The sequence below is a fragment of the Microbacterium sp. Leaf320 genome, assembly GCF_001423485.1.
GTDB lineage: Bacteria > Actinomycetota > Actinomycetes > Actinomycetales > Microbacteriaceae > Microbacterium.
Genome location: NZ_LMOD01000002.1, coordinates 503,343 through 727,931, shown reverse-complemented (window position 1 = coordinate 727,931; position 224,589 = coordinate 503,343). Strand labels below are relative to the sequence as shown.

The 224,589-nt window shown below is 67.9% G+C and carries 223 protein-coding genes, 3 tRNA genes and 1 pseudogene (1 of these 227 cut by a window edge); 107 read left to right on the top strand and 120 right to left on the bottom strand.

What is annotated here, in order from left to right; all coding sequences use genetic code 11:
* Window positions 1-11 precede the first annotated feature (11 nt).
* A complete protein-coding gene (locus ASF63_RS08345) occupies window positions 12-1,022 on the top strand; it encodes a LacI family DNA-binding transcriptional regulator (protein WP_056511935.1) in 1,011 nt (336 codons plus the stop codon).
* A gap of 7 nt (window positions 1,023-1,029) precedes the next feature.
* Here the strand turns inward: ASF63_RS08345 and ASF63_RS08340 are convergent, their stop codons facing one another.
* The 12 genes from ASF63_RS08340 to ASF63_RS08285 all read right to left on the bottom strand — a co-directional run bounded on the left by ASF63_RS08340 (window position 1,030) and on the right by ASF63_RS08285 (window position 13,810).
* Entirely contained in the window at window positions 1,030-1,725 is a 696-nt protein-coding gene (locus ASF63_RS08340) for a DNA-3-methyladenine glycosylase (protein ID WP_056511932.1), read from the bottom strand.
* A 5-nt stretch (window positions 1,726-1,730) separates the two neighbouring features.
* On the bottom strand, window positions 1,731-3,590 hold the full coding sequence (locus ASF63_RS08335; protein WP_235560746.1) for a hypothetical protein: 1,860 nt from the start codon (window positions 3,588-3,590) through the stop codon (window positions 1,731-1,733).
* The gene (locus ASF63_RS08330) at window positions 3,580-4,389 is read right to left on the bottom strand and encodes a TIGR03943 family putative permease subunit (RefSeq protein ID WP_082477957.1); all 810 of its coding nucleotides are present in this window, start codon (window positions 4,387-4,389) and stop codon (window positions 3,580-3,582) included. The genes ASF63_RS08335 and ASF63_RS08330 overlap by 11 nt, the downstream gene beginning before the upstream one ends.
* Window positions 4,382-5,389: a permease gene (locus ASF63_RS08325; RefSeq protein ID WP_056512908.1), complete on the bottom strand. Its 1,008-nt coding sequence runs from the start codon at window positions 5,387-5,389 to the stop codon at window positions 4,382-4,384. Before ASF63_RS08325 ends, ASF63_RS08330 begins: the two co-directional genes overlap by 8 nt.
* A 23-nt stretch (window positions 5,390-5,412) precedes the next feature.
* Window positions 5,413-5,829 carry a Fur family transcriptional regulator gene (locus ASF63_RS08320; protein WP_042540517.1) on the bottom strand — a complete coding sequence of 139 codons (417 nt, stop codon included), beginning with the start codon at window positions 5,827-5,829 and terminating at the stop codon, window positions 5,413-5,415.
* Window positions 5,830-5,873: 44 nt separating this feature from the next.
* Window positions 5,874-6,743, bottom strand: a complete 870-nt coding sequence (locus tag ASF63_RS08315) for a metal ABC transporter permease (protein ID WP_056512904.1) — start codon at window positions 6,741-6,743, stop codon at window positions 5,874-5,876.
* A 5-nt stretch (window positions 6,744-6,748) separates the two neighbouring features.
* Window positions 6,749-7,603, bottom strand: a complete 855-nt coding sequence (locus tag ASF63_RS08310; RefSeq protein WP_056511929.1) for a metal ABC transporter ATP-binding protein — start codon at window positions 7,601-7,603, stop codon at window positions 6,749-6,751.
* Window positions 7,600-8,589, bottom strand: coding sequence for a metal ABC transporter solute-binding protein, Zn/Mn family (locus ASF63_RS08305; RefSeq protein WP_056511926.1), 990 nt, complete (start codon window positions 8,587-8,589; stop codon window positions 7,600-7,602). Before ASF63_RS08305 ends, ASF63_RS08310 begins: the two co-directional genes overlap by 4 nt.
* 190 nt (window positions 8,590-8,779) lie before the next feature.
* Window positions 8,780-10,459 (bottom strand): glycoside hydrolase family 13 protein, encoded by a 1,680-nt coding sequence (locus ASF63_RS08300; protein ID WP_056511923.1) that lies wholly within the window; start codon window positions 10,457-10,459, stop codon window positions 8,780-8,782.
* 149 nt (window positions 10,460-10,608) lie between these two features.
* Entirely contained in the window at window positions 10,609-11,487 is an 879-nt protein-coding gene (locus tag ASF63_RS08295; RefSeq protein WP_056511920.1) for a carbohydrate ABC transporter permease, read from the bottom strand.
* Window positions 11,487-12,470: a carbohydrate ABC transporter permease gene (locus tag ASF63_RS08290; protein WP_235560745.1), complete on the bottom strand. Its 984-nt coding sequence runs from the start codon at window positions 12,468-12,470 to the stop codon at window positions 11,487-11,489. The genes ASF63_RS08295 and ASF63_RS08290 overlap by 1 nt, the downstream gene beginning before the upstream one ends.
* Complete coding sequence (locus tag ASF63_RS08285; RefSeq protein WP_056511918.1) at window positions 12,467-13,810, bottom strand: ABC transporter substrate-binding protein; 1,344 nt, start codon at window positions 13,808-13,810, stop codon at window positions 12,467-12,469. The genes ASF63_RS08290 and ASF63_RS08285 overlap by 4 nt, the downstream gene beginning before the upstream one ends.
* Before the next feature lie 101 nt (window positions 13,811-13,911).
* Here ASF63_RS08285 and ASF63_RS08280 point away from each other — a divergent pair, with 101 nt between their 5' ends.
* On the top strand, window positions 13,912-15,132 hold the full coding sequence (locus ASF63_RS08280; RefSeq protein WP_056511913.1) for an ROK family protein: 1,221 nt from the start codon (window positions 13,912-13,914) through the stop codon (window positions 15,130-15,132).
* Between the two features lie 173 nt (window positions 15,133-15,305).
* A complete protein-coding gene (locus ASF63_RS08275; protein ID WP_056511910.1) occupies window positions 15,306-15,845 on the top strand; it encodes a 2'-5' RNA ligase family protein in 540 nt (179 codons plus the stop codon).
* A gap of 35 nt (window positions 15,846-15,880) precedes the next feature.
* Here ASF63_RS08275 and ASF63_RS08270 read toward each other — a convergent pair whose 3' ends face one another.
* Window positions 15,881-16,801: a LysR family transcriptional regulator gene (locus tag ASF63_RS08270; RefSeq protein WP_056511907.1), complete on the bottom strand. Its 921-nt coding sequence runs from the start codon at window positions 16,799-16,801 to the stop codon at window positions 15,881-15,883.
* Between the two features lie 71 nt (window positions 16,802-16,872).
* On the opposite strand from ASF63_RS08270, the gene ASF63_RS08265 reads away from it, so the two are divergent.
* The gene (locus ASF63_RS08265; RefSeq protein WP_082477953.1) at window positions 16,873-17,850 is read left to right on the top strand and encodes a DMT family transporter; all 978 of its coding nucleotides are present in this window, start codon (window positions 16,873-16,875) and stop codon (window positions 17,848-17,850) included.
* Window positions 17,851-17,865: 15 nt separating this feature from the next.
* Here the strand turns inward: ASF63_RS08265 and ASF63_RS08260 are convergent, their stop codons facing one another.
* From ASF63_RS08260 to ASF63_RS08245, 4 genes are all read right to left on the bottom strand, one after another.
* Window positions 17,866-19,221 (bottom strand): dihydrolipoamide acetyltransferase family protein, encoded by a 1,356-nt coding sequence (locus ASF63_RS08260; RefSeq protein WP_056511904.1) that lies wholly within the window; start codon window positions 19,219-19,221, stop codon window positions 17,866-17,868.
* A gap of 54 nt (window positions 19,222-19,275) precedes the next feature.
* Window positions 19,276-20,241, bottom strand: coding sequence for an alpha-ketoacid dehydrogenase subunit beta (locus tag ASF63_RS08255; protein ID WP_056512898.1), 966 nt, complete (start codon window positions 20,239-20,241; stop codon window positions 19,276-19,278).
* A gap of 11 nt (window positions 20,242-20,252) precedes the next feature.
* On the bottom strand, window positions 20,253-21,380 hold the full coding sequence (pdhA, locus tag ASF63_RS08250; protein ID WP_056511901.1) for a pyruvate dehydrogenase (acetyl-transferring) E1 component subunit alpha: 1,128 nt from the start codon (window positions 21,378-21,380) through the stop codon (window positions 20,253-20,255).
* 95 nt (window positions 21,381-21,475) lie between these two features.
* The gene (locus tag ASF63_RS08245; RefSeq protein ID WP_056511898.1) at window positions 21,476-22,543 is read right to left on the bottom strand and encodes a histidinol-phosphate transaminase; all 1,068 of its coding nucleotides are present in this window, start codon (window positions 22,541-22,543) and stop codon (window positions 21,476-21,478) included.
* Window positions 22,544-22,607: 64 nt separating this feature from the next.
* On the opposite strand from ASF63_RS08245, the gene ASF63_RS08240 reads away from it, so the two are divergent.
* Genes ASF63_RS08240 through ASF63_RS08230 form a run of 3 tightly spaced genes read left to right on the top strand, consistent with a single transcriptional unit; the run spans window position 22,608 to window position 23,641 of the window.
* Window positions 22,608-22,814, top strand: coding sequence for a ribbon-helix-helix protein, CopG family (locus ASF63_RS08240; RefSeq protein ID WP_056511895.1), 207 nt, complete (start codon window positions 22,608-22,610; stop codon window positions 22,812-22,814).
* 3 nt (window positions 22,815-22,817) lie between these two features.
* On the top strand, window positions 22,818-23,180 hold the full coding sequence (locus ASF63_RS08235; protein ID WP_056511892.1) for a type II toxin-antitoxin system death-on-curing family toxin: 363 nt from the start codon (window positions 22,818-22,820) through the stop codon (window positions 23,178-23,180).
* Window positions 23,181-23,236: 56 nt separating this feature from the next.
* Entirely contained in the window at window positions 23,237-23,641 is a 405-nt protein-coding gene (locus ASF63_RS08230) for a phage holin family protein (protein WP_056311187.1), read from the top strand.
* A gap of 39 nt (window positions 23,642-23,680) precedes the next feature.
* Here ASF63_RS08230 and ASF63_RS08225 read toward each other — a convergent pair whose 3' ends face one another.
* Window positions 23,681-24,958 (bottom strand): hypothetical protein, encoded by a 1,278-nt coding sequence (locus ASF63_RS08225; RefSeq protein ID WP_056511890.1) that lies wholly within the window; start codon window positions 24,956-24,958, stop codon window positions 23,681-23,683.
* Window positions 24,955-25,218 (bottom strand): hypothetical protein, encoded by a 264-nt coding sequence (locus tag ASF63_RS08220; RefSeq protein ID WP_157534280.1) that lies wholly within the window; start codon window positions 25,216-25,218, stop codon window positions 24,955-24,957. The genes ASF63_RS08225 and ASF63_RS08220 overlap by 4 nt, the downstream gene beginning before the upstream one ends.
* Before the next feature lie 168 nt (window positions 25,219-25,386).
* Here ASF63_RS08220 and ASF63_RS08210 point away from each other — a divergent pair, with 168 nt between their 5' ends.
* On the top strand, window positions 25,387-25,926 hold the full coding sequence (locus tag ASF63_RS08210; RefSeq protein ID WP_200933986.1) for a low molecular weight protein-tyrosine-phosphatase: 540 nt from the start codon (window positions 25,387-25,389) through the stop codon (window positions 25,924-25,926).
* Window positions 25,923-27,305, top strand: a complete 1,383-nt coding sequence (gene purB, locus ASF63_RS08205) for an adenylosuccinate lyase (RefSeq protein ID WP_056511877.1) — start codon at window positions 25,923-25,925, stop codon at window positions 27,303-27,305. Before ASF63_RS08210 ends, purB begins: the two co-directional genes overlap by 4 nt.
* Window positions 27,306-27,311: 6 nt before the next feature.
* Here the strand turns inward: purB and ASF63_RS08200 are convergent, their stop codons facing one another.
* From ASF63_RS08200 to ASF63_RS08190, 3 genes are all read right to left on the bottom strand, one after another.
* Complete coding sequence (locus ASF63_RS08200; RefSeq protein ID WP_056511875.1) at window positions 27,312-28,745, bottom strand: MFS transporter; 1,434 nt, start codon at window positions 28,743-28,745, stop codon at window positions 27,312-27,314.
* Window positions 28,746-28,852: 107 nt separating this feature from the next.
* Entirely contained in the window at window positions 28,853-29,206 is a 354-nt protein-coding gene (locus ASF63_RS08195) for a hypothetical protein (RefSeq protein ID WP_056511871.1), read from the bottom strand.
* Window positions 29,203-29,853: a hypothetical protein gene (locus tag ASF63_RS08190; RefSeq protein ID WP_056511868.1), complete on the bottom strand. Its 651-nt coding sequence runs from the start codon at window positions 29,851-29,853 to the stop codon at window positions 29,203-29,205. The genes ASF63_RS08195 and ASF63_RS08190 overlap by 4 nt, the downstream gene beginning before the upstream one ends.
* A 393-nt stretch (window positions 29,854-30,246) precedes the next feature.
* Between ASF63_RS08190 and ASF63_RS08185 the strand changes: the two genes are divergently transcribed.
* On the top strand, window positions 30,247-31,071 hold the full coding sequence (locus tag ASF63_RS08185; protein ID WP_235560744.1) for a hypothetical protein: 825 nt from the start codon (window positions 30,247-30,249) through the stop codon (window positions 31,069-31,071).
* 64 nt (window positions 31,072-31,135) lie between these two features.
* On the opposite strand, the gene ASF63_RS08180 is transcribed toward ASF63_RS08185, so the two are convergent.
* A complete protein-coding gene (locus ASF63_RS08180) occupies window positions 31,136-31,972 on the bottom strand; it encodes a sulfurtransferase (protein WP_056511863.1) in 837 nt (278 codons plus the stop codon).
* A gap of 113 nt (window positions 31,973-32,085) precedes the next feature.
* Here ASF63_RS08180 and ASF63_RS08175 point away from each other — a divergent pair, with 113 nt between their 5' ends.
* Complete coding sequence (locus tag ASF63_RS08175) at window positions 32,086-33,009, top strand: DMT family transporter (protein WP_056511860.1); 924 nt, start codon at window positions 32,086-32,088, stop codon at window positions 33,007-33,009.
* Window positions 33,010-33,013: 4 nt separating this feature from the next.
* Here the strand turns inward: ASF63_RS08175 and ASF63_RS08170 are convergent, their stop codons facing one another.
* Window positions 33,014-34,033: a zinc-dependent alcohol dehydrogenase family protein gene (locus ASF63_RS08170; protein ID WP_056511856.1), complete on the bottom strand. Its 1,020-nt coding sequence runs from the start codon at window positions 34,031-34,033 to the stop codon at window positions 33,014-33,016.
* Window positions 34,034-34,149: 116 nt separating this feature from the next.
* On the opposite strand from ASF63_RS08170, the gene ASF63_RS08165 reads away from it, so the two are divergent.
* The 4 genes from ASF63_RS08165 to ASF63_RS08150 all read left to right on the top strand — a co-directional run bounded on the left by ASF63_RS08165 (window position 34,150) and on the right by ASF63_RS08150 (window position 36,694).
* Complete coding sequence (locus ASF63_RS08165) at window positions 34,150-34,809, top strand: GTP cyclohydrolase II (protein ID WP_056511853.1); 660 nt, start codon at window positions 34,150-34,152, stop codon at window positions 34,807-34,809.
* A gap of 11 nt (window positions 34,810-34,820) precedes the next feature.
* Complete coding sequence (locus tag ASF63_RS08160) at window positions 34,821-35,297, top strand: MarR family winged helix-turn-helix transcriptional regulator (protein WP_235560743.1); 477 nt, start codon at window positions 34,821-34,823, stop codon at window positions 35,295-35,297.
* 74 nt (window positions 35,298-35,371) lie between these two features.
* A complete protein-coding gene (locus ASF63_RS08155) occupies window positions 35,372-36,262 on the top strand; it encodes a helix-turn-helix transcriptional regulator (RefSeq protein WP_056511847.1) in 891 nt (296 codons plus the stop codon).
* 66 nt (window positions 36,263-36,328) lie between these two features.
* Window positions 36,329-36,694 carry a helix-turn-helix domain-containing protein gene (locus ASF63_RS08150; RefSeq protein WP_056511844.1) on the top strand — a complete coding sequence of 122 codons (366 nt, stop codon included), beginning with the start codon at window positions 36,329-36,331 and terminating at the stop codon, window positions 36,692-36,694.
* Between the two features lie 352 nt (window positions 36,695-37,046).
* Here the strand turns inward: ASF63_RS08150 and ASF63_RS08145 are convergent, their stop codons facing one another.
* Both ASF63_RS08145 and ASF63_RS08140 read right to left on the bottom strand, forming a co-directional pair.
* Window positions 37,047-37,640 (bottom strand): ClpP family protease, encoded by a 594-nt coding sequence (locus tag ASF63_RS08145; RefSeq protein WP_056511840.1) that lies wholly within the window; start codon window positions 37,638-37,640, stop codon window positions 37,047-37,049.
* Window positions 37,637-38,251, bottom strand: coding sequence for a ClpP family protease (locus tag ASF63_RS08140; protein WP_056511836.1), 615 nt, complete (start codon window positions 38,249-38,251; stop codon window positions 37,637-37,639). The genes ASF63_RS08145 and ASF63_RS08140 overlap by 4 nt, the downstream gene beginning before the upstream one ends.
* A gap of 126 nt (window positions 38,252-38,377) precedes the next feature.
* Between ASF63_RS08140 and ASF63_RS08135 the strand changes: the two genes are divergently transcribed.
* Window positions 38,378-38,845 carry an acyl-CoA thioesterase gene (locus ASF63_RS08135; protein ID WP_082477949.1) on the top strand — a complete coding sequence of 156 codons (468 nt, stop codon included), beginning with the start codon at window positions 38,378-38,380 and terminating at the stop codon, window positions 38,843-38,845.
* A gap of 140 nt (window positions 38,846-38,985) precedes the next feature.
* On the opposite strand, the gene ASF63_RS08130 is transcribed toward ASF63_RS08135, so the two are convergent.
* Window positions 38,986-40,785 (bottom strand): hypothetical protein, encoded by a 1,800-nt coding sequence (locus tag ASF63_RS08130; protein ID WP_157534279.1) that lies wholly within the window; start codon window positions 40,783-40,785, stop codon window positions 38,986-38,988.
* 146 nt (window positions 40,786-40,931) lie between these two features.
* Window positions 40,932-42,146 carry a trans-sulfuration enzyme family protein gene (locus ASF63_RS08125; RefSeq protein WP_056512892.1) on the bottom strand — a complete coding sequence of 405 codons (1,215 nt, stop codon included), beginning with the start codon at window positions 42,144-42,146 and terminating at the stop codon, window positions 40,932-40,934.
* A 114-nt stretch (window positions 42,147-42,260) separates the two neighbouring features.
* Here ASF63_RS08125 and ASF63_RS08120 point away from each other — a divergent pair, with 114 nt between their 5' ends.
* Both ASF63_RS08120 and ASF63_RS08115 read left to right on the top strand, forming a co-directional pair.
* Window positions 42,261-42,728, top strand: coding sequence for an Lrp/AsnC family transcriptional regulator (locus ASF63_RS08120; RefSeq protein WP_056511830.1), 468 nt, complete (start codon window positions 42,261-42,263; stop codon window positions 42,726-42,728).
* A gap of 50 nt (window positions 42,729-42,778) precedes the next feature.
* Window positions 42,779-44,488, top strand: a complete 1,710-nt coding sequence (locus ASF63_RS08115) for an AMP-binding protein (protein ID WP_056511827.1) — start codon at window positions 42,779-42,781, stop codon at window positions 44,486-44,488.
* Window positions 44,489-44,504: 16 nt separating this feature from the next.
* On the opposite strand, the gene ASF63_RS08110 is transcribed toward ASF63_RS08115, so the two are convergent.
* Both ASF63_RS08110 and ASF63_RS08105 read right to left on the bottom strand, forming a co-directional pair.
* A complete protein-coding gene (locus tag ASF63_RS08110; RefSeq protein ID WP_157534278.1) occupies window positions 44,505-44,897 on the bottom strand; it encodes a hypothetical protein in 393 nt (130 codons plus the stop codon).
* Window positions 44,898-45,017: 120 nt separating this feature from the next.
* Window positions 45,018-46,490: an MATE family efflux transporter gene (locus tag ASF63_RS08105; protein WP_056511822.1), complete on the bottom strand. Its 1,473-nt coding sequence runs from the start codon at window positions 46,488-46,490 to the stop codon at window positions 45,018-45,020.
* A 145-nt stretch (window positions 46,491-46,635) separates the two neighbouring features.
* On the opposite strand from ASF63_RS08105, the gene cycA reads away from it, so the two are divergent.
* The 8 genes from cycA (at window position 46,636) to ASF63_RS08065 (ending at window position 54,717) form a co-directional block, all read left to right on the top strand.
* Window positions 46,636-48,096 carry a D-serine/D-alanine/glycine transporter gene (gene cycA / locus ASF63_RS08100; protein ID WP_056511820.1) on the top strand — a complete coding sequence of 487 codons (1,461 nt, stop codon included), beginning with the start codon at window positions 46,636-46,638 and terminating at the stop codon, window positions 48,094-48,096.
* Between the two features lie 185 nt (window positions 48,097-48,281).
* Complete coding sequence (locus ASF63_RS08095; protein WP_056511818.1) at window positions 48,282-49,268, top strand: aldo/keto reductase; 987 nt, start codon at window positions 48,282-48,284, stop codon at window positions 49,266-49,268.
* A gap of 31 nt (window positions 49,269-49,299) precedes the next feature.
* Window positions 49,300-49,953, top strand: coding sequence for an IMPACT family protein (locus ASF63_RS08090; RefSeq protein WP_056511815.1), 654 nt, complete (start codon window positions 49,300-49,302; stop codon window positions 49,951-49,953).
* A gap of 70 nt (window positions 49,954-50,023) precedes the next feature.
* Window positions 50,024-50,953, top strand: coding sequence for a DnaJ domain-containing protein (locus ASF63_RS08085; protein WP_056511812.1), 930 nt, complete (start codon window positions 50,024-50,026; stop codon window positions 50,951-50,953).
* Between the two features lie 95 nt (window positions 50,954-51,048).
* On the top strand, window positions 51,049-51,714 hold the full coding sequence (locus ASF63_RS08080) for a histidine phosphatase family protein (protein ID WP_321163153.1): 666 nt from the start codon (window positions 51,049-51,051) through the stop codon (window positions 51,712-51,714).
* Window positions 51,715-51,875: 161 nt separating this feature from the next.
* Window positions 51,876-52,298 (top strand): Fur family transcriptional regulator, encoded by a 423-nt coding sequence (locus tag ASF63_RS08075; protein WP_056511807.1) that lies wholly within the window; start codon window positions 51,876-51,878, stop codon window positions 52,296-52,298.
* Between the two features lie 63 nt (window positions 52,299-52,361).
* Window positions 52,362-53,825 (top strand): catalase, encoded by a 1,464-nt coding sequence (locus ASF63_RS08070; protein WP_056511805.1) that lies wholly within the window; start codon window positions 52,362-52,364, stop codon window positions 53,823-53,825.
* 82 nt (window positions 53,826-53,907) lie between these two features.
* Window positions 53,908-54,717 (top strand): alpha/beta fold hydrolase, encoded by an 810-nt coding sequence (locus tag ASF63_RS08065; RefSeq protein WP_056511801.1) that lies wholly within the window; start codon window positions 53,908-53,910, stop codon window positions 54,715-54,717.
* Between the two features lie 58 nt (window positions 54,718-54,775).
* Here the strand turns inward: ASF63_RS08065 and msrA are convergent, their stop codons facing one another.
* Both msrA and msrB read right to left on the bottom strand, forming a co-directional pair.
* Window positions 54,776-55,321, bottom strand: a complete 546-nt coding sequence (gene msrA / locus ASF63_RS08060) for a peptide-methionine (S)-S-oxide reductase MsrA (protein ID WP_056511798.1) — start codon at window positions 55,319-55,321, stop codon at window positions 54,776-54,778.
* Complete coding sequence (gene msrB, locus ASF63_RS08055; RefSeq protein WP_056511795.1) at window positions 55,318-55,788, bottom strand: peptide-methionine (R)-S-oxide reductase MsrB; 471 nt, start codon at window positions 55,786-55,788, stop codon at window positions 55,318-55,320. Before msrB ends, msrA begins: the two co-directional genes overlap by 4 nt.
* A gap of 151 nt (window positions 55,789-55,939) precedes the next feature.
* Between msrB and ASF63_RS08050 the strand changes: the two genes are divergently transcribed.
* Entirely contained in the window at window positions 55,940-56,857 is a 918-nt protein-coding gene (locus ASF63_RS08050; protein ID WP_056511791.1) for a DUF808 domain-containing protein, read from the top strand.
* 22 nt (window positions 56,858-56,879) lie between these two features.
* Here ASF63_RS08050 and ASF63_RS08045 read toward each other — a convergent pair whose 3' ends face one another.
* The 3 genes from ASF63_RS08045 to ASF63_RS08035 form a co-directional block, all read right to left on the bottom strand.
* On the bottom strand, window positions 56,880-58,229 hold the full coding sequence (locus ASF63_RS08045; RefSeq protein WP_056511788.1) for an HNH endonuclease: 1,350 nt from the start codon (window positions 58,227-58,229) through the stop codon (window positions 56,880-56,882).
* 65 nt (window positions 58,230-58,294) lie between these two features.
* Window positions 58,295-59,050, bottom strand: a complete 756-nt coding sequence (locus ASF63_RS08040; protein WP_056511783.1) for an SDR family oxidoreductase — start codon at window positions 59,048-59,050, stop codon at window positions 58,295-58,297.
* Window positions 59,047-60,060, bottom strand: coding sequence for a serine hydrolase domain-containing protein (locus ASF63_RS08035; RefSeq protein ID WP_082477947.1), 1,014 nt, complete (start codon window positions 60,058-60,060; stop codon window positions 59,047-59,049). Before ASF63_RS08035 ends, ASF63_RS08040 begins: the two co-directional genes overlap by 4 nt.
* An 82-nt stretch (window positions 60,061-60,142) precedes the next feature.
* Here ASF63_RS08035 and ASF63_RS08030 point away from each other — a divergent pair, with 82 nt between their 5' ends.
* The 4 genes from ASF63_RS08030 (at window position 60,143) to ASF63_RS08015 (ending at window position 64,383) form a co-directional block, all read left to right on the top strand.
* Window positions 60,143-60,670, top strand: coding sequence for a GNAT family N-acetyltransferase (locus ASF63_RS08030; RefSeq protein WP_056511780.1), 528 nt, complete (start codon window positions 60,143-60,145; stop codon window positions 60,668-60,670).
* Window positions 60,667-61,398: a nicotinamide riboside transporter PnuC gene (pnuC, locus tag ASF63_RS08025; RefSeq protein WP_056511778.1), complete on the top strand. Its 732-nt coding sequence runs from the start codon at window positions 60,667-60,669 to the stop codon at window positions 61,396-61,398. The genes ASF63_RS08030 and pnuC overlap by 4 nt, the downstream gene beginning before the upstream one ends.
* Window positions 61,399-61,454: 56 nt before the next feature.
* Window positions 61,455-62,906 (top strand): ArnT family glycosyltransferase, encoded by a 1,452-nt coding sequence (locus ASF63_RS08020; RefSeq protein WP_056511774.1) that lies wholly within the window; start codon window positions 61,455-61,457, stop codon window positions 62,904-62,906.
* Between the two features lie 91 nt (window positions 62,907-62,997).
* A complete protein-coding gene (locus tag ASF63_RS08015) occupies window positions 62,998-64,383 on the top strand; it encodes an LLM class flavin-dependent oxidoreductase (protein ID WP_056511772.1) in 1,386 nt (461 codons plus the stop codon).
* Between the two features lie 16 nt (window positions 64,384-64,399).
* On the opposite strand, the gene ASF63_RS08010 is transcribed toward ASF63_RS08015, so the two are convergent.
* The gene (locus ASF63_RS08010) at window positions 64,400-64,579 is read right to left on the bottom strand and encodes a hypothetical protein (protein WP_056511768.1); all 180 of its coding nucleotides are present in this window, start codon (window positions 64,577-64,579) and stop codon (window positions 64,400-64,402) included.
* 111 nt (window positions 64,580-64,690) lie between these two features.
* On the opposite strand from ASF63_RS08010, the gene ASF63_RS08005 reads away from it, so the two are divergent.
* The gene (locus ASF63_RS08005) at window positions 64,691-65,731 is read left to right on the top strand and encodes an iron-containing redox enzyme family protein (protein ID WP_056511765.1); all 1,041 of its coding nucleotides are present in this window, start codon (window positions 64,691-64,693) and stop codon (window positions 65,729-65,731) included.
* Window positions 65,728-65,934: a CDGSH iron-sulfur domain-containing protein gene (locus ASF63_RS08000; RefSeq protein ID WP_053098184.1), complete on the top strand. Its 207-nt coding sequence runs from the start codon at window positions 65,728-65,730 to the stop codon at window positions 65,932-65,934. The genes ASF63_RS08005 and ASF63_RS08000 overlap by 4 nt, the downstream gene beginning before the upstream one ends.
* Window positions 65,935-65,995: 61 nt before the next feature.
* Here ASF63_RS08000 and ASF63_RS07995 read toward each other — a convergent pair whose 3' ends face one another.
* The gene (locus ASF63_RS07995; protein ID WP_157534277.1) at window positions 65,996-66,532 is read right to left on the bottom strand and encodes a hypothetical protein; all 537 of its coding nucleotides are present in this window, start codon (window positions 66,530-66,532) and stop codon (window positions 65,996-65,998) included.
* Between the two features lie 148 nt (window positions 66,533-66,680).
* Here ASF63_RS07995 and ASF63_RS07990 point away from each other — a divergent pair, with 148 nt between their 5' ends.
* The 5 genes from ASF63_RS07990 to ASF63_RS07970 all read left to right on the top strand — a co-directional run bounded on the left by ASF63_RS07990 (window position 66,681) and on the right by ASF63_RS07970 (window position 70,650).
* The gene (locus ASF63_RS07990; RefSeq protein WP_056511757.1) at window positions 66,681-67,358 is read left to right on the top strand and encodes a response regulator transcription factor; all 678 of its coding nucleotides are present in this window, start codon (window positions 66,681-66,683) and stop codon (window positions 67,356-67,358) included.
* A gap of 52 nt (window positions 67,359-67,410) precedes the next feature.
* Window positions 67,411-68,682, top strand: coding sequence for a sensor histidine kinase (locus ASF63_RS07985; protein WP_235560741.1), 1,272 nt, complete (start codon window positions 67,411-67,413; stop codon window positions 68,680-68,682).
* 373 nt (window positions 68,683-69,055) lie between these two features.
* Window positions 69,056-69,892, top strand: coding sequence for a hypothetical protein (locus tag ASF63_RS07980; protein ID WP_235560740.1), 837 nt, complete (start codon window positions 69,056-69,058; stop codon window positions 69,890-69,892).
* A gap of 162 nt (window positions 69,893-70,054) precedes the next feature.
* Window positions 70,055-70,357, top strand: a complete 303-nt coding sequence (locus ASF63_RS07975) for a hypothetical protein (protein WP_056511753.1) — start codon at window positions 70,055-70,057, stop codon at window positions 70,355-70,357.
* Between the two features lie 65 nt (window positions 70,358-70,422).
* Window positions 70,423-70,650: an RNA-binding S4 domain-containing protein gene (locus ASF63_RS07970; RefSeq protein WP_056311088.1), complete on the top strand. Its 228-nt coding sequence runs from the start codon at window positions 70,423-70,425 to the stop codon at window positions 70,648-70,650.
* Window positions 70,651-70,662: 12 nt separating this feature from the next.
* On the opposite strand, the gene ASF63_RS07965 is transcribed toward ASF63_RS07970, so the two are convergent.
* A complete protein-coding gene (locus tag ASF63_RS07965; protein WP_056511750.1) occupies window positions 70,663-71,223 on the bottom strand; it encodes a dihydrofolate reductase family protein in 561 nt (186 codons plus the stop codon).
* Window positions 71,224-71,372: 149 nt separating this feature from the next.
* Here ASF63_RS07965 and ASF63_RS07960 point away from each other — a divergent pair, with 149 nt between their 5' ends.
* On the top strand, window positions 71,373-72,269 hold the full coding sequence (locus tag ASF63_RS07960; protein WP_056511746.1) for an SDR family oxidoreductase: 897 nt from the start codon (window positions 71,373-71,375) through the stop codon (window positions 72,267-72,269).
* A gap of 99 nt (window positions 72,270-72,368) precedes the next feature.
* Window positions 72,369-73,154: a DNA/RNA non-specific endonuclease gene (locus tag ASF63_RS07955; RefSeq protein ID WP_056511743.1), complete on the top strand. Its 786-nt coding sequence runs from the start codon at window positions 72,369-72,371 to the stop codon at window positions 73,152-73,154.
* Window positions 73,155-73,214: 60 nt separating this feature from the next.
* On the opposite strand, the gene ASF63_RS07950 is transcribed toward ASF63_RS07955, so the two are convergent.
* From ASF63_RS07950 to ASF63_RS07925, 6 genes are all read right to left on the bottom strand, one after another.
* Window positions 73,215-74,198, bottom strand: coding sequence for a hypothetical protein (locus tag ASF63_RS07950; RefSeq protein WP_056511740.1), 984 nt, complete (start codon window positions 74,196-74,198; stop codon window positions 73,215-73,217).
* The gene (locus ASF63_RS07945; protein ID WP_056511737.1) at window positions 74,198-75,001 is read right to left on the bottom strand and encodes a signal peptidase I; all 804 of its coding nucleotides are present in this window, start codon (window positions 74,999-75,001) and stop codon (window positions 74,198-74,200) included. The genes ASF63_RS07950 and ASF63_RS07945 overlap by 1 nt, the downstream gene beginning before the upstream one ends.
* Before the next feature lie 40 nt (window positions 75,002-75,041).
* Window positions 75,042-75,776 carry a SipW-dependent-type signal peptide-containing protein gene (locus ASF63_RS07940; protein ID WP_056511733.1) on the bottom strand — a complete coding sequence of 245 codons (735 nt, stop codon included), beginning with the start codon at window positions 75,774-75,776 and terminating at the stop codon, window positions 75,042-75,044.
* Window positions 75,777-75,856: 80 nt separating this feature from the next.
* The gene (locus ASF63_RS07935) at window positions 75,857-76,771 is read right to left on the bottom strand and encodes a hypothetical protein (protein ID WP_056511730.1); all 915 of its coding nucleotides are present in this window, start codon (window positions 76,769-76,771) and stop codon (window positions 75,857-75,859) included.
* Window positions 76,768-77,418, bottom strand: a complete 651-nt coding sequence (locus ASF63_RS07930) for a SipW-dependent-type signal peptide-containing protein (RefSeq protein ID WP_157534276.1) — start codon at window positions 77,416-77,418, stop codon at window positions 76,768-76,770. Before ASF63_RS07930 ends, ASF63_RS07935 begins: the two co-directional genes overlap by 4 nt.
* Window positions 77,415-80,249, bottom strand: a complete 2,835-nt coding sequence (locus ASF63_RS07925) for a hypothetical protein (RefSeq protein WP_157534275.1) — start codon at window positions 80,247-80,249, stop codon at window positions 77,415-77,417. Before ASF63_RS07925 ends, ASF63_RS07930 begins: the two co-directional genes overlap by 4 nt.
* A gap of 474 nt (window positions 80,250-80,723) precedes the next feature.
* Between ASF63_RS07925 and ASF63_RS07920 the strand changes: the two genes are divergently transcribed.
* Complete coding sequence (locus ASF63_RS07920; protein ID WP_056511722.1) at window positions 80,724-83,297, top strand: helix-turn-helix transcriptional regulator; 2,574 nt, start codon at window positions 80,724-80,726, stop codon at window positions 83,295-83,297.
* A gap of 296 nt (window positions 83,298-83,593) precedes the next feature.
* Window positions 83,594-84,103 (top strand): hypothetical protein, encoded by a 510-nt coding sequence (locus tag ASF63_RS07915; protein WP_056511719.1) that lies wholly within the window; start codon window positions 83,594-83,596, stop codon window positions 84,101-84,103.
* Between the two features lie 509 nt (window positions 84,104-84,612).
* Here the strand turns inward: ASF63_RS07915 and ASF63_RS07910 are convergent.
* Entirely contained in the window at window positions 84,613-85,035 is a 423-nt protein-coding gene (locus ASF63_RS07910) for a nuclear transport factor 2 family protein (protein ID WP_056511716.1), read from the bottom strand.
* On the bottom strand, window positions 85,026-85,838 hold the full coding sequence (locus ASF63_RS07905) for an MBL fold metallo-hydrolase (protein WP_082477942.1): 813 nt from the start codon (window positions 85,836-85,838) through the stop codon (window positions 85,026-85,028). Before ASF63_RS07905 ends, ASF63_RS07910 begins: the two co-directional genes overlap by 10 nt.
* Window positions 85,839-85,989: 151 nt before the next feature.
* On the opposite strand from ASF63_RS07905, the gene ASF63_RS07900 reads away from it, so the two are divergent.
* Window positions 85,990-86,484, top strand: coding sequence for a MarR family winged helix-turn-helix transcriptional regulator (locus ASF63_RS07900; protein ID WP_056511713.1), 495 nt, complete (start codon window positions 85,990-85,992; stop codon window positions 86,482-86,484).
* Window positions 86,485-86,499: 15 nt separating this feature from the next.
* On the opposite strand, the gene ASF63_RS07895 is transcribed toward ASF63_RS07900, so the two are convergent.
* A complete protein-coding gene (locus ASF63_RS07895; protein ID WP_235560739.1) occupies window positions 86,500-86,808 on the bottom strand; it encodes a winged helix-turn-helix transcriptional regulator in 309 nt (102 codons plus the stop codon).
* Window positions 86,809-87,034: 226 nt separating this feature from the next.
* Between ASF63_RS07895 and ASF63_RS07890 the strand changes: the two genes are divergently transcribed.
* Together ASF63_RS07890 and ASF63_RS07885 are read left to right on the top strand one after the other, a co-directional pair.
* Entirely contained in the window at window positions 87,035-87,370 is a 336-nt protein-coding gene (locus ASF63_RS07890) for a nuclear transport factor 2 family protein (RefSeq protein WP_235560738.1), read from the top strand.
* Between the two features lie 146 nt (window positions 87,371-87,516).
* On the top strand, window positions 87,517-88,512 hold the full coding sequence (locus tag ASF63_RS07885; RefSeq protein ID WP_162238874.1) for a hypothetical protein: 996 nt from the start codon (window positions 87,517-87,519) through the stop codon (window positions 88,510-88,512).
* Window positions 88,513-89,433: 921 nt separating this feature from the next.
* Here the strand turns inward: ASF63_RS07885 and dnaB are convergent.
* Window positions 89,434-90,807: a replicative DNA helicase gene (gene dnaB / locus ASF63_RS07880; protein WP_056311057.1), complete on the bottom strand. Its 1,374-nt coding sequence runs from the start codon at window positions 90,805-90,807 to the stop codon at window positions 89,434-89,436.
* Window positions 90,808-91,359: 552 nt separating this feature from the next.
* Here dnaB and ASF63_RS07875 point away from each other — a divergent pair.
* From ASF63_RS07875 to ASF63_RS07865, 3 genes are all read left to right on the top strand, one after another.
* Window positions 91,360-92,382, top strand: a complete 1,023-nt coding sequence (locus ASF63_RS07875; protein WP_056511708.1) for a hypothetical protein — start codon at window positions 91,360-91,362, stop codon at window positions 92,380-92,382.
* Between the two features lie 109 nt (window positions 92,383-92,491).
* Window positions 92,492-94,321, top strand: a complete 1,830-nt coding sequence (locus tag ASF63_RS07870; RefSeq protein WP_082477938.1) for a chaplin family protein — start codon at window positions 92,492-92,494, stop codon at window positions 94,319-94,321.
* A gap of 387 nt (window positions 94,322-94,708) precedes the next feature.
* Window positions 94,709-95,134: a hypothetical protein gene (locus ASF63_RS07865; protein ID WP_056511705.1), complete on the top strand. Its 426-nt coding sequence runs from the start codon at window positions 94,709-94,711 to the stop codon at window positions 95,132-95,134.
* Between the two features lie 60 nt (window positions 95,135-95,194).
* Here the strand turns inward: ASF63_RS07865 and rplI are convergent, their stop codons facing one another.
* From rplI to rpsF, 4 genes are read right to left on the bottom strand one after another with little or no spacing between them, the layout of a single operon-like run.
* A complete protein-coding gene (rplI, locus tag ASF63_RS07860) occupies window positions 95,195-95,647 on the bottom strand; it encodes a 50S ribosomal protein L9 (protein ID WP_056511701.1) in 453 nt (150 codons plus the stop codon).
* A gap of 11 nt (window positions 95,648-95,658) precedes the next feature.
* Window positions 95,659-95,913 carry a 30S ribosomal protein S18 gene (gene rpsR / locus ASF63_RS07855; protein ID WP_042541518.1) on the bottom strand — a complete coding sequence of 85 codons (255 nt, stop codon included), beginning with the start codon at window positions 95,911-95,913 and terminating at the stop codon, window positions 95,659-95,661.
* Window positions 95,914-95,963: 50 nt separating this feature from the next.
* Window positions 95,964-96,476, bottom strand: coding sequence for a single-stranded DNA-binding protein (locus ASF63_RS07850; RefSeq protein WP_056311050.1), 513 nt, complete (start codon window positions 96,474-96,476; stop codon window positions 95,964-95,966).
* A gap of 5 nt (window positions 96,477-96,481) precedes the next feature.
* On the bottom strand, window positions 96,482-96,850 hold the full coding sequence (gene rpsF, locus ASF63_RS07845) for a 30S ribosomal protein S6 (protein WP_029264265.1): 369 nt from the start codon (window positions 96,848-96,850) through the stop codon (window positions 96,482-96,484).
* 229 nt (window positions 96,851-97,079) lie between these two features.
* On the opposite strand from rpsF, the gene ASF63_RS07840 reads away from it, so the two are divergent.
* On the top strand, window positions 97,080-97,778 hold the full coding sequence (locus ASF63_RS07840) for a hypothetical protein (RefSeq protein ID WP_235560737.1): 699 nt from the start codon (window positions 97,080-97,082) through the stop codon (window positions 97,776-97,778).
* 309 nt (window positions 97,779-98,087) lie between these two features.
* On the opposite strand, the gene ASF63_RS07835 is transcribed toward ASF63_RS07840, so the two are convergent.
* From ASF63_RS07835 to ASF63_RS07815, 5 genes are read right to left on the bottom strand one after another with little or no spacing between them, the layout of a single operon-like run.
* Window positions 98,088-98,927 (bottom strand): ABC transporter ATP-binding protein, encoded by an 840-nt coding sequence (locus ASF63_RS07835; RefSeq protein WP_056511695.1) that lies wholly within the window; start codon window positions 98,925-98,927, stop codon window positions 98,088-98,090.
* Window positions 98,920-99,795 carry an ABC transporter ATP-binding protein gene (locus ASF63_RS07830; RefSeq protein ID WP_082477936.1) on the bottom strand — a complete coding sequence of 292 codons (876 nt, stop codon included), beginning with the start codon at window positions 99,793-99,795 and terminating at the stop codon, window positions 98,920-98,922. The genes ASF63_RS07835 and ASF63_RS07830 overlap by 8 nt, the downstream gene beginning before the upstream one ends.
* The gene (locus ASF63_RS07825; protein WP_056511692.1) at window positions 99,792-100,703 is read right to left on the bottom strand and encodes an ABC transporter permease; all 912 of its coding nucleotides are present in this window, start codon (window positions 100,701-100,703) and stop codon (window positions 99,792-99,794) included. Before ASF63_RS07825 ends, ASF63_RS07830 begins: the two co-directional genes overlap by 4 nt.
* Window positions 100,700-101,761: an ABC transporter permease gene (locus tag ASF63_RS07820; protein WP_053098208.1), complete on the bottom strand. Its 1,062-nt coding sequence runs from the start codon at window positions 101,759-101,761 to the stop codon at window positions 100,700-100,702. Before ASF63_RS07820 ends, ASF63_RS07825 begins: the two co-directional genes overlap by 4 nt.
* A 14-nt stretch (window positions 101,762-101,775) precedes the next feature.
* A complete protein-coding gene (locus ASF63_RS07815) occupies window positions 101,776-103,362 on the bottom strand; it encodes an ABC transporter substrate-binding protein (RefSeq protein WP_056511688.1) in 1,587 nt (528 codons plus the stop codon).
* Between the two features lie 149 nt (window positions 103,363-103,511).
* Here ASF63_RS07815 and ASF63_RS07810 point away from each other — a divergent pair, with 149 nt between their 5' ends.
* A complete protein-coding gene (locus tag ASF63_RS07810) occupies window positions 103,512-104,099 on the top strand; it encodes an Lrp/AsnC family transcriptional regulator (protein WP_235560736.1) in 588 nt (195 codons plus the stop codon).
* An 86-nt stretch (window positions 104,100-104,185) separates the two neighbouring features.
* On the opposite strand, the gene ASF63_RS07805 is transcribed toward ASF63_RS07810, so the two are convergent.
* On the bottom strand, window positions 104,186-104,545 hold the full coding sequence (locus ASF63_RS07805; protein ID WP_235560735.1) for a hypothetical protein: 360 nt from the start codon (window positions 104,543-104,545) through the stop codon (window positions 104,186-104,188).
* Window positions 104,546-104,678: 133 nt separating this feature from the next.
* A complete protein-coding gene (locus tag ASF63_RS07800; protein WP_157534272.1) occupies window positions 104,679-105,674 on the bottom strand; it encodes a hypothetical protein in 996 nt (331 codons plus the stop codon).
* Window positions 105,675-105,826: 152 nt separating this feature from the next.
* Between ASF63_RS07800 and ASF63_RS07795 the strand changes: the two genes are divergently transcribed.
* The 8 genes from ASF63_RS07795 to ASF63_RS07760 all read left to right on the top strand — a co-directional run bounded on the left by ASF63_RS07795 (window position 105,827) and on the right by ASF63_RS07760 (window position 113,921).
* A complete protein-coding gene (locus tag ASF63_RS07795; RefSeq protein WP_235560734.1) occupies window positions 105,827-106,789 on the top strand; it encodes a hypothetical protein in 963 nt (320 codons plus the stop codon).
* Window positions 106,786-107,910: a hypothetical protein gene (locus ASF63_RS07790; RefSeq protein ID WP_056511680.1), complete on the top strand. Its 1,125-nt coding sequence runs from the start codon at window positions 106,786-106,788 to the stop codon at window positions 107,908-107,910. The genes ASF63_RS07795 and ASF63_RS07790 overlap by 4 nt, the downstream gene beginning before the upstream one ends.
* Before the next feature lie 374 nt (window positions 107,911-108,284).
* A complete protein-coding gene (locus tag ASF63_RS07785; protein WP_056511677.1) occupies window positions 108,285-108,980 on the top strand; it encodes a DUF1684 domain-containing protein in 696 nt (231 codons plus the stop codon).
* A gap of 28 nt (window positions 108,981-109,008) precedes the next feature.
* Entirely contained in the window at window positions 109,009-110,502 is a 1,494-nt protein-coding gene (locus tag ASF63_RS07780; protein WP_056511674.1) for an ABC transporter substrate-binding protein, read from the top strand.
* 53 nt (window positions 110,503-110,555) lie between these two features.
* Complete coding sequence (locus ASF63_RS07775; RefSeq protein WP_056511671.1) at window positions 110,556-111,518, top strand: ABC transporter permease; 963 nt, start codon at window positions 110,556-110,558, stop codon at window positions 111,516-111,518.
* Complete coding sequence (locus ASF63_RS07770) at window positions 111,515-112,375, top strand: ABC transporter permease (protein ID WP_235560733.1); 861 nt, start codon at window positions 111,515-111,517, stop codon at window positions 112,373-112,375. Before ASF63_RS07775 ends, ASF63_RS07770 begins: the two co-directional genes overlap by 4 nt.
* Window positions 112,372-113,169: an ABC transporter ATP-binding protein gene (locus ASF63_RS07765; protein ID WP_056511668.1), complete on the top strand. Its 798-nt coding sequence runs from the start codon at window positions 112,372-112,374 to the stop codon at window positions 113,167-113,169. Before ASF63_RS07770 ends, ASF63_RS07765 begins: the two co-directional genes overlap by 4 nt.
* Complete coding sequence (locus tag ASF63_RS07760; RefSeq protein ID WP_056511666.1) at window positions 113,166-113,921, top strand: ABC transporter ATP-binding protein; 756 nt, start codon at window positions 113,166-113,168, stop codon at window positions 113,919-113,921. The genes ASF63_RS07765 and ASF63_RS07760 overlap by 4 nt, the downstream gene beginning before the upstream one ends.
* Window positions 113,922-114,086: 165 nt before the next feature.
* Here ASF63_RS07760 and ASF63_RS07755 read toward each other — a convergent pair whose 3' ends face one another.
* A complete protein-coding gene (locus tag ASF63_RS07755; RefSeq protein WP_056511663.1) occupies window positions 114,087-114,551 on the bottom strand; it encodes an HIT family protein in 465 nt (154 codons plus the stop codon).
* A 198-nt stretch (window positions 114,552-114,749) separates the two neighbouring features.
* Between ASF63_RS07755 and trpS the strand changes: the two genes are divergently transcribed.
* On the top strand, window positions 114,750-115,784 hold the full coding sequence (trpS, locus tag ASF63_RS07750) for a tryptophan--tRNA ligase (protein WP_082478013.1): 1,035 nt from the start codon (window positions 114,750-114,752) through the stop codon (window positions 115,782-115,784).
* Window positions 115,785-115,909: 125 nt separating this feature from the next.
* Here the strand turns inward: trpS and ASF63_RS07745 are convergent, their stop codons facing one another.
* The 3 genes from ASF63_RS07745 to ASF63_RS07735 form a co-directional block, all read right to left on the bottom strand.
* Window positions 115,910-116,326 (bottom strand): DUF779 domain-containing protein, encoded by a 417-nt coding sequence (locus ASF63_RS07745; protein WP_056511657.1) that lies wholly within the window; start codon window positions 116,324-116,326, stop codon window positions 115,910-115,912.
* Between the two features lie 200 nt (window positions 116,327-116,526).
* On the bottom strand, window positions 116,527-118,092 hold the full coding sequence (locus ASF63_RS07740) for an aldehyde dehydrogenase family protein (RefSeq protein ID WP_056511652.1): 1,566 nt from the start codon (window positions 118,090-118,092) through the stop codon (window positions 116,527-116,529).
* 110 nt (window positions 118,093-118,202) lie between these two features.
* Window positions 118,203-119,528 (bottom strand): GAF domain-containing protein, encoded by a 1,326-nt coding sequence (locus tag ASF63_RS07735; RefSeq protein ID WP_056511650.1) that lies wholly within the window; start codon window positions 119,526-119,528, stop codon window positions 118,203-118,205.
* A 160-nt stretch (window positions 119,529-119,688) separates the two neighbouring features.
* Between ASF63_RS07735 and ASF63_RS07730 the strand changes: the two genes are divergently transcribed.
* On the top strand, window positions 119,689-120,042 hold the full coding sequence (locus tag ASF63_RS07730; RefSeq protein ID WP_056511646.1) for a PadR family transcriptional regulator: 354 nt from the start codon (window positions 119,689-119,691) through the stop codon (window positions 120,040-120,042).
* On the top strand, window positions 120,039-121,118 hold the full coding sequence (locus ASF63_RS07725; protein WP_056511643.1) for a hypothetical protein: 1,080 nt from the start codon (window positions 120,039-120,041) through the stop codon (window positions 121,116-121,118). The genes ASF63_RS07730 and ASF63_RS07725 overlap by 4 nt, the downstream gene beginning before the upstream one ends.
* A gap of 105 nt (window positions 121,119-121,223) precedes the next feature.
* Here ASF63_RS07725 and ASF63_RS07720 read toward each other — a convergent pair whose 3' ends face one another.
* Window positions 121,224-122,651, bottom strand: a complete 1,428-nt coding sequence (locus tag ASF63_RS07720; RefSeq protein ID WP_056511638.1) for a CCA tRNA nucleotidyltransferase — start codon at window positions 122,649-122,651, stop codon at window positions 121,224-121,226.
* A gap of 20 nt (window positions 122,652-122,671) precedes the next feature.
* Window positions 122,672-122,965 carry a hypothetical protein gene (locus ASF63_RS07715; protein ID WP_056511636.1) on the bottom strand — a complete coding sequence of 98 codons (294 nt, stop codon included), beginning with the start codon at window positions 122,963-122,965 and terminating at the stop codon, window positions 122,672-122,674.
* A 125-nt stretch (window positions 122,966-123,090) separates the two neighbouring features.
* On the opposite strand from ASF63_RS07715, the gene ASF63_RS07710 reads away from it, so the two are divergent.
* The gene (locus ASF63_RS07710; RefSeq protein ID WP_056511633.1) at window positions 123,091-125,631 is read left to right on the top strand and encodes a fibronectin type III domain-containing protein; all 2,541 of its coding nucleotides are present in this window, start codon (window positions 123,091-123,093) and stop codon (window positions 125,629-125,631) included.
* A 113-nt stretch (window positions 125,632-125,744) separates the two neighbouring features.
* Entirely contained in the window at window positions 125,745-127,508 is a 1,764-nt protein-coding gene (locus ASF63_RS07705; RefSeq protein WP_056511630.1) for an alkaline phosphatase family protein, read from the top strand.
* 66 nt (window positions 127,509-127,574) lie between these two features.
* On the opposite strand, the gene ASF63_RS07700 is transcribed toward ASF63_RS07705, so the two are convergent.
* From ASF63_RS07700 to ASF63_RS07690, 3 genes are all read right to left on the bottom strand, one after another.
* A complete protein-coding gene (locus tag ASF63_RS07700; protein WP_056511625.1) occupies window positions 127,575-129,527 on the bottom strand; it encodes a collagen binding domain-containing protein in 1,953 nt (650 codons plus the stop codon).
* Window positions 129,528-129,648: 121 nt separating this feature from the next.
* The gene (locus tag ASF63_RS07695; RefSeq protein WP_056511621.1) at window positions 129,649-130,704 is read right to left on the bottom strand and encodes an LLM class flavin-dependent oxidoreductase; all 1,056 of its coding nucleotides are present in this window, start codon (window positions 130,702-130,704) and stop codon (window positions 129,649-129,651) included.
* Between the two features lie 40 nt (window positions 130,705-130,744).
* A complete protein-coding gene (locus ASF63_RS07690) occupies window positions 130,745-132,307 on the bottom strand; it encodes a methyltransferase (RefSeq protein WP_082477934.1) in 1,563 nt (520 codons plus the stop codon).
* A 75-nt stretch (window positions 132,308-132,382) separates the two neighbouring features.
* Here ASF63_RS07690 and ASF63_RS07685 point away from each other — a divergent pair, with 75 nt between their 5' ends.
* From ASF63_RS07685 to trxA, 4 genes are all read left to right on the top strand, one after another.
* Window positions 132,383-134,491 (top strand): DUF6049 family protein, encoded by a 2,109-nt coding sequence (locus tag ASF63_RS07685; protein WP_056511619.1) that lies wholly within the window; start codon window positions 132,383-132,385, stop codon window positions 134,489-134,491.
* Window positions 134,484-136,103: a murein biosynthesis integral membrane protein MurJ gene (gene murJ, locus ASF63_RS07680; RefSeq protein ID WP_056511616.1), complete on the top strand. Its 1,620-nt coding sequence runs from the start codon at window positions 134,484-134,486 to the stop codon at window positions 136,101-136,103. The genes ASF63_RS07685 and murJ overlap by 8 nt, the downstream gene beginning before the upstream one ends.
* An 89-nt stretch (window positions 136,104-136,192) precedes the next feature.
* Complete coding sequence (trxB, locus tag ASF63_RS07675) at window positions 136,193-137,167, top strand: thioredoxin-disulfide reductase (protein ID WP_056512862.1); 975 nt, start codon at window positions 136,193-136,195, stop codon at window positions 137,165-137,167.
* A gap of 67 nt (window positions 137,168-137,234) precedes the next feature.
* Window positions 137,235-137,558 carry a thioredoxin gene (gene trxA / locus ASF63_RS07670; protein ID WP_042541543.1) on the top strand — a complete coding sequence of 108 codons (324 nt, stop codon included), beginning with the start codon at window positions 137,235-137,237 and terminating at the stop codon, window positions 137,556-137,558.
* 73 nt (window positions 137,559-137,631) lie between these two features.
* Here trxA and ASF63_RS07665 read toward each other — a convergent pair whose 3' ends face one another.
* The 12 genes from ASF63_RS07665 to rpmH all read right to left on the bottom strand — a co-directional run bounded on the left by ASF63_RS07665 (window position 137,632) and on the right by rpmH (window position 147,977).
* Complete coding sequence (locus ASF63_RS07665) at window positions 137,632-138,159, bottom strand: GrpB family protein (RefSeq protein WP_056511614.1); 528 nt, start codon at window positions 138,157-138,159, stop codon at window positions 137,632-137,634.
* Window positions 138,160-138,172: 13 nt separating this feature from the next.
* On the bottom strand, window positions 138,173-138,508 hold the full coding sequence (locus ASF63_RS07660) for a hypothetical protein (protein WP_056511612.1): 336 nt from the start codon (window positions 138,506-138,508) through the stop codon (window positions 138,173-138,175).
* Between the two features lie 9 nt (window positions 138,509-138,517).
* Window positions 138,518-139,966, bottom strand: coding sequence for a sugar porter family MFS transporter (locus ASF63_RS07655; RefSeq protein WP_056511609.1), 1,449 nt, complete (start codon window positions 139,964-139,966; stop codon window positions 138,518-138,520).
* Window positions 139,967-140,028: 62 nt separating this feature from the next.
* Window positions 140,029-140,994: a ParB/RepB/Spo0J family partition protein gene (locus ASF63_RS07650; RefSeq protein ID WP_082477932.1), complete on the bottom strand. Its 966-nt coding sequence runs from the start codon at window positions 140,992-140,994 to the stop codon at window positions 140,029-140,031.
* Entirely contained in the window at window positions 140,994-141,920 is a 927-nt protein-coding gene (locus ASF63_RS07645) for a ParA family protein (RefSeq protein WP_056511597.1), read from the bottom strand. The genes ASF63_RS07650 and ASF63_RS07645 overlap by 1 nt, the downstream gene beginning before the upstream one ends.
* Before the next feature lie 134 nt (window positions 141,921-142,054).
* Window positions 142,055-142,498 carry an AAA family ATPase gene (locus ASF63_RS07640; RefSeq protein ID WP_056511594.1) on the bottom strand — a complete coding sequence of 148 codons (444 nt, stop codon included), beginning with the start codon at window positions 142,496-142,498 and terminating at the stop codon, window positions 142,055-142,057.
* Window positions 142,499-144,923: 2,425 nt separating this feature from the next.
* Window positions 144,924-145,547 carry a 16S rRNA (guanine(527)-N(7))-methyltransferase RsmG gene (gene rsmG / locus ASF63_RS07635; RefSeq protein WP_056511591.1) on the bottom strand — a complete coding sequence of 208 codons (624 nt, stop codon included), beginning with the start codon at window positions 145,545-145,547 and terminating at the stop codon, window positions 144,924-144,926.
* 32 nt (window positions 145,548-145,579) lie between these two features.
* Entirely contained in the window at window positions 145,580-146,071 is a 492-nt protein-coding gene (locus ASF63_RS07630) for a protein jag (RefSeq protein ID WP_056310976.1), read from the bottom strand.
* Complete coding sequence (gene yidC / locus ASF63_RS07625; RefSeq protein ID WP_056511588.1) at window positions 146,068-147,138, bottom strand: membrane protein insertase YidC; 1,071 nt, start codon at window positions 147,136-147,138, stop codon at window positions 146,068-146,070. Before yidC ends, ASF63_RS07630 begins: the two co-directional genes overlap by 4 nt.
* Window positions 147,139-147,141: 3 nt before the next feature.
* The gene (yidD, locus tag ASF63_RS18800) at window positions 147,142-147,492 is read right to left on the bottom strand and encodes a membrane protein insertion efficiency factor YidD (protein ID WP_082477930.1); all 351 of its coding nucleotides are present in this window, start codon (window positions 147,490-147,492) and stop codon (window positions 147,142-147,144) included.
* Complete coding sequence (gene rnpA, locus ASF63_RS07620) at window positions 147,489-147,833, bottom strand: ribonuclease P protein component (RefSeq protein WP_082477928.1); 345 nt, start codon at window positions 147,831-147,833, stop codon at window positions 147,489-147,491. The genes yidD and rnpA overlap by 4 nt, the downstream gene beginning before the upstream one ends.
* Window positions 147,834-147,839: 6 nt before the next feature.
* On the bottom strand, window positions 147,840-147,977 hold the full coding sequence (gene rpmH / locus ASF63_RS07615) for a 50S ribosomal protein L34 (RefSeq protein WP_056310970.1): 138 nt from the start codon (window positions 147,975-147,977) through the stop codon (window positions 147,840-147,842).
* Between the two features lie 433 nt (window positions 147,978-148,410).
* On the opposite strand from rpmH, the pseudogene dnaA reads away from it, so the two are divergent.
* The 9 genes and pseudogenes from dnaA to ASF63_RS07570 all read left to right on the top strand — a co-directional run.
* Window positions 148,411-149,685, top strand: a pseudogene (gene dnaA, locus ASF63_RS07610) (chromosomal replication initiator protein DnaA); the annotation flags it as partial.
* Between the two features lie 494 nt (window positions 149,686-150,179).
* A complete protein-coding gene (gene dnaN / locus ASF63_RS07605) occupies window positions 150,180-151,322 on the top strand; it encodes a DNA polymerase III subunit beta (protein ID WP_056511585.1) in 1,143 nt (380 codons plus the stop codon).
* A gap of 147 nt (window positions 151,323-151,469) precedes the next feature.
* Entirely contained in the window at window positions 151,470-152,210 is a 741-nt protein-coding gene (locus ASF63_RS07600) for a cohesin domain-containing protein (protein WP_082477926.1), read from the top strand.
* Window positions 152,207-154,075, top strand: a complete 1,869-nt coding sequence (locus ASF63_RS07595) for an amidase family protein (RefSeq protein ID WP_082477925.1) — start codon at window positions 152,207-152,209, stop codon at window positions 154,073-154,075. Before ASF63_RS07600 ends, ASF63_RS07595 begins: the two co-directional genes overlap by 4 nt.
* Before the next feature lie 94 nt (window positions 154,076-154,169).
* A complete protein-coding gene (recF, locus tag ASF63_RS07590) occupies window positions 154,170-155,330 on the top strand; it encodes a DNA replication/repair protein RecF (protein WP_056511578.1) in 1,161 nt (386 codons plus the stop codon).
* On the top strand, window positions 155,323-155,826 hold the full coding sequence (locus tag ASF63_RS07585) for a DUF721 domain-containing protein (protein WP_056511574.1): 504 nt from the start codon (window positions 155,323-155,325) through the stop codon (window positions 155,824-155,826). The genes recF and ASF63_RS07585 overlap by 8 nt, the downstream gene beginning before the upstream one ends.
* 118 nt (window positions 155,827-155,944) lie before the next feature.
* Entirely contained in the window at window positions 155,945-158,014 is a 2,070-nt protein-coding gene (gene gyrB, locus ASF63_RS07580) for a DNA topoisomerase (ATP-hydrolyzing) subunit B (RefSeq protein WP_157534271.1), read from the top strand.
* Between the two features lie 52 nt (window positions 158,015-158,066).
* Window positions 158,067-160,628: a DNA gyrase subunit A gene (gyrA, locus tag ASF63_RS07575; RefSeq protein ID WP_056511570.1), complete on the top strand. Its 2,562-nt coding sequence runs from the start codon at window positions 158,067-158,069 to the stop codon at window positions 160,626-160,628.
* Window positions 160,625-161,029, top strand: a complete 405-nt coding sequence (locus tag ASF63_RS07570) for a DUF3566 domain-containing protein (RefSeq protein ID WP_056310959.1) — start codon at window positions 160,625-160,627, stop codon at window positions 161,027-161,029. Before gyrA ends, ASF63_RS07570 begins: the two co-directional genes overlap by 4 nt.
* Window positions 161,030-161,081: 52 nt before the next feature.
* Here the strand turns inward: ASF63_RS07570 and ASF63_RS07565 are convergent, their stop codons facing one another.
* Window positions 161,082-161,792, bottom strand: a complete 711-nt coding sequence (locus ASF63_RS07565; RefSeq protein WP_056511568.1) for a VIT family protein — start codon at window positions 161,790-161,792, stop codon at window positions 161,082-161,084.
* A gap of 136 nt (window positions 161,793-161,928) precedes the next feature.
* On the opposite strand from ASF63_RS07565, the gene ASF63_RS07560 reads away from it, so the two are divergent.
* The 8 genes from ASF63_RS07560 to ASF63_RS07525 all read left to right on the top strand — a co-directional run bounded on the left by ASF63_RS07560 (window position 161,929) and on the right by ASF63_RS07525 (window position 166,695).
* Window positions 161,929-163,197 (top strand): sensor histidine kinase, encoded by a 1,269-nt coding sequence (locus ASF63_RS07560; RefSeq protein WP_056511566.1) that lies wholly within the window; start codon window positions 161,929-161,931, stop codon window positions 163,195-163,197.
* Window positions 163,185-163,871 carry a LuxR C-terminal-related transcriptional regulator gene (locus tag ASF63_RS07555; RefSeq protein WP_056511563.1) on the top strand — a complete coding sequence of 229 codons (687 nt, stop codon included), beginning with the start codon at window positions 163,185-163,187 and terminating at the stop codon, window positions 163,869-163,871. The genes ASF63_RS07560 and ASF63_RS07555 overlap by 13 nt, the downstream gene beginning before the upstream one ends.
* Window positions 163,868-164,803, top strand: a complete 936-nt coding sequence (locus ASF63_RS07550) for a DUF4097 family beta strand repeat-containing protein (protein WP_082477923.1) — start codon at window positions 163,868-163,870, stop codon at window positions 164,801-164,803. The genes ASF63_RS07555 and ASF63_RS07550 overlap by 4 nt, the downstream gene beginning before the upstream one ends.
* Before the next feature lie 85 nt (window positions 164,804-164,888).
* Window positions 164,889-164,962 (top strand) — tRNA-Ile (locus ASF63_RS07545).
* Window positions 164,963-164,987: 25 nt separating this feature from the next.
* Window positions 164,988-165,060: transfer RNA gene (locus ASF63_RS07540), tRNA-Ala, on the top strand.
* A gap of 133 nt (window positions 165,061-165,193) precedes the next feature.
* Entirely contained in the window at window positions 165,194-165,712 is a 519-nt protein-coding gene (locus ASF63_RS07535; RefSeq protein ID WP_157534270.1) for a hypothetical protein, read from the top strand.
* A gap of 156 nt (window positions 165,713-165,868) precedes the next feature.
* Window positions 165,869-166,249, top strand: a complete 381-nt coding sequence (locus ASF63_RS07530) for a hypothetical protein (protein WP_056511558.1) — start codon at window positions 165,869-165,871, stop codon at window positions 166,247-166,249.
* Between the two features lie 164 nt (window positions 166,250-166,413).
* Window positions 166,414-166,695, top strand: coding sequence for a hypothetical protein (locus ASF63_RS07525; RefSeq protein WP_056511555.1), 282 nt, complete (start codon window positions 166,414-166,416; stop codon window positions 166,693-166,695).
* A gap of 10 nt (window positions 166,696-166,705) precedes the next feature.
* Here ASF63_RS07525 and ASF63_RS07520 read toward each other — a convergent pair whose 3' ends face one another.
* Window positions 166,706-167,626, bottom strand: coding sequence for a LysR family transcriptional regulator (locus ASF63_RS07520; RefSeq protein ID WP_056511553.1), 921 nt, complete (start codon window positions 167,624-167,626; stop codon window positions 166,706-166,708).
* 169 nt (window positions 167,627-167,795) lie between these two features.
* Between ASF63_RS07520 and ASF63_RS07515 the strand changes: the two genes are divergently transcribed.
* A complete protein-coding gene (locus tag ASF63_RS07515; RefSeq protein WP_056511550.1) occupies window positions 167,796-168,587 on the top strand; it encodes a gamma-glutamyl-gamma-aminobutyrate hydrolase family protein in 792 nt (263 codons plus the stop codon).
* Window positions 168,588-168,634: 47 nt separating this feature from the next.
* Here ASF63_RS07515 and ASF63_RS07510 read toward each other — a convergent pair whose 3' ends face one another.
* Window positions 168,635-169,150 carry a DUF3253 domain-containing protein gene (locus ASF63_RS07510; RefSeq protein WP_056511548.1) on the bottom strand — a complete coding sequence of 172 codons (516 nt, stop codon included), beginning with the start codon at window positions 169,148-169,150 and terminating at the stop codon, window positions 168,635-168,637.
* A 66-nt stretch (window positions 169,151-169,216) separates the two neighbouring features.
* Window positions 169,217-170,260, bottom strand: a complete 1,044-nt coding sequence (locus tag ASF63_RS07505) for a LacI family DNA-binding transcriptional regulator (protein ID WP_056511545.1) — start codon at window positions 170,258-170,260, stop codon at window positions 169,217-169,219.
* A 194-nt stretch (window positions 170,261-170,454) separates the two neighbouring features.
* On the opposite strand from ASF63_RS07505, the gene ASF63_RS07500 reads away from it, so the two are divergent.
* Entirely contained in the window at window positions 170,455-176,478 is a 6,024-nt protein-coding gene (locus ASF63_RS07500) for a GH92 family glycosyl hydrolase (RefSeq protein WP_082477919.1), read from the top strand.
* A gap of 86 nt (window positions 176,479-176,564) precedes the next feature.
* Here ASF63_RS07500 and ASF63_RS07495 read toward each other — a convergent pair whose 3' ends face one another.
* Window positions 176,565-177,680 carry a M24 family metallopeptidase gene (locus tag ASF63_RS07495; RefSeq protein ID WP_056511541.1) on the bottom strand — a complete coding sequence of 372 codons (1,116 nt, stop codon included), beginning with the start codon at window positions 177,678-177,680 and terminating at the stop codon, window positions 176,565-176,567.
* Between the two features lie 43 nt (window positions 177,681-177,723).
* A complete protein-coding gene (locus tag ASF63_RS07490) occupies window positions 177,724-178,173 on the bottom strand; it encodes a DUF1801 domain-containing protein (protein WP_056511536.1) in 450 nt (149 codons plus the stop codon).
* 145 nt (window positions 178,174-178,318) lie between these two features.
* Here ASF63_RS07490 and ASF63_RS07485 point away from each other — a divergent pair, with 145 nt between their 5' ends.
* Window positions 178,319-178,741, top strand: coding sequence for an NUDIX hydrolase (locus tag ASF63_RS07485; RefSeq protein WP_056511532.1), 423 nt, complete (start codon window positions 178,319-178,321; stop codon window positions 178,739-178,741).
* A gap of 19 nt (window positions 178,742-178,760) precedes the next feature.
* Here ASF63_RS07485 and ASF63_RS07480 read toward each other — a convergent pair whose 3' ends face one another.
* Both ASF63_RS07480 and ASF63_RS07475 read right to left on the bottom strand, forming a co-directional pair.
* Window positions 178,761-179,222: an aminoacyl-tRNA deacylase gene (locus tag ASF63_RS07480; protein WP_200934001.1), complete on the bottom strand. Its 462-nt coding sequence runs from the start codon at window positions 179,220-179,222 to the stop codon at window positions 178,761-178,763.
* Window positions 179,223-179,272: 50 nt separating this feature from the next.
* Window positions 179,273-179,773, bottom strand: a complete 501-nt coding sequence (locus tag ASF63_RS07475; protein ID WP_056312058.1) for a hypothetical protein — start codon at window positions 179,771-179,773, stop codon at window positions 179,273-179,275.
* A 145-nt stretch (window positions 179,774-179,918) separates the two neighbouring features.
* Here ASF63_RS07475 and ASF63_RS07470 point away from each other — a divergent pair, with 145 nt between their 5' ends.
* Together ASF63_RS07470 and ASF63_RS07465 are read left to right on the top strand one after the other, a co-directional pair.
* Complete coding sequence (locus ASF63_RS07470) at window positions 179,919-180,476, top strand: peptidylprolyl isomerase (RefSeq protein ID WP_056511528.1); 558 nt, start codon at window positions 179,919-179,921, stop codon at window positions 180,474-180,476.
* A 21-nt stretch (window positions 180,477-180,497) separates the two neighbouring features.
* Window positions 180,498-181,400, top strand: coding sequence for a rhomboid family intramembrane serine protease (locus ASF63_RS07465; RefSeq protein ID WP_056511526.1), 903 nt, complete (start codon window positions 180,498-180,500; stop codon window positions 181,398-181,400).
* A 119-nt stretch (window positions 181,401-181,519) separates the two neighbouring features.
* Here ASF63_RS07465 and ASF63_RS07460 read toward each other — a convergent pair whose 3' ends face one another.
* On the bottom strand, window positions 181,520-181,870 hold the full coding sequence (locus ASF63_RS07460) for a hypothetical protein (protein WP_056511522.1): 351 nt from the start codon (window positions 181,868-181,870) through the stop codon (window positions 181,520-181,522).
* A gap of 184 nt (window positions 181,871-182,054) precedes the next feature.
* A complete protein-coding gene (locus ASF63_RS07455; protein WP_056511519.1) occupies window positions 182,055-182,294 on the bottom strand; it encodes a cell division protein CrgA in 240 nt (79 codons plus the stop codon).
* Between the two features lie 86 nt (window positions 182,295-182,380).
* Between ASF63_RS07455 and ASF63_RS07450 the strand changes: the two genes are divergently transcribed.
* From ASF63_RS07450 to ASF63_RS07445, 3 genes are read left to right on the top strand one after another with little or no spacing between them, the layout of a single operon-like run.
* Window positions 182,381-183,175 (top strand): class E sortase, encoded by a 795-nt coding sequence (locus tag ASF63_RS07450; protein WP_056511515.1) that lies wholly within the window; start codon window positions 182,381-182,383, stop codon window positions 183,173-183,175.
* A gap of 21 nt (window positions 183,176-183,196) precedes the next feature.
* Window positions 183,197-183,352, top strand: a complete 156-nt coding sequence (locus ASF63_RS19320) for a hypothetical protein (protein ID WP_042541024.1) — start codon at window positions 183,197-183,199, stop codon at window positions 183,350-183,352.
* Window positions 183,349-184,005 (top strand): anthranilate synthase component II, encoded by a 657-nt coding sequence (locus ASF63_RS07445; protein WP_056511512.1) that lies wholly within the window; start codon window positions 183,349-183,351, stop codon window positions 184,003-184,005. The genes ASF63_RS19320 and ASF63_RS07445 overlap by 4 nt, the downstream gene beginning before the upstream one ends.
* Here the strand turns inward: ASF63_RS07445 and pknB are convergent.
* The 7 genes from pknB to ASF63_RS07410 all read right to left on the bottom strand — a co-directional run bounded on the left by pknB (window position 183,984) and on the right by ASF63_RS07410 (window position 192,923).
* The gene (gene pknB, locus ASF63_RS07440; RefSeq protein ID WP_056511509.1) at window positions 183,984-185,678 is read right to left on the bottom strand and encodes a Stk1 family PASTA domain-containing Ser/Thr kinase; all 1,695 of its coding nucleotides are present in this window, start codon (window positions 185,676-185,678) and stop codon (window positions 183,984-183,986) included. The two genes, ASF63_RS07445 and pknB, sit on opposite strands and share 22 nt — an antisense overlap.
* Window positions 185,679-185,736: 58 nt before the next feature.
* A complete protein-coding gene (locus ASF63_RS07435) occupies window positions 185,737-187,470 on the bottom strand; it encodes a protein kinase domain-containing protein (RefSeq protein ID WP_082477917.1) in 1,734 nt (577 codons plus the stop codon).
* Window positions 187,467-188,921 carry a peptidoglycan D,D-transpeptidase FtsI family protein gene (locus ASF63_RS07430; protein ID WP_056511507.1) on the bottom strand — a complete coding sequence of 485 codons (1,455 nt, stop codon included), beginning with the start codon at window positions 188,919-188,921 and terminating at the stop codon, window positions 187,467-187,469. Before ASF63_RS07430 ends, ASF63_RS07435 begins: the two co-directional genes overlap by 4 nt.
* Before the next feature lie 70 nt (window positions 188,922-188,991).
* A complete protein-coding gene (locus ASF63_RS07425; RefSeq protein ID WP_056511504.1) occupies window positions 188,992-190,377 on the bottom strand; it encodes an FtsW/RodA/SpoVE family cell cycle protein in 1,386 nt (461 codons plus the stop codon).
* Window positions 190,374-191,663, bottom strand: a complete 1,290-nt coding sequence (locus tag ASF63_RS07420) for a PP2C family protein-serine/threonine phosphatase (RefSeq protein WP_056511501.1) — start codon at window positions 191,661-191,663, stop codon at window positions 190,374-190,376. Before ASF63_RS07420 ends, ASF63_RS07425 begins: the two co-directional genes overlap by 4 nt.
* Window positions 191,664-191,670: 7 nt before the next feature.
* Complete coding sequence (locus tag ASF63_RS07415; protein WP_056511497.1) at window positions 191,671-192,198, bottom strand: FHA domain-containing protein; 528 nt, start codon at window positions 192,196-192,198, stop codon at window positions 191,671-191,673.
* On the bottom strand, window positions 192,195-192,923 hold the full coding sequence (locus tag ASF63_RS07410; protein WP_056511494.1) for an FhaA domain-containing protein: 729 nt from the start codon (window positions 192,921-192,923) through the stop codon (window positions 192,195-192,197). Before ASF63_RS07410 ends, ASF63_RS07415 begins: the two co-directional genes overlap by 4 nt.
* A gap of 316 nt (window positions 192,924-193,239) precedes the next feature.
* Between ASF63_RS07410 and ASF63_RS07405 the strand changes: the two genes are divergently transcribed.
* A tRNA-Leu gene (locus ASF63_RS07405) sits at window positions 193,240-193,322 on the top strand.
* A gap of 104 nt (window positions 193,323-193,426) precedes the next feature.
* Here ASF63_RS07405 and ASF63_RS07400 read toward each other — a convergent pair.
* The 6 genes from ASF63_RS07400 to ASF63_RS07375 all read right to left on the bottom strand — a co-directional run bounded on the left by ASF63_RS07400 (window position 193,427) and on the right by ASF63_RS07375 (window position 197,065).
* On the bottom strand, window positions 193,427-193,912 hold the full coding sequence (locus ASF63_RS07400) for a hypothetical protein (RefSeq protein WP_157534269.1): 486 nt from the start codon (window positions 193,910-193,912) through the stop codon (window positions 193,427-193,429).
* Window positions 193,909-194,370: an RNA polymerase sigma factor gene (locus tag ASF63_RS07395; protein ID WP_235560758.1), complete on the bottom strand. Its 462-nt coding sequence runs from the start codon at window positions 194,368-194,370 to the stop codon at window positions 193,909-193,911. Before ASF63_RS07395 ends, ASF63_RS07400 begins: the two co-directional genes overlap by 4 nt.
* 208 nt (window positions 194,371-194,578) lie before the next feature.
* Window positions 194,579-195,082: a hypothetical protein gene (locus ASF63_RS07390; protein ID WP_056511488.1), complete on the bottom strand. Its 504-nt coding sequence runs from the start codon at window positions 195,080-195,082 to the stop codon at window positions 194,579-194,581.
* 27 nt (window positions 195,083-195,109) lie between these two features.
* Window positions 195,110-195,418 (bottom strand): transcriptional regulator, encoded by a 309-nt coding sequence (locus tag ASF63_RS07385; RefSeq protein ID WP_056511485.1) that lies wholly within the window; start codon window positions 195,416-195,418, stop codon window positions 195,110-195,112.
* The gene (locus tag ASF63_RS07380) at window positions 195,415-195,858 is read right to left on the bottom strand and encodes a hypothetical protein (protein WP_056511481.1); all 444 of its coding nucleotides are present in this window, start codon (window positions 195,856-195,858) and stop codon (window positions 195,415-195,417) included. The genes ASF63_RS07385 and ASF63_RS07380 overlap by 4 nt, the downstream gene beginning before the upstream one ends.
* Window positions 195,859-195,904: 46 nt before the next feature.
* Window positions 195,905-197,065, bottom strand: a complete 1,161-nt coding sequence (locus ASF63_RS07375; protein ID WP_056511478.1) for a DUF4232 domain-containing protein — start codon at window positions 197,063-197,065, stop codon at window positions 195,905-195,907.
* A gap of 45 nt (window positions 197,066-197,110) precedes the next feature.
* Between ASF63_RS07375 and ASF63_RS19525 the strand changes: the two genes are divergently transcribed.
* Together ASF63_RS19525 and ASF63_RS07370 are read left to right on the top strand one after the other, a co-directional pair.
* Entirely contained in the window at window positions 197,111-197,236 is a 126-nt protein-coding gene (locus ASF63_RS19525; protein WP_268770261.1) for a hypothetical protein, read from the top strand.
* Window positions 197,237-197,413: 177 nt separating this feature from the next.
* Complete coding sequence (locus ASF63_RS07370) at window positions 197,414-198,745, top strand: LCP family protein (protein ID WP_235560731.1); 1,332 nt, start codon at window positions 197,414-197,416, stop codon at window positions 198,743-198,745.
* Window positions 198,746-198,798: 53 nt separating this feature from the next.
* On the opposite strand, the gene ASF63_RS07365 is transcribed toward ASF63_RS07370, so the two are convergent.
* Window positions 198,799-199,395 (bottom strand): isochorismatase family protein, encoded by a 597-nt coding sequence (locus ASF63_RS07365; RefSeq protein WP_056511475.1) that lies wholly within the window; start codon window positions 199,393-199,395, stop codon window positions 198,799-198,801.
* A gap of 226 nt (window positions 199,396-199,621) precedes the next feature.
* On the opposite strand from ASF63_RS07365, the gene ASF63_RS07360 reads away from it, so the two are divergent.
* A complete protein-coding gene (locus tag ASF63_RS07360; RefSeq protein WP_056511472.1) occupies window positions 199,622-200,419 on the top strand; it encodes a siderophore-interacting protein in 798 nt (265 codons plus the stop codon).
* Window positions 200,420-200,434: 15 nt separating this feature from the next.
* On the opposite strand, the gene ASF63_RS07355 is transcribed toward ASF63_RS07360, so the two are convergent.
* The 3 genes from ASF63_RS07355 to ASF63_RS07345 all read right to left on the bottom strand — a co-directional run bounded on the left by ASF63_RS07355 (window position 200,435) and on the right by ASF63_RS07345 (window position 202,366).
* Window positions 200,435-201,424, bottom strand: coding sequence for an aldo/keto reductase (locus ASF63_RS07355; RefSeq protein ID WP_056511468.1), 990 nt, complete (start codon window positions 201,422-201,424; stop codon window positions 200,435-200,437).
* Window positions 201,425-201,493: 69 nt separating this feature from the next.
* The gene (locus tag ASF63_RS07350; RefSeq protein WP_157534268.1) at window positions 201,494-201,820 is read right to left on the bottom strand and encodes a hypothetical protein; all 327 of its coding nucleotides are present in this window, start codon (window positions 201,818-201,820) and stop codon (window positions 201,494-201,496) included.
* 225 nt (window positions 201,821-202,045) lie between these two features.
* On the bottom strand, window positions 202,046-202,366 hold the full coding sequence (locus ASF63_RS07345; protein WP_157534267.1) for a DUF952 domain-containing protein: 321 nt from the start codon (window positions 202,364-202,366) through the stop codon (window positions 202,046-202,048).
* Window positions 202,367-202,417: 51 nt separating this feature from the next.
* Here ASF63_RS07345 and ASF63_RS07340 point away from each other — a divergent pair, with 51 nt between their 5' ends.
* The 4 genes from ASF63_RS07340 (at window position 202,418) to arr (ending at window position 204,168) form a co-directional block, all read left to right on the top strand.
* Complete coding sequence (locus ASF63_RS07340; protein WP_056511461.1) at window positions 202,418-203,023, top strand: TetR/AcrR family transcriptional regulator; 606 nt, start codon at window positions 202,418-202,420, stop codon at window positions 203,021-203,023.
* 78 nt (window positions 203,024-203,101) lie between these two features.
* A complete protein-coding gene (locus ASF63_RS07335; protein ID WP_056511458.1) occupies window positions 203,102-203,338 on the top strand; it encodes a hypothetical protein in 237 nt (78 codons plus the stop codon).
* On the top strand, window positions 203,335-203,589 hold the full coding sequence (locus tag ASF63_RS07330) for a hypothetical protein (protein WP_056511455.1): 255 nt from the start codon (window positions 203,335-203,337) through the stop codon (window positions 203,587-203,589). The genes ASF63_RS07335 and ASF63_RS07330 overlap by 4 nt, the downstream gene beginning before the upstream one ends.
* Window positions 203,590-203,757: 168 nt before the next feature.
* Complete coding sequence (arr, locus tag ASF63_RS07325; protein ID WP_056511450.1) at window positions 203,758-204,168, top strand: NAD(+)--rifampin ADP-ribosyltransferase; 411 nt, start codon at window positions 203,758-203,760, stop codon at window positions 204,166-204,168.
* A 120-nt stretch (window positions 204,169-204,288) separates the two neighbouring features.
* On the opposite strand, the gene ASF63_RS07320 is transcribed toward arr, so the two are convergent.
* From ASF63_RS07320 to ASF63_RS07290, 7 genes are all read right to left on the bottom strand, one after another.
* Entirely contained in the window at window positions 204,289-205,050 is a 762-nt protein-coding gene (locus tag ASF63_RS07320; RefSeq protein WP_056511445.1) for a Pr6Pr family membrane protein, read from the bottom strand.
* A gap of 116 nt (window positions 205,051-205,166) precedes the next feature.
* Window positions 205,167-206,120: a sugar kinase gene (locus tag ASF63_RS07315; RefSeq protein WP_056511442.1), complete on the bottom strand. Its 954-nt coding sequence runs from the start codon at window positions 206,118-206,120 to the stop codon at window positions 205,167-205,169.
* Window positions 206,117-206,770 carry a bifunctional 4-hydroxy-2-oxoglutarate aldolase/2-dehydro-3-deoxy-phosphogluconate aldolase gene (locus tag ASF63_RS07310; RefSeq protein WP_056511439.1) on the bottom strand — a complete coding sequence of 218 codons (654 nt, stop codon included), beginning with the start codon at window positions 206,768-206,770 and terminating at the stop codon, window positions 206,117-206,119. The genes ASF63_RS07315 and ASF63_RS07310 overlap by 4 nt, the downstream gene beginning before the upstream one ends.
* On the bottom strand, window positions 206,760-207,986 hold the full coding sequence (manD, locus tag ASF63_RS07305) for a D-mannonate dehydratase ManD (RefSeq protein WP_056511436.1): 1,227 nt from the start codon (window positions 207,984-207,986) through the stop codon (window positions 206,760-206,762). The genes ASF63_RS07310 and manD overlap by 11 nt, the downstream gene beginning before the upstream one ends.
* A 103-nt stretch (window positions 207,987-208,089) precedes the next feature.
* Entirely contained in the window at window positions 208,090-209,481 is a 1,392-nt protein-coding gene (locus tag ASF63_RS07300; protein WP_056511434.1) for an MFS transporter, read from the bottom strand.
* Between the two features lie 62 nt (window positions 209,482-209,543).
* Window positions 209,544-210,548: an L-idonate 5-dehydrogenase gene (locus ASF63_RS07295; RefSeq protein ID WP_056511431.1), complete on the bottom strand. Its 1,005-nt coding sequence runs from the start codon at window positions 210,546-210,548 to the stop codon at window positions 209,544-209,546.
* Window positions 210,545-212,077 (bottom strand): mannitol dehydrogenase family protein, encoded by a 1,533-nt coding sequence (locus tag ASF63_RS07290; RefSeq protein WP_235560730.1) that lies wholly within the window; start codon window positions 212,075-212,077, stop codon window positions 210,545-210,547. Before ASF63_RS07290 ends, ASF63_RS07295 begins: the two co-directional genes overlap by 4 nt.
* A 152-nt stretch (window positions 212,078-212,229) precedes the next feature.
* Here ASF63_RS07290 and ASF63_RS07285 point away from each other — a divergent pair, with 152 nt between their 5' ends.
* Entirely contained in the window at window positions 212,230-213,192 is a 963-nt protein-coding gene (locus ASF63_RS07285; RefSeq protein ID WP_056511427.1) for a LacI family DNA-binding transcriptional regulator, read from the top strand.
* Between the two features lie 539 nt (window positions 213,193-213,731).
* Here ASF63_RS07285 and ASF63_RS07280 read toward each other — a convergent pair.
* Window positions 213,732-214,721: an SRPBCC family protein gene (locus ASF63_RS07280; RefSeq protein ID WP_056511424.1), complete on the bottom strand. Its 990-nt coding sequence runs from the start codon at window positions 214,719-214,721 to the stop codon at window positions 213,732-213,734.
* On the bottom strand, window positions 214,718-214,963 hold the full coding sequence (locus tag ASF63_RS07275; protein ID WP_056275758.1) for a hypothetical protein: 246 nt from the start codon (window positions 214,961-214,963) through the stop codon (window positions 214,718-214,720). Before ASF63_RS07275 ends, ASF63_RS07280 begins: the two co-directional genes overlap by 4 nt.
* 121 nt (window positions 214,964-215,084) lie before the next feature.
* Here ASF63_RS07275 and ASF63_RS07270 point away from each other — a divergent pair, with 121 nt between their 5' ends.
* Both ASF63_RS07270 and ASF63_RS07265 read left to right on the top strand, forming a co-directional pair.
* Window positions 215,085-215,357 (top strand): type II toxin-antitoxin system prevent-host-death family antitoxin, encoded by a 273-nt coding sequence (locus tag ASF63_RS07270; protein WP_056511421.1) that lies wholly within the window; start codon window positions 215,085-215,087, stop codon window positions 215,355-215,357.
* Between the two features lie 25 nt (window positions 215,358-215,382).
* Window positions 215,383-216,081, top strand: coding sequence for a hypothetical protein (locus tag ASF63_RS07265; RefSeq protein ID WP_157534266.1), 699 nt, complete (start codon window positions 215,383-215,385; stop codon window positions 216,079-216,081).
* Window positions 216,082-216,125: 44 nt separating this feature from the next.
* Here ASF63_RS07265 and ASF63_RS07260 read toward each other — a convergent pair whose 3' ends face one another.
* The gene (locus ASF63_RS07260) at window positions 216,126-216,752 is read right to left on the bottom strand and encodes a response regulator transcription factor (protein ID WP_056511411.1); all 627 of its coding nucleotides are present in this window, start codon (window positions 216,750-216,752) and stop codon (window positions 216,126-216,128) included.
* Window positions 216,749-217,933: a sensor histidine kinase gene (locus ASF63_RS07255; RefSeq protein ID WP_056511408.1), complete on the bottom strand. Its 1,185-nt coding sequence runs from the start codon at window positions 217,931-217,933 to the stop codon at window positions 216,749-216,751. Before ASF63_RS07255 ends, ASF63_RS07260 begins: the two co-directional genes overlap by 4 nt.
* A 166-nt stretch (window positions 217,934-218,099) precedes the next feature.
* On the opposite strand from ASF63_RS07255, the gene ASF63_RS07250 reads away from it, so the two are divergent.
* Together ASF63_RS07250 and ASF63_RS07245 are read left to right on the top strand one after the other, a co-directional pair.
* Window positions 218,100-219,170 carry an FtsX-like permease family protein gene (locus tag ASF63_RS07250; protein ID WP_056512841.1) on the top strand — a complete coding sequence of 357 codons (1,071 nt, stop codon included), beginning with the start codon at window positions 218,100-218,102 and terminating at the stop codon, window positions 219,168-219,170.
* A complete protein-coding gene (locus ASF63_RS07245) occupies window positions 219,167-219,862 on the top strand; it encodes an ABC transporter ATP-binding protein (protein ID WP_056511404.1) in 696 nt (231 codons plus the stop codon). Before ASF63_RS07250 ends, ASF63_RS07245 begins: the two co-directional genes overlap by 4 nt.
* Before the next feature lie 7 nt (window positions 219,863-219,869).
* Here ASF63_RS07245 and ASF63_RS07240 read toward each other — a convergent pair whose 3' ends face one another.
* Complete coding sequence (locus ASF63_RS07240) at window positions 219,870-220,871, bottom strand: hypothetical protein (protein ID WP_056511401.1); 1,002 nt, start codon at window positions 220,869-220,871, stop codon at window positions 219,870-219,872.
* 8 nt (window positions 220,872-220,879) lie between these two features.
* Window positions 220,880-222,709: a substrate-binding and vWA domain-containing protein gene (locus tag ASF63_RS07235; RefSeq protein WP_056511396.1), complete on the bottom strand. Its 1,830-nt coding sequence runs from the start codon at window positions 222,707-222,709 to the stop codon at window positions 220,880-220,882.
* A 129-nt stretch (window positions 222,710-222,838) separates the two neighbouring features.
* On the opposite strand from ASF63_RS07235, the gene fdhD reads away from it, so the two are divergent.
* Together fdhD and ASF63_RS07225 are read left to right on the top strand one after the other, a co-directional pair.
* Window positions 222,839-223,729, top strand: a complete 891-nt coding sequence (gene fdhD, locus ASF63_RS07230; RefSeq protein ID WP_056511393.1) for a formate dehydrogenase accessory sulfurtransferase FdhD — start codon at window positions 222,839-222,841, stop codon at window positions 223,727-223,729.
* A protein-coding gene (locus ASF63_RS07225; RefSeq protein WP_200933985.1) for an FdhF/YdeP family oxidoreductase crosses the window boundary here: on the top strand, window positions 223,719-224,589 show its beginning. 1,475 nt of this gene lie beyond the right edge of the window; the window shows 871 of its 2,346 coding nt (coding positions 1-871); its start codon is at window positions 223,719-223,721; its stop codon lies off the right edge, out of view. Before fdhD ends, ASF63_RS07225 begins: the two co-directional genes overlap by 11 nt.

Sequence of the window (224,589 nt, the reverse complement as noted above, 5' to 3'; positions counted from 1 at the left end):
GGCTGTCGATCATGAGTACTTCCGCGCGTCGTCGCAGCACCGTGCACGACGTGGCGCGCGTGGCCGGGGTCTCGAGAGGAACCGTGAGCCGCGTGATCAACGGCGGCTACGTGTCGGACTCCGCACGCACCGCCATCGAAGACGCGATCCGGGAGGTCGGCTACGTGCCGAACACCGCGGCCCAGAACCTCGTGCGCCAGCGCACGCAGGCCATCGCGTTCATCGTGCACGAGCCGCACGCGCTGTTCCTCGAAGACCCCAACATCGGCGCGATCATGCTCGGCACCAACGAGACGCTGTCTGAGGCCGACTACCAGATGGTGTGCCTCGTGGTGGATTCCGAGCGAGACACCGAGCGCGTCGCCCGGTATCTGAACGGCGGTTTCGTCGACGGAGCCGTCATCGTCTCGGCACGAGCACAGGACCCGATCACCAAGGCCGTCATGCGGCTCGACCTGCCCGTCGCCTACGTCGGACACCCGCCCGATGTCGATGCCGCCTGGGTCGGCGTCGACAATCGCGGCGCCGCGCAGGCCGTGACGTCACGGCTGATCGCCACCGGGCGCACACGGGTCGGCATGATCGCCGCCGCCCTCGACCGCGACTCGGGCACCGATCGCCTCGCGGGCTTCACCGACGCGCTCGGCGACGCGTTCGACGCGGATCTCGTCGAGGAGGTGCCGCTGTACTCCTACGCCGATGGCGCAGCGGCCATGACCCGGCTGCTCGAGCGAGCGCCCGACATCGACGGCGTGTTCGCTGCCTCCGATGCGGTCGCGGCGGGCGCGATGTGGGCGCTTCGCGAAGCCGGGCGCCGCGTGCCGGAGGATGTGGGCGTGGTCGGCTTCGACAACAGCAGCTGGGCGACGCGCACCACCCCGCTGCTCTCGACCGTCGACCAGCCGGCCGAAGGGCTCGGGGCCGCGGCCGCAGCATCCGTGCTCGCGCAGCTGCGCGACGATCAGCGCCCCCGCGAGGGCATCATGCTGCCGACGCCGGTGGTGTGGAGAGACTCGGCCTGACCCGGGCTCAGGCGTGGTCGAGGGACTCGGTCTGAGCCCCTCTCCCCCAGCGGAACGGCGAGACCGTCGGGTCGCCCGCGATCCAGAACCGCCAGGGGAACGCCGCGGTGCCGGCGATGCCCGCCACCCCGACACGCGGCCCGGTCGCCACGTCGGTGATCGGTTCGTCACGCAGCCACAGCTCGGCGCGGGCGCCCTCGAACTCCTCGCCGGTGACCGCATCGATGCCGTCGTGGATCGGATGCCGCAGCCCCACCGCCTGTCCGAATCGCCCGGGCCCGCGGGCGAGGTCACGCAGCGCGGTCTTCGTGAGAGGCGTCTTCGCGCCGCGGCGCACCGCGACGGCATCCACCCCCGAGACGATCTCGCCCGCGCGCATCAGGATTCCACCCGCCTGACCCTCCGGCCCGCACACGACGTTGACGCACGAATGGATGCCGTGACTGAGGTAGACGTACAGATGCCCCGGCTCGCCCCACATCGTCGCATTGCGTGCGGTGCGGCCCATGCGCGCGTGCGAACCCGGGTCGGCCCGGGTTCCGGTGCCATGCCCGTGATAGGCCTCGACCTCGGTGAGCCGGATGCGCACCTCGGAGCCCGCGACGACCGTGCGCAGCTCGGCCCCGAGCAGCAGCGGGGCGACATCGACCGCCAGCCCGCTCAGCTCGGCGCGGGTGGCGCGGTGCAGCGGATCCGACGACATGGCGTCTAGAACTGCGGAGCCGTCTGGCACCACGAGGCGTCGAAGCCGGTGAGGGCCACGATCTCGTCTCCGGTGCGCAGGTCGAGCAGGTGCGTCTCGAGGTTCTGCGGCAGAGGCAGCAGCATCTGGTCGTAGGGGTTGTCTGCGAGGTCGGGAGCGATCACGACCGCGGCGTACTGCCCGCTCGGCGAGGCGCAGGCCTGCAGGATCGAATCCGTCGAATCGACCTCGACCAGCGGGGTCGCCTTTCCGTCGTCGTCGACCCGCACGACCGCCTGACCCGTCGGCATGCCGTCAGCGGCCCGCGCGACGACGTGACGCAGCGTTCCTCCCGGGAACGGCGTGATCGTGGTGGCGGTTCCGTAGTCGGGATCCGATGCCTCGAGCGGCACCTCCGTGCCGTCGGTGAGGTTCAGCTCGACGACCGTGCCGTCGAGGCGCTCCACGATGGCCGTGTACGTGCCGCGGGAGACGCCCTGGATCGTCGTCGCGAGCCCGAGGGACTGCACACCGGCATCTGTCGAGCGATCGACCAGCGACAGTGCACCGTCGAAGTCGATGAAGAGCACCGCGGCGGTGTCGGGCACGAACTGCCAGACGAAGATGTTCGCCTCTGTGCCGCCGACCTCGGTGACGACGGGCTCGTCGTCACCGCTGAGCGACTGGGTGACGAGCACGCTCGCGCGTCCCTCGGTATCGCTGAGCTCTTTGTCGGAGTAGCTGTAGCCGACGAGTCCGCCGCGGTCCGAGACCTGGATCGCGCCGACATAGCCGACCCCGGGGAGCGGCAGCTCGCGCTGGTTCCCGCCCTCGCGGTCCATCACGAGCAGCTTCGAGCCTTCGTCCTCCTCCAGCGAGACGACGAGCTGCGTCGACGTCGCTCGGAAGTCGTTGATGCTGTCGGCGGTGAACACCGGCACTGCCTCCTCGCCCGAGAGGTCGGTGCGGAAGATCGTGTCCTTGCCCTCGACGTCGCGGTGCAGCAGGAAGATGCTCGACGCGGGAGTCGAGAAGCTCGTCGTGAGGGTCGCGGCGGGTCCGCCTCCGGCGCCCACCGCGTCGGCGATGCTCACGGTGTAGTCGGTGTCGTCGTCGAGCGGCACGGTGAAGCGGATGCCGATGCCGCGGCCGGCCGCATCCAGCGTGAAGGGAACTGCGGGCTCGACCGTCACCTGGGACTCGTCGATCGCCGCAAGAGACTGGTTCGCCGTGAGGATGACGCGACTGCCCGAGGTCTCGATCGCCTCGGTCGGGTTCACCTGCACCTCGGTGATGCGCGGTCCCTGAGTCAGGCTGACGGCGCCGAGTCCGGCGCCGACCAGCACGAGGATGCCGAGCACGGCGCCGAGGGCCAGGAGGAATCGGCGGTCGCGAGGGGAAGCGGGATTATCGGGCTTCGGCTCCTTCGCGGGCTTGGGCTCCTTCGCGGGCTTGGGCTCCCTGGCCGGCTTCGGTTCCTTCGCGGGCTTCGGCTCCTTCGCGGGCTTCGGCGCTTTGGCGGGCTTCCGCTTCTCAGGTGCCGGGGATGACTCGTCGGTCGCAGAGGAAGCGGGGGCCACGTAGTCGATCGAGGAGTGAGCCGCGAACGTGGTCGTCGAGTCGGCATCCGGCGCGACGAAGGTCGAACGCGTCGGCCGCTCGTCACCCTTCGGGCGAGCCGCAGCGCCCCCACCACCGGTCGTTGAGCGAGCCGCAGGCGAGTCGAAACGCGGCTCCGCAGCGGAAGACGCCTCGTCGCGGTCGGCTCCGCCGTCGTCATCAGACGCGGGAGCCGACGCGGCCGCCTCGGCCTCGCGGGCGGCGCGCATCTCGGCGCGCGTGCGAGGCGCCGCCGGCAGGTCGGGGCGCTCGTCGTCAGTACTCATACGGGTCCTGCGGTTCGTCGATCGGCGTGACCGAGTTCGGCTCGACGTGCAGCGATCCGTCGGCATCCGCCTTGATCGTGCCCTCGATCTCGACCCACTGGCCGGTGTCGAACTCGCCGGCATCGATCGTCACGGGCAGTGTCGCCGGCTGCGCGTCGATCACGCAGTGCGTGATGACAAGGCGCGTGAGGTTGACCGCATCGGCGTCCGTGGGGGTCACGAATCCGGTCAGGGTGACCGTCTTGCCGTCGTAGGCGGCGGTGTTGGTCGCCGTCGCGAACACGCTCGCCCAGTCGCCCACGCCGAAGGTCGAGGTGTCGGCGACTCCGAGGGTCACGTCGTCGGCGCCCGCGAACAGCGCGGTCTGCTCGCCGACCCGTGACATCGCGAGCTCGACCGACAGCGATGCGGGCGGCAGCACGAGAGCGGCGACGACGACGCCCGAGGCGATCACCCCGCCCGTCACCGTGCCGACGACGGCGAGGCTGCGGCGCGGTGCGGCCGGTGCATCCGCGTCATGAGCGTGTCCGTGGTCGTGACCGTGATCGTCCTCTTCGCCGAGCGGCAGCGTGCACGACCAGATGGCCCCCGCGAGGGTCACGACGGCCGCGGCGCACGCGAACCACACCGACTCCGGGCTGATGTAGAGGTTGAGCCGGCCGGTGAGACCGAGTCCGAGAGTCACGACCGAGATGACGGTGGCGAGGCCGATGCCGAGCCAGCGCGAGCCGAGGGCGCGGGCGCGAGCGCGGGAGGCCTCGTGATCGGTGTGCGTGCCGGTGTGGGCGTGATCAGACAAAGACGTTCACCCCGATCCCGATCGCGAAAGCGGCGAAGAGCACGACGCCCACGATGCCGACGAGCGTGCGAGTGGTGAAGGTCGTGCGCATGAGCGCGAGCATCTTGACGTCGACCAGCGGACCGACGAGCAGGAACGCCACGAGCGCGCCGGAGGAGAACGTCGAGGCGAACGACAGTGCGAAGAACGCGTCGACGTTCGAGCAGATCGCGACGGTCATGGCGAGGGCCATCATCGCGAGGATCGACAGCACCGGGTTCGATCCGATCGCCAGCAGCACGTCCCGAGGGATGAGCACCTGCACGGCCCCGGCGAGCGCCGAGCCGATCACGAGCGCCGGCATCACCGCACGCAGCTCGACGAGGAACTGGGTCAGGCTGCGACGCACCGGGGTGCCCGGTTCATGGGTGACGCGGTCGCACGTGTCGATGAACCGCTGCGTGAGCAGCGAGTCGGGCGAGGGGTGACGACTGTAGATCCAGCCGATCAGGTTCGCGATCAGGTAGCCGCCGATCAGGCGGGCGACCAGGATGCCGTCGTCGAAGCCGAACGCCGCATGCGTGGTGAGAATGACGATCGGGTTCACGATCGGAGCGGCGATCAAGAAGGTGAGCGCCTCGGCGGGGGCGAGGCCCCGCATCATCAGGCCGCGGGCGAAGGGCACGTTGCCGCATTCGCATACCGGGATCAGCATGCCGAGCAGCGACAGCACGGCGCGACGCGCCCAGGCGCGCTTCGGAAGCCAGCGGTGGATGACGTCGGCGGGCAGCCACACCTGCACGACGATCGACAGCAGCACGCCGAGGATCACGAACGGCAGTGCCTCGATCAGCACACTCAACGCGAGCGTCAGGCCGTCCTGCGCCCTGTCGGGAAGACTGGCGGCGAACAGGGTCGGCACGAACCGGTCGACCAGGAACAGTGCCGCCACGATCGCAGCGCCGAACCCCACCCCGACCCACGGCGAGCGCGGGGATCGGGAGGGTCGGTGCGAGTGCACAGTCCGTGGAGCGGCCTGGGTGGTCACGCGTTCGCTGCCTCTTCGGCATCGCGCTTGTTGGTGCAGGAGGCGCACAGTCCGAAGATGTCGACGACGTGCGCGGCATCCGTGAATCCATGCAGAGCCGCGGTGCGATGCGCCCACTGCTCGACGTCCGTGGCCTCGATCTCGACCGTGAGCCCGCAGTTGCGGCAGATCAGGTGGTGGTGGTGGCCCTGCGTCGTGCAGGCGCGGTAGAGCGCCTCGCCTTCGGGGCTCTGCAGCGAGTCGGCGTCGCCGGCTGCGGCGAGTCCGGCCAGGGCCCGATAGACCGTGGCGAGGCCGATGCCGGTGTTGTCGTCGCGGAGCGAGGCGTGCAGGTTCTGCGCGCTGACGAATCCTCGCGCATCGGCGAGGGCTTCGCGCACGCGATCGCGCTGCCAGGTGTTCCGCTGAGCCATACCGACGATTCTAGGCGCGCCGCCCTTGCCGGGCCCTGGGAGCGTCAGGCGCGCACGCGGCGCACCCCGCCGCGTGCGCGCTGGACGATCCAGCACACGACGTAGATGGTGAACGACAGGGTGGTGATGTACGGACTCACCGGCAGGGTGCCGGCGAGCGCGAGCAGGATGCCGCCGACGGCCGACACGAAGCCGAACAGTGCCGCGAGCAGCGGCACGGCCACCGGCCCCGCGGTGATGCGCATCGCGGCGGCCGCAGGTGTCACGAGCAGTGCCATGACGAGCAGTGCTCCGATGATGTGCACGCTGACCGCGACGATCAGGCCGAGCAGCACCATGAACAGCAGACTCACCGCACGCGTGGGCACGCCGCGGGCGGCGGCCGACTCGGGGTCGAGCGAGTCGAAGCGCAGCGGGTTCCACATGAGCAGCAGTCCGAGCAGCACGACGATGCTGATGCCGAGCAGCCAGCCGAGGTCGGGGCTCGAGACAGAGACGATCTGCCCGGTGAGCAGGCTGAAGCGGTTGGCGCTGCGTCCGTCGTAGAGCGACAGGAACAGGATGCCGAGGCCGAGGCCGAACGGCATGAGCACGCCGACGATCGAGTTGCGGTCGCGGGCCTTGGCCCCGAGGACCCCGATCAGGATCGCCGCGACCAGTGCGCCGCCGAGAGACCCGACCACCACGCTGCCGCCGAACAGCAGCGCCGCGGCGGCACCGGCGAACGACAGCTCGCTCACCCCGTGCACGGCGAATGCGAGGTCGCGCTGCATCACGAAGACGCCGATGAGTCCGCCGACGATGCCGAGCACCGCTCCCGCGATGATCGAGTTGGCGAGCAGGGCGACGAGCTCGCCGTAGTCCTGGAACGAGAAGACGTCGCTCCAGTCGACCGCGTGGACGATGCCGGTCATGACGTTCATGCGGCACCCCCGTGATCGTGATCGTGCGCGTGCTCGTGGTGGGGCTCGGCATCCGGCACTCCGACGACGACCAGCCGGTCGCCCGCCCGCAGCACGAACACCGGGGTGCCGTAGAGCTCGGTGAGCACCCGCGTCTGCAGCACCTCTTCGGGGGTGCCGAGCACGAAGCGGCCACCCGCGATGTAGAGGATGCGGTCGACACGGCCCAGGATCGGGTTGATGTCGTGGGTCACGAACAGCACTGCTGCACCGCGATCGCGACGCTGACGGTCGATGATGTCGGTGACGGCGACCTGATTCGCGAGGTCGAGGTTCGACAGCGGCTCGTCGCAGAGCAGCAGGCTGGGCTCGTCGGCCAGGGCCTGCCCGACGCGCAGTCGCTGCTGCTCACCGCCCGAGAGCAGGCCGACCCGGCGGTCCGCGTAGTGAGAGGCCCCGACCGAGGCGAGCAGCTGGTCGACCTTGGCTTTGTCGCCGCGGTGCGGGATCGGGAAGCCGAAGCGGCTGCCCTGCACCCCGAGCGCCACGAGATCGCGGGCCCGCATGCTCGTGTCAGGGGCGAGCGAGCGCTGCTGCGGGATGTAGCCGATGCGCGGATTGCCCTTGCGCACGGGCCCGCCCGCGACGGTGATCTCGCCGGCCGAGAGCGGCTGCAGGCCCAGGATGCTGCGCAGCAGCGTGGTCTTGCCCGAACCCGACGGCCCGAGCACGGCGATGAACTCGCCGGGTTCGACCGTGAGGTCGAGGCCCGACCACAATTCCCTGTCACCGCGCTGGAGGGCGGCTCCCCGCACCTCGAGTACGGGGTTCGTCGTCTCGGCTCCTGCCCGCGCGTCGGCGGCGGCGCTCACGACTGGAGCGCGTCGGCGAGGCTCTGGATCGCGTCACTCATCCACTCAGAGTACGACGATCCGTCGGGGAGCAGCTCCGTGAAGGCGACGACGGGGATGCCGGCATCCGTCGCGGCATCCTCGACGCGCTGCGTCTCGGCACCACCGGTCTGTGCGTTCGTGAGCACGGCCGCCACATCTCCGCTCTCGACGACGTTGAGCGTCTCGAGCAGTGTCGCGGGGGCGACATCGCTGCCCTCCTCGACCGATTCGGCGAAGCCCTCGGGCGTGACATCGGTGAGTCCGGCGGCCTCGGCGAGGTAGCCGGGCACCGGCTCGGTGATGATCACGTTCGCAGCCGCGGCATCCGCCTTGAGCGTCTCGAGATCGGCCTCGAAGCCCTCGAGGTCAGCGACGATCTCCTCGGCGTTGGCGGTGAAGTCGGCCTCGCCGTCGGGGTCGAGCTCCGCGAGCTCCTCGGCGATCGTCTCGACGACGTGGATCATCGTGTGCGGGTCGAACCAGACGTGCTCGTTGAACCCCTCGATGTGGTCGTGACCCTCGTGGCCTTCTTCGCCCTCGGCGTGGTCGTGCTCCTCCTCAGCCGCTCCTTCTGACTCGTCGGAGTGCCCCTCGTTGCCGGGGAAGTCATGCGAGAACTCGACCGCGGTGATCACGTGCGGGTCGCTGGCATCCTGCAGCAGCGTGTCGATGAACGCGTCATAGCCGCCGCCGTTCTCGATCACGAGGTCGGCCTTCTGCACGGCGAGGCGATCGCGTGCCGATGCCTCGTACGAGTGGGGATCCTGGGTTGCCGAGGTGATGATCGAGGTGACGTCGATGCGGTCGCCTCCGATCTGGGCCGCGAGCGAGCCGTAGACGTTGGTGCTCGCCACGACCGTCACCGCGTCGTCGTCGCCCCCGCCCGCTGCGGGAGCGGCGGAGCATCCGGCCAGCGAGAGTGCGGCGACGGATGCCAGGGCGAGGGCGACGAGCGGCTTCTTCATGATCCCACTCTAAACGCTAATGAGAACCATTATCAAATCGGCCGGGAATTGATGGGGCGTTGCGCGCCCGTCTGCAGGACCGAGGCACGGATGCAGGACGAGAAGCCGTGTTCTCGTCCTGCATCCGTACTTTCTTCCCGCAAATGACTCCCTGCGAACGACTCAGTGCGACCGGCTCAGTGCGACCGGCTCAGCCGATCAGACCGGGTGCGATCCACACGGTCGAATCCGCCGGCACTGCACCGTCTGAGACCGAACCGAGCACGACATCCGCGGCATCCGCCCCGAGGTCGAACGGCTCGGCGCCGAAGTTCGTCACGATCTGCCATCCGTTCGGGCGGGCGAATCGCAGCACATCGGGGCGACCTGTCTCGATCCACTCGAGACGCTCGTCGGTCTGCAGCTCGCGACGCAGGCGCAACGCCTCACGGTAGAGCGACAGCGTCGACGACGGGTCTGCCTCCTCGACATCCACTGCGTACTCGGCGAACCACTCGGGCTGCGGCAGGTGCGCATCGCCGGCGCCGAAGCCGAAGGACGAACCCGATGCCGTCCACGGCAGCGGCACGCGGCATCCGTCGCGACCGAGGCCGTCGAACACCGCGCCGCGGAAGAACGCGGGATCCTGGCGCTGCTCGGGGCCGATCTCGGCGACCTCCTGCAGGCCGAGCTCCTCGCCCTGGTAGAGGTAGGTGCTGCCCGGCAGCCCGAGCAGCAGCAGCGTCGCGGCATGCGCCCGACGCCGCCCCGCCTCGCGGTCGAGCTGCTCCTCGGGCCCGCCCGCGGCCACCCACTCGACACCCTGCTTGACGCCCGTGCGCCCGGCCATCGGGGCGAGACCGTACCGCGTCGCGTGCCGCGTGACGTCGTGGTTCGAGAGCACCCACGTCGTCGACGAGCCGGTCGCATCGGACTGCGCGAGGTTGTCGGTGATGATCGTGCGGAACTGCGTCGCGTCGAAGTCGGCCACGAGCAGGTCGAAGTTGAACGCCTGACCGAGCCCCTCGGCCGATGCGTACCTGGCGCGACGCTCAGGCGTGCTCACCCAGGCTTCGGCGACGGCCGTGCGAGGCGGGTCGTACTCGTTGAAGACCCGCCGCCACTCGGCATAGACCTCGTGCACGTCATCGCGGTCATGCAGCGGGTGGTTGCCATCGTGCGGCAAGAGCTCCAGCTCAGCGGTGCTCGGCAGCGGCTCACTCAGGTCCTTCGTGAGCATGTGCGCCACGTCGATGCGAAAGCCGTCGACCCCACGGTCCGACCAGAACCGCAGGGTCGTCAAGAAGTCCTCACGCACCTCGGGGTGGTCCCAGTTGAGGTCGGGCTGCTCGGGGGCGAAGCTGTGCAGGTACCACTGCCCGTCGTCGACCCGCTCCCACGCCGACCCGCCGAACGCGGCGGTCCAGTCGGTCGGGGGCTCGGAGCCGTCCTCGCCGGCACCCTCGCGGAAGATGTACCGCTCCCGGGCGGCCGAGCCGCGTCCTGCGGCGAGCGCCTCCTGGAACCACTCGTGCAGATCAGACGAGTGGTTCGGCACGATGTCGACGACCACGCGGATGCCGCGCTCGTGCAGAGCGGCGACCATGTCGTCGAAGTCGTCGAGCGTGCCCAGGCGCGGGTCGACGTTGCGGTAGTCGGCCACGTCGTACCCGCCGTCGGCCAGCGCCGACGGGTAGAACGGGCTCAGCCACACGGCGTCGATGCCGAGGTCACTCAGGTAATCGGCCCGCGAGACGATGCCCGGGATGTCACCGAGCCCGTCGCCGTTCGCGTCCGCGAAGCTGCGGGGGTAGATCTGATACACGGCGGCCTGTCGCCACCATGCTGCCGTCGTGTCGTCGCGGGTCTCGGTGAGAAGCGCATCGGTCATGAGGGGTACTGCTCCTTCGTGTTGCGGTCTGCGGTCGGGTGTGGGGGCGTTTCGCCTCGTCGCTGCGCCCCTCGCTCAACGAGCGGCACGGGGCGCTCGACGAGCGATATCCGGTCGTCGAGCGAGCGAAGCGAGACGAAACGCATGTGTCAGCCCTTGACGGCGCCCTGCGTGACGCCCTCCATGACGAAGCGCTGCGTGAACAGGTACGCCAGGATCGCCGGGGCCATCGCCATCAGGTACGAGGCGAACGACACGTTGTAGTTGTTGCTGAACTGGGTCTGGAAGAGGTTCTGCCGCACCGGGAGCGTCTGCAGCGCGGGATCGGAGATGATCAGCGACGGCATCATGAAGTCGTTCCACGCGTAGAGGAAGGCGAAGATCCCGACCGTCGCGCTCATCGGCGCGAGCAGGGGGAAGATCAGCTGCCAGAACGTCTGCCACGTCGTGGCGCCGTCGATGCGCGCGCTCTCCTCGAGCTCGATCGGGATCGACCGCAGGAACGCCGTGAACAGCAGCACGCTGAAGCTCAGCTGGAACATCGTCGCGAGGATGATCACGCCGAACGGGTTGTCGAGTCCGACCCAGCCGGTGAGCTGGATCTGGGGCAGAGCGACGACCGGGAACGGGATGAACATCGCGGCGAGCAGGTAGAAGAACGAGTAGCGGAACAGGCGGTGGTCCCAGTTGCGCACGATCGCGTACGAGGCGAATGCGGCGAGCACGATGGTCGCGATGACCGTTCCGGCCGTGACCAGCAGGGAGATGCCGGCACCGACCGGGAACTTCGTGAGGTTCCACGCCTCGACGAACCCGTCGATGCTGAACGGAGCCGGCAGCGAGAAGGCGTTGCCGTCGACCGCCTGACCGGTGGTCTTGAAGGCCATCGAGATCGTCACGTAGAGCGGCAGCAGCACGGTCACGGCGCAGAGGATCAGGATGATCGTGCCCGACCAGTTGACGCGCTCCATGCGGACGCGCGGCTTCTTGCCCGTGGTGGGGATGGTGGTGAGTGTCTGCGTCGACATCAGAGTGCGTTCCTTCCGCGGGTCAGCGAGAGCTGCAGCAGGGAGATGAGCACGGCGACGATGAAGAAGATCGTCGCGTTGGCCATCTGGTAGGCGTAGTCGCCGCCGTTGAAGCCCGCGATGATCGTCATCGCGACGCTGCGGGTGGAGGTGCCGGGTCCGCCGTTGGTGAGTCCGACGATGATGTCGTAGGCGTTGAGGAAGCCCTTGAACCCGAGGATCACGTTGATCACCACGTAGCCCGCCACGAGCGGCAGCGTGATGCGGAACAGCTGCTGCGTCTTGTTCGCCCCGTCGATGCTCGCCGCCTCGTAGACCTCGCCCGGCACCGAGAGCAGGCCTGCGATGTAGATCAGCAGCGTGCCGGGAACGGCCTGCCATGCAGTCACGATCACGATCGCGACCCAGGCGAGATCGGGATTCGCGAGAAGGCTGGTCGACAGCCACGGGATGCCGGTGGCCGCACCCGCCGCAGGGAGGGAGTTGGAGAACAGGAAGTTGAAGACGTAGGCGATGATGATGCCCGAGATCACCATCGGGATCACGAAGATCGTGCGGAGCCCGGTCTTGAATCGGATGCGGGAGGTCAGCCCGACCGCGAGCATGAAGGCGACCACGTTGACGACGATCACCGTGGCGATGGAGAAGCCGAACGTGAACAGGTAGCTCTGCAGGATGGCCGGGTCGCTGAACATCGCGATGTAGTTCGTCAGCCCGTTGAAGCTCCACTCGCCGATGCCGATCGAGTCGGTGAAGCTGAAGAAGATGCCCATGACGCCGGGCACCGTGATCGCGAGCGTGAAGATCACGAGCGTCGGCAGCAGGAAGAGGTAGTAGATCGGCTCGACCTTGCGGGTGCGGCGACCGAGCTTGCGGGTGCCGCCCGTGACGATCGCCGTGGTGTCGGTCGTCGGGGTGTTCGGCTTGGTGATGTTCGACGCGGCGGGAGTCGCCGCGGGATTCGGCAGAGCGGTGTTCGTCATGGCGTGGACTCCTCTGTCTCGCCGGATGCTGAGTCCTCACCGGAGGCATTGTCCTGGGTCGACGGGATGGGCGCGCGGAATGCGATCCTGGCCCAGTCGGCATCCATGGTGCGCAACGTGGAGGTGGTGGACGCGCCGAGCACCATCGCCTGCGCGTAGTTGAAGACCGGAAGGGTGCGGGGCACGAGCACCGAGGGGCCCTGGTAGATCTGCCCGTTGTCGTAGTACTCGACCATGCCCTCGACCCGCGGGTCATCCGGCGCCGGAGCGTCCTTCGTCGGAGTGAAGCCGAGCTGCGAGGCGTTGTACTCCTCGATGTGCTCGGGCAGGAACAGGTACTCCAGGAAGTCGCGGGCGGCCTCCTGGTGGCGCGATCCCTCGGGGATCATCGCGGCGAGGTCCATGTTGACGCGCACGCCGAGGTCGGCGGGGTCATCCGTCATCGGCAGCGGGAAGGTGCCGAGTTCGAGGTCGGGCGCGGTCTTCTCGATCTCGCTGAAGGCCCACGGTCCCTGCAGGTACATCGCGGCCTCGCCCTTGCCGAAGGCGAGGTTGCCGTCGCCGTAGCCTCGGCTCGCGGCATCCGCGTTGGTGTAGTTGTCCACCAGCGTCATCATGCGGTCCATGGGCTCTGCGAAGTCGTTCTCGAAAGAGACCTCCGAGTCGGGCCCGACCTCAGTGCCCTCTTCGGCGAGAGTGTCGAAGAAGTCGATCACGTCGACCGAGCCGCCCGCCGTGTAGTCGTACCAGCCCTGAGCGACCGTCCAGTCGTCCTTGAAGGTGGCGTAGAACGGGTCGATGCCCGCCTCCTTCAGCTGGTCGCACACCGCGAGGAGCTCGTCCCAGGTCTGCGGGACCTCGAGACCCTGCTGCGCGAAGACCTCCTTGTTGTAGATGACTGACGCCCCCATCACGGAGTACGGCAGTGCACTCGTGCGACCCTCGCACGACCCGTACTGCTCCATGAGCGGCTGCAGGTCGTCGCGGATGGTCGAGGCGGCCTCGGTGCCCGACAGATCGGTGAGCGCGCAGCGCTGCACGAAGCGGGCGATCTCGTAGTTGTAGTTGGCGAGCATGATGTCGGGCGGGTTGCCCCGCACGAAGCTGGCCGAGACGACGTCGACACCCGAGGTGTCGATCTCGACGCGCACCTTGTCTTGCGAGGCGTTGTACTGCGCGACGAGCTCGGTCATGAACTCGATCGCCTCGCGCTTGCTGAACGTGAAGCGGATGGTCTCGGTTCCGCCGGCCGTCGAGCAGCCGGTGAGGGCGGCCCCGACCAGGGCGAGAGCGGCCGCACCGGCGACGATCTGCGCCGGGCGTGGAGGTTTCACAGACACCGTTGTCCTTTCGTCCTGTAGATCCGCAGACTAAATCTAGTGAGCGAATTAACTTCGATGAACGGTACTGTCTCATGTGAACGAGAGTGAGGTCAAGACCCATGACCGAAGTATCCGCAGGTCTGGGCACCGGACGAGCCAGCGTCGGCGCCATCCTCGACTTCGCATGGGCCGCCGGCGAGTTCACCGCGACCGAGGCGATGGCGACCACCACGCTGACCCGCTCGACCGCGATCGACGCGATCGACACCCTCGTCAGCGCCGCGGTGCTGCAGGAACTCCCCAACGCGCGGGTGGCCGGGAGCTACCGGGCCGGGCGCCCCGCGAGGCGCTTCGTGCTGGCATCCGATCTCGGCGTCGTCGTCGGTGTGGATGCCGGAGACACCCACCTCGCGGTCACGATCTCCGACCCGCTCGAGCGCACCCTCGTGCACCACCGCACCGACCTCGACTCCGGCCAGTCGGCGCATGCGCGACGCGCGACCATCCTCGGACAGATGCAGCTCGCACTCGACGAGGCCGGCGTCGACCGCACCGAGATCCTCGCGATCTGCGTCGGAGTGGCTGCTCCCGTCAACAGGGCCGGCATCTCACCGCCGCACCCCGACGGCTTCTGGGAGCGCACCAACCCGGGGCTCGCCGAGGCGCTGGCCGACTGGGCGCCCGTCGTCGAGATCAAGAACGACGCTCAGCTGGCCGCGATCGCCGAAGGCTCGGCAGGGGCTGCGGTCGGATGCCGTGACTACGTCGCCCTGCTCGCGAGCGAACGGTTCGGCGGGGGTGTCGTCGTCGACGGCCATGTGCTGCACGGTGCGCACGGCGGCGTCGGCGAGGGCGTCGTGTTCGACCACATCATCGGGGTCGGGTCGGCCTTCGGGCTGCGCTACGCGCTGCAGGACCAGGTGCGCGCAGGTGTCGAGAGCGGCGAGATCTCGCCGGAATCCGCGATCGGGCGGCTCGCGCGCGAGGACCGCATCGACCCGCGGATCGTGTTGACCGCGGCATCCGCCGGTGATGCCGACGCGCTGCTCGCGACCGCACGCGTCGGCGCAACGCTCGCTCGAGTCGTCGGCGTGCTGGGCAGCATGTACGACCCGGCGCGCGTGATCATCTGCGGCGGGGTCGCCGAGAGCATCGCCCCCGTGCTCACGGCCGCACGCGAGGTGCTGCCGACCCAGCTTCACCTGCCGGCACCCGAGATCCTCGCCTCGACGCTCGGCGCTGAGGTCGTGTCGATCGGCGCCGTCGCGACGGCTCGCATGGCCGCCCGCGAGGTGGCCGTGCCATTGCTGGCGGAACGGCGCCTCAGCGCGGTGAGCTGACGAGCTGGCCGACGTTCCGGCCGTTCCTCCTCGGAAAACGGAGAGCATCGGTGCGCGCCGCGGCGAGTCGAGGGGCGAATTGCCGCGGCGCACAGGAATGGTCTGCGGTTTCCCGCGCGGATGCCGGGCGCGGATGCCGCGGCGCGGACCGCGGGCCGCGACATAATCGACCCGTGCGAGAACCCGAGCCGCAGCGCTCCCCGTCATCGATCGAGCTGCTCCTGGACGCAGAGGCCGAGGCCGCGATCCGGGCCGAATGGGATGCTCTCGCCACGCGCGGCCTGTCGAGCCTCGCGGGGCACACATCGGCGAGCAACCGCCCTCACATCACGATGGTCGCGCGCCTCGGCCTTGCGCCGCCGGACCGGGGTTTCCTCGCCGGCATCCCGTCGTTCCCGATCGCGCTCGGCGCTCCCCTGCTCTTCGGATCCGGGGATCGCCGCGTGCTGGCGCGCAGCATCGTCCCCAGTCCCGAGCTGCTCAGCCTCCGCGAGACGATCCTCGCCGCCGTCGGGCCGGGTGACGACGCCCCGCACACCGCGCCCGGCGAGTGGATGCCGCACGTCGCGCTCGCCCGCCGGCTGCGCGTCGCCGACCTCGCGACGGCGCTGGATCTCATCGGCGGTGACATCCACGCTCACTCGTGCAACGTGCGGCACTGGGACCCCGCCACCGCGCAGATCACGACCCTCGCGGAGCTGCGTCAGGCGTAGCCGGTCGACCGGCGGAGCTCGGCCCGAGGCGCGCCTCAGCCTGGTGAGCGGAGCGAGTCGCGCTGCACGCGCGCGGCGACATCCTGCAGGGCTCGCAGCACACGCCTGACCGCCGTGTAGGCCAGCGCATCCGGCCGAGCCAGCACGTCGACGTGGCGGATCAGATCGACATCCGACAGCGGCCTGAGAACGAGGCCGTCCACAGCCAGAGGCGTAGCCGTGGCGCGAGGCATGACGGCGATCGCCGCCCCGGCCCGCACGACCTCGGCAGTCACCGAGAACTCGTTGATGCGATGAGAGATTCGCAGCGGTGCACCAGACAGCGCGGCGAGATGGTCGAGCACTCCCGCGAGAGGGAATCCCTCATGCACCGCCACCCATTCCTCGTCGCGGAGGTCGGCGAGGGAGATCTCCGCTCGGCCGGCGAGACGGTGACCTGCGGGGAGGGCGATGTCGAGCGGCTCCTCGACGAGCGGGACCGCGACGACCCGATCCGCCGGCCAGAGGGCGTCGTGCGCGAGCCGATGGGCGATCACGAGATCGTGGTCTGCGGTGAGCCCGGGGAAGTCTCGGTGCGGGACGTCGGCATCGGCGAGGCGGACGGCAGGGCTCCCGTCGAGTTCCCTCAGGAGCGGGCCGAACAGCGCAAGGCCCGCACTGTTGAACGACGACACCCGCACCGGCCTGTCGCCCGCTTCGAGGAGCGCCCCGATCGAGTCGCGTGCAGCAGTCAACGCCTCATCGACCCGGGTGCTCGCCGCGGCGAGCGCCTCCCCCGCCGCGGTCAGGATCAGGACTCGACCCCGACGCACAGTGAGCGGCAGGGGCACCGTCGACTGCAGAGTCGCGAGCTGCTGCGAGACCGCCGACGCCGAGACTCCGAGAGCGGCCGCGACGGCCGTGACGCTGCCCCGGTCGCGGAGCTCTCGGAGCAGTCTAAGGTGAGTCGGTTCCATAAGGGCAACCTTATGGGAACTGTAAGAAGATTCCCCTTGGTCTTCATGGTCAGGATCGCCAGAGTGAGTACATGCCTCGTCGTCCCTCTCGCGATCTGCTCGTCGACGTTCTGCTCGTCGCCGTCGCGGCGGTGTGGGGCGCGAGCTTCGTCGCGGCCAAGGGTCTCGCCCTCGAGGTGGGCGTCGCCCCCGCTGTCGCACTGCGGTTCCTCATCGCGGCGGTCGCTCTCGGCGTGATCTGCGCAGCGCGCAGGGAGCGGATGCCGCGCGGGCGCGGGCTCGCCGTCGCCGTCCTCCTCGGCCTCTCCCAGGCCGCCATCATCGGGCTCGAGACCTGGGGCGTCCATCTCACCTCGGCGACCAACGCCGGCCTGCTCATCAGTCTCGCGCTCGTGTTCACCCCGGTGCTCGAGAGCCTCGCCGCGCGGTCGTGGCTCCCGCGCTCATACTTCGTCGCCGCCGTCGCGGCCGTGGTAGGAGTCGCCCTTCTCGTGTCTGACGGCGGACTACGGATGCCGAGCGCAGGCGACGCCCTGGTGATCGCGGCGGCGGTCGTGCGCGCGCTGCACGTGACGGCGAGCGCCAGGCTCACCCGCGACCGACGAGACAGCACGCTCGCTGTCGTCCTGGTGCAGCTCATCGTCTGCGCAGGGACCGCCTCACTGGTCGCAGGGGCGGAGCTGCCCGCAGCGGTCGCACGACTCGACGGAGCGGGGTGGGCGAACATCCTGTTCCTCGGCCTGATGTGCTCGGTGTTCGCGTTCGTCGTCCAGCTCTGGGCGGTGCGGCGCACCTCTGCGACGCGCGCCAGCATCCTCATGGGCACCGAGCCGGTCTGGGCACTGCTGGTCGGAATCCTGCTCGCCGGCGAGAGCGTCGGCGCCGTCGGCCTGCTCGGCGCCGCTCTCATCGTCGCAGCGTCGTACGCGGGGCAGGCGATCGAACGCCGTCACCGGCACCGCGTTCTCGACACCACGACCCGTGAGCGCGGCGCCCGCGATCCCGTCACCGCTGGGCAGGTTACTCGCGCCCGTGATCCCGGCGTGTGACGCGACGGCCGGGTATCACTCGACGAGCAGCGCGGGCTCCTCGAGAACGGATGCCACGTCGGCGATGAAGCGGCTCATGCCGTCGCCGTCGATCACGCGGTGGTCGAACGAACCCGCGACCGTGGTGACCCAGCGGGGGCGCACCTCGCCGTCGACGACCCACGGCTTCTGGCTGATCGTGCCCATGGCCACGATGCCCGCCTCGCCGGGGTTGATGATCGGCGTGCCGGCATCCATCCCGAACACGCCGATGTTGGTGATGGTGATCGTGCCGCCCTGCTGGTCGGCGGGGCTCGTCTTGCCCTCGCGGGCGGTGAGCGTCAGACGGTTCAGCGCGCGGGCGAGGTCCTTCATGCTGAGGTCCTGTGCGTCCTTGATGTTCGGCACGAGCAGTCCTCGAGGCGTCGCCGCGGCGATCCCGAGGTTCACGTAGTGGCGCACCGAGATCTCGGCGCCGCCCTCGGTCTCGATCCAGGCGGCGTTGACCATCGGGGTGCGGCGCGCGGCCCAGATGACAGCTCGGGCCATGATCAGCAGCGGCGAGACGCGGATGTCGGCGTAGTCGGGTGATGCCTTGAGCCGCTTCACGAGCTCCATCGTGCGGCTCGCGTCGATCTCCTTCCACACGGTGACGTGCGGGGCGGAGTAGGCGCTCTGCACCATCGCCGACGACGTGGCCTTGCGCACCCCCTTGACCGGGATCGACTCCGTGCGGTCGTCGGACACCGGGGCGGATGCCTGCGCTGCCGACACTCCACGGGCGAGGCCAGCCGGCGTGCTCTGCGGCGCGGGAACGGTCTCTTCGCGCACGGCTCCCCACTCCGGCGTCTCGATGTTGCGGAAGACACTCGCCTGCGATGCGTGGGTCACGACGTCGTCGCGCGTGACCTCGCCGTCTGCGCCGGTCGGCGTGACGGTCGTCAGATCGACGCCCAGGTCGCGGGCGAGCTTGCGGATCGGGGGCTTGGCGATCACGCCGACCGACGAGCGCACCGGGCGCTCTGCCGGACGCTTGCGGCGGGATGTCGCGCCGCCGCCGGTGCCGTAGCCGACGAGCACCGAGCCGCCGCCCTCTTCGGGCGCGGGTGCCTCGGCAGTCGCGATCTTGCCGGGACCTGCATCGTCGCGAGCATCCGTCACGAACGTGATGATCGGGGATCCGACCTCCACAGTCGCCCCCTCGGCGGCGAGCAGTTCGCCGACGACGCCGGCGTGCGGCGAGGGCAGCTCGACGAGCGACTTGGCCGTCTCGATCTCGCAGATGACGTCGTTGATGGCGACGGTGTCACCGGGCGCGACCTTCCACGCCACGATCTCGGCCTCGGTCAGGCCCTCCCCCACGTCGGGGAGGTTGAAGTTCTGCGTGCTCATGTGCGGTCCTTTCGGCGTTTCGTCTCGCTGCGCTCGCTCAACGGCCAGGGAAACTCAGTAGGCCAGCGAACGGTCGACGGCCTCGAGGATGCGGTCGGCATCCGGGAGGTAGGTGCCCTCGAGCTTCGCGGGCGGGAAGGGGGTGTCGTAGCCCGAGACGCGCAGCACGGGGGCTTCGAGAGCGTAGAAGGCGCGCTCCATGACGGTCGCCGCCACCTCGCTGCCGATGCTTGTGAAGCCCTGCGCCTCCTGCGCATAGACCATGCGTCCGGTCTTGCGCACCGAGTTCAGGATCGGCTCGTAGTCGATGGGCGACAGCGAGCGCACGTCGACGACCTCGCAGCTGGTGCCCTCGGACTCGGCGAGCGCCGCGGCCTGCAACAGCGTCGTGACCATGGCGCCGTGCCCGACGAGGGTGACGTCGGAGCCCGTGCGCACGACACGGGACGAGTGCAGCGGAGCGGCCGACCCGTCGAGCTCGACCTCGCCCTTCTGCCAGTAGCGGCTCTTCGGCTCCATGAAGATCACGGGGTCGTTCGACGCGATGGCCTCCTGGATCATCCAGTAGGCGTCGTTGGGCGTCGACGGCGAGACCACGCGCAGACCCGGGGTGTGCGCGAAGTACGCCTCGGGGCTCTCCTGGTGGTGCTCGACGGCGCCGATGTGCCCGCCATACGGGATGCGGATCACGATCGGCAGACTGAGCCTGCCCTCGTGCCGGTTGGTGAGCTTGGCGAGCTGCGTCGTGATCTGGTCGAACGCCGGGAACACGAACCCGTCGAACTGGATCTCGATCACGGGACGGAACCCTGCCATCGCGAGTCCGATCGCGGTGCCCACGATGCCTGACTCGGCGAGAGGCGTATCGAGCACGCGCTTGTCGCCGAAGTCGCGCTGCAGGTGCTCGGTGACGCGGAAGACACCGCCGAGCTTGCCGATGTCCTCACCCATGAGGAGGACCTTGGAGTCGTCCTCCATGGCCTTGCGGAGGCCCGCGTTGAGTGCCTTGCTGAGAGGCATCGTCTCGAGAGTCACTTGCTGTCCCCTTCGAACGATGCTTCGTACTGCCTGTGCCAGGCCTTCTGCTCCGCGATCAGAGGATGCGGCTCGCTGTAGACGTGGTCGAAGATCTTGTCCGCGGTCGGCGGTCCGAGCTCGACGCTCCGGGCGCGCAGGTCTTCGGCGGCGTCGGCTGCCTCGGCATCCACGTCGGCGAAGAACTGGCCGGCCGCTCCCCTGTTCTCGAGGAACGCGCGCATGCGGTCGATCGGGTCGCGCTGCGCCCACGACTGCTCCTCGTCGGAGCCGCGGTACTTCGTGGGGTCGTCACTGGTGGTGTGCGCCCCGAGCCGGTAGGTCACGGCTTCGATGGCACGCGGGCCCTTGCCGCTGCGGGCGTCGTCGAGGGCCACTCGCGAGACGGCGTAGCTGGCGAGCACGTCGTTGCCGTCGACGCGGACGCTGGGGATTCCGTACCCGGCGCTGCGCTCGACGAGCGGCACGCGCGACTGCGTCGACACGGGCACCGAGATCGCCCAGTGGTTGTTCTGCAGGAAGAAGACGGTCGGCGACTGGTAGCTGGCGGCGAAGACCATCGCCTCGTGCACGTCGCCCTGGCTCGATGCGCCGTCGCCGTAGTAGACGATGACGGCTTCGTCCTTATCGACGTCGCCCGTTCCCGAGCGGCCGTCGAAGTTCAGCCCCATCGCGTAGCCGGTGGCATGCAGCACCTGCGAGCCGAGCACGAGCGTGTAGAGGCGAGTGTTGCCGTTCTTGGGGTCCGTCGGATCCCAGCCACCGTGCGAGACACCGCGCATGAGCTTGATGATGTCGACGGGATCGACCCCGCGGATACGCGTCACGGCGTGCTCGCGGTACGACGGGAAGATCGTGTCCTGAGCACGGGCGGCACGGGCGGATCCGACCTGAGCTGCCTCCTGCCCACGGCTCGGCGGCCACAGGGCGAGCTGCCCCTGACGCTGCAGGTTGGTCGCCTGGGTGTCGATCGCGCGGATGCCCACCATGTCGCGGTAGAACTGCTCGAGCTCGGCGTCGCTGATCGCCTCGATCAGCGGCAGATACTGCTCAGCAGCCGCGCTCGGGGTATAGCGGCCGTCCTGATCGAGGACGCGGACGAGTTCAGTCTCTGACGAGGTCACGGTGCCACGCTACCGCCGCGCGCATGCCCGGTCACGCATACCTAGGACGTCCTCGCATCTGCCGGGAAACCGGAGAAACAGCGGGATGGAGCCCCTCAGCGCAGGGTCGAGGCGACGTCGAGCACACGCGCCACGGACTCTTCTTCGCCGACGGAGATGCGGATGCCGTCGCCCGGGAACGGACGCACGATCAGGTCGGCAGAGACGAAGGCCGCGGCGACCTCGACAGTGCGCTCACCGGTGGGGAGCCAGACGAAGTTGGCCTGCGAGTCGGGCACGTCCCAGCCCTGCCTCCGGAGTCCCTCGAGCAGGCGCGTGCGGCGCTCGACGATCACGGCGACCCGCTCGAGCAGCTCGCCCTCGGCGTCGAGACTCGCGATGGCGGCGTTCTCGGCGGCAGAGGTGACGGAGAGCGGGATGCCGGTGGTGCGAGCGGCATCGAGGACCTTCTCGTGGCCGATCGCGTAGCCGATGCGCAGACCCGCGAGTCCGTATGCCTTCGAGAAGGTGCGCAGCACGACGACGTTCGGATGCCGTTCGAACACGCGCTCCTCGAGGCCGTCGACAGCGCCGGGGGCGGTGACGAACTCGGCGTAGGCCTCGTCGAGGATGATCAGGACGTCGGTGGGGACGCGCTCGACGAACGTCGCGAACTCGTCGCTCGTGATGATCGGACCCGTGGGGTTGTTCGGCGTGCACAGGATGATCGCGCGGGTGCGGTCGGTGACGGCATCCGCCATCGCGTCGAGGTCGTGGCGGCCGTCGGCCGTGACCGGGACCTGCACTCCGGTGCCGCCGGCGACGAGCGGCAGGCTCGGATAGGCCTCGAACGAGCGCCAGGCGTAGACGACCTCGTCACCCACCGACACTGTGGCGAGGATCAGCTGCTGGAGGATCGACACGCTGCCCGCGGCGACGTGCACCTGGTCGGGCTCGACGGCGTAGCGCGCGCCGAGCCGCTCGCGGAGCCTTCCCGCGGTCGCGTCCGGGTAGCGGTTGATCGGCGTCGTGTGCTGCAGAGCGGCGGCGACCGAAGGCAGCGGCTCGAAGGGGTTCTCGTTGCTCGACAGCTTGAAGGCGTCGGGTCCTGCCTGCTTGCCCTGGCGGTACGGCGCGAGGGCGGCGATGGCGGGACGGATGCGCGGCAGGATGGGGTCGGTCACAAGGATGAGTCTAGATTCCACAGCCCCTCTGGCACCGATCGCGGGGCGGTAGTACCATTTTGGTATGGCTATGACAGTGCGGCTCCCGGAGGAACTCGACGCGCAGCTCGACGAGATCGCGCGCTCACGGCACACCTCGAAGCACGCGATCCTGATCGAGGCGGCGACCAGATTCGCGAACACCGAGACGAAGACGGAGCGCGTCCTCTCGATCGCCGACGAGGTTGCCGAACGATATGCGGACACTCTCACGCGGCTCGAAGACGCCTGAGCCGTGACCGAGTACGTCGAGCCGGAGCAGGCGCTCGCCCTGATCACGAAACTCGGCCTTCGCGTACGCGACGAAGGGCTGCTGTTCTCCGCGCTCGCTCGTCCCGCAGCCAGCATGTTCGGAGCAGATGCCTATCCGTCTTTCGAGGCCAAGGCCGCGGCGCTCATCAGCTCAGTCGCTCAGAATCACTCTCTCTTCGATGGGAACAAGCGACTCTCGCTGTACCTGACCTTCATCTTCATCCGCCTCAACGGATACGAGTTGACCTTCAGCAACGACGAGGCGTTCGACTTCGTGCTCGACGTCGCGCAGAGTCGGATCGATCTCGACGAGATCGCCGCCGTGATCAGAGCGCACATTCGATAGCGAGCGAGCGATCTCGGACTGACTTCCCGCGGAGCGCATGGGAGACTGGGCTGACTATGCGCTTCATCATCCGAGTCGTCGTCAACGCGTTCGCCCTCTGGGTCGTGACGCTGATCCCCGCCCTTCAGGTGCAGATCCAGGCGTTCGCGCCGGGTGAGACCCTGCAGCTGGTGCTGACCCTGCTCGCGGTCGCCGCGATCTTCGCGCTCGTGAACACGATCATCGGCACCGTGGTCAAGATCGTCGCCTTCCCGCTGTACATCATCACGCTGGGCCTCATCGGGTTCGTGATCAACGGCTTCCTGCTGTGGCTCACCGCCTGGATCACGAGCGGCTTCGGCTGGGGCCTCACCGTCGGCAGCTTCTGGTGGGGCGTTCTCGCGGCATTGATCATCTCGCTGATCAACGGCGTCTTCGGCTTCATCCTGCGCCCGCAGAGCAAGAAGCAGCGGCGCGACTGACTCGCACCCACTCGCGGGCGGTCCGGGGCTCGCGGGCGGTCATCCGACCCGCTCGGCGTGGTACTCGGTGCGCTCGATCACCTCGGCCTCGTCGAGCTCCCGCCAGAACTCGTCCGCCGCGTCGATCCGGGGATCGCTCGAGGCGTCAGCCTCTTCCGCGGTCTCGATGTACGTGTCGAGGTGGTGAGCGTCGACAAGCCAGTCCTCGGGGGTGTCTCCCGGGTTGCCCTGGGTCGAGATGACCATGCTGTCGGCCGATCCCGTGCCCTCGGGAGATCCGCCACCCGCGAGCGCCGGTACGGGGTCATCGGTGTGTCTGATCTGGATGATCGTCTGGTCATCGTCGAGCGTGGGCTCGACCGGGCTCCCGGCGGTGATCTGCATCTGCACGTCGTACCCGCTCTCCATCGCGAGGTGCGCGGTGATCATCCCCGATTGCGAGTGCGCGACGACATCGACCTCGTCACCGGGCTGGGCCCCCGCCGCCTCGAGGGCATCGAGCGTGGCCTGGTACGACGCGGCATCCTGCTCGGTGTAGAGCTCGACGTTGGACTTGAGATCCCAAGGCTCCTTGCCTCCCCACCCGACGCTCTGCGTCCCTTTCAGATAGGCGACGTACTTCGTGCTGCCGTCGGCGAAGGAGTACTTCTCGACAGCGATCTGCGCCCCCGAGGTGACCGGCATGCGCCCCAGCGCCCCCGCGACGCCCGTCGGCGCGCCGGTGGGCGTCGAGGTCTTCACCGGCGCGACCGAGACCCGATCGGCCGTGCCCTTCAGCGTCTCGCCGGGGAGCACCTTGCCGAAGCCCGAGGTGAGCCCCACCAACGCCGCAGTGCCGAAGACGTCGTCGTAGATGGAGGGCGTCACGATGTTGCCGACCAGCCCTTCGAAGCTCCCCGCGCGCCACTCGATGATGAGCTTCTCGGCGAGGCCCGCGATGCGCGCGTCCGATGCCGCGAGCCGATCGGCACGTCGCATCAGTCGCTGCGCCGTGCTCGGATCGGTGTGCGACAGCATCTCGGCTTCGGCGCGCAGTTCGACGTACTCGTAGGTGTCGGCCATGAGCAGCGTGGATGTGGCGGTCTTCTGACACTCCGAATGAAGGCGGGCCACGCGCTGCCCCGACGACCACAGCTCGACCGTGTCAACCTGTGCGCTGAAGCCCGGAGTGTCGAGGATGACCCGGTAGGCGCGCATGAGCGCGGAGCGCGCATCGTCGTAGCGCGAGGCGACGCCCTCGATACGTCGGGCGACGTCTCGCAGCGCGTCGGGGTCGACCGCGATGGCCCCGCCGTGGTCGATCGTCAGCCCGGTCACGAGAGAACCGCCCGTTCGACCTCGGATTCGCGGCTGCGCGTCTCGGAGGCCTCGGCACGGGTGCTCGCCCGCAGATGGTCGAGCGACTCCTGCATCGCGCGCACACCGTCTGAGTGCCAATCGGTGTCGGAGGCGAGGACGGCGAGTGCTGCACGGACATCGTCGAGCGCATCGACGGCGGTGCCGAGAGCGGCCACCGCCTGGGCTTTCGCCCACGCGGCGTCGGCGGTGCCGGTGGGTGCGAGTGCAAAGGAGTACATGCGATCAGCATCCGCGATCCGCATCATCTGCGGAGGCCGACGATCGCCGTGATCACGGGGATCGTGAGGAGGTCGCAGCGCCCGTCCTCCGTGCAGAACGAGTCCTTCGCAGCCTCTTCGCTCGCCGCGGGCGTCGCGCGATCGGTCGGCGACCGGCAGAATAGGACGGTGACATCCCCGGATCCCTTCCGCGTGATCTTCGTGTGCACGGGGAACATCTGCCGCTCTCCGATGGCGGAGGTGGTGTTCCGCGAACTCGCGGAGCGGCAAGGGCTGGGTTCGCGCATCGTCTCACGCAGCGCCGGCACGGGCGACTGGCATCTCGGTGAACGTGCGGATCATCGCACACTCGACTCCCTCAGCCGCCGTGGCTACGACGGCTCGCTCCATCGTGCGAAGCAGTTCACGTTCGCCTCGTTCGCGGAGAACGATCTGGTCGTCGCCCTCGACCGCACGCACGAGCGCATCCTGCGCGAATGGGCGCGCAGCGAAGATGAGGAGGGCAAGGTCACTCTGCTCCTCACCTTCGACCCGGACGCGCCCAGCCAGGACGTGCCCGACCCCTACTACGCCGGCGCCGAGATGTTCGATTCGGTGCTCGGTATGATTGAGACGGCGACTCGCGGGCTGTTCCGCCAGCTCGAGCCGGCTCTTCGCCAGCCCCGCACGCCCCGCACGCCCGGGGCCCGATCAGGAGGACTCCCCTGACTTTCCAGCCTTCGCTCCCGCCGCAGCCCCTGAGCCCCCTCGACGGTCGCTACCGCGGCGCCGTCACCGGCCTCGCCGACTTCCTCTCGGAGGCGGGCTTGAACCGCGCCCGCGTCGAGGTCGAGGTGGAGTGGCTGATCGCACTCACCGACCGCTCGCTCTTCGAGACGAGCCCTCTGTCGGATGCCGACAAGGAGCGCCTGCGCGCCCTGTACCGCGACTTCGGCCAGGCCGAGATCGACTGGCTCGCCGAGAAGGAAGCGGTCACCCAGCACGATGTGAAGGCCATCGAGTACCTGGTGCGCGACCGCCTGTCGACCCTCGGCCTCGACTCGATCGCCGAGCTCACCCACTTCGCCTGCACGAGTGAGGACATCAACTCCGCCTCGTACGCGCTCACCGTGAAGCGTGCGGTCGAAGAGGTCTGGCTCCCCGCCCTCGACGGCGTGATCGCGAAGCTCCGTGAGCTCGCCGCCGAGCACGCCGACGCCGCGATGCTCTCCCGCACCCACGGACAGCCGGCCACCCCTTCGACCATGGGCAAGGAGATCGCGGTCTTCGCGTGGCGCCTCGAGCGTGTGCGCGCCCAGATCGCGGCATCCGACTACCTCGCCAAGTTCTCGGGCGCGACCGGCACCTGGTCGGCGCACCTCTCGGCCGACCCCGACGCCGACTGGCCCACGATCTCGCGCGAGTACATCGAGGGCCTTGGCCTCGGGTTCAACCTGCTGACCACGCAGATCGAGTCGCACGACTGGCAGGTCGAGCTGTACGACCGCGTTCGTCACGCCGGCGGGATCCTGCACAACCTCGCCACCGACATCTGGACGTACATCTCGCTCGGCTACTTCGCGCAGATCCCCGTCGCCGGTGCGACCGGTTCGTCGACGATGCCGCACAAGATCAACCCGATCCGCTTCGAGAACGCCGAGGCGAACCTCGAGATCTCGGGGGCGCTGCTGGCATCCCTCGGCCAGACCCTCGTCACCAGCCGCCTGCAGCGCGACCTCACCGACTCGACCACGCAGCGCAACATCGGCGTCGCGTTCGGACACTCGCTGCTCGCGATCGACAACCTGCGCCGTGGACTGAATGCGATCTCACTGTCGCGCGACGTGCTGCTCGCCGACCTCGACGTGAACTGGGAGGTCCTCGCCGAGGCCATCCAGACCGTCATCCGCGCCGAGGTCGTCGCCGGTCGCTCATCGATCACCGATCCCTACGCTCTGCTGAAGGAGCTGACCCGCGGACACCGCGTCGGTGCCGAGGACCTTGCGGCCTTCGTCGAGGGGCTCGAGATCGGGGATGCCGCGAAGCAGCGTCTTCTGGCCCTGACCCCTGCGTCATACACGGGCATCGCCGAGCAGCTCGCCAAGTAGTCGCCGCTAGGGGCGGGGCTCGCCGGAGTGCGCTCCGGCGGAGTCGCGCGGCATGAACGCCGCGGCGATCAGGGTCAGCACCGCGACCACGGCTGCGGCGACGAACACCCAGACGGATGCCGAGATGATGGTCGCCGGGTCCTCGGGGCCGGCGCCCTGTGCGATGACCGAGTTCGAGATCGCCCCGAACACCGCGACTCCCAGCGCGCTGCCCGCCGACCGGGCGAAGGCGTTCATGCCGGTGACGGCTCCGCGCTCGCCCCAGCCGACCGAGGCCTGGGCGGCGATGAGCGTCGGGGCGGCGCTCCACCCCAGACCGAAGCCGAGCACGAAGGCGACGGCGGCTATCGAGAACGGGTTGGGCCAGGGTGACACCACCGCGAGAGCGATCGCCGCGACCGCCGTGATCGACATGCCCGTGAGCGCGGTGCGGCGGAACCCGATCCGCAGGTACAGGCGCCCGGAGTTCGCGGCGGCGAGCGGCCACCCGAGAGTCAGGGCCGCCACGGCGAGTCCCGACAGCAGCGGGGCGATGCCGATCGACCCTTCGAGATAGGCGGGCGCGAAGCTCGTGACGCCCGTCATCAACGCACCGATGCCGAGCGACACGATCGTGGTCGTGAGGATGAGCGGACGCGCGGCCAGCCGCAGGTCGACGATCGGCTCCGCGGCCCGCCGTTCGACGAGCCCGAACGCGATCAGCGCCAGGACTCCGAGGCCGAAGCAGATCGCACTGGGCACGGAGAGCCATGCCCAGGCGTTGCCGCCCTCCAGCATCCCGAGGATGAGACCGGTGAGTCCGATCGTGAGAAGGACGGCTCCGGCGTAGTCGATGCGATGCCGCTGCGTCTGCTTCTCTTCGTGATATTTGCGCAGCAGCATCCACCCCGCGATCAGGCACAGCGGGATGTTGACCCAGAAGATCCACCTCCACGCGTCGAGCTGGGCGAAGATCCCGCCGAGTGCGGGGCCGACGACAGACGAGATCGCCCAGACCGAGGCGATGTAGCCCTGCACCTTGGCGCGCTCGGCGACCGTGTAGATGTCTCCGACGATGGTCATCGACATCGGCGCGACGGCTCCTGCCCCCAGGCCCTGGACGATGCGGAAGATGATCAGGGAGGTCATGCTCCAGGCGAATCCCGAGAGCACGGACCCCAGCAGGAAGAGCGCGATGCCGAGCAGGATGATCGGCTTGCGCCCCACGGTGTCGGCGAAGCGCGAATAGATCGGCACGCTGACGGCCTGCGCGAGGAGGTAGACCGAGAAGAGCCACGGGAACTGCTGATAACTGCCGAGATCGCGGACGATGCTGGGCACGGCCGTCGCGAGGATCGTCGCGTCGATCGCGATGAGTCCGGTGGCGAGCATGAGCGCACCGAGCACGGGACCGCGGGTCGATCGGAGTCCGATGGAGGCGCGATCGATCGAAGCAGTCACTACAGGCACAAGCGGCCGGGCTCAGGGACTATTCCGGACGGATGCCGGAGATTCCTGCGCCGCACGTCAGAGAAGAGACGCCGCGCACCACGAGAGGGCGGCGCGAGTCAGGAGGAAGCGCTGTGACCGGGCTTGTCGGAGTCGGGCTCATCAGGCGTCTCGGGGTCGTAGAGCACCGGACGGTCGACCGTCTTGGTGACATCGGCCGGGTCGACCACGAGGATCAGCATCGCGAGGAACAGCAGCGTGACGATGAATGCGCCGCCGCCGACCACCAGGCCGAGGGCGATCGGGGTGAGGGCGTCGTAGCTGCCGTTCGCGATGGCGGTGTTGACCCGGGCGGTGAAGGCGCCGGTCGACACGAGCGTCACGACCGCCGCGAAGACACCGCACCCCAGGGCGATGCCCAGCAGGTGCAGTGGGCGCAGGATGTCGCGCCGGGTGGGCTTGTCGTCGCTCATCGGTCTCCTCCGTGCCCGGCAGGGGCAGGGTCGTTCTCGGTGGATGCGGAGTCGGCGACGGCGTCGACGCGCTTCGGAGTGAGCCCGGCGATGCCGAGGAAGACCGCGACGATGGCGGCGTATCCGCCGAACATGCCGACGCCCAGGATGATGCCGGTGAGCTCGAACTCACCTGCGCCCTCGATCGCATAGGGCTGCACGAAGCCTGCGGGGATCGCCAGCAGCAGCACGGCGAGCAGCAGACCGAAGGCACCCAGGGTGATCGAATCACGTGCCGTGGGGTCACCCGTGCGGCGTGCGCGCAATCCGACGACCAGCTCGAGGATTCCGGTGGCCACCGCCCAGGCGATCACGACCACGAAGAAGACGTCGTCGGTGCGCCAGGCAGGCACTCCCGCCGCCATCCCCGCGGCGAAGCCCAGGATGGCCAGGACCACCGACGGCCAGCGCTGCCCGGCAGGGAACACGAGCCAGGCGGCGACGATCATCACGAGGGCGGTCGTCAGCACGAAGCCGCTGAAGACGGAGAGACCGACGGCCGCGGAGTGGTCGGGCGAGAAGGTGATCATCACGGCTGCGGCAGCGGCGAAGAGCGCGCGCAGCAGCTGAAGGTGACGCACGGTGAACGCGCGGGCAGGGGCAGACATGACGATCCAGAGTCCTCCGGGGTGTTCCTCCCAGTCTACGCGGGGGCGCGGAGTGGGCGCGGACGCCGGGAGAGAGGTGTTCGCGGGGCCCGATGGATCTCCCCAGATCGATCATCAGGCCCCGCGACAGAACGCGGCGACGGGGGCGACACCGCGTTATAGGCCGATCGGTCGTGAGGTCGGGCACCCTGCCCACGACTGTTCCGCCCAGCTGACCCCAGAAATAGCATCTCGTCCCCTACGCGATGCTGGTGTGGTCGTATGCTCACTTTAGGGCTCGATTCTTCACATACCGGAGGGGGTGCTGTGATGAGTATGGAAAGTGGCATTCGCCGGTATGCCGATGTATTTGCAGCGTCCTTCCGTGACGCGATCAATGCACGTGGATTGACTTTGGCAAGACTGCACGAGCAGTTGCGCGCCCGCGGCAACAGCGTGTCGATGGCGACCCTCAGCTACTGGCGCTCCGGCGCTCGCCGACCGGAGGGAGCGCAGTCGATGGCGGCGCTCGGCGATATCGAGCAACTGCTGCACCTCGAGCCCGGCTCGCTCACCGCGCTGCTCGGCACCACGAACCGCACCGGTCCTCTCGGTCCCAATCAGTTCCCGCTCGACGAGCAGGAGCTCGAGGAGGCGGTGAAAGAGGCCTTCGCAGCCCTCGGCGCCGAGTACCCCGACACCTCTCGCGAGCTGACCACGCATTCGGTGACGGATGTGGATGCCGACGGCAACGTCTCGTACTCGATCACGCGCAGCATCGTGCAGTCCACCGTCGGCACGGTCGCCTCGATCCCGTTCCTCGAGATGACGCCAGGCGTGAGCACCCCCGCCCCGATCATCGATGCGGTGGCCGGTGGCAGGATCGCCGCCCGCTACTCGCATCCGAACGGCGAGGTGCACGGCGTGCTGTTCGAGCTCGACATGCCTCTGACCGCTCCGAGCACGTCGATGGTGGAGTGGTCGGTCAGATACCCGCCCGGCTACCCGCCGCAGCGTGAGACGGGCCACGCCGTCGCTCGACAATGCCGCGAGCTGCTGGTGTGGACCAGGTTCCACCCCGACGCCCTGCCCGATCGCATCGAAGAGCGCGCCGAGACGCCGACCGGCGTCAAGACGACGGAGCTGTCGCTCGAGGGCCGCAACTCGGTGCATCAGGTTCGTCGCGCCTTCGGTCCCGGACTCCTCGGAGTCTCCTGGACCTACGCCGACGGACGCTGATTCCCGCGGGCGGCGCTGCCCAGCCGTGTGATGCCCAGCTGTGCGATGCCCGGTCGCGTGATGCTCAGCCGGGCTGTTCTCCGACGGCGACCGCGCGACCCGGAGTGTTGGACCACTGGCTCCACGATCCGGGGAAGACCTTGGCCTCGATGCCGGCCTCGTCGAGGACCAGCGCGGTGTGGGCCGCCGTGATGCCGGAGCCGCAGTACGCCGCCACCGGAGTCCCCTCGGTCACGCCGACGTCCGCGAAGGTCGCCTGAAGCGTGTGCACGTCGAGGATCTTGCCCTCGGGGTTCAGATGAGCAGCCATCGGCAGGTTGAGCGCACCGGGGATGTGTCCGCCGATGGGGTCGAGCGGTTCGTGGTCGCCCCGATAGCGTTCGGGGGCCCGCACGTCGAGCAGCACACCGTGCTCGGGGAACGACGCCGCCTCGTCGATCGAGATCGCGTCGGCACCGATCTCGTCGAGGACGACATCGCCCGGCTCGACCTTCACGTCGTCGGTCGCGACCGGCAGACCGGCCGCCGTCCAGGAGCCGATGCCGCCGTCGAGCACGCGCACGTCGACGCCACCCTGTCGCAGCAGCCACCAGGCGCGCGAGGCGCTGAGCCCCTTCGCATCGTCGTAGGCCACGACCAGGTCGCCCCGGTTCACACCCCATCGGCGCGCGGCATCCTGCAGCGTCTGCGTGGACGGCAGTGGATGGCGCCCCTCCGAGGGCTCGCCGTGCGTCGCCAGTTCGGTGGAGAGCGGAACGTAGACGGCTCCGGGGATGTGGCCCCGGAGATACTCGGCGTGACCGTCGGGGCGGTCGAGTCGCCAGCGCACGTCGATCACCCGGACCGGCGTCTCGGACGCCCGCAGCTCGTTCAGTTCGTCGACGCTCACGAAGTTGCTCATGAGGCGAGGCTATCGAGTCCACCCGACGCTCACGACCACCGGCGCCACACGCCGTCACGGCGGCCGTCGATGACGGCGATAAGCTCATCCGGGCCGTGTCGAGAAAGGACCGCATGTCCACTCGATTCCGCTGGATGAGCCTGCGTCGGCAGGAGGTCGCCCTGATCGCCGTGACGGCGGTCTGGGGCAGCACCTTCCTGCTCGTGCACTGGGCGATGCAGCACTCAGGACCGTGGTTCTTCGTCGGCATCCGGTTCCTGGTCGCCGGCCTGATCAGCGTCGTCATCTTCCGGCGCGTGCTGCGAGGCATCCGCTGGCGCGACATCGGCGCCGGCGTCGCGATCGGCGTGATGATCTATCTGGGCTATGGCCTCCAGACCGTCGGGCTGCAGACCATCGACTCGAGCACGTCGGCGTTCATCACGGCGATGTACATCCCGCTCGTCCCGCTCGCCCAGTGGGCGGTGTTCCGCAAGCGTCCTCCGGCCATGGCGTTCGTGGGCGCGGGACTCGCCTTCCTCGGGCTGATGCTCATCGCCGGCCCCGACGCGTTCGCCCTCACACTGGGGTCGGGCGAGATACTCACCATGATCAGCACCCTGCCGATCGCGGCCGAGATCATCCTGATCAGCGTGTTCGCCGGCAGGATCGACCTCGGCCGGATCACGGTCATCCAACTGCTCACCGCCGGAGTGCTCGGCATCCTGACGATGCCGGTGGTCGGGGAGGGACTTCCGGAGTTCTCCTGGATCTGGGTCGGCTGCGCGATCGGGCTCGGGGCGGCGAGCTGCATCATCCAGCTCACGATGAACTGGGCGCAGAAGTCGGTCTCACCGACCCGCGCCACGATCATCTACGCGGGCGAGCCGGTGTGGGCGGCCGCGATCGGCCGCATCGCCGGCGAGCGCCTGCCCGTCACGGCGCTGATCGGCGGCGCACTCGTCGTGCTCGGCATCCTGGCCAGTGAGCTCAGACTCGTGCGCCGCCGCGACACGGCACCGGCACCGGCACCGGTACCGGCACCGGCACCGGAGTAGCGGCTCAGACGGTGAGCAGCACCTTGGTGGCGCGGCGCTCATCCATGGCGCGATAGCCTTCGGCGGCCTCCTCGAGGGGGAGCGTGAGGTCGAACACCTTGCCGGGGTCGATCTTGCGGTCCCAGATGAGCCGGATCAGCTCGGGAAGGAATCGGCGCACCGGAGCCGGTCCGCCGTGCAGGTGCACCCCCGAGAAGAAGAGCTCCTCGCCGGGCAGCGCGACGTCGTGCGAGACGCCGACGTATCCGACGTGGCCGCCGGGGCGGGTGGCGCGGATCGCCTGCATCATCGACTCCTGCGTACCGACGGCCTCGATCACCGAGTGCGCGCCGAGCCCGTTCGTGAGCTCCTTGATGCGGGCGACGCCCTCGTCTCCGCGCTCCTCCACGATGTCGGTCGCGCCGAACTCGCGCGCCAGCGCCTGGCGGTCGGCGTGCCGGCTCATCGCGATGATCCGCTCGGCGCCGAGTTCACGCGCGGCGAGGATGCCGAGCAGACCCACCGCTCCGTCACCGACCACGGCGACGGTCTTGCCCGGGCCGACCTCTGCCGCGACGGCGGCGAACCAGCCGGTGCCCAGCACGTCGGATGCCGCGAGCAGCGACGGGATCAGATCGGCGTCGGGCTGCCCCGGCGTCACGACGAGCGTGCCGTCGGCGTGCGGGATCAGCGAGTACTCGGCCTGGGTGCCGAAGCGTCCCATAGGCACGACATGCACGCAGCGGGACTGGTAACCGGCCTGGCAGATCTCGCAGGTGTTGTCGGACGCCATGAACGATCCGACGACGAAGTCGCCGACCTTCACGGTCTTCACGTCGGCGCCGATCTCCTCGACGACGCCGACGTACTCGTGACCCATCGGGTCGTGATCGACCTCGTTCGCGCCCCGGTAGGGCCACAGGTCGGATCCGCAGATGCAGGTCGCGGCGATCCGGATCACGGCATCGGTCGGACGGGTGAGGGTCGGCTTCTCGCGATCCTCGACGCGAACGTCGCCGGGGGCGTACATGACTACTCCACGCATGAGTGGTGCTCCTTCGGTGTTGTGGTTCCAGTCAACTCCTGATCCCCCATGCGGGGGAGGCTCTGATAAAACACCCCTCGTGGGAATAGACACGCGCGCCTCGCGTTTCACCCGACATGATTGAAACTTCAACCGTCGTGCCGGTCGCCTCTGAGCGCACGCGTGTGCGCGTGCCGATGCGCTTCGCCGACGGATTCTCCACCACGGCCGATGTCGTCACGTTCGACGGGTTGATCGACGGCCGTGAGCACCTGCTGCTCGGCCTCGGCGACTGGAAGAGTGCGCTCGAGCGCGCCTCCGCGGGCGGGGATGCGCCTCTCGTGCGCCCGCACAGCGAATGCCTGACCGGCGATGTCTTCGGATCCGAGCGCTGCGACTGCGGTCCGCAGCTGCGGGAAGCCGTCGAGCGCATCGCCGAGGAGGGCGGGTTCCTGCTGTACCTCCGCCAGGAGGGCCGCGGCATCGGCCTGTACGCCAAGCTCGACGCCTACGCGCTGCAGGACGCAGGGCTCGACACCTACGAGGCGAACGTCGCCCTCGGCCGCGGCGAGGACGAGCGCGACTACACGGTCGCGGCGCAGATGCTGAACACGCTGGGCGCCGACAGCATCCGCCTGCTGAGCAACAACCCCGACAAGGCGGCGCAGCTCGAGTCCCTCGGCATCCGCGTCACCGAGCAGGTCCGCACCGGTGTGCACCTGTCGGACGCGAACCACCGCTACCTCGAGGCCAAGCGCGACCACACCTCGCACACGCTCGATCTCTCCGCCGCGTGATGAACACGCAGGTGGCGAACACGCAGGTGGTGAACGACCGGCGGCTCGACGACACCGAGATGCAGACGTGGCTGCCGACAATCCGGTTCGTCCAGCTGCTGCCGCAGGTGCTCGACCGCGCGCTGAAAGCCGAGACGGGACTCAAGCACTCGCACTACGCGATCCTCGTGACGCTGGCGGGCCAGGATGACCGCGCGATCCCGATGACCGAGCTCGCGCAGATCGCCGGGCTCAGCCGCTCGCGGTTGAGCCATGCCATCGACTCGCTCGAAGAACGCGGCTGGGTGACGCGCACCTCGTGCAGCAGCGACAAGCGCACTCTGACCGCCGCGCTGACGGATGCCGGTCGCGAGCTGCTGCGGGGAGCTGCTCCGGTGCACGTGGCGCAGATCCGTGAGCTGATCCTCGACCCCCTCACGCAAGCCGAGCGGGAGCAGCTCGGCGCGATCGCGGCCAAGCTGCTCCCTGGTGTGACTGCTGCCCTCTGACTCAGGCTTCGGCGGCAGAGGGAGTGCCCACCAGTGCCTCCCTTCATTCCGCGAGGGGGCGTACCGTCGAAGACATGGACACCCGCAACGAGGTGCGCGAGTTCCTCTCATCGAGGCGCGACCGCATCACCCCCGATCAGGCAGGCCTGCCCTCATACGGCGGCAACCGGCGCGTACCGGGGCTGCGCCGCGAAGAGGTCTCGCTGCTCGCCGGCGTCAGCGTCGACTATTACACCCGTCTCGAGAGGGGTGATCTGTCCGGCGTCTCCGACAGTGTGCTCGACGCGCTCGCCCGCGCGCTGCAGCTCGACGAGGCCGAGACCGCTCACCTGTTCGACCTCGCCCGCACGGCGAACGCATCACCGGTCGCCCGCAAGCCGCGCAAGAAGGTCGAGACGCTGCGTCCCAGCATCCTGCGCCTGCTCGACGCGATGACGGAGGCGCCCGCGATCGTGCGCAACAACTACTTCGACTACCTGGCCGCCAACGCGCTGGGCCGCGCGCTCTATGCGCCGCTCTTCACGACCCCGGTGCCGAACAGCGCCCGCTTCGCGTTCCTCGACCCGGCCGCGCAGGAGTTCTACCCCGAATGGGAGCGCAACACCCAGGAACTCGTCGCCGCGATGCGCGGCGAAGCCGGGCGCAACCCGTTCGACCGCAAGCTCACCGATCTCGTGGGAGAGCTGTCGACCCGCAGCGATCGGTTCCGCACACTGTGGGCCGCACACAACGTGCGTTTCCACCGCAGCGGCGTCAAGAAGATCAACCACCCCGTCGTCGGCGAGATGGAACTCACCTACGAGGCCTTCGAGCTGCCGGCCGATCCCGGTCTGCAGATGTCGACCTACACGGCCGAGCCGGGCTCCGCGTCGGAGGAGAAGCTGCGGATGCTGGCGAGTTGGGCGGCGACGGATGCGGTCGTCGCCGCCTCGGAGAGCGCGTCGTCGGAGCGCACCGAGGCCTGACCGCGAGCGGTTCTGCTCTGAGCAGAACCGCTCGAACCCCGCACTGACGGCGGATTATCGTGAGGCATGGCCGACCTCGTCCCGTTCTCCCGTGCATCTCGTCCGCCTCGTCCGGCTCGTCCGCGGCCGTTCGAACCGGAACCGCTGTGGCGCCACATGCTGGGCGATCAGCTGCGACGCCGACGACATGCCCGCGACGAGACGCTGACCGAGACCGCAGACAGCGCCGGGGTCTCGCCGCAGTACCTCTCGGAGGTCGAGCGAGGACTCAAAGAGCCGTCGAGCGAGATGATCGCCGCGATCGCCGGAGCCCTCGACACCTCGCTCGTCGAGCTGACGAGCGCCGTGGCCGACGACCTGCGTCAGGCCACGGCGGCCCCGGCATCCGCTGCGGTGTCTGTCACTCGCGGCGCCTTCGCCCTCGCCGCCTGACCGGCCTCCCGGTTCAGCGACCGGCCTCCCGGTTCACCGACCGGCCTCCCGGTTCAGCGACCGGCGGTCCGGGCCGTCGGTCCGGGCCGTCGGCAGGACCACGGCACGCCTGCAGGATCAGAACGGCCGAGTCATCCCGCATTCGTGCTTCGATCCTGCAGACGGCCCGGGGTCAGGCGCGCCCAAAACACACGGCCCGGGGTCAGGCGCGCCCGAAACACACGGCCCGGGGTCAGGCGCGCCCGAAACACACGGCCCGGGGTCAGGCGTGCCCGAAACACCCGGCCCGGGGTCAGGCGCGCCCGAAACACCCGGCCCCGGGTCAGGCGCGCCCGAAACACCCGGCCCGGGCTCAGACCGCCCGCTCCCCCAAGACGGTGTCTATGAGTCCGTACTCGAGGGCGGCGGGCGCCGTGAAGACGCGATCCCGGTCGGTGTCGGCGCGCAGCTCGTTCAGCGAGCGTCCGCTGTGCCTGGCGAGGATCGACTCCATGTCCGCCCGCACCCGCACGACCTCGTCGGCCGCGAGGATCAGATCGGGAATCGCGCCTCGCGATTGGCCCGCGGGCTGATGCAGCACGATGCGGGCGTGGGCGAGTGCGGCTCGCTGCCCCGGCGCACCGGCGGCGACGAGCAGCGCGGCGGGTCCGATCGCCTGCCCGACGCAGGTCGTCGCGACCGCGGGACGGATGTGCTGCATCGTGTCGTAGATCGCCAGCGCCGCCCCCGGGTCGCCGCCTTCGCTGTTGATGTAGAACTGCACACCCGCGTCCTGGCTGTCGGCGTCGAGGTGCAGCAGCTGCGCGATCAGAGCATTGGCGACTCCCGCGTCGATTCCGGTGCCGAGGTAGATGACGCGCTCGGCGAGCAGGTGCGAGTAGACGTCCATCACGCGTTCGCCCCGAGGATGCTGCGCGATGACATTCGGGATCGTGTAGCCGCTCATGCGCTCGCCCCCAGACCGACCCGCGCCCGTCGACGCGGCATGAGATCGGCGAGCGAGCCGACGATCTCATCGATGAACCCGTAGTCCTTCGCCTCCCCGGCGGTGTACCAGCGGTCGTGGAGCGAGTCCTCGAAGATCCGCTCCACGGGCTGCCCGGTGTCGTCGGCGATCAGCCCGAGAACGGTGTCGCGCATATGCCGCAGGTCGTCGGCCTGCGTCTCGATCTCGCCGGCAGAGCCGCCGATGCCGGCAGAGCCCTGATGCATGAGGATGCGGGCGTGCGGCAGCGCCCTGCGCTTGCCCTTCGTCCCGGCAGAGAGCAGAAACTGCCCCGCGCTGCAGGCGAGTCCGAGCGCGAGGGTCGACACGTCGTTCGGCACCATCTTCATGAGGTCGCGGATCGCGAGCATCGACGGCACGGAGCCGCCGGGCGAGTGGATCCAGAGGGCGATATCGGTCGTCGGATCCTCAGCCGAGAGGGTGAGCAGCTGCGTCATGAGCAGCGTGCCGTTGTCGTCGTCGAGGGCGCCGTCGAGCACGAGGACGCGCTCGTGGAACAGGGCCCGTCTGGCCTCGGGTCCGAATTGCGGGATGGGGGTCTCTTCGCTCATGGCCTCAGCATCCGCCGCCGGGACCGTGCGCGGGGCGGTATCCGCCCGAGGCAGATCGGCCCAGAGCAGATCGCGTCGGAACTCGCGCGTAACACCGCCGACTCACGATGCTCTTACCCTCGGAGCATGGCGAAGCAGAAGACACCCGAGTGGCAGTGGTCCGAAGACGGCATCAACTTCCGCACCCGCAAGTGGGTGAAACCCGAAGACCTCAACGCGAACGGCTCGCTGTTCGGCGGCAGCCTCCTGAAGTGGATCGACGAGGAGGCCGCGATCTACGCGATCGTGCAGCTGGGCAACTACCGGGCGGTGACCAAGCACATCTCCGAGATCAATTTCGAGGCCTCAGCCGTGCAGGGCGACCTGATCGAGATCGGCTTGCAGGCGACCCACTTCGGCACCACCTCTTTGACCATGCGCGCGGTCGCCCGCAACATGATCACCCGCAAGCGCATCCTCACGATCGAGAAGATCGTGTTCGTGAGCCTCGACGAAGACGGGGCGCCCACCCCGCACGGGTACCAGGAGATCACCTACAACCGCGATCGGATGCCGACCGAGCGCATCGCCACCGGCACGATCCGCCTGCCGTAGAGCCAGGCTCCGGCATCCTCTCGCCCTGCGTCTCACGCGCGCCGAAGGAGATCTCCCGTATCGAAGGACGATCCTACGGATCGGGTCCTTCGGAACGAGAGATCTCCTTCGATGCGTGCGGCGTCAGTCCGGGATGCCGCTCAGACGTTCGCCCGACTGTGGCTGACGCGGTGGCCGATCCAGAAGCCGACCGCGATGAGCCCTGCCAGCGTGACGACGAGCACCCAGGGCAGCATCGACGGCGCGGCGCCCGCCGTCGCGGTCGCGAGCGTGCCGGAGCCGTCTGCGATCAGGCCGTTGCCGTCTGCGAGTTCCGATGCACCCGCTTCGAGCTTGTCTCCGCCTTCCGCCAGCTCGCCGGTGCCTTCAGCCACCGTGGCCGCGCCCTCGGAGAGCTCGCCGACGCCTGTGCTCAGGTCTGATGCACCGACCTTCAGCGTCTCGGTGCCCGCGGCCAGCGCGGTCGCGCCCTCGTCGAGGCTCGCCGCACCGGAGCTGAGTCGCGCCGAACCGTCCTGCAGTGACACGGCGCCATCGGCGAGCGTGTCGAGACCAGCGGCGAGCCGATCCGCGCCCGCCCACAACTCGGCGGTGCCGGCCTTCAGAGGCTGAAGGCCGGTGGCCAGCGCGAGCGCGCCTCCCGAGAGCCGCGATGCTCCCTCGCTCAGGGGCTGCACGCCGTCGGCGAGCTTCAGCGCACCGGCGGATACCGCTGAGGCACCGGCCTTGAGCGTGCCCACACCGGACTCGAGCGTCGAGGCACCGGCCGCGAGACCGGAGGTGCCGGCCTTCAGCTGCTGCACCCCGGTGACGAAGGCCGGGGCGCCGGCGGTCGGGTCCGCCAGCGCGACCGTTCCCGGCCACCCCTGTGCGGCATCACCGTTGACCAGCGCATTCGCACCTCCGGCGACCAGCTGCGCGCCGGCGGCGGCCTGGATCGTCCCCTGCGCGAGCACAGGTGCTGCCGCGGCTGCTCCGGCGATCCCGTCGACCTGGGCATCCACTCCCGCGGCGAGAGCAGCGAGCTGCTGCATCTGCGCGTTCGCCGGGTCTGCCGCGGCGAGTTGGGAGAGTGCATCGGCCAGCTGCTGCGCGTTCGCGGGGGCGCCGTTCGCCGCCGCGGTGATGGCCGCGGCGTTCTCCGGGCTGGCGAGCGCCTGAAGCTGCGGCGTCACGGCGCCGGTGATCGTCGAGCTGAGCTGGTTCGCCCCGCCGAGTACCTGCCCCGCGACGTGGTGTGCGCCGGCGACCCCAGCAGCGAGGTTCGTCGCTCCGTCGAGCACCGACTGGGCTCCCGCGTCGACCTGCTGCGCGCCCTTCGTGAGGTCGTGAGCGCCGACGACGAGCGACTGGGCTCCGCCGTCGACCTGCTGCGTTCCTGCCGCCACCTGCTGAGCCCCGTCGAGCGCGGCCTGGGCTCCTGAGTCGATCTGCTGTGCACCGGCCGAGACCTGCTGCGCACCGTCGAGAGCAGACTGCACACCGGCATCCGCCCTCGTGAGTCCCGATTCGAGACGCTCGGCGCCCGTCAGCGCCGACAGTGCTCCGGCGCTGAGCCGAGCGGCACCGGACGCGGCGTTCGAGGCGCCGATCGCGAGGGTGTCGGCACCGACGGCGAGCGCGGCGGCGCCGGTGGACGCGCTTTGCGCACCCGTGGCGACCTTCTCTGAGCCGACGTGGGCACTCGTGGCCCCCGCAGCGAGCAGCTCCGTGCCGGCGGCGAGCTCGTCGGCACCCGCAGAGAGATCACCGGCACCTGCGGCGAGGTCGGCCGAGCCGTCTCGTGCGGTCGTCGTGCCGTCGGCGAGCTCCGCAGCACCGGCCGCGATCTTGCCTGTGGTCAGGAAGAACAGGATCACCATCGCAGCCAGCAGCAGGCTGAGCACGATCACGGCTATGCGCATGCCGATTCCGTGCGCGTGGGGTTTTGCACTCGTCATTGAGGACTCCCGGGGTCAGTGGCGTCGTTGCCACCGGCGAGTGTATGGGCGGGTTCTCAGGATTCGCACAGGTTTGCGTCTCGGAACTAGATCTCATTCCGAGTGAGACTCAGTTCCTTGTAGCTGTTCGACAAACGTCACCGAGATCACGCCCACGGACGGCCGGATGCCACCGCGTCCTCCGCCCGCGACAGCGCTGCGAACGCCTGGGCGAGGTCGGCGATCAGGTCGTCGACGTTCTCGAGACCGATCGACAGTCGCAGCACATCGGCGTCAGGGCGAGCCTCTGCAGGCACGGGTCGGTGGGTGAGCGCGGCCGGATGCTGGATCAGCGAATCGACGCCGCCCAGCGACACGGCGTGCGTGAACAGCGTCGTCGACGAGGTCACAGCGGATGCCGCGGCATACCCGCCCCGCATCCGCATCGCGATCATCGCCCCGGTGCCGCGCATCTGGCGCGCGATGACGCCCTCCGGGTCGTCGTCGAGTCCTGGGTAGAACACCTCGGCGACCTCCGGGCGGTCGATCAGCCACTGCACGATGCGGCGAGCGCTCTCCTGCTGCGCTCGCATGCGCACCGGAAGGGTCGTGAGTCCGCGGTGCAGCAGGTAGGCGCCGAGCGGGTGCAGCAGCCCACCGGTCACGGCGCGCACTCGGCGGAGCGCCTCTGCGGTCCGCTCGTCGCAGGCCACCACGCCGGCGATCACATCGCCGTGCCCGCCGAGGTACTTCGTGGCGCTGTGCAGCGACATGGCCGCGCCGTGGTCGATGGGGTTCTGCAGCACAGGCGTGGCGAAGGTGTTGTCGACGACCACCGGCACACCTCCCGCCTGCGCCACCACTGCGGCGATGTCGGCGATGTCGAGTGTCGGGTTGGCGGGGGTCTCGACCACCACGAGTCCTGTGTCGGGGCGGATGGACGCTGCGACCTCGGCGGGGTGGCAGTACGTCGTCTCCACACCCAGCAGACCGGAGCCGAGCAGGTGATCGGTGCCGCCGTAGAGGGGGCGCACCGCGACGACGTGGTTCCTGCCCGCCGCAGGACCGTGCGCGAGGATCACCGCTGTCATCGCCGCCATGCCCGATGCGAAGGCGACGGCGGCCTCGGCGTGCTCGAGCTCGGCGAGAGCGTCTTCGAACCGCGCCACGGTGGGGTTCCAGAGTCGTGCGTAGACCATGCTGCCGTCGGCGGGCGGACGCCCACCCGTCGCCATCGCCTCGTACGAGTCGCCTCCGCGCTCGATGTCGGGCAGCGGGTTGGTCGTCGACAGGTCGATCGGCAGCGCGTGCACTCCGAGGGCCTCGAGGTCTGAACGGCCGCTGTGCACGGCGACGGTGTCTGGATGCAACGGTGCAGTCATGCCTGCCACGTTGCCCGAATCGCGATCGATGCGCAGAAATTCGACAGCATCCGTCGTGCTTTGAGGCATCCTCGATATTCTGAACAAACAGCTGATCACGAGGAGGCGCGCGCATTGGCGAAAGCACAACTCGACGAGACAGATCTCGAGATCCTGGCCGCGCTGACCCGCGACGCCGAGATCACCAACAAAGCCCTGGCCCACCGGCTCGGTCTCGCCGAGTCGACATGCGCCCACCGTGTGCGCGCTCTGCGTGAGCGCGGGATCATCCGCGACACCCGCATCCGGGTCGACGGCGCGGCCCTGGGCCTGCCCCTGCAGGCGATCATCAAGGTGCGCCTCGCGAATCACACGGGCCCCAAGGTCACCGCGCTCTTCGACGCGCTCGCAGCCATCCCGCGGGTGCTGCAGGTGTTCCACGTCGCGGGAGTCGACGACTTCCTCGTGCATGTCGCGGTGCAGGACGCCACCGCCCTGCGCGACATCGTGCTCGATCACATCACGATCCACCCCGTCGTGCGCGGCACCGAGACGCAGCTGGTGTTCGAGCTCCGCGACGGCGCCGGTCTGCTCGCGCACTGAGCGGATCGTGGGCGAGGATGGAACACGTCTGCCGAGCAAGGGAGCCCAGAATGAGCCGCAGCGCCACCGCAGCCACCACCGCGATCCGCGAGATGCGCGACTTCCTCTTCGCGAACGCGACGGACTACGCCGCGGCGCGCGAAGGGTTCGTCTGGCCGACGCCCACCGAGTTCAACTTCGCGCTCGAGTGGTTCGACGTCATCGCGGGCGAGACCCCGGATCGTCCGGCCGTGCAGATCGTCTCGGCCGACCTCAGCCTCGAGTCGTGGACGTACGGCGACCTCTCCGCGCGTTCAGACCAGGTCGCCGCGTGGCTGACCGGCCTCGGCATCCGACGAGGCGATCACGTCATCGTGATGCTCGGCAACACGATCGAGCTGTGGGAGGTGATGCTCGCGATCACCAAGATCGGCGCGGTGTCGATCCCCACCTCGACGCTGCTCTCGGCCTCTGACCTCGCCTACCGCGTCGAGCACGGCCGGGCCCGCGCGATCGTCACGCTCGGCGGCCTTGCCGAGCGCATCGCCGACATCGACGCCGACGTGCTGCGCATCGGGGTGGGCGACGGCATCCCCTCCGAGTGGACGCGGTTCGACGACTCTTCCAGCGCGCCGACGACCTTCGATCCGGATGCCGCGACACCCGCCGACGACACGGCCCTGCTCTACTTCACGAGCGGCACGACCAGCCGCCCGAAGCTCGTGCAGCACACGCACGTCTCGTACCCCATCGGACACCTGTCGACCATGTGGTGGTTGGGCGTACGCCCCGACGACGTGCACCTCAACATCTCGTCACCGGGGTGGGCGAAGCATGCGTGGTCGAGCTTCTATTCGCCGTTCCTCGCCGAGGCCACGGTGTTCGTCTACAACTACGACCGATTCGATGCGAACACCCTGATGCAGGTCATGGACACGCACCACGTCTCGACGTTCTGCGCGCCGCCCACCGTGTGGCGCATGCTGATCCAGGCCGACCTCGCGCGGCTCACCCACCCGCCGCGCGAACTGGTCGGAGCCGGCGAACCGCTGAACCCCGAGGTCATCGACAGGGTGCGCGAGGCCTGGGGCGGCACGATCCGCGATGGCTTCGGGCAGACCGAGATGACGGCCTGCGTCGGCAACTCCCCCGGTCAGACCGTCAAGGTCGGATCCATGGGGCGCCCGCTGCCCGGATACCCCGTCGTGCTGCTCGACCCCGCCACCGGAGAGATCGCCGAGCACGAGGGCGAGATCGCGCTCGACCTGGCCCACCCTCCGGTCGGGCTCATGGCCGGCTACTACGACGATCCCGACAAGACGGCCGAGTCGCGCGTCGGCGGCTATCACCACACCGGTGACATCGCTCAGCGGGATGCCGAGGGGTATCTCACCTACATCGGTCGGGCGGATGACGTGTTCAAGGCCTCCGACTACAAGATCTCGCCGTTCGAACTCGAGTCGGTGCTGCTCGAGCACGACCTCGTGATCGAGGCGGCGGTGATCCCCAGCCCCGATCCGACGCGACTGGCCGTGCCGAAGGCCTACGTGTGTCTGCGGACGGATGCAGCGGATGCCGAGGCGGACGCGGCGCGATCGATCTTCGCGTACGCCCACGACCGGCTCTCCTCGCACCTGTGGGTGCGCATCATCGAGTTCGTGCCGGAGCTGCCCAAGACGATCTCGGGCAAGATCCGCCGGGTCGAATTGCGCGCCAGAGAGGCCGAGCGCGTGACCTCGGGCGACGAGGCCGCGCAGCACCGCGACCGCGACTACCGCTGAGGTCGCGCCCCAGAGGTCAGCCTGCGAGTGCGGGCTGCGAGCCGGTGCTCGGGGCAGTCGTCGTGCGCGACGCGGGCTGCGGATCCGGCGCATCGGCGAGGGCCTCGGCCCGTGCCGTCCGCGCTGCCTGACGCCTCGGTTCCCCGGTGCTCACGATCGCACGCGCCACAGCGCCGATCACGAGCATCGCGGCGAGCGCGATGCCGGACACGAGCAGCGGAGTCCACTGACTCGCGAAGGACGCCGTGGAGCTGAGCATCGCACTCGGGATCCACAGACCCACCGCTCCGCCCGCGAGTCCTCCCGCACCGCGCATGATCGCGACTCCTGCGACGATCGCGCACAGAGCCGCGATCACGGCTCCCACCACTCCGATCGGCACCAGTATCGATGCCAGTTCGTTTGCCACTCTTGATGACGTCATCACGACCCCCCGGTCAAACGGAATCTCCGCACTACCAACACTACGAAGTGTCGGCATACTGGGCATCCATCTCAAGGATGATGTTCCGCAACCGTGACGCGTCGTTCAGCGGCGCTTCAACCTCGCGAAACGCGACGTCTTGATCACGCGGAGCGGCTGGGTGACGACCGCGTCGACGACCATCGAGCCGTCGGTCGGTCCGATGATCGCCATCGTCGACGTCTCGGTCGACTCCACGGGGTCCACGGGCATGCGTCCGAGGTCGCGGTGGGCACGCACGTATGCGGGAACCAGCAGGGCGATCGCGCCGAGCCAGGCCAGCGGGTTGCTCAGCGCCACACCCTCGAAGCCGATCATGGCGCCGAGCACGAGAGCCGCGCCCACGCGCATCACGAGCTCGACGACCCCGGTGACCGTGGGGATGAGCGTGTGGCCGAGCCCCTGCAGCGCGCCGCGCAGCACGAACAGCACGCCGAGCGCCCAGTATCCGCATCCGTTGATGATCAGCATGAGGTGCGCGAGCCTGACGACCTCGTCGGATCCTTCACCGACGAACAGCCGCACCATGGGCGTCCCGAACGCGATGATCAGCGCTCCGAGTGCGAGACCGGCGGCGATCGCCATCCAGGTGCCCTCGATCACGCCGCGGCGGATGCGGTCGGGCCGACGCCCGCCGAGGTTCTGCGCCGCGTACATCGACGACGCCAGACCCAGCGACGAGAGGAAGGCGACGGCGAGACCGTCGACCCGCGACGCCGTCGTGTAGGCGGCGACAGCGTCGGAGCCGAGGGTGTTGAGTGCGACCTGCACCACGAGCGTTCCGATCGCGATGATCGACGCCTGGAAGCCCATCGGGAGTCCGAGGCGCAGATGCTCCGTGAAGTCGCCCCGGGTGACCCGCCAGTCGGCACGGCGCAGGTGCAGCATCGGCAGGCGGCGACGCACGAACTCGAGGCAGAGCGCGACCGACACGGCCTGGGCGACGACCGTCGCGAGGGCAGCTCCGCCCACTCCCCACTCGAGCGGGCCGACCATCAGGACGACGAGGCCGACGTTGAGCACGCACGACGCCGTGAGGAAGATCAGGGGCGTGCGCGAGTCGCCGATGGCCCGGATGATCGCCGAGAGGTAGTTGAAGAACATCGTCGCGCTCGCGCCGATGAAGCTGATCTGCGTGAAGACCGTCGCCTCGGGCATGAGTTCGGCCGGCGTCTGCAGCAGGGCGAGCACAGGTGCGGCGATCAGCGGTGCGACGATCGTCAGCACGACGCTCGTGATGCCGGTCAGGATCACGCCGGTCGCGACCGAACGGCGCACGGCCGCGCCGTCGCCCGCGCCGAACGCCTGGGCGATCGGGATCGCGAAGCCGCTGGTCAGACCCCAGGCGAAGCCGATCAGCAGGAAGAGCAGGCTGCCGGTGGCACCGACGGCCGCGAGGGATTCGACGCCGAGATGGCGGCCGACGACGACGGCGTCGGCGAACTGGTACATCTGCTGCACGACGTTGCCGAGCAGCAGGGGGATCGAGAACGAGAGGATGACACGCCACGGGCGGCCCGTGGTGAGAGAGGTGGCCATGAGGAAGCGGCTCGCAGAACTGGGGGATGATCGGGGGCCGAACCAGGATATCGAATCGTTTCGGTTCCCTGCCATCCCCGATCGGCAAGTACGGTCGGAAGGATGCCGCAGCGGGTCGCGGCACGGAACACCGGAGGTTCGAGCGATGACGACACAGAACACGGAAGGAACCGTCGGGGTGGACGGAGCCGCCGACGCAGATGAGCAGCATCTGAAACGGGCGCTCAGCAACCGGCACATCCAGCTGCTCGCGATCGGCGGAGCGATCGGCACCGGCCTCTTCATGGGCAGCGGGAAGACGATCTCGGTCGCCGGCCCCTCGGTGATCTTCGTCTACATGATCATCGGCTTCATGCTCTTCTTCGTCATGCGGGCGATGGGCGAGCTGCTGCTGTCCAACCTCAAGTACAAGTCCTTCAGCGACTTCGCGAGCGACCTGCTCGGCCCGTGGGCCGGATTCTTCACCGGATGGACGTACTGGTTCTGCTGGGTCGTCACCGGCGTCGCCGACGTGATCGCGATCGCCGGGTACACGGATGCGCTGTTCCCCGGCATCCCGTTGTGGATCCCCGGCGTGCTCGTGATCGTCATCCTGCTCGCGCTGAACCTGCCCACCGTCGCCGCATTCGGCGAGATGGAGTTCTGGTTCGCGCTGATCAAGATCGTCGCGATCGTCGCGCTCATCGTCACCGGTCTCGTGATGATCTTCACCGGCTTCCAGCACGACGCCGGCACCGCGAGCTTCAGCAACCTGTGGGATCACGGCGGCATGTTCCCGCACGGCTTCATGGGCTTCGTCGCCGGATTCCAGATCGCGGTGTTCGCGTTCGTCGGCGTCGAGCTCGTCGGCACCGCCGCGGCCGAGACCAAGGATCCCGAGAAGAACCTGCCGAAGGCGATCAACGCGATCCCGATCCGCATCCTGCTCTTCTACGTGGGCGCGCTCGTGATCCTGATGGCCGTCACCCCGTGGACCGAGTACGTCGCCGGCGAGAGCCCCTTCATCGCGATGTTCGCCCTCGCGGGCCTCGGCATCGCCGCGACCGTCGTGAACCTCGTCGTGCTCACCTCGGCGATGTCGAGCGCCAACTCGGGCATCTACTCGACCTCGCGCATGGTGTTCGGCCTCGCGAAGGACGGCGACGCCCCGCGCGTCTTCGGTCGCCTGTCGAAGCGCCGCGTGCCGCAGAACGCGCTGTTCCTGTCGTGCATCCTGTTGTTCTCGGGCGTCGTGCTTCTCTACGCGGGCGAGGACATCGGCACGGCATTCGACATGGTGACCACGGTCTCGGCCGTGTGCTTCATGTTCGTCTGGACGATCTTCCTCTGCAGCTACCTCGTCTACCGGCGCAGGCGCCCCGAGAAGGTGGCCGCGTCGAAGTTCCGGATGCCGGGCGGCGTCTTCATGGTCTACGTGGTGCTCGCGTTCTTCGTGTTCATCCTCTGGGCGCTCACGACCCAGCCAGACACCCTGACCGCGCTGCTGGTGACGCCGATCTGGTTCGTGCTGCTGCTCGTCGCCTGGCTGTTCGTGCGCAAGTCGCAGAACCACCTGACTCGCCACGCGGCGCACATCGCGTACCTGCGCGACGACTCGGCGGAGTAGGCGCGCGCGGAACGGCGTTCACAATTCAGCATGAGCCGGCCGATTCCTGACGAATCGGCCGGTTCTGCTGTGTCCGGGACTGCTCATGCTGAATCGTGAACGGCGGCTGCCTGTGGGAGGTTCCGACAGGCCCTCCCTCGGGGCCGTCAGCGGGCGTAGCGTCGGCCCTGACGAAAGGACTCGACATGCACACTCGCACACTCGGACAGGGACTCGAGGTCTCGGCAGTCGGCCTCGGCTGCATGGGGATGTCGCAGAGCTACGGACCGAACCCCGGCGGCCGCGACGAGATGATCGCCGTATTGCGTTCGGCACTCGACCACGGAGTGACGTTCTTCGACACGGCGGAGGTCTACGGACCGTATGTCAACGAAGAGCTGGTGGGCGAGGCTCTGGAGCCGATCCGCGACCAGGTCGTCATCGCGACGAAGTTCGGCTGGCGCATCGAAGACGGCAAGAGCGTCGGTCTCGACAGCCGGCCCGAGCAGATCCGCCGCGTCGCCGAGGAGTCGCTGCGGCGCCTGCGCACCGACGTGCTCGACCTCTTCTACCAGCACCGCGTCGACCCCGACGTGCCGATCGATGACGTCGCCGGCACGGTGGGCGAGCTGATCGCCGAGGGCAAGGTTCGTCACTTCGGACTTTCCGAGGCATCCGCCGCGACGATCCGCCGCGCGCACGCGGTGCAGCCGGTCACCGCGCTGCAGAGCGAGTACTCGCTGTGGACCCGCGACCCCGAAGACGAGGTGCTGCCCACCCTCGCCGAGCTCGGCATCGGATTCGTGCCGTTCAGCCCGTTGGGCAAGGGATTCCTCACCGGCACGGTCGACCAGACGACCTCCTTCTCGGACGGGGACATCCGCGGCACCATCCCGCGCTTCAGCGAGGAGAACCGGGCCGCGAACCAGGCCCTCGTGAGTCACGTCACCGCTCTTGCGGAGGCGAAGGAAGCCTCGTCGGGCCAGATCGCGCTGGCCTGGCTGCTCGCCCGGGAGTCGTTCATCGTCCCGATCCCCGGCACGAGACGGACATCGCGGATCGCCGAGAATGCGGGAGCGACGGCCGTCGCGCTCTCGGCCGACGAGATGGCCGATCTCGACCAGCTCGCGGCGCGCGTGGGAGTGCAGGGCGACCGTTACAACCCGCAGCAGATGTCGTTCGTCGACCGTTGAGTGCGCATGGTGGCTGGGTAGTCTGGGGCGGATGACCTCCGCCCGCACCTACCCGGCCACGATCGCCGCGCCTGTGGAGCATGAACTCATCATCAAGAAGTCGCGGTTCATCGCGACCGTCGAACCGGTCGTCTCGGTCGACGACGCGGATGCGGTCATCGCGCGTGTCCGCAAGCAGTGGTGGGATGCCAGGCACAACTGCACCGCGATGGTCACCGGCTTGCTCGGCGACCAGGCGAGATCGTCGGATGACGGCGAGCCCTCGGGTACTGCGGGGGTGCCGATGCTCGAGGTGCTGCGCCGCCGCGAGCTGACGGACGTCGTCGCCGTGGTCACCCGCTACTTCGGCGGGGTGAAGCTCGGGGCCGGCGGGCTGGTGCGGGCGTACTCGTCGGCAGTCTCAGAGGCCCTCGACCTCGCGGCGCTCGTACGGCGGCAGTCGCTCACCCGGATCACGATGGATGTCGCCCATGCCGACGCCGGGCGCTTCGACAACCTGCTGCGCGACTGGGTCCTGCATCACGGAGCGACGCTCGGCGAACCTCGCTACGGTGCGCTGGCGACGCTCGAGGCCTGGGTTCCCGCACACGAGCTCGACAGGCTCGCGGACGACATCGCCGGGGCCTCCGCCGGAGCCGTCGTGCCCGTGATCGGCGGCGAGCGCATCGTCGACGTGTCTGACTGATCCCGACCGGCACGGCTGATGCACAACAGCATCCGGATATTCTGGATGCCGCGATCTCGGAAGGAGAGCGATGTTCGACAGCCCGCTCTCGGCTTCTGCCTACGAGATCCTCGGTGTGGACCCGTCGGTCGACGACGTCGAGCTGCGACGTGCCTACCGGCTCCGCCTGCGCGAATCGCACCCGGACACCGGAGGCGATGCCGCCGTGTTCATCCAGGTGCAGCGCGCGTGGGAGCTCGTCGGCACCACCGAGAGCCGCGCCGCCTACGATCGCCGCAGCGGCGCTCACCCCGGCATCCCGTCGGAGCCGGAGTGGACCGGATGGCGTCCGCAGTCCGCCACCCGCACCGACACACGCCCCCGCGCCCGCTCGTACGGCCACCCCGGCGGCTGGCGACGCGAGCGCTACCTGTCGCTGATCCGCGAATGGGCGGGGCGCGGCGTCGAGGTGCCCGATCCGTACGACCCCGCACTCGTGCGCTCGGCACCGCGTGACCTGCGTCGACTGCTCGCCGATGCGCTGGCCGAGGAGGCGACCGCCCGCACGGTGAGCGCTCTCGGCATGGGCTTCACCGTCTGGCACGACGTCGCCACGGGCGCGGATGCCGACGACAAGCTCGACCACGTGGTGCTCAGCCCGTCGGGCCTCTACGGCGTGATGTCGGAGGACTTCGGCGGAGTCGTCGGCTTCCGACGCGGTGAGATCACCGGACCGAGCCTCGGCACCCGCGCGCCCGTCACCGCGGCCCTCGCCCGCATGCGCACCGTGGCGAAGGCCGCTCGGGTGAAGTTCGGCGGAGTGATCATCGTGCTCCCCGACGACGATCTCGCGCAGGCCGTCACACCCCTCGGCAGCAGCCGAGGAGTGCCGGTCGTCGTCGTGCGGCGCAGTGCGCTCTCGATGGTGCTGCGCCAGGGAGTGCCCGGCGCCCGTGCGATCGGCGGCAACGAGCTGTTCGACGTGCGCACACGGCTGCAGCAGACCGTCACGTTCGTCTGATCCAGGCTCCGTCCGCACACGGCCCGAGCTGCCGCGGGCTCCGCAGATCGGGACGACGCTGTCGGCCGGGCTTGCGTCCGGACTACGGTTGCGGTGTGCCCGCGATCCCCGAATACGACCCGCTGCCCGATCACCCCGCGCCCGACAATCCGCAGGGAAAGCTCGTGCTCCTGCGCCACGGCGAGACCGAATGGTCGAAGGCGGGCCTGCACACCGGCCTCACTGACATCCCGCTCACCACGCGAGGCGAGGATCTCGCCCGCGGCGCCGGACAGCTGGTCGCCGACTACGACTTCTCTCTCGTGCTGTGCTCACCGCTCGAGCGCGCCCGGCGCACCGCCGAGCTCGCGGGGCTGCACGCCGAGGTCGATCCGCTGCTCGTCGAGTGGGACTACGGCGGATACGAGGGTCGCACGACGAAGGACATCCGCGAAGAGCTGGGCTACGACTGGAGTGCCTTCACTCACGGTGTGATCCGCGGCGCGACGCCGGGAGAGACCGTCGAAGAGGTCGCGGCCCGCGCCTCCCGCGTGCTCACCCGCGTGCTGCCGGCGTTGACCGAAGGTGATGTGGCGCTGGTCGCGCACGGGCACTTCCTCCGCATCCTCACCGCGGTCTACCTGCGGCTCGCTCCGCGCTTCGGCGCTCAGATCACACTCGATGCCGGATCGGTGTCAGTGCTGAGCTTCTACCGCGAGCAGCCGGCGATCCTGACGTGGAACTACGGGCTCGAGCTGCCTCTCGCGCCCTCGGAGTCCTGACGACCCGCGGATCGCGGCTCAGCCCATCCGCTGCAGCGACACGGCGCAGACCGTGGGAGCGTCCTCGAGGTCCCTCACGATCTGCACCGCGGTGCGCGCAACCGCCTCCACCGACACGCCGGTCTTTTGAATAACTAAAAACTGCCGGTAGAGTCAGGCCTATGGAGACAGAACTCGACTCGGCACTTCGCGGTGCCGGGCTGCGTGCGACCGCGGGCCGCGTCGCCGTGCTCGAGGTACTGGAATCCATGGCCCACACGGATGCGGAGCGGGTCTTCCGCGCCGTCTCCGCCGTGCTCCCGACGACGTCGATCCAGTCGGTGCACAACATCCTCGCGGACCTGACGACGGCGGGCCTCATCCGCCGGATCGAACCGGCAGGCTCCGCGGCGCTCTACGAACGGCGCATCGACGACAACCATCACCACATCGTCTGCACCGAATGCGGTGCGGTCGGCGATGTGGACTGCGTCGTCGGCGAAGCGCCGTGCCTCACCCCGTCTTCGGCGGGGGGATTCACCGTCCAGACAGCCGAAGTGACCTTCTGGGGCCTGTGCCCCAGTTGCCAGAACGCCGCGCAGTAGCATCCGACGTCGCTCCCGGGCACCCGGGATGATCCTCGTGCCTGTGCGCAGAAGGAGAAGAAGATGACCGATCCATCGACCACGCCCGCCACCACCACCCAGACGGGCACCCCCGTCGCGAGCGACGCCCACTCGCTCACCGTCGGAGCCGACGGACCCACGGTCCTGCACGACCGCTACCTCGTCGAGAAGCTCGCGTCGTTCAACCGCGAGCGCGTGCCGGAGCGCAACCCCCACGCCAAGGGCGGCGGAGCCTTCGGAACCTTCACCGTCACCGAAGACGTGTCGGCCTACACCCGTGCCGCGGCCTTCCAGCCGGGCGCTCAGAGCGAGACTCTGCTGCGGTTCTCGTCGGTCGCCGGCGAGCAGGGTTCGCCCGACACCTGGCGCGACGTGCGCGGCTTCGCGCTGCGTTTCTACACGCCCGAGGGCAACCTCGACATCGTCGGCAACAACACGCCGACCTTCTTCCTGCGCGACGCCATGAAGTTCCCCGACTTCATCCACTCGCAGAAGCGTCTCGGCGACTCCGGTCTGCGCGACGCCGACATGCAGTGGGACTTCTGGACCCTCTCCCCCGAGTCCGCCCACCAGGTCACGTACCTCATGGGCGACCGCGGCCTGCCGCGCAGCTGGCGCCACATGAACGGCTACGGATCGCACACCTACCAGTGGGTCAACGCCGCAGGCGAGCGCTTCTGGGTGCAGTACCACTTCCTCTCGAAGCAGGGCGTCGAGGCGATGAGCGCCGAAGAGGCCGAGAAGCTCGCCGGATCGGATGCCGACTACTACCGTCGCGACCTGTTCGACGCGATCGCTCGCGGCGACGCCCCTTCGTGGGACGTCTACGTGCAGGTCATGCCCTACGAAGAGGGCAAGACCTACCGCTTCAACCCGTTCGACCTGACGAAGACCTGGTCGAAGAAGGACTACCCGCGCATCAAGGTCGGCACGTTCACGCTCGACCGCAACCCGCAGAACTTCTTCGCCGAGATCGAGCAGGCTGCCTTCTCGCCCGGCAACCAGGTTCCCGGCACGGGCATCTCGCCCGACAAGATGCTCATGGCTCGCGTGTTCGCCTACTCGGATGCTCAGCGCTACCGCATCGGTGCGAACTACAACCAGCTGCCGGTCAACCAGCCGCACGCGGCCGAGGTGCGCAACTACATGCACGAAGGCCAGATGCAGTACAAGTTCAACCCGGCCGATCACCGCGTCTACACGCCCAACTCGTACGGCCCGGCCGGTGGCCCCACGGCTGACCCGGCCGCGGGTGTCGAGGCGAGCTGGGAGTCGGACGGCGAGCTGATCCGTGCCGCCGCGACCCTGCACCTCGACGACGACGACTTCGGTCAGGCGGGCACGCTGTACCGCACGGTCTTCGACGACGAGCAGCGCGCGCGCTTCCTCGAGACGCTGACCGGCCAGGGCCAGGGCATCACGATCGACGCGATCCGCGAGCGGTTCTTCCAGTACTGGACGAACGTCGACGCCTCGCTGGGTGACGCTCTGCGCGCTCGCTTCTGAGTCGCATCCGCTGATGACCGAGACCCATCGTCCCCTCGGGGCCGGTGGGTCTCGGCGTATCCGGGCATCGCAGAGGAGGACAATGGATGCCGTGGCTGTTCCTCTCTCCGACCTGACCAACATGCCCGAACCCCAGCAGGTGCACGCCGCTGACGGCACTCGCCTCGCGACGTACACCTGGGGCGAGCTCGACTCTCCTGTGGTGGTGATCGTGCATGGATTCGCGTCGAGCGCCCGCGACACCTGGGTACTCACGGGGTGGGTGCGCGAGCTCACCAAGGCCGGGTACCGGGTGCTGGCCCTCGACCAGCGCGGCCACGGGCTGAGCGAGAAGCCGCATCAGGCCGACGCCTACGGCATCCGCACGCTCGCGACCGATGTCGAGACGGTCATGGACACGTACCTCGTCGACGAAGCCGTCTACGTCGGATACTCGCTCGGCGCGCGAGTCGGCTGGGAGGTCGTGCGCGATCTGCCGCACCGCATCGGGCGCGCCGTGCTCGGCGGGGTGCCGGACGGTATTCCACTGGCGAGGCTCGATCTCGATCAGGTGCGCACATACCTGGCCGACGGAACGCCCGTGTCGGATCCCACGACGCAGAACTACATCACACTGACCGAGCGCGTTCCCGGCAACGACCTCGGCGCGCTCGTCGCGCTGGCCGAGGGGATGCGGTCGTCACGGACGATCGACCCCGATCCGTCGAACGCACCGGCGAGCCCGATCCTGTTCGCGACCGGGTCGAAGGATGCGATCATCGAGGGCTCTCGCGCTCTCGCGTCAGCTGCCCCTCAGGGTCGCTTCTTCGAGATCCCGGATCGCAACCACTTCAACGCGCCCGGGTCCCGCGCGTTCAAGGAAGCCGCGCTGGCGTTCCTGTCGGAGAGCTGACCGCAGGCACGAGAAGAGCCCTCCGTCTCGAGGAGACGAAGGGCTCTCGGTGTGACGGTCAGACCGTCGCGTTCTGCTCGCGCTTCGGCAGCACCCATCCCGCACGCGGGAAGTGGCAGGTGTAGCCGTTGGGGTACTTGATCAGGTAGTCCTGGTGCTCTTCCTCGGCCTGCCAGAAGGGGCCCGCGGGCTCGATCGTGGTCACGGCCTTGGCCGGCCACAGGCCTGAGGCGTCGACGTCGGCGATCGTGTCGCGCGCGACGCTCTCCTGCTCGGGTGTGAGCGGGAAGATCGCCGAGCGGTAGCTCGAGCCGATGTCATTGCCCTGGCGGTCCTTGGTCGACGGGTCGTGGATCTGGAAGAAGAACGCCAGGATGTCGCGGTACGTCGTCTTCGTGGGATCGAAGACGATCTCCACGGCCTCGGCGTGACCGGGGTGGTTGCGGTACGTCGCATGGTCGTTGCTTCCGCCGGTGTAGCCGACTCGGGTGTCGAGCACGCCGGGCTGGCGGCGGATGAGGTCTTCCATGCCCCAGAAGCAGCCGCCCGCGAGTACGGCGGTCTCGGTCCCGGGGGTGCGGGTGATGGTTCCGGTGTCGGTCATGACTGCTCCTCAGAGGTGGGGGTGGTGGGGAAGAGGTGACGGTAGCGACCGTACCCCTCATCTTCCAGGCTGTCAGCCGGAATGAACCGCAGGGCGGCCGAGTTCATGCAGTATCGAAGCCCTCCGGCGTCGCGGGGTCCGTCGTCGAAGACGTGCCCGAGATGGCTGTCGGCGCCGCTGGATCGGGCCTCGGTGCGCTTCATCCAGAGCGTGCGGTCGGTGCGCGTGGTCACGGCATCGGCTTCGATGGGCTTGGTGAAGCTCGGCCATCCGGTGCCGCTGTCGAACTTGTCGGTCGATGCGAACAGCGGCTGGCCCGAGACGACGTCGACGTAGATGCCGTCGTCGTGGGTGTTCCAGTACGCGTTGCGGAAGGGCGGCTCGGTGGCATCCTCCTGCGTCACCTCGTACTGCAGGTGCGTGAGGTCGCTGACCGCCGCGGGGTTCTTGCTGTACTCGTTCGCCATGATCTGACTCCTTGTCCGACGCGGCTGGCTGCAGCGTCATAGAGAAGAACCAGCGGCGCCCCGGATTTGGTCCCGCGGGACTGTGAGCGCGCTGTGAGTTTGCGCGCAGTCGGTAGAGTTGCTCAGCCACACACACCACAGGGAGACGCACATGTCGGTTGGACTGCTCGCCGTCGTCGATGACATCCTCAGCGCGGCGATGAAGGCCTCGGCCAAGGCCGCCGGAGTCGTGATCGACGATGCCGCCGTGACGCCGCAGTACGTGCAGGGCATCACGCCCGCCCGGGAACTGCCGGTCGTGGCGAAGATCGCCCTCGGATCGCTCGCGAACAAGTTCGTCATCATCATCCCGATCGCGCTGCTCCTCACCGCCTTCGCACCGTGGGTACTGCCGTACCTCCTGATCCTCGGTGGCGCGTATCTGTGCTTCGAGGGTGCCGAGAAGGTGCTCGAGTGGTTCGGCGTGCAGCACGGGCACTCCGATGAGAGCGACCGCAACGAGAACAAGCTCGTCTGGGGTGCCGTGCGCACCGACCTGATCCTGTCGACCGAGATCATGCTGATCTCGCTGGCGAACCTCGAGGCCGGCCTCGACATCTGGACCACCCTCGCGATCCTCGCTGTGATCGCGCTGCTCATGACAGGCGTCGTCTACGGTGCGGTGGCGCTGCTGGTGAAGATCGACGACATCGGTCTGAAGATGGCGAAGAACCCGTCGAAGCGCGTCCGCCACACGGGCACGCGCATCGTGCGCTCGATGCCGGCGGTCTTCCGCTTCATCAGCATCCTCGGCACGGTCGCGATGCTGTGGGTCGGTGGACACCTGCTTCTCGTGAACCTCGGCGAGGTCGGCGTGCACTTCGGCGCCGACATCCTGCACGGAATCGAGCACTTCCTCGAGCCGGCCGGTGGCGTCATCGTCTGGATCGGCGACACCCTGTTCTCGGCCATCGCCGGACTGATCGCCGGTCTCATCATCGTCGGGATCATCCTGGGCATCGGTCGCTTGATCGGAAAGAAGCCGAACTTCCACGAGGGCGAGGAATCGCCCGCCGACGTGCACGTCTGACGCACGCACGACAGATGCTGCTTCAGGCCGCGATGTCATAGCGAGCCCTCCCACCGAGTCGAGGAGTCCTCGCCGGATCCACGTGCAGGGGTGGAATGAGCCACACTCGCGCGGCGACACCGACGCCTTCGATGCGTATGTCCCACCCGTTGTCGTGAATGCGGTGGTGACATGACTCGCACAACAGCACTCCGTTGTTCAGGTCGGTCGGCCCCGTGTCGCGCTGCCACCATCTCAGGTGATGCGCTTTGGTCATCTGGGGCGGAAGGCTGCACATCGCGCATCCGCCATCCCTCTCGACGAGGGCCAGGCGCTGCGCCCGCGTGAACAGTCGCTTCTCTCGACCCCAGTCGAGGATCTCTCCGTCAGACCCCAGCACCACCGGGATGATCCCGCCACCCGCAGCCATCCGGCGGCAGGTGCTGACGCTCACGGGTTGATCGCTGCCGTCGATCGTCGCGGCACCGAGCCCTGCGGTGAGGTCGTCGAGGTTCACGCGCACGATCACGGTCGCGCCGGTGGCGGGCATCCCGCCGTTGTCGCAGGCGATCGCGTGCTCGCAGATAGCCGCGAGCGCGTCGGCCTGGATCATCGCGACCGTGCGATGGTCTGCGTCTGGAGCACCCGGGTCGGGCGCCGTGATCCGCGCCTGGAAGGTCGCCGACACGTAGGCCTGGATCGCCGCCTTGATCGGCGCCCCCGAGGCGATATCGGTCTGCAGCACCATGTGAAGCGAACCGTCGCGCTCGAACATCGTGAGCGACCGGCGATCGCGCGCCTCCCGTTCTTTCGGAGCCACCCCGTCGGGGTCGAGCCAGGCCTCGGTACGGGCGACGAGCGTGCGCACGTCGTCGAGCGTCATTCCCGCGGCCCGCTCGACGAGCAGCCGCTCGGCCTCTTCGACCCGCGCCGACCCGACCTTGAGGCGGACGCGTTCGAGCAGTGCGACGATGATCGCAGCGGCCGCCACGGAGATCTCCCCCGCGGCGAGCGCCGTCGCCAGCGCGGGGTACTTCGCCGGAAGCGCCTCGCCCAGCAGGTTGGTGCGCGGCGCTGCTGCCTGACCGACCGTGATGAGGCGCTTCGCGTCTCCCGGCGAACCGCCGGTGGCGGCGGCGATCATCGCCGCCGCACTCCGGTATCCCTGCTGTTTCGCCAGCCCTTCAGGACCGAGCTCCGGCCGGGATTCGTGAGCGATCGCGGCGGCGAGTTCGGCGTGGAGTCCGTCGAGACACCGCTGAATATCGCTGACCGCACGATGGGCACCGAGCAGTTCGGCCCGGGACAGATCGATGCCCCTCTCCGCATCTGCCCAGGCGTCGCCGAGGCACTCGATGGCCTCGAGCAGCGGCGTCAGACGGGAATTCGACATGCCTCCATTTTAGAAGATATGTTCGAATCTCGGTCGGTATGCCGACATGCGATCGAGGGCGCGGCTCACTCCCCACGCACGTGATCTCCACTGCCCAGCCACTCGTCGAAGGTGATCTCTCCCCGCAGAGCATCAGCCCCACCGCGCAGCGATCCCGAGGCGAGCCCCTTGCCGTACGCGCCGGGCAGCCGCACCCCCAGCACCCGCCGCCGCACCCCGTCGAACGCCAGCTGCCGTCGGGCGAGGTCGAGCAGTACCTCATCCCGCGGTCCGACGAGATCGCGCGCACGCCCCACCGCCGCACCCGAGGCGACCCGCACCAGGTGCGCACCGACCTCGCGCGCCGACACCGGCCGCATGAGCACCTTCGGCATGACCGCGACAGGTCCGGACGTCCCCGACAGCAGTTGTCCCGCGAACTCGTGGAACTGCGCCGCCCGAGCGATCGTGAACGGCACCGACCCGGCAGCCACGGCGCGCTCCTGGGTGAGCTTGCCCGCGTAGTAGGAGGAGTCGATCCCATCGATCCCCACGATCGACAGCGCGACATGGTGCCGGACGCCCGCGGCGTGCTCTGCTGCGAGCAGCTTGCGGGTAGCCGTCTCGAAGAAGTCGATCGCCTTCGCGGCCGAGAGGGTGGTCGTGTTGGTGACGTCGATGACAGCATCCGCGCCCCGCAGCGCGCCGACGAGGCCGACGCCTGCGATCACGTCGGCACCGGATGAACGCGAGAGCACGACGACATCGTGCCCCGCCGCCCGCGCCGCCTCGACAGCGTGCCGTCCGACCACGCCCGTTCCTCCTGCGACTGCGATCCTCATCCGACTTCCTCTCCGTTAGAGCTCACGGGCCCGCACAGAGATGCGTCCGCCTCATCGCTCTGCAAGAGACGACGAGACGGCATCCGAGAGTGTGAGGCCTCCAACCCCGTGCTCGCGGGAGTCGATGCTGAGACGGCCTTAGCAACAGCATCAGCGGCGATCTCCACGAGCCGCTGATCGCTCTTCTCCTCATGCGCCGTGATCGTGACGACCGCGTCGGCAGAGTCATCGACGAAGACGTACTGCCCGTACCGCCCGTCCAGACGCCATCCGTTGCCCGGTCCTCGCCAGGCGGCCAGCCCGTAGGAGGCGTAGAGGCCACCTGCCCCCGAGGAGACCCAATCGGAATGCATCCGATCGATCCAACTCTGCGCCACGATGCGGTCGTCCCCGAAGCGGCCGCCATCGCGCAGCACGCGTCCGATCCGCGCCAGCTCCTCGGTGCGCAGCTCCAGCCCGCTTCCGCCCACGATCCATCCGAGCGGACACCTCAGCCATTGCGGGTTATGGATGCCGAGCGGCTCGAACAGACGGGGCATCAGCCAGTCCCGCACGTCGCCGACGGCAGCGCCGAGCATCCTCATGGCGACGTAGGTGCTCGCATCCGAGTACTGGAAGTGCTCGCCTGGGCCTCGGCTCGGACGAGCGAGCATCTCGAGGGCGAGATCGGGCCAGGGCACCTCTTGGTCTCCGAACCATTCGAAGTCGATCCCGCTGGTCATCGTGAGGAGATGCCGCAGGGACACCCCCTCGACGCCTGAGCCGGGGTCAGGCACGTCCAGCACATCGGCAGCGCGGGTGTCGAGCGTCAGGATGCCTTCGTCGACGGCGATCCCCGCCGCGAGCGCACTCACGCCCTTGGACACCGAATACAGGTTCACCCGATCGTCGCTGCGCCAACGATGCTGGGCGGATTCGTGACCGACGAGCACGTGGAGTCCGTACGCGCCCAGCTGCTCCTCATCGATCGCACGGACGATGCGGTCGCGGACCGTTTCAGCGAGAGACATGACGCCAGTCTCCCGCATCCCCCACCCCGGCATCCTGCTACCGTCGTCCAGTGCGCACCCGAGCGCAGATGCAGGAGACCCGATGAGCGACCACCAGATCCGGGATGCCGAGACCGCCGACGTCGAGGCGATCACCGCCATCTACAACGACGCGGTGCTGACCACCACCGCCATCTGGAACGAAGAGGCGGTCACGGTCGACGACCGCACCGCCTGGCTCGCCGAGCGCACCGAGCGCGGTTACCCGGTGCTCGTCGCGGTCGATGACACGGGTGTGCTCGGCTACGCGACGTTCGGCGACTGGCGACCGCACAGTGGCTACCGCCACACCGTCGAGCATTCGGTCTACGTACGCGAGGGCCAGCGCGGGCGCGGCATCGGCAAGGCGCTCATGATCGAACTCGTCCACCGTGCCCGCGAGCTGGGCAAGCACGTCATGGTCGCGGCGATCGAGAGCAGCAACACCGGATCGATCATCATGCACAAGCGTCTCGACTTCATGCAGGTCGGGCGCATGCCGCAGGTCGGCGCCAAGTTCGACCGCTGGCTCGACCTCACCTTCCTGCAGCTCGTGCTCGACGAGCGCCCCTTCCCGGACGAACTGAAATGAACCCGCTGCTCTGGCTGGCCGACGCCTTCAATTCGCAGTGGGTGCTTCCGGGCGGTCAAGCGCTGCTGATCCGTGAGGTGGTCGGCAACGTGTTCGGCCTCGCCAGTGCCCTGGGCGGCATGCAGCGCAAGATCTGGGCGTGGCCGGTCGGCATCGTCGGCAACCTGCTGCTGCTCACCGTGTTCCTCGGGTCGATCCTCAACCCCGACCACGAGCTGCCGCATCTGCTCGGCCAGGCCGGTCGCCAGGTCATGTTCATCATCGTCGCGATCTACGGCTGGGTGCGCTGGCGCCAGGCCGCGGCCGACGGCGGCCGCGTGACCCCGCGATGGGCACCCAACAGCGCTCGCATCGGTCTGGTGCTGGTGATGGTGATCGGCACGATCGCCCTCACTCCCCTGTTCCGCGCGCTCGGCTCGTGGGAGCCCGTCTGGGCGGACGCGTGGACGTTCGTCGGATCCCTGCTCGCCACCTACGGCATGGCGAAGGGCTGGACGGAGTTCTGGCTCATCTGGATCGCCGTCGACATCGTCGGCGTGCCGCTGCTGTTCAGCTCCGGCTTCTACGCCACAGGCCTGATGTACGTGTTCTACGGCGTCTTCACCGCGGTCGGCTTCGTCGTCTGGTGCCGCGCGCAGGCGAACGCGAAACCCCAGGTCGAGACGATCATGCCCGACCCTCGCCCGATCACCTCGACGGTGAAGACCGTCGACCGCGACAGGGACTGACCCGCGACTCGACCGACGAGAACACCTGAAGAACGGGCCGGGGCTACGGTGGGCACATGCCGATCGAACGGTCACGGTTCGCTGTCACTCCTGTGGTGGCGGCCATGGCCGCGCTTGCTCTCGTGCTCGCCGTCACAGCGACCGCGTACGGCTATCACCGCGACGAGCTCTACTTCCGAATGCTCGACCCCGTGTGGGGCTATGTCGATCAGCCTCCGCTGACTCCCCTGATCGCGACCGCGGCGGCGGCGATCTTCGGCGACACCGTGGTAGCCGGCCGTATCATGAGCGGTCTCTTCGCGATCGCATCCGTCGTGATCCTCACACTGATCACGCGAGAGGTGGGCGGTGGACGGCTCGCACAGGCGCTGACCGCGTGGGGCATGGCCGGTGCCTCGATGACCCTCGCCTTCGGCCATGTGCTCCTGACCGCCAGCCTCGACCTGGTCATCTGGCCTGCTGCGTTGCTGTTCGCACTCCGAGCGACGCTCCGCGACGACGGCCGCTGGTGGTTCGCCGTCGGCGCGATCGTCGGCATCAGCGCGCTCAACAAGCTGCTCATCGTCACGCTGCTGGTCGGCATCGCGACCGGGCTCGCGGTGCTCGGTCCCCGCCGCTGGTTGCGGTCGGGCTGGTTGTGGGGTGCGGTGGCGCTGTGCGCGGTTCTCGCGCTGCCCAGCATCCTCTACCAGGCGCTGAACGGCTGGCCGCAACTCGCGATGGGCGCTGCCCTCGGCGAGAACAACGCCGACGAGGTGCGGATCATGATGTGGCCGTTCCTGATCCTCATGGTCGGGCCGGTGCTCGCGATCTGGTGGGTGGTCGCACTGATCTCGCTCTTCTGTCGACCCGAATGGCGGCCGATCCGCTGGATCTCGGTCACTTTCGCCGTGATGGTCGTCTTCGTCTTCGCTGCGGGGGCGCAGTTCTACTACACGTTCGGCGTGCTCTCGGTGCTGGTGGCGATCGGGTCGGCCTCTGTCGCCGACTGGGCCCGCACGCGCGGGCGGCGCACGTTTCTCTTCGCGGCGATCGCCATCAACAGCATCGGATGCGCGCTGACCTCGCTCCCCCTCCTCCCGGTCGAGGCCTTCGGCGCGAGCGGCCTGGCGGCGGTCAACGCCAGCTCTGCCGATCAGGTGGGGTGGGAACGCTACGTCGAGCAGATCGAGACCGCGGTCGGAGACTCGGAGGCGGATGCGATCATCACCGCGAACTATGGCGAAGCGGGCGCGCTCGACCGGTTCGGGGTCGATCTGCCACCGATCACGAGCGGACACAACGCCCTCTGGGACGCGGGCCCTCCTCCGCGGGATGCCACGACTGTCGTGGTCGTCGGCGACTTCGGCCCCGCACTCGAGGCGCGCTTCGAGACCTGCACCGTCGTCGGCGTGCTCGAAAACGGCGTCGGCGTCGAGAACGAGGAGCAGGGCGTGCCGATCCGGGTGTGCACGAACCCGGTGGCGTCGTGGGTCGAGCTGTGGCCGCAGTTCCGACACCTCGACTGAGCAGCATCCGTCTGCCGACTCGCTGCCCGAATGTGTCGGCACGTGTCGCAGAGGCTGGCCTCAGCGCGGCCCAGGAGTTTTGCTAGTCCCCATGACTCGCCAGATCCGCTTCAACGCCTTCGACATGAACTGCGTCGCCCACCAGTCGTCCGGTCTGTGGCGGCATCCGGACGACCGCTCGCGTCAGTACAACACCATCTCGTACTGGACGGACCTCGCGAAGCTGCTCGAGAGCGCGACCTTCGACGGCATCTTCATCGCCGACGTCCTGGGCACCTACGACGTCTACGGCGGCACGAACGAGGCGGCGATCCGCAACGGCGCGCAGGTTCCCGTGAACGACCCGATCCTGCTCGTCAGCGCCATGGCGGCGGTCACCGAGCACCTCGGATTCGGCATCACCGCCGGCACCGCCTTCGAGCACCCGTATCCCTTCGCGCGTCGGCTCAGCACTCTCGACCACCTCACAAATGGGCGTGTCGGCTGGAACGTCGTGACCGGCTACCTGCCCAGCGCCGCACGCAACATGGGCCAGGAGGATCAGCTCGCGCACGACGACCGCTACGACCACGCCGACGAGTACGTCGAGGTGCTCTACAAGCTCTGGGAGGGATCGTGGGAAGACGACGCCGTCGTCGAAGACCGCGAGCGCGGCATCTTCACCGATCCGTCGAAGGTGCACCCGATCGGCCACGAGGGCACGCACTTCAGCGTTCCCGGCATCCACATCTCCGAGCCGTCGCCGCAGCGCACCCCCGTGATCTACCAGGCGGGAGCCAGCCCGCGCGGCGTGCGCTTCGCATCGGAGAACGCCGAGGCCATCTTCGTCGCCGCGCCCTCGAAAGAGGTGCTCGCTGGCACGGTCAAGCGCATCCGCGACGCGCTCGAGGATGCGGGGCGCGACCGCTACGACGCCCGCATCTACACCCTGCTCACCGTGATCACGGGCGAGACCAGCGCGGATGCCGCGGCGAAGCACGCCGAGTACCTGTCGTACGCGAGCCCCGAAGGCGCACTGACCTTCATGTCCGGCTGGATGGGCGTCGACCTGTCGCAGTATGCGGAGGACGAGCCGGTCGGAAACGTCGAATCGAACGCGATCCAGTCGGTGCTGCAGCACCTCAAGGAGGAGGCGGACCTCGGACGCGAGTGGACCGTCGGCGACTTCGGCCGCCACAACGCGATCGGCGGCCTCGGCCCGACCATCGTCGGCTCGGGCGTCGAGATCGCCGACGAACTGCAGTCGTGGGTCGAGGAGACCGACATCGACGGCTTCAACCTCGCCTACGCGGTCACCCCCGGCACCTGGCAGGACGTCATCGAGCACGTCATCCCGGTGCTGCGTGAGCGCGGCGTCTACCCGAACGAGTACACGCCAGGAACGCTGCGGAACAAGCTGCAGGGCAAGGGCGACCGCGTGCAGGACACGCATCGCGCCGCCCGGTACCGGGTGGGCGCGAAGGCTCCCGTCGCCTGACCGGCGCTCGCGGGCGCTACTCGGCCTTCGAGCTGAAGAGTCCGCGCAGCACGAGGAACACCACGACCGCGACGACGAGCACGATCGCGAGCTTGGCGATGAACCACAGGATCGAGAACAGCGCGCTGACGATCCACCAGGCGATCACCACGGCGAGGATGACGCCGACGATGGTCCAGAACGAGTTCTTGTTCATGGTTCCAGCCTAGGCGGCGGTGCGGACGTCACGGATCCCGGATGCTGAGGCATCCGACGGTCGCCGTCAAGACCCTTCACGGGTGGGCGGAACCGGGGCGAGACTGCGAGCATGTCTGCACCGGCCCTCACTCCCTCCGCCCTCCACGGCCTCACCGCGCGCGGTCCGCTCAGTGATGCCGTCATCCGCCGACTGACCGGTGGCGACGTCGACCATCTCGGCTCCCGCGCCGAGTCCGTGCTCGCGGCGAGCGCCGACGTCGTGCGCGATGACGACATCCAGCTCGCCCTCTTCGTGCTCTACGCCTCGTCGTACGGCTCTCTTCCCGATCTCGACCCGACCCTCGAGTTCGACGCCGCGCTGATCGCGACGCGGGGGCTGCTCGAGCAGGCGTTCGAGCAGGCTCTGCGTGCGACGGTCCCGATGCCGGAGCTCCCCGAACCGACCTTGGATGCGGTGGGGCGCGCCCTGTTCGCCCTGGCCGAAGCCGACACCGGCCCGAGCCTGTCGCGCTACGTCGCGAAGAAGGCGACCGTCGAACAGATGCGCGAGTTCTTCATGCAGCGCTCCATCTACACGCTGCGCGAGGCCGACCCGCACTCCTGGGCCATCCCCCGTCTCAGCGGCCGAGCGAAGGCGGCGCTCGTCGAGATCCAGTCCGACGAGTACGGCGCCGGGCGGCCCGACCGGGTGCACGCGACGATCTTCGCGCGGGCCATGCGCGGCGCGGGGCTCGACGACACCTACGGCGGCTATGTCGACGATGTGCCGGCGATCACGCTCGCCTCGCTCAACTCGATGTCGATGTTCGGTCTCAACCGACGCCTCGTCGGAGCCATCGTCGGCCACCTCGCGGCATTCGAGATGACCTCATCGATCCCCAATCGCCTGTACGCCGACGGCCTGCGTCGCCTCGGCTTCGCCGAAGACGTCACCGACTACTTCGACGAGCATGTCGAGGCCGATGCCGTGCACGAGCAGATCGCGGCGCGCGATCTCGCGGGCGGGCTGGCCGAGGACCACCCCGAACTGCTGCCAGACATCATGTTCGGAGCATCCGCCTGCCTCACCGTCGACGGATGGGCGGCGGGTCACATGCTCGACTCGTGGATGCGCGGCGAATCGTCGCTGCGACCGAGGGCGGATCGATGAGCGCGCGCGAGGATGCCGTCACCATCACCGCCTACCCCGACGGGCCGCTGCTGGTGCGCGGCGCAGCGGTGCTGGAGTCTTCCGACGGAGAGCCGATCGAGGTCACGCGCCGTACGGTGGCGCTCTGCCGTTGCGGGCTCTCGACCATCAAGCCGTTCTGCGACGGCACGCACAAGGCCGCGGGATTCCGCACCGACGCCTGAACCGGCCGGTCGCTGTCGGTCGATCGCTGCCGGCCGGTCGCTGCCGGTCGATGGGTCGAGATCAGTGGCCGACTGCCGGCAGGCAGCCGCCGTCCATGATGATGCCGCCGATCTCGACCGTCAGCACGTCGGCCGAGACCTCGCCGAAGATGCATCCGCCCGCAGGCGCGGCAGCACCGAAGGCGACCGCGCGTTCGTCGCCGAGTGTCTGGATGCCGGTGAGGCCGGCAGCCGCGATCGCATCTTCCACGGCCGAGACAGACAGGTCTCCCGAGGTGCGCAGCGTCTCGAGCGCCGTGCGGATCTCGTTCGCCGGCGTCTCGGCTGCGGCTCGGCTGTCTTCTGAGAGATCCATCCGGTCGCGATAGCGCTCGTTCTGCGCCATCGCGTTGTCGGGATCGTACGGGGCACATTCCGGTGGCAGCTCGACGCCCTCGATCTGCGGGCAGGCCGCTGTCGGGGTGGGAGACGGCGATTCCGACGGTGATGCACCCAGCGGCGCAGGGCTCGCGGTCGCGCATCCCGCGAGCAGCGCCGTCGCAGCAACGACGAGAAGCAGACGCACGCTTCTCGACCTGTCCCCCCGGATTCCGGTCATGCCTTCATGCAACCACAGGCCACCGACAGTGCCAACCCTCCCCCGTTGTGCGCCCCGCGCACCGCGACAACGCCCGGGATGAGGCGTGTATGAGGCGCGACGACCCCGCTTCAGCGCGGATTCAGCGTGCGCCCGCCACACTGGAGGAATGCGGATCCTGGTGGTTGACGACGAGGTGCGGTTGGCCGACGCCGTCCGCCGGGGGCTCGAGGCCGAGGGCTTCGCGGTCGACGTCGCGAACAACGGCGTCGACGGGCTCTGGCGTGCGCGCGAGACCCGGTACGACGCGATCGTGCTCGACCTGATGATGCCCGGCATGAGCGGGTGGAAGGTGTGCGAGGCGCTGCGCGCGGAGGAGAACTGGACTCCCGTGCTGATGCTCACCGCGAAGGATGGAGAGTGGGATCAGGTCGAAGCCCTCGAGACAGGGGCCGACGACTATGTGACCAAGCCGTTCTCGTTCGCGATCCTCGTCGCCCGCATCCGCGCCCTGGTGCGTCGCGGTGCCGTCGCCCGCCCCGCGGTGCTCGAAGCCGGAGACCTGAAGCTCGACCCCTCGTCGCATCATGTCTGGCGCGGTGAGACGCCCGTGACACTGACCGCCCGCGAGTTCGCCGTGCTCGAATACCTGATGCGCCACCGCGGCCAGGTGCTGTCGAAGCGCACGCTGATCGAGGGCGTCTGGGACGACGACTTCGACGGCGACCCGAACATCGTCGAGGTCTACGTCGGCCATCTGCGCCGTAAGCTCGACAAGCCCTTCGGCCGTGAGGCGATCGAGACGATCCGCGGTGCCGGCTACCGATTGGCGGCCGACGGTGGCTAACCGCCCCTTCAGATCAGTGCGCGCCCGGACGACCCTCGGCGCGACTCTCGTCGTGGCCGCCGCCCTGCTGATCGGGGCGTTCTCGTTCTACGGCATCCTGAGCTCCAGCATCCATGCCAGCGCCGAGCGCGCCGCCGAGCAGCGACTCGACGAGCTGACCGAGCGCCTGGACGGACCCGGTGGCGGCCCCGGTGGAGGCCGAGGCATCTACACCCTCGACGACGAACTCGTGCAGATCATCGGCGCTGACGGCTCGATCCGCTCGGCGAGCGAGGATGCCCGCGACGATCTGGGCTCGAGCGCGCTGCCGATCGCGGATAGCGCGCTCACGGTGACGATCGACGGCACGCCGATGCTCGTCGTCTCGGACGACCTCGAGAACGACGAGACCCTCGTCCTGGCCGTCCCCATCGAAGACGACGACGAGACCCTGTCGACTGTCGTCATGCTGCTCGCGGTCGCGGTTCCGCTCCTCCTCGTGCTCGTCGCGGTCACCACCTGGCTGGTGGTGGGTCGAGCTCTCCGGCCCGTCACGCGCATCCGCCAGGAGGTCGACGGGATCACCGCCGAGCATCTGCACAATCGGGTCGAGGTCCCCGCGTCATCGGATGAGATCGCCGCGCTCGCGACCACCATGAACCGGATGCTCGATCGCCTCGATTCCTCGGCGACGGCCCAGCGCCGGTTCGTCTCGGACGCGTCGCACGAGCTGCGCTCGCCCCTCGCCACGATCCGCCAGCATGCCGAGCTCGCGCAGGCGCATCCGGCCACGACCAGCATCGGCGAGCTCGCGGAGGTCGTCTCCGACGAGGGGCTTCGCCTGCAGGGAATCGTCGAATCGCTGCTGCTGCTCGCTCGACTCGACGAGGGCGGCGGCACTCACGACGAGGCCGTCGATCTCGATGATCTCGCCCTCGGCGAGGCGCGGCGACTGCGTTCACGCGGCATTGAGGTCGACAGCTCCGGCATCCGCGCGGCCCGCGTCGAGGGCGATCCGCGACTTCTCGGTCAGCTGCTGCGCAATCTCGCCGACAATGCCGCGCGACACAGTGCCGGCCGAGTGGCCATCAGCGTGATCCCGCAGGATTCGTGGGTGTTCGTCACCGTCGAGGACGACGGAACGGGAGTGCCGCCGGACGAGCGCGAGCGCATCTTCGAGCGCTTCGTCAGGCTCGATGAGGCCCGCAGCCGGGATGCCGGAGGCAGCGGCCTCGGCCTGGCGATCGTCCACGGCATCGCCACGGCCAGCGGCGGAACCGTGTCGGTCGACGCATCCCGGTGGGGCGGCGCCCGGTTCGTCGTGTCACTCCCCCTGTCGGCCTGACATCCCGGCATCCGGCCCGTCTGCAGGACCTGAGGTCTCGGCATCCGGTCGATCTGCAGGACCTGATGTCTCGGCATCCAGTCCCGCCTGCAGGACCGAAGCACGGACGCAGGACCAGACACCTGTTCTCGTCCTGCAGACGTGCCTGGATCCTGCAAACGGCTAAAAGGAGAATCCCGCACTGGCTCGGCATCCAGTCCCGCCTGCAGGACCGAAGCACGGACGCAGGACCAGACACCTGTTCTCGTCCTGCAGACGTGCCTGGATCCTGCAAACGGCACCGGCAGACCCATGACCGGTCGGCGGCTCCTTCCTGAAGATCGCTTCAGGAGGCTTCAGGGTGGCTTCAGCGCCCCCGCGAGAGCATCGAGACATGAACGACAAGAACCCGACCCCCGACCAGACGCCCGAGAACCTCCCGTCGAACCCGACCCCGCCGGCGCCGCCCGCACCGCCCGCGCCTCAGGCGACTCCCGCTCCGGCAGCCGAGGCGGAGACCGTGCCCGTCGCACCGCTCGCCGCTGACGCGACGGGCGCTCCGGCAGCCCCCGCCAAGCCCGGACGCAAGCGAGCGCTTCTGATCGGCGGCGGAATCGCCGCGGCCGTGGTGCTCGTCGGAGGCGGTGTGGCCCTGGGCGCAGCGGTCGGCGACGAGTTCGGCGACGACGACGACCGTCCGTCGGTCTCCGACGGCCCGCGCGGAGACTCGGATGACCGCGGCGGCCAGCCCGGCGACGACCGGGACGACGATGGCGACCAGCAGGGCGCACCCCAGGGCGGTGGCCCGGTGACCGACATCGGCACCGATTCGGCCGACGATCTCGTCGCGATCGCGGATGCCGCCCGTGGAGCGGCCGAGGGCGATGTCACGTCGATCGACGCGAAGCGCGACGGCACGTGGGAGGTCCAGCTGACCGCGGCGAACGGAAGCGAGACCGAGGTGCGGGTGGATGCAGACCTCGCGGCCACCGTCGTCTCGACGGAGCAGGACGACGACGACTCCGCCCCCACTCACACGCTCGACGAGGCGGCCATCCGCGCACTCGTCGATGCCGCGCTGGCTGAGGCCGACGGCATGATCACCGACCTCGACGCCGACAACGATGAGGTCAGCCCCTACGACGCGTCGGTGCTCACGAGCGACCGCCGCTCGATCGACATCGACTTCGGCGCCGACTTCGCCGTCGTCGGCACCGACATCGACGACTGAACGACCCGCGTCGTTCCTCGAGCCGTCGGCCCCACGGGGTCGGCGGCTCGACGCGTCTGCGACGAGTTCGGCATTTTCGCATCATGATCCGTTCACCGCGCAGTCTCTCTAGGTGGGTACGGTCTCGATCGCAGACCGAAGATGCTGTCGTCAGGGGAATCCATGCCGGTCACGGTGCACACGAACTTCCACACTCCCGCGCAGGCGGACTCCGTCGTGCGGGTGCTGCAGCAGCTCACGACGGAGCTGAAGCACGTCGAGTGGAGGGTCTCCGATCACCGCTCCGTGGCATTCAGCACACGCCGGACGCTGTTCGCGGGGCCCGCCGACGTGAGGGTCGTCGCGACTCCGATGTCGGAGGGCGGATCCGACGTGCGGATCGCGCTTCAGTCGCCGACCCGTCGCCGGACGACCTCGACGGCGGCCGACCGGCTCAGCGAGCGGATCCAGCGGGCGCTCGGCTGACGACGATCATCTGCGAAGGTCCCACGCCCGGCTGGCAGCATCCGGCGCGGGATACCATCGGAGTCATGACGAATTCCGGCCGCATCGACGACGTCTCCATCGGCGGGGAGATGATCCGCCTCGGCCAGTTCCTGAAGTTCTCGGGGCTCCTCGACTCCGGCGGCAACGCCAAGGAGGTCGTGATCGACGGGTTCGTGAGGGTGAACGACGAGGTCGATCGGCGGCGAGGCCGTCAGCTCCACGACGGCGACCTGGTCACCTTCGAAGGCCGAACGGTGCGCGTCCGCCCCTGAGGCCGCTACCGTTCACGGCCTTTTCGTCGCATAGCGCAGGAACATCACGCCGCTGCCGAACCGGCGATCCTCGAGCAGTTCGAGGTCGACGTGCACGCCCTCGGGAAAGAACGGCCTCCCCCCGCCGACGATCCCCGGACCGATGAACATGCCGAACTCGTCGACCAGTCCGGCCCGGATCGCCTCCCCCGCGAGCGTCGGACCGTCGACCGTCAGATCACTGTCGGACTCGGCCTTCCAGCGTTCGACCACTTCGGGGTCGAAGGAGCGCTCGAGACGGGTGCGCTCGCTCGAGACCTCCGCGAGAGTCGTCGAGAAGACGACCTTGTCGGCAGCCTGCCACACGCGCGCATAGTCGATCCCCACCTGCGGCTGATCGGGTTCGAGGTGCGCGGTCTCCCAGTAGACCATCGTCTCGTACATGCGCCGCCCATAGAGGTAGGTGCCGACATCGGCGAACTGTCTGTTGATGAAGTCGTGCAGCTCCTCGTCGAGCGCCCAGTCGAACCCGCCATCGGGCCCGCTGACGTAGCCGTCGAGCGACGTGATCATGGAGTAGATGAGTCGGCCCATGCGGCGAGGCTACTCCCGACCGTCGAGCGGATCGACCCCTTCCCGGTTCCCTAGCGACCAGTGTCGCGAGGCGCAAGGCGCTGGTCGAGATTACGATGTCGGCGCACGCTGGAGCCATATCCCCAGACCCGCGACCGAGAGGAACCCCCATGTCTCGTGACCAGTACACCTTCGTCAATCCCGCCGAGCTCTACTCCGACATCGAGCCCGAGAAGCAGCACATGCCCGAGCCTGGGCTCGACGCGGATCTCGCCCCGAAGGCCGACCTCGGCGAGGACAGCTACCGCGGCACCGGCCGCCTGACCGGCCGCAAGGCGCTCATCACGGGCGGCGACTCCGGCATCGGGGCGGCCACCGCGATCGCCTTCGCCCGCGAAGGCGCGGATGTGGCGCTCTCGTACCTTCCGGCTGAGGAAGAGGATGCGGCGCGCATCGCCGGCATCCTGCGCGACGCCGGCGCCACCGTGGCGCTGATCCCCGGCGATCTGCGCGACCCCGAGTACTGCCGCACACTCGTCGCCGAAGCGGTCGGAGCGTTGGGCGGCCTCGACATCCTCGTCAACAACGGCGGCAAGCAGGTCTACCAGGAGTCACTCACCGACATCACCGACGAGCAGTTCGACGACACCTTCAAGACCAACGTGTACGCGATGTTCTGGATCACGAAGGCGGCACTTCCGCACCTTCCGGCAGGTTCCGCGATCATCAACACCACGTCGATCCAGGCGTACTCCCCCTCGGACATCCTCGTCGACTATGCCTCTACCAAGGCCACCATCAACGCGTTCACGAAGGGCCTCGCGCAGCAGCTCGCGCCGAAGGGCATCCGCGTGAACGCCGTGGCGCCGGGTCCGATCTGGACGCCTCTGCAGCCCAGCGACGGCCAGCCGCAGGAGAAGCTCGAGGAGTTCGGCGAGAACACCCCGCTCGGCCGCATGGGTCAGCCCGCCGAGCTCGCCCCCGCCTACGTGTTCCTCGCCTCCGCGGAGTCGAGCTACGTCGCCGGCGAGACGCTCAACGTCAACGGCGGCATGCCGACCCCGTAAGCCGTGAGGTGCGAACGCCCCGCCCGAGACGATCGGGCGGGGCGTTCCTGCGCGCGGCGCCCCTTCGCCGATGTCGGCGCCGCAAGGCAATATGTCGGTATGGCAGACGGATACGACCACGATTTCCTTCCGACGCGCATTCCCCTGCCGCAGCCGACGCAGGCTGCGACCGAGCTGACCTACCCGCGCTTCACGGTGCTGCTCGACACCGAACGCCGGCTGGCGGTCGTGACGGGCGTGAACATCGACGGAGCTCAGCTGCGCGAGATCCCGCGCAGCGGCGAGTGGCGTCTCGACCCCCGAGTCGACGCCGACCTGCAGACCGGCGCCGAGGTGTACTCACGCAACGATCTCGACCGCGGACACCTCGTGCGGCGACGCGACCCCGGTTGGGGCGATGTCGACGACGCCCGGGCGGCGACCGAGGCCACGTTCTTCTATCCGAATGCGGCTCCCCAGGCGGCCGGGTTCAACCAGTCGAAAGAGCTCTGGCTGGGTCTCGAAGACCACGTGATCGAATACGCCGAGACAACCGACCAGCGCCTCTCGGTCTTCACCGCTCCGGTGCTGGCGGACGACGATCCTGCGTATCGCGGCATCCGCATCCCTCTCCGATTCTGGAAGGTGGCCACGTGGCACGGGCCTGACGGCCTGGCATCCGCCGGTTTCATCCTCGACCAGTCCGAGCTCGTCGAGGCCGCCGACGGCCTCTTCGCCGTGCCGCCTCTGGGAGCCTTCCGCACGTTCCAGGTGCCGGTCGCCGAGATCGCACGCATCTCCGGCGTCGACCTCGGAGGGCTGTCCGACGCCGACGTGCTTCGTCGAGGCAGCATCCGATCGACCGAGTGGATCTCCCTGACCTCCTCGGACGACATCGCGCTCTGATCGTCGGATCTCCGATTCCGGCGCCTCGGTTCGCCGGCATCGCAGGCGTGGACGGTTCGATCACGCCACGGAAGACAGCGCCCGATGCAGCTCAGCGCAATCCGGGCACACCCGGTACCGGCCGACATCGTGACGCGTCAGATCGGTCCACGACTCATCCCTGCCGATCGTCCTCGAGCAGTCGTCGCACCGTCGACGAGGACGGACGACGAGGAGCAGGCCGAGCAGCATCAGCAGCCCTGCGGCGATTCCGAACAGCAGGAGGGAGTCCGCACCGGTGGCCGCCAGGCGCTGGGGCTGCGCATCGACATCCCCCGACATGGTCGCGATCACATCGAAGGCGAGTTCGGTGGAGGCGGCACCGTCATTGCGCTGCTGAGTGGTGGCTGCCGGAAGCTCGAACCCGATCTCCACGGCCACCGTCTCGCCATGGGCGACCTGCACCTGCGCGATCTCGACGGCGCCTGTGGATCGATCACGCAGAGCGGAGTACGGCTGCCGCCCCTCGACGCCGCCCACGTTCCAGAACAGTTCGACGTCGTCGGCGAGGTCGGGGTTGCGGGCTCCCTCGGGGATGACCTCACCGAGTCGCAGCGACACGGCCAGGTCGGCACGAGATGGACCGGTGTTCGTCAAGAGCAGCGTGCGTCGTGAGCGGTCGCCGGGCGACGCGACCCGGTCGCCGACGAACGAGGCCTCGGCGGTGGAGTACGAGCGACCCGACCAGTCCAGGTGCGTCGCCTCGCCGTCCCAGGTGGCCGTAGCGACGGCTTCCAGGGACCCGGCTCGACCGTCGGATGCCGCCGCCGGTGCCGCGCCCGCCGGGCCGCCCGTCGTCGCGATCCGACTTGGCTGGACTGACGGCAACGCGGGCAGGACGCCGGCTGCCGAGAGCACGCCTGCCAGGGTGAACAGGAGGACCAGAGCGAGGATCCACGAGACGAACGACGCTCGGCGGTGTCGCCGGCGAAAGCCGGCGAGCACGTCGTCGAGGACTCCGGATGCGGGGCCCGCAGCCGGGTCGGCGGGGTACGGGTACGACATCACTGGTCTCTCTCGGGATTCGTCGTGGTCGGGAGCAGCTCCCGGAAGGAGTCCTCGTCGAACGGCAGCAGTCGCAGTCGTGCGAGCTGGAGTTCCTGCTCGCGGACCGCGAGTTCGCGCTCGCGGAGATCGAGTTCCCGGACCCGCAGGTCGTCGGGTGCCGCCTGCGCGGACGCAGCCGGAACAGCGGATGCCGAGGCGCCGGCGGTCGGGACGACCCCGCCCGAGCCGGCAGTCATGATCACGCGGGTCCGCGGCCTCCTGAACGTGCTCCAGAGGCCGTACCCGAGCAGACCGGCACCGAGCGCGATGCCGAGCATCATGAGGTTCTCCGACACCCACTGCCGCACCCACCCGAGCGCGGGGAGGCTGTAGAGGAATGAGCCTCGCACCTGCTCGGGCGAGACAGGAGCATCCGCCGCCGAGTTGGCATCGCCCTGGGTGATGAGGCGGCAGTCGGTGCCGTCGTCGAACGTGCCGACGGTCTTGCCCACGACCCGGTGGGTGATGAGCGCCGGATTTCCCGGCTCCGGCAGGAAGGTGACGATGTCGCCGACGCCGATCTCGGTGCACACCTGATCGGGTGCGACGCCTCGCACGGCCACGACGTCGCCCGGCGCGAGGGTCGGCTCCATGGAACCGGTGAGCACGGTGAGCGAGGACCCTCCGGCCACTCGCGGCACCACGAGGAGTGCGGCGATGAGCGCGATCACCGTCACGGCGAACGCGAGCGACACGGCTCGCCCGGCGATACGCCAGGGCGATTCGTACCAGCTCTTCTGGATCCTGCCGGCGGTGCGCATGCGTCCGTCTCTCATCGGTGGGGTGGTGTTCGCGGGAGGCTTAGAACTGCTCTCCGGTGTCGCGAACCTGCTCGAGCCTGAGGTTCAGGCCGGCGAGCGTGTCGGTCAGCGTGACGTCGGTGCGGTCGGTGACCGTCGACGAGAAGGTGCCGTAGACGACGACCGTCAGGTCCTCCGTGGTCGCTGCCATCGAGAGCACCGTGGTGCCGTTCGCGTCTTCGAGACCCGCATCCTGTCCTGTCTGCGGTGCCGACAGGTAGAGCAGGGTCGCGTCTGCCGTGACGGGCAGAGCGGTCTCGGTCTGCACGAGGGCGCCGTCCTGGTACACCTCGTACGTGTACGTCATGCCGCTGATGTCGTACTCGTTCAGCGCGGGGCCCTCGAGCGCGAGTCGACCGACGAGGTTGTCTCCCTCGAGGGTCACGTCGGCCGAGAACGAGGCCGCGACCTTGTCACCGGGAACGATGCGCCACGTCGACGCATCCGCCGGGGAGAGCGCGTGGCCGAGCTGCGATCCGTCGGTACCGGTTACCGTGGCGGTCGCGTCGTCGCGGTCTGCGGACACGTCCCAGAAGGTCGTGTCGGCGGTCTGCACGACATCGAGGTCTCCAGCGGTGATCTGTCCTCCGCTGAAGCCGTCGGTCGCAGTCCACAGGGCGAACGTCGAGCCGCCCGCGAGCAGGGCTGCGGCCCCACCGGCGACGAGCAGCAGTGCGCCGCGGCGCTTCTTCTTCTCTTCGGTCACGACGATGATCTGGGGGTTTTCGGTACTCATGCGAGTGCTCCTTCTTGATGGTGGTCGGGTGTGGCGCGGCAGGACCTCGGGTCCGGCCGGCGGGGTGAGGATCTCGGGTGCTATCGCGTGGCGTGATCGCCCGGAGCGATGGCGGGGTTCGCGTTGGTCGCGCGAGGGTCGATGCGGATCACGAGACCCGGTTCCCCTGCGGGGTCGGGGTGCACCGTCCCGTTCCACGACGAGTCGTCGCGTGACAGGGTGCCGTCGTCACCGGTTCCCTCCGCCCACGCGATGTGGTCGTAGATGCCGATGGCGTTGAGCGATGCCGGGAAGGCGACTGCGGCCTCCCAGTTGTCGAAGTCCCTGTTCTCGCTGCCGTCGACGGCGATCCCGTGGGCGCTCGCCTCCGAGACGTACAGCCCGTCCGCGCGATGGTTCCAGAGCATCGCGACGCACCAGGTCTGGCTGATCTGAACACCCGAGGGATTGGCGGCCGGCTCCTGCAGTGTGCGATCGGCGGCGTCGGTCAGGTGGACGTTCGCCGCGGCTTCGCCCTCGACCCCCTCGGGAGCGTCCGGGATCACCGAGCAGTCGTCGCCGAGGCCCGCCGGATAGATCCGGACCGTCGAGTCCGCCAGGAGCGTGCCGTCCTCCGCGATGCCCTCGGTCAGGTCCGCGGTGCGGCCATCACGCCAGATCTGAGGGCCGATCGTGATGTCGTAGTCGAGCCCGGCGATGCCGAGAGCGGCTCCGGACACCTGGAATCGCCAGATCACCGGTTCGGTCCTCAGACCGCCCTGATCGAGCACCGTGGCGATCTCACTGCCGGGCAGGGTGATCTCCACCGGCTCACCCGACTCCGACAGCGCCGTCTGCGACTCCGCGGATGCTCCGAAGGTCAGCGCCCCCGTACGCATCTCGGGCACGACGACGGCGTCGTTCGTGGTCCACAGCGCGTTCGCAGTCGAGACCGCGCCGAAGGTCATCACACCGGCGATCGCCGCGGTGAACGAGAGGACCGTGCGCCGCCTCATGATCCGGCCCCGCTTCCCCGCACCTGGTCGAGACGCACGATCAGGTCGCCCGCCGCCCAGATGCTCGTGGCGCTGCGCACGTCGTCGTCCGTCCAGACGTAGTCGCCTCGCACCTCGACCCTCACGATCACTGTCCATCGGTCGGTCTCGCCCTGCGGCGAACCCACGAGGCCGGGCACGGCCAGCGGCCCGCCGCCGGGAGCGCCGGCGGCGACGACATCGCCCTCGGCATCCTCCACGCGCAGCATCACCGCGATGTCGCCCGCATCAACCTGAGCCTGCACGTCGAGGGGGGACGCGAACTCGACTCTCAGCGCACCGACCAGGTTCTCTCCGCACAGGTAGGTCTGGAGCGGCTGGGTGATCTCGATCACGTCGCCCGGCATCGTGAAGAAGTCGCTCGGGGTGCTCTCCAGCTCTCCGGATCGGGGCTCGGTCACCCCCGGGGTGATCTGCTGCCATGACGCGGCCTCGGTCGTCATGGCCAGATCGCCCGCACGCCACAGCGACCCCGAGAACGTGTCCTCCGACGACCACAGGGCGTATGTGCCGGCACCGATCGCGGCGACGGTCAGTGCCGCGACGGCGACGGCGCTGATGATGAGCGTCGCTCTCCTGGTGCGAGGCGGCGTGTCGACGGCGGTCATCGGCGCCACCCCTCAGCGCTGCCGTTCGAGAAGATCGTTCCGCACGCGGCGACCTTCTTGCTGTCACCGACCGCGAGCTGCGGGATCGAGCCGATCAGGCCGCCGGTGCCGAGACGCAGGTCGGAATCCGTGACGAGGATGTCATGCAGGTTCGTGACCCAGTCGTCCGCCGATCTGTTCGTCACCGTGTACACGAAGCACACGGCCTGCCCGTCGACGAGCCTCGAGCCGGTGAGCACCGGAGTCCCCGTCTGCTCGATCGTCGCGGGAGTCGAGGCATCGGTCACGGCGGCGAATGCGCGCTTCTCGATGTCGATCGTCGGATCGGTGGCGAACAGGAAGGGGTTCACCGACGGCACGACCAGCCCGTCGTAGTTCGTGTCGCTGGACGCGACGGTCGCCGCGATCGTCGCCTTCGTGTTCGCCCGGACATCCCCGGCACTCGCCTTCACCACGATCGGCTCGGTCGAACGACCACCGGGGGCGATGACCGGCGCATCGGTCGACAGGTGGACGCCGTTCTCGACACCCACCGCGTCGACCTGCGACGAGAACGTCACCGGCGATGTCGGCACCGGAGCGCCCGCGCGGAGCATCAGGGCATACGTCTTGCCCTTCTTCTCGCCTGTCACGAGGGTGAAGCGGGGCGCCGTCACCTGCAGCGGGTTGACGAACGTGATGCCGGCGTCGACCGAGGTCGCGGCCGCGGTGTTGCTCAGCCCGGAGGTCGAGGTCACGCGCCCGGCAGCGATGCCCGCAGACACGGCGGCCGAGTCGTCGACCCTGGCGACCACCTCGAATTGGAGTCCGTTCTTCCCTGCGACAGGCGTCACCGAGACGACTCTCGGATTGATCCGTGCCGTGTCGAGGGTGTTCGCGGTGGCCGTGGCTGCCAGCTGGACATCATCGGGTGTGACGGTCGACGGATCCAGGGGCAACGACGACGTGAGCAGGTAGCGGAGGTCCCGGCTCATCGTCGGGTCGTTCTGACCGGCCGCCTGCTCGAGCGCGAGAGTGGGCCGGCAGTTCCCGGTCACAGCGACCGTGCGGCTGAACTGCGACGAGGTGAGCTGGGGCGTGGTCTCGACGTGCGTCTGCACGCGCACGAATCCTGACACGTCACCGGTCGTGGCGTTGACGGCCTGCGCGGAGATGGGCGCTGTGGCACCGGCCAGCGGCTGCGGCCCGACGGGCAACGCCACAGTGACGGATGCCGTGGCCGCCGTCACTCCGGTCACGCGCCCCAGGTAGATCTCGGCGGTGCGATCGGCCGTCCAGTAGAGGTCGAGCGAGACGGGTCCGGTGGGGATGTTCTGTCCGGTCACCGGTCTCTGCACGGCGAACTCCGCCGCGCACGTTCCTCCGGTGAACCCGGCTCGAGGCTTCGCGACCAGGGCGGCGCTCGACGGGGCGGCGACCACGGCGGCGTTCGACGTCGGGAACCAGGTAGCCACCGACAGGTTGGAGTCGGTGCCGTTGTCGACGAGGAGCGCGCCCCCGTCACCCGTCTCCTCGCCCGTGGCAGGCCTGCCCTGCGAGCCCGATCGGGTTCCGAAGGTGTTCCCCGAGACGGTCGTCAGACCGCTGCGCGAGAGCCGGATGCTGGAGTCGTAGCCGTCGATGAAGTTGTCGGTGATGCTGAGTCCGCTCGGCACCGTGCCGCTGCGGGTCAGGCCATCCCAGCGGATGGCGATGCTCTGCCCCGAGGCCGCGCGCACGATGTCGTTGCGCGAGATTTTGTTCTCGCCATTGAGCGTGCCCGGAGGCAGGGTGATGAACGCGTATTCGTCTCCCGACCCGTCGCCGGTGGAGTTGAGGAACTGGTTGCCCGAGATGGTCAGGTTCGACAGCCGCACGCCCGAGTTGCCGCCGTTCGAGAACTTGAATCCCGTGGCCCCGTTGAGGTTCTTCACCACCGAGTCCTGGAACGAGAAGCCGTCGAGAACGACGTTGGAGTCACGCGGCGAGAAGGTCGTCAGGTTGGTGCGGCAGCCGGAGCCGTCTGATCCGTTGCACGTGCCTCCGGAGGTGTAGTTCACCGAGACGCGCGAGATGGTGATGTTCTTCATCGGCGTCGTGGTCGTCGCATTGAACAGGAACAGGCCCGAGGTCTGCTGGCTCTCATGGAAGAACCCCTGCAGCGAGTAGTCGCTGACCGAGATGTCACTCGCTCCCTGGCGATACACGACGAAGCGCTCGGGATAGTAGTTCTCCTTGGTGACGGTCGAGCCTCCGGTGAGGCTGACCCTCTTGGCCTGCTCGCCCATCACGATCGACGTGCCACTGGAGAGGATGTTCGTGAAGTTCTTCAAGACCACGTCCGGCCCGGCGACTTCGAACGCCGCCCCCTCCACCGACTCCGATGTGGGGATGATCGAGAGGCGGTTGTCGAGGTCGATGGTCACCGGTGCGGTGATGCGATAGAAGGCGCCGTCGTCCCAGCTCGAGACGGCGGACGTCTGCATCCAGTTCGCGGCCGATCGGGTCATGACCGGGCGGATGGTTCCGCTGAGACCGGGCTGCACGGTGATGACGACGGCACCCGGCGCGCCCTTCAGGGCGTTCGACTCCTCGAGCGCCGAGCGGAGGGTGCACGTGCCCGCAGCGGTCAGGCACACGCCGTCACCGGGCGTCTGATCGATTCCCGAGAAGGCGGTGCTCGTGATCACGAGCTCGTGGCTCGGTGCGGACATCGCCGGCCCCGCCACGACGATGGCGCCTGCGATGAGGCCGAGGCATGCCGTCACCGCGGCGACGAGACGCACGCGCCGTGCCGCCCGGCGTCGCCGCCGCAGCGTTCGGCGGCCTGGTAATCGAGGGCTCTCGCTCACGGTTGTCGTCTCCATGCATTCGGGCGCGCGCTGATGTCACGCTGTTTCTCGGGTGGGGTAGGACCGCGGGGCACGATGTGCGCAGATGGGCGGTGACTGTAAGGATGCGGCCCTCGTTCCGCCGAAGTCCGCGATTCCGTGCCCTTCAGCAGTCGGCCGCGCCGATCTCAGTGGCCGTCGTGGTCGGTTACGTAGTGGATGCTCGCGAACCTGAGGATTCGGTGTCGCGGATGCTCAGTACCGGCCCTCCGGGTACTGCCCCGCACCTCAACCTCTGCCCTGGCGCGCTCGGAAGTACGCAAGCTCGGCGCTCGCCCCGCGTAGGCGGCGTGCTCACCGTGATCATCGGGGTCTCGGCGCGACAGGATCAGAGCTGGCAGGGCGGCCGTATCGGCCGCCGCCGGTGCGCCTATCTCTGCGGAGTCCAGGAGAGTACGTTTTGCATAGGTACAGCACGTGAGGAGGCGGGAACTCATGGTGGTCGGTCGCGAAGAGAGTCTCGCCGCAGCAGTCGACCTGATCCAGGCAGGCGTCAGCATCGATGTCGTCGGCAGTCGAGGCTCCGGTCGCAGCGCGTTCTTCAAGGCGCTGCGTGCCCGGGTGGAGCAGGACGAGTGGACGGTGGTCTCGGTGCGCGGGATCGCCTCGCTGCGCCAGCATCCGCTCGCCGCTCTGCATCTCGCAGGCATCGGCGCGACCAGCACGCAGCGGCCGGGTCCGAATCTCCATGAGACGGCCGACCAGCTGCGGCAGGCCCTCCGCGCCTCGCGTTCGGTGCTGTTCCTCGACGACTGGGACGACCTCGACGAGTCTTCGTGGGGCGTCGCCGAGTCGGTGCGGCGCGAGTACGGGGTGCCGATCGTCCTGTCGCGCCTGCAGGGTCTGCGTGCCAGACACACACCGAGCGGTCTTCCCGCGTCGACCCTCGAGCCGTCGTATGTGATCGACATGACGCCGCTGCGCTTCGAAGAGATGGAGACGGCCCTCGAGACGTACCTCTCGCACCCGATCGAGGCGACCACGATGAGCCGGATCTTCGCGAAGTCGGGCGGAAACATCGGTCTCGCGCTGAGCCTCGTCGACGCCACCATCCGCGAACAGCGCCTCGTGCTGCGCGGCGGCGAATGGACCGCGACCCGAGACCTGTGGAGCAGCGGTCTGCGCGCCGTCCTGGAGGCGCACCTCGAGAGCCTCGACGATGCGACGCGCGATGCCCTCGAGATCATCGCGATCGTGGGCGTCGCCGATATCGACACGGCCAGCCAGCTCGTCGACTGGGGCACCCTGGAGCTCCTGGAGGAGCGCCGGATGATCACGTTCATCCCGAGCGGTGACCGGCAGCTCGTCGCCGTGATGCCGCCTCTGCTGGTCGAGTTCTTCAGGCACGAGCCGCTCACCGCGCGACGCACGCGGCTCACTGGGCAGATCGTGCGGCAGCTGAGCACGCCCGAATCGGTCTGGTCGGTGCTCACCGACTCGCAGTCCTCCCCGACGACGGCGAGCGGTCAGGATGCTCTGTTCGTCCGCCTGCTGCAGGAGCGGGCACGCGCACGTCGCATCGTCACGGCCGCCGAATGGGAGGCGAACCCCACCGCGGCCAGTGCCGTCCGCTACATCCGCGCCCTCATGCACACGCATACGGCGAAGGTGAGGGATGTGATCGCCGAGATCCTCTCGTCTCCCGATGCCCGCTCGGGCGACGACGCGAGTCGTGCCGAGTTCGCCGCCCTCAAGGCCGAGTGGACCGCCTACGTCGACAACGACCTCGCGCGCGCTGTCGCGCAGCTGCAGGAGGATGCCTCCACCGTCGGCATGCATGCCGGGATGCTGCGCGCGGTCGAGGTGCAGCTGTTCGCGAACCTCGATGCGGTCCCCGAGGACTTCAGCAGTCGCCTGGAGGTCTCGGACGAGCTTCCCTCCACGGTCAAACTGGTGATGTTCGAGACGCAGATGAGTGTGCTCGTCAGCCTCGGTCGCTTCACCGACGCCCTGCGGGTGTACTCGCTCATCGAGGACCTCGAGAACGAAGAGCAGCGGCACACCCCGCGGGTGCTCCTCGGCATGGCCCTCTTCGGTCAGGGCGACTCGAGCGGAGCTCTGGACGTGCTGCAGCGCGGCTTCGACGAGGCGCACGGATACCTCGACATCGACGCGGTGCGCGCTTTCGGCACCGCCGCGGCACTGTGCCATCTGGCGTCAGGCGACCACGCGGCGGTCGACGACCTGCTCGAGGTCATCTTCTCCGCCGGCGAGCCCTCGCCCCTGCCGCCCGGCGTGCAGCTGTCGCTGCTGGCGATCGCCGCCGTCGTCGCCATTCGCCGGGGTCAGCTGACGACGGGCGAGCGGCTCGCCGCCGACCTGGAGCAGCTCGGAGCAGAAGACGGCCCTCTTCCCGGGCAGAGCCGCGCCTGGCCTCAGGTGCAGCTGCTCGCCTTCGACGGGAACACGCAGAAGGCGGCCGAGCTGCTGGCGCGCTCGGGTGAGGCCCTCTGGAATCGCGGCGCGCGCGTGGCGGGTCTCACCGCGGAGCTCTCGGCAGTGGAGCTGGAACCGACGCCGCCCCGTCTCGCGGTCGCACTGGCCCACCTGACTGAGGTGCCCGAGGCGGCCGGCCTCGCCGCCCAGGGCGCCTTCGTGACGGCGCTGGTGAACCACGACCCTCGCGCGATCCTGGCCACCGCCGATGAACTGGATGCTCGGGGGCTCACCGGAACGTCGCTGTCCGCCTGTCGATTCGCGCGCACCTGGTATTCCGAGGCCGGAGACGAGGCGGGGCAACGGCACGCACTCGAGCGGGAGGAACGGATCCGCGCGCGGCACGCGGGGAGGCACTTCGATCTCGCACGGTTCGGCGCGACCGCCGTCACCCTGACCGACCGAGAGAAGGAGGTGGGACGCCTTGCCGCCGGCGGGCTGTCGAACGCCGAGATCGCATCCCGCCTGGTTCTCAGCGTGCGCACCGTGGAGAGCCACATGCACCGGATCATGCGCAAGCTCGATGTCTCGAACCGTCGAGGGCTCCGCCGTCATGCCGAGGCACTGGCCTGATTCCCGACCCCCGTGTCCGCGCCCCCGGCATACCGGTTGACAATGGGTCTTGCGCGGAGCGTTCGCCGGTGTCACGCTTACGTCACAGCTCTATCGCGCTGTAACGCGACAGCTGGGGTGCCGCCCATATGACGGCATCGGATGGGGCGCCCTTTCTGCCGCCTCCCCCGTGGTGGGGGCGTCCCGTCCATCCCCGGCTCACCGAACCTCCCGGCTCGGTCTGTTCAGCGACCGGGGAGACCTCTCGACTCCGTGAACGCGGTGTCCGTTTGGGTCGGCCTGATTACGATGATCTGATGTCGATCGAATCTTCGTCAGCTCCGCAGAGGCGGCGACCTCGCACGGGATGGCTGATCGCGGTCGCTGCGACAGTCGCTGTCGCCATGGTCGTCATCGGCGCACTGATCGTGCTCGGTCAGAGGTGGTGGCTCACGACGAACGTGACGATCGCACTGAGCTACGTCGGTGACGACGGGCATGAGTACTCGTGCACCTACGACTACCGCACTTCGGACCGCTTGCCGATGCCGACCGACATCGCCGAGAGCATGAATGAACGGGACTGGTCCCAGACAGGTCAGCTCATCTACGACTGGGCGAAGACCCACCCCGCAGAATCGTGGACGACAGTGGACGACCTGCCCGCTGACGACCCTCGTTCGACGCGAGCGGATGCGTCGTGGAACCTCGCGATGGAGCGGTACATCAAGTTTCCGCCGTGGCTGATCGAGACTGAGAACGGGTCCGAGTACGAGCTGTGGTGGGAAGTGCGACCAGGGAGCACGTGCGTCGACGGCCTCCGGTGAGACCACGCCGCGCGGCCCTCAGTGTAGGTTTCGGATCGAGCTGGCGCCTGACGTCACGATCTATGGCGACTTGGCGGCGGGTTCGTGCCCCGCGTTCTTTCAGAGATGGCGAATTCCTAGCCCGTCCCCGCATGGAACGTGGGTTCACGCCCGCCAGAACTACGTCGCCTGATGGTTGCCACTCATAGTCCGGAGCGCCGAAGTCGGCATAGTCGACGAGGTCGGTGATCCGGGAATTTTGAGGTAGCTGGCGGCGATCCGGGGTGCGAGATTCCACGTGACATCGCGTATCGCTCGTGCTGTCCGTATAGGGCACTGACAGGCCCCATGCGGACAGCGCACGGGGGCGATCTTGCCCTGCATGCACCCGAGTAGAAAGCCCCAACGCTCGTATCACGAGCGTCCTTGTCGGTGGCCGCCTGCGCACGAGGGAGACGCATCCATGCGGAGGTGTCGTCCCTTCGTGCGCAGGTGCCCGGCGTTTGAAGCCCGGCGACGCAACCGAGCGGTCAGGCCATTGCTTCCCGCACGAGGGCGGTGTCGACGAACTGCTCGAATCGGACGATCAGTCCGCCTCTTACGACGAAGGCGTGCGCGACACGGACGTCGAGGGGCTTCCCGGTTGCGCGGTGGGTTGCGGTGTAGCGGGCGAGGACGACGACGTTTTCCCCGTCGACAATGTAGCTGTCGTCATGTGCTGTCCAGTCGGACCAGTCCGCGCCGAGCTTCTCCATTACGGCCGAAGTCACGCCCTCGGGGGTGCGGTAGGTGCCGGCGAGAGGGAAGCCGGCCATTTCCTTCCATTCGACGTCGGGTGCGAGCGTTGCCCGCAAGGCGTCGAGGTCTCCCGCGGCGGAGGCCAGGTACTGCCGGCGGACCACGTCGCGGGGAGCCGTGGACAGGTTCGGTGTGGTGTCTTCGTTCAGCCCCATGTCATCTCACCCTTCGCAACCTTCGGCCCGATCTGAGCTGCGATGAGCATACCCGCGGACGGGTAGCGCTCGACCAGCGCGGCGGTGACTGCAGCGCCGTCTTCCGACTGGTCGAGGATTGTCTCGAATGACTGCAGGTAGGTGCGTGTGTAGTCGATCGCGCTCGCGTCTGTGGCGGTTTCCGGGAGGCGGTGGCCGGGGATGACGATCTGCGGTTCGAGCGCCTGCATCTCGTCGAGGAGTGCGATCCAGGCCGCGCGCTGCTCGGGCGTGGCCGTGTCGGCAGTCCATACGTGCTCCTGCTGGAAGAGGAGCACACCGCCGAGGACGGCTCGGTGCTCGGGGTTCCAGAGGTAGTGGCGATCGGGCAGCGTCGCAGAGCCGCCCTTGAGTTCGAGTCGCTGACCGTCGACGGTCAGCGCGTCCGCGTCGAGCGGGGTGAGCTCCACGAGGCGGGTCGGGAGGTTGGCGCCGAGGGCAGCCCAGGCCTTGAGCTTGCCTTCGAAGGACGCGCGGATGTGGTCGATGACGATCGGCGTCGCGACCAGCGAGGCATCGGGGAACGCGTCTGCGATGACTTCGAGCCCGAAGTAGAAGTCCGGGTCTGCGTGGCTGACGAACACCGTGGTGAGCCGCTTACCGGAGTCGAGAACGGCGGCGACGAGACGGTGTCCGTCAGCGCGCGTGAAGCCGGCGTCGACGAGGAGCGCTTCCGTTTCGCCGGTTACGAGGACGGCTGACTTGTTTTTCGACCCGGCGGGGAAGTCGAGGTCGAAGACATCGAAGTTCAGTGACATGGTCATAGTTCCTTCCTGAGAGAGCTCGGGACCCGAGCCTGGGCGCGAACGGCTCGCGCATCAGATGCAACAAAAGCTGACTGCTCAGCTATTCCCGAGTTTGTGAACGATCTCGAGTGTCCAATCTCTGTGTCGCGTCGCGGCGTACCCTGGTCTGGTGAGAGATGACCACGAGTTCGGATCGGCGAAGGAGGCCGCGAACGATCCGCGGATCCTGGTGTTCGGTCGACTGCTGGGCGCTGCCAACGGCCTGGAGTATCTGCTCGGAAAGGCGCTCGAGAACGAAACGGGTTTGACTCACTCGCTCTTCGAACTGCTCTTGGTCGTCGGCCGCGCCGGTGAAGGCGGCATCTCCACGAAGGGCATCGCACAGGCCAAAGTGCTCACCTCAGGTGGTGCCACGCGGCTCGTGCACCGCGGTGTGGAGCTGGGGTTGGTGAGTCGTCGTGCGTCGACTGAAGACAGGCGCGTCCAGATCGTCGAGCTCACCCCGGAAGGTGAGCGCCTCGCCGTCGAGGCGTCCACCATCCACGCGCGCAACATCGAGCAGCTCGTGCTCGCCATACTCCCTGCGAACGATCTCGGCGCTTTCGAGGAGTCCGTCAAGGTGCTCAGCAAGCACGCCGCGAGTCAGCTCCCCGTCATGCCGTGACCGCGCCCCGGCCACTCACGAGTCGAATCTATCCCGGCTGGCCTCGATTGCATCCTGATGGGTCACCGTCCAGCGCACCATGGCGTCCAAGGGTTGACTGAATGAGGCGCCGAGACCGGTCAGCTCATCTTCGACCCGTGGCGGTGATTCGGGATAGCTGGTGCGGGCGACGAGTCCGTCGCGCTGTAGCCGTCGCAGCGTCTGCGTCAGCATCCGGTGCGAGACGCCGGTGACGTCGGACATAAGGTGGCTGAACCGCACCGGACCCTGCGCCAACGCATGAATGACGACCAATGACCAGCGGTCGCTCGTGAGTGCGAGCATGTCGCGCACCAGAGTATGGGTGCCTTGCTCGTCGCATGACGCTCGAAGGTCGGTATCGAGGGGGAACGCCGACTCTGCCCTGCTCGCTAGTGGATGCGTCATGGGCGTACCAGCGAGGTTGCTTTCGCCTGGGTTCCTGGCTACCGCGGGCTGGTGGATCACCGGGCAGACCATCTTCGCCAATGGCGGATACACGACCCGCTGAACCGGACAGGAGAAACCTGAAATGGGTAGCATCACTGATGTCCCTACGCCCGTCGCGGCCTTCGTTGCGGCGATCAATGCGGCCGACACGGAAACGTTCGTCAACCTCTTCACCCCAGACGGCCTGGTGAACGACTGGGGTACGGAGTACACCGGTTCTGCTGGGGTGCGCCAGTGGGCAGCCTCCGACGCCATCGGCGCCGCCGCGAAGATGACCTTGCTGTCGGCGAATACCGAGGGCGAGACCACCACGGTGCGCTTCGACTGGCGCAGCCGAGTGTTCAACGGAGAGTCGACAGGCATCTTCGTCGTCCATGACGGACAGCTACGCAGCTTCACGATTCCACCTAACCACTGAGCCGCAAACGCCCTGCCGTCAGCGCTCCACGAGCCGCCCGCGTGTACTCGTGGAGCGCTGACGCGCACGAACTGCACAAGGAAGTACCGTGACCGCCACCATCACTGGCGCCCTTCGACGCATGACGGGGCGCGACCCACACGAGCATGGCCGCACCGCCAGCCCCCTCGAGCTCTTCTTCGACTTGGTGTCGTGGTCGCCGTGCCGGCGCGATCGTCGTGCCGCCGGCGTCGGCAGCGGCGGCCGAGACGATTGTCCTGAATGCCTCTGCGCAGCTCCAGGCGTCCGAGATACCGGCGGGTAAGTACCTCAAGGTGACCGAGACGTTCGACCAGGTTGTGGGCTTCCATGGGCGGCCGACGGAGGCAGAGCCCTTTTCGTATGTGCTGCAGGACGCGACCGGCGTTCTGACGACGCGATGGGTTACGTCGACGTACCTCTCGTCCGACGCCGAAGTCCCGCCGATTGTGGAGGATAGCCTCTACCAGCCGGTCGTGGCGAACGGGGAGGTCCAGGCCGTCGAGGAGGCGTGGAACTCCTACTACGGTGACACCTACGGGCTCTGGGACGACATCATCGACACGCCCCGCCCCTCTTCGGTCTTCCAGATGGAGGGTGCCTATCATGCGGGTCTGTGGAGCAATGATCCCGCGGAAGTGCGGCCCATCGACGACCCCGACGACTCTAGAGTCGACGACTGGGGTGCGTTCGCGTCCGATCCGCAGGAGTTTCTGGATGGCGTCTTGGCGGAGTTCCCCGAAGTGACGACCAAGGAGGACGCCGTTGCCATGGTCTTCGAGAGCCTCGTCAACGGCAATCTGGCGACCGCCTCGGCTAGCTATCGCGCGGTGCTCCTTGGCGTGATCGCACTTTCGGATGGTCTTGAAGTCGAGTCGGTGCAGGGGACTGTGACGACGGTTCGCTTCGATGACGGTACGGCGATCCGCCGGCTCGTCTTTGACACGGAGACCGACCAGTTGGTGGAGGTCTCTCAGTATCTGGCCGAGGTGCCCGTGCCCGGCACTGACGAGCTCGTGCCGGTCGGTACCAGTCCACTTGTCGAGGGCGGTGCGCCGACGACGATCCGACGCTTCACACAGGAAATCGTTGACGCGCCCCCGGCGATCGACAGCGCGGGTTGACCGCCGCGAGGCGTCCGGTCTGTGTGGTCGGCCACACCGCGTATGACGTTCAACCCGCCGAGCGAAACCGTTGATCGTGTGTTGGGGGAAAGGCTGCGGGCCGAGGCGAAAGCCCCGGCCCGCAGCCTTTCCCCGTTCGACGACAGCACTTCTGACAAGATTGCCGATGCCGACCGACATCGCCAAGAGCATGAGCGAGCCGGACTGGTCCCAGACGGGTCAGCTCATCTATGAATGGGCGAAGTAGCACCCCGCCGAATCTTGGACGACAGAGGATGAGTTGGCCGCGGACGACCCCCCAGTCGAACCGAGCGGGCTCATCGTGGAGTCCCGCAATGGACCGATACACCGTGTTCCCACCGTGGCTGATCGGCACGGAGGACGCGGCCGAGTATGAGCTGTGGTGGGAAGTCCGACCAGGGAGCACCTGCGCCCACGGCCTACGGTGAAACCATCACCGCGTGCCGCGCCGCGCCTTCCGGGACTCCCCCGCTGCAGTCCCGATCACTCTTCAACTGGATGCTTCCTGAAAACCTCACACCGTACCCGTTGACAGTCACCCCGGTTCCTGAGGCTCGCCCCGGCTGCCGTGTTGACGCACATGTAGCTGCCAGAGGCAGCCAACACCGAAATCAGCGTCCAGCGGTTGGCTTGTCACCGACCCCTAAGGCTGTTTCATGTGTTTCCAAGCGCCGACCAGTGACCGGACGCTCCCTCATTAGGACACTGCGCGCTTCATCGGGCGCGACGTAGTGAAGCAAGCAAGGTCGTAGGCGCCGCTCCACACCAACGCTTCACTACCTGCGGCTGAAGCGCGCCAGCACCGCCGGCGGCCTGTCGGAACTCCGCCAAATCACCGCGCAAGCCGCAAACCACCGCCTACTGGTAGCGGAATCCGCCGCGTTAGTTCGGAACCTACACTCAGTTGAAGTCGCCGCCCGGCGCCATGTCGTGGAAGCGCGAGTAGTGGCCCTGGAAGGCCACGGTGATCGTCGCGGTCGGACCGTTACGGTGCTTGGCGACGATCAGGTCGGCCTCGCCAGGACGCACGTCCTTGTCGTAGACCGAGTCACGGTGCAGCAGAATGACCATGTCGGCGTCCTGCTCGATCGAGCCGGACTCACGCAGGTCGCTGATGGCGGGCTTCTTGTCCTGGCGCTGCTCGGGACCACGGTTCAGCTGCGACAGCGCGATGACCGGAACCTGCAGCTCCTTGGCGATGAGCTTGAGGCTACGGGAGAACTCCGAGACCTCCTGCTGACGGGACTCGACGCGCTTTCCCGAGGTCATCAGCTGCAGGTAGTCGATGATGACCATGCGCAGGCCCTCGCGCTGCTTGAGCCGACGGCATTTGGCGCGGATCTCGACCAGGGTCATGTTCGGGCTGTCGTCGATGTAGAGCGGCGCGTCGTTGATGCGCCCTCGGGTCGCGGCGACAGTGGTCCAGTCGCGGGGGTCGAGGTTTCCCTTTCGCATGTTCTGCAGCGGGATCTGGCCCTCGGCGCTGAGCAGACGCATCGCGATCTCGCTCTTGCCCATCTCGAGCGAGAAGAAGACGGAAGGAAGGTTGTGACCGATGGAGGCCGCGCGCGCGAAGTCGAGTGCGAGCGTCGACTTACCCATGGCGGGTCGAGCGGCGACGACGATCATCTGGCCGCCGTGCAGGCCGTTGGTGAGCTCGTCGAGCTCCTTGAAGCCGGTCGGGACGCCCGTCATCGAGCCGTCGCGGCCGCTCGCGGCCTCGATCTCTTCGAGTGCGGCGTCGACCGCGATCTGCAGGGGGACGTAGTCCTCGGTGGTCTCGGAGCCCGTGATCGAGTAGATCTCAGCCTGGGCGTTGTTGACGAGATCGGTCGCGTCGCCCTGTCCGTCGTAGCCGAGCTGCACGATGCGAGTGCCGGCGTCGACCAGACGGCGCAGGATCGCCCGCTCCGAGACGATGCCCGCGTAGTAGCCGGCGTTGGCCGCGGTGGGGACGATCGAGGTGAGGGTGTGCAGGTAGTCGGCACCGCCGGCGCGGCTGAGCTCGCCCGTCTTGATGAGTTCGTCGGTGACGGCGACGACGTCGGTCGGCTCGCCGTGCGAGTAGAGCGAGAGGATCGCCTCGAAGATCAGCTCGTGCTTCGGGATGTAGAAGTCGGCGCCCCTGAGCGTCTCGATCACGTCTGCGACGGCATCCTTCGACAGGAGCATTCCGCCGAGCGCGCTCTGCTCCGCGAGGAGGTCGTGCGGAGGGGTCCGCTCGGGCGGACGCTTGCCGCCGAGGCGATCCTCGGAGATGTCAGCGATCGACACAGTGTTCCCTTCGATGCGACGAGCGTGATGGGGCGGAGGTGCAACCCGGGTCCCGTGCTGCGCTGTCGCGGCCGTTTCGAAGCCTTCTGCGCAGCAAACCAGGTGCTTCCGACATCGGGTCGCTCGACCACGCTACGAGCGGGGGTTTTCGGTCGCAACACTGCCTGTGGATAACTATGTGGAAAGCGTGCGAACAAGTCCGGAGAGTCTGTGCAGAACACATGTGGATAACCCGGTGGACTACCTCGGATCAGACTTTTCTTTATCCGCCTGAGCTGGCCTTTTCAGTTTCCCCACCCTGTGGATGAGAAAGTGCTTCAACTGCGCATTGAAGGTTCACCGAATCCGGTACGGGATGTGTAGAACCTGGGGAAAGTCAAGCCGAGATTTCACCGGGCGCGTCACACGACGCAACGCCCGGAAATGTGCGCGAGATGTCATCGTCTTCGAGCAGATCCCTCTAGACATGCCGGAATACCGGGAGTATCGTCACCCCCAATCGACGCGACGTGCGTCGGACGAACGATCGTCTCTCGGGGGAGGGAAGTCGACGTGAACGCTCAGGCAACCCGGCGCGGCCTTCCGGCCATCGCCCTCTGGGGTGGCATGGGCGCGCTCGCGTGGGCGGCGATCACCGTCCTCACCGGAGGGTCCTCCGCGCATGCCGACGAGAGTTCCGACGCCCCTCTGCTCGACGGAGTCACGTCGCTCGTGAGCCAGACCGTCTCGTCGGTGGGCGACACGGTCACCGCCGTGAGCTCGCCTATCGTCACGCAGGTCGTGAAGCCGGTCGTCACAGAGGTCGTCGCACCCGTCGTGACCCAGGTGGTCGCCCCCGTTCAGCAGGCCGCTCCCCCGGTCGTCGAGCACGTCTCCGACACGGTCACTCAGGTCCCCGTCGTGGGGCCCGCCGCCGCTCCCGTCGTCGCGGCCGTCACCGACACCGCTCAGGCCGTGGTCACTCCGGTCACTGATCTGCTCACCGAGGCTCCGGTCTCTCAGATCGTCACCCCGGTGCAGGATGCTCTCGCAGCCCTCCCCGGCGTCGGCCGCCTGATCGAGGAGCTCGGGGTCGACACACTGCTCGACGACGTCGTCGGTGTCGTCGATGCGACGACGGACGTGGTCGGCGGAGTGGTGGAGAACACCGTTCCGCCCGTACTCGTCGCCCTCGACCCGAGTCGCTCCGAGAGCGGTTCGGCGCTTCCGGGTCTGGACTCCCTGGGCTTCGATGTCGACGTCCGCTCAACCTCGACACCTCCGGCTACCACTGCGCCCACTCGCTCGCAGCCGGCCGGCGACTCCGCAACATCCGCTCTCGCGCCGGTGGCTCCCCCCGCTGCTCCGGCCACGAGTGCGCCCGAGTCCGGCGACACCGCGCCCTTCACGCCGCCCGTCGGCGGACCGGTGACGCCTTCCTCTTCCGCCGGCTCCGGTGGAGCATCCGCTCTCTCCCACGCGCGTCTCAGCGACGTGGGCGTTCCCGCGTTCCGTGCTGTGGAACGCACCCCCGGTGCACCCGACGACGTCCTGCCGACGTCTCTGGTCGCCGACACCGACGTCTCTCCTGACTGACGGGTTGTCCGGTCGTTCCTCGTGAACGACAGATGCCGTGCTGCGCGCGCACTCGCTCTTCCGCGTGCACCCATCCAGACACACCCAATTCAGTCAGGAGAAGGTCATCATGCGCACTTTCATCAAGCGGGCCCTGTGGGGAACGCTTCTCGCCGGCGGGATCACCCTGCTCGGCGCGACTGCCGCCAATGCGGCAGACACCTCGGGAGAAGACGGCCTTCTCTCGGGGACCCAGGCGGTTGCACCGATCTCGGTGCCCGTCACGATCGTCGACAACGCGGTCTCGATCCTCGGGAGCTCCTCCGCGCAGCCGGCGCCCGCCCCAGCGCCCGCTCCTGCGCCCGCTCCGGCCCCAGCGCCCGCTCCCACCACGAGCGGCGACTCCGGCGCCGCGTCCGGCACCCAGGCCGTCGTGGATGTCACACTGCCCGTCACCGTGACGGGCAACGCGATCACGGTGCTCGGCGACTCGTCGAGCAGCACGGCTCCGGAAGCGACGGCTGAGGCTCCCCAGGCCCCGGCCCCCACCGCACCGGCTCCGTCGATCACGACGAACGGCATCGACGGTCTGCTGTCGGGCACCCAGGCCCTGCTGCACGTCGACGTCCCCGTCACCGTGTCGGGCAACTCCGTCGCACTGCTCGGCGAGAGCGAGACTCTCGGCCAGGATGCCGCAGCACCGGCCTCCTCGAGCGCACCGACGAGCGGCTCCGTCGCCCCGACCACCTCGGGCGATGACGGCGTAGGCAGCGGGACGCAGGTCACCGCACCTGTCACGGCACCCGTGAACGTCTCGGGCAACGCCATCTCGCTCCTCGGAGAGAGTTCGGCGACGGGCGGATCGGCTCCGTCTTCCCCGGCGACGTCACCCGCCACGACGACCGGCACTTCCGGTGACGACGGGATCCTGGGCGGCAGCCAGGTCACCGCACCGGTCGCCGCACCCGTGAACGTCTCGGGCAATGCCATCTCGCTCCTCGGAGAGAGCGGCGTCACCGGCGGAACGGCTCCCGCAGCACCCGCTGCAGGCGGCTCGACCGGCGGCACCACCTCCGGTGACGACGGCATCCTCGGCGGCAGCCAGGTCACCGCACCCGTCACCGCACCCGTGAACGTCTCCGGCAACGGGATCGCGATCCTCGGAGAGAGCTCGGCGACGGGCGGAACGGCTCCTGCTGCGCCCGCTCCGGCGGCACCCGCTACGGGAGCCGCGACATCGGGCGATGACGGGGTCGGCAACGGCAGCCAGGTCACCGCACCGGTCACGGCGCCCGTGACCGCCACCGGCAACGCCATCTCCGTCCTCGGAGACAGCGCCGTCACCGGCGGAACCGGAACCACCGCACCCACCGCGGGCGGCACGAACACCGGCAGCACCACCACCGGTGACGACGGCATCCTCGGCGGCACCCAGGTCACCGCACCCGTCACCGCACCCGTGACCGCCACCGGCAACGCCATCTCCGTCCTCGGAGACAGCGCCGTCACCGGCAGAACCGGAACCACCGCACCCACCGCAGGCGGCACGAACACCGGCAGCACCACCACCGGTGACGACGGCATCCTCGGCGGCACCCAGGTCACCGCACCGATCGCGCTTCCGATCACGATCGGCGGCAACGCCATCGCTGTGGTCGGCGAGAGCACGGTGACGACCCCGGGCACCACTCCGGGAACCGACCCCGGGACGGACCCGGGAACCGACCCCGGGACAGATCCGGGAACCGATCCCGGAACCGACCCCGGAACCACGCAGGGAACCGACTCAGGCATGACGCTCACCGCAGGTCTCACCAGCGGTGGTGCGGTGACCGCGGCCGGATCCGCGCAGGGACTGGCCGCCACCGGCGGTTCGTCCTCGCTCGGATACGCCGCGGCGGCCGCGCTCCTGCTCCTGCTCGGAGCCGGGATGCTGCGCCGTCGCCACGTGACGGCGTAGCCAGACCCCGGCGGTGTCGTCATCCTCGGGGGAGGAGATGCGGCACCGTCGGTGTGCGGATCCCGTGACGCGGTGAGCAAGGGGCCCCAGCCCAGCCCGCGGTCTACGATGCCGCACAGTTCACGGATGCCCCGCGTCCCCAACGCGGGGCATCCGTCGTGCCCTCGTGCGCGATTCAGACCAGCCGCAGAGGATCACCTGCCTAGACTCGCTCGGGGAGGTCACCATGCAGATCGATCACCGTCGTCCGGCACCCGCGCCTCGGTCAGCGCCAAGACATCGGCGACCGCGCACTCGTACGACCCCCGCCCCGGGGCTCCCCCGGTGAACCTCAGCTCGAGACGTCTGCGGTGGGCGGTCAACGGCGCGCGGACGTTCGATGTTCCGATGGATGCGACTCGCACGGTTCTGGCCGAGATCGACCGTGCGGTGCGGGCCGCGCACTTTCGCCCGGATGCGCCGCCACACGGCTCGGGTGCGCAGGCGGTCTATCGACGAGGATCAGCCCTGGGCGACGTCCTGATCGGGGGCAGCGGCCTCTCAGCACTCACGACCCGGCTCGGTCCCGTCTCAGTGCACGGAGCCATCGTCGTCTGGCTCGGTGAGCGCGGTCCCGACTCCGCTCGGGTGATCATCTCGCTGGTGGCGGGTTCGCACGTGGGTGGCGACTTCGTCGACGCAGTGGAGGATGTCTTGCGCCTCATCCACTCCCGCGGCGTTCCCGTGGACGACGCAGGGTGGTCACGCGCAGCCGACATCGAACGGACGTCGCCCGCGAACCCCCGCCGCGCCGCGGAACTCGGCCTCGTCTGACCCGCACACGCAGAATGCCCCCCGTCCCGAAGGACAGGGGGCATTCGAGAGCGTCGCGCCTTACTTGGCGGCGACGACCTGCAGCGTGATGACTGCGGTCACGTCGTCGTGCAGACGAACCGTGGCCTCGTGCTCACCGGTCGTCTTGATCGCCGACGGGATGTGCACCTTGCGCTTGTCGATCGAGCCGAGACCCGCGGCTGCGACAGCATCCGCGATGTGATCGGTCTTGACCGAGCCGAAGAGGCGACCCTCGTTGCCGGCCTTGACGGCCAGGCGCACCTTGGTGCTCTCGAGGGAGTTCTTCAGGGCCACGGCTTCGTCGCGGTCATGGATCGCACGCGCCTGACGAGCAGCCTGGATCGAAGCGACCTGCTTTTCGCCACCGCGGGTCCACGCCGTAGCGAAGCCCTGGGGGATGAGGTAATTGCGGGCGAACCCGTTCTTGACCTCGACCACGTCACCGGCGCTACCAAGCCCGGCGACCTCGTTCGTGAGAATCAGCTTTGCCATCTCGTTACCCCTTACCGGCCGGCGCCAGCGTAGGGCAGGAGTGCCATTTCGCGCGCGTTCTTGATCGCGGTGGCGATCAGACGCTGCTCCTGCACCGAAACACCGGTGATACGACGGGCGCGGATCTTGCCGCGCTCCGAGACGAACTTACGGAGGGTGGAGACATCCTTGTAATCGATGACTCCGACCCGGATCGACTTCGCGGGAGCGGTGGGCTTGCCACCCTTCCGCGGCTTGCGGCGGTCGCCGCTCGACTTTCCAGCCATTGTTTTTCCTTAGTTTTGAGACAGATGCCGAAGCATCCGGAGATCCTGTTTCAGAAGGGGGTGTCGTCGCCGAAGCTGCCCGGAGTGCTCCAGGCATCGGCGCTGGTCGACGAGCCGGGCGTGGACCACGGCTCCTCCGACACCTGCTGCTGCTGAGCGGGGCGCGACTGTCCGCCGCCACCGCCGCCGCCACCGGTCGAGGCCGCACGGGTGACCTGTGCAGTCGCGTACCGAAGCGAGGGGCCGATCTCGTCGACCTCCAGCTCGATCGCGGTGCGCTGGTTGCCTTCGCGGTCCTGGTAGGAGCGCTGACGCAGACGGCCCTGCGCCATGACGCGCATTCCCTTGGTCAGCGAACCCGCCACGTGCTCGGCGAATTCGCGCCAGACCGACGCGCGGAGGAACAGCGCTTCGCCGTCCTTCCACTCGTTGGCGGCGCGATCGAAGTTCCGAGGCGTCGAAGCGATGGTGAAGTTCGCCACCGGCAGTCCGTTCTGCGTGTAACGCAGCTCGGGGTCGGCCGTGAGGTTGCCCACCACGGTGATGACTGTTTCGCCGGCCATCGGACTCAGGCCTTCGCAGCCTTGGCGGCCTTGCGGGCAGCCTTCTCTTCAGAGCGCTTGGCCTCCGAAGCGACCATCGCCTGAGCTTCCTCAGAGCGAAGGACCTTCGTACGCATGATCTGCTCGTTCAGCTTCAGCTGACGATCGAGCTCCTGCGTGGCCTCGCTGGTCGCCGTGAAGTTGACGACGGCGTAGATGCCCTCGTTCTTCTTCTGGATCTCGTAAGCCAGACGGCGCTTGCCCCAGATGTCGACCTTGTCAATCGAGCCACCATCGTTGGTGATGACCTTCAGGAACTTGTCGAGCGTAGGGGCGACCTGGCGCTCGTCGATCTCGGGGGTCAGAATGACCATGAGTTCGTACTGGTGCGTCACTTACCCACCTCCTTCGGACTAGAACGGCTTCCGGGACTTTCCCGGAAGCAGGAGGGTGTGTGCACGTCATCCGCCGAGCCACCCGAGTGGGTGCCCGATGGCAGACAACCTTGACAGTCTAACGGAGAAAACTTCGGACCGCCTCCACACGCATCGCCGCTGAGTTGGCATGCTGGTATGCGTGCGTGCCGACAGGCGATGCACGACAACGACCGAAGGGGGAAACGCCATGCGCGTGAACAAGTGGGGTGTCGGCGTCATGCTCGCCGCCGCCGTAGTGCTGACCGGATGTACCGCAGGTTCTGACGAGCCTGCCGAAGACAAGCCCACCGCGGCTGCGGAAGAGACCACCGCACCCGAGTCCGACTGCCCCGAGCTGACCGAAGGCGCGACCGTCGACGGTGCTGCCCTGGGTGCCTGCATCACCGAGGCGATGACCGACACCGCCGGTTATGCCGCCAAGACCAGCATCCTGGGCATGGACACGACCGCCCGGTACAACCCGGGAACGGATGCCGTCGAGACGATCACGCCCATGGGATCGCTGATCGTGATCGGTGACGACGCCTGGGTCAAGACGTCCACGAGCGAGTGGCAGGTCGCAGACCCCAACTCGAGCGACCCGATCATCGCCGCCCTCAGCAGCGGTGCGCAGACCGCCGCCGACACCGACCCCGCGACGGCCGCGGGCGCTCTGACCGGCGACTTCACCGTCACCGGCACGGGCACGCGCCTGGGTCAGGACGTCTACCTCCTGACCGGCACGTCTGAGGCGCAGGGCGTGGCCGTCGACGTGACCTTCGAGGTCACGAGCGACTACGTGGTGCTCGCCACCACCGGATCCACCGAGGCCGCCGGCCAGGCCATCGAGACCTCGCTGGAGATCACCGAGTGGGACGTCGAGCAGGACATCGTCGCACCGCTCTGATCCACGAGCAGACACTGCGGGCCGGGGCGATCGCCTCGGCCCGCAGTGCGTTCGGGGGCTGATTCCGCGTCAGGCGAGGACTTCGGCCTGCCCTTCGGGAGGAAGACCCGCCCTCGGGAGGAACGATGAGCCGCAGGCATCCTCCCCTGGCGCAGTTCTCCTCCCGGAGGTGCGTCGCGGGGACACGGGCTCGCGGGTCACCCTCGTTGCGAAGGAGATCGCACTCATCGAAGGAGCAATGCGCCGCATCCGTCCTTCATTGCGAGACATCTCCTTCGTTGCGTGCGCGACCGACCGACCCAGCGCGGCTCAGTCGAGGACCGGGGCGATCTCCGACCACACCGTGCGCTCGTTCGTCGACGGCGCGATCGGGATGCGGCCGGCACCGTCGGGCTCGGGGATCGCGGCGAGCAGCGCCTGCGTGTACGGATGCTGCGGAGCAGACCACACGCGGTCGGTGGCCCCGGCTTCGAGCACCCGGCCGGCGAACATCACGAAGGTGCGGTCGGCGATGCGTCGGACCACGGCGAGGTCGTGCGAGATGAACAGCATCCCCGCACCGGATTCCGCGACGAGGTCGCGCATGAGACCGGCGACGCTGGTCTGGGTCGATGCATCCAACGCCGAGATCGGCTCATCGGCGACGAGCAATGACGGCCGCGCGGCGAGCGCCCGCGCGATCGCGAGGCGCTGCTTCTGGCCGCCCGAGAACTGATGCGGGAAGCGTGTGGCGACCTCGGTCGGCAGTCCGACGCGTTCGAGCCACTCGGCGACCGTCGAGCCTTCGGCGCCACGGGCACGCGCCGTGGCGATGCCGTCGGCGATCTGGTCGCCCACACGACGGCGCGGGTTCAGCGACGTCGACGGATCCTGGAACACCATCTGGATGCCGGTGAGAGCGAGATCGCGTCGACGGATGCCGAGCGGCTTCACGGGCTCACCGCGGAAGCGCACCTCTCCCCCGGCGAGCTTCTCGATGCCGACGACCGCGCGAGCGAGGCTCGACTTGCCGCTGCCGGACTCGCCCACGAGCGCGACGGTCTCTCCGGGGGCGACGGTCAGCGAGACACCGTCGACGGCCACCACAGGCGGGCTTCCGGGATAGCGGACGACGACATCCTGCGCGTCGAGGACGGCGACTTCACTCATCTCGGGCCTCCTCAGCAGCATCCGTCAGCACCGGATCCGAGAGCACCGGATCCAGGACCGCGACATCGGCATCCGCGATCTCGAGCTTCGACCCTGGCAGAGCGGCCAGCAGCGTGCGGGTGTACTCGTGCTGCGGGTCGCGGAACAGTGTCGCGCGGTCGGCCCGCTCGACGATCCGCCCGTTCTTCATCACCGCAACCTCGTCGGCGATGGCGCTCATGACGCCCAGGTCGTGGGTCACGAGCAGCACGGCGAGGTTGCGTTCGGTCGCGAGGTCGCGCAGCAGACGCAGGATGCCGGCCTGCACGGTGACGTCGAGCGCGGTGGTCGGCTCATCGGCCAGCAGCACCTCGGGATCGCACGCGAGAGCGCAGGCGATCGCGATGCGCTGCCGCTGACCGCCCGAGAACTGGTGCGGGTAGCGCTTGAGCGCGGCATCCGGATTCGACACCTGCACCGTCTCGAGCAGCTCGACGGCCCGGGCCCTCGCGGCCTCGCCGCGCAGGCCGAGATGCACGCGCATGTGGTCGGTGAGCTGGCGGCCGATCGGCAGCTGCGGGTGCAGCGACGCCGACGGATCCTGAAAGATCATCGCGATGCGCTTGCCCCGGATGCGGTTGAGAGCCCGCCGACGCATGCCGACCAGCTCCTCCCCCGCGAGCGTGATCGAACCGCCGGTGCGCGCCTGGCGGGGCAGGAGCCCGAGCACGGCGAGCGAGGTGAGAGTCTTGCCCGATCCGGATTCGCCGGCGAGGCCGTGGATGCGGCCGGCCTCGAGGTCGATCGAGACGCCGTGCACGAGCGGACGACCGATCTCGATCGTCAGGTCGCGGATGCTGAGCACTGTGACGGGGGCCGGGGCGTTCATGCTGCCGCTCCCTTCGCCGAGGCGACGTGGTCGGCCTGCTTCTCGTGAGTGACCTCGGCCGTCGGGTCGAGGATGTCGCGCATCGCGTCGCCGAGGAAGTTGAAGGCGAGCACCACGGTCAGGATCGCAAGCCCCGGGAAGACTCCGAGCCACCACGCGTCGAAGTTCTGCATGGCCGCCGAGATCATGGATCCCCACTCCGCGGTCGGCGGCTGCGCACCGAGCCCGAGGAAAGAGAGGCCGGAGAGCAGCAGGATCGCGGCTCCGATGTCGAGCGTCGCGAGCACCAGCACGGGGCCGGCGATGTTCGGCAGGATGTCGATGAACAGCGTCCGCAGCGGCGAATGGCCGAGCAGGCGACCCGCGATCACGTAGTTCTGCCCGCGGAGGCCGAGCACGATGCTGCGGGTGACTCGCGAGTACTGCGGCCACGAGACGACGATCGCCGCGATCACCGCATTGAACAGCGACGGGCCGAGGGATGCCGCCACCACCATCGCGAGGATGACGGTCGGGAAGGCCATGAACAGGTCGGTGATGCGCATCAGCGTTTCATCGACCCAGCCGCCGAAGTAGCCGGCGACGGCACCGATCACGGTGCCGATGATCATCGCGGCGATCACGAGCATGAGCGCGAGCGGGAGGCTCACGGTCGCACCCGTCATCAGACGCGAGAAGATGTCGCGGCCGTTGCCGTCGGTGCCGAGCAGGGTGTCGATGCCCGGCTCCTGCAGCCGAGGGAGCACCTGGGCGTTGGGGCCGTACGGCACCCACCACTGCGCGGTGAAGGCGACGATGATCCAGGCGCCCGCGATGACGGTGCCGATCACGCCGAGCGGCGTGCGCCACGCGCGGGGCCAGCGGAAGCGGAACCGCCAGGGGCCGGATGCCGAGTCGATGCGGCTCATGCGATCCTCACTCTCGGGTCGAGGACGCCGTAGAGCAGATCGACGACGAAGTTGATGAGGAGGTAGATGAATCCGACGACGAGACCCACGCCCATGATGCCGGGGAGGTCGAGGTTGGCCGCCGAGTTGTAGGCGTAGGTGCCCAGGCCCGGCCACGCGAACACCGACTCGACGAGCACGGTTCCCGACAGCAGCGAGCCGAAGGCCACGCCGACGACGGTGAGGATCGGGAGAGATGCTCCGCGCAGCACGTAGTCGAGGATCACACGCATCGCGGGAAGACCCTTGGCGCGTGCCGCCCGCACGTAGTCGCTGCCGAGCACCTCGAGCACCGAGGTGCGGATGAAACGGGTGAGCAGGCCGATCGTCACGAGCGACAGCACCATCACCGGCAGGGCGAGGTGCGCGAGGGCATCGGCGAATCCGACGCCGTCTCCGTTGAGCAGGTAGTCGACCGTGTAGAGCCCGGTGATGCGCGGAGGCGGGGTGATCGACGGCGAGATGCGGCCGGAACCCGGCGCGATCCGCAGCTCGAGGAAGAACACATAGAAGCTGACGAGTGCGAGCCAGAACGTCGGCACGCTCAGGCCGATCAGCGTCACGATGCGGATCACCTGGTCGGTGACGAGTCCGCGCCGGTAGGCCGCGAGCGTGCCGAGCACGACGCTGACCGCGAGGCTGAGGATGATGGCGCCGATCGCGATCTCGATCGTTGCCGGCACCGCGGTGGCCAGGTCGCTGGTGACCGGTCGCCCGGTCACCAGCGATGTGCCGAGGTCTCCTCGAAGCAGGTTGCCCATGTAGATGAAGTACTGCACGAAAAGGGGCTGATCGAGGCCCTGCGCCTTGATGAAGGCCTCACGCGTCTCGGGGTTCTGAGATGCGCCCTCCCCCAGCGCGGCCGACACGGGGTCGCCCGGCACGAGGTTCGTCAGCGCGAAGGTCACGATCGTGACCCCCACGAGCAGGAGCAGCGAAGTGCCGATCCGGCGCAGCAGGTATCCGACGAGCGGCGACCTGCGACGCTGTGCTTGCCGTCGCACGGCCACCGTCGTCATGAGTCAGCCCCTGATCAACCGGCGGGCGTGATCTCGGCGATGTCCATCTCCCACACCGAGTTGTACACGGCACCGGAGACGGCATCCGCCGTGGCGATGTTGCGGCCGGGGACGATCAGCGGCACGAAGGGTCCCTCTTCCTGCATCGCCTCGGCGAACGAGGTGAAGGCTGCGCTCCGCTGAGCCTCGTCGGTCGCGGCGGCAGCACTGGCTGCGATGCCCGCGATCTCGGGGTTGGCCTCAGCCGCCCAGCCGGCACGCAGGCCGACCTTCAGACCCGGAGCGAACGGGAGGAAGTTCGCCGAGTCGGCGTAGTCGGGGCCCCAGAACCACAGGCCGAAGCCCTCGGTGCCGTTGACGTACGCGTCGAGCTCGGTGGCGAAGGGGGCAGGCGCGAGTTCGACGGCGATGCCGGCATCCTCGAGCTGTGCCTGGATGCGTTCGGCGAGCGGGGTGAATTCCACGCCGCCCACCGGGTAGTCGTTCGGGAACTGCAGCTTCAGGGTCTGACCCGTGTAGCCGGCCTCGGCGAGCGCGGCCTCGGCCTTGTCAAGATCCTGCTCGACACCGGTGTCGAGGGCTCCCTCGAATCCGGGCGGGATGACTCCGGTGGCCTGCACGGCGCCGGCACCGGCCAGCTCGAGCAGTGCGTCGTAGTCGAGCGCGTAGCGGATCGCCTCGGCGATCTTGACGTTCGCGAGGTCACCCGCGACGGCCTCCGACTGGTTGAGCAGCAGGAAGATGGTCTGACCGGACGGCACCGACTCGACGTTCAGTCCGTCGCCGAGGCCCGAGACCTGGTCGCCGTTGAGGTCCATGGCGACCATCGAGTCGCCGCCCTTGAGGTTCGCGAGCTGGGTCGCGCTCTCCGAGACGTTGCGCACGACGACGCGGCCGTAGGCGGCCTCCTCGTCGCCGTTGTACTCGTCGCTCTTGGTCAGCACGACCTGCGACGAGAGGTCGAGGGTGTCGAGCACGAACGGGCCGGAACCCGCGGAGGTGCCGTCGAGGAACTCCTGCGCGCTGTCGGTGCCGTCGATCGTTCCGCCGTTCTCGATCACGACGTCGGAGTTGACGATGCCGAGTGCCGGGTTGGCGAGGATAGCGGGAAGCTGCAGCAGCGGCGTCTCGGAGGTGATCGAGATCGTCTTCTCGTCTACCTCGGTGATCGTGAGGCCGCCGAGGAGGAAGTTCGGCTTCGCGTCGGTCATGCCCTGGATGCGCTGCAGGGTGAAGACGACGTCCTTCGCCTCGATCGGCGTGCCGTCGGAGAAGACACGGTCGCCCTCGAGAGTGAAGGTGAACTCGGTCGCCTCGTCGTTCTGCTCCCACGACGCGAGGCCGGGGACCGGGGTCGAGACATCCGAGCCCTCGAAGTCGACGAGCGTCTCGTAGAGCGCCTTGGCGATCATGTTGCCGGTCGGGTCGTAGGTGTGACCCGGGTCAGCGGTCTCGATCGAGAACGCGGTGTCGATGACCAGCGAGTCGGAACCGGAGGATTCTCCCCCGTTGTTCGCCGAGTTGCCACCGGAGCAACCGGCGAGAGCGAAGAGCGCGACGGCTCCGATCGCGATGACGGACGTGCTGCGACGTGACGACATATGGGCCTCCAGGGGCGAGGAGTTTCATCGGGTTCGGTCGACGCCGGGTGGACGACCGGTGATCAGATTCGCATTGTATGGGACTATGTGTCCAGCAAGAATGCAGACGTCATCACAGTCTGTCCAAGACCCCGCCCGTGAGGAGCATTGTGTCCACCAAGAGCGATGAAGCCGTGAGGCAATCTGGACGAAGTGCCGCCCCGTTGGACGACATCGGATACAGAATCCTCGAGACGCTGCGTGATAACGGTCGCATCTCGATCGCTGCACTCGCCGAAACCGTCGGCATCTCGAGAGCGAATGCCTACACGCGTGTCGAATCGCTCATGCAGGACGGAGTCATCACGGGCTTCAGTGCTCGGGTCGACCAGTCCAAGGCCGGCCTCTCGATCGGGGCGCTCGTCTTCGTGACCGTGCACCCGCAGGCGTGGGCGTCTTTCCGCGAGAGCGTGCTCGAGATGCCCGACATCGAGTGGTGCGCCATCACGACGGGTGAGCACGACGCGATGCTGCTGATCCGCGCGGTCGACGTCAGCGGTGTGCACGAGTTCACGACGGGAGTGATCGCCCAGCTGCCCGAGGTGCGCACGGTCGTCAGCGTCGTGGTGCTCGACGAGGTGATCCGCCGTTCGTTCCTGCTGCCGAGCGACCTGCCGGAGCGCGACCTGGCCACGCCGCTGGGAATGACCCGGTGGACGCCGGCGACGCCGGGCCGCGACATGCTGCCGCCGCGCTGACCGCCCGCGGTCGTTGAGCGAGGACGGACGCCAGCCCCCGGTCGTTGAGCGAGGACGGCGAAGCCGACCGAGACGAAACGCCCCAATCAGGCTGCCGCGGGCTCTTCGCAGACGCTGAGCTGCGGCAGTCCGTGCATCTCGTAGTGCTCGACGAGGCGGATGCGTCCGTCGTCCGTGAGCTCGAGCTCGCTCTCGCCGTCGCCGGTCACGACGGTGCCGTCGGCGACGAGGACGTGCACGAAGGAGACCCAGATGGTGTCGCCGGTGCGCGTGCCCACGAAGCGGCCGAAGGTCACGGTGTCACCCGAGTAGTCACCCCAGATCGCGCCATCCTTCTCGCGGTAGACGAACTCGCTGGGGGCGGCGGCGTCGACGACAGAGGTGGTCGACGAGACCATCGTGAAGCGGCGGCCGTCGAGCGAGGGGATGGATGCGGGGGACGTCATGATCCGATTATGGAGGGCGGTTCGGCAGCCTTCGGAACTGTCTGACAAGCGTCTGGCCCGGCCGCTCACCCGGTGAACGGTGCAAGACGAAACGGCTGCGGTGCTCATCGACGGCACCGTTTCGTCTGACCCCTCATTCGAGGTCGAGGCGGAGCAACTCAGGGTAGCGAGCCGTCTCGGCCCGCACCGCGAGGAGGAACGCCGTGTACTCGGGCGACATCTGCACGCGGGGTGATCCGAGCACGTGCACGGTCGTGCGTCCGGCCGCTCGCTCGAACCGGATGCGCCGCACCGGATAGCCCGCCGGGGTCAGCCAGATGCGGGTCAGCTGCGCGTACGGCAGGTCAGTGTCATCGAATCGGATGCCGTGATGGCTCACCATGACGTGAGCGGGTATCGCCTTCAGCACACGACGGCGCTGGGACGCTCCGATCGCGAGCCCGATGCCGGCGACGCCGGCGAGCGGCACCAGCAGCACCAGCGCGGAGAGATCTCCGTCGAGAAAACCGGGTGACGCGGCGAGCGCACCGACGGCCGCGGCGACGATGAGCAGCACCACCGCGCCGATGATCAGCCCGCTCGCGAGCCGACGCTCGCCCGACGAATCGACCGTGAACGACGAGGGCAGCTGGGCCCGCTCCCGCGCTGCTGCGACGGGGTCGGCCGTGGGCGGAGGGGCGATCGGATTGAGCATCGCCATCAGGTCGTTGAACGTCGCCCGCGTGAAGCCGACGAGCTCGACCGTGATCTCCCTGCCACCGTTGTGGATGATCAGCGCGCGGGTGATGCCGCTGCGGATTCCGTTGGTGCGGTGCTCGGTGATCTTCGACCGGAACGCGGTGGTCGCGCGGTCGAACACCTCGCGGTTCCCGGCACGACCGACTTCGACGCTGTCGGCGCGCACGACGACGCGCGTGTTGCGCAGCCAGAAGATCGACACGAAGATCACCAGCGTCAGGACGACGGCCACGACCAGCACGATCGTGCCGCGGGTCGAGAGGTCCATCCGCCGCGGCAGGAACTGCGGGAGTATGAAGAGGGCCGCAGCCGACAGGGCCGCCGAGAGCAGGATCGCACTCACGACGGACCGCGCGGGATGCCGACGGAAGACCCGTTCGCCGGACACCACAGAGACACCATCGACCATCGGACGCCCTCCCGAACCGTCTCGTTCCACGCGACCGTCTGCGACGTTCGCGCGCTCCTCCGCATATTCTGGCCCGTTCGACGCGCCCCCGGGTGAAGCGATTCCTCGCAGGTACCGTGGGTCGCATGCACTGGATGTCTGACACCTCGGCCGGCGACTGGCTGCGCGATCGGCTCGACGAGCCCTGGAAAGCGACCATGCACGCGGTCGTGCCGCATGGATTCCCCGCCTATGCCCGCATCCTGCACCCCGCGATCGTGCGCTCCCTGCCCGACCGACCGGTGCCCTCGTTCGAGGAGTACGAGCGGATGTCGGAAGCAGAGCACCTGAGGCTCCGCGACCAGTACGTCGACGAGCCTGCGACCTGGGCCGAGACGGCATACGCGTTCGGCACCACCCTGCACCCGCTCGCCCAGTGGCAGCGGATCGTGCGCACCCCGCCCGACGGCGACTGGAACCTGCGCCTCTCCCCCGACGGTCGCGAGTTCACCGGCCCCATCGAGGGCGAGATCGCGCCCGAGACGCTTGCGATCATCGCGGCGCACCTCGCCGCACACACCACGACTCCGGATGCCGGTTTTGCGGCGCTCTGGGAGGGTCGAGGTGATCTTCTCGGGCATCTCGGCCACGGCCCGTCGCGCGCCTTCCTCACGTTCAGCGACGACCCGAACCATCAGGCGATGCTCGACCGCAGCATCCGCGACCCTCTCAACAACTCCTTCCGTAAGCCGACCTGGCAGGAGGGCATCCTGTCGCGCGAGATCTCGGAGGGGCCGCGGCTCCGCCTCCCCGGGCGCGATCACGTGCTCTTCCGCGGCGCGGTGAGCGACTTCGCTCGTTCCGACTGGGTGCTCGACGTGCCCTGGCGCGACCGCCCGGGCGAGGAGCACGGCTTCCCTCCCTCGGCGCAGAGCCCGAGCATCCTGTGGCCGGACGATCATGCGTGGACTCTCGTGAGCGAGGTCGACTACGACTCGACGATCATCGCGGGGTCCGCCGAGCTCGTCGCCGCGATCTGCGCCGACGAGCGCCTCGAGGCGTTCCCGATCCCCGAGAACGCCGACCTCACCTGGGATGCCGACGAGGTGAACCGATGAGTGCTCCGCAGCCGGCCCCGTCGTTCGATTCCCGCCCGCTCACCGATCCCGTCGATCCGCGGGCCGTCAGCGCCTTCCAGACCGAACTTCGCGCTCGCGGAACGTCGGCCGTCTCGGCCACTTCGATCATCGCGATCGTGGTCTTCGGGCTCGTGTTCGTCGTCGCCTTGACGCTCGTCGGCGCGACGATGGTCTCGATGCTCACCGATCCTGGAGCGTCATCGTTCGCCGGTCTCGGCATCCTCGCCGCAGCCGCGGTCGGCATCACGATCGCCGTCGTCAGCTGGCGTCGGTCCCGCGTCGCGCGGTACCGCCTCGACGCCTTCGCGCGGGCGAACGGCATGGGGTACGAGGCCAGGGTCGTAGACCCTGCCCTCCCGGGCATGCTGTTCACCCTCGGACGCTCCCGCGAGGCCACCGATCTCGTGCGCGGCACTGAGCCCCGCTTCGTGGAGTTCGGCAACTACCAGTACACGACCGGATCGGGGAAGAACTCGACCACCCACCGCTGGGGCTACGTCGCCGTGAAGCTCGACGTGCCGCTGCCCAACATCGTGCTGGACGCGAAGGGCAACAACGGCTTCGGCTCGAACCTGCCCGCGTCGTTCCAGCGCGAGCAGCGCCTCTCACTGGAGGGCGACTTTGATCAGTACTTCACGCTCTACTGCCCCGAGGGCTACGAGCGCGACGCGCTTTATCTGTTCACGCCCGACATCATGGCCAGGTTCATCGACAACGCCGCAGAACTCGACGTCGAGATCGTCGACGACTGGCTGTTCCTCTACACGCAGCGCAAGGCCTCGACGCTCGACCCCGCGACCTGGGCGTGGCTGTTCGGCGCGGTGGGCGCCGTGATCGCCAAGCTCGACCAGTGGGAACGCTGGCGCGACGAGCGACTGCTTCTCGAGAACCCCACGGCGGCCACGTCGGCATCCGCCGTTCCTCCCGCCGCGTCGCAGCCCGCGAGCGAGCGGCTGCCGTTCGCTCCGCCGGTGGGCCTGCTCTCACCGCCGCCGGGCGTCGCGCACGAGGGAAGACGCCTCAAGAAGAGCTTCCCGTGGCTGCCGTTCGTCGTCGTGATCGGCTTCGCGGTGTTCTGGTTCTGGTCCAGATCGTTCTGAACGGAACCCCCGAGGGTGGGTTGTGGGGGTGGGTGCTGACTGGGGATCAGCGCTCCCACCCCATCCCCCCTCGGGATCAGAAGAAGATCTGACTCTCCCTCCGCAGGACGGTCGAACCGTCCACGCGCGGGTCAGCTGGGGACTGACGACTCTGCGCGTATATGAGTAATGGTATACCGGTATACGTTGCATTCCATTGCGCGGGAGAGAGTCGACCGAACCGGTCGAATCCCGCCGAATGATGCACGAAATGCGGGCCGAAAGGCTCTCCGGAGGGCCGCATTCGTGCATCGTGGCGCACATCTCTTATCGGGCATTACTCCGAGTGACGGCCACGGCCCCACCTCCGTCTGCATGCAAGAGAATGGAAGGTGATGTCTGAACGCGAAGATCACACCCACTGGCAGGCCGAGCGCCGCGCCTCCGTCACGTCCGCGACGGGCAACCTCGCGCTGATCGAGACCCGCTGGACGGGAGACCTGCCCGATCTGGATGCCGAGCAGCAGGCGGCATCCGACACCGTGACCGTGACGCCGATCCAGCGAACGAACATCGAGACCGGCGAGACCGAGCACGGGCTGCGCGTCTGGGATGCAGAATCACCCGCCATCCGCGCCTTCGACCGCATCGACACGTACGAGTACGACCCCGCGTGGGTTCTCGAGGGTCACTTCACCCCCGTGTCCGGCGATCGCCGGGTGTCGTTCGAGCACATCCGCGACAACGGCGGAACGCGCGATCTCGTCGTACCCGGTGACATCCGCCTCACACTCGACGGCCGCGAGTACGATCTCGCCGCCTTCGACGACGGCGGCACGCTGCTGCTCGTGTTCGGCGACGAGACGAACGGATCCGAGACCTACGGATCGGGACGTTTCCTGTTCGTCGAGCTGCGCGACGACGCCGGCACCGTGGTGCTCGACTTCAACCGCGCCTTCGTGCCGCCCTGCGGCTTCAGCGCGCAGTACAACTGCCCGCTGCCGCCGGCATCCAACCGCTTCCCCCTGCCTATCCGAGCAGGCGAGAAGAACGTCGTCTTCCGCGACGGCTTCGACATCTACGCGGCGTGACGCCGCACACGCTCACCCTGGAGTACTCATGAGAAGAACCCGCATTCTCGGCGCGCTCGGCGCCGTCGCCACGCTCGCCCTCGTGGCCGGCTGCGCGTCGGGCACCACTGACGACGCCTCGAGCGAAGACGCCACGATCTTCATCGGGTCGCTGTACGAGCCCACCAACCTCAGCAACACGCAGGGTGGTGGCCAGGGTGTGACCGAGGCACTGACCGGCAACGTCTACGAGGGCCTCTACCGCCTGACCGACGACGGCGACGTCGAGCCCCTCCTCGCCGAAGACGCCCAAGTGTCCGACGACGGCCTCACCTACACGATCACGCTGCGCGACGACGTGACGTTCCACTCGGGCGACCCGCTCACCTCCGCCGACGTGAAGTCGAGCGTCGAGGCCGTCACCGCCGAGGACTCGGTATCGGCGCGCAAGTCGAGCTTCAAGACCATCGCCGACATCGCGACGCCCGACGACCAGACCGTCGTCTTCACACTGTCGCAGCGGTCGATCTCGTTCCTCTACAACCTCAGCTACGTCTGGATCGTCAACGACGAGGCCGGCGACATCACCGGATCGGAAGACGGCACGGGCCCCTACACGCTCGACGAGTGGAAGAAGGGCTCGACCCTGACCCTCGAGCGCTGGGACGACTACTGGGGCGAGCCCGCCAAGAACGGCGAAGTCGTCTACACGTACTTCACAGACGCGACCGCCGAGAACAACGCTCTGGCCACCGGCGAGATCGATGTGATCACCAGTGTGCAGAGCCCTGATTCGCTCACGCAGTTCGACTCCGACGACTACGTGATCAGCGAGGGCACCTCGACCACGAAGGAGCTGCTCGCGTTCAACGACCGCGTCGCCCCCTTCGACAATGCACTCGTGCGCAAGGCCATCTACTCGGCCGTCGACACCCAGAAGCTCCTCGAGTCCATCTGGGGCGACTACGGCACGCTCATCGGCTCGATGGTGCCGCCGACCGACCCCTGGTACGAGGACCTCACGAAGGTGAACCCCTACGACGTCGAGCTCTCGAAGGATCTGCTGGCCCAGGCAGGATACGCCGACGGCTTCACGTTCACGCTCGACACCCCGAGCTATGACCCGCACCCCGCCGTGGCGGAGTTCCTGCAGTCGCAGCTCGCCGAGGTCGGCATCACGGTCGAGATCAACACGATCAGCGCCGACGAGTGGTACACGAAGGTGTTCAAGGAGCAGGACTTCGAAGCCACCCTGCAGGAGCACGTGAACGACCGTGACGTGGTCTGGTACGGCAACCCCGACTTCTACTGGGGCTACAACGACGCCGACGTGCAGCAGTGGGTCTCCGAGGCCGAGCAGGCCGCAACGACCGACGAGCAGACGGCTCTGCTGAAGCAGGTCAACGAGAAGATCGCCGAGGATGCCGCGAGCGTATGGTTGTACCTCTACCCGCAGATCGTGGTCGCCTCGAGCGACCTCAGCGGTTACCCGGTCAACGGCCTGAACTCGCAGTTCTTCGCCTACGACATCGTCAAGTCCTGACGCGCGAGGGGGATGCCGCGCGTCGGCATCCCCCTCTTTCATCCTGAGAAGCCATGCTCGCCTACCTGATCCGCCGCCTCGCGTTCCTCGTGGTGTCGCTCGTCGTCGCGATGATCGCGATCTTCGTGCTGCTGCGCCTGCTCCCCGGTGACCCGGCGAACGCCCTGCTCTCGGTGAACGCCACCCCCGAGCAGATCGCCGCCGCCCGTGCACAGGTCGGGTCCGATCAGCCCCTCCTGCAGCAGTTCACGACCTGGGCCGGGCAGCTGCTGCGCTTCGACCTCGGCGAGTCGTTCCTGAGCTCGCGTCCGGTGGGCCCCGACATCGCCGACCGCCTCGCCGTGACGCTGCCGCTCACGCTCATCGCTTTCACCGCAGCCCTGCTCGTCTCGCTTGTGATCGGCATCACCGCTGCCGTGAAGTCCGACCGCTGGTACGGCATCGCCCTCTCCGGCTTCGCGCAGCTGGGGGTCGCCGTGCCCGTGTTCTGGGTCGGCGTCGTGCTGGTCTGGATCTTCGCACTCGGGCTCGGCCTGCTGCCGTCGGGCGGTTTCCCCCGCGATGACTGGGACGATCCGGCGGATGCGCTGCGCTCGCTCACACTCCCGGTGATCACGATCGTGATCGTCATGAGCGCCTCGCTCAGCCGCTATGTGCGCTCCGCCACCCTCGACGTGATCGGGAGCGACTACCTGCGCACCGCGCGAGCGGGCGGGTCGGGCATGTCCGAGGCGCTGCTGCGTCACGGCGTGCGCAACGGCTCGGTGCCCGTCGTCGCGATCCTCGGCATCGAGCTGTCCACCACGCTCCTCGGCGCGGTCGTGGTCGAGAGCGTCTTCACTCTTCCCGGCCTCGGCAGCCTGCTGCTGTCGGCCATCGAGCAGCACGACTTCCAGGTGATCCAGGGTGTGCTCGTCGTCAGCACGCTCTTCGTGCTGCTCGTCGGGTTCGCCGCCGACATCGTGCAGCGCCTGATCGATCCGCGTCTGCGCACGAGCGTCTCGGGCAACCGATGAGCCGCGTCGCCGAGCAGATGGTCACAGGCTCCGTCTCCGTGCGGAGGCGTCCGAAGGCGACCCTGCTCATCGGACTCGTCCTGACCGGCGCCATCGTGCTCATCGCGCTGGTCTCGTTGTTCTGGCTTCCGTATCCGCTCGCCGACACCAGCGGCAGCCGTCTCGAGGGACCGAGCGGTCTGCACCTGCTCGGCACCGATCGACTCGGTCGCGACCTGCTGTCGCAACTGATGTGGGGTGCCCGGATCGCCCTCATCGTCGGCACCTGCTCGGTCGCGATCGCGGCGATCATCGGCACGGTCGTCGGTCTCATCGCCGCGTTCTCGCGCCCCTGGGTCGACGACACGCTGTCTGCGGGCCTCGACGTCGTGATCGCCTTCCCCGTGCTGCTGCTCGCCATGCTCGTCGTCGCCGTTCAGGGAGCGTCGCTGTGGTCGGCGGTGCTCGCGATCGGTCTCGCGATGTCGGCGGTCGTCGCGCGCCTCACCCGCATCCTGGCCCGCCGCGTGCTGCAGGAGCAGTACATCACCGCGGCGCGCACGAGCGGCACGAGTGTGCTCGGCATCGTCTTCCAGCACGTGCTGCCCAACATCGCGCCCACTCTCGCCGTCAGCCTCGCGCTGCAGTTCGGTGCCGCCGTGCTCGCCGAGGCGAGCCTGTCGTACCTCGGGCTCGGTGCACCGCCGCCCAACGCCTCGTGGGGCCGGATGCTGCAGGAGGCCCAGGGCACCGTGATGACCGCCCCCGTCGGTGCGATCGCCCCCGGCATCGCGATCATCGCGCTCGTGCTCGGAGTGAACTTCCTCGCCGACGGCCTGCGCGACCTCGCCGACCCGACCCGCAGGAGGAGCCGATGAGCATTCTCGATGTCGCAGGTCTCACTGTGCGCTCAGGATCCGGCACCCTGGTGCGCGATGTCTCGTTCTCGCTGGGGGCGGGCGAGCGCCTGGGGCTGATCGGCGAATCCGGTTCGGGCAAGTCGCTCACCTCGCTCGCGGTCACCGGCCTGCTGCCTGATTCTCTCGTCGCCTCCGGGTCAGTGCTGCTCGACGGGCATCAGGTCGTCGGTGCTCGGGATGCCGACCTGCGCCCACTCCGAGGCCCCGTCGCCCAGATCGTGTTCCAGGAGCCGCTCACCGCGCTCGATCCTCTGATGAGGGTCGGCCGCCAGATCGCCGAACCGCTGCGTCGTCACCTCGGCCTGCGCGGTGCCGAGCTGAAGTCGGCGGTCGCCGCGTCCCTCGACGAAGTGGCTCTGTCAGAGCCACGGTTCGCACGCGCCTACCCGCACGAACTCTCGGGGGGTCAGCGCCAGCGCGTGGCGATCGCGATCGCCCTCGCGGCGCGTCCGCAGCTGCTCATCGCCGACGAGCCGACGACCGCACTCGATGTCACGGTGCAGGATGCCGTGCTCTCCCTGCTCGAGCGACTCATCGCCGAACGCGGCATGGCGCTGCTCTTCATCAGCCACGACCTCGCGGTCGTGTCGCGCATGGTCGATCGCATCGTCGTGCTGCGTGACGGTCTGGTCGTCGAAGAGGGCGCGGTCGCGCAGGTGCTGCAGGATCCGGCGGAACCGTACACGCGGATGCTGGTCGACAGCGCGCGTGCACTCGACGCGTTCCTCGACGCGAAGGAGGCTGGCGCGTGAGTCTTCTCGAGCTGCGTGAAGCCGGTTTCTCCTATGGATCCCGTCGGGTGCTCGACGACGTCTCGCTGAGCCTCGACGAGGGTGACTCGCTCGGCCTCGTCGGCGAGTCGGGCGCGGGCAAGTCGACGATCCTCCGTCTGCTGCTCGGGCTCGCAGCTCCCCGAGAGGGACAGGTGCTGTTCGACGGAGCTCCGCTGAACCTGCGGGACCGTGCGCAGATGCGGCGGTTCCGGGCGAGCGTGCAGCCGGTGTTCCAGGATCCGTACTCGTCGCTCGACCCCCGCCAGCGCATCGACCGGATCATCGGCGAGCCGCTGCGTTCGCTGGGCCTCGCCTCCGGAGGCGATGCACAGCGCCGCATCGCCGAATCCCTCGAATCCGTCGGCCTTCCCGCTGACACCGCCCGCCGCTACCCCCATGAGTTCTCGGGCGGGCAGCGTCAGCGCATCGCGATCGCGCGCGCGGTGGTCTCGCGTCCTCGGGTTCTGCTCGCTGACGAGCCGGTCAGCGCTCTCGACGTCACCACCCGCGTGCAGGTGCTCGACCTCCTCGACCGGCTGCGTCGCGAGAACGGCCTCTCGCTGGTCATGGTGTCGCACGATCTCACGGCGATCGCCTCTGCCTGCGACCGAACGGTCGTGCTGCAGAACGGTCGCATCGTCGAGCAGGGCGCCACGGGATCCGTGCTGCACGCCCCGCAGGATCCCTACACACGGGCGCTGGTCGATGCGGTTCCGCGCCTGCCCCGCTGATCGCACCGTCCCCGCCATCCCGGCCATCCCCGCCATCCCCGCCATCCCCGCCATCCCCGCCATCCCCGGATGACTGTCCGTTTCACGGATGGCTGACCGATCGACGGCGAGTCTTCAGACAGTCGGACGTCGTCCAGCCGAGTGGCCGTAGACGACTCCGTGGTGTCAGCCCAACGCGTGCCAGGACTCTCGTAGTACGACCAACGTATGGGTCAACTCCGCGTCCGGGAGATACGCAGGGCCGTCGGAGATGTCCACATTCTGCAGTGGGTCGTCCCCCAGGTGCTGCGGGAACACATGGCAGTGAAGATGCGGTGCCCGATGCCCCATCACCAGGTAGTTGATCTTCCGCGGGTCGAATGCCTTGTCGACGGCCCGACCCGCGCGTTGGACGTCGCGCCAGAACGCGCTGAGCTGATCGGCGTCCAGCTCAGCGAGGTCAGTGAGATGCTCGCGGAGGATGACCACGGTGTAGCCGGGATGCGCCTGGTTGCGCACCAGTCGGACGTGAGTCATCTCGGTCGAGGCCACGAGAATGCTGTGCTCGTTCTCGGGCAGATGTGCGTCGGCGCACATCCCGCAGAGCTCCGGGTCCACGAGTTCGGCCCACTCCTCATCCGTCCACCACATCGGACCATGTAACCAGGGGAATGCCGCTGCCGGTCGCCTCGAGCGCCGCGGGTCACTATCCTCGACCTATGCGTTTCACCGTTTCGTCGTGGTGGCTGCACGAGCAGCCGTAACGCATTGACGCGCGGGCTGCACGGCAGCCCGCGACCCCTTCGCGGATCCATGTCCGTGCAGCTCCTCTCGAATCAGGAGCAGATCATGGACTCGTACGCCGCAACCCTCGCTCGCATGCCCGACCTCCGGGAGGCGATCGAGCAGCATCCCGAGAGATACCGCGTTCTCACCGGGGAGCGCCCCACAGGACGACTGCACCTCGGCCACTACTTCGGCACCATCCGCGAGCGCGTCCGGTTGCAGGATGTCGGTGTCGAGACGTTCGTCATCCTGGCCGACTACCAGGTGATCACCGACCGCGACTCGGCCGGCGACGTGCGCAGCGCGGTATACGGCGCCATCCTCGACTACCTCGCCGCCGGTCTCGACCCGACGTCGACGACGATCTTCACCCACTCGGCTGTTCCTGCACTCAACCAGCTGCTCGTTCCCTTCCTGAGCCTGGTCAGCGAGGCGGAGCTGCATCGCAACCCGACGGTCAAGAGCGAGCTCGCCGCGTCCGGTCGAACCTTGAGCGGCCTGCTGCTCACCTATCCCGCGCACCAAGCGGCCGACATCCTGTTCTGCAAAGGCAACCTCGTTCCCGTGGGCAAAGACAACCTCCCGCACGTCGAGATGACGCGCACCATCGCGCGTCGCTTCAACGAGCGATACGGCCTCGTGTTCCCCGAGCCTGCCGCGCTCGTCACCGAGACCCCTGAGCTTCCGGGCCTCGACGGGCGCAAGATGTCGAAGAGCTACGGGAACGCCATCGCACTGGGGATGTCCGCAGACGAGACCGCCGAAGCCATCAGGCGGGCTCCCACCGATTCGGAGCGCGTCATCACCTACGACCCCACGAACCGGCCGGGCGTATCGGGTCTGCTCGCGACCGCCGCCGTCGTCCTCGACCGCACTCCGGAGGAGATCGCGAATGAGGTCGGTGGTGCGGGAGCCGGGGCACTCAAGCGCCTCACCACAGAGGCAGTGAACGAGTTTCTCGCAGACCACCGTGCTCGTCGTGCCGCGCTCACCGTGGCCGACGCCGCCGCCGTGCTCCGCGAGGGCAATGCGCGCGCGCAGTCGATCGCGAACGACACGCTCGACGAGGTGAGAACGGCGATGGGCATGACGTACTGACGGCCGTCAAGAGGTCAGTTCGGCTGAACTCCGCATCGCTTCATCGTCTCCTGCATCCATCCCGGATGACTGTCCGTTTCACGGATGGCTGACCGATCGACGGCGAATCGCCAGCCAGTCGGGCATCAGCCAGCCGATCGGCCGCCCGCCGAAGGCGCGAGCCCGAAGTACGAAAGCTCCGCGTCGTTCAGCATCCGGGAGCGGATCAGGAATCGCATCCCCGTCGGACCCTCGACCGAGAAGCCGGCACCGCGCCCCGGCACGACGTCGATCGTGAGGTGCGTGTACTTCCAGTACTCGAACTGCGACTCCGACATGAAGACCTCGACCGGAGCGTCGAGTCCCACCTCGAGCGCACCGAGCAGCACGTCTCCGGGCCCCGTGATGAACATCCCGACGGGATAGCACATGGGCGACGAGCCGTCGCAGCATCCGCCCGACTGATGGAACATCAGGGGACCGTGCTGCACGGTGAGATCGCGGATGAGGGATGCCGCGGCATCCGTCACGTCGACCCGCTGGTATGTGCCGATGCTGACCATGGTCCACTCCTCTCGATAGCCCCCGGTCGTCGATCGGGAGACGCGTTTCGTCTCGCTCCGCTCGCTCAACGAACGAGACCGATCCCCGGTCGTTGAGCGAGGACGGCGGAGCCGACCGAGACGAAACGCGGCAAGCGGCTCAGCGCGTTTCGTCTCGGGGCTTCGCTCCTCGCTCAACGACCGGAAGACGGGCTCCGAACTCAGAAGAATCCCATCGGGCCTTCCGCATACGAGACCAGGAGGTTCTTGGTCTGCTGGTAGTGGTCGAGCATCATCTTGTGGTTCTCGCGACCGACGCCCGACTGCTTGTATCCACCGAACGCAGCGTGAGCAGGGTACTGGTGATACGTGTTGGTCCAGACGCGACCGGCCTCGATCGCACGCCCTGCGCGGTAGGCCGTGTCGCCGCTGCGGCTCCACACCCCGGCGCCAAGGCCATAGAGAGTGTCGTTCGCGATCGAGATCGCATCGTCGAAGTCGTCGAACGAGGTGACCGAGAGCACGGGGCCGAAGATCTCCTCCTGGAAGATGCGCATGTCGTTCGTGCCCTCGAACACGGTCGGCGCGACGTAGTAGCCCTCGCTGAGGTCACCGCCGAGGTCGACGCGGTCGCCTCCCGTGAGCAGCCGCGCGCCGCCCTGCTTGCCGATGTCGATGTAGCTGAGGATCTTCTCCAGCTGGTCGTTCGACGCCTGGGCGCCGATCATCGTGGCGGGGTCGAGGGGGTTGCCCTGGATCACCTTGCCGACCCGCTCGAGTCCGTCGGCGAGGAACCCGTCGTAGATCGATCGCTGAATCAGTGCGCGTGACGGGCACGTGCAGACCTCGCCCTGGTTCAGCGCGAACATCGTGAATCCCTCGAGCGCTTTGTCATAGAACGGGTCTGCGGTGTCGCGCGCGACATCTTCGAAGAACACGTTCGGGCTCTTGCCTCCGAGTTCCAGCGTCACGGGGATCAGATTCTGCGACGCGTACTGCATGATCAGGCGACCCGTCGTGGTCTCACCCGTGAAGGCGACCTTGCGGATGCGCTTGTGCTGCGCGAGCGGGGCACCCGCCTCGATCCCGAAGCCGTTGACGATGTTCACGACACCGGCCGGCAGCAGGTCGCCGATGATGTCGAAGAGGAAGAGAAGGGATGCCGGGGTCTGCTCCGCCGGCTTGATGACGACGCAGTTGCCTGCGGCGAGCGCCGGCGCGAGCTTCCACACGGCCATGAGGATCGGGAAGTTCCACGGGATGATCTGGCCGACCACACCGAGCGGCTCGTGGAAGTGGTACGCGACCGTGTTCTCGTCGAGCTGGCTGATGCCGCCCTCCTGAGCGCGGAGCACACCTGCGAAATAGCGGAAGTGATCGACCGCGAGGGGGATGTCGGCAGCGAGAGTCTCGCGCACCGGCTTGCCGTTCTCCCAGGTCTCGGCGACAGCGATCTCCTCGAGGTGCTGTTCGATGCGGTCGGCGATCCTGTTGAGGATCACTGAGCGCTCTGCGGGGCTGGTCTTGCCCCAGCTCGCGAAGGCCTTCCAGGCGACGTCGACCGCACGGTCGACGTCTTCGACGGTTCCCCGGCCCACCTCGGTGAAAGGCTTGCCGTTGACCGGGCTGACGTTCTCGAAGAACTGGCCCTTGACCGGGTCCACGAACTCGCCGCCGATGTAATGCCCGTACCGGGGACGGTAGGTCGCGACGGCGCCCGGCTGACCGGGAGCGGCGTACGCGGAGGATGCGCGGGCGGTGGACACGTCTTCTTCGACGATCGTCATCGGAACTCCTTCGACGGGCCGCGGGCGTCGGTGCTGCGCGGCTGTCCTCCGACGGTACGTCTGCGGACGTTGCGCCCGAATGCGCAACGTTGCGCCCGGTTGCGAGCCGGTCAGCCCTGTTCGAGGCGCTCGATCCGCGCGACCAGTCCCGCGCGCTTCGGCGACCGCGCGGGGAGCATCTCGAGCGCGAGACGGAGAGCTGCGGCATCCCTCTGCCCCTCGGGGATCTCGGCGTAGGCGAGCAGCACGTCGAGGCTCGCCTCCGACAGCATCGCCTCGCGCAGCGCCGCTCTGACGGACTCGCGGAACTCCTCGACCCCCGGCGAGGTCGACTCGGGCAGAACCGGACCCCGGTAGGCGGTGAGCGCGACGCGATGGGCTCCTCGGTCGAGCAGCGAGAGTACGTCGTGCGCATCGGTCTCGAGGGGAACGGCCAGTCGGTACGGCCGGGACTCGGGCACGAGACTGGGGGCGTGCTTCTCGAGGACTTTGCGCAGGCGCACCATCTCGGGTCGCAGCGTATCGGCGGATGCCTCCGGTCCGTAGACGAGCTCGCTCAACCGCTCGGCGGACAGCCCCTGGCGGTTGACCGCGAGCATGAGCAGGATCGCGGCATGACGCGCGCTGAGCTCGATCACCGACTCTTCGAGCTCGGTCTCGCTCTCGAGCCGCGCCCTGTCTCTGCCGAGCACATGCAGTGTCGCGCGGGTGGTCGGCTTGGCGCGAGATGAGATCGTGGTCGGTCGGGGCGCTTCGCTCCGTGCTCGAAGTCGGGCGACCAACAACTCGGATTCGACCGCGCGCGCCGTGGCGTCGACCAGAAGTCGAGCCTGGGTCGAGACGACCTCGTCGCCACCGGTGATGTCGATCACCCCGAGCACACGCTGCGTCTCGGGGTCGCGCACGGGCGCCGCAGTGCACGACCACGGGTGCACGAGTCGGTTGTAGTGCTCCGCACCACGGATCTGCACGGATTGTCCGAGCGTCAGGGCGGTTCCGGGGGCGGTGGTGCCGACGGCATCCTCCGCCCAGTTCGCCCCCGCGACGAATCCCATGCCCTCGGTGAGCGACTGCAGCTGGCGGTCGCCTTCGATCCAGAGCAGGCGTCCGGCCTGATCGCCGACGGCGATGACCACGCCTGATTCCTCCGGGGTGCCGGGAAGCAGCAGCGCTCGGATCATGTCCATCGCGGATGCGAGCGGGTGGGCGAGCCGGTAGGCCTCGAGCTCGTCTGTGACGAGTTCGATCGACGGTGCGGCCTCGGGTCCCACCCGACCCCGCCAGGAACGGACCCAGGATTCGCGGACAAGGGGGCGCACCTGCTGGAGGCGATGATCGTCGAGGTTGCCGGCGATGAGTTCCTCGTGCGCACGCTCGATCAGCAGACGAGAGGCCTCAGGTGGGCCGTCACGTGACACCTGCCACGACGCAACCACAGCGTCTCCGATCGTCGATGGTGGAGCGTTACCTCAGTGTAGGAGCCGGATGCCGCAGACGGAACCCGCGATATTCCGGTGCTCCGACACGGCGGCAGACACGCGCCTCGCGCACTACTGTGCAGTGCGTGGTAGTGTCCAGTGCATCGAAGGAGGTCGAATGGACACCACGCAGTTGCTCAAGGGAGTGCTCGACGTCGCGGTTCTCGCGGTGCTCCGCACAGAAGACGGATACGGCTACGACATCGTCCGCAGACTCAGGGATGCAGGTCTCGGCGACGTGGGCGACGCGTCGGTCTACGGCACGTTGCGCCGGCTCTACGCGGCAGGCAGCCTCTCGAGCTACGTCGTCCCCTCCGACGGCGGCCCGCACCGCAAGTACTACGCGATCAACCCGCAGGGTCGTGCGGCTCTCGACTCGCAGACCGTCACCTGGCTGGACTTCGCGGGGGCGATGTCCACGCTGCTCACAATCACAACCACCGACACACCCACGATCGGAGAGAACCGATGAACGACACCGCCGTCTCGATCGACGAGCAGATCCGCTCGTTCGCACTGGCCGTACGCGAGTACCTCGACGATCTCCCCGCCGACGAGCTCGATGAGATCGTCGGCGGTCTCACCGCCGACCTCGCGGACCAGGCTGCAGACAACGACGGAGTGCTCGAGCTCGGTGATCCCGGGGCATACGCCGAAGAGCTGCGATCTGCGGCGGGTCTGCCTCCTCGAACGCAGGGCCACCAGCGAGTCCGCCTCGGTGCGCGGGTCCGCTCCTGGGGTCGCGGTGTCGTCGACGGCATCCGCCGCAGCTCGGCCGGCGCGTGGCTCCTCGACCTGCTGGTCGCGCTCCGCCCGGTGTGGTGGGTGCTGCGCGGAGTCGGGTTGTACGCAGCGGTCGCCGCGATCATCGCGCTCCTTCCGCCCTTCACCTATCAGCCGTTCGAGTCCTACAACTGGTGGGCCATGCCCGCGTCTCCTCTGCACTGGCTGTTCATCGGCGCGTCCATCCTCATCAGCGTGCAATGGGGTCGTGACCGTTGGCTTCCCAAGAACCCGTTGCGCCACGTGCGCACGGTCGCCGGCATCCTGGCTGTGATCGTGCTGCCGGGACTCGTGATCTCAGTGATGTCTCCGCGCGTCGAGCACGTCTATTCGACTCAGCCCGTCGTCATGGACGGGCTGGTTCTCGACGGCGTGCAGATCAACAACATCTTCGCCTACGACGCCGACGGCAACCCCATCGACCACGTGCAGCTCTTCACCGGCAAGGGCACGCCGCTCGACCTGTATGGAGCGTCGGGCGGTCAGATCCTCTTCACCGAGAAGGACGGCGAGACCGAGTTCGGAATGCAGGACAACGGGATGCTGGCGACGATTCCGTCCGAGGACTACCGGGGCAAGCCCGTCTGGAACATCTACCCGCTGGACGAGGCGGAGTGGGATCCGATGACCGGGCAGCCCGACCTGTCGACGACGAAGCAGCCGGCGCCACCGTTCCAGAAGGCGCCGAGCATCGATGCGGCGAGCGCCACACCGGCTCCGGAGACGGATGGTGTGCCGCAGCCGACCGAGTCTCCCGTTCCCTGAGGCCGGACCATGACCGAACGGATCATCTCGATCGACATCTCCCACCTCGTGCGCGAAGCACTGGGCCAGGCAGCCGAGGCCGAAGAACCGGAGGAGTGACCGGGCTCAGCCCCGGGCAGCCCACCACTCGCGGAGGCGCTGCTCGGAGGCATCCGCGCCGATGACTCCCTCATCGAGTCGCAGTTCGAGCAGGAACCTGTAGGCCTCGCCGACCTCGCGGCCAGGCGCGATGCCGAGGATCTGCTGGATCTGATTGCCGTCGAGTTCGGGCCGGATGGAGTCGAGCTCCTCCTGCTCGCGCAGCGCGGCGATGCGCGACTCGATGTCGTCGTACGCCGAGGCGAGGCGACCGGCCTTGCGCTTATTGCGGGTGGTGACGTCGGCACGGGTGAGGATGTGCAGGCGCTCGAGCTGGTCGCCCGCATCGCGGACGTAGCGGCGCACCGCGGCATCCGTCCAGGCGCCCTCGGCGTATCCGAAGAACCGCAGGTGCAGCTCGATCAGCTTCGCGACCGCGTCAGTGGTGCCGGTGTCGAACCGCAGAGTCTGCAGGCGCTTGCGCGCCATGCGCGAGCCGACGACGTCATGGTGATGGAAGGTGACCACCCCGCCGTCTTCGAGCTTGCGGGTGCGCGGCTTGCCGATGTCGTGCAGAAGTGCGGCGATGCGCAGAGCGACGTCGGTTTCGGCGCCGGGGTTGCGCGATTGCTCGAGCGAGATCGCCTGGCTGAGCACCGTGAGCGAGTGCTCGTAGACGTCCTTGTGGTGGTGGTGCTCGTCGACCTCGAGTCGCAGAGCACTGACCTCGGGCAGGAACTCCTCGATCAGACCGGTGTCTACCAGCGCGCGGATACCGCGCACGGGGTCTTCGGTCTGCATCAGGCGCACGAGCTCGGATTGGATGCGCTCCGGGCTCACGATCTCGAGGGTCGCCTTGAGCTCGGTGATCGCATCGAATGTGGCGTCTTCGATGCGGAAGCCCAGCTGGGCGCTGAAGCGCGCCGCGCGCAGCATCCGCAGCGGGTCATCGCCGAACGAGACCTGCGGATCCGCCGGCGTGCGGAGCACCCCGGCGATGAGGTCTTCGACTCCCCCGGCCGGGTCGACGAGCTTGACGGACGGAACCAGCAGTGCCATCGCATTGACCGTGAAGTCGCGGCGGTGCAGGTCGGCGTCGATCGTGTCGCCGAACTCGACGGTCGGCTTGCGGGTCACCCCGTCGTAGCTGTCGGCCCGGTACGTGGTGACCTCGACCTGCTCGCCCTGCACCCGTGCGCCGATCGTGCCGAACGCACGACCGATGTCCCACTGAGCGGTCGAGATCGGTGTGACGATGCGCAGGATGTCGTCGGGCAGCGCGTTCGTGGTGAAGTCGAGGTCGTGCGTGGGGCGGCCGAGCAGCGCGTCGCGCACCGGACCGCCGACGACAGCGAGGTCGAAGCCCGCCGCCGCGAACGCATCGGCGAGGGTACGGACGACCGGATTCTCGGCGAGCGCGCCGAGACGGTCGAGGCCGTCAGCCATGTTGAGCATGGGTTCCAGCGTACCGGGGGTCAGAACAGCGGGTTCTCGCCCTTGGCCTGGGCGACGGCGCGGACCCGCGCCTGCATCAGCCGCACGAGCAGAGCGCTCATCAGGAATCCGCCGACCATCGCGACCGCGACGATGAACCAGATGCCGATCTCGGGGTCGATGACCTCGAACCCGTAGATGGCGACGGCGAGCAGCAGAAGCACCGGCCCCTCGATCAGCGCGAACGTGATGAACAGCCGCGTCTGACGCCTGCCGAAATCGGAGTTGACGGCCCGGACGCGTGCCTCGATCGACGACTCCCCCGCATAGCTCATGCCCCCACCGTAGCGGCGTTCACCCGACCGTCGTCCTGCGGCAACCCCGAGGCCATCCGCTTTCGATGAGCTGGTCGGGCCCCGTGCGGCTGAGCTCGGAAACCCCCACCCCACGAAGGACACTCATGACCTCCCCCACCCCTGCGGTGCGGTGGCGGCGTTACGGACTCGCGTCCGCCGCCGTCCTCGCCCTGCTCGGCGGCGCTGTCGTCGCCCCCATCGCGACCGCCGCCGGCGAGCCCGATGTGCCGACCGACTCGCTGATCACCGGCGACACCACGTGGCGCTACCTCGACGACGGATCCGACCCGTCGCCCGCACCCGCGGCGCTCCGCGACTGGACCCTCCCCGACTACGACGACAGCGCCTGGAAGTCGGCGCCCGGCTCGTTCGGAGCGAAGAACGGCGTACTCGCCCCCGTCGGCCCGGTCACCCCGAAGACGCTGCTGAACCACTACATCGACGGAGCGGCGGCTCCCACGGTGCCCACCTACTTCTTCCGCACGACATTCGAGCTCGAGGCGGGCGTGGCCGAGCAGGTCGCGGCGCTGCGCAGCACGATCACCTACGACGACGCGATCATCGTCTGGATCAACGGCGAAGAGGTCGCGCGCTACGTCGACGGCCGCATCACCGACACCGTCAACGTCGAGTACGCCGGCGACAGTGGCGGCGACCCGCTCACCAGCACGTTCAGCGCCGAAGGCGAGCTGCTGCATGACGGTACGAACGACATCGCCGTCGCCCTGTTCCAGGACCGCGAGTCGAGCTCGGACATCTACTTCGACATGTCGTCGCTCACACTGGTCGAGGCATCCGACCCCGGCTCGCCCGTCGTGGCTCCGCCGACCCGCGTGATCCTGACCCCGACCGAGCAGCCCGCCGTGTCGCAGTCGTTCTCGTGGCTCGCGGGCGACGCCTCGCACACGATCGGCCAGGTCGAGATCGCGCCGGCGGCCGGCGGTGAGCCCCGCACGGTCGACGCGTACGACGCCGGTGTCGTCAACGGCAACCCGAACAAGCACTTCTCGGCCACCGTCACCGACCTCGTGCCTGCCACCGCCTATCGCTACCGTGTGGGTCTTCCCGGCAGCTGGAGCGACTGGTTCGAGTTCCGCACGGCTGACCCGAGCGCCACGGACTTCCAGTTCATCTACTACGGCGACGCCCAGATCGGTCTCGACACCACCTGGCCGAGTGTCGTGAAGCAGGCCGAGGCTCAGGCCCCGCGATCGATCGGATCGGTGCACGCCGGCGACCTGATCAACACCTCGAGCAACGAGAACGAGTGGCTCAACTGGTTCAAGGGCATGGAGGACTCCGCCGTGCGCACCAACGTGATGGCGGCCCCCGGCAACCACGAGTACTCGGGCGACAAGCTGCTCACCGCATGGAAGGCGGCGTTCGAGTACCCGCACAACAACCCGTCGACGAGCACGATCGGCGAGCTGGCCGATCTCGCGAAGGGCGACTCTGAGGTCGCGCAGCAGTACCGCGCGTTCTTCGATCACTGGTCGTCGTTCGCCGCCGAGACCGCGTACTACACCGACTACCAGGGTGTGCGCTTCATCACCCTGAACGCGACCCGCGACACCACGTTCCTGACCCCCGCGGGTCTGCCGTCGTGCACGGGTGCCGAGTGCCCGTCGGCGCAGATCGGCGTGCTGTGGACCCGCTTCCAGGCGGCCTGGCTCGACCTGCTGCTGCAGAACAGTCCGTCGAAGTGGAACGTCGTCACCTTCCACCAGCCGGTGTTCTCGGCATCCGAGGGTCGTGACGAGCCGGTGCTGCGCGCCGAGTGGCTGCCGGTCTTCCAGCGCAATGACATCGACCTGGTGCTCATGGGCCACGACCACACCTACGCACGCGGCTACGTGAACACCGATGCGACCGAGACCCCCGGCATGACGTCGGGCCCCGTGTACGTGGTGTCGAACTCGGGTGCGAAGCACTACGAGCTCGAGACTCCCGAGAAGAACGTCTGGACCAACAACGGCGCCACCCAGGTGCTGCGCGGTCAGGGCGTCACCACCTACCAGGTGATCGACGTCTCGAAGAACCAGCTGGTCTACCGCTCGTACCTCGCGGAGAAGCAGCCGGATGCCACGACCGACCTCCCCGTCGGCTCGGTCTACGACACCTTCACGGTGACGAAGTCGGATGCCGGTGAGAAGTGGGTCACCGAGGCCGGCGTCACGCCGCCCGTGATCGAGGAGCCCACCGCCCCGGTGATCGAACTGGGTGCTGCATCCGTGGTCGCCGGTGGAAAGCTCACCGTCTCGGGGAGCGGGTTCGAGGCGGATGCCGCGCTGCGCTTCGAGCTGCGCTCCGACCCCGTCGACCTCGGCACCGCCACCGCCGATGCGGATGGCGCGTTCAGCCGCACGCTGACGATTCCGGCGAACACCCCGGCCGGAACGCACACGCTCGCGGTGATCCTCGCCGACGGCACCGAGGTCACCTCCTCGGTCACCGTCACGGCCGCGGCGAGCGGTGGGGCGACCACACCGGCCGGGTCGGGAGGCGCGACCGACGGCTCGCTCGCGACGACGGGTGCCGACAGCACGCCGTACATCGTCGGCGCGGTGGTGCTGCTCGCCCTCGGCCTCGGCCTGTTCGCGATGCGGCGCCGCCGCCACGCGGGCAGCACCGAGCCGGCGGAGTAGTCGACCGCATCCGCTGTTCGGGCGTCGTCGGGGCTTCGGTCCCGGCGGCGCCCTTCCGTTCCGATATACGGCACCCGGTGCGGTGGGCACGCCCCCGTCCTAGGATCGGCAGCGTGGCCTCAGAAGAGCACGATTCCTCCCCCGCCGCACCGGACACGTCCCGGCGCGGGTTCCTCAAGATGGGCGGCGCCGCTCTCGCCGGCGTGGTGGTCGGCGGTGCCGCCGGTGCCGCGATCGGCGCGAACGTCGGCAACCATCGCAGCGGGTTCGCATCCGACCCCGACCCCTTCGCCGCACTGACGCCGCGCAGCGAGCCCGGATTCGACCACCTCGTCGTGGTGATGGGCGAGAACCGTTCCTTCGACAACCTGCTCGGATACCTGTATTCGAAAGAGACGCTTCCGAAAGGCGAGAAGTTCGAGGGGCTCGCCTTCGGCACGCACAGCAACACCGCGTCCGACGGCACGGTGGTCGACGCCCACGTCTATACCGGCGACACCGATCGGATCATGAGCCTCCCCGATCCCGATCCGGGCGAGGAGTATCCGCACGTCAACACGCAGATCTTCGGCACCGTCGATCCGAAAGACAACGCCGATCTCTTCGTCGACCAGATGTCAGCGCCCTTCAACGCCCCGACCCACGGCGAGAAGGCGACGATGTCGGGGTTCCTCGAGGACTACATCATCAACCTCCGTCGCCTGCGCAAGGGCACAGAGCCACAGCCCGACGAGGCGGCACACATCATGGGCTCGTTCTCGCCCGAGATGCTTCCGGTGCTGTCCGCTCTCGCGTCCGAGTTCGCGGTGTTCGACCACTGGTACGCAGGGGTGCCGTCGCAGACGTTCTGCAACCGGTCGTTCTTCCACGCGTCGACCTCGCACGGCTTCGTCACGAACCAGGCGGGAGGCGGATACCGCAAGTGGCTCGACGCCCCGGCGGCGCCCACGGTGTTCAACCGCCTCGAAGACGAGAAGGTCAGCTGGAAGATCTACATCGACAAGCTGCAGCTCGTCTCGTTCACCGGGATGCTGCACGCCGCCGCGCTCGAGAAGTACTGGCGCACCGAGCACTTCGGCACCATGGAGGACTTCTACACGGATGCCAAGAACGGCACGCTGCCGGCATACGCGTTCATCGAGCCGCGCATGGTCTACGACCACAACGACTTCCACCCGCCCTTCGGGTCGCCTCGCGAGAGCGAGGTCGACGGCGAAGCCGTGTACGACAGCGCGATCTCCGATGTCAGGGCCGGAGACCGGCTCGTGCACGACATCTACGAAGCCGTCCGCACCAGCGCGTCGCCGAAGGGCTCGAACGCGGTCAACACCCTGCTGCTCATCACGTTCGACGAGCACGGCGGATGCTACGACCATGTGCCGCCGCCCCAGGCGACGAAGCCTGAGAAGGACACGGAGGCCGGCGAGATGGGCTTCACCTTCGATCGCCTCGGATGCCGTGTGCCCGCCATCGCGATCTCGGCCTACACGAGGCGCGGCACGATCGTGCACGACGAGATGCACCACGGCTCGGTCACCGCGACGCTCTCACGGCTGCACGGCCTGAAGCCGCTCAATGACCGAGACCAGTCGGCGAACACACTGTTCACCGCCGTGAACCTCGACAAGCCGCGGCATCCGGCCGACTGGCCCGTCACGACGCCCGCCTACACCCCGCCGAACCCCGAGGAACGCGAGCCGAAGCCGGGGGAAGCGGATCAGATGAAGCCCCTCACCCCACCGGCCCGAGGGCTGCTCGGTCTGCTCATCGCAAAGTACGGGAAGCCGGGCGAACCCGAACCCGAGACATTCGCCGACGCCTACCGACTGCTGCACGAACACGGTGACGAGCTGTTCGGCCCGGCGAAGGGCTCCTGACAGCGGAGGGTCGGGATGCTGTCATTCCCGACCCTCGGAACCGACCTGGTCAGTCAGGCGCTGAGGTCAGTCGCGGTGCGAGCGGCGACGCGAGACGAGGAACAGCACTGCTCCGAGCGCCAGCACAGCTCCGCCCACTGCGGCCCACGTGAACGTCTCGGGTCCGAGCCCCGTTGCGGGCAGGCGGCCGCCGCCGGTGCTCGGAGGCGTGGAGGGCGTCGGCGTCGTGGTCGGCGGATCCGTCGGGGTGACGACGATCGCGGCGAGCGTGAAGTCCTGATCGACGAATGTCTCGCCCGCGGCCGTGACCTCGACCGTGAGCGTCGACGGGCCGACGATCGTGCTGCCCGCCGGTGCCGTGATCGTCAGCGTGTAGGTGCCGGGCGGCAGGTCGCCGAGACCGTACGCGCCGTCGGCATCCGTGACCAGCTGCTGGTCTCCCTCGTCGGTGGTGAGGGTGATGGTGACGCCGGCGACAGGAGCTCCACCGTCTGTGCGCACGACACCCGAGAGCCCACCGAGCCTGGCCAGCTCGAAGTCGACGTCCGCCACGTCGGCCGTCGCGACGATCTCGCTCTGCGAGGTCGCCCCTGTGGCGACATAACCGTCGGGCGTCGTGATCGTGATCTCGTAATCGCCCGAGGGCAGGCGCGGGAACGAGTATCCGCCGTCGGCTCCGGTCACGGTCGTGAGTGTCGTTCCGCCGGGTCCGACCGCAGTCACGGCGACGCCGGCGACGCCCGCTCCGTTCGCGCGCACAGCCCCGGTCAGGTCGGGGTTCTCCGCGAGCACGAAGTCCGCGAGGGTGATCGGCACTTCGCTGCCCGGCGGGACCACGAGCGGCTCGGTCGGATCCGTCGTGCTGTATCCGGGCGGCGGGGTGACGACGACGGTGTGAGGACCCACCGCGACCTCGTCGAACAGGTAGTTGCCCTGAGCATCCGTCGTCGTGGTCTGGACTCCGTCGACCGTCACGGTCGCGCCCGGCACCGGGTTGCCGTCGTTGTCGACGACTCGTCCCGAGACGGCGACGGGGATGATGTCGCGCACGGTGAAGTCGGCGACGCCGTCGGCGGTCGTGAGATCAACAGCAGCCGAGGTCGCCCCCTCGGGGATCATGCCCGCGGGGGCCGTCACCCGCACCGTGTATCCCGCCGTCGCGACGACGCCGGGGAACGAGTAGCTGCCGTCGGCGCCGCTGGTCGTGGTCGCGACGACGTCTCCGTTCGCATCGGTCAGGGTGAGTGTCGCTCCCGGCTGCGGTGCCGCGGTGTCGTCGGTGACCACGCCCGTGATGTCGCGCGCGATCGACGCGAACCAGGTCTGGTAGACGGGGAATCCGGATCGGCGGGTGAAGGAGAAGGTGAGGGAGGTGATCGGCACGTTCGGCTCGAACCATGCGGCCGCACCGCTCGTGTCGAGAGCGGCCGCGTTTCCGGTGAGGGTCTGGGTCGTGGCATCCCAGGTCGGCACGTCCGCCGCGTCTCCGGTGCACGAGGGCTTGCCCGTGACTCCGGGCGCGCAGTAGTTGAAGCCGCTCTGGAATCCGAGTTCTGCCGCGGTGAGCGCCTGCCCGTTCGCGCCGACCGCCTGGATGCGCACCGAGTCGGCGTCGATGTCGCCGAGCACGAAGGTCCAGCCGGAGGCGGGAGTGGGGTTCGCGAACGAGTAGGTGGTCGTCGACGGGCTGGCGGCGTTGTCGGCCTTCGGCCGCAGGTTCACGTACGACTGGTTGATGCTCGAGCCGTACTTCGCGCCGACCGGGGTCCCCTGCGCGAGCCAGTTGGTCGCGCCCGAGATGACATCGACCTGGCCGGCGCGGGAGTCGCTCGTCATCGTGGCGGTGATGGCGGGCTGCGCCGCGAGCTGCACCGTGGTCGTGTAGGCGCCGCCCGCACCGGTCAGAGGCTGCCAGGTCGCCCAGGCGGTCGTGGTGGCGGCCGCAGCTGGAATCGCACCGACGAGCGCCGCGACGAGCATGATCGCACCTGCAAGAAGTCCACCCCTAGCCACACGCATGCGGGCAGCGTATCGGCATATCGCGATATCGGCGACGGTCGGAGAACAGTCCCGGGGCATGGAGAAGGGGCGGATGCTGCGCGCATCCGCCCCTCTCCTTGCGGTCAGTACGGTCCGTTCCTCAGACCGGATCTCCCTGCACGGGGCCCTCGGTGTTCGGCTTCCAGCCGAGCGCCGGGGCGACGTGGGTCGCGAACGACTCGAGCACGTGCAGGTTGTACTCGGGGCCGAGCTGGTTCGGGATGGTCAGCAGCAGGGTGTCCGCCGACATGACCGCCTCATCCGCGAGCAGCTGCTGGATCAGCACGTCGGGTTCGGCCGCATAGGTCTTGCCGAAGGTCGAGCGGTAGCCGTCGATGATGCCGATCTGGTCAGCGTTCTCCTCGCTGCGGAGGCCGAAGTACGCCCTGTCCATGTCGGACACCAGCGGGAAGACGCTGCGGCTGACCGAGACGCGGGGAGTACCGGTGTGACCCGCCTCTTTGTAGGCGCTGCGGAAGAGGTCGATCTGCTCGCGCTGCAGCTGGTGGAACGGCACGCCGGTCGCCTCGGTGAGAAGCGTCGAGCTCATCATGTTGAGCCCCTTGCGTCCGGTCTCCTCTGCCGTGGCACGAGAGCCCGAACCCCACCAGATGTGGTCGCGCAGCGTCGGCGACTGCGGTTCGATCGCGAGGTAGCGCCCCGCACCGACCATGCGGGGGTCGCCGGGAGCGAGGCCTTCTCCGTCGATGGCGCGCAGGAAGAGGTCGAACTTCTCGCGAGCGATGACGCTGCCGCGCTCCGGGTCCTCCTCGTCATGGAAGCCGAAGGTCTCGTAACCCCGCAGCGCCGTCTCGGGTGAACCACGGCTCACTCCGAGCGCGATCCGCCCGTCGGCGATCAGGTCGAGAGCCGCCGCCTCTTCGGCGAACTGGAACGGGTTCTCGTACCGCATGTCGATGACGCCGGTGCCGACCTCGATGCGCTTCGTGCGTGCGGCCATGGCCGACAGCAGCGGCATCGGCGACGCGGCCTGACGTGCCCAGTGGTGCACCCGCACGGACGCCCCGTTGACGCCGATCTCGTCGGCACCCTCCGCGATCTCGATGGTCTGCTTCAGCATGTCTCCCGCAGTGCGGGTCGCCGAACCGGGCACGTCTGCGTAGTGCCCGAACGAGAGGAATCCGAAAGCCTTCATGGTGTATTCGAACGCATATATACGGAGGCGTATTCCCGCATCACTGCTCCGACACCAGCAGACCGTCGAGCACGAGCTGCCGGATGCGCGGCTCGAGGTCCGCCCATAGGTCGACGAGCGGCACCTCGAACAGGTCGGCGAGAGCCCCCACGATCTGCATGACGGTCAGATCTCCGTCGCAGGCGCCGACGAACGCGGCGACCGCGGGGTCGACCGTGATCGTGCGCGCGAATCCCCCGCCCTGGCGGAGCTCGATGATGCTGGGGTCGTCGTTACCCGGAAGCAGGTGTCGAGCCTCGGTGACGTCCGGCGCCGTGAAGAGTGTGGAAGGCAGGCCGTCGACGAGCAGGTCGTGAGCGGCGAGCCCCGAGCGCAGCGCGCCGCCGACGTTCGACACGGGCTGCGACAGACGCTCGAGACGACGCAGCGGCGCGGTCTGCCCGGGCGCCGCAGGCCGCCGCATCAGGATGTAGCCGAAGCCCACCGCGGTGACGCCGCGTGCGGCGAAGTCGTCGAGCCAGGCGGTGAGCAAGGGCGTGAAGGCGGCGTCGCGCGGGGTGGTGCCGCCGTCGCGGATCCAGAGCTCCGCATAGGCGAGCGGAGACAGCTCCTCGCGCTGGATGACCCACAGGTCGAGGTCACGGGGCACCCAGGACGAGAGACGATCGAGGCCGACCCGGCCGGTCAGCTCGCGCTGCGCCCCGCGCGACTCCCAGTTGCCGAGCAGCTGGGCGACCCCGCCGGGGGTGAGGAACGACGGAGCAGCGCGCAGGAACTGCTCGACGAGCGCGTCGCCCACGAGGCCGCCGTCGCGGTATTCGTACTCGGGCACGCCCTCGGCCCGAGGGGTGATCACGAAGGGAGGGTTCGACACGATCAGGTCGAATGCCTCTCCCGCGACCGGCTCGAACATGCTGCCCAGCCGGAACTCGATGTTCGAGACGCCGTTGATTCGGGCATTCAACTCGGCGTAGGCGAGCGCCCGCGCGGAGATGTCCGTGGCGACGACCGCACCCGCATGCCGGGCGACGAGCAGCGCCTGGATGCCGCATCCGGTGCCGAGGTCCAGAGCACGGTCGACCTCGATCGGCATGATGATCTCGGCGAGAGTGCGAGACGCGCCGCCCACCCCGAGCACATGGTCGGCGGGCAGCGCGCCGTCGAGCGCCACCTCGTCGAGGTCGCTGGCTATCCACCATTCGCCCATGCCGTCGGCGTCGACGAACGACTGCGGCCGGAGCAGCGCGGTGGGAACGACCGTGTCACCGTCGATGCGCGCAAGGCCCAGCGCGACCAGGCCGTCGATGCCGAGCCTCGGCAGTGCAGCTGCCACCGGAGCCACGGGCTGGCGCATTCCGAGCACCAGAAGGCGCCCCAGTGTCGCGAGCACGCCGTCGTCACCCGCGATCGCGCGCAGGATCGGCTCGCGCATCCCTCGGGCCAGCGCGTCGTCCTCTTCCTCTCCCCACAGGCGGCGCAGCGGCTCCGAACGGAGGTCGGCGGCGTCGAGATCTGCGGCGAGCGCAGCGCTGTGAAGCGGATCGGGAACGGGGGTGAGGGTGTCGGACACGGCCGTCACTCTACGCGTCTTCAGGGTTCTCATTCAGCCAGCCGCCTAGAATCACAAGGTCAGCACTCGCCGGACGCCTGAGATCACCGGCGTCCGAGGAAGACTCCCATGACCGCGACCACCCCCGAGAACGGCCTCCGCACGCGCCTGCAGCGCCTGGCGCGCGGATCCGTCATCTCGGCGATGGTTCTCGGCATGTGCGGCGTGAGTGCGGGAAATGCGTTCGCGGCCAGCGACTCCGAGACCGAGGACGCCCCTGCGATCGAGTTGCTCCTGTCAGCGGGAGTGCGGGGAACCGTGTCGCCCGGAAGCGCGACGACGGCCTCGCTGACCGTGCAGAACGACGCGAAGTCGGCACTCTCCGCCGGACGCGTGTCCGTCGAGATCAACCGCACTCCCCTGGCTGACGAGACCGCCGTCACGACCTGGCTGGACGACTCAGAGGCGCCGGGTGGATTCGAGCAGCTGGGCGCAGACCTCACCGCTCCGGTCGACGCCGAAGCATCCGTGACGACGAGCCTCTTCATCCCGCCAGAGGCCCTCGGTGACCTCGCACCCGGCGTGTACCCGCTGCGTGCCACTCTCAGCGGGGCGCAGACGGATGCTGAGGACGATGCCGAGTCCGTGACGTCGACGACCGTGCTCGTCGTCACTGCGGCGGAGAATCCGCCCATCGCCCTGATGGTGCCGATCACCGCGACTCCGGTCGACGGCGCGCTTCTGACGACCGAGGAGCTCACCGCCCTCACCGCCGCCGACGGCGCGCTCACCGCGGTGCTCGAGGGGGTCCGCGGCACATCGGCGATCCTCGCGATCGACCCGTCGATCCCTGCGGCGATCAGGGCTCTCGGGTCCGCAGCACCGCAGAGCGCACGCGAATGGCTGCGTCAGCTCGACGCACTCCCGAACGATCGTTTCGCACTGCAGTTCGGCGACGCGGATGCCACGACGCAGGCCCAGGCCGGCCTCCCCGAGCTCCTGCAGCCGACGACGCTCGCGCCTTTCCTCACCTCGAGCAACTTCCTCACCCTTCCGGATGAGACGCCCGCAGCGACTCCGACCGCGACCACCGCGCCCACACCGGCGGCCACCGAGGGTCCTGCGCTGCCCGACGATGCGGATCTCACCACCATCGAGGGCGCCTCTCCCGGCATCCTCTGGCCGCGCAGCGACGCCTCGACCGCTGACCTCGACGCCTTCTCCGCGTACATGGGCGGCGCAGCCATCACCGTCCTGTCGTCGACGGCGGTCGGTGGAGCCGACGACGCCCACGCGACGGTCGGCGAGCGCACAGCGCTCGTCACGGATGCGGCCGCATCCGCCGCGCTCTCAGAGGCGGCAGGAGAGGACGACGAGTCCGCACGTCAGCGATCGCTCGCCGAGGCGAGCGCGCACCTCGCGCTGTCCGCGCAGACGAACCCGGCCGCACCGCTTCTCGTCGGACTGGATCGTGACGAGACCCGCACCGCAGATGCGCTGAACGACACGATCACCTCGTTCGACACGCTCGGCTTCGGGCTCGCGGAGGTCCTGTCCACCCCCGCAGTCCCCGCCGCGCTCACCACCGAACCCGACGTGACCCGCGCCACGGCCCTGCAGCGGATGCTCGACAGCGAGGTCGTTCTCGGAGAGTTCGCCTCGATCCTCGATGACCGCCAGCTGCTGCTGAGCCCCAAGCGCATCCAGATCATGCGCGCGACGGCGGTCGGCCTCACGGAAGACGCTTTCGACGACGCCGTCGCTGAGGTGAACACCGCGACGACCGACACCCTCGAAGCCGTCGACATCCCGCCTGCCAGCACCATCCAGCTGCTCTCGGCCAACGCCGATCTGCCCTTCTCGGTGCGCAACGATCTGCCCTGGCCGGTGAACGTCAATCTGTCCGTCAAGCCGAGTGACCCTCGTCTCGAGGTCGAGCCGGTGACCGCCGCGACGATCCAGCCGGGAACCACGAGCAGAGTCAAGGTTCCCGTCTCGGCGAGGGTCGGAAGCGGCGAGGTCGCGCTGAAGCTGGAGCTCTCGAGCCCCACCGGGGTGCCGATCAGCACGCCCGAGACGGTGCGCGTCTCGGTACGCGCCGAGTGGGAGACGATCGGTCTCGCCGTGTTCGGCGGTCTCATCGTGCTGCTCCTCGGTCTCGGCATCATCCGCACCGTCCGTCGTCGTCGCCGTGAGGCGGCGACGAGCGAGGACGCCGTCGAGGAGTCGAATGAGTAGTCTCGGCCGCGCGAGCGCGCTGATCGGCGCAGGAACCCTCATCTCGCGCGTCACAGGTCTGCTGCGAACGATCGTTCTGGTGGGTGTGATCGGCTCTGTCGGAGCCGGTGCGGCCGATGCGTTCGCGATCGCGAATCAGCTTCCGAACAACGTGTTCTCACTGATCTCGGTGGGCGTGCTGACCGCGGTCATCATCCCGCAGATCGTCAAGGCGACGGCCGATGCCGATGGCGGCAACGCCTTCATCTCCAAGCTCTTCACTCTCGGCACCGTCGTGCTCGTCGTCATCACCGGCATCGCCACTGTCGCGTCACCGTGGCTCGTGTGGCTCTACGCCGGCAAGGAGGGATCTCCCGAGTTCCTCGCCCTCGCGACGGCATTCGCGTACTGGTGCATGCCACAGATCCTGTTCTACGGGCTGTATGCGCTACTCGGTGAAGCACTCAACGCCCGTCGGATCTTCGGTCCGTTCACCTGGGCGCCGGTCGTCAACAACATCGTCTCGATCGTCGGATTCCTCATCGTGGGAGCGCTGTTCGGCGGACCGCTCACCCGAGTCGCCGACTGGACTCCCGAGATGATCGCCGCTCTCGGCGGGACAGCGACGATCGGCATCCTGATCCAGGCCGCGATCCTGCTGATCTTCTGGAGGCGCACAGGGCTCGCCCTCAAGCCCGACTTCCGGTGGCGCGGGGTGGGCCTGGGCAATGTGGGTCGGCTCGCCGGCTGGACCTTCCTCATGGCGCTCGCCAGTCTCGTCGCCGGCCTCGTCCAGACACAGATCCTCACCGAGGCATCCGGCGAAGGCGCCTCGGTCGCCACCTTCCAGTACGCATGGCTCATCTTCATGCTCCCGTACTCGATCATCGTGCTGTCGATCGGAACGCCGTATTTCACGCAGATCAGCGAGCACGCCGCAGCCGGACGCGATACGGAAGTGCGCGGAGACATCGCGAAGAGCATCCGAACGCTGCTCTTCTTCATCGCCGTCGCCGTCGCAGCCGTCGCCGCGGCATCCGTGCCCGCTTCCCGCGTCTTCACCAACCAGGCGTCCGACGCCTCCGAGGCCGCGCTCGTGCTGGTCTGCTTCCTGGTGTGCCTGGTGCCACTCACGATCCTCTTCATCGTGCAGCGGACCTTCTACGCATACGGCGACACCCGAACGCCCTTCTGGTTCACGGTCTTCCAGTGCGCGCTGGTGGTCGTCAGCGCCCTAGGTGCCCAGTGGCTGCTCGCGGCCGGCGTCATCGAGGTGACGTCCCTCGCGGCCACCATCGCCCTCGGTCAGTCGCTCGCCAGCACCATCCAGACCGTCGTGGCCGTCTGGCTTCTGCACCGCAAGATCGGCGGACTGCAGATCCGCACGTGGATGACCGCCATCGTGCGCTTCGCGATCGCCGCCATCCCCGCCGGTTTCGCAGGTTGGGGCGTCTTCCTCCTGCTCGGCGGCCCCACCGGATGGACCACCGCCGACAAGCTCCAGGGAGCTCTCGGCACATGCATCATCGGCATGGCCGTGGTGGTCGTCTACATCGGCATCCTGGCCCTTCTGCGGGCGCCCGAGCTGAAGGTCGCGGGCTCCATGCTGCGCCGGTTCCTGCCAGGTCGCTGACCGCCCCGCGCGCGGGAATGTCGCGCGGTTACCATTGGTTGAAGCAGTCGAACGTCTTTCGACGTCTCAGCATCTACGACGGAGAGCACATGCGTCAGGTCATCATCATCGGTTCCGGTCCCGCCGGATTCACCGCCGCCATCTACGCGGCGCGCGCGAACCTCAAGCCGCTGCTCATCGCGAGCACCGTCGAGGTCGGCGGAGAGCTGATGAACACCACCGAGGTCGAGAACTACCCGGGCTTCCCCGAGGGGATCCAGGGCCCTGAGCTCATGGCGAAGTTCCAGGAGCAGGCAGAGAAGTTCGGCACCGAGGTCGTCTACGACGACGTCACCGAGCTCGACCTGGCCGGCCCCGTCAAGAAGGTCACGCTCGGCAGCGGAACCGTGCACGAGGCCCAGTCGCTCATCTACGCGACGGGATCGGCATACCGCAAGCTCGGAATCGAGGGCGAAGAGCGCCTCTCGGGCTACGGAGTCTCGTGGTGCGCCACGTGCGACGGCTTCTTCTTCCGCGAGAAGACGATCGCGGTCGTCGGCGGCGGCGACTCGGCGATGGAAGAGGCCACGTTCCTCACCCGCTTCGCGGAGAAGGTCTACGTCATCCACCGCAAGGACTCCCTGCGCGCCTCGAAGATCATGCAGGAGCGGGCGTTCGCGAACGAGAAGATCGAGTTCGTGTGGAACAGCGAGGTCGCCGAGATCCTCGGTGGCGACTCCGTCTCGGGCGTCCAGCTGCGCAACACAGTCGACGGCACGCTCAGCGATCTCGCCCTCGACGGACTGTTCATCGCGATCGGCAACGACCCGCGCACCCACCTCGTGCACGACAAGCTCGACCTCACGGCCGAGGGAACGATCTGGGTCGACGGCCGCTCGTCGAAGACCTCGGTTCCCGGCGTGTTCGCCGCGGGTGACGTCATCGACCCGACCTACCGTCAGGCGATCACCGCCGCGGGCTCCGGCACGGTCGCCGCCCTCGATGCCGAGCACTTCCTCGCGGATTTCGATGACGCTTCCGTCGAGTTCCCGGCTGCGGAAGCCGCCGAGATCATCACCGCCTGAGCGGTCGGGAACAGTTTCACCTCGCCCGCTGTTGTAGCAGGCGAACTTCGAATCAAGGAGAACTCTGATGAGTGCAAAGGCTACGAGCCAGGCGACCTGGGAGCAGGACGTTCTGCAGGCCGAAGGTCCCGTCCTCGTGGACTTCTGGGCCGAGTGGTGCGGACCGTGTCGTATGGTCGCCCCCGTTCTGGACCAGATCCAGGCGGACAACCCCGACAAGATCACCATCCTCAAGCTGAACGTGGACGAGAACCCGCAGCTGGCGATGAAGTACCAGATCACCTCCATCCCCGCGATGAAGGTGTTCCAGGGCGGTGAGGTCAAGACGACCATCATCGGCGCCAAGCCGAAGCCGGCCCTCGAGCAGGACCTCGCAGCCTTCATCGGCTGATCAGGACTTCAGGGCCGTCACCTCTTCGGAGGTGGCGGCCCTTTTCTGTCCCCGCCCGAACCGATCGCCGAGACTACTTGTCGTACACGGGCACCGAGGGCAGCCCGCGGGCCGCACGTGCGCGATCGACGATCTCCTGGATCGCCGGCGTCTTCGCGGCGTTGTACGTCGATCGCCCGCGCGCCGCTGCCGCCACAGCATCGCACTTCGCGTGCGAGTACCGATCCGCATCGTCCGGGTGCGCGAGCAGCCAATCCCTGAGGAGGCGCTGGTTCGCGGCATCCCACTCCCCCGCGACGAAGAAGTGCGCGATCGCGCTGCGGATGCCGTCGGACTCGCGGATCATGACCGGATGTGTGCGCACGGCACTCCCCCGCCGCCATCCTCCGGCCTCGAGCGCCGGCAGGTGCGCGTCGAAGTCCGGGAGATCCCGGATCCGGATGGCCAGGTCGATGATGGGCTTCGCGCGCATCCCCGGGATGGCGGTCGAGCCGATGTGCTCGATCAGCCAGTCGGCGTCCGCCAGAGTGCTGATCTCCGAGGCGATGCTCGCGAACTGATCCGCCCAGACGGGATCGTAGGTGAGGAGCATCCTCGGCATCGCGGCGGAATCCTCAGGATGCGTCGGCGACCGTGGGGTCCCAGCGACGGTGGCGCTGCTTCTCGTCGAGCAGCCCCCACACGGCCGGTGTGAGCTCGGGATACTCCAGAGCGATCTGGCGCAGCACTCGGTAGTGACGAGCCGCGTTGGGCCGCAGGCCGTCGTTCGCGGTGATGTTGTCGGCGCGCAGCAGATACACCACGAGTTCGTCGACGCTCGGCAGCTCCTCCATGAACTCCCAGGGATCCTCTCCGCTGAGAAGACGCTCCTGAATGAGCACAGCGAGTTCGTCCGACGCCTCTGCTCGCAGCACTTCCAGGCTGGCGCGACGGGGAACGGACTCGGTCATGCTTCCAGCCTACGTGGCCTTGCGGGTGCCCCGGCGCTCCACCTTCAGCTCGTCCGTCATCTCCTCGAGCTCTTTGCCCTTGGTCTCGGGAACCTTGAAGTACACGAAGAAGAACGACAGCAGAGCGAAGAAAGCGTAGAAGCCGTAGGCGAACGTGAGTCCGATGTCGGCGAAGATCGGGAAGGTCGTCGAGATGAAGAAGTTCGCCGCCCACTGCGCTGCTGCAGCGACCGCGAGGGCTCCTGCACGGATCGAGTTCGGGAAGATCTCGCCCAGAAGCACCCAGACGAGCGGGCCCCACGTGGCTCCGAAGAACACCACGAAGCCGTTCGCGCAGATCAGAGCCACCGTGGCCCAGGGATCAGGGAGCGTCGCCGTGCCCTCGGCATCCAACGTGCCGAACGAGAACGCCAGCGCCATCAGCCCCAGCGTGACGGTCATGCCCACAGAACCGACGAGCAGCATGATGCGGCGGCCGATCTTGTCGACGAGCAGGATCGCCACGATCGTGACCACGATGTTCGTGACAGAAGTGATGACCGAGGTCAGCAGCGCGCTCGACTCATCGAAGCCGACGGACTGCCACAGCGTCGTCGAGTAGTAGAAGATCACGTTGATGCCGACGAACTGCTGGAACACCGACAGCAGGATGCCGACCCAGACGATCGGCTTCAGGCCCAGGCGGCTGCCGCGGAGGTCGCGCAGCGACTCCTTGCGCTCCGTGTCGATCGTGCTCGTGATCTCCTTGATCTTCGCATCGACGTCGACGGCGCCCGTGACGGTCTCCAGCACCTCTGCGGCGCGTTTCATGTCACCTTTTCGCACCAGGTACCTCGGAGACTCGGGGAGCCTCAGAGACACGAGCCCGTAGACGAGAGCGGGAATGGCGGCGACCATGAACATCCAGCGCCAGGCGGTGAGGCCCCACAGCGGCTGATCGGCCGCACCCGCGAGGTTCGCGAGCAGGGCGTCCGACAGCAGGGCCGCGAAGATACCGGTGACGATGGCAAGCTGCTGCAGAGAGCCGAGGCGTCCTCTGATCGCCGCAGGAGAGACCTCCGCGATGTACGCGGGGGCGATGACGGACGCTGCACCGACGCCGAGTCCGCCGATCACTCGCCAGATGATGAGGTCGACGACGCTGAATGCGAGTCCGGAGCCGATGGCAGAGATGAAGAACATCGCCGCCGCGACGACCATCACCGGGATGCGCCCGCGTTTGTTCGCGATCGGGCCGGCGAACCACGCCCCCACCGCACAGCCGATCAGGGCCGACGAGACCGCGAAGCCCTTGAGGCCGACGCCGAGATCGAAACCTGAGACGGTGCCCGCCAGAGCGTCGACCGCTCCGTTGATCACCGCCGTATCGAAGCCGAACAGGAAGCCACCGAGCGCGGCGGCGATGCTGACCGCTATGACTCGGCGACGGACACCCTCTGGATTCAGTGGCTTGGACATGGCATCCCTCTCATCGTCGCGACCTGGCGAGTCTACGACCGCTCAGTCGCTCAGAGGGGGAATCACGCCGATCCGTAGCCGGATTGCCCGATCTCCTCGAGGATGCGGTTCAGATCCTGGATCGAAGCGAAATCAATGATGACCTGGCCTTTGCGCGCACCGAGCGAGACCTTGACGCGCGTGTTCAGGCGATCGCCGAGGTTGCCGGCCACCTCGTCGAGGTAGGCACGACGGGCTCCGGGAGTGGGCTTCGCCGTGCGTCCGGGAGCTGCCGGCTCGGTCTTGGCCGCGACCTCGGTGGCACGCACCGAGAGGTCCTCGTTCACGACCTTGTCGGCGAGGCGCTGCATCGCCTCGGGGGTCTCGAGGCTGAGGATCGCGCGAGCGTGACCGGCCGTCAGCACTCCTGCCGCCACACGCTGCTGCACGGGAACCGGCAGCTTCAGCAGACGGATCGTGTTGCTGATCTGCGGACGGGAACGGCCGATGCGCGTGGCCAGCTCCTCCTGAGTGATTCCGAAGTCCTCGAGAAGCTGCTGGTAGGCGGATGCCTCCTCGAGTGGGTTCAGCTCCGAGCGGTGCAGGTTCTCGAGGAGCGCGTCGCGCAGAAGGTCTTCGTCGGCGGTCTCACGGACGACGGCGGGAATGGCTGCCAGACCCGCCTCGCGGGCAGCACGGGTGCGCCGCTCCCCCATGATGAGTTCGTACTCGCCCTCGCTGTTCTTGCGGACGACGACAGGCTGCAGCACACCGAACTCCCGCACGCTGTGCACGAGCTCAGCGAGGTCTTCGGGATTGAAATGCGTGCGCGGCTGCCGGGGGTTCGGGACGATCTTCTGCGGGTCGATCTGGATGAGGTGGATGCCTGGGACAACCTCGAGATCCTCTGCGGCGGGCTGGTCGCTCGTCTGCTCCGTCGCCGGGCGCAGGTTCGCGCCGGGGAAGAACACATCCACGGGACGCTCGGACTGATCAGCGGTGGGGATGAGGGCACCGATGCCCCGGCCCAGTCCAGTGCGCTTCGCCATCATTTCTCCTTGCTCTGCGCCGCGGTGCGCGACGCGATCTCGACGGCGGCCTCGCGATAGGCGACGGCGCCGGCGGATTGCCCATCGTAGGCGATCACGGTCTGACCGAAACTCGGTGCTTCCGACACCCGCACGGAGCGCGGGATGACGGTGTCGAGCACCTGATCGGGGAAGTGGGTGCGAACCTCGTCAGCGACCTGCTGAGCGAGTCGCGTACGCCCGTCGAACATCGTCAAGAGGATCGTCGACAGGTGAAGCCCGGGATTCAGGTGCTTCTGGATCATCTGGATGCTGCCGAGGAGCTGACTAAGTCCCTCGAGTGCGTAGTACTCGCACTGGATCGGGATGAAGACCTCGTTCGCCGCGGTGAACGCGTTGATCGTGAGAAGACCGAGAGACGGCGGGCAGTCGATGATCACGAAGTCCATCGGGTTGTCGACCAGGTACTCCTCCAGAGCGCGGCGCAGGCGGTGCTCTCGTGCGACCTGAGCCACGAGTTCGATCTCGGCGCCGGCGAGGTGGATCGTGCTGGGTGCGCAGAAGAGATTCTCGTCCTCGGGGCTCTGCTGCACGATCTCGGCGAGCGGCACCTCTTCGATCAGGACGTCATAGACGCTCGGGGTGTCCGCATTGTGCGGAACTCCGAGAGCCGTGGAGGCGTTTCCCTGGGGGTCGAGGTCGATCACGAGGACCTTCGCGCCGAGGCCGGCGAGGGCGGATGCGACGTTGACCGCGCTGGTCGTCTTGCCGACCCCACCCTTCTGGTTCGAGACCGTCAGGATGCGGGTATCCCCACTGAAGTCGATGTTCACTGCTTCGAGGACTCTGCGGCGAGCTGAGAGGTCCGCGAGTTCCCGCGCGAGCGGCGTATCCATCCCGAAGGAGTCCTTCGGTGATGCCTTTTCGGGCTGTTTCACGTGAAACATCCACTCCTTTCGGGGCCGTGTTCCACTCTAATCGCTGTGGCGGACGTTGCTTACTGTCGGCCGTGCTCCGGAGGCTTCTCTTTGAGAATGCCCGTGCTCATGCAGTCTTGATCATCGCGTTTCACATGAAACATTCATGGACGCACGAGCGACATGATCTCCCCCACCAGGCCGACAAGCGGCCGCGTCGCATCGAGTTCGAGCGTCGCGCCTCGGCGCAGAAGTGGCTCGACCGACCGAAGGTTCTCTCGGATCTCTGTTCGCTCCGCCTCCCTGGAACCATAAGGATTCGTCGCACGCCGCTGTACGCGCTCCAGGATGATCGCCTCGGGTGCCGAGAGCAGCACCACGTGATCGAAGCGATCGTAGAAGTAGCCCTGGTTCTCAACGGTCCCCGCCACGGCGAGATCAGGGTGTCCTTCTATTAGTGCCGTCATCCGGTTCACGTCCCACAGGCCGTCCTGGGTCTTCCAGCTGCCGTAGTCAGTGTCGATTGCCGGAACTCCCCGGTCGCCCAGTAGCGCGACAACACTCGACTTCCCTACGCCTGACATTCCGGTGATGAGAACCCGGGCCATTCGTCCACGGTATCCGTGTTTCACGTGAAACATCGACCGACAGCATGTCAATGCCGAGGACATCCGGCGCCTTGGCTGCGGGGGCGGATCCCCCCACCTGTTCCCAACGCTGCATCCTCCGTCATGGTGTGCGCGTTTCACGTGAAACGCCGAGTCTCGTTTGGGACTTGGATCACCGACGTACGTGCATGGCGCCCCTGTAGCCGCGGGTTTAGACCGAACTGATTCCGGTTGCCCGCTCGAGTGGTGCGACGTTTCACGTGAAACACCGAGTCTCGTTTGGGACTTGGACCGCTGACGTACGTATATGAGGCCCTGTATCCGCGGTTCTAAATCGGACTCATCCCCCTCGCTCGCTCGAAAGTCTTGTTCAGCAGACTCTGCTCCGGATGTCCGCATGAATGGCCGGGGCGTGGTGAGCACTCCCACGCGACGGTGCGGCCCAGTGATGCCCCTCACTGGCCCGGACCCGCATACGTCCGTCAGTGAGCATGGAAGTGCGCGACCCCTCCTCCTCCCCCGGCTTCATTTACCCCGCGGGATCGGATCTTCGCCGCTCGGTAGGCGAACCGATCATGGTGAATCAATGGGATCTGGCGGGCGCGGGCGCGCTCAGACCCTCGCTGTCTGTCGACAGCGATGAGCCGGCAGCTCGCTACGTGAAGCGGTCCGCCACGAAGGCCACGTAGTCGGCTTGGCCGTGGATCGACGACTTCACTCCCCCAACGGCTCAGCAGCCAGGTGCTGGGTCTAACCCCGGCAGCTCAGGATCTCGGAGCGCACGCGCATTGCGCCACTGACGCCCTGCGTTTCACGTGAAACATCGATTCGTATCGCCCCGGGGTCACCCACCGTCGTATCGCGACCGGTCAAGGACGACCCCCACGTCCACCGGGGAAGGACTCGTGCATCGCGAAAGGAACACCCGGGCTGAGAAGCACGGTCTTACGTCTCGGTCGTCGAAGGGTGTCTGAACGGGGGACTCTCGATCGAACGCAACGCGCAGCTTTCGCTCCAATAGCCGCCAACTACAAGTCTCAGGCCCATAACCTGGCCGACTCATAACCCGGTCCAGACCCAGGCTACCCAGCCCTGGGCGACCCAGATCCATCCGAGAACCCAACCTCATCCCGAAGCCCAGACCGCAGCCCTAAAGCGACAAGAGAGTGGCCGCACGCCAACGCGTCTACACGCCTACCGACTTCAAGGAACAGGCTCCCCTCCAATCCTCACCCCCCGCCCACAACCCAGAACCCGGAACCCAGAACCCAGAACCCGCAACCCGCAACCCGGAACCCGGAACCCGGAACCCAGAACCCAGAACCCGCAACCCGGAACCCGGAACCCGGAACCCGCAACCCGCAACCCGCAACCCAGAACCCGCAACCCAGAACCACACCCCAAGCCCAAACCCAAACCCCAACCCCAACCCCAACCCCAACCCCAAACCCAAACCCAAACCCAAACCCAAACCCACAGTCCAGCGACACCCCATCCCCAGCGCCCGAGCACCGCCACCGCCCACAGAGGACAGCAGCGCATCGGCTCTCGTTCCCCAAAGAGCGGGGATCAAGGTGCCAACGCGTCAAGACGGCTCCGCCCTGAGCGCCAATGCACATGTAGAGCCACCGCAGGCTCAGGTCGTCAGCAGTCGGACGGTTTCACGTGAAACATCCACGATCAGAGGATTCCTGCGCTATACCCTCACTCCACGACGTCCACCTTCGTGCCGCCGGGCGACGGGCGCCATGTTTCACGTGAAACACCGCCACGATTCTCCAATGAGATAGCTCACGAATGACATAGCTCACGAATGACCTAGCTCACGGAACGCCTGGGAGCTCTCCACTGACTAGTAATAGAGGCCCTTCGTGCGCCTAGCTTGGCGTCGCGCAGCGGTGATCATCTAGCAACGGTCCACTATGCCCGCAAAGACCCACCGTTTCACGTGAAACATAGCTCGCTCGTACATCGCCTCAACGCGGGAAGCGAAGGTGGGGGACTTGCCCCCGGCGACCAATCCCCTTCTCGAGCGCGAGGTGTCCAGACAGAGCGAAGAGCGGCGAACGAGGATGCCGCGTGGAGCTGTGGCGAATCGCGATATCGACAACCGTCGCCCTGGTATCGCGACCCCGCTCCTAGCCCTGGGGTCCCCATACGTTTGCGCTTCTTGTTTCACGTGAAACATGTTCGGTATCACGCGCGAAACACCACACGGGGAGAATCACTGAACCCCGCAGCGAAGGGGCTCGGTGTCCTCCACCTACAGATGGGGACACCGCGCCATACAAGGCGATGGAGTAGTCCTGGCAGCTACAATCCGTGCCGCTGATCGAAGAGGAACGCCGCACGAGCCAACGAAGAAATCCTGCAGATCAGAAGTGACGGCGGTCGGGAGAACCACGCGCTGAAGCGCTGTATCTGCCTAGCGAACCACGGCGCGCACGACACGCGTCGACTCGGGCAGCACGTCCTCACCGAGCACCTCGACCCGGACGTCCGCGAGACGGAACTTCTTGATCTGCTTCTGTGCGGCGTCGATCTCGTTCGCAGCGTTCATCCCCTTGAGTAGGACGAGCTGTCCCCCATCACGAACGAGCGGAGCGGTCAGTGGAATCAGAGTCTTCAGCGCGCTCACGGCGCGCGCCGTCACGACGTCGAAGCCCTCGGGTCGCTGAGCCTCTTCAGCCCGAGCTCGCAGCACCTCTACGTTGTCGAGACCCAGCGCCTCGACCTGCTCGTTCAGCCAGATCACCCGACGCTCCATCGGTTCGATGAGCGTCCACTGCACGTCGGGTCGTGCGATCGCGAGGACAATGCCAGGGAGGCCTGCACCTGAGCCGATGTCTGCAACCGAACCATGGAACAACGGAGCAGCGATCACGCTGTTCAAGACGTGCCTCGTCCACAGCCGGGGAAGCTCGAGCGGCCCGATGAGGCCGCGCTCTTCTCCATGCTCAGCAAGGGCCGCAGTGAACTGCCTCGCCAGCTCGATCCGTTCTCCGAAGAGCTCGGATGCGACGGCCGGCTCGACCTCGACAACACTCACAACAGCATCCCGATCAATGTTTCGCGTGAACGTCAGCGACGGCGGAGAACGGTGTGCCGGTCAGCACCTTCACCATACGACTCCGAGACAAGTCCCTGATCAGCGGCGATATCATGCACCAGCTTGCGTTCGTAGCTCGACATTGCAGGCAGGGAGGCCTGCGTTGCACCGTCGTCGAGCTTCGCGGCTGCGGCGTTGACCAGAGTCTCGAGCTGGCGACGACGCGTGTCGCGCGACCCGCCGATATCGAGGATCAGACGCGAGAACGAACCTGTCTTGCTCTGCACTGCCAGACGTGTCAGCTCCTGAAGAGCCTGCACCGTGTCGGGAGCCGAAAGGAGCGCAAGTCCGTCGCCCTCCGCCTCGACCGAGACATAGGCACGCCCCTGCCGCACATCGAGGTTCAGATCGCCGTCGATGTCGGCGATGTCGAGGAGCTCTTCGAGGTAGTCGGCTGCGACATCGCCCTCGTTCTCCAGCTCGGCGACCGTGGGCTCCACGATCTCAGTCACGTTGTCGGTCACGAACCGCTCCCCTTCTTCTTCGAACGCTTCTTGCCCACGGGCTGCTGACGCTTGGGAGTCTGTGCCTTCGCACGCTCCACCTCTTCGAGCATCCGCTGCTGTTCTGCCTCGTAGGCGGCCATCGGAACGACCTTGCCCGATGCATCGATCGCCTTGCCCTTGCGAGCGAGTCGCTCTTCGCGCGCCTTGGCAGCCTCAGAGCCCGGAGTCGGCATCTCACGGATGACGAGGAACTGCTGACCCATCGTCCAGAGGTTCGAGATGAACCAGTACACGACGACGCCGAGCGGGAAGAAGATTCCCGAGAAGATGAAGCCCAGCGGAAGGATGTAGAGCATGATCTTCTGCATCTGGTACGCCTGGCCGGTCTTGGCCTCGGGCGACAGGTTCTTCGAGATGATCTGCAGCTGAGTGAAGAACTGCGACGCGATCATGAGCACGACGAGCGTCACGAGGATGATGATCGCAGTGGTGTTGCCGGCGTCCACCGCGTTGCCGAGCGTCTCGTGCAGAGATGCCACACCGAAGAGCTCAGCGTTGTAGAACTGCTCGGTGAGCTCCGCGTTCAGCAGACCGACACCGCCGACGCCGAGGTTGTGGTGCTTGGAGACATCACTCAGCACACTGAACAGCGAGAAGAAGATCGGCATCTGCACCAGCAGCGGAAGACAGCTCGACATCGGCGTCGTGCCGTGCTTCTTATACAGCGCCATGGTCTCGCGGCTCATGGCCTCGCGAGAGAGCTGATCCTTCTTGCCGCGATACTTCTCCTGAACTTTTCGCAGTTCAGGAGCAATTTCCATCATCTTCCGCTGGCTCTTGATCTGCTTCACGAAGAGCGGGATGAGCGCAGCACGGACGACGATGACGAGGCCGACGATCGACAGGACCCAGGTCAGACCGGATGCCGCCGGAAGACCGACCGCCGTCAGCAGCCAGTGCCAGGCGACGAGCACCATCTCGACGAGCCACTTGAGCGGCCACAGGATGGTTCCGATCAGGTCGAAGCCGCCGGCGGCGGGCGCCGGCGACGGGGTGGTGCTGGCGAGCAGAAGGTCAAGACCCACCGATCAGTCCTTTCGGGAAGGGACGACGAAACCGTGAGCGGTCAGGTCATAACGGAAATGTTCGTGAGGACGGACGTCATCGACGCCGCCGTGGCTCCAGGGGTTGCAACGGAGGATGCGCCATGCCGAGAGCATCGTTCCCCGCGCGGCGCCGTGCTGTTGCACCGCACCTACAGCGTAAGCGGAACAGGACGGGTAGTAGGCACAGACATCCCCATACATCGGAGAGATCACCTTGCGGTAGCCGGCCAGGAACCCCAGAACGAGATTCCTCGGTGCCAACGGGATGCTGCGCAGCAGATCCCCTGAGCGCATGTGTCCCGTGCCGATCGAAGATGCGGGAAGGGCGGTCATGCTCGCGCCTGCCCGAGACGGTCGAGACATCGATTCACGTCGGCACTCAGCTCGGCGTAGCTGGCGGTCGCGGACGCAGGAAGGGCACGGATGACGACATCCGTGCCCTCGGGTACCCGCGGAAGCGCCTCCGCACAGACGGCTTTGAGTCGCCGACGGACGGTGTTGCGCACCACAGCGGTGCCCACCTGCTTGCTGATGATGAATCCGAACCTCGCGGCTCTGCTCTCGCCCGTCGTCAGCATCGAGGTGACGACCTTGGCTCCGCCACAACGGGATCCGCGTCGAACGACCAGTCGATAGTCGCTCCCGCGGGTCACACGAAACGGGCGGGCGAGCACAGCGGTCTACGCGGAGAGCTCGGTGCGGCCCTTCGCGCGACGAGCCGAGAGGATGGCGCGGCCGGCGCGGGTGCGCATGCGAAGGCGGAAGCCGTGCTTCTTGGCGCGACGACGGTTGTTGGGCTGGTAAGTGCGCTTGCTCATGAAATCACTCCGGGAATGCTGCCACCGGGATCGATTTGACCGGAGACATAGGGATCTGCCATTCAGGCATAAGTCAACCGATTAAGGGTACGTCTTGACGGCGCGCAGAGCAAATCTGCGCGCTTCGACCTCGACCTCCGGCACGATCCGCACAGCTATTATCCACAACCCGTGGCATGCACGTATGCGCAACACGCGCGCGGATTCTCCAGGGCAGGTTGCCGTTCCCAGCCGCGGTGACTACCGTGGCATCCGAAGTTATCCACAGGGGGGACGCCTTTTTCGACGCCCCTCCGCATCCCCAGCACGGAGCGTCATGTCATCACCTGCCCAGCCCGACGTTCCGATCTGGACCACGGTGCAGGACCTGCTCGAGGCCGATGACCGGGTGACCCCGCAACTGCAGGGGTTCCTCAGCCTCGCGGTCCCCGCCGGCGTCATGTCGGCGACGCTCTATCTGGAGGTCCCCAACGACCTCACCGCAGCGCAGATCAACAAGCGTCTGCGGCTGCCGATCATGGAGGCGCTCTCTCACATCGGCCAGGAGGTGACCTCGTACCGCGTCGTGGTCAACCACGAGCTCGCCGAGCAGCCGACCGCACCCATCGCCGTCGCGGATTACGGCCGCCAGGAGCAGATCCGGGTAGAGTCGCCCATGGAGCAGCCGACGCAGCTCCGCCACGAATCGCGCCTCAACCCGAAGTACACCTTCGACAACTTCGTCATCGGGCAGTCCAACCGCTTCGCCCACGCCGCAGCGGTCGCGGTCGCAGAAGCTCCCGCCAAGGCGTACAACCCGCTCTTCATCTACGGAGACTCCGGGCTCGGCAAGACCCACCTCCTCCACGCGATCGGCGACTACGCCCAATCCCTCTATGCAGGGGTGAAGGTCAGGTACGTCTCGAGCGAGGAATTCACGAACGACTTCATCAACTCGATCGCGAACAACCGCGGTGCCGCCTTCCAGGCGCGGTACCGCGACGTCGACATCCTCCTGATCGACGACATCCAGTTCCTCCAGGGCCGTGCCGAGACTCAGGAAGCCTTCTTCCACACCTTCAACACGCTGCACGACCACAACAAACAGGTCGTGATCACGAGCGATGTGGCGCCGAAGCACCTGACCGGCTTCGAGGACCGGATGCGCAGCCGGTTCGAGTGGGGTCTGATCACCGACGTGCAGGCTCCCGACCTCGAGACCCGCATCGCGATCCTCCGCAAGAAGGCGCAGAGCGAGGCTCTCCATATTCCCGACGAGGTACTCGAGTACATCGCGACCGTCGTCTCCTCGAACATCCGCGAACTCGAGGGCGCACTGATCCGTGTCTCGGCGTTCGCGAGCCTGAACCGCTCAGCCCTCGACATCTCGCTCGCCCAGACGGTGCTCCGCGACATCATCGACACGGCCGAGGACAACATCATCTCGCCGACGGACATCATCACGGCGACCGCACAGTACTTCAAGCTGACAGTCGACGATCTGTACGGGTCGAGCCGCTCGCAGCAGATCGCGACGTCTCGACAGATCGCGATGTATCTCTGCCGGGAGCGCACGAGCCTCTCGCTGCCCAAGATCGGACAGCTGTTCGGCAATCGCGATCACACGACGGTCATGTACGCCTACAAGAAGATCAGCGAGCTCATGAAGGAGCGACGTTCGATCTACAACCAGGTGACCGAGATCACCACGCAGCTCGGTCGCCGCTGAGCGCACGACGCCTCGCAAAAGGGGGTCGCAGGGTCCGATGGGACGCTGCGACCCCCTTCTCGTGCGTCTGGGAGGCATCCGCGAGTGCGGATTGATGCCAGTTTGCACATGTGGATAACTTGTGGATGGATCGCGTTCAGGTCGGGACGAATGTGGGGGAAACGGACGAACCTGTGGATAACCGGGGGAGAGCGCTCCGACCGGCGCAGCCCGTCCACCCGCGTATTCCTCAGGGATTCCACAAGTGACAACCGTGTAGTTCCCTACTCGCGTCTGCTTTCCACCGAGTTATCCACAGTATCCACAGGTGTTAACACCGTTAAGGAGTTAATTCAATTCAGGGGCGATCCGATCACCAGACGGTGGGGAAAGCCCGACAGGCCCGAGCTTCGCCCCGGCCCTAGGGATCCGACCTGCTGTGGGGCTAGCATGGGAAGCCCTGCACCGGCAGGACCGATGACGACACGTCTCAGAACGACGACAAGGGAGCACCCGTGAGGTTTCAGGTCAACCGCGATGTCTTCAGCGAGGCTGTCTCGTTCGTCGTCAAGCTGCTTCCCCAGCGCAATCCTCAGCCGATCCTCGCCGGAGTCCTGATCGAAGCCGACGGCTCCGGCCTCACGCTCTCGGCCTTCGACTACGAGGCCTCGGCGCGTACGACGATCGAAGCGACTGTCGACACCCCGGGCACGATCCTGGTGCACGGTCGCCTCCTCTCCGACATCGCCAGCCGACTTCCCAACGCTCCGATCGAGATCGCCGTCGAGGACGACGGCAGCATCACGGTCAGCTGCGGTTCCGCTCGATTCACACTCGCGGCCATGCCGGTAGAGGAATATCCCTCGATTCCCGAGGTCTCCGGATCCTCCGGTGTCGTTCCGGCAGACGACTTCGGCACCGCGATCGCGCAGGTCGGCTTCGCGGCATCGCGCGACGATGTCACCCCGGTGCTCACCGGTGTGCAGCTCGAGGTCTCCGGCCACACGCTGAGCCTGGTCGCAACCGACCGCTACCGTGTCTCTCTGCGTGACGTCCCGTGGGACGGCGAAGCCGTAGAGGCGACCGCACTCGTCCCCGCTCGCACGCTCCTCGAGGTCGGAAAGACGTTCGGTCACGCCGGCACGATCCAGATCGCGTTCTCCGGAGCCGGCGACCGCGAGATCATCGCGTTCACGGCAGGCAACAAGACAGTCACATCGCTGCTGATCAAGGGCAACTTCCCGCCGGTCCGCCGTCTTTTCCCCGAGCAGACCGAGCACTACGCGGTCGTCAACACCGCAGATCTCGTCGAGGCCGTGCGCCGTGTGTCGCTGGTTCTCGACCGTGCAGCCCCGCTGCGTTTCACGTTCTCGAGCGATGGCGTCACGATGGACGCATCAGGCAGCGAGCACGCGCGGGCCTCCGAGTCGGTCGATGCGATCCTCTCCGGTGGAGACGACGTCACCCTCGGGCTCAATCCGCAGTACCTGATCGAGGCCCTGGGCGCCGTGAAGAGCGAGTTCGTGCGCGTCACGTTCACCTCGAGCGACAACGCGAACAAGCTCAGCCCGGTGCTGATCACGAGCCAGACCTCTGTCGATCAGGCAGGTCTCGACTCTTTCAAGTACCTGCTGCAGCCCAACCTCCTGCTGCGCTGAGTCATCCGCGTCCGGCCGTTACCTGCCGGAAATAGCGACGCTCAGAACGCGAAACACCAGACTGCGAGAGTCAGCCGTACCCCAGAGCACGGCTGCTCCGCATAGCCGTGCGGCCGCGCTCGTCTCTCCAGACGAAAGACGTTCCGCATGCCCGAGAATCCCCCTGCCCGCTCTCGCCGAGCGCGGGTGCTCACCGCTGGTGCCGCTCTTGCGGCCTCGACCCTCCTCGTGTTCGGTGTGGCATCGCCCGCCTCCGCCGTCGTCGTTCCGGTCGCCTACGACACTGTTGCACTGACGGCTGCTCCGACCTCAGTGTCCGTCGGCGACACCGTCACGGTCACCGCGGTCTTCACCGGACTGGTCGATGCCTATGCCTACGAGCTCGACATCGCTTACGACCCGGATCTGCTCGCTTTCGTCGCCGACAGCCAGATCCTGCCCTCGGGCGGATTCGGATCGGCCGCCGACACCGGGGCGCAGATCGCGGTCGCCGCCACGCGTCTCGGCACCTCGCCCGGCCTCGCCGGAACACAGACTCTCGTGACCCTCCGCTTCACCGCGCTCGAGCCGGGAGATGCCTCGCTCGCGATCGCATCCGGGCGCATCGTGGATTCGAACGCCCAGCCGACCACGGTCGATCCCAACGCCGCCGGCACGTCGGCGATCGTCGAGATCTCGGGCGAAGACGGGTCGGAACCCGGTTCTGGTGACGACGGTTCCGCCGGGGCCGACCCCGGAACCGGCGGAGGATCGGGGTCGGGCTCCACCTCCGACGGCTCGCTCGCCGTCACGGGCGCCGACGCCGCTCCGTGGCTGATCCTCGGAGCAGGGGCGATCGCCGCCATCGCCGCGGGCACGGTCATCGCAGTGCGACGGAGGACTCGATGATCGCGCGCGACATCCGAGCACAGCTGCCGAACAACAGGAGAGACAAGACCGTGAAGAAGACCACACTCCGGATCGTCGCTGCCGTCTCGGTCGCAGGTACTGTGATCGTCACGGGAAGCCTGGCGAGCGGGTCCGCGATCGCGGCGCCGATTCCGGCGTCCGTCAGTCTGCCGCCGTACTACAGCGACCTCGACGTCACGGACGATGCGATGGTGACGACCGCGGATCTGACGATCGCCGCCGATGCACTGGGACTCACGAGCGCTTCTCCGGACTGGTCGCGCGTGTCGATCCTCGACACCGACGCCGACGGAGAGCTCACGATCCTCGATCTCGCCGACCTGTCGAAGCGGATCATCTACGACGACGGTCCTTTCGAACTCGTCGAAGCCTCGGTGATCGACATGCAGGCGGCTATGAATGCCGGGGTCGCGACCTCGCAGAGCATCACCCAGGAGTACCTCGACCGGATCGCGGCCTACGACCGGGCTGTCGTTCCCGGCGGGAGTCGCGCTCTCAACTCGATCATCACGGTGAATCAGCAGGCGCTCGCCAGTGCAGCGGCAGCTGACGGGATCCGAGCGTCCGAGGGGATGACGAGCATGCTCCTGGGCGTGCCGATCGCGCTGAAGGACAACTACGGCACGGTCGATATGGTGACCACCGGCGGATGCGCCTGCTGGAATGAGAACCAGACGGCCACCGACGCCTCGATGGTGACCGGCCTGCGCAGCGACGGTGCGGTGATCCTCGCGAAGGCCAGCCTCGACGAGTTCGCGTACGGATTCGTCTCCGAGTTCTCGTCGTTCCAGGATCCGGGTGCGACGTCCCTCGTGGCGAGTCCGTACGACACCACGAAGACGGCCGGCGGCTCGAGCGGCGGCACGGGGGCTGCCATCTCGGCGAACCTCGCCGCGATCGGCTTCGGCACCGACACCGGTGGCTCCATCCGCGTCCCGTCGTCGTACAACCAGCTCGTGGGCGTCCGCCCCACGGTGGGGCTGGCCAGCCGCGACGGCATCATCCCGCTGGCCCTCTCACAGGACACCGGCGGACCGATGGCCCGATCGGTCATCGACGCGGCCGTCGCGCTCGACGCGGTGGTCGGAGTCGACGAGGCCGACCCCGTCACCTCGCGTCAGCAGGGTCTGGTTCCCGAGTCGTACACCTCGTTCCTCGACCCGGATGCGCTCCAGGGAGCACGCATCGGCTACATCACGTCGATGGTCGGCACCAACACCGGCACCGTGCGACTCTTCTCCGAGGCGACCGCGGCGCTGACCGCCCAGGGGGCGACCGTGGTGACCGTGACACCTCCGGCGGAGTTCGCCGCAGTGCTGAACGAGGGATCCGGATCGACGAATGAGTTCCTGCACGACCTCGACGAGTACATCGCCACCCACCTCGGGCCCGCGGTGGAGGCGCGGACGCTGACCGACATCCTCGCGACCAACAGCTTCGTGACCTCGCGGCGATCGATCTATGAGGCACGCAACGCCGTCACCGATGCGACGTACGAGGCATGGGCGGGCGAGACCGGCTCGCACACCGTGCAGATCGCAGCGGGCAAGACCCTTGTGACGCAGATGATGGAGGATCTCGACCTCGACGCGATCATCTACCCGAGCACGAACGCATACGGAACCCAGGGCACCAACATGAGGTTGAGCCCGAACACCGGAATGCCGTCCGTCACCGTTCCGATGGGTCAGACGATCGCGGGCGAGAGCGTTCCCGGCAGCGGCGTGAACCTGGAGTTCCTCGGACGCGACTTCGACGAGGGCACGCTGCTGGGTCTGGCCTACGCATTCGAGCAGACGACGGATGCTCGCACCTCGCCGTCGCTCTACGGACCGCTTCCGTGATCCTCGGCCGGCGACTGTTCGACGAACTCGGGCAGTCGCCGGCCGCCCGGCTCGGGCGGAGGGAGATGTCAGACCCCGAAGGTAGGCTGACAGCGTGATTGTGGAACACCTGAGCCTGGTCGATTTCCGCAATTACGCGACCGCTGATCTCGCCCTGCACAAGGGCCCCAACGTCCTCGTCGGTCGAAACGGTCAGGGAAAGACGAATCTCGCCGAGGCCGTCGTCTTCCTGGCGACACTGGGTTCGCATCGGGTCTCCTCCGATGCGCCGATGGTCCGCGAGGGACAGGATTTCGCGATCATCCGCGCCCGTCTGTCACATGGCGAACGTCGAGTGCTCGTCGAGGTGCAGCTCAACAAGCAGGGGTCGAACAAGGCCCGCATCAACGGCTCGCCGTCGAAGACCAACGAACTCCCCCGCTACGCGCACGTGGTCCTCTTCGCTCCGGAGGATCTGCAGATCGTCCGCGGCGACCCGTCGGCGCGACGGCGCTTCGTCGACCAGCTGCTCATCCAGCGCACCCCGCGCATGTCATCGGTGCTCGCGGACTACGACAGAGTGCTCAAGCAGCGCAACGCCCTGCTCAAGTCGGCGCGTGCGCGCGGCATCAAGGGCGAGGGACTCAGCACGCTCGACGTGTGGGACGACAAGCTGGTGTCGCTCGGGGCCGAGATCATCACCGCCCGTCAGCGACTCGCGACCGATCTGCAGCAGCCGGTGGCCGAGGCCTATGCGGCGATCGCCGGCGAAGACCACCGTCCCCAGCTCGACTGGGCGCTATCGGTGCGCGGTGCGGATCCCGAAGAGGGCGTGGATGCGCCTGCCGAGACTTCAGGCGACATCGCCGAGATGTTCCACGCCGCACTGCTCGCGAAGCGGTCGAACGAACTCGACCGCGGCCTCACTCTCACCGGTCCGCATCGTGACGACCTGGTGCTGCGGGTTCGCGGTCTTCCGGTCAAGGGATACGCCTCCCACGGGGAATCCTGGTCGGTGGCGCTCGCCCTGCGCCTCGCCTCTGCGGAGCTGCTGCGCAGCGAATCCCCGGCCGGCGACCCTGTGCTGATCCTCGACGACGTGTTCGCCGAGCTCGACTCCGACCGCCGTCAGCGCCTCGCGGCACTGACGGCGGGATACGAGCAGGTGGTGGTGACCGCGGCGGTGGAGGAGGATATCCCCGAGGTGCTCCACGCCCACGTGGTGCGGATCTCGGCGGGAACCATCAGCGACGAGAGGGAGGTGGCGGATGACTGACATCGCAGCCGTTCCGGCACCCGAGACTCCCGAGACCGTCGCCACGTACCTGCGCCTTCGAGGCCTCGCGCCGAGTTCGAAGTCGTGGAAGCGCAAGCGGCGCATCGTCACGGACGACGACAACGCTCCGTTCACGCCTGGGCGCGATCCCGGAGCCCTCGGCGCAGTGCTCGACAAGCTCAGTCGGGACTCGGGATGGCAGAAGACCCTCGCCCGTGAAGACCTGGTGCGTCAGTGGGCGGATCTCGCCGGTTCCGACACCGCGAAGCACTCCGAACCGGTCTCCCTCGAGCGCGGAGTGCTCACCGTGAAGTGCGACTCGACGGCCTGGGCGAAGAACCTCCAGTACATGCGCGGGACGATCCTCACCGAGATCGGTCGGCGCTATCCCGATGCGGGTGTCGAGAACCTCCGCTTCATCGGACCCGACGTACCCTCGTGGAAATGGGGTCCCAGAGTCGTTCCAGGACGGGGCCCGCGCGATACCTACGGGTAGGACACCACGGATGGGGTCCGACACGCTCAGAGGGCCACAGGTGGCCGCTGAGCCGCATCTCGACACGAAAAGCCGCTAGACTGGGAGTTCGTGATATCGATGTGGAGAATGCCCTCTGATGACGCCTGAATCCCCTGCTGACGAGACGGAATCCACCACCGGGGAGACCCCCGCCACCGAGAACAAGATCTCACCCAAGGTGAAGCAGCCCGGTGAGTACGGTGCCGACTCCATCCAGATCCTCGAGGGTCTCGAAGCCGTCCGCAAGCGCCCGGGTATGTACATCGGATCCACGGGTCCGCGTGGTCTGCACCACCTCGTCTACGAGATCGTCGACAACTCGGTCGACGAGGCACTCGCGGGGTACGCCGACACGATCTTCGTGACGCTGCTCGAAGACGGCGGCGTCCGCGTGATCGACAACGGCCGCGGCATCCCCGTCGACCCGCACTCCTCCGACCCCACGAAGTCGACCGTCGAGGTCGTGCTGACGATTCTGCACGCCGGTGGGAAGTTCGGCGGCGGCGCCTACGCCGTCTCCGGTGGTCTGCACGGTGTCGGCTCCTCGGTCGTGAACGCCCTGTCGACCCGGTTCGACGTCGAGGTCAAGCAGAAGGGCTTCGTCTGGCGGCACAGCTTCGCCGACGGCGGCGCGCCCCAGCAGCAGCTGGAGAAGGGCGAGCCCACCGACGAGACCGGAACGGCGATCACCTTCTGGCCGGATGCCGAGATCTTCACCGAGACGACGGACTTCGACTACGACACTCTCCGCACGCGCTTCCAGCAGATGGCGTTCCTCAACAAGGGACTCCGCATCGAGCTGTCCGACGAGCGCCCTGCCTCGGCCTACGAGGTCGAGGTCGACGGTCAGGCGACTCTCACGCAGCCGAACGACGTGTTCTTCTATGAGCGCGGCCTCGTCGACTACGTCGAGTACCTCAACAAGGTGCGTCACGCCGAGGTCGTCAACGACGAGATCATCGCCTTCGAGTCCGAGGACACCGAGCGCAAGATCTCGCTCGAGGTCGCGATGCAGTGGACGACCTCGTACACCGAGAACGTCTTCACATACGCGAACACCATCAACACGCACGAGGGCGGCACGCACGAAGAGGGCTTCCGTGCCGCACTCACCACACTGGTGAACAAGTACGCGCGAGCGAACAACCTTCTCAAGGAGAAGGACGACAACCTGTCGGGCGACGACGTGCGCGAGGGACTCACGGCAGTCATCTCGATCAAGCTCGGCGAGCCCCAGTTCGAGGGTCAGACCAAGACCAAGCTGGGCAACACCGAAGCGAAGGCCTTCGTGCAGAAGGTCGTCGGCGATCAGCTCGGCGACTGGTTCGGTCGCAACCCGATCCAGGCCAAGAACGTGATCCGCAAGGCCATCGACGCGGCGACCGCCCGTCTCGCGGCCCGCAAGGCGCGTGAGACCGCTCGTCGCAAGAGCGTCTTCGAGTCGGCGGCGATGCCCGACAAGCTCAAGGACTGCACCAGCAAGGACCCCTCGATCAGCGAGATCTTCCTCGTCGAGGGTGACTCGGCCGGCGGCTCCGCGGTGCAGGGCCGCGACCCGCACACGCAGGCGATCCTGGCGCTCCGAGGCAAGATCCTCAACGTCGAGCGCGCCCGCCTCGACAAGGCCCTGGGCAACAAAGAGGTCCAGGCGATGATCCAGGCCTTCGGCACGGGCATCGGCGAAGAGTTCGACATCGAGAAGGCGCGCTATCACAAGATCGTGCTGATGGCCGATGCCGACGTCGACGGCCAGCACATCACCACGCTGCTGCTGACGCTGCTGTTCCGCTACATGCGCGGCCTCATCGAGGCCGGTTTCGTCTACCTCGCGATGCCGCCGCTGTACCGCCTCAAGTGGACCAACCAGCCGCACGAGTACGTGTTCAGCGACGCCGAGCGCGATGCGCTGCTCAAGCACGGACTCGAGAACGGCAAGCGGATCCCGAAGGACGCCGGCATCCAGCGCTACAAGGGTCTCGGCGAGATGAACGCCAAGGAGCTGTGGGAGACCACGATGGACCACACCACGCGGACGCTCCGCCAGGTGACCATCGAGGATGCCGCCGCCGCGGACGAGATCTTCAGCGTGCTGATGGGTGAGGACGTCGAGTCGCGACGCAGCTTCATCCAGCGCAACGCCAAGGACGTCCGCTTCCTCGACATCTGACGCGTCCCCCGCGCCTGCATTCGTTCGACAACGACCGGAATCGACAACACACATGACTGACGAAGTACGCCCCGAGCCTGCACACGACCACGGCAAGATCGATCAGGTCGACCTGCAGTCGGAGATGCAGCGCAGCTACCTCGATTACGCGATGGCCGTCATCGTCGGCCGCGCGCTGCCCGACGTGCGCGACGGGCTCAAGCCCGTGCACCGCCGCGTGATCTACGGCATGTACGACGGCGGATTCCGCCCCGACAAGTCGTTCTCGAAGTGCGCCCGCGTCGTCGGCGAGGTCATGGGTCAGTATCACCCGCACGGTGACTCGGCGATCTACGACGCCCTGGTCCGCCTGGTGCAGCCGTGGTCGCTGCGCTACCCGCTGGCCCTCGGCCAGGGCAACTTCGGCTCGCCCGGCAACATGGGCGCCGCGGCTCCCCGATACACCGAGACCAAGATGGCCCCGCTCGCGCTCGAGATGGTGCGCGACATCGAAGAGGACACGGTCGACTTCACCGACAACTACGACGGTCAGACTCAGGAGCCGACGGTCTTGCCGGCGCGTTTCCCGAACCTGCTCGTCAACGGATCGGTCGGCATCGCGGTCGGTATGGCGACGAACATCCCCCCGCACAACCTGCGTGAGGTATCCGCCGCTGCACTGTGGGCTCTCGACAACCCCGGTCTCCCCCGCGAGGAGCTGCTCGAGGGACTGATCCAGCGCATTCCCGGTCCTGACTTCCCGACCGGTGCGCAGATCCTCGGCACCAAGGGTGTGCAGGAGGCGTACCGCACCGGACGCGGATCGATCACGATGCGCGCGGTCGTCAACGTCGAGGAGATCCAGGGCCGCACGTGCCTCGTGATCACCGAGCTGCCGTACCAGGTGAATCCCGACAACGTCGCGGTGAAGATCGGCGACCTCGCCCGTGACGGCAAGATCACCGGCATCGCCGACATCCGCGACGAGTCGTCCGACCGCACAGGTCAGCGGCTCGTGGTCGTGCTCAAGCGCGATGCGGTCGCGAAGGTCGTGCTGAACAACCTGTACAAGCACACGCAGCTGCAGGAGAACTTCGGCGCGAACATGCTCGCGATCGTCGACGGCGTGCCGCGCACGCTCGCGATCGACGGCTTCGTGACCCACTGGATCACTCACCAGCTCGAGGTGATCGTCCGTCGTACGCGCTTCCGCCTCGCCAAGGCAGAGGCGCGCATGCACATCCTGCGCGCCTACCTCAAGGCGCTCGACGCGCTCGACGAGGTCATCGCTCTCATCCGTCGATCGCAGACCACGCAGGACGCGAACGAGGGACTGCAGAAGCTCCTCGACATCGACGACATCCAGGCCCAGGCCATCCTCGACATGCAGCTGCGCCGACTGGCCGCGCTCGAGCGTCAGAAGATCCTCGACGAGGCCGCGGAGCTCGAGCGGCTCATCGGCGAGTACCAGGCGATCCTCGCCGACGAGTCGCTGCAGCGCGACATCATCCGTGACGAGCTCACCGGCATCGTCGATCGCTTCGGTGACGACCGTCGCACGCACATCCTGCACGGATTCGACGGCGACGTCTCGATGGAAGACCTGATCGCCGAAGAGGAGATGGTCGTCACCATCACGCGCGCCGGTTACATCAAGCGCACGCGGAGCGACAACTACCGGTCGCAGCACCGCGGCGGCAAGGGCATCAAGGGCGCGCAGCTGCGGGCCGATGACATCGTCGAGCACTTCTTCGTGACGACGACGCACCACTGGCTGCTGTTCTTCACCGACAAGGGTCGCGTCTACCGCTCGAAGACCTATGAGGTCCCCGAGGCCGGCCGAGACGCTAAGGGCACGCACGTCGCGAACCTCCTCGCTCTGCAGCCCGACGAGAACATCGCGCAGGTGCTCGACATCCGCGATTACGCGGTCGCCGACTACCTCGTGCTCGCGACCCGCGACGGACTCGTAAAGAAGACGCGTCTGGACACCTACGACACCAACCGTCAGGGCGGCGTCATCGCGATCCGCCTGAACGACGAGGACGAACTGGTCTCGGCGCTCATGGTCAACGCCGAGGACGACATCCTCCTCATCAGCCGCCGGGGCATGTCGGTCAGGTTCAGCGCGACCGACGATGCGCTGCGCCCGATGGGACGCGCGACCGCCGGAGTGAAGGGCATGAAGTTCCGGGAGGGCGACAGCCTGCTGTCGGCATCCGTCGCGGCTCCTGGTCAGTTCGTGTTCGTCGTGACGGACGGCGGCTACGCGAAGCGCACGGCCGTCGAGGAATATCGCGTCCAGGGACGCGGTGGTTTCGGCATCAAGGTGGCCAAGCTCCACGACGATCGGGGCACTCTCGCGGGTGGTCTGATGGTCTCGGCCGACGACGAGGTCCTTGTGGTTCTGTCCAGCGGCAAGGTGGTACGCTCTGCCGTGGCCGAGGTGCCCGCCAAGGGCCGCGACACCATGGGAGTGGTGTTCGCACGGACGACGGAAGCCGACCGGATCCTCGCCATCGCCCGCAACGGTGAGCGGGGCCTCACCGACGAAGACGACTCGGATGAGGCTGAGGTGGACTCCGAGACCACCGCCCCCGAGACGAACGAGAACCCTGAGGAAGCAGACGCATGAGCACAGTAGCCGACAAGCTGGCGAAGAAGTCCACGCGCAAGACCGGCGGCAAGCAGGTTCGCCTGCGCCTCGTCTACGTCGACTTCTGGTCGGCCGTGAAGCTCTCGTTCCTGGGTGCCGTCGCGCTCGCGATCGTGACGATGGTGTCGTTCTTCCTGATCTACCTCGTGCTGCAGGCGACCGGGATCCTGACGCAGGCCGACGAGTTCATCGGCACGATCACCGACAACTCGGTGCGCATCTCCGAGGTGGCGGGGCTCCCGCAGGTGATGGCCTTCGCGGCTGTCGTCTCGATCCTGAACCTCATCGTGTTCACCGTGCTCGGCGCGGTAATCGCCGGCATCTACAACGTCGCCGTGAAGGTGACCGGCGGACTGCTCGTCGGGTTCATGTCGAACTGATCGACCGGATTCGAAGAGGGGCGGATGCGAATCGCATCCGCCCCTCTTCCGTCTATACGACGCCTGTCGTACCGAGCAGTGTTCCGATCAGCCAGGTCGCGAACAGCGCCAGCCCGCCGCCGATGACGAGTCGGACGGCCGCGCGTACGGGCGGCGATCCGCCGATCTTCGCAGCCACTGTGCCGGTGACGGCCAGCGCGAACAACACGACGACGAACGTGACCGGCACCCGCCACGCCGGCGGCGGGAGCAGGATGGCCAGCAGCGGGAGCAGAGCGCCGAGGGTGAAGGCGACCGCAGACGAGAGCGCCGCATGCCACGGGTTCACGAGGTCGTCCTGGTCGATGCCGAGCTCGACCTCGAGGTGCGCCGCGAGGGCGTCGTGCGCGGTGAGCTCCTCGGCGACCGTGCGCGCGGTCTCCTCGCTGAGTCCGCGTTCGCGGTAGAGGGTGGTGAGCTCGGCGAGCTCCGTCTCGGGCATGGTGCGCAGCTCCTCGCGCTCCTTCGAGATCAACGCCCGCTCGCTGTCCCGCTGGCTGCTCACCGAGACGTACTCACCGAGCGCCATGGATATGGCCCCGCCGACGAGGCCCGCGAGGCCTGCCGTGAGCAGGGCGGCGTTGTCGGTCGTGGCGCCGGCGACGCCCACGACCAGCGACGCGACCGAGACGATGCCGTCGTTCGCGCCCAGCACTCCGGCGCGCAGCCAGTTCAGGCGCTGTCCGAGTCCGGCCCCGTGCGGTTCGCCCTCGTGTGCACTCATGAGCTCAGTGAATCAGATCGGTCGGCATCCGCGCGCCCCCTCTGGTATCGCGGCCGCACCGCGTTCGGGAAAACCCGAAGCCGGGTCTCCGGTTGGCTCGGTGTCGGCGCGATCGGGGCCGCCGTACCTTTGAACCATGACGACACAGACTGCCACGCCACCACCGGCGACGGCCTCGAAGCCGCCGCTGCGCATCTTCCTCTCGATCCTGCATCTGGCGGGCATCGGGGTCATCGGCGGCTTCATCTTCGCGACTCTCTCCGGACTCCTCGGCACAGGCCTCGGGCTGCTCTTCGCCGCCGGCGTCGGCGTCGTGCTCCTCGTCGGATTGGTCTACGCCCTCTTCGGCGTCGGCTGGTTCGAGGTCGCACGCGTCGGTGCGCTCTACAAGACGCCGATCGCCCCGCTGCGCTGGCGGCCTCGTGATCGTCCGGGCTTCGCCGGGTGGCTGCGCTCACTCGGACGCCAAGCCATCGACGGCCGCATGTGGCGGGCGCTGGCGAACTTCGCGATCACTGCGGTGCTGGGCTGGATCGTACTGCGTCTCGCCTGGGGCGTCGTCCGGTCGATCGTGATCTGCTTCGCTCCCCTCGCGGGAACGGACGCCGTGATGGGCCCCTTCGGCGGCGGCGGGATCGACGCCGCGTGGGCGCCGCTCATCGGCATCCTCGGCATCGCCGCATCTCTCGGCGGCATGATCGGTCTCGCTCTCCTGCACCGGGTGCTCTCACTGTCCATCGTGATCCGCAGCCGCGAGGCTGAGCTCACGGAGCGCGTGCGCACCAGTACCGCACAGCGGGAGGGGGCGGTGCGTGCCGCCGACGTGGAGCGCACCCGCATCGAACGCGACCTGCACGACGGCGTCCAGCCGAGGCTCGTCTCGGTCGGCATGACGCTGGGCCTCGCCCAGCAGAAGATCGACAACGACCCGGATGCCGCGAAAGAACTCATCGCCGAGGCGCACACCTCGACCAAAGCAGCGATCACCGAGCTGCGACAGCTCGCCCGCGGCATCCACGCCTCCGTGCTCGACGACCGTGGCCTCGACGCGGCACTGTCTGCGCTGGCGGGTCGGTCGCACATCCCCGTGAACCTCGACGTGCGGATGGACGGACGCTGCAGCCGTGAGGCAGAGGCGGCGGTCTACTTCTCGATCGCCGAGTCGCTCACCAACGCTGCGAAGCACTCTCGTGCCAGTGAGGCCAGGGTGACCGTGCGACTGCGTGACGGCGGGGTGCTGTGGGCCCGCGTCGAAGACAACGGAATGGGCGGCGCTCAGGTGCAGCCCGGTGGTGGTCTCGACGGCATCGCGAACCGCATCCTCGCCGCCGGCGGAACCTTCCGCCTCGAGAGCCCTGTGGGCGGACCGACCAGTCTGGAGGTGAACGTGCCATGCGCATCCTGATCTGCGAGGACTCGGTCCTGCTGCGCGAGGGACTCGTGCGACTGCTCGAGGATGCCGGCCACACCGTGGTCGCAGCCCTCCCCGACATCGAGGGCCTGGTCGAGGCGGTCGCCGATACCGACCCCGAGCTCTGCATCCTCGATGTGCGGCTCCCACCGACGTTCACCGACGAGGGGATCCGTGCCGCGCTCGGACTCCGCGCCACGAACCCCGCGCTTCCGCTGCTCGTGCTCTCGCAGTACGTCGAGGAGCGGTACGCCTCGGACCTCATCGCGGCCCAGGGCGGCCCGCTCGGCTACCTGTTGAAGGACCGGGTGGCCGATGTCTCGGAATTCCTCGGTTCCGTGCAGCGGATCTCCGAGGGCGCGACCGTGCTCGACCCGGAGGTCGTGGCGCAGCTGCTCACGCGAAGAAACAAGGACGATCGGATGCAGCGGCTCACCGAACGCGAGCGCACCGTGCTGGCGCTCATCGCCGAAGGCAAATCGAACCAGGCGATCGCCGGACTGCTCTTCCTCTCGGAGGCCAGTGTCGAGAAGCACATCACCGCGATCTTCCAGAAGCTCGGCTTCGAACAGGGCGAATCGGGCAACCGGCGCGTGCTGGCGGCGCTCGCGCACATCGAGAACACGGGCGGCACGACGCCGACCGGACAGACAGGAGTGGGACGATGACCACGAACGACGACTTCCAGGGCGGGCACACCCCGCTGACTCCCCCGCCGGCCTCCGCCCCGGAGGCGCCGGCGCCCGCACAGGGCCAGGCACCCGCAGCTTCCGGAGACGGTGACTCGGGCCGCTCGTCGGGAACGACTGCGGTGATGATCCTCACCGCGGTGGTCGGCGGCATGGCGCTGCTCGGCTCGGGGGCGACGGCTGCGGTCGCCGCGACCGGCAGTCTGGTCGCATCGTCGACCGAGGGCACGGACTCTGTGCTGTCCGAGGACGCCTCGGGGATCAAGGGCATCGACCTCGACGTGGATGCCGGCAACATGCGCATCGAGTTCGGCGACGTCGACCAGGCGGAGCTCGCTGTCACCGACAGCCGCGGCCCGGCGTGGACTCTGGAACGTGACGGCGACTCCCTTGTCGTCCGCAGCCCCGACTTCGAGTTCGGATGGTGGTTCGGAAGCTGGTTCGGCGACGACCAGTCGGCCGTCCTCACGCTCCCCGAGAGTCTGCGGGAGAGTGCGCTCGACGCCGACCTCACCCTCGACGCCGGGAGCCTCGACGTGGTCGGCGACTTCGGTGACCTCGACATCACCGTCAACGCGGGTGCGCTGGATCTCGAGGGCGCGGCGAGCAGCCTGGCCATCGACATGAGTGCCGGCCGCGCAGACGCGACGCTCGACGGCGTCGGCCGGGCCGATCTCACCGTCGCGGCGGGAGACCTCAATGTCGAGCTGACCGGCCGTGCGCCGTCGCAGACGACGATCGATGTGAGCGCCGGATCCCTCGATCTCACGGTTCCCGACGAGTCGTACTCGATCACTCAGGACGTCAGTGCGGGCTCGCTGGACGCGAAGGTCGACCAGTCCTCGGACACTCGCCGCGTGATCGACGTGTCGCTCTCCGCAGGCAGTGTGACGATCCGTCCGGGCCGATGATCGCACTCGAGGGCGGGGATCCGTGGGGGTCCCCGCCCTCGATTGGGTAATTCCGGAAATCTCCGGTAAAGTTTCGGAGGTTGACGGGCCCATAGCTCAGGCGGTTAGAGCGCTTCACTGATAATGAAGAGGTCCCAGGTTCAAGTCCTGGTGGGCCCACTCCTCAACTCAATATTTCCCTCACGGGGCCTTAGCTCAGTTGGTAGAGCGCCTGCTTTGCAAGCAGGATGTCAGGAGTTCGAATCTCCTAGGCTCCACACTGTGTTGAGACAGTTCGAGAAGGCCCCGCCTAGTGCGGGGCCTTCTCGTTTCTGCCAGCGGATCGCGCGATCCAATCTCGCGGCGTGAATATGATCGTCACGTACGGCACAGATCTCGAACGGAGCGCGCGTGACTCTCAGAGGAAAGACTCTCGGCGCCGTCTGTGTGATCGCCGCTCTGCTCCTCACCTCGTGTGCGCCCGTCCCGACTGCGGATGAAGCGACGCCGGCGCCGACTCCTCCGTTCTCGGAATCGACGATCTCGATCACCTATGTGCAGGACGGCGAGCAGCGCGAGCTGGTCGCCCACCCGTCGAAACCGCTCTGCGACTGGGACGGCTACATCACGGTCATCGGTGAAGATCTCGTCGTGCCGAACGGGGTGATGCTGTCGCTTGAAGACGGCAGCGAGTCGACCATCACGGGCTGGGTGGGCGACGACGGGGTGGCTGCCAACTTCCGGTCGAGTGGTGACGTGTCGATCGTGCGCGGCGAGGAATCCTCCGTGCTCTTCGTGTCGGACTTGGAAGGGTTCGCCGACATCGCGCCTCGGGAGGTCGGCGTCGCCGCCTCTATCGACACGGTCATCGGGGAATGGGAGCGTGTGGACGCGACGCTGACTTTCGCCGTGACCTGTCCGAACGAGTGACGACTGCGTCGATGCGCCCGTCCACAGCTGTTAACAACCCTGTTAACAACTCCGCAGCGCTCCTCCACACCTGTTAACAAGGGTGTTAACAACTCCGCGGCGGCACTGGATCCGTCGGCTCCCCGTTCGCGGGATGCGTGACGGTACGATCGCGGCATGAGCTCATCGGTGCGCGCGACGACGGAATCCTCCACCCGCCGAAAGCGGTGGGTCGTGCGCCGCCGCGTCGTGCTGCTCTTGAGCCTGTTCGTCATCCCGTTCGCGATCTCGGCGCTGCTCAACAGCTACGGACCCCTCACGGCGGACAGCGCGATCAGGATGGCATTCGCGACAGTCGCGGGGCAGACGATCGCCATCGGCGGCGCGGTGGCCGCCCTCGTGATCACGGTGGTCTCTCGCCGCAGCATCCCCGGCGTCATCTTCTTCGCTCTGATCGCGCTCGTCGTCACGATGTACGCGTTCACGGTCATGGAAGGCGCCGGTGAGCTGCTGCTCGAACGGCTCGACCTGGTGGCCGAGACCGCGCGCCTGAACTGACTTCTGATTCCACAGGTGTGGAAGGATCTGTTAACAACTCGGAAGACCTAAGAAAAGCAAGGGCGCCCGATTATCGGCGCCGGCACGTCGATCCCTGTGCCATGGCAGCGTCCGGTTCGCAACCCCCCTTCTCAGGTCGGGAGCCCCGGCGTAGCGTGCCGGGCATGAGCGACGCGAAGACGATGATCCAGACAGAGGTGGTCTTCGATGGGACGAGTTATCTGCTCGCCCAGGACCAGGATGTCGGAGACCTCCGACATCGCATCGAGGAAGCCGCGAGAATCGGCGGCACGTTCGTGGATGTCGTCGTCGTCGGCAACCGGGCGGTGAGCGTTCTGATCACGCCCACGACCCGCGTCGCCATCAGCGTGTCGACCGTGGCGTACGACCCCCGCGACACGGGAGACATCGACTTCCCCTTCAGCGGGTACTACGACGTGCTCTGAGATCCGCGACTCAGGCGTTTCGCGCGGCCGTGAGGGCCTCAGCCGCGTCGTGGAGGCACTCGATGAACGCCGCGCAGATCGTGCTCTCCTCTGCGCGGATCGGTCTGGCGGCCATGAGGCTGGTGGTCGGCGACCCGGCGAGCGGGATCACGGCGATCGACGGCGGAACCACCTGTCGCACGGACTCGGGCAGGATGCTCGCACCGACGCCGGCCGCGACGAATCCGAGCGCCGTCTCCTGATGCACGACCTCCTCGGCGATGCGCATCGCGCCCGGGGCGAGACCCAGAACCTCGTGCACCCGATCGACGTAGCCCGGCATGAGAGATCGAGGATAGGCGACCATCGGCACGTCGAGCACTTCCTCGGCGGTCACCTCCGTGCGCGATGCGAGAGGATGAGAGATCGGCACGCACATGACGAGCCTCTCCTCGAACACGACCTCGGTGACCAGCTCGGGTGAGTTCGGGTTCGTTCGCGGGAACGCGTCTCGCACGAGGCCCACGTCGAGAGTCCCGTCGTGCAGGCGGTCGATCTGCTCGCCGGACGTGAGAGGCACGAGAGACAGCGCGACGCGGTCGCGACGCGACCGGAACAGCCTCACAACCTCGGGGAGCACAGTGTAGTTCGCCGAGCTCACGAAACCGGCGATGAGTTGGCCGGCGAAACCGTCGACGTAATCCCGCATCTCGGTACGCACGGCGTCGACCTCGTCGAGGATCCTCCTTGCGCGCTCCTGCAGGTGCCGGCCGGCCGGTGTCAGCGTGACGCGTCGGGTGCTGCGGTCGAAGAGCGGCAGACCGACCTCTCGCTCGAGACGACCGATCTGCACGCTCAGAGGCGGCTGCGACATGTGCAGCCGCCGGGCCGCGCGTCCGAAGTGGAGCTCGTCCGCGACCGCCATGAAGTAGCGCAGCTGACGGAGTTCCATCTCGGAACGATACGTGCGGTGTATTACCGCGGCGTTACGCGCGCATTGCGAGCAAATCGCTATCAATTCGGGGAGGAAAACGTATTTGACCTGGGTTTGTCCTGAGGCGTTACCTGGACGAAGTACGTGATGGAGGGATCAGCACCATGACCGCACCCCGGGTCGCAGCATGAGCGTGCATGTAGCCCTGTTCCACGTGCGCACCCGCCGTCAGGCGCCCGCAGCCGACTATCAGACGCTTCTGGACAGCCTCAACGCCTCAGCCGTCGCGGCGATCGAGCGGGCGGGATGGACGGCGTCGCTGCACGCAGCCGGCGAAGCGCCGGAACCGCAGTTGCGGCGGGCATCCCGCGAGGCGGATGTCCTCGTGCTTCTGGGAGGAGACGACATCGAGCCGTTGCTCTACGGTCAGTCCGACCGGCGCCCGCAGCGCACGGCCTACCAGCGTCGCGCTGACCGCACCCAGATCGCCGTCGTCATGGAGGCGGTTCGATCGAGGCGCCCCCTGCTCGGGGTGTGCCGGGGGATGCAGCTGATGAACGTCGCGCTGGGCGGAACGCTCCACCAGCACGTCGGGGGGCACCGCAGTGCGGGACCGGACCCTTTCGTCGCGACTGACCTGAGCGACCTCCGTGCCGTGTCACCGCGGCTTCGGCAGCCTCTGCTCTGCACCCACCATCAGGCGGTGGACGAGCTCGGGCGAGGGCTGCGCGCCATCGCCCATTCCCGCAACGGCGTCGTCGAGGCGGTCGAGCACGAGTCGCTTCCGTTCCTGGGCGTCCAGTGGCATCCGGAGCATCCGTCCATTCCCTCGGATCAGTTCACCGAGCTGTTGCGGATCGTCCATACGAGAGGGGCGACGCTCGAACCGGCTGCCGCGACGCCCGCTGCCGGGCCTCTGGAGGTCACGCGACCGATCTTGTCGTCCATTCGTGGGCGGGGCGCAGCCGTGCGGCACTGATGACGCTGCGGAGATGATGCTGCGGACGAGCGGACGAGGGATATCGCTCAGATCTTCGGTCCACGGATGATCCGCACGGGTCCGCGGGCCTCGCGGATGCTCACGGGTCGGCCTTTCTGAGTGACCACGATCTCGTCGTGGTCGGCGAGCTCGGCGGCCACTCGACGCACGTCAGGCATGAGCGAGCGCCAGGTCTCGCCGCCGACGGTGCGAGCGACGTCGCTCGGACAGATCGATGACTGCTCGCGCTTTCGAGTGAGAGATCGGATGGTCGCCGCGATGCGCTCGTCGAACGGACCGCCCGTGCGGTCCTCCCACCACGGTGCTCCACGCTCCCCGAGCGCCGTCTTCGCGTCATGCACCCGACGCCTCGCGTCGACCTCGGAGGTCTTCACCGCTCGTCGCGCCGCCATCAGCTCATCGACCAACTCCTGACGGAATACCTCGGGGATCGAGGGATCGGTAGCCCGCCAGCGTCGGCCGTCGATGATGAGGTGATGACCGTCGGCTGTGCGCTCGGGACCAAGCTTCTCGTCGGGCGGTGTGCTGCTGTCGGATGCCATGCGAGCAGTCTGCCTCTGCCGACCCGACTGCCCCAGGGTCTTGACGAAGTCGGACGGGCGGGTAGGTCAGGCGCTGCGGGGCCTGACCGGTGATGAATCCCCGGTCGAGCGCCGCTCGATGAGCCGCATCGGAAGCACGACGTTTTCGACTGCTCGTGCACGATCGCTCAGGCGGGCGACCGCGAGCCGTGCCGCCTGCCTGCCGAGCGCTTCGACATCGCCGGTCACGACGCTGACGCCGAGAACCCGAGCCCACTCGGGTTCGTCGAAGCCGATCACCGCGGGCCGCTGGGCATCGTCACCGGCAGCGACCTCCTCCATCACACCGAGCAGGATGCGGTTGTTGCCCGCGACCACCGCGGTGGGCGGGTCATCGAGCGTCAGAAGCTCACGCATGCACTCGCGTGACGACGGCACGTCGTGCGCGTCGGTGCGCAGCAGATCGCGCCATTGCGCCCCTTCGCCGTCGAGCACGTCGCCCATGCCGGCGAGACGCTGGCGGTACGTGGGGAGCCACGCGTAGTCGCCGATGAACGCGATGCGGCGGTGACCGGCGTCGATCAGGTGCCGCGCCGCGAGTCGTCCGCCCTCGCGGTTGTCGAAAACGACGGAGTCGGCCGCGAGGTTCTCTGCAGGTCGATCGACGAACACGACCGGGATTCCCCTCGCCTGCAGCTGCGAGTACTCGGAGTGATCGGGCATCGCCGAGACGGTGATGACCGCTTTGGTCTGCCTGTCGGCGAGGTCGTGGGCGACGCGCTGCTCCTGTTCGGCGGATTCGCGGGAGTTCGCGACCGACAGGTGCATGCCGTGCGTGCGGATCTCGTCTTCGATCGCGTGGGCGAGGGCGGAGTAGAACGGGTTCGTGAAGTCTCCGGTGATCAGCCCGATCGAGTCGGCGAGCCGGCCGCTCGCGAGCAGACTTGCGGCGGCGTTGCGCTGGTAGTCGAGTTCGGATGCGGCTGCGAGCACGCTGGCGAGGGTCTTCTCGCTCACGTACGACTCGCCGCCGAGCGCACGCGACGCCGTCTTCAGGCTCACGCCCGCCCGCGCGGCGACTTGAGCGAGCGTCGGGCGGGGTGCGCCGGTGCCTGTGTCGGTTCGGTTCATGCGTCCCCTCATCCCCTTCCCGTGCGTGCGGATAGCTCATTATCGCGGGTGCGTCTTCGCACACGACTCTTCCCTGCATCCTGCACGCTGTGATAGCGTCCTCATCATATGACAGCGATGTCATATCGTCACGCGGTCCGAGACGGCCCGCGACAGACAGACGACACACTGCAGTGGAGTTCAGAGGAGCAACCATGAGGGTCCCCAGCCCCAGGAACGCACGATCCGCCCGCCGTTCGTGGACGGCAGCCGGCGTCGCCGCCACGGTCGGCCTGGCCATGCTGACGCCCATCTCGGCATCGGCCGCGGCAGGCGAGACGACGTTCGCGTCGTCGTTCGAAGCCGCTGACACTGCTCCCGCTCTCGTGGGTACGGGCGAGGCCGTCAACGTCACCGGGAGCCGCTTCACGCCGGGCAGCGTGCTCGGCAGCGTCACCGCCGTGACCGCCTCGGCGCAGAACACGCCCAACGAGGCCGCAGCATTCGTCGCAGACGGCAACTCGGCGTCGAAGTGGCTCGCGTTCACGAACACGGCGTGGGTGCAGTACCAGCTGGCAGCGCCCCAGCCGATGACGAGCTACACGCTCACGTCGGGCAACGACGAACCTGACCGCGACCCGAAGGACTTCCGGGTGCAGGGGTCGACGAACGGCACCGACTGGGTGACGGTCGACGAGCGCAGCGGAGAGCTGTTCTCGGGCCGCGGCGAGACGCGCACCTTCACACTTGCGACTCCGAGCACCGAGTACCTCTACTACCGTCTCGACGTGCTCGCGACGAAGACCCCGAGCAAGAACATCGTGCAGCTCGCGGGGTGGGAACCGATCGCCGTGGCCGGCGCGACGCCCGAGGCGTCCGACCTGATGCTGCAGATCGGCAACGGCCCCACGAGCTCCGACACCGCCAAGACCGGTGTCGGCTTCACCGGCACCAAGGCGCTGCAGTACGTCGGCCGGCACCTCGACGCCGGACCCGCATCGTCGACGAGCGTGCTCTACGACGGCGTCGACATCGCGGTCGAGGGAGACAGCGAGCTGTCGTACCTCGTCTTCCCCGTGCTCGACGGCGAGCAGACCTACGCCGCCACCTTCGTCGCCGTCGACCTCACATTCGACGACGGCACCCGGCTCTCGACCAGCGGCGCTGTCGACTCGTACGGCTACGGGGCGAATGCGCGGCAGCAGGGCCAGGCCAACGTGCTCTGGCCGAATCAGTGGAACAAGGTCACCGTCGACCTCGGTCAGTTCGCCGGGCGCACCGTCGATGACATCGTCTTCAGCTACGACCACCCGGGCACCGATGTGAAGGGCGTCGAGGTTCCCACGGGTGCCACGGCTTTCAGCGGCTGGCTCGACGATGTCGCGATCGGGGCGGCAGAGCAGCGCGACGACACCGACGGACTCGTGTCGTACGTCGACACGCGCCGCGGCACCAACTCGACCGGTGGTTTCTCGCGCGGCAACAACCTTCCCGCGACCGCCTGGCCCAACGGCTTCAACTTCATCACCCCGATGACCAACGCCGACAACGTCGGGACGATCTACCAGTACCAGCGGGCGAACAACGCGCAGAACCTGCCCGCGCTCAACGGCATCGGATTCTCGCACCAGCCGAGCATCTGGATGGGAGACCGCAACCAGATCGCGGTGCTGCCCGCCGCGAACGGCAACCCCACGTCATCGCTCAACGATCGAAAGCTCACCTTCCACCACGAGAACGAGACCGCGCGGCCCGACATCTACTCGGTCGACTTCGACAACGGCATCCAGACCGACGTCACCGCAACCGACCACGGCGCGATCTACCGCTTCGAGTTCACCGGTGACACGAGCTCGATCCTCATCGATCAGCTCGTGAACTCGTCGAAGTTGACGATCAACGGCGACAGGGTGTCGGGGTGGGTCGACGGGGGATCCGGATGGCCCGGACGCACTCGTATGTTCGTGTACGGCACCTTCGACAGGCAACCGGCCACGGCCGGAGCGACCACCCAGGGTGACCGCAACAGCACGGCTCGCTACGCGGCCTTCGACACCACGACCGACCGCACCGTCGAGCTGCGGCTCTCGTCGTCGTTCATCTCGCAGGACCAGGCGGAGAAGAACCACGAGTTCGAGCTCGACGGAGTCTCGTTCGACCAGGCGCACGCCGCCGTGCGAGACGCGTGGAACGACCGCCTCGGTGTGGTGCACGACGTGGTCGGCGCGAGCCACACCCAGCTCGTCACCCTGTACTCGAGCCTCTACCGCCTGAACCTGTATCCGAACTCGCAGTTCGAGAACACCGGCACCGAGGCGAACCCGGTCTACAAGTACGCGAGCCCCGTGTCGGCGACGACCGGAGCCGCATCCGACACCCAGACGAACGCGAAGATCGTCGACGGCAAGATCTACGTCAACAACGGCTTCTGGGACACCTACCGCACGGCCTGGCCGCTCTACTCGCTGCTGTACCCCGACGTCACGGAAGAGCTGGTCGACGGATTCGTTCAGCAGTATCGCGACGGCGGTTGGGTCGCGCGGTGGTCGTCTCCCGGCTATGCCGACCTGATGACGGGCACGAGCTCTGACGTCGCATTCGCCGACGCGTACCTCGCGGGTGCGCTCACGACCGACACGGCACTCGAGGCGTACGACGCCGCGGTGAAGAACGCCACGGTGCTCCCGGCATCCAATGCCGTGGGACGAAAGGGCCTCGCCCAGTCGATCTTCCTCGGGTACACCGAGGAGACCACGCACGAGAGTGCATCGTGGGGTCTCGAGGGGTACATCAACGACTTCGGCATCGCCGAGATGGCCAAGGCCCTCTCCGAAGACCCGAACACGCCTGCAGACCGTGTCGAGCAGCTGAAGGAGGAGGCGACGTACTTCGAGGCCCGTGCCGAGCACTACGTCGAGATGTACAACCCCGAGGCGGGTACCTTCACCTCGCGCAACGCCGACGGCTCCTGGACGTCGGGTGCGGACTTCGACAAGAAGGCGTGGGGCGGTGCCTTCACCGAGGCGAGCGCCTGGACCTTCGGCTTCCACGCCCCGCACGACGTCGACGGACTCGCCGCCCTCTATGGCGGACGCCAGGAGCTCGTCGACGTGATGCACGAGTTCCTCACCGTGCGTGAGAAGGCCGACTACTCCGGCATCCACGAGGCGCGCGAGGCACGAGACGTGCGGCTCGGGATGCTGGGCATGTCGAACCAGATCGCCCACCACATCCCCTACGTGCTCGCCGAAGCCGGCGACCCGTCGGGGGCGCAGGAGCTGATCCGCGACATCCAGGACCGACTCTTCGTCGGGTCGGACATCGGACAGGGCTACCCGGGTGACGAGGACAACGGCGAGTTCTCGGCCTGGTACGTGTTCTCGGCACTCGGCTTCTACCCGCTGGAGGTGGGCTCGGGCGACTATACGATCGGCACGCCGCTGTTCGACAGTGCGACGCTGTCGCTCGGCGACTCCGACCTCGTGATCAACGCCTCCGGCGCATCGTCCGGCAAGGACTACGTGGCAGGCGTCAGCATCAACGGAACGCCCATCGACCAGACGACCTTCGACGGAGACCTGCTGCGCTCAGGTGGCACGCTCGACTTCACGATGAGCGCAGACCCCTCGGCGTGGGGCGCGAAGGATCTCGACGAAGACCTCGAGATCCCGACGACCCTGGTCGACGCGACCAAGCCGGGTCGCGGCACTCTCGCGGCATCCGACGGCACCCCCGTCGGCTCCCTCGTCGACGACAACATGAACTCGACCGTGACGTTCGCCGGCGATACCGCCGAGCTCGTCTGGACCTCGCAGTCCGGACCCGTCTCGATCGGCCAGTACACGCTGACGAGTGCGGCGAAGGGCAGCGCGCCGTCGAGTTGGACGCTCTCCGGCTCGATCGACGGCACCACCTGGACCGAGCTCGACAGTCGAGAGGGCGAGACCTTCACGTGGGACTCGCAGACCCGGCCGTTCACGGCGAAGGGCGCGGGCGGATACACGAGCGTCAAGCTGACGGCGAAGACCGGCGGCTCCGCACTGTCGCTGTCGGAGGTCGAGCTGTTCGCCTCCGCGTCCTCGGCAGAGGGACTCTCCGTCGCGGCAGGCGCTCCGCAGCGTGTGGCGGTCGACACCGAGTTCACGGGCTCGCTCGCGACGGTCGTAGGCACCGAGACCGATGCGTCGGGCTATGACGTCACGGTCGACTACGGCGACGGTGTCGAGGTCACGGACGTGGCGTTGACCCGCGATGCGCTGGGCGGATGGAAGGTGAGTGCTCCGCACACGTTCACCGGTCCCGGCACCTACTCGGCCGTCGTGACGGTGCGCGACTCTGACGGCGCGATGGCGCAGGCCACAGCCACCGTCACGGCCTTCCGCGACGAGACGTTCGTCGGGGCATTCAACAACGTCTGCATCGGCGATCTGGGAGTCACCGCGGCGAACTGCGATTCGCAGGGCCACGGGTACTTCCGCGACAAGATCAACGCGGACGGCTTCGTTCAGGGCGAGACCCTCACCGTGCCCGGCACGACGCTGACGTACGACCTCCCGGCCGTGCCGGCGGGCGCACCGGACAACATCACGGGCGAGGGACAGGACGTGCGTGTGTCGCTCGGCTCCGGTGCGACGCAGATCGCGTTCGTCGGAACCGCGACCGAGAGCAACCGAGACTCGGAGGCGACGCTGCACTTCACCGACGGCACGGAGCAGAAGGTGATGATCAGCCTGGGCGACTGGGTCGGAGCATCCGGAAGCCCCTACAAGGGCAACACCGTGCTCACGGTCTCCGAGGGGCGACTCTCGGGAACCGGCGCCGAGTCGAGCGTGAAGAACACGGCGATCTACGCGACGGCCCCGATCACCCTCGCGGTGGACGGAGCCGGTGCGCCGAAGGTGGTCGAATCGCTCACGATGCCGAAGGAGCCCGGACAGCTCAACGACGGGCGCGTGCACATCTTCGCGCTTGCCTCCGACGGCGACCGTTCGGCGACCGCCGACCTCACGGTCACGGCGGGCGCGGTGGGCGGTCAGATCACCGGTGAGGAGTTCGACGCCGATCTGGCGACGATCGCCGGTGGCGCCGGTGAGACGTCGGCGATCGTCAACTGGGGCGACGGATCACCCGTCGCGGATGTCGAGGTCGTGGACGGCGCGATCACCGGAACGCACACCTATGCCAAGGCCGGAACCTACACGGTGACGATCACGGGGGATGACGGTGTGAAGTCCGCCGACGCGCAGCTGCAGATCGCGGTGGTCGATCCCGAGCCCGAGTACGCACCCGAGATCCAGGCACCCGCCCAGGCGGCACCCGGAGAGACGGTCACGATCACGGGCACCGGCTTCGCAGCAGGAGAGAACGTCGCGATCCGCATCGACGCCGAGGAACCCGTGATCGTGGAGGCCGGGCAGGATGGCGAGATAAGCGGCGACATCGTCGTGCCAGCGGGTGCCGTCGACGGGGATCACCCCGTGGTCGCCCTCGGTGACGTGTCGAAGGTAGAGGCGAGGGCATCGCTCCTGATCGTCGGCGATCCGTCTGCTCCGAAGAACACCTCGGTGACCCTGGCCTCGGGGTCGGACGACCCGGTCGCCGGTGAATCCATCCCGCTGATCGCCACGGTGAAGCCCGCGGGCGCCGCCGGAACGGTCGAGTTCCTCGAAGGCGACCAGGTCGTCGGATCGGCGAGCGTCTCGGCCGGCACCGCCACGGCTGATGTCACCATCGCGACGTCGGGCGAGCACACCTTCGTGGCGCGGTTCGTCCCCTCCGATCCCGGTGCCTTCCGCCCGTCGGAGTCCGCTCCGCTGACGATCGACGTGCGGAGCACTCCGGTGCTCGACGCCGAGCTCGTGACCGGAGCGAGCAGCGTGGTCCAGGGCGGAAGCCTCGAGATCACGGGTCGCGGGTTCGGTGCGGGCGAGGTCGTCACGATCACGCTCCACTCCGAGCCGATCCGACTGGGTCAGGCGACTGCCGACGGAACGGGTGCCTTCCGCATCCAGGTGACGGTGCCCGCGAACGCGGAGGTGGGCGCCCACACGCTCATCGCCGTCGGCGCGGCATCCGACCTGAGTGCGGAAGCGCCTCTCACGGTCACGGCCGCGGCCTCCGCAGGCGGCGGACTCGCCGGCACCGGAGGCGTGGTGCCGATCGCGGCGATCGTGGTGCTGCTCCTGCTCCTCGCAGCGGGTGGCGTGCTGGTGATGCGCCGCCGGCGCGTGGAGGCATAGTTCCTGCCCCACTCCCCCAGAAAAAGAGAGGCCGCCCGCCCCGTCCCCGGGGGTGGGCGGCCTCTGTCGTCGGAATGCCTCTGTCGTCAGACAGCTCTGAGGTCGTGCGGCGCGACGTTCAGCCGCTCGCATCCGTCAGCGGTCACGACGACGATGTCCTCGATGCGCGCACCCCACTCGCCGGCGAAGTAGATGCCGGGCTCGATGCTGAACGCCATGCCCTCGCGCAGCACGAGGTCGTTGCCCGGTGCGATGTACGGCTCTTCGTGTACCGAGACGCCGATGCCGTGACCGGTGCGGTGCAGGAAAGCCTCGCCGAGCCCGGCGTCCGCCAGGACCTGTCGAGCGGCGGCATCCACCTCCTCCGCCGTCGCGCCGGGGCGAGCGGCGTCGACGGCGGCCTGCTGCGCGCGCACGAGCACCGCGATACGCTCGGCGGCGTCACTGTCGGGCGTCCCGACCACGTACGTCCTGGTGCTGTCGGAGTTGTACCCGCTGGGCACCGCTCCCCCGATGTCGACGACCACGATGTCGCCGTCGTCGATCATCCGGTCAGACACTTCGTGATGCGGGGCGGCGCCGTTCGGACCCGAGCCGACGATCACGAACTCGACCGTGCGGTGCCCCTCGGCGACGATCGCCTCGGCGATGTCGGCGGCCACCTCTCGCTCGGTGCGCCCGGCGTGCAGCCACTCGGGCACGCGCCGGTGCACGGCGTCGATCGCCGCGCCGGCCTTTCGCAGCTCGGCGATCTCGGCAGCATCCTTGATCATGCGGCTCTCGCGCAGAACGGGAGTCGCGAGTTCGACGCGCACACCGATCCGCTCGGCGAGAGGGATGACGTGCAGCGCCGGCAGCGTATCGGAGACCCCGACGCGGGTGACCGTGCCGAGGGCAGCAGCCACGAGGTCGTACGGATTCTCACCGTCGACCCAGTCGGACACCGCGAGACCGAGCTCGCCGACGGCCGTGGTTCTGACCTTCGCCAGCTCCATCCGCGGCACGATGATCGTGGGTGCGAGACCAGGTCCGAGCACGAGGGCGGTCAGTCGCTCGATCGTGTCGCCCTCGACGCCGACCAGATACTGCAGATCGGGGCCAGGGCCCACGATGATGGCGTCGAGGCCTGCGTCGGCGGCGAGGGATGCCGCGCGGTCGAGTCGGGCGGCGTACACGGAGGCGGGGAACGGCAGTGTGCTCACGGCATCCACGCTACTGCGCGGGCCGCCGCCCGGGATAGGCGACTCAGCTCACGGCGAGGCGGATGCGGTCGGTGAGCACCGCGCGGTTCGCGGCAGTGAGGTCGAGCAGCGCGTACGCGGTCGGCCACATGGTGCCGTCGTCGAGGTTCGAGATCGGCTCGAAGCCGAAGGTGCCGTAGCGGACCTTGAACTTGCTCGCCGGCTGGAAGAAGCAGAGCACCTTGCCGTCCTTGCCCCACGCCGGCATGCCGTAATACGTGCGCGGCATCAGTTCGGGGGCGACCTCGGTCACGAGGGCGTGCAGCGCCAGCGAGAGCTCGCGATCCTTCTCGTCGGGAAGCTTCGCGACGGCTGCCTCGAGGTCGGCGACTCCCTCGGCGCGCACCTCTTCGGGGGTCTTCTTCGCCCGCGAACGTGACTTGCGCTTGTCGGCAGCAGCCTCCTTCATGGCCTCGCGTTCTTCGGCACTGAAGTTCTTCTCATTGTCAGCCATGGCCGACTCCTTTCACGGGTGAACTGCGATGTCCCTCACACTACGGATGCCGCGGTCCGCTGTGCTTCTCGATTCCTGACCGATGTGTGAGTGGCTCGCGGACACAGGTGGCGTGGGCGCATCGGCGTGCCGTTAGGGTGAGGGCATGGACATGCGGGTCGCGGCATACGCGGTCGTCACCGATGACGACGGACGCATACTTCTGGCGCGCTGGATCGAGGGGCGCCGCGTCGCGTGGACCATGCCCGGCGGGGGTCTGGAGCCCGGCGAGGCTCCGGAGGACGCGGTCCGGCGGGAGCTCCGTGAGGAGACCGGATACACAGTCAAGGTCGGCGAGCTGCTCGGCATCCATTCGCGGGTGATCCCGGCAGGTCAGCGCGTGACCCCATCAGATCAGCCGCTGCACACGCTTCGCATCGTCTACCGGGCGACGGTCAGCGGAGGAAAGCTGAGCTTCGAGACCGACGGCTCCACCGACATGGCCGAGTGGTTCACCCGCAAGTCGGTCTCCGAGCTGCAGCGCGTCAAGCTCGTCGACATCGCGCTGCGGATGGCCGGAATCCTCTGACGAGAGCGCGCGACGGAGGTCAGTCGCGGGGCTCTTCGGGCACCGAGATGTCGGCGACGGTCGCGCCGTAGGCCGAGATCAGGTCGTCGGCATCGACGAAGAGGCTGTACCCGTGTGCTCCGGCACCCATCGCGATGCGCTGGCCGACGATGGACTCGTCGGCGAACACGGGCCAGTCAGTGGTGCTGCCGATCGGGACGATCGTGCCGCGTTCGTAGCCCGTTGCCGCGAGGGCGAGATCGGGCTCGGGCAGACGGAGCTTGTTGACACCGACGACCGCACGCAGCTTGGGCCACGAGATCGACCGGCCGCCTGGAACCAGCGCGAACAGGTAGGTGTCGTCGGATCGCTTGACGACGAGCGTCTTCACGATCCCGGAGGGAAGGATGCCGAGCAGCTCCGCGGCCTCGAAGAGACTGCGAGCGGCGGGCCGCTCACGGATCTCGATGTCGAGGCCGCGTGAAGCCGCGGCATCCCTCACCCGAGCATGGAGATCGCCCGGCTCAGCGGCCGGGGACTCCGATGTCGAGGTCACGCGTCGGGAGCGGAGAGCGGGTCGTCTGCGACCCAGAGCTCGTCATCGGCGCGCAGTGCCTGCCAGGCGGCGTAGAGGACGCCTGCGGCCGCGGCGACTCCGAGGATCAGGGCGATGACCGAACCGACGCTCGGGCCCTTGGGCTCGGGCTGGGTGGCCTTCTTGACCTTCTTGACCACGCCCTCGCGCTTGGCATTCGCGACGTCCCACGCGGTGAGCGCGGTGCCGACGACACCGCCGACGATCGGGACGACCTTGTCATCGACGACGTGGTGGCCGAAGCGCACCCCGCGGTCGACGACCGGCGCGACGCGACGGTTGTAAGTGTCCTGCACGACAGGACCGACCTGCTCGCGGCCGAAGTGGCCGAGCTGGCGTCCGGCCTCGCGGGCGACGTCGGCGGCGTGGCCGACCAGGACCTGCTGGTTCTCCCACAGCTGGTTAGCGTCGGCCTGAAGACGACGCAGTTCCTTCTTCCGCTTGCGGCTGATGCTCACGATGCTCTCCTGTCGATTGGAGTACGGGTTCCCCATCTTGCCACGCGACCCTGGATGGGGGGAGGGAATCGCCGAACCCTTGCGCCGAGGGCTGAACAGCGATAGTGGCGGGCCAACTCATGGGAAGCTCTGCGAGAATGAGTGCATGGCTCACGCTTCTCATGTCGCAACCCTGCACACCAACCACGGTGACATCGTCATCAACCTCTTCGGCGATCACGCTCCGAAGACGGTCAAGAACTTCGTCGGCCTGGCCGACGGCACCCAGTCCTGGACCGACCCCGCCACCGGCAAGCCGGGCGAGGGCGCGCTCTACTCGGACGTCATCTTCCACCGCATCATCCCGAACTTCATGATCCAGGGCGGCGACCCGCTCGGACAGGGCGTCGGCGGCCCCGGCTACAACTTCGACGACGAGATCAACATGGAGCTCAACTTCAACGAGCCCTACATCCTCGCCATGGCCAACGCGGGCCTGCGTCGCAACGCCATCACCGGCAAGGCCGAAGGCACCAACGGCTCGCAGTTCTTCATCACGACCGACCCCACCCCCTGGCTCCAGGGAAAGCACACGATCTTCGGCGAGGTCGCCGATGACGCCTCCAAGGCCGTCGTCGACGCCATCGCCGCCGTGCCGACCGCAGCGGGCGACCGCCCGATCGAGCCGGTCGTGCTGCAGTCGATCGACATCGTCGCGGCCTGACGCCGACGCTGGCCGATCCGGATGACGACGCCTGAGTTCGCGGACAACCGCGACAACTTCTGCTACCGGCATCCGGATCGGCAGAGCTTCGTGCTCTGCCAGCGGTGCCTGCGCACCATCTGCCCCGAGTGCCAGACCCAGGCAGCCGTCGGTGTCATCTGCCCCGAGTGCATGGCTGCGGAGCGAAAGAACCGCACACCTGCCCAGAAGAAGGCCGAACGCCGCTGGGGCGGGCGCAACACCGCGACAGCCACCGTGCGCAGCGGCCGGCCGATGGTCACCTATGTGCTGCTGGCGGTCACGTCGTTCATCGGGCTGCTTCAGCTGATTCCCGGTGTCGGTGACCTCATCACGCAGCAGCTGCTGTTCGCCCCGAGGTACCTGTACCCCGATCTCTCGCTCCTCCCCTTCGAGCCGTGGAGACTTCTCACGGCCGTCTTCGCCCATGGCGGGTTCCTGCATCTCGCGCTGAACATGCTCGCCCTGTGGATGCTGGGGCAGAGCCTCGAGCCCATGCTCGGTCGGGTGCGATTCCTGTCGCTCTACCTGATCAGCGGCCTCGGCGGCTCGGTCGCGCTCGCCGTGCTCGACCCGTCGGGCGCCACAGTCGGCGCCTCTGGAGCGGTCTTCGGCCTGATGGCCGCCCTGCTCATCATCGGCCGACACATCGGCGCGAACGTGACCGGGATCCTGGTGATCCTCGGCATCAACTTCGTCATCGGGTTCGTGTTCCAACAGAACATCGCCTGGCAGGCGCACCTCGGCGGTGTGATCGTCGGCGCGCTCGTCGCGTTCATCCTCACCCGCACGCGGCGCCGAGAGCAGCGCACACTGCAGATCGTGCTGCTCGCAGCGGTCGTCGTGGCACTGGTTCTGATCGTCGCGTTCCTGCCTCCGTTCCTGATCGCGACGGTTTACTCCTGATCAAGGGTTGTTAACAGGGTTGTTAACGGGTGTGAATAACATCTGTGTAATTCTCCCCATGTTGGGGATAACCTGTGGATAACTCTCACCGCGGCGCGATCGACGTCGCGTGACCGAGGTCAACCGAATCGCTCGTTCGTCTGCGGATCGAACAGGCGGTAGCCGAGGGGGTGCATGACGTCGATGATCGCGTTGAAGTCCGCCCCGTCCTCGATGCCGTAACCGGTGAATTGAGCGAGTTGACGCCCGATGTGAACGTCGAAGGCGGGGGCGCCGTCTGGGTCGGCTCCAGGTGGCTGCAGAATGTTGCCCGCGTGGGTCCATCCGGGGAGACCATCGATCAGCGCGCGCTGCACCTCATCGGAATCGATTCCCCGCACGCTCTCGACGTGCTTCTCGTCGAGAATTCGATATGTGTCGACGGGATCGAGGTCGTCCCCGCCGGACCAGAACGCCAGTGTGTAACCCATGCGGCCATCATCCCGCCTTCTGACGCAACTCGCCCGACATCGAGCCGCAGTAAGCCAGGCATTTTGCCTCTTGCGCCGACAACGGTGAGCGGGTGCCGCGGTTCGAAAGGTGCTGCGACGACCAGACAGCAGAAGGCCCCTCTCGCCGAGACGAGAGGGGCCTTCTGAAGAAGAGGAGCGGGCGTCAGCGCCAGCGGGTGGTCATGAGGAAGCCGATCAGGGCGATGCCCAAGCCGATCGCGAGGTTCCAGTTGTCGAGACCCGGAATCGGGAACTGCATGCCCGAGATGTAGAACACGAGGATCCACGCCAGACCCAGCAGCATGAAGCCGACCATCACCGGCTTGAACCACACGGCGTTGGGTGCGGCTTCGCCTTCGCTGCGCGGAGATTCGGGTTCTTCGGTCTTGCGGTCGCGTGCCATTCCCACAGTGTACCCAAAAGTCCTATATCCCACGGAAAATCAGGCGACCAGGGCTGGACTTCAGGTCAGCGGGATAAGATCGCGCCATGACTGCATCCGTCGTCTCGGGGGAGCGACGTGCACACCGCCGCCACCCTCGATCGCGCGCCACTTTCACGAGCGTGCTCGGTGAGCTCCTGCTCACCGCAGGCGTGCTTGTGCTCCTGTTCGTCGCGTGGCAGATGTGGATCGGCGACATCATCATCAGCGCTCAGAAGAACGACGAAGGGGCAGCGGTCTCGCAGGAGTGGGCGAGCGGACCCACGCCCGAGCTGCCTCCTGTCGTCGAGACCGACGACGGAACGACGATGTACGAGCCGGTGATCCCGGCGCCTCCCGCCGACACCCAGCTGCTGGGCCAGATGCACGTGCCACGATTCGGATCCGAGTACAACGTCGGGATCTACGGCGGCACCAGCCGTGCCCGCACGCTCGACAAGCTCGGCATCGGCGTCTACACGGACTCGAAGATGCCCGGCGAGGTCGGCAACTTCGCCATGGCCGGCCACCGCACCACCTGGGGTAAGCCCTTCAACCAGCTCGACAAGCTGCAGGTCGGCGACGCGATCGTCGTCGAGACACCCGACGGGTGGTTCACCTATCGCTTCCGCACACTCGAGTATGTCAAGCCGACTCAGACCGAGGTCCTCCTCGACGTGCCGCAGATGCCCGGAGTCGCGACCGGCGAGAAGTACATCACGCTGACCGCCTGCTCCCCGCTCTACTCGCTTGCCGAGCGCATCGTCGCCTACGGGGTGTATGAGAGCTTCCAGCCCCGCGCCGAGGGTCCGCCCGCGGCCCTCACCGACCCGCCCCCTCCGCCGGCTGCGCCGTCGATCTAGCCGAACGGAACGAGACGACCCATGTACGCCGCACTCTGGCGCCTGCTGCCCGGTCCGTGGTGGCTCAAGCTGTTCTTCCTGCTCGTCCTGATCGCTGCTGTGCTCTACGGCCTGTTCTGGTTCGTGTTCCCCTGGGTGAGCCCCCTCATCACTCCGGGTGAGGTCGACCTCGAATGATCCGCGTGCTCGTCGTGGACAACCACGACAGCTTCGTGCACACCCTCGTCGGGTACCTCCGCGAGCTCGGCGCCGACGTGACGCTGATCGAAGCGGATGCCACGGACGCCGCCGGACTCGATGAGCTGCTGCCGGGGTTCGACGCCCTCATGCTCTCGCCGGGACCCGGCAGACCCGCAGATGCCGGAGCGTCGCTCGACGCCGTTCGCATCGCAGCGCGACTCCGGATGCCGCTGCTCGGCGTGTGCCTCGGGCACCAGGCGATCGGCGAGGCGTTCGGCACCCCGGTGACTGAGGCCCCTGAGCTCATGCACGGGATGGTGTCGCGGGCCACCCACGACGGTTCGGCGCTGTTCGCCGGCATCCCCTCACCATTCGATGTCGGACGCTACCACTCGCTCGCGGTGGCCGCGTCGGCGCTCCCGGACGACGTGATCGTCACCGCGCGCACCGAGAGCGGAACCGTCATGGCTCTCGCCCACACCGACCTGCCGATCCTCGGCGTGCAGTTCCACCCCGAGAGCGTGCTCACCGAGGGCGGCTACCGGCTGCTCGCGAACTGGCTCGAGCTGTGCGGCGACGAGGGTGCCGTGGCGCGCTCAGTCGGCCTGCATCCGCTGTCGCGGCCTCATCAGCCCGCGGCGACGCAGTAGCGCAGCTCGACCGTCGAGCCGATCGCCACGTCACCGGGGGCGGCCGACATCGACGCCACGGTGGGTGGGTTCGTCGGCGCGCAGTCCGTCAGCTCGACGGGGCTCGCGGTCAGGCCGATGCGTTCGAGTTCGGCCTGGGCGGCCTCCATCGTCCAGCCGGTGACGTCCGTCAGCGTGACGCGACCGCTCGCGACCACGAGATTCACGACCGTCTTCGGTGCGACCTCGCTCTCGGCGGTCTCGCTGGCCTCCATGACGGTCTCGGCCGCCAGGCCCTTGTCGTTTCGTTGTATCACCGTGCCGAGTTGGAGCCCGGCGGCGGCCAGAGCATCCTTGGCAGCGGAGAGCGACAGCCCCTCCAACACCGGGACCACCACCGTCTCCTTGCCCGACGACACGTAGACCGTGACCGAATCGCCCTCGCTGACGGCTGTGCCGCCCTCGGGATCGGTGCGGATCACGTTGCCCTCGACGATGTCGCTGCTCGACTCGAGCACGAGCTTGGCCGTGAGGTCGAGTTTGCCGAGGTCTTCCTGAGCGCGCTCGGATGAGACGTTGACGAGATCCGGCACGACACGTGAGCTCGAGGGAATCTCGTCGGGGCGCATGCTGATCGTCCAGACCCAGAACAGCACGGACGCCAGCAGCACGGCCAGCAGCGCGACACCGGCCCAGATCCACGCGACGGGCGGACCCGACTGCGTGCGCGCCATGGTCGTGTCGGTGCTCAGCTGCCGCAGCGAGCGGGCGGTCTCCTGCGCCGCACGCGGGCTGGGGCCGTAGAGCTCGCTCGTGAGAGCACCGAGCTCCTTGCGGCTCGGCGCCTGACCCGAGACCGCGGAGTCCAGCGCGGCGCGGAAGTGCGCAGCATCCGGATACCGCTGGTAGGGGTCCTTCGCGAGTGCGCGCAGCACGATCGGGTCGAGGGCTCCGGGGGAGTCCTCGTTCACCTCGGTCGGAGGGACCGGGGTCTCGCTGACGTGCTGGTAGGCGACGGCCACGGGTGATTCGCCGCGGAACGGCTGGCGTCCTGTGAGCAGCTCATAGAGCACGACACCGGTCGAGTAGAGGTCGGCCCGTGCGTCGACGGGTTCGCCCTTGGCCTGCTCGGGCGAGAAGTACGCGGCGGTGCCGATGATCTGCGTGGTCTCGGCGACGGTGGACGACGAGTCGGACACGGCTCGGGCGATGCCGAAGTCCATGACCTTGACCTGGCCCTTGTCGGTGACCATGACGTTGCCCGGCTTGATGTCGCGGTGCACGACGCCCGCGCGGTGCGAGTAGTCGAGCGCCTCGAGGATGCCGTCGACATAGCGCACGGCGTCTTCGACGGGCACGGGGCCCTTCGCGATGATGTCCTTCAGCAGCGTGCCGCTGATCAGCTCCATCACGATGTACGGAGGCTCATCCGTGCTGCTGTCGGTGGTCGACGGGTCACCCGCGTCGTACACCCGCACGATCGAGGGGTGGGACATGCGGGACGCTGACTGCGCCTCCAGACGGAAGCGCGTGCGGAACGCGGTATCGCGGGCGAGCTCGGGGTCGAGGATCTTGATGGCGACGGCGCGGCCGAGGGTCAGGTCGTACCCGCGGTACACCTTCGCCATGCCACCGTGCCCGATGAGCTCGTCGACGCGGTAGCGACCCGCGAGAACGCGTTGCTCTGTCGACACGTACTGACCCCCTGATACGACCTGATGAATTGTCCCAGACTACGTTGCGTGCGGCGGATCAGCCTTCGTCATCGCCGCCGTCGACCGGTGTGGCGGGAAGGATGATCACGCCCTGCATGGCGTCCGACTGCTCGGACGGCATATCGCTTCCGCAGAAGACGCGGTACGTGGCCGTGATGCTCTGCCCCGCGGTGCCGGGGATGATCTGCGTCGACAGCACGCTCGGACCGAAGCTGCGGATGGACTCGCCGGGGTTGCCGCCCGAGAACGTCGCATTGGTCAGCGTCACCTCGAAGGCGGAGCGTGCCGGAGTGCCGGACGGGCACTCGAAGCTCGGCCAGTTGAGCGTGACGGCAACACCCTCGGTCGCGGTCCCCGCGATGGTCGGGGTTCCGGTCGGCTTGCCGACCTGGACCTGCTCCTTGTACGTCGTGAGGGTGAGGAGCGTCCCTTCAGGCACGTTCCCACCGGGGGTGACCGATTCGACAGTCCCGACCTGGTTGGCGCTCGGAGCCACGGTGTTGCCGACCACGCACTCGGCCTGAAGGCCCGCGTTGACCGCAGCGGCACGCGCAGCCTCGCACTGCATGCCTTCGAGGCCGAGGCCGTCGACGTTCACCTGCTCGGGCTCCTGCGTCGGGGTCTCGGACGGCGTCGGCTTCGGCGTCTGGCTGGTCGTCGCCGAATCGGTCGGCTTCGGATCGCCGTCGCCCTGGTTCATCAGCGCGAAGACCGTTCCGCCGAGCACGATGACCAGCAGGGCGATGAGGGCGATGAGCGGCCACGTCCACGGGCTGCGCTTCTTCTTCTTTTCGCCGTCTTCCAGGGCCTCTTCTCCCGTGGGCAGCTGAGCCGTGGTGGGGAGGATGCGAGTCGTGCCGTCGTCGCCCGATGCCGTGAGCAGCCGGGTGGCGTCGTCGGAGGCGACACCACCGGTCGCGATGGCCGGAACCGCGATCGCGGCGGAGTTGAGGTCACCGCGACGCAGGGCCTGGGCGGCGCGTGCCACCGTGGCGGACGAGGACGGACGATCGGCCGGCTTCTTGGCGATCATCGCCATGACGAGGTTCTGCACCGGGATCGGCACGGTCGGCGGCAGCGGCGGAGCCTGCTCGTTGATCTGAGCCATCGCGATCGCGACCTGCGACTCACCCGTGAACGGACGCTTGCCCGCGAGGCACTCGTACGCGACGATTCCCAGCGAGTAGGTGTCGGTCGCCGGCGATGCCGGGTGTCCCGAAGCCTGCTCCGGCGAGAGGTACTGCACGGTGCCCATGACCTGGCCGGTGGCCGTCAGCGGCACCTGGTCGGCGATGCGGGCGATGCCGAAGTCGGTGATCTTGACGCGGCCGTCGGGCGTGATCAGCAGGTTTCCCGGCTTGATGTCGCGGTGCACGAGACCGGCCGCGTGGGCGGCCTGCAGTGCGGATGCCGTCTGGGCGACGATGTCGAGCGTCTTGTCGGCGCTCAGAGCGCCGTCGCGTTCGAGAACGGTCGACAGGGCCTCGCCGGGAACGAGCTCCATGACGAGGTAGGCGCTGCCGTTCTCCTCGCCGTAGTCGAAGACGCTCGCGATGCCCTCATGGTTGACGAGTGCGGCATGGCGCGCTTCAGCGCGGAACCGCTCGAGGAACCCGGGGTCCCCCATGTACTCGTCCTTGAGGATCTTGATCGCGACGGTGCGTCCGATGACGTGATCCGTCGCCTCCCACACCTCGCCCATGCCGCCGATCGCAATACGCGACTGCAGCTCGTAGCGACCACCGAACGACACACCCTGCGTCGGTCTCATCTGCCCAGCACCGCCTCTATGACCTTCTTTGCAATCGGAGCGGCGATGGTGTCGCCGGATCCTGACTGCCCTTGTCCACCGCCGTCTTCGACGAGGACCGCTACTGCCACCTCGGGGTCGTCCGCCGGCGCGAAGCCGGTGAACCACAACGTGTAAGGCTTGTTCCCGTTCTCGGTCGTGCCGGTCTTCCCGGCCACATCGACCCCGTCTATTCTTGCACCCTGAGCAGCCCCGTTCGAGACGCTGGCGACCATGGATGCCGTGATCTGATCCGCGATCGTCCCATCGAACGCACGGCCGAACTCGGAGTCGTCGTACGCCCTGACCACCGAGAGGTCGTTGCCGATCACGGTGTCGACCAGACGGGGGTTCATGACGACGCCGTCATTGGCGATTCCGGCCGCGACCATCGCGATCTGCAGCGGCGTCGCGGTGACCTGTCCCTGGCCGAATCCGGTGAGCGCGGTCTGCGCGTCGTCGAGTGCCCGGGGGTAGCTCGACGGCGTCGATTCCAGCGGCGTCGAGAAGCTCGTGTTGAAGCCGAACCTCTCGGCCATCGCGCGGATCGCGTCGTCGCCGAGCTCGACGGCGAGTTCGGCCATCGGGATGTTGCAGCTCAGCCGGATCGCCTCGGAGATCGTCACGGTGTCGCCGCTGCCGCACGTGCCGCCCCAGGCGTTCGCCACGGTGTTCGTGGAGCCGGGGAGGGTGTAGCGCGCGGGGTTCGGCAGGGTCGAGTCGGGAGTCCAGTTGCCGGACTCGTACGCTGCGGCGGCCACGACGAGCTTGAACGTCGACCCCGGAGGGTTGAGGTCGCCGGCGATGGCCCGGTTCGAGAGCGGCTTGGTGGGGTCGTCGACGAGCTGGTCGTAGGTCGCGTTCGCGGCGTCCGCGTCGTGGGTCGCGAGCTGGTTCGTGTCGAATCCGGGGGTCGAGACCATCGCGAGGATGCGCCCGGTCTTCGGCTCGATCGCCACGACCGCGCCGTTGAGTCCGTCGAGCGCCTGGTACGCCGCGGTCTGCGCGGCGGTGTCGAGCGACAGCTCGACGCTGAATCCGCTCTGCGGCTGGCCCGACAGGATCCGCTCGATCTCGGCGAAGAACGCGCTCGAACCGGTACCCGAGAGGTCGGCGTTCATGGCCCGTTCGATGCCGGTGGCCGACTGCAGAGCCGGGTTGAAGTACCCGGTCACGGGCGCCCACACCGAGGCATCCGTGTAGACGCGCTGGAACTGATAGGTGTCGTCCGACGGGGTGGAGGAGGCGATCGCGACATCGTCGACGATGATCGACCCTCGCTGGATCTCGTAGCTGTCGAGCAGTGTGCGCTTGTTGTGGCTGTTCTGACCGAGGGCATCGGCCTCGACGACCTGGATCCAGCTGGTCGCCGCGAAGAGCGAGATGAACATGAACAGCATCACGATGCTGAGACGGCGGAGTTCTTTGGTCATGCGACGCCCCCTTGCAGGAGTCGGTCGTTGAGCGAGCGGAGCGAGACGAAACGCCCTGACAAGGAACGCATCAGCCGATCACCGCCCTGGGTTGGCTGCGGACGCCGTCGGAGATGCGCAGCAGGATCGCGACGATCAGCCAGTTGGCGACGAGCGAGGAACCGCCGGCGGCGAGGAACGGGGTGGTCAGACCGGTGAGCGGGATGACCCGGGTCACGCCGCCGACCATGATGAACACCTGCAGGGCGATCGTGAACGAGAGACCGGTGGCGAGGAGCTTGCCGAAGTCGTCCTGACCCGCGAGCCCGATGCGCACTCCGCGGCTCACGAACACCATGTACAGGCAGAGGATGGCGAAGAGCCCGATCAGCCCGATCTCCTCGCCGAGGCTCGTGATGATGTAGTCGCTGTGCGCGAGCGGGGTGACGGCCGGACGGCCCTGGCCCCACCCGGTGCCGAGCAGACCGCCGTGCGCGAGGCCGAACAGGCCCTGCATGGGCTGGTATCCGGCGCCGTCGGGGTCGACCTTGTCGGGGTCGAAGAGGAACAGCCAGTTGGTGAAGCGGCCCTGCACGTAGCTGAGGATCTGGGTCGCGACCGCGACGCCCGCGGCGACGAGACCGAGACCGATGAGCACCCAGCTGGTCTTGCCGGTGGCGACGTAGAGCATCGCGACGAACATGCCGAAGATGAGCGTTCCGGTGCCGAGGTCGCGCTGGATCACGATGATGCCGAGCGAGATGGCCCAGACCACGAGCACCGGCCCGAGCTCGCGCATGCGCGGCCAGGTGATGCCGAGGAACTTCGTGCCGACCGACGTCAGGCTCTCTCGCGTGCGCACCAGATAGCCGGCGAAGAAGATCGCGAGGCAGATCTTCGCGAGCTCGCCAGGCTGGAAGGCGAACATGCCGCCCAGCGAGACCCACACCGCGGCGTTCGCGTCGGGGATGCGGAGTCCCGGCACGAACGGCAGCAGGAGCAGCAGGATGCCGGAGAGGCCGAAGATGTACGTGTACCGGAACAGCACACGGTAGTTGCGCAGCATGATCACGACGGTGATCGCGCCGGCCAGCGAGATGGCGGTCCAGGCGAGCTGCTTCGTCGAGTACGCGTTCCAGCCCGTGAGGGACTTCGCGATGTCGATGCGGTAGATCATCGCGATGCCGAGGCCCGTGAGCAGGGTCGCGATGGGCAGCAGGAAAGGATCGGCGGCGGAGGCGACCGCCCGCAGCACGAAGTGGACGGCGAAGGCGAGAACGGCCAGGCCGCCGCCGATCGCGAGGATCATCGGGTCGATCAGGCCGAGTGCGCCGAGCTGCACGAGGGTGAGGGCCGCGCCGCTGATCGCGACGGCGAAGAGGAGCAGCCAGAACTCGCGGTTGCGCTGCGTCTGCGGCATCCGCATGCGCTTGAGCGCCTTGATGACGCTGGTGTCCGCCGTGACGTCGGTGGTCATCCTGCGTCCTCCGTCGGGGTCGGCAGGGGAGTGGGCAGCGGGGTCTCGCCGATGACGCGGTCCGCGCCGGCCTGCAGCCTCGCGACGATCGCCTCGGCGTCGGAGAACGAACGGGCGGTGATCGTGCGCTCGACCGAATCGCGCTGGTAGGGAGGCAGGTTCGCGAGCAGGATGTCGGTGTCGCGCAGCGGAGTGGACAGGCTGATCGGGCCGATGTTCTGCTGCACACCCTGGTAGATCACGACGCTGTCCTCGTCGGCACCGACGAAGTAGCGGGTCTGCGTCCAGCTGTAGGCGGCGAAAGCGGCGAAGGCGAGCATCGCGAGGACGACCAGCATCCCGGCGATCCATCCGAAGCGGCGACGCTTGGCACGCCGGCGATCCTCTTCGATGAGCTCCTCGAGGTATTCGGGAGCCGGCTCGAAGTGGCTGGGTTCGTTCGCGGCCTGACGCACCGGGTGCAGCCAGTTGCCGCGCGGCGCGCGCACCGGCGGCACCGTGACGTTGGCGGGGTTCGACGCCGAGCCGACGATCGTCGCCGTGCCCGAGTGCATGGCGTGCTGGCCGCCGACCTCGACGAGGACGATGGTGACGTTGTCGGGCGCTCCGCCGTCGAGAGCCTGCTTCAGCAGGTTGTCGGCCGTGCGCCCCGGGGCCATGCCCATGCGCATCGCCTTGAGGATGTGCGCCTCGTCGACGACTCCCGAGAGGCCGTCGGAGCAGAGCAGCCAGCGGTCGCCCGGCTGGGTGTGCATGACGAAGTTGTCGAGCTCCGGATCGGCATCCATGTCGCTGAGCACGCGCATGAGCACCGAACGGCGCGGGTGGTAGCGGGCCTCTTCGGGCGTGATGCGCCCCGAGTCGACGAGTCGCTGCACGAAGGTGTGGTCGGCCGTGATCTGCGTCACCGCGTCGTCACGGTAGAGGTAGATGCGCGAGTCGCCGATGTGCCCGATGACCGCATAGTCGTCGACCATGATGATCGCGCTCAACGTGGTGCCGAGGCCGGCGAGCTCTGGACGGTCCTTCGCGGCGCGGATCAGATCACCGGCAGCCGTTGTCGCCGCGGCCTGCAGTGAGGCCTGCGCGTCTTCGACCGACGTGTACGGCTGGTCGAGCGGCTCCATCCGGTGGATCGCGATGCTCGAGGCGACGTCACCGCCGGCGTGACCGCCCATGCCGTCGGCGACGACGAAGAGGTTGGCGCCGGAGTACCCGGAGTCCTGGTTGTTGGAGCGGACCTTCCCGGTGTGGGAGATCGCGGCGCTCGAGCCTTCGAAGACCATGCCGGGGTCAGGCTCGCAGCTCGAAGGTCGTGGCGCCCACCTTGATCGGAGTGCCGAGAGCGAGACCGACCGGACCGCCGGTCACCCGCTGGCCGGCGACGAACGTGCCGTTGGTCGAGTCGAGATCCTGGATGGCCCAGCTGTCGCCGCGCAGCAGCAGGCGCGCGTGGTGGCTGGAGGTGTAGTCGTCGCGGATCACGAGGGCGGATTCGCTCGAGCGGCCGATCGTGAGGGTATCGGTGCCCAGCGGGAGCTCGAGCCCGGCCTTGGGGCCCGAGGTGATCACGAGCCGTTTGGCGGTCGCGACGGTCGCAGGACCGGTGCTGGGCTTCGCCGACGAGGGTCGGGATGCCGCGGGGGCGGCTGCCGGAGCCGGCGCCGGAGTCGCCGCAGCGGCCTCGGCCGGGAGCTTGCGCACCTTCATGCCGAAGAGGTCGGCCCGGAGCGAGTAGACGACTCCGAACACGAAGAACCACAGCAGCAGCAGGAAGCCGATGCGCAGCAGCAGCAGGACGAGTTCGCTGGGAGTGCTCACGAGAGGGCTCCGAACGCACGGGTCGCGTCGTCGTCACGCGGCCGAGGAGGGCGTGACGGGGTGGCGACGGGAACGATGCGGAACACCAGATCGGTGCGTCCGATGGTGATGGTGGTGTCGGTGGGGAGTGCGGCTTCGCGCACCTTGTCGCCGTTCACCTTGGTGCCGTTGGTCGAGCCGAGGTCGCGCATCATGGCGCGCTCGCCGTCCCAGAGGACTTCGACGTGCTTGCGGCTGGATCCGGCATCCGCGATGGTGATGTCGGCATCCGTGCCCCGGCCGATGACCGTGCGGGCGCGGGTGATCGAGTGGCGACGTCCGTCGACGTCGATCACGGCCTGCCAGTTGACTCGGCCCTCGACCGTGCCCGAGCTGACGTTGACCGTGCCGGTGGCGATCTTGTCGTCGCCCTCGAGGCTGATGGAGAGCGGACCCGAGAAGCTGTAGCCCTGCGACTTCGCGTGCTTGGTGAGAAGTGCGTGCAGCTCGTCTGTGAGGGCGCCGCCCAGGCTCAGCATGCGGTCGGCGTCATCGGTGCTCAGACGCACGACGAAGCTGTTGGGCGCGATGATGCGGTCCCTGCTCACCACAGCCGCTTTGGTGTCCGCTTCGCGCCGAAGGGCCGAAGCGATCTCCACGGGCTGGATGCCGCTGCGGAAGGTCTTCGCGAAGGCGCTGTTCACAGCGCGCTCGAGACCCTTCTCAAAGCTGTCAAGTAGTCCCACTGGGCTCCTCTGGCATGCCGACCGGTAGGGACATCGTAGCCAGGTGTCCTGGGTGAACGCCGTCGCAGGGCGGGAGAACCCCGAGATTCCGGGGGAGTGGGGGAGGGCGTGGTGCTCTTGTGGCGGCGTCTCGCGGTGGTCTTTTGTTCGCCGTTCGGGAGGAGATCTGCGTCTGGGGAGGAGGAATCCGGGGAGATTCTCCTCCCGTGAGGCAGAAGTCCTCCGGAAGGGATGCTCGGGTGCGGCCTCGGTTTCTTCGTGGGGCGGATCGCGTGATATCTTTGGGAAGTTGAGTTCTTCGGAGCCCGACAGACTCGCGCGAGTGGCGGAATGGTAGACGCGCTGGCTTCAGGTGCCAGTGTCCTTATGGACGTGGGGGTTCAAGTCCCCCCTCGCGCACAGCGAACAGTAGATGTGAAGATGGCCCGGTTCCTTTCAGGAAGCCGGGCCCTCTTCGTCCCGTCGAGGCTCGATGCCTGAGGCGTCCGGGAGGAACGCCACAGTTATTCCTGGAACGGATGAAGCCTGAGGACCGAGCACTCGATTCGACCGGGGACGACAGCGGCTTCACCTTCGTCGGTGACGCAGGTCGTGAGTTCCGAGGGCGCTGATCCCGGAGTGGGGGTGGCGGAGAGTTCGTCGTTGTCAGCGAACGCCCCACCCTCCCACATCTGAGTGCAGAGAGCTTCAGCATCTTCGATGGCGATGACGCCGTCCGGTGTGGCAACGCTCGCCGCTGCACCGGACAGCGTGCCGTCGGGGTTCCGATACGGGCCTTCCAGACAGTGCACGACACTGGTCTCGCTGACCGGGCGCTCCTCGAGGAGGACGACCGCCGCGACGCCTGCTCCCGCCACCGCGAGGATCCCGCCGGCGATTGTGAGGCGACCCCAGATCGTGTTCCACCACTTGGGGCGCGCGAGATCGCGGCGCATCTGCTCGATGAGGAGGTCTTGCACTTCCCGGTGGTGCGGCATCCGGTCACTCATGCGTTCGCCTCCTCTGGTCTCGGAGCATACTCATGCAGCTCACCGCGAAGCCGCGCCTTCACACGCGACAATCGCGATTTGACGGTTCCTTCCGGAACGCCGAGAACGACTGCTGCTTCGGCGAGCGGAAGCTCATGAATGATGCAGAGGATCACGACACTTGCTTCGCGAGGATTCAACTGGCGCAGAGCCTCACGCACGCTCTCCGAGATCTTCAGAGAGTCCATCGCGCGAGCGACTTCGTCTGCATGGTCCGCAACGTCTTCGTCGTGGGGGATGCGGTGCAGCAGTCGTTGATACCGACGGCGCGAGCGCAGACTGTTCTTCGCCGCGAACGAGGTGGTCGCCAAGAGCCATGGCAGGACGGATCCGTCGACGATGCGGACTTTGTCGCGCCGTCGCCAGAGTTCGAAGAACGCGGTCGCCGCGACTTCTTCGGCGTCCCAGCTGGTGTGCATGAGCACGAGTGACAGCCGAAAAACGGGCATCTGGTGTCGGTCGTGAAGCATCCGGTAGGCCGGTTCGTCGCCGCGCGAGAGGCGAAAGAGGAGCTCGCCGTCGCTCGGCCCGCCGGGTTCCGACACGATCTCACCTCACACGTCACGGTCGATCTCCTGACCTGAAGCGAGTCTACGTGGCGCGAGGGAGCGGAGCCCTCTCTGCCCTTCACTCCCGCATCGCGCGCAAAGCGCTCAGGATGGCGGTGCTCAACTCCTCGGGATGCTCGGTGCCGAGCACGCGGGAGCGATCGCCGACCGCGGTCACCCTGACCGCAGCGCCGGCAGACCACAGCAGGAACTGCTCCGAGCCCGCGAGGCGCCAGCCCACGCCACCGGCCTGGGTGACTGTGATCTCGATCACCTCGACCCGATCGACCTCGGAGAGGGGCAGGTGGATGACGCGGAACGGCGTCAGGCGGCCATCGATGTGCGTATCGCTCACCGCGATCGTGATGCGTCGGGTGATCCCCAGGAGTCCGGCGGCGAGGATGAGGAAGAAGCCCACGACGAGCAGAGCGATCGTCCACGCGCCGACCTCATCTGCGCGGCCGATCGCGACGGGCGCTGAGATCGCGGTGACGACCACGAGGAAGACGAGTGTCAGCGCGCCGGCGACCGCCAGCCAGCGCGGTCCGATGAGGGTTTCACGGAACGGCTCGGCGGATCTCATCGCTCCAGTCTCTCCCGCGGGCGAGATCTAGCCGGCAACCTCGTGTGACGCGTCCGCGATCGATGCGAGGCGTCGAAGCTCCGCGACGTGCTCCCGAAAGGCGTGGCGCCCGGCGGGCGTGAGCGAGAGCAAGGTGCGCTGACGGGCGTTCCGCGTGACCTTGTCGATGCGGAGGTAGTCGACCTGTTCCAGAGCCTTCGCGTGCTTGGAGAGCACCGAGTCGGAGACCTTCAGTCGCTCACGCAGAAACGAGAACTCCGCGTGGTCGACGGGCGCGAGCAGACCGCACAGCTCGAGCCGCGTGACGGCGTGGATGGCCGGATCGAGACCGCTCACATCGCCTCCTGCGTCCGGAGTCGGCGACGCCAGACGCGCATCCAGATGAAACCCGACGCGGTGACGGCAATGCACGCGGTCAGACCGGCGTCGATGCTGGACCAGATGTCGGTGCTCAGATAGGACCAGAATCCGGTCGCGACGAGAGCCACCAGCATCAGCGCCGTTACCCACCGGGTCGCGCCGCCCGTGTAGCCCGAGACCCACCAGCCGTGAGTTCGCCGCCACCAGGCGATGAACGCGGGCATGACGAGGATGAACGCCACAGCGATAAGGGATGCCCACGGTTGGGGGAGTCCCTGAGAGGCGATGAAGACCCCCGAACCGAGACCCAGGGCCACGTGGTACCAGCCCTCACCACGGGGCGCGTCGCTGTATGTCGTGGCCACTGCGTCGAGGCGGGCCAGGGTGGCGTGAGGATCATCCCGTTCACTTTCCATACTGGAAAGCTAGCCCTCACTTTCCAATATGGCAAGTCCCTCTCGATCAGGGAGCCGTCGACCCGCCCTCGGGGAGCGCCCACGCGGTCACCGACACCGTCGCGCCCTCGACCACATCGCTCTCGATGGGCTTGGAGCCCCGCGCCTCACCCTCCAGAACGGCAGCCCAGACTGTTCGCGCCACGAGGGTGCCTTGCGTCGAGTTCGCATCCCACCCGAGGTATGCGACCGCCGACGAACCGGCCGGGATCTCGATCAACGCCGGTCCGGGATCGGGTGCCATGAAGGAGGCTCCTCGCTCGATAGTGACGTTGAGGAGGTGGTCGTTCTGATCGCCGAAGGCGACGTCGGGATATCCCTCGATGGTGCAGGGGGTGTCGGAGAAGTTCATCAGCTCCAGCCTCATGCCGCGGTGCCCGGTCGCGCCACTGACATCCCCGATGAGCACCATCGCACGCTCGGGGGTGCATGCGCCGTCGCCGATGACCCCGCCGCCCTCGACCTGCTCTGGAACCGGCTCGCCAGGAGCATCCGGATCGGGCCGCACGGAGCCATCTGCCGGAGCGGGCTCGCTCGCGGCGGACTCGGCGCGCAGTTGCACCTGGGTGGCTTCGTCTCCGAGCACCTGTGCCCCGCCGAGCAGCACGAGTCCGGCGAGGGCTGCCGCAGCATAGATCGGCCACCCCCGACGACTCGGGGTCTCGACTGCACCGCGCGCATCATCACGACGAGCCAGGCGGTGGGCGATCAGAGCGGGCACCCAGCCGTAGATCAGACCCCAGTACGCGCCGACGGCCGCACGGGAACCCAGCTCGAGCGCCCACATCGCCCAGCCGTCGGTGACGAGGCTTGCGAACACGAGCACGACGTCGATCGTGAGGCCGGCTGCCGCACCCGCGACCACTGTGGCCAACCACACCGTGGCGACGGAGCGTTCCGCCCCGCGAACGATCTGAAGGATCGCGGCGTGCACGAGGGTGACCGCGACCGCCCCGGCGATCGGAAGCAGCACCGGCCAGGGGAACGCCCACGACCAGATGTACGGCGTGACGCCGGCCGGAAGCACCACCTGCTGAACACGGGAGAGGCGTGTCAGTGACACCGCCGCCGACAGCAGCACGACGATGAGCCATAGGGCTCCGACCGTCGCGCTGATCATCCAGACGCGCTTCTTGGATCCGACCACGCTCGAATGCACCCCCACCATGCCGCGAGCCTATCGAGGTGCCGACAGCGCGGATGCCGCGAAGGGGTGGCAGACAGCCCCTATGAGCCGGGCGAGGTGATCAGCGAGGTCTCGACGCCGCCCGGCGAGCCGATGGACTTCATCCCGGCCGGGGTCGTCGGCTACACGCTCTGGGACCTGCCGCGGCCCTGAACGCACCTTGGAGTACCCCGCACAGGTCCTGTGAATCCGGCTCTCCGTTTTGAGATGCCGTGCTCCCCGTGATGGTGTGAACCAGTGCGACGGCCAGAATTCCCCCCGACCGACTCGACTCCGGACCCCACTCCCGACTCCCCCGAGGCGACCCGACCTCGCCGTCGGCGTGGAAAGGTGATCGGCTGGATCAGCGCGCTCATCGTCGTGGCCCTGGTCGCCGTCGGGGCGATCGCCTACGCGCAGCTGCAGGGCAATGTCAGCACCGCACCACTGCGCTCCGACGACGGCGACGGCGAGCCGGAACTCGCGACCGGAGACCTGAACATCCTCGTGCTCGGGTCCGACACCCGGGCACTCGCATCGGGTGGATTCGGCGAGGATGACGGCAGTCAGCGCAGCGACGCCATGGTGCTCGTGCACATCTCGAGCGACAGCTCGCGGATCGATGCGGTGCAGCTGCCGCGCGACACGCTCGCCGACCTGCCCGCCTGCGAGGACATCGGACGAGGGTCCTACGACGGCGGCTACGGGATGCTGAACTCCGCATTGGAGTACGGGCCCGCCTGCTCGGTCGCGGCGGTCGAGCAGCTCGCCGGCGTGACGATCGACCACTTCGTGCAGATGGACTTCGAAGGCTTCATCGGCGTCGTCGACGCCATGGGCGGCATCGACGTCTGTCTCCCGGAAGCCCTGACCGACGGGCACGCGCAACTCGATCTGCCCGCCGGCGCGCAGTCGATCGACGGCACCCAGGCTCTCGCACTGGCACGCACCCGGCATGCGCTCGCCGAAGGCAGCGATGTCGCACGCCTCGGGCACCAGCAGATGGTGCTGTCGGCGATCGTGCAGAAGGCGACGAAGTCCGATGTGCTGGTGCGCCCCGATCGTCTGTACGCGTTCCTCGACGCCGCCACCTCGTCGATGACGGTCGACCCCGGTCTCGGTGCTCTGACCGATCTGGCCGGCCTCGCCGCGCGGGTCGCGAACGTCCCCATGAGCAGCGTCACCTTCCTGACGATGCCCACGACAGAGGCCCCGGAGGACGCCGACCGCGTCGTGCCCACCGCAGACGCCGACGTCATCTTCCGCGCTCTCAGCGACGACGTTCCCGTCGTGCTCACGACGGATGCCGTCGAACCGGATGCGACGGTACGCACCACTCCCGTCGAGATCCTCAACGGCGCGGGTGTCGCCGGTCTCGCATCACGCGTGTCCGAAGACGCCACCGCCTACGGATACACGGTGTCGGGGCTCGCCAATGCGGAAGCCGTCGATGCCACGACGATCGTCGCCGCCGACACCCCCGAGGCGCAGGCGACGGCGCAGGCACTCGCCACCGAGCTCGGCATCGGCGTGACGGTCACGGTCGGCGACGTCGACGGCGTGCAGCTCCTGCTCGGCGCCGACTACGAGAGCCTCACGTCCCAGCCGCAGGCCACACCGGCACCGTCACGCCCGGTCGACGCCGTCAACCGCAGCGCCGACACCGACCTCTGCGCAGGCTGATCCGCACGGATGCGGTCGGCGACCGCATCCGTTCGTTCCGTCAGCGCCCGAGATCAGTGCCCGAGATCGGCGGCTGTCGGGACGACCGTGGCGTAGAGGTCGGCGATGCCGGCGAGAGCCGCGCGGTGCAGCTGCTCTGCGGGAACGTCTCCGGCGACCGACGGAAGACTGCGGGTGGCGGTCGCGGCGGCGACGACGGTGGGCCGGTTGCCGCGCAGGAACGCGCCCTCGGTCGTGTAGGTCACGCACATGTGCGTCATGAACCCGGCGATCACGACGTCTTCGTGACCCGCGGCGTCGACGAGGTCGCCGAGTTCCGTGCCCACGAACGAGTTCGGCGCCTTCTTGACGACCACGGCCTCGCCGTCGCGCGGAGCGACGCGCTCATGGATCGCCCCGATGTCCTCGCGGATGTCGTACGCCGATCCGGCGCCGCCGTCGTGCTGCACGTGGATGATCGTCGACCCTGATTCGCGGGCCTGGGCGAGCAGGTCGGCCGCGGCGTCGAGAGCCGCGTCCCAGCCCTCGAGCTCCATCTCGCCGCGTGTGTAGGTGTTCTGGAAGTCGACGAGCACGACGGTCGAGGTCGCGAGGGCCGCGGGCTGGTCGGCGACGCCGCTGAGTGCGCGGAGTGTGGAGGAGGTGGTCATTCTGGGAGTCCTTGCGATCGGCTGGTCCGCACGATCAGCCGGATGCCGATCGGTGGCGACGATCGCCGCCTGGACTCTTGAAAGTATGTGCGGGGGTGGAGAGCTCCGTCAACGCGGATCGCGGCGGCTCAACGACGTCCAGCGCATTGATCGGAATCCTCGGCCCCGCTCCACTGCGCGGCGGGCAGACTGGAGGGGACTTCCTTTCGTGATCTCAGGAGACGCAATGCCGGAACAGCCTCGTCGAACCCCCAGCCAAGCAGTCCTCACCGTCGAGCAGGTGGAGCAGATCAGCCCTGACCTGGTGCGGATCACGGCAGGCGGCGACGGGTACGAGGACTTCACGGACAACGTCTACACCGACAAGTACGTCAAGATCCTCTTCGCCGACCCGAGCCATGCGCTCACCCCGCCGTACGACCTGGCGCAGCTGCGCGAAGAGAGCCCCGAGAAGCTGCCCACCCGGCGCACCTACACGGTCCGCTCGGCCGACCCGGAGCAGCGCCGACTCGTCATCGACTTCGTTGTGCACGGCGACGAGGGTGTCGCGGGGCCCTGGGCCCGACAGGCGCAGCCAGGCGACACGATCGTCGTCAGCGGTGCGGGCGGCGGCTACCTCCCCGAGCCCGAGCTGCCGTGGCACCTGCTCATCGGCGATCACACGGCTCTGCCCGCGATCTCGTCGGCCATCGAGGCGATGCACGCGGATGCGGTCGGCCACGTCGTCCTGAGCGTGGCGGATGCGGCGGACCGCATCCTTCCCGCAGTCCCCTCGGGCGTGACTCTGCGCTGGACCGAGACCGACGACGAACTGCTCGCCGTGCTCGCCCACCTGCCGTGGGCTGACGGCCATCCTGGCGTCTTCGCGCACGGAGAGCGCGGGACGATCAAAGAGGTCCGTGCCCTGCTCAAGCAGCGCGATGTTCCGCGAGAGCGACTGTCGATCTCGGCCTACTGGGCGCGAGGCCGCGCCGAAGATCAGTTCCAGGCCGAGAAGCGCGAGCCCATCGGGCAGATCGAGTAGGGGTCTTTCCGCGCCTCAGAACCCTTCGGGCTCGCGAGGCGTGTACGCGGCCTGCAGCGTCTTCAGCTCAGAATCCTCGAGATGGATGCCGACGGCGGCGACCGCATCGTCGATGTGACTTGCCTTCGTCGCGCCGACGATCGGTGCAGTGACGGCGGACTGCTGCGCGACCCACGCGAGCGCGATCTGCGCGCGGGAGACGCCGCGCGCCTCGGCGACGTGCGCGACCGCATCCACGATCGCGCGATTCGACTCCTCCTCGCGGCGGTACAGAGTCGCACCGAAGGCATCCGTCGCGGTCCGCGCGGTCTTCTCGTCCCAGTCGCGCGTGAGCCTGCCTCGCGCCAGGGGCGACCACGGCAGCACGCCGACACCCGAGTCGAGGCAGAAGGGGTGCATCTCGCGCTCCTCCTCACGCTGCAGCAGGTTGTACTGGTCCTGCATCGAGACGAACCGCGCCCAGCCGTTCCGGTCGGCTGCGTGCTGCGCCTTCGCGAACTGCCAAGCCCACATCGACGAGGCGCCGATATACCGGGCCTTGCCCGAGCGGACGACGTCGTTCAGCGCCTCCATCGTCTCTTCGATCGGCGTCTGAGGGTCCCAGCGGTGGATCTGGTACAGGTCGACGTGGTCGGTGCCGAGTCGCTTCAGGCTCGCATCGATACCCGACAGGATGTGCACACGGCTCAGCCCCGCCTGGTTCGCACCCGGGCCCATGCGCCCGTGCACTTTTGTCGCGATCACGATCTCGTCGCGCCGCGCGAAGTCGGCGAGCGCCCGGCCGACGAACTCCTCGCTCGTGCCGTCGGAGTACACGTCAGCGGTGTCGAACGTGGTGATACCGGCCTCGAGCGCCTGCCTGATCAGCGGGCGGCTGGTCTCCTCGTCGAGCGACCACCCGTGCGCCCCGCGGTCCGGTGCGCCGAAGCTCATGCATCCGAGGACGACCTTCGAGATCCGGAGTCCCGTGCTGCCGAGCCTCACGCTGTCTGATGTGTCGAGCATCCGAGATCTCCCTCGAGTCGTGGTCTGAGGTCGATGCTCTCACGGGGTGCGCCTGGCGGGGCGCTTCGGTCAGCTGAATCTGAACAGCAGGATGACCAGGCCGAACCAGATGACCTGCCCGAGAAAGGGCACCCAGACCACGAGGAGGACAGCGAGCCCTCCCTTGACCAGGTCGCTGCGTCGGACGAACGCGGCCAGGGCGATGGCGGCGCCCTGCACGACTGTCATGAGGCCGGGAACGACGAGGGGGAGGTGCTGGATCCACGTCAGCACCGCCGGAAAGAGAGTCGAGATCGCGGCGGCGGCCGCCGCGAGCCCGATCACCAGAGTGATGACCTCTGCAGTGATCTCGACGCGCTTCGTCCGGCGCTCCACGACCGTCATCTCGGCGTCCACGACGGCGAGCCTAGAGCCGGATGCTGGGAGCTGCCGGCGCTTGCGGAAGTCATCGAGTCGCCCTCCGCCGAGGAAGTCAGGCGGTGCGACGGCGACGCGACATCATCAGGACTGCTCCGACGATGAGCAGAAGGATGCCGGCGCCCATCGCGCCGACGGGGACCTCGGCGCCGCTGCGGCGAGTGCTGCCGCGCTCGCCGCAGCGGCGCTCGCTCGGCGGGCGACTCAGCGCGAGATAGGCGTCTCCGAGGCGACCACCTCACCCGTCATCGGCAGAGCGCCGAGGATGCGCGGACGACCGTCCAGCCACTCGACGCCGATTCCCTCGGCTGCCAGCCCTTCCAGGCGGATCGCGATGTCGAGGAGCGGGAGGGCGAGGTCGCCGAAGCGCGCGGTGACCACGGAGTCGAGTCGGTCTGCCGTCGTGGCGTGGATGAAGCCCGCGTCGTCGAGATGCACACCCCGGGTCGATACGACGTACTCGCCGAACGCTCGGCTCATCTCCCAGTCATCCTGGATGGCGATGTGGTGGATCAGGTCGGACACGGTCACTCCTTAAATGAAACGGTTACGTAGCATTATTGCTAGAGTAACCCTATGACCGGAAAACGAGGTCGGCCCTCCGCCGCCGAGGCCATCGCGCGGGACGAGCGAGTGATCGACGTCGTGATCGCGCTGCTCACTGCGGAGGGGTTCGAGGCCCTGACCTTCGATCGCGTCGCTGCTGAGGCGCACGTCGCCAAGCGCACCCTGTACGGGGTGTTCGGTGACCGCGAAGGCCTCGTGCGGGCGGCGATCCGCAGACAGCATCCCTACCTCGCCGATGCCGGAGAAGGGACGGAGGATCTGCGATCGGCCTGCCGAGCGGTCCTCGTGCAGCTGCTCGGAGACGAAGCGATCGGCATCCAGCGAGCGATCATCGGCGCTGCGGCACAGCATCCGTCGCTCGCTGCAGAGTTCTACGACGACGGGCCTCGTCGTGCCCAGGGCTTTCTCGCCGCGCACCTCCCGTCGGATGCCGCGGTGTCGCCGGAACTCCTCTTCGCCACACTCCTCGGAGAGCCGCATCGTCGTCGGCTCCTGGGGCTCGCCGGTGCCCCGACCGCGGCGCAGGTCGACGTGCAAGTAGACGGTGTGCTGCGCGTTCTCGGCCTGCAGGCCTTCGCCGATGATCCGGCGGGTCGGGAATCTTCCTCGTCCTGAGCGGAGCTGTCAACCGCCCTGCGCTCGCCGCGGTTCGCACGGATCATGGTGATTCGGACGAAACCAGAGGAGGGCACCATGTCGAACATCGACGCTTTCGCCAACAGCTTCCCCCCGAACATGCCGGGCATCCCGCCGGTCGACGACTTCACCGACGGCACGTTCCCGACCGACACGTCGCAGCCGGAGACTCAGGGCGAGGATGCTCTCGAGGCCGAACTGGGCGACGACGGACAGGGCGACCTCGACACCGAGGACGAACCGGATGCCGTCGGCGGAGACGCACCGCACGACCTTCGCGACGGCAGCGAATGAGCGGCACCGAGAACGATGACACCGTCACGCCCGAGGGGGCGTCGCCTTCTGCCGAGCGTGTCGCCGCACTGATCGACGAGCGCGACGGCGATGACCCCGGGCAGGTCACAGACACTCCGGCGGGAGGGGCCGGCGCGGACTCCGGCGGATCCGGTGCGGTGCGCGTCGATCCCTCGTCGGAGTCGTCCGTGGCTGACGAATCGGTGCACAACGACGAACCGGGCGTGGGCACCCGCCGCTCGGAGCACTGACGGCGTCGTGGGCGCAGCGCCCGGGAGGAAAACTGCGCGTCGGGAGGGGAGAATCCGAGATTTCCTCCTCCCTAAGCGCAGTTCCCCTCCCGAGGCGCAGGCGCGAGTGCGCAAGCGTCCGAGGCAGCGTTCTTCCGAAGCGCGAGAAGCAGTCGTAGGCTTCTGCGGGTGAGCGACGCACTGGATGACGGGCCCTTCTTCCACGGCACCAAGGCAGACCTGAGACCGGGCGACCTGCTGACGGCGGGGTTCCACTCGAACTACCGCCCCGAGGTCGTGATGAACCACATCTACTTCACGGCAGTGGCCGATGGGGCCGGGCTCGCGGCCGAGCTCGCGCCCGGCGACCGGGATCCGCGCGTCTACGAGGTCGAGGTGACCGGCGAGTTCGAGAACGATCCGAACGTGACCGACAAGAAGTTCCCAGGCAACCCGACCCGGTCGTATCGCAGCAGCGCGCCGCTGCGGGTGGTCCGCGAGGTGCACGACTGGACCCGTTTGACGCCCGAGGCACTCGCCATCTGGCGGGAGCGGCTCGCCGCCATCCGCGACGACGAGCACGGCGAGATCATCAACTGAGCGCTGAGTGCGGCACACTGCAGGACGCAGGCACGGATGCAGGACGGAATCCGCAGTTCGATCCTGCGCACGTGCGGCGGTCCTGCAGTCGTACCGGAATCGGCCGAGCTGTGAGCCGGGTCAGCGGCGGGTGATGCGCCGTGCGAGGGCGGCGAGTACGCGGTCGATCACGACGAACACCAGGCCGACGACGACGAGAGCCAGCGTCAGCGCCACGATCCACTGGGCGACGCCGCCGATTCCGAGAGCGTCCACGTCCATGAACGGATACGGATACTTCTGACCGGGCGTGAACTCCCCGCCGACAGCCCCGTAGATGAAGGCCCACACCAGGTACGCGTAGGGGATGAGCGTCCACAGCAAGGGGTCGACCCACCGGAACGACCCCTTCGGCACGAAGAGCAGCCAATCCACGATCACCAGCAGCGGCGTGATGATGTGGATGAGGTTGTCGGTCAGCGAGAAGATGTCGGAGTCGCCGTCGGCGAACCTCGTCGGCACCAGGACGACCAGATAGATGAGCATTGTGACGGTGATCGCCATCATCACGGCACCGCTTGTTCGGGCGCTCGGGGTAGACGTGCCGGACGGGCCGCGGCGAGCCAGATCCTGAGCGGTGCGGACGACGAGCAGAACGACCCAGACGAGGCAGAGCAGGTTGCTGACCATCGTGTAGAACAGCAGCGTCGTCCAGTTCGGAGCACCGGTCAGCACGTCGGAGTGCCGGATCACGCCGGTGATGATGACCGCGAGCGCGAGGATGCGGTAGACCAGCGCGACCGGACGCGAGTTCAGTGCGGCGTGGGCGAACAGCGGAGTGCGCGAGGGGTCGGAATCCGGGAGGGCGGAAGCCGCGGACGGGGATACAACGGCTTTCGACATACTTCGAGGCTACGCGCCTTCGCCGGGCGTCACTTGCGGCCGCCCCGGGACGCGCTCGACGGATTCCGGTATGGCGATCGTGTCCGGTCGTACGGGCGTGAGCGGTGGGCGAATGATCAGCGCCGCACCGGATCGGAATCGCCGTCGAGGAAGCGCTCGAGGTCGCGCAGCGTGGGTGCGGCCTCCCAGTCGCCCGGTACGAGGCACGCCATCGCGCCGCACGCGTTCGCCCGGCGCAGGATCGCGTCGAGGTCGAGTCCGTCGAGCAGTCCGCTCAGGTATCCGGCGACGAACGCGTCGCCCGCGCCGACGGTGTCGACTGGGATGATCGTGAACCCGGAGCCGGCGACCTCGGCATCCGCGGTGAACACGGAGGCGCCGTCCGGACCGAGTTTCAGCACGGTCGTCGCGCAGTTGGCATCACGCAGGGCCGCGGCGGCATCCGCAGCTGACGAGCCCGGGTACAGGATCGCGAACTCCTCTTCGCCGCCGAAGACGATGTCGGAACGCTCCGCGAGCTCGCGGAGCACAGGCCCGGCGACCGCGGGCGATGCCAGCGCGGAGCGGTAGTTGATGTCGAAGCTGACTATCGCGCCGCCGGCCCGCGCGCGATCGATCGCCGCGTGCAGAGCCGCCCGAGCGGCGTCCGACAGCAGGGGAGTGATGCCGGTGATGTGCAGCAGCGCCGCGCCCTCGACCCACCCGTCGGGCAGGTCGTCCGGATGCAGGCGGGAGCCCGCAGATCCGGCACGGTAGTAGTGCACGGCGGTGGATGCGGCAGATGGGCGCTCCTTCACCATCAGGCCGGTCGCGGCATCCGGGTCGATGATCGCCCGCACGTCGACGCCGTCACCGCGGATCTCGCGTGCCACGCGCTCGCCGAGGGAGTCGGCTCCGACGCGTCCGAGCCAGGAGGTCGAGACTCCGAGGCGAGCGAGCCCGATCGCGACGTTGCTCTCGGCTCCGCCGATGCCCAAGGCGAGCGAGTTCGTGTGCCGCAGAGAGCCGATCTCGGTCGTGCGCACGAGCGCCATGGTCTCACCGAGGGTGACGACAGACGGCGAGGTCACGCGGAGTCCCGCGCGCAGACCTCGACGAATGCCGCAGCCCGCTCGCGCAAGGCGGCGAGGTCTCCGCCGGCGAAGGCGTCGCCGAGCAGCGGGCCGCCCACGCTCACCGCCACGGCACCGGCACGCAGCCAGACTTCCGCTCCGGCGAGGTCGACGCCGCCTGAGGGCACCGCGACCAGGTCGGGGAAGGGCCCGCGAAGGTCCTTGAGGTACGAGGGGCCCACTTGCCCGGCCGGGAACACCTTCACTGCAGACGCACCCGCAGACCACGAGGCGAACAGCTCGGTCGGCGTCAGCCCGCCCGGGACGATCGGCACACCGGCATCCGTCGCCTGCGTGACGAAGTCGCGCGAGGTGATCGGGGTCACGATGTAGGCCGCGCCCACCTCGATCGCCCGCGCCAGGTCAGCGGTGTTCGTGACGGTGCCGATGCCGAGGTCGATCGTGTCGCCGAAGCGCGCGAGCAGGTTCGGGAAATGCTCGAATGTGCCCGGGGTCGTCAGCGTGAGCTCGACACTGCGGATGCCGGCGTCGACGAGCACGTCGAGCACGGCGTCGTAGTCTTCCGCCCGCTTCGCCCGGGCCACGACGATCAGACGTGAGTCGACCGTGCGCTGCGGCAGGGCGACCCGGCGCACCTCACCAGTCATGGACGGTCCCGTCGAGCAGACGGTTCACCGGCAGATACGCCTTGGTGTACTCGTGGCCGGCCGCGGCATCCTCATCGAGGTCGACACCGAGTCCGGGCTTGTCGCCGGGGTGCAGGAAGCCCTTGTCGAACGTGAACGACGTCTGGAACACCTCGAGCGTCTGCGCGTTGTGCGGCATGTACTCCTGGATGCCGAAGTTGTGGATCGCGAGGTCGAGGTGCAGCGCCGCGGCCATGCCGACGGGCGAGATGTCGGTCGGACCGTGGATACCGGACTTGATGCCGTAGATCGCGGCGAAGTCGAGCAGCTTCTTCATGGCCGTGATGCCACCGGTGTGCGTGACCGCCGAGCGCACGTAGTCGATCAGACGCTCGGTGATGAGGGTCTGATAGTCGAACACCGAGTTGAAGACCTCGCCGATCGCGAGCGGCGTCGTCGAGTGCTGGCGAACGAGGCGCAACGCGGTCTGGTCTTCACCGGGGGTGCAGTCCTCGAGCCAGAAGAGGTCGTAGGGCTCGATGTCCTTGGCGAAGCGCGCGGCCTCGATCGGCGACATGCGGTGGTGTCCATCGTGCAGGATGCGCAGGTCGGTGCCGAAGTCCTCGCGGATCTGCGAGAAGATCCCGGGCATGTGGTTGAGGTAGTTGCGGGTGTCCCAGGTCTCTTCGCTCGGGCGGTCGCCCGAGCGCTTGGCGGGCTCGTAGTCGTAGCGCACGCCGGGACCGGCGTTCGAGACGCCGTAGATCTGGCCGAGGCCGGGCACACCCGTCTGCACGCGCACGGCGGTGTAGCCGAGCTCTTCGTATCCGGTGATGGCGTTCTTGAGCGCGGCGTAGTCGGTGCCGGAGGCGTGGGCGTAGACGCGGACGCCCTCGCGGCTGGCGCCGCCGAGCAGCTGGTACAACGGCATCCCGGCCTTCTTGGCCTTGATGTCCCACAGCGCCATGTCGACCGCGGCGATCGCCGCCATCGTCACGGGGCCGCGGCGCCAGTACGGGCCGCGGTAGAGGTACTGCCAGGTGTCTTCGATGCGGTCCTCGTCGCGTCCGACGAGCATCGAGGCGACGTGGTCGGAGAGGTACGAGGCGACGGCGAGCTCGCGTCCGTTGAGTGTGGCGTCGCCCAGGCCGACGATTCCGTCGGAGGTCGTGATCTTGAGCGTGACGAAGTTGCGTCCTGGGCTGGTGATGTTGACGTCGACGATCTCGATGGTCATGTCGTTCTCTCCTGGAAATGCGGGGACGAGGTGCGTGATGCGGGGCGAGGTGGGGGKGCGGACGTTCGGGCGTCCGCACCCCGGGTCGTGATGTGCGGGGCGATCAGATCGCGTCGCGGGGGTCCGTCAGGTCGCGGCCTGCGACCTCCGGCATCCAGATCGAGGCGATCAGCGCGCTCAGCGTGAAGATGAACAGCATGATGATGATCGGGATGAACGAGCCGGTGACGGCCGACACCCACGCGGCGGCGATGACGGGGCCCGCACCGGTCGCGATGATGGCGGCGATCTCACGTGCCATGGCCGTGAACGTGTAGCGGTTGCGCGATCCGAACAGCTCGGGGAGCGTGAGGTTCTCGAGCGACGCGAAGCTCATCACTGCGAGGTTGTGCAGCACGACGTATCCGATGAAGACCTGCAGCGTGACGCCGCTGCTGATCATGGGGATCGTCGGGATGATGATGATCAGCGCGACGATCGACCAGATCATGTACATGCGCTTGCGGCCGAAGCGGTCGCCGAGCCAGCCCGACAGCGGCACGGTGATGAAGGCGACGAGCGACGAGACGATCACGGCGTTGACGCCGATCGAGCGGTCGAGCAGCAGCACGACGGTGATGTAGCTGATCAGGTACGTCTGGATCATGCCCGAGTTGCCGGCCTGGCCGAAGCGCAGCAGGAGGGCGATCGAGAACGCCTTCCAGGGCTTGCGGTTCATCGCCTCGAGCGTGCGAACGTCGCCGGTCTCGGTGGCGAGCTGGATCGTCTCTTCACGCGAGAGGGCCTTGCCGTCGACGACGTCGTCGCGCTCCTCGAAGACCGGGGTCTCCTTGAGGTTGAAGCGCACCCAGATCGCGAAGAGCATGATGATCGCGCTGCCGATGAACGGGATGCGCCATGCCCAGTCGATGACTTCCTGCTCGCTGTATGCGACGAGCAGGATCGCCCAGATGCCGGAGGCGAGCAGGGTTCCGCAGTTCGTGCCGAGCGCGACGAGCGAGGCGATGATGCCACGGCGCTTGGCCGGTGCGTACTCGGCGAGCATGACGCCGGCGCCCGAGATCTCGGCACCCGCACCGAAGCCCTGCGCGATGCGCAGCAGCACGAGCAGGATCGGCGCGAGCACGCCCACCTGGTTGTACGTCGGCAGGAAGCCGATGAGGGTGGTCGCGAGACCCATCAGAAGGATCGTGTAGAACAGCACCTTCGTGCGGCCGGTCTTGTCACCGAGGCGGGCGAAGAAGAACGCACCGACCGGGCGGGCGACGTAGCCGACGCCGTAGGTGGCCATCGCAGCGACGACCGCGACTGCCGGGTTCTCGGAGGAGAAGAACAGATCGGCGAAGACCAGCGCGGCTGCCAGCGAGTACAGCTGGTAGTCCATGAACTCGAGCGCCGTGCCGAGCCATCCCGAGATGGCGGCGCGCACGAGGTCGCGGACCGACCTCTTCTCGGCGGGGTCGGCGGCCGTGGCCGTCGTCTGCGGTTCTGACATGGGAGGTACTCCTTCGGACCAGGAACAGGGTGGGTGCGCGGGGTGGCGCGGAGGGGATGCGGCTAGAGGGACAGCAGGACCTTCGCCGAGGCCGACGAGTCGCGAGCGAGCTCGAAGGCCTTTACGGCGTCGGATGCCGGGAGGACGTGAGAGATGACGGAGTCGAGGGCGTCGGACTCGGCCAGCAGGGCGACCGCGTCGTCGATCTCGGTGGAGAAGCGGAAGGCGCCGCGGATCGTGAGCTCCTTGGCGAGCATCGGGGCGAGGTTCACTCCGATGTCGGCGTTCGGGAGCATGCCGACCTGCACGATGGTGCCGACACGCCGGACTGCACGCACCGCCTGGGTGAGCGCGACCCCGACTCCGGAGCACTCGAAGACGACGTCGTACGACTCGTTCTCGATCGTGTCGCGGCCGACGAGCGAGACCTCGGTCGCACCGAGGGCCTTCGAACGATCAAGGGGCTCTTCGCGCACATCGCTGGCCCCGACGACAGCGGCGCCGGCGTGGAGTGCCGCGGCCACGACGAGCAGGCCGATGGGTCCTGCGCCGATCACGAGCACCCGCTTGTCGGTGATGTCACCGGCGAGGCTGACGGCGTGGATCGCGACGGCGAGCGGCTCGGCGAGGGCAGCACGCTCGAGCGGAAGGGATGCCGGCAGAACGCGGATCATCTGCTCTTCGACGATCAGCAGCTCGGATGCTCCGCCCTGGCGGTGCGGGTTCGCCGCGGCGCTCCCGAAGTAGTCCCCGCCGGGGCGCAGGTGCGGGTGAGCCTCGAGGCCGCTGACCTCGGGGCCATAGCGCGCGGGGTGCACGGTGACGGGGGTGCCGGGAGCCAGGCGGCCCGAAGGGTCGAGGTCGATGACACCGGAGAGCTCGTGACCGGGAGTCAGGGGCTCGCGGATCGTGTACTCGCCGTTGGCGCCGTGGAAGTAGTAGTGCAGGTCGGATCCGCAGATGCCGACGTAGTTCACGCGGAGGCGCACCTCGCCGTCGCCGGGGGTCGGAACCTCGCGGTCTTCCCAGCGGATGTCTTCTTTGCCGTGGATGGCGAGAGCCTTCATGGCTGCAGCTCCTCTGCGCTGATGAGTGATGATGTGCTTGTCTGGGATGCCGAGACGGCATCGGCGATCGCGGCATCGACGCCGCGTCGCTGGATGATGTCGACGAGCTCGCCGACGCGGGCGATGAACGCATCCTGAGATCCGAGTCCATCACCGAACAGGTGCAGCTCGCCGATCACGCGCTGTGCCAGCTCGCGACCGTTGCGTGCGCTCGCCGCGTAGCCCGACAGGCGCTCGCGGGCGCCGTCGGTCATCGCGGCGGCGTGCAGGCCGGGGTCGAAGCCGGGCAGCGGAGCGATGCACGACAGGTATCCGGCGACGGTGAGCGCGATCAGGTGGGGCATCTCGCCCTTGCCGAGCGCGAGCAGTGCGGGTTCGGGAATGCGCTGGCGCAGCTTGACCGATCCGTCCGTTCCGACCTGGCTCGTGCGGTGCCCCAGTGCGCTGTTGGCCCAGCGCTCGAACAGCTCGGCCTCGTAGGCGCGGATGTCGACACCCGAGGGCACCTCGATCGAGGGCTCGTATTCGTCGCGCAGTACGGCGCGTGCTGCGCTCTCGATGCCGTCGAGTCCGATGGCCTCGGGGATCGTGCCGACACCGCTCAGTGCGCCGAGGTAGGCGATGAGGGAGTGCGTGCCGTTGAGCAGCCGCACCTTCATCTGCTCGTAGCGTCCGACCTCGTCGGTGAAGACGGCGCCGCCGGCCTCCCACGCGGGGCGGCCGCCGGCGAAGCGGTCTTCGATCGCCCACATCGTGAACGGCTCGGCGGGCACGGGGATGTCGTCGCGGGCGCCGAGCAGGGTGCTGACGCGGGTGCGCAGCTCGGCGGTGGTCGACGGCACGATGCGGTCGACCATGCTCGAGGGGAACGATACGGCGCGGTCGAGGAACGCGAGCGTGTCTGCGCCCTCGGAACCGGGCAGCTCGTACAGGAACTCGCGGACGAGCTTCTCGGTGTGAGCGCCGTTGGACGACAGGTTGTCGCAGCTGAGGATCGAGATCGGCGCTCCGCCGGCCGCGGCACGGGCCTGCAGGCCTCGCGCGAGCTGGCCGATCGTCGAGCGGGCTGCGCCACCGCGCAGGTCGGAGCGCACGATGTCATCGTCGAGGTCGAGCCGCTGAGTCGCGGGGGAGTAGCTGTAGCCGTTCTCGGTGACGGTGAGCGTCACGATGCGGATGCCGGGGTCGGCGATCTGGGCGACGACGCGCTCGGGCTGCTCGGCGCCGACGAAGGCGTCGGTGTGCACGCCCGGGATCGTGAGCGAGGTGGTGCCTGGCGCGATGGTAGCGACTGAGTACAGCATGTCCTGGGCGTGCATCGCGTCGACGATGGAGCGCGAACGCGAGGCGACGCCGATGATCCCCCAGTCGCCACCGGCTGACTGCAGTGCGGCTGCCGTGTAGACGGCCTGGTGTGCGCGGTGGAAGCTACCGAGGCCGAGGTGCAGGATGCCTGCAGCGGTCGGCGTGACCAGCGGCGAGGCCGTCGCAGAGGTCGTGCGGCTCAGGGCCGGTGCTGGGATGCTCACGCGGTGGCTCCTTCGCTCGGGGCCGCGCACCGCTGAGGGTGATCGGCGTTGATCGTCATGAAAATCAGTGTGCAGTGTTTGTACAAACTTGTCAAGCCGTTTTACATCGGGGGTGAGGATCGTAGGATTGCCTGCGAGGGCGGGAGATCGACATGGCAGCGACGCTGACAGATGTGGCACGGCGTGCCGGCGTGTCCATCGCGACCGCGTCGCGTGCCTTCGGAGAGCCCGACCGTCTCGCTCCGACCACGCTGGGCCGCGTGCTCGAGGCCGCGGGAGAGCTCGGCTACGCGACGTCGCAGTCCGCCACCGCGACCCGCACCTTCGGGGTCGTGGTGCCCGACGTCTCGAACCCGGTCTACGCGACACTGCTCAAGGCGATCCAGGGGCAGGCCTGGCACGGTCGTCATCGCATCGTGCTCTTCGACGCCGATGAAGACCTGCGCCGCGAGCGCGAGCAGATCGAACAGGCTCGCAAGCTCGACGGGATGCTGCTGTGCAGCCCTCGCCTGCCGGACGCCGACGTGCTCGAACTGGTCGGCGACACCCCCTACGTCGTGGTCAACCGCCAGATCGACGGAGCACCCTGCGTGCTGATGGACCCTGAGCACGGCCCCGCACAGGCGATCGAGCACCTCGCAGCCCTCGGCCACACGCACATCGCGTACGCCGCCGGTCCGCGCGGATCATGGGCCGACGTGCGCCGCGCCGATACGGTCGCCCGGGCGTGCGAGCGCCACGGCATCCGCCTCACCGGCCTCAGCCACCACGCCGCCTCCATCCAGGGCGGGCGAGCTGCCGCGGCTCCTGCCGCAGCGAGCGGAGCCACGGCCGTCATCGCCTACAACGACCTCGTCGCCCTCGGCCTCGAGGCAGGACTCCTCGAACTCGGCAAGCGCTGCCCCGCCGACATCAGCATCGTCGGAATCGACGACATCGACCTCGCGGGTGCGGTCACCCCCGCTCTCACGACGGTGCGGATGCCGATCGAGCGCAGCGGAGCCCTCGCCGTCGACCTTCTGCTGCAGGCGATGAACGGCACCGCGATCGACGACGTCGTGACCCTCGGCTCGCAGCTGATCGTGCGCGCGTCGACGGCGGCACCTGCGGCCTGACGCCGCTTGCCGGTCGTTGACGAAACGTGCTCCCCGACGTGGTGCGTTTCGTCTCGCTGCTTCGCTGCTCGCTCAACGACCGGGGGCGACGCCGCGCGCGCTCTGGTGTCATTACGCTGAAGATCATCACTGCTGGCATATCAGCATTTCGACGCATGGTTGAGGGACGGCCGCCGACGCATGTCGCAACCCCAGGATGACACCCACTCGCGAACCGGGGACCGGGTGCCGCGGCGCTTCTGGGTCGGGTTGCTCGCCCTCGTCATCTACATCCTGTTCGCTGCTGTGCTGGGCAACATCACCGGCTCATTCGCTCCCGAAGGTGATGTCATGGCGGAGAGGCGAGTGCCGCCGAGGCGATGTCGTCCGGCGATGACCTGGGACCGCTGACGCCGGTGCTGGCGACGATCCAGACGCTTCTCATCGCCCTCGCGATCGCCGGCGTGATCAGCGCCGCGCGGGAAGACCATCGCGCGCGGAAGGCCCGGAAGGCGCGGAGAGTCGCAGCGGACCCGCAGGTTTAGGTCACGTCGCCTCGCTCAGCGGAATGCTCGGCTGATCGCGCCGCCGATCTGGAACAGGGTGATCCACACGATGAAGTTCTGGATCGGGCGCAGGGGCAATCCCACCACCCTTCGCCAACCGGGACGGCGGGACCAAGACGTGGTAATGGACACCTGAGTACCGCCGTTGGTGGGAGCCAAGGTGAACTCCGCGAGAGCCGCATTGCTCCGCGGAGCATCGGGGTACGCGAAGCTCCATGCGATCGTGTCCGGCCGGTGCGCCGCGACGAGCTCGATACGGCGGCGACGGAACTCGGGCTTGACCTTCACGAGCTTCCCATCGGGACGTCGTTCGCGTGCGAGGCCCGTCCACACCGCGCCGGCGGCGGCATCCTGTTCTGCATGCTCGATCGAACCCACACTCATCTGCCACTGGGGAACGTTCGTCGGCTCGGCGAGGTAGTCCCATACCTGTTCGATCGGTGCGGGGACGAAGGTCTCCGTCGACCCTGAGATCCGGCCACTCACCGCGGGCGTGGCCGGCGCGGTCGCCCGCCGGGACGAGTCGACGGCGTCGAGCTGCTCGAGCAGCGCATTGGGACTGGTGCCCAGTCGCTCGAGTACGACGGCGATCAAGCCGCTCGGCTCGGCCACGAGTTCTCGGAGCACCGCAGCGGCGTCGCCCGCCTTGTCCTTCTCGGCTGAGCGTGCGATGAGGTCAGAAGCGCGCTTGCTCCACTCGTACCCGTCGGTCTCGTGGAAGACGATGCGCCCTGCCTCGGGAAACGACGCTTCGATGCCGAGTGACGCCAGTTGTGCTGCGTGCTGTGCTTCGACGGCGCTTCGTGCGGTGCCGAGATCGATGCCGACGTCGCGCAGTGCCCGTCCCGCGGCTTGGTCGTTGATGACGAGGGCGAGGAACAGGTGCTCGATGTCTGCGGTGCGAAGCCCTAGTCGCGATGCTTCTTCCATAGCGGCGAGAGACAGAGACTGGCTCGTCTGAGCGACGCGAACGAACTTGCTCATGAGTTCCTCCTCGAGATCGGGATCGTGGGGTCCACTCGCTTGGAGTGCTTCTTGTGGACGGCCTGCCGGGTCACCCCGAGTGCATCGGCGATCTCCTGCCACTTCATACCCGAGCGGAGGGCAGCCTCGACCTGTCGAAGCTCCAGAGTGTCTGCGAGCACGCGCAACGACGCGACTGCCCGCAAGCCGGTTCTCGGGTCGCTCGTGTCCGCTGCGACCGCGGCGATCTGGGAGGACTCCATGCTGTCAACTTAGGTTGCTATAGGGGGAGTTGTCAACCTTGGTTGCTCTAAGCGTGCCGGCGGTCAGCACATACCGGAATGCTTCTACACACTTCTACATATTTGGGCGTAAAATGGTGTCATGACCACCCAGCCTCTCACGATGTCTTCGACAGTCGCAGCCAGACGAGGCGTCGGCTTCCTCACTTCCGAGGCGCAGGATCGGCCGGTGAAGCTGACCAGCCATGGCAAGCCGGTTGCTGTCGTGGTATCCGCGGCTGAGTACGACGAGCAGCGTCGTCTGCTGCGCGAAGCCGAGCTCAAGGTTCTGAGCATTGCAGCCGGTCTGGTCGCGGATCGCTCGACGATGCTCGGGGTCGATGAGGCGAGGGAGCGACTGCTTGCAGCCGGGTGAACGGTTCCCCGACGATCAGGCAGAGGTGACGTTCAGCGCAGAGAGCATCGACTGGCTCATTGCGAACGTGAACCTCTCAGAACGAGAGACGGTCTTCGACACGATCGCCGGGCTCTTCGCCGCGCCCGAGGGAAAACACCGCCTCTCGAATCACGGGAGGACGAACCTCGTCGGCTTCAACACCGTGGAGGCATGCCAGCGTGCCTACCGCATCATCTTCCGAGCCAAGATGCATGACGGCGTGGGCGCGATCGAGATCATCACCATCGGATTGCGTCGGGACGATGATGTCTACGCGGAGGCGCACGATCTGATTCACTCGGGCAAGCTGAGCGAGGCCGAGCAGACGCAGATCTGGGATGCGCTGAAGCTGCTCGAGGAGACGAAGGAACGTCTGGGCCTCAAGGAGTGGGACTACTTCGAAGAACCTGCACCGGTGGGAATGGTGAAGGCGGCAGTGGCGGCCGGCATCCTCGAAGAGGACATCGCCAGACGACTGACTCAGAGTGAACTCACGGCGGCGATGGCCGCAGCCTGGGAATCAGGGGAACTCGATACGCGCGCAGCGCTCGCTGTCGCGATGGAGCGAGTCGCCACGAGCGCGACCCCGAACCGGGTCTTCACCTCGAGACGATCGCCTCGGTGCGGCGCCTGGATGCCGATGGCGAACGCCCCATGCATCCGCGCGAAAGAGCATGCGGGTGCCCACCGCGCTCACCGGTGAGTCAGCGATGTCCGCATGGAGGATCCGCCGCGACGCGCCGGATCTCAGCGGAGGATGCCTTTCCGACGGGCCGCCGAGACCGCGGCGGTGCGTGAGCTGACATCGAGCTTCGAGAAGATGTGTGCGAGATGCGACTTCACGGTCGTCTCGCTGACGAAGAGCTGTTCTGCCACCTCGCTGTTCGATCGTCCGGCGGCGACGAGCTCGAGCACCTCGATCTCGCGGCTGCTGAGGCTGACGCGCGGCGCGCGCATGCGGTCGAGCAGTCGGGAGGCGATCACCGGCGCGAGCGCGCTCTCTCCTGCGGCCGCCGCGCGCACGGCGGCGGTCAGCTCGTGCGGCGGGGCGTCTTTCAGCAGGTAGCCGCTCGCACCGGCCTCGACGGCGCCGAGGATGTCGGCATCCGAGTCGTAGTTCGTGAGCACGAGCACGTAAGGCGGAGCCTCGAGCGCACGGATGCGTCGAGTCGCGTCTACGCCTGTGGTCTTGGTCTGGGAACCGAACTGCAGGTCCATCAGGACCACGTCAGGGTTCTCACGCTCGGCGCAGGCCACTGCCTCATCGGGGGTGCCTGCCTCGGCGACCACCTCGAGATCCGGCTCGAGGCTGAACAGGGCCGTGAGCCCGGCGCGGACGATGGGGTGGTCGTCGGCGATGACGAGGCGGATCATGCGAACTCCGTGAGCGGGAGGTCGACGGTGAGCGTCGTTCCCCGGCCGGATGCCGCATCGATCTCGAGCCGGCCACCCAACTGCTGCACTCGCTCGGCGGTGGCGCGCAGGCCGAAGGAATCAGACTTCTCGGCGGTCCCCGGTTCAGGGAGCGCCGCATCGAATCCGGTGCCGTCATCGTCGACGGTGAAGTGGAGGCGTTCGCCGTCGATGCTGATGGTGACCGTCGCGGTTGTGGCGTGAGCGTGCTGGATGACGTTGGCGATCGCACCCTGCGTGATGCGCAGCAGTGCTGTCTGCAGGTGCATGGGCAGGACGATCGTGTCGGACACCCGCACGTGCACGTCGAGCCCCTCCGTCGCCCACTGCGTGCGGGCCAGTCGACGCAGCGCCCCGCCGAGGGTCTGGTCGTCGAGCTGCGGAGGTGTCAGCTCGCGGATGAACCGTCGCGCCTCGACGAGGTTCGCAGCGGCCGTCTCGCGCGCGAGCCGGATGTGCTCGATCCCCGGGCGCGTGTCGTCGACGCGTTCCGCGGCGTGCAGGAGCATCTGGATGCTGGAGAGCCCTTGCGCGAGCGTGTCGTGGATCTCGCGGGCGAGCCGGGCGCGCTCCGCGAGGACGCCCGATTCATGCTCCCGTGCGGCGAGCTGCCCGCGGGTCGCGAGCAGCTCGGTGACCAGCGCTTCGCGCTGCTGCGCCTCTCGAGCGAGAGCCTGGTAGCCGAGGCCGATCAGGAGGGCGACACCCGCGCCGACAAACGGGCCGACGACGCCGCCGACGCTCCACCCGCCGTGGATGCCGAGTGCGTAGACCGCGATGATCGTCGCCGCGAGGATCGCGGCGGATCCCGCCCAACGCCCGAGCAGGTGCAGGAACAGGAAGAACAGGGGGAACACGAGGTAGGCGGCATCGGCGCTCACCCAGAGCAGGCCGAGCCATTCCGCCGAGAGCAGCGCCAACCAGATCAGCGACATGACCCGTCGCCCGTGCGAGAGTCGAGCGAGCAGCAGACCCGAGGCGTATGTCGCGCCGACGATCAGCGCGAGGACGATCGCGGAGACGCTCGAGTCCGAGGGATCGAGCACCGCACGGGCGATGACGACCCCCGTCAGGGCGAAGAAGAGAACGTGAAGGCCCGTCCGCAGACCCACGAACACCGGGGTCAGAGCGGTATGCGCCATGGATCGAACTCTACGCCGCCGCACCGAGCCGCCGCATCGTCCGAAAGGACGATCGAGGCGTCCTCATCCTGGGTGCGAAAAGCCCGTCCCGGTGGCCGATGACCGCGACGACGCCGACGGCGAAAGTGGAATGGTCGCCGCATCGGAGACAGGAAAGGCAACCGTCATGTTCGTCGCGTTACGCGATCTTCGCTTCGCCAAGGGGCGATTCATCCTCATCGGCTCCGTCGTCGCCCTCATCACCCTTCTCGTCGGGTTCCTCAGCGGACTGACGGGAGGCCTCGCCATCCAGAACGTCTCGGGTGTGCTCGCGCTGCCCGCAGACCGCATCGTGTTCTCGGCCCCCTCGGGTGGCGACGGCGCGGCGAGCTTCGCCGACTCCAAGATCACCGAGAAGCAGGCGAAGGAATGGGCATCGACGAATGGCGTGGCCGACGCGCGCCCCCTCGGCATCAGCCAGACCCGCGCGGAGACCGACGACACCCGTGCCGCGATCGCGGTGTTCGGTGTCGAGCCCGGCTTCGACGCCGGAGCGCCCTCGGGTGACGGTCGGGTGAGCCTGTCGGTGCCCGCCGCGGATGCGCTCGGTGTGAAGGTCGGAGAGCAGATCGAGATCGCCGGCGTCTCCTACGACGTCGAGACCGTCGAGGGAGACGCCTGGTACAGCCACACGCCGGTCGTGCAGATGACTCTGCAGGATTGGCAGGCGTATTCGGCATCCACCGGCAACCCCGACGCCTACGCCACGGTCCTCGCCGTCTCAGGCGACCCCGACTGGGATGCCGCGGATGCGGCGAACGACACGATCTCGGAGACGACCCTCGGGTCGCTGACGGCGCTGAGCGCCTTCCGCTCCGAGATCGGATCGCTCCTGCTCATGGTGGCCATGCTCTTCGGCATCTCGGGACTCGTCATCGGCGCCTTCTTCACCGTCTGGACCATGCAGCGCAAGGGCGATGTCGCCGTCCTCAAGGCGCTCGGTGCGAGCACACGATCCCTGATCCGCGACGCCCTGGGCCAGGCGCTGATCGTCCTGCTGGTGGGCATCGGCACAGGGCTGGCGCTGGTCACCGTGCTCGGCCTGCTCGCCGGCAGCGCCCTTCCGTTCCTGCTGAGCCCTCTCACGACGATCCTTCCGGGTGGCATCATGATCGCCCTCGGCCTCGCAGGCGCCGCCTTCGCTCTGCGCTCCGTCACTTCAGCCGACCCCCTCACCGCCCTCGGGAGCAACCGATGATCTGCCTGAACGACATCACCCTGACCTTCCCCGACGGCGACTCACGGGTGACCGCTGTGGATGGCGTATCCCTCACCGCCCACCCCGGAACCGTCACCGGCATCACGGGCCCCAGCGGCTCAGGCAAGTCGAGCCTGCTGGCCGTCGCCGGCACCCTGCTGCGCCCGGATTCCGGCGAGATCCTCATCGACGGCAGCGACGTCACGGCACTCAGTGCGGCCGAAGCGACGCGTCTGCGGCGGGACCGGATCGGGATCGTCTTCCAGCAGCCCAACCTCATCCCCTCGTTGACTGCCCGCGAGCAGCTGAGCGTCATGAACGAGCTCGGGGCCCCGCACAGCCGACGCGAACGCGCCAAGGCGGCTGCTCGTGCGGATGAGCTGCTCGCCGCGGTCGGCCTCGCCGATCACGGTCACAAGAGACCACACCAGCTCTCCGGCGGACAGCGTCAGCGAGTCAACATCGCTCGAGCCCTGATGAACGACCCGAGCGTACTCCTGGTCGACGAGCCCACCAGCGCTCTCGATCAGGAACGCGGGGCGAAGATCATCGATCTCATCCTGCGGCTCACCGACGAACGGAACACCTCGACGCTGCTCGTCACGCATGACCTCGTGCACCTTCCGCGCATGCATGGGGTGCTGCACCTCGTCGACGGTCGCGTGGTCGACGCCGCCGTTCCGCGGCGCTGAGCGGCGACTAGTCGCCGGATCGCTGGTTGAACTGACGCTCCCAGTCGCGCAGCTCGCTGCGACCGATGAGCGAGTCGAGCGACACCTGGAAGAGCAGCCCCTTTCGCGCGTTGACCTGCTTGATGTTGTCGACGATCTGCGTGCTCACGGCCGACAGCGCTTCGCGCACCTCGGCGATGCGCTCGTCGGGGGCGTCCCACAGATCGGGTCGGGTGAGCAGGTCGAGCAGGTAGTCGCGATCGAGGGCGGCGACCAGGCGGGCGAGCTTGTCGGAGTATTCGGTTTCGGCGAGCACGCTCTGATCCTCGCCCGCTTTGGCGTCGAGGCGGATGAACAGCTGTTCGACGTGCGAGGCGAGGGCGTCGATGCCTGCGGCGGTCTCGGCAGCGACAGGGCTGCCCGGAACCGCGGCGTAGTCGGCTCGGAGTTCGCGCAGACGGTTTACTCGAAGACGGATGCCGGCGGGCACCGGATCCGCCGAAGCCGGGGCCGTGCGACGCCGGCGACGGGCGATCAGGCCGAAAGCCGTCACGGCGGCCGCGACGAGCACGACCCCGCCGATCACGAGCGGGATCACCGCTCCACCGGCTCCGGCATCGCCGCCGCCCGGCGACGTCGGCGTCTCTGCGGAGATCTCCTGCACCGTCTCGACGAGCTGGTCCTGGAGGTTCGAACCCGAGGACTCGTTCTCGTTAGCGATCCGCAGCGCGTCATCGCCGATCGCAGCCGAAGCCGCCTGCAGGTCGTCTCCGATCGCGACGATCACGGTCTTCTGGCTCGCGCCCGCAGTGAGCTGCTCAAGGACGTATGTGCTGTATGGGGTGTCGCGTGCGGCATCCGCAGGGAGCACGACCACCGCGATCGAGCCGTCGCCAGGGACGACCCCGGAGAGCGCGTCGGCTATGGCTTGGCCACCGGACACGTCGGAGTCGACGTAGATGTTCTGCCCGGATATGCCTTCGACGGCATCTTCGATCCAGGGATTGTTCGACGCGGAGAGAAACGGCATCGCGACCCTCAGAAGTTGTTGATCACGGAGGCGAACACGAGGTCGATGCGCTCGGCATTCGAGGCGTCGAAGAGCTGGCCGCCCGTCACATCGGCGATCCGCTGCAGCGCAGACGTGTCGGCACCCTCTCCATACGCGATCGGGAATATACGCACGGGGGCGTCGTCACCGCCCTCCTTCGTGCTCTTGCCGATCTTCGCGATGAGCGAGTCGAGCGAGATGCTCGAGTCGGTGTCCTCGCCGTCCGACAGCACGACGATCGCGTTGATGCGCCCTGGTTCCGCGCGCTCGCTCATCGCCTCGTAGGCGAGCAGGATCGAATCGTAGAGAGGCGTGCCGTTGCGCTGCGCGTACCGGAGGTCGTCGAGCGAGGAGTCGAGCTTCTCGCCATCGGATCCGAGTGCACTGACGTCGCGGAGCACCTGGATGCCCTCCCCCTCGTCGGAGGAGATGCCGGTGGTGAAGGCCCACACGCCGATCTCGTCGGTCGAGCGGAAGTGGTTCAGGGTCGACTGCGCGCCCTCGATCGCCCCGTCGAGGCGCGAGCGTCCGTCGCCGATCGGGTCGTCCATGGATCCTGAGATGTCGATGAGCTCGAGCACAGATGAGGGCTTGCGCACCTGCGTCCACTGATCGATGGCGGTGGAGATCACGTCGACCTCGGGCTTCGGCAGGGTGACTGCGGGCTGCGCAGGGTCGACACCGAACTTCGCGGTGAACAGGTCGCCCAGCGGCACCGACTCGTCGAGCGGGCGGAATCCGTAGTCGGGGAGGATCTTCTGCGCCGCCGTGGTCTGCACGAACTCGGCGAAGGCCTCGCCGGCAGTGCGCTGCTCGGCGGTGACCCAGTCGGCGCCCAGCACGGTGATCGGGTTGTCCGACCACATGGATCCACCCGCGGGGTATACCGCGACGAGCTTCGTCTTCGGCGGGGTCAGAGTTTCACCCGGCTGCACGGTGTGCGAATCGGGGTTGCCCTGGTTGTAGTTGAGCAGCGAGGTCTCCTCCAGCGCGACGGCCGAGACGTAGGCAGAGCCGTTCGAGCCGTTCTGGGTCTCGTCATAGAGCGTCGACAGGACGTTGCCGGTCGTGTCGCCGTAGTGGATGACGCACTCCTCGAACACGCGGGAGAAGTCGGCCGAAGCCTCGACATCGGCCGCGGTGAGGCCTTCGGCCTTGCCGGTCGCCTCGTACGACTGCATGAGGATCGTCGAGAGGCCCGTGGTGGAGGTGTTCGGGTTCGTCTTCGAGATCTTGAACGCGCCCCAGATGTCCTTGCCGACGCTGCCCCATCCGGCGGGGTCCTGGCAGAGGTTCTCGAGGTCCGTGATGCTGATCGGGGTATTGGGCCAGCCGAGCGCGGTGGCCATCGGCTCGGGCATGCCGAACACCACGGGGGTGCGGGTGAACGATTTCGGCTCGCCCACGAGGCCGGCCGACGCGGCTGCGGCGACGCGGTCGGTCCAGACGGTGGATGCCGGAGACCACAGCGTCGGCCACAGTGACCGGTCGTCGCTCGGCCAGTCGTCGCCCGAGGTGAGGAAGCGCGTCGCGTTGCCCGAGGAGACGTTGGTGGGCCGCACGGTGGCGCAGGTCTCCAGCCCCTCGTGCTCGGGCGAGTCCTTGAACGCCTTGGCCAGCTCGTCGAGCATGTTGACCTTCTCCGACGAGGTCGCGACCGCGATGTGCGTGCAGCCGTCGTCGGGGAAGCCCTGTCCGCCGTCGCTCGTGGTGCCGTTCTCGCCGCCACCGCCGGTGCAGGCGGTCAGAGCCAGGGCGACGATCGCCGCCATGGCGAGGGCGGCGGGTGTCCGTCGTGCGTTGCGGGGCGCGCTCATGCGCCTAGGCTACCCAGGTATCGCGCCCACGATCACGGATCGGTTCGATCTCGTGACCCGTCTGATCTCGTGACCCGCCCGATCCGGTGACCCGCCCGATCCGGCGACCTGGGAGGTACGCTCGCTCGTGTGGGGCGGATCACGACGCGGAGACCGATTCTGAAACTCACCCTCGGCGAGGGTGCGAGTCGTCGCGCCGACACGCTCGCCGTCGAGGAGCCGCTCGAGATCAGAGTCGCCGGTGCGCCGCTCGCGGTGACCATGCGCACTCCGGGGCACGACGTCGAGCTGGCGGCCGGGTTCCTCGTGTCCGAGGGGATCATCGCGCAGACCTCCGACTTCCATTCCGCGATCCACTGCGGCGGCCCGGGCACCGGCGGCCAGGAGAACACCTACAACGTGCTCGACGTCAGCCTCGCGCACGGAGTCGCGCTGCCTGATCCCGAGGCCGCACGGCGTTTCTACACGACCAGCTCCTGCGGGGTGTGCGGCAAGGCGAGCATCGATGCCGTGCGCACCGTGTCGCAGCATCCGATCGCCGAAGACGACATCCGGATCGAACCTGAGCAGATCGCGGCGTTCCCCGACCGGCTGCGCGCCGAGCAGGCGGCATTCGACAAGACCGGCGGCCTGCACGCTGCTGCACTGTTCGACGCCGACACGGGTGAGCTGCTCGTGCTGCGCGAAGACGTCGGCCGGCACAACGCCGTCGACAAGGTGGTGGGCTGGGCGCTGCTGAACGATCGGCTGCCGCTGCGCCGGCAGATCCTGCAGGTGTCGGGGCGGGCGAGCTTCGAGCTGGTGCAGAAGGCGGCGATGGCCGGTATCCCGCTGCTGAGTGCCGTCTCTGCTCCCTCTTCGCTTGCCGCCGAGCTCGCTGATGAGTCGGGGGTGACGCTCGTCGGTTTCGTGCGAGGGCGATCCATGAACATCTACACGCACGCGCATCGGGTGCGTGTCGACGGCCAGGGGGTCGGCACGTCCGAGCCCGCCGCGGAGGGAGCCAGTCATGCTCGATAGCCAGGGAACCTCGGGCACCGCCTTCGGCCTGATGCCGGTCGAACCGCGCCAGGGCGGATACGGCCCCCGCACCGATCGGGCCTGGTCCCGCAAGCCCTACGGTCACCCGGCCGCCGGGTGGGGTGCGGCGGTGTCGGTGGGGCGAGTGGTGCTGGATCAGCGCGAGCCGATCGCCGGTCCGCTCGCGATGCTGCAGATGAACCATCCCGTCTCGGGCTACGACTGCCCAGGCTGCGCGTGGCCGGACGATCTCGGCAACCTCAAGCTCGACATCTGCGAGAACGGCATCAAGCATGTGACGTGGGAGATGACGCGCAAGCGCGTCGACCGTCGTTTCTTCGCCGAGCACACGGTCACCGAGCTCGCCACCTGGCCCGATTTCGACCTCGAGGATCAGGGGCGCCTGACCGAGCCGATGACCTACGACGCGGCCACCGACCACTATGTGCCGATCTCGTGGGACGACGCGTTCGCGCTGGTGGGCGACGAGCTGCAGAGCCTCGAGAGTCCAGACGAGGCGGCCTTCTACACATCGGGCCGACTCAGCAATGAGGCCACGTTCCTGTACCAGCTGATGGTGCGCGAGTACGGCACGAACAACCTGCCCGACTGCTCGAACATGTGCCACGAGGCATCGGGCCGGGCGCTCAAGGCGTCGATCGCCACGGGCAAGGGCACGGTCGACATGCACGACTGGGACGACTGCGACGCCCTCTTCGTGCTCGGCGTCAACGCGGCATCCAATGCTCCGCGCATGCTCACGGCGCTGGCGGATGCCGTGAAGCGCGGCGCCCAGGTGGTGCACGTCAATCCGCTCGTCGAGGCCGGCGCCACCCGCACGATCGTGCCGCACGACTTCG

What these genes read in the sequence shown, in the direction of transcription:
- ASF63_RS08345 (WP_056511935.1), top strand. Translation starts at nt 12, where the DNA reads ATGAGTACTTCCGCGCGTCGTCGCAGCACCGTGCACGACGTGGCGCGC.
- ASF63_RS08340 (WP_056511932.1), bottom strand. Translation starts at nt 1,725, where the DNA reads ATGTCGTCGGATCCGCTGCACCGCGCCACCCGCGCCGAGCTGAGCGGG.
- ASF63_RS08335 (WP_235560746.1), bottom strand. Translation starts at nt 3,590, where the DNA reads ATGAGTACTGACGACGAGCGCCCCGACCTGCCGGCGGCGCCTCGCACG.
- ASF63_RS08320 (WP_042540517.1), bottom strand. Translation starts at nt 5,829, where the DNA reads ATGGCTCAGCGGAACACCTGGCAGCGCGATCGCGTGCGCGAAGCCCTC.
- ASF63_RS08315 (WP_056512904.1), bottom strand. Translation starts at nt 6,743, where the DNA reads ATGACCGGCATCGTCCACGCGGTCGACTGGAGCGACGTCTTCTCGTTC.
- ASF63_RS08305 (WP_056511926.1), bottom strand. Translation starts at nt 8,589, where the DNA reads ATGAAGAAGCCGCTCGTCGCCCTCGCCCTGGCATCCGTCGCCGCACTC.
- ASF63_RS08300 (WP_056511923.1), bottom strand. Translation starts at nt 10,459, where the DNA reads ATGACCGATGCGCTTCTCACCGAGACCCGCGACGACACGACGGCAGCA.
- ASF63_RS08295 (WP_056511920.1), bottom strand. Translation starts at nt 11,487, where the DNA reads ATGTCGACGCAGACACTCACCACCATCCCCACCACGGGCAAGAAGCCG.
- ASF63_RS08290 (WP_235560745.1), bottom strand. Translation starts at nt 12,470, where the DNA reads ATGACGAACACCGCTCTGCCGAATCCCGCGGCGACTCCCGCCGCGTCG.
- ASF63_RS08280 (WP_056511913.1), top strand. Translation starts at nt 13,912, where the DNA reads ATGACCGAAGTATCCGCAGGTCTGGGCACCGGACGAGCCAGCGTCGGC.
- ASF63_RS08270 (WP_056511907.1), bottom strand. Translation starts at nt 16,801, where the DNA reads ATGGAACCGACTCACCTTAGACTGCTCCGAGAGCTCCGCGACCGGGGC.
- ASF63_RS08265 (WP_082477953.1), top strand. Translation starts at nt 16,873, where the DNA reads ATGCCTCGTCGTCCCTCTCGCGATCTGCTCGTCGACGTTCTGCTCGTC.
- ASF63_RS08260 (WP_056511904.1), bottom strand. Translation starts at nt 19,221, where the DNA reads ATGAGCACGCAGAACTTCAACCTCCCCGACGTGGGGGAGGGCCTGACC.
- ASF63_RS08255 (WP_056512898.1), bottom strand. Translation starts at nt 20,241, where the DNA reads ATGCCTCTCAGCAAGGCACTCAACGCGGGCCTCCGCAAGGCCATGGAG.
- ASF63_RS08240 (WP_056511895.1), top strand. Translation starts at nt 22,608, where the DNA reads ATGGCTATGACAGTGCGGCTCCCGGAGGAACTCGACGCGCAGCTCGAC.
- ASF63_RS08230 (WP_056311187.1), top strand. Translation starts at nt 23,237, where the DNA reads ATGCGCTTCATCATCCGAGTCGTCGTCAACGCGTTCGCCCTCTGGGTC.
- ASF63_RS08220 (WP_157534280.1), bottom strand. Translation starts at nt 25,218, where the DNA reads ATGTACTCCTTTGCACTCGCACCCACCGGCACCGCCGACGCCGCGTGG.
- ASF63_RS08195 (WP_056511871.1), bottom strand. Translation starts at nt 29,206, where the DNA reads ATGAGCGACGACAAGCCCACCCGGCGCGACATCCTGCGCCCACTGCAC.
- ASF63_RS08190 (WP_056511868.1), bottom strand. Translation starts at nt 29,853, where the DNA reads ATGTCTGCCCCTGCCCGCGCGTTCACCGTGCGTCACCTTCAGCTGCTG.
- ASF63_RS08180 (WP_056511863.1), bottom strand. Translation starts at nt 31,972, where the DNA reads ATGAGCAACTTCGTGAGCGTCGACGAACTGAACGAGCTGCGGGCGTCC.
- ASF63_RS08175 (WP_056511860.1), top strand. Translation starts at nt 32,086, where the DNA reads ATGTCCACTCGATTCCGCTGGATGAGCCTGCGTCGGCAGGAGGTCGCC.
- ASF63_RS08170 (WP_056511856.1), bottom strand. Translation starts at nt 34,033, where the DNA reads ATGCGTGGAGTAGTCATGTACGCCCCCGGCGACGTTCGCGTCGAGGAT.
- ASF63_RS08165 (WP_056511853.1), top strand. Translation starts at nt 34,150, where the DNA reads ATGATTGAAACTTCAACCGTCGTGCCGGTCGCCTCTGAGCGCACGCGT.
- ASF63_RS08155 (WP_056511847.1), top strand. Translation starts at nt 35,372, where the DNA reads ATGGACACCCGCAACGAGGTGCGCGAGTTCCTCTCATCGAGGCGCGAC.
- ASF63_RS08150 (WP_056511844.1), top strand. Translation starts at nt 36,329, where the DNA reads ATGGCCGACCTCGTCCCGTTCTCCCGTGCATCTCGTCCGCCTCGTCCG.
- ASF63_RS08145 (WP_056511840.1), bottom strand. Translation starts at nt 37,640, where the DNA reads ATGAGCGGCTACACGATCCCGAATGTCATCGCGCAGCATCCTCGGGGC.
- ASF63_RS08140 (WP_056511836.1), bottom strand. Translation starts at nt 38,251, where the DNA reads ATGAGCGAAGAGACCCCCATCCCGCAATTCGGACCCGAGGCCAGACGG.
- ASF63_RS08135 (WP_082477949.1), top strand. Translation starts at nt 38,378, where the DNA reads ATGGCGAAGCAGAAGACACCCGAGTGGCAGTGGTCCGAAGACGGCATC.
- ASF63_RS08130 (WP_157534279.1), bottom strand. Translation starts at nt 40,785, where the DNA reads ATGACGAGTGCAAAACCCCACGCGCACGGAATCGGCATGCGCATAGCC.
- ASF63_RS08125 (WP_056512892.1), bottom strand. Translation starts at nt 42,146, where the DNA reads ATGACTGCACCGTTGCATCCAGACACCGTCGCCGTGCACAGCGGCCGT.
- ASF63_RS08115 (WP_056511827.1), top strand. Translation starts at nt 42,779, where the DNA reads ATGAGCCGCAGCGCCACCGCAGCCACCACCGCGATCCGCGAGATGCGC.
- ASF63_RS08105 (WP_056511822.1), bottom strand. Translation starts at nt 46,490, where the DNA reads ATGGCCACCTCTCTCACCACGGGCCGCCCGTGGCGTGTCATCCTCTCG.
- cycA (WP_056511820.1), top strand. Translation starts at nt 46,636, where the DNA reads ATGACGACACAGAACACGGAAGGAACCGTCGGGGTGGACGGAGCCGCC.
- ASF63_RS08095 (WP_056511818.1), top strand. Translation starts at nt 48,282, where the DNA reads ATGCACACTCGCACACTCGGACAGGGACTCGAGGTCTCGGCAGTCGGC.
- ASF63_RS08090 (WP_056511815.1), top strand. Translation starts at nt 49,300, where the DNA reads ATGACCTCCGCCCGCACCTACCCGGCCACGATCGCCGCGCCTGTGGAG.
- ASF63_RS08085 (WP_056511812.1), top strand. Translation starts at nt 50,024, where the DNA reads ATGTTCGACAGCCCGCTCTCGGCTTCTGCCTACGAGATCCTCGGTGTG.
- ASF63_RS08075 (WP_056511807.1), top strand. Translation starts at nt 51,876, where the DNA reads ATGGAGACAGAACTCGACTCGGCACTTCGCGGTGCCGGGCTGCGTGCG.
- ASF63_RS08070 (WP_056511805.1), top strand. Translation starts at nt 52,362, where the DNA reads ATGACCGATCCATCGACCACGCCCGCCACCACCACCCAGACGGGCACC.
- ASF63_RS08065 (WP_056511801.1), top strand. Translation starts at nt 53,908, where the DNA reads ATGGATGCCGTGGCTGTTCCTCTCTCCGACCTGACCAACATGCCCGAA.
- msrA (WP_056511798.1), bottom strand. Translation starts at nt 55,321, where the DNA reads ATGACCGACACCGGAACCATCACCCGCACCCCCGGGACCGAGACCGCC.
- msrB (WP_056511795.1), bottom strand. Translation starts at nt 55,788, where the DNA reads ATGGCGAACGAGTACAGCAAGAACCCCGCGGCGGTCAGCGACCTCACG.
- ASF63_RS08050 (WP_056511791.1), top strand. Translation starts at nt 55,940, where the DNA reads ATGTCGGTTGGACTGCTCGCCGTCGTCGATGACATCCTCAGCGCGGCG.
- ASF63_RS08045 (WP_056511788.1), bottom strand. Translation starts at nt 58,229, where the DNA reads ATGTCGAATTCCCGTCTGACGCCGCTGCTCGAGGCCATCGAGTGCCTC.
- ASF63_RS08040 (WP_056511783.1), bottom strand. Translation starts at nt 59,050, where the DNA reads ATGAGGATCGCAGTCGCAGGAGGAACGGGCGTGGTCGGACGGCACGCT.
- ASF63_RS08035 (WP_082477947.1), bottom strand. Translation starts at nt 60,060, where the DNA reads ATGTCTCTCGCTGAAACGGTCCGCGACCGCATCGTCCGTGCGATCGAT.
- ASF63_RS08030 (WP_056511780.1), top strand. Translation starts at nt 60,143, where the DNA reads ATGAGCGACCACCAGATCCGGGATGCCGAGACCGCCGACGTCGAGGCG.
- pnuC (WP_056511778.1), top strand. Translation starts at nt 60,667, where the DNA reads ATGAACCCGCTGCTCTGGCTGGCCGACGCCTTCAATTCGCAGTGGGTG.
- ASF63_RS08020 (WP_056511774.1), top strand. Translation starts at nt 61,455, where the DNA reads ATGCCGATCGAACGGTCACGGTTCGCTGTCACTCCTGTGGTGGCGGCC.
- ASF63_RS08015 (WP_056511772.1), top strand. Translation starts at nt 62,998, where the DNA reads ATGACTCGCCAGATCCGCTTCAACGCCTTCGACATGAACTGCGTCGCC.
- ASF63_RS08010 (WP_056511768.1), bottom strand. Translation starts at nt 64,579, where the DNA reads ATGAACAAGAACTCGTTCTGGACCATCGTCGGCGTCATCCTCGCCGTG.
- ASF63_RS08005 (WP_056511765.1), top strand. Translation starts at nt 64,691, where the DNA reads ATGTCTGCACCGGCCCTCACTCCCTCCGCCCTCCACGGCCTCACCGCG.
- ASF63_RS08000 (WP_053098184.1), top strand. Translation starts at nt 65,728, where the DNA reads ATGAGCGCGCGCGAGGATGCCGTCACCATCACCGCCTACCCCGACGGG.
- ASF63_RS07995 (WP_157534277.1), bottom strand. Translation starts at nt 66,532, where the DNA reads ATGACCGGAATCCGGGGGGACAGGTCGAGAAGCGTGCGTCTGCTTCTC.
- ASF63_RS07990 (WP_056511757.1), top strand. Translation starts at nt 66,681, where the DNA reads ATGCGGATCCTGGTGGTTGACGACGAGGTGCGGTTGGCCGACGCCGTC.
- ASF63_RS07980 (WP_235560740.1), top strand. Translation starts at nt 69,056, where the DNA reads ATGAACGACAAGAACCCGACCCCCGACCAGACGCCCGAGAACCTCCCG.
- ASF63_RS07975 (WP_056511753.1), top strand. Translation starts at nt 70,055, where the DNA reads ATGCCGGTCACGGTGCACACGAACTTCCACACTCCCGCGCAGGCGGAC.
- ASF63_RS07970 (WP_056311088.1), top strand. Translation starts at nt 70,423, where the DNA reads ATGACGAATTCCGGCCGCATCGACGACGTCTCCATCGGCGGGGAGATG.
- ASF63_RS07965 (WP_056511750.1), bottom strand. Translation starts at nt 71,223, where the DNA reads ATGGGCCGACTCATCTACTCCATGATCACGTCGCTCGACGGCTACGTC.
- ASF63_RS07960 (WP_056511746.1), top strand. Translation starts at nt 71,373, where the DNA reads ATGTCTCGTGACCAGTACACCTTCGTCAATCCCGCCGAGCTCTACTCC.
- ASF63_RS07955 (WP_056511743.1), top strand. Translation starts at nt 72,369, where the DNA reads ATGGCAGACGGATACGACCACGATTTCCTTCCGACGCGCATTCCCCTG.
- ASF63_RS07950 (WP_056511740.1), bottom strand. Translation starts at nt 74,198, where the DNA reads ATGTCGTACCCGTACCCCGCCGACCCGGCTGCGGGCCCCGCATCCGGA.
- ASF63_RS07945 (WP_056511737.1), bottom strand. Translation starts at nt 75,001, where the DNA reads ATGCGCACCGCCGGCAGGATCCAGAAGAGCTGGTACGAATCGCCCTGG.
- ASF63_RS07940 (WP_056511733.1), bottom strand. Translation starts at nt 75,776, where the DNA reads ATGAGTACCGAAAACCCCCAGATCATCGTCGTGACCGAAGAGAAGAAG.
- ASF63_RS07935 (WP_056511730.1), bottom strand. Translation starts at nt 76,771, where the DNA reads ATGAGGCGGCGCACGGTCCTCTCGTTCACCGCGGCGATCGCCGGTGTG.
- ASF63_RS07930 (WP_157534276.1), bottom strand. Translation starts at nt 77,418, where the DNA reads ATGACCGCCGTCGACACGCCGCCTCGCACCAGGAGAGCGACGCTCATC.
- ASF63_RS07920 (WP_056511722.1), top strand. Translation starts at nt 80,724, where the DNA reads ATGGTGGTCGGTCGCGAAGAGAGTCTCGCCGCAGCAGTCGACCTGATC.
- ASF63_RS07915 (WP_056511719.1), top strand. Translation starts at nt 83,594, where the DNA reads ATGTCGATCGAATCTTCGTCAGCTCCGCAGAGGCGGCGACCTCGCACG.
- ASF63_RS07910 (WP_056511716.1), bottom strand. Translation starts at nt 85,035, where the DNA reads ATGGGGCTGAACGAAGACACCACACCGAACCTGTCCACGGCTCCCCGC.
- ASF63_RS07905 (WP_082477942.1), bottom strand. Translation starts at nt 85,838, where the DNA reads ATGACCATGTCACTGAACTTCGATGTCTTCGACCTCGACTTCCCCGCC.
- ASF63_RS07895 (WP_235560739.1), bottom strand. Translation starts at nt 86,808, where the DNA reads ATGCTCGCACTCACGAGCGACCGCTGGTCATTGGTCGTCATTCATGCG.
- ASF63_RS07890 (WP_235560738.1), top strand. Translation starts at nt 87,035, where the DNA reads ATGGGTAGCATCACTGATGTCCCTACGCCCGTCGCGGCCTTCGTTGCG.
- ASF63_RS07885 (WP_162238874.1), top strand. Translation starts at nt 87,517, where the DNA reads ATGGCCGCACCGCCAGCCCCCTCGAGCTCTTCTTCGACTTGGTGTCGT.
- ASF63_RS07870 (WP_082477938.1), top strand. Translation starts at nt 92,492, where the DNA reads ATGCGCACTTTCATCAAGCGGGCCCTGTGGGGAACGCTTCTCGCCGGC.
- ASF63_RS07865 (WP_056511705.1), top strand. Translation starts at nt 94,709, where the DNA reads ATGGATGCGACTCGCACGGTTCTGGCCGAGATCGACCGTGCGGTGCGG.
- rplI (WP_056511701.1), bottom strand. Translation starts at nt 95,647, where the DNA reads ATGGCAAAGCTGATTCTCACGAACGAGGTCGCCGGGCTTGGTAGCGCC.
- rpsR (WP_042541518.1), bottom strand. Translation starts at nt 95,913, where the DNA reads ATGGCTGGAAAGTCGAGCGGCGACCGCCGCAAGCCGCGGAAGGGTGGC.
- ASF63_RS07850 (WP_056311050.1), bottom strand. Translation starts at nt 96,476, where the DNA reads ATGGCCGGCGAAACAGTCATCACCGTGGTGGGCAACCTCACGGCCGAC.
- ASF63_RS07840 (WP_235560737.1), top strand. Translation starts at nt 97,080, where the DNA reads ATGCGCGTGAACAAGTGGGGTGTCGGCGTCATGCTCGCCGCCGCCGTA.
- ASF63_RS07835 (WP_056511695.1), bottom strand. Translation starts at nt 98,927, where the DNA reads ATGAGTGAAGTCGCCGTCCTCGACGCGCAGGATGTCGTCGTCCGCTAT.
- ASF63_RS07830 (WP_082477936.1), bottom strand. Translation starts at nt 99,795, where the DNA reads ATGAACGCCCCGGCCCCCGTCACAGTGCTCAGCATCCGCGACCTGACG.
- ASF63_RS07825 (WP_056511692.1), bottom strand. Translation starts at nt 100,703, where the DNA reads ATGAGCCGCATCGACTCGGCATCCGGCCCCTGGCGGTTCCGCTTCCGC.
- ASF63_RS07820 (WP_053098208.1), bottom strand. Translation starts at nt 101,761, where the DNA reads ATGACGACGGTGGCCGTGCGACGGCAAGCACAGCGTCGCAGGTCGCCG.
- ASF63_RS07815 (WP_056511688.1), bottom strand. Translation starts at nt 103,362, where the DNA reads ATGTCGTCACGTCGCAGCACGTCCGTCATCGCGATCGGAGCCGTCGCG.
- ASF63_RS07805 (WP_235560735.1), bottom strand. Translation starts at nt 104,545, where the DNA reads ATGACGTCCCCCGCATCCATCCCCTCGCTCGACGGCCGCCGCTTCACG.
- ASF63_RS07795 (WP_235560734.1), top strand. Translation starts at nt 105,827, where the DNA reads ATGTCTGACACCTCGGCCGGCGACTGGCTGCGCGATCGGCTCGACGAG.
- ASF63_RS07790 (WP_056511680.1), top strand. Translation starts at nt 106,786, where the DNA reads ATGAGTGCTCCGCAGCCGGCCCCGTCGTTCGATTCCCGCCCGCTCACC.
- ASF63_RS07785 (WP_056511677.1), top strand. Translation starts at nt 108,285, where the DNA reads ATGTCTGAACGCGAAGATCACACCCACTGGCAGGCCGAGCGCCGCGCC.
- ASF63_RS07780 (WP_056511674.1), top strand. Translation starts at nt 109,009, where the DNA reads ATGAGAAGAACCCGCATTCTCGGCGCGCTCGGCGCCGTCGCCACGCTC.
- ASF63_RS07775 (WP_056511671.1), top strand. Translation starts at nt 110,556, where the DNA reads ATGCTCGCCTACCTGATCCGCCGCCTCGCGTTCCTCGTGGTGTCGCTC.
- ASF63_RS07770 (WP_235560733.1), top strand. Translation starts at nt 111,515, where the DNA reads ATGAGCCGCGTCGCCGAGCAGATGGTCACAGGCTCCGTCTCCGTGCGG.
- ASF63_RS07765 (WP_056511668.1), top strand. Translation starts at nt 112,372, where the DNA reads ATGAGCATTCTCGATGTCGCAGGTCTCACTGTGCGCTCAGGATCCGGC.
- ASF63_RS07755 (WP_056511663.1), bottom strand. Translation starts at nt 114,551, where the DNA reads ATGTGGTGGACGGATGAGGAGTGGGCCGAACTCGTGGACCCGGAGCTC.
- trpS (WP_082478013.1), top strand. Translation starts at nt 114,750, where the DNA reads ATGGACTCGTACGCCGCAACCCTCGCTCGCATGCCCGACCTCCGGGAG.
- ASF63_RS07745 (WP_056511657.1), bottom strand. Translation starts at nt 116,326, where the DNA reads ATGGTCAGCATCGGCACATACCAGCGGGTCGACGTGACGGATGCCGCG.
- ASF63_RS07740 (WP_056511652.1), bottom strand. Translation starts at nt 118,092, where the DNA reads ATGACGATCGTCGAAGAAGACGTGTCCACCGCCCGCGCATCCTCCGCG.
- ASF63_RS07730 (WP_056511646.1), top strand. Translation starts at nt 119,689, where the DNA reads ATGGACACCACGCAGTTGCTCAAGGGAGTGCTCGACGTCGCGGTTCTC.
- ASF63_RS07725 (WP_056511643.1), top strand. Translation starts at nt 120,039, where the DNA reads ATGAACGACACCGCCGTCTCGATCGACGAGCAGATCCGCTCGTTCGCA.
- ASF63_RS07720 (WP_056511638.1), bottom strand. Translation starts at nt 122,651, where the DNA reads ATGCTCAACATGGCTGACGGCCTCGACCGTCTCGGCGCGCTCGCCGAG.
- ASF63_RS07715 (WP_056511636.1), bottom strand. Translation starts at nt 122,965, where the DNA reads ATGAGCTATGCGGGGGAGTCGTCGATCGAGGCACGCGTCCGGGCCGTC.
- ASF63_RS07710 (WP_056511633.1), top strand. Translation starts at nt 123,091, where the DNA reads ATGACCTCCCCCACCCCTGCGGTGCGGTGGCGGCGTTACGGACTCGCG.
- ASF63_RS07700 (WP_056511625.1), bottom strand. Translation starts at nt 129,527, where the DNA reads ATGCGTGTGGCTAGGGGTGGACTTCTTGCAGGTGCGATCATGCTCGTC.
- ASF63_RS07695 (WP_056511621.1), bottom strand. Translation starts at nt 130,704, where the DNA reads ATGAAGGCTTTCGGATTCCTCTCGTTCGGGCACTACGCAGACGTGCCC.
- ASF63_RS07690 (WP_082477934.1), bottom strand. Translation starts at nt 132,307, where the DNA reads ATGAGAACCCTGAAGACGCGTAGAGTGACGGCCGTGTCCGACACCCTC.
- ASF63_RS07685 (WP_056511619.1), top strand. Translation starts at nt 132,383, where the DNA reads ATGACCGCGACCACCCCCGAGAACGGCCTCCGCACGCGCCTGCAGCGC.
- murJ (WP_056511616.1), top strand. Translation starts at nt 134,484, where the DNA reads ATGAGTAGTCTCGGCCGCGCGAGCGCGCTGATCGGCGCAGGAACCCTC.
- trxB (WP_056512862.1), top strand. Translation starts at nt 136,193, where the DNA reads ATGCGTCAGGTCATCATCATCGGTTCCGGTCCCGCCGGATTCACCGCC.
- trxA (WP_042541543.1), top strand. Translation starts at nt 137,235, where the DNA reads ATGAGTGCAAAGGCTACGAGCCAGGCGACCTGGGAGCAGGACGTTCTG.
- ASF63_RS07665 (WP_056511614.1), bottom strand. Translation starts at nt 138,159, where the DNA reads ATGCCGAGGATGCTCCTCACCTACGATCCCGTCTGGGCGGATCAGTTC.
- ASF63_RS07660 (WP_056511612.1), bottom strand. Translation starts at nt 138,508, where the DNA reads ATGACCGAGTCCGTTCCCCGTCGCGCCAGCCTGGAAGTGCTGCGAGCA.
- ASF63_RS07655 (WP_056511609.1), bottom strand. Translation starts at nt 139,966, where the DNA reads ATGTCCAAGCCACTGAATCCAGAGGGTGTCCGTCGCCGAGTCATAGCG.
- ASF63_RS07650 (WP_082477932.1), bottom strand. Translation starts at nt 140,994, where the DNA reads ATGGCGAAGCGCACTGGACTGGGCCGGGGCATCGGTGCCCTCATCCCC.
- ASF63_RS07645 (WP_056511597.1), bottom strand. Translation starts at nt 141,920, where the DNA reads ATGTTTCACGTGAAACAGCCCGAAAAGGCATCACCGAAGGACTCCTTC.
- ASF63_RS07640 (WP_056511594.1), bottom strand. Translation starts at nt 142,498, where the DNA reads ATGGCCCGGGTTCTCATCACCGGAATGTCAGGCGTAGGGAAGTCGAGT.
- yidD (WP_082477930.1), bottom strand. Translation starts at nt 147,492, where the DNA reads ATGACCGCCCTTCCCGCATCTTCGATCGGCACGGGACACATGCGCTCA.
- rpmH (WP_056310970.1), bottom strand. Translation starts at nt 147,977, where the DNA reads ATGAGCAAGCGCACTTACCAGCCCAACAACCGTCGTCGCGCCAAGAAG.
- ASF63_RS07600 (WP_082477926.1), top strand. Translation starts at nt 151,470, where the DNA reads ATGCCCGAGAATCCCCCTGCCCGCTCTCGCCGAGCGCGGGTGCTCACC.
- ASF63_RS07595 (WP_082477925.1), top strand. Translation starts at nt 152,207, where the DNA reads ATGATCGCGCGCGACATCCGAGCACAGCTGCCGAACAACAGGAGAGAC.
- ASF63_RS07585 (WP_056511574.1), top strand. Translation starts at nt 155,323, where the DNA reads ATGACTGACATCGCAGCCGTTCCGGCACCCGAGACTCCCGAGACCGTC.
- gyrB (WP_157534271.1), top strand. Translation starts at nt 155,945, where the DNA reads ATGACGCCTGAATCCCCTGCTGACGAGACGGAATCCACCACCGGGGAG.
- gyrA (WP_056511570.1), top strand. Translation starts at nt 158,067, where the DNA reads ATGACTGACGAAGTACGCCCCGAGCCTGCACACGACCACGGCAAGATC.
- ASF63_RS07570 (WP_056310959.1), top strand. Translation starts at nt 160,625, where the DNA reads ATGAGCACAGTAGCCGACAAGCTGGCGAAGAAGTCCACGCGCAAGACC.
- ASF63_RS07565 (WP_056511568.1), bottom strand. Translation starts at nt 161,792, where the DNA reads ATGAGTGCACACGAGGGCGAACCGCACGGGGCCGGACTCGGACAGCGC.
- ASF63_RS07560 (WP_056511566.1), top strand. Translation starts at nt 161,929, where the DNA reads ATGACGACACAGACTGCCACGCCACCACCGGCGACGGCCTCGAAGCCG.
- ASF63_RS07555 (WP_056511563.1), top strand. Translation starts at nt 163,185, where the DNA reads ATGCGCATCCTGATCTGCGAGGACTCGGTCCTGCTGCGCGAGGGACTC.
- ASF63_RS07550 (WP_082477923.1), top strand. Translation starts at nt 163,868, where the DNA reads ATGACCACGAACGACGACTTCCAGGGCGGGCACACCCCGCTGACTCCC.
- ASF63_RS07530 (WP_056511558.1), top strand. Translation starts at nt 165,869, where the DNA reads ATGAGCTCATCGGTGCGCGCGACGACGGAATCCTCCACCCGCCGAAAG.
- ASF63_RS07525 (WP_056511555.1), top strand. Translation starts at nt 166,414, where the DNA reads ATGAGCGACGCGAAGACGATGATCCAGACAGAGGTGGTCTTCGATGGG.
- ASF63_RS07520 (WP_056511553.1), bottom strand. Translation starts at nt 167,626, where the DNA reads ATGGAACTCCGTCAGCTGCGCTACTTCATGGCGGTCGCGGACGAGCTC.
- ASF63_RS07515 (WP_056511550.1), top strand. Translation starts at nt 167,796, where the DNA reads ATGAGCGTGCATGTAGCCCTGTTCCACGTGCGCACCCGCCGTCAGGCG.
- ASF63_RS07510 (WP_056511548.1), bottom strand. Translation starts at nt 169,150, where the DNA reads ATGGCATCCGACAGCAGCACACCGCCCGACGAGAAGCTTGGTCCCGAG.
- ASF63_RS07505 (WP_056511545.1), bottom strand. Translation starts at nt 170,260, where the DNA reads ATGAACCGAACCGACACAGGCACCGGCGCACCCCGCCCGACGCTCGCT.
- ASF63_RS07500 (WP_082477919.1), top strand. Translation starts at nt 170,455, where the DNA reads ATGAGGGTCCCCAGCCCCAGGAACGCACGATCCGCCCGCCGTTCGTGG.
- ASF63_RS07490 (WP_056511536.1), bottom strand. Translation starts at nt 178,173, where the DNA reads ATGGCTGACAATGAGAAGAACTTCAGTGCCGAAGAACGCGAGGCCATG.
- ASF63_RS07485 (WP_056511532.1), top strand. Translation starts at nt 178,319, where the DNA reads ATGGACATGCGGGTCGCGGCATACGCGGTCGTCACCGATGACGACGGA.
- ASF63_RS07470 (WP_056511528.1), top strand. Translation starts at nt 179,919, where the DNA reads ATGGCTCACGCTTCTCATGTCGCAACCCTGCACACCAACCACGGTGAC.
- ASF63_RS07465 (WP_056511526.1), top strand. Translation starts at nt 180,498, where the DNA reads ATGACGACGCCTGAGTTCGCGGACAACCGCGACAACTTCTGCTACCGG.
- ASF63_RS07460 (WP_056511522.1), bottom strand. Translation starts at nt 181,870, where the DNA reads ATGGGTTACACACTGGCGTTCTGGTCCGGCGGGGACGACCTCGATCCC.
- ASF63_RS07455 (WP_056511519.1), bottom strand. Translation starts at nt 182,294, where the DNA reads ATGGCACGCGACCGCAAGACCGAAGAACCCGAATCTCCGCGCAGCGAA.
- ASF63_RS07450 (WP_056511515.1), top strand. Translation starts at nt 182,381, where the DNA reads ATGACTGCATCCGTCGTCTCGGGGGAGCGACGTGCACACCGCCGCCAC.
- ASF63_RS19320 (WP_042541024.1), top strand. Translation starts at nt 183,197, where the DNA reads ATGTACGCCGCACTCTGGCGCCTGCTGCCCGGTCCGTGGTGGCTCAAG.
- ASF63_RS07445 (WP_056511512.1), top strand. Translation starts at nt 183,349, where the DNA reads ATGATCCGCGTGCTCGTCGTGGACAACCACGACAGCTTCGTGCACACC.
- ASF63_RS07435 (WP_082477917.1), bottom strand. Translation starts at nt 187,470, where the DNA reads ATGAGACCGACGCAGGGTGTGTCGTTCGGTGGTCGCTACGAGCTGCAG.
- ASF63_RS07430 (WP_056511507.1), bottom strand. Translation starts at nt 188,921, where the DNA reads ATGACCAAAGAACTCCGCCGTCTCAGCATCGTGATGCTGTTCATGTTC.
- ASF63_RS07425 (WP_056511504.1), bottom strand. Translation starts at nt 190,377, where the DNA reads ATGACCACCGACGTCACGGCGGACACCAGCGTCATCAAGGCGCTCAAG.
- ASF63_RS07420 (WP_056511501.1), bottom strand. Translation starts at nt 191,663, where the DNA reads ATGGTCTTCGAAGGCTCGAGCGCCGCGATCTCCCACACCGGGAAGGTC.
- ASF63_RS07400 (WP_157534269.1), bottom strand. Translation starts at nt 193,912, where the DNA reads ATGAGTGACCGGATGCCGCACCACCGGGAAGTGCAAGACCTCCTCATC.
- ASF63_RS07395 (WP_235560758.1), bottom strand. Translation starts at nt 194,370, where the DNA reads ATGCACACCAGCTGGGACGCCGAAGAAGTCGCGGCGACCGCGTTCTTC.
- ASF63_RS07390 (WP_056511488.1), bottom strand. Translation starts at nt 195,082, where the DNA reads ATGAGATCCGCCGAGCCGTTCCGTGAAACCCTCATCGGACCGCGCTGG.
- ASF63_RS07380 (WP_056511481.1), bottom strand. Translation starts at nt 195,858, where the DNA reads ATGGAAAGTGAACGGGATGATCCTCACGCCACCCTGGCCCGCCTCGAC.
- ASF63_RS07375 (WP_056511478.1), bottom strand. Translation starts at nt 197,065, where the DNA reads ATGGTGGGGGTGCATTCGAGCGTGGTCGGATCCAAGAAGCGCGTCTGG.
- ASF63_RS07365 (WP_056511475.1), bottom strand. Translation starts at nt 199,395, where the DNA reads ATGACCACCTCCTCCACACTCCGCGCACTCAGCGGCGTCGCCGACCAG.
- ASF63_RS07360 (WP_056511472.1), top strand. Translation starts at nt 199,622, where the DNA reads ATGCCGGAACAGCCTCGTCGAACCCCCAGCCAAGCAGTCCTCACCGTC.
- ASF63_RS07355 (WP_056511468.1), bottom strand. Translation starts at nt 201,424, where the DNA reads ATGCTCGACACATCAGACAGCGTGAGGCTCGGCAGCACGGGACTCCGG.
- ASF63_RS07340 (WP_056511461.1), top strand. Translation starts at nt 202,418, where the DNA reads ATGACCGGAAAACGAGGTCGGCCCTCCGCCGCCGAGGCCATCGCGCGG.
- ASF63_RS07335 (WP_056511458.1), top strand. Translation starts at nt 203,102, where the DNA reads ATGTCGAACATCGACGCTTTCGCCAACAGCTTCCCCCCGAACATGCCG.
- ASF63_RS07330 (WP_056511455.1), top strand. Translation starts at nt 203,335, where the DNA reads ATGAGCGGCACCGAGAACGATGACACCGTCACGCCCGAGGGGGCGTCG.
- ASF63_RS07320 (WP_056511445.1), bottom strand. Translation starts at nt 205,050, where the DNA reads ATGTCGAAAGCCGTTGTATCCCCGTCCGCGGCTTCCGCCCTCCCGGAT.
- ASF63_RS07310 (WP_056511439.1), bottom strand. Translation starts at nt 206,770, where the DNA reads ATGACTGGTGAGGTGCGCCGGGTCGCCCTGCCGCAGCGCACGGTCGAC.
- manD (WP_056511436.1), bottom strand. Translation starts at nt 207,986, where the DNA reads ATGACCATCGAGATCGTCGACGTCAACATCACCAGCCCAGGACGCAAC.
- ASF63_RS07300 (WP_056511434.1), bottom strand. Translation starts at nt 209,481, where the DNA reads ATGTCAGAACCGCAGACGACGGCCACGGCCGCCGACCCCGCCGAGAAG.
- ASF63_RS07295 (WP_056511431.1), bottom strand. Translation starts at nt 210,548, where the DNA reads ATGAAGGCTCTCGCCATCCACGGCAAAGAAGACATCCGCTGGGAAGAC.
- ASF63_RS07285 (WP_056511427.1), top strand. Translation starts at nt 212,230, where the DNA reads ATGGCAGCGACGCTGACAGATGTGGCACGGCGTGCCGGCGTGTCCATC.
- ASF63_RS07280 (WP_056511424.1), bottom strand. Translation starts at nt 214,721, where the DNA reads ATGAGCAAGTTCGTTCGCGTCGCTCAGACGAGCCAGTCTCTGTCTCTC.
- ASF63_RS07275 (WP_056275758.1), bottom strand. Translation starts at nt 214,963, where the DNA reads ATGGAGTCCTCCCAGATCGCCGCGGTCGCAGCGGACACGAGCGACCCG.
- ASF63_RS07270 (WP_056511421.1), top strand. Translation starts at nt 215,085, where the DNA reads ATGACCACCCAGCCTCTCACGATGTCTTCGACAGTCGCAGCCAGACGA.
- ASF63_RS07260 (WP_056511411.1), bottom strand. Translation starts at nt 216,752, where the DNA reads ATGATCCGCCTCGTCATCGCCGACGACCACCCCATCGTCCGCGCCGGG.
- ASF63_RS07255 (WP_056511408.1), bottom strand. Translation starts at nt 217,933, where the DNA reads ATGGCGCATACCGCTCTGACCCCGGTGTTCGTGGGTCTGCGGACGGGC.
- ASF63_RS07250 (WP_056512841.1), top strand. Translation starts at nt 218,100, where the DNA reads ATGTTCGTCGCGTTACGCGATCTTCGCTTCGCCAAGGGGCGATTCATC.
- ASF63_RS07245 (WP_056511404.1), top strand. Translation starts at nt 219,167, where the DNA reads ATGATCTGCCTGAACGACATCACCCTGACCTTCCCCGACGGCGACTCA.
- ASF63_RS07240 (WP_056511401.1), bottom strand. Translation starts at nt 220,871, where the DNA reads ATGCCGTTTCTCTCCGCGTCGAACAATCCCTGGATCGAAGATGCCGTC.
- ASF63_RS07235 (WP_056511396.1), bottom strand. Translation starts at nt 222,709, where the DNA reads ATGAGCGCGCCCCGCAACGCACGACGGACACCCGCCGCCCTCGCCATG.